206 protein-coding genes, 2 tRNA genes and 3 rRNA genes (2 of these 211 running past the window's edge) are annotated in these 228,089 nt (G+C 64.6%); 85 read left to right on the forward strand and 126 right to left on the reverse strand.

What is annotated here, in order from left to right; genetic code table 11:
- The 16 genes from GA566_RS24520 to GA566_RS24595 form a co-directional block, all read right to left on the reverse strand.
- Positions 1-261, reverse strand: the 5' portion of a protein-coding gene (locus tag GA566_RS24520; protein WP_160474291.1) for a chemotaxis response regulator protein-glutamate methylesterase. The gene continues 813 nt to the left of window position 1, outside the view; the window shows 261 of its 1,074 coding nt (coding positions 1-261); its start codon is at positions 259-261; the stop codon falls past the left edge of the window.
- Positions 262-285: 24 nt separating this feature from the next.
- Positions 286-948, reverse strand: a complete 663-nt coding sequence (cheD, locus tag GA566_RS24525) for a chemoreceptor glutamine deamidase CheD (RefSeq protein ID WP_370459350.1) — start codon at positions 946-948, stop codon at positions 286-288.
- A complete protein-coding gene (locus GA566_RS24530) occupies positions 945-1,856 on the reverse strand; it encodes a CheR family methyltransferase (protein WP_160474292.1) in 912 nt (303 codons plus the stop codon). The genes cheD and GA566_RS24530 overlap by 4 nt, the downstream gene beginning before the upstream one ends.
- A gap of 68 nt (positions 1,857-1,924) precedes the next feature.
- Positions 1,925-2,419: a chemotaxis protein CheW gene (locus GA566_RS24535; RefSeq protein ID WP_137925516.1), complete on the reverse strand. Its 495-nt coding sequence runs from the start codon at positions 2,417-2,419 to the stop codon at positions 1,925-1,927.
- Positions 2,420-2,443: 24 nt separating this feature from the next.
- Entirely contained in the window at positions 2,444-4,459 is a 2,016-nt protein-coding gene (gene cheA, locus GA566_RS24540; protein ID WP_160474293.1) for a chemotaxis protein CheA, read from the reverse strand.
- Positions 4,460-4,518: 59 nt separating this feature from the next.
- Complete coding sequence (gene motB / locus GA566_RS24545) at positions 4,519-5,496, reverse strand: flagellar motor protein MotB (RefSeq protein ID WP_160474294.1); 978 nt, start codon at positions 5,494-5,496, stop codon at positions 4,519-4,521.
- Positions 5,497-5,509: 13 nt separating this feature from the next.
- On the reverse strand, positions 5,510-6,373 hold the full coding sequence (gene motA / locus GA566_RS24550; RefSeq protein ID WP_137925513.1) for a flagellar motor stator protein MotA: 864 nt from the start codon (positions 6,371-6,373) through the stop codon (positions 5,510-5,512).
- A gap of 129 nt (positions 6,374-6,502) precedes the next feature.
- Positions 6,503-7,108 (reverse strand): flagellar transcriptional regulator FlhC, encoded by a 606-nt coding sequence (flhC, locus tag GA566_RS24555; RefSeq protein ID WP_137925512.1) that lies wholly within the window; start codon positions 7,106-7,108, stop codon positions 6,503-6,505.
- Positions 7,105-7,422, reverse strand: coding sequence for a flagellar transcriptional regulator FlhD (gene flhD / locus GA566_RS24560; RefSeq protein WP_008647543.1), 318 nt, complete (start codon positions 7,420-7,422; stop codon positions 7,105-7,107). The genes flhC and flhD overlap by 4 nt, the downstream gene beginning before the upstream one ends.
- Before the next feature lie 397 nt (positions 7,423-7,819).
- Positions 7,820-8,572 carry a DUF4088 family protein gene (locus GA566_RS24565; protein ID WP_137925511.1) on the reverse strand — a complete coding sequence of 251 codons (753 nt, stop codon included), beginning with the start codon at positions 8,570-8,572 and terminating at the stop codon, positions 7,820-7,822.
- A 93-nt stretch (positions 8,573-8,665) separates the two neighbouring features.
- Entirely contained in the window at positions 8,666-10,522 is a 1,857-nt protein-coding gene (locus tag GA566_RS24570) for a methyl-accepting chemotaxis protein (protein ID WP_137925510.1), read from the reverse strand.
- A gap of 183 nt (positions 10,523-10,705) precedes the next feature.
- Positions 10,706-12,343: a PAS domain-containing methyl-accepting chemotaxis protein gene (locus GA566_RS24575; RefSeq protein ID WP_160474295.1), complete on the reverse strand. Its 1,638-nt coding sequence runs from the start codon at positions 12,341-12,343 to the stop codon at positions 10,706-10,708.
- A 78-nt stretch (positions 12,344-12,421) separates the two neighbouring features.
- Complete coding sequence (locus GA566_RS24580; protein WP_137925508.1) at positions 12,422-12,907, reverse strand: chemotaxis protein CheW; 486 nt, start codon at positions 12,905-12,907, stop codon at positions 12,422-12,424.
- 190 nt (positions 12,908-13,097) lie between these two features.
- Positions 13,098-13,481: a response regulator gene (locus GA566_RS24585; RefSeq protein WP_160474296.1), complete on the reverse strand. Its 384-nt coding sequence runs from the start codon at positions 13,479-13,481 to the stop codon at positions 13,098-13,100.
- A 232-nt stretch (positions 13,482-13,713) separates the two neighbouring features.
- The gene (locus GA566_RS24590) at positions 13,714-15,708 is read right to left on the reverse strand and encodes a bifunctional diguanylate cyclase/phosphodiesterase (protein WP_160474297.1); all 1,995 of its coding nucleotides are present in this window, start codon (positions 15,706-15,708) and stop codon (positions 13,714-13,716) included.
- A gap of 150 nt (positions 15,709-15,858) precedes the next feature.
- Positions 15,859-17,634 carry a methyl-accepting chemotaxis protein gene (locus GA566_RS24595; protein WP_137925505.1) on the reverse strand — a complete coding sequence of 592 codons (1,776 nt, stop codon included), beginning with the start codon at positions 17,632-17,634 and terminating at the stop codon, positions 15,859-15,861.
- Between the two features lie 494 nt (positions 17,635-18,128).
- On the opposite strand from GA566_RS24595, the gene GA566_RS24600 reads away from it, so the two are divergent.
- A complete protein-coding gene (locus GA566_RS24600; protein ID WP_137925504.1) occupies positions 18,129-18,440 on the forward strand; it encodes an H-NS family nucleoid-associated regulatory protein in 312 nt (103 codons plus the stop codon).
- Positions 18,441-18,481: 41 nt separating this feature from the next.
- On the opposite strand, the gene galE is transcribed toward GA566_RS24600, so the two are convergent.
- Both galE and GA566_RS24610 read right to left on the reverse strand, forming a co-directional pair.
- Positions 18,482-19,504, reverse strand: a complete 1,023-nt coding sequence (gene galE, locus GA566_RS24605) for a UDP-glucose 4-epimerase GalE (protein ID WP_160474298.1) — start codon at positions 19,502-19,504, stop codon at positions 18,482-18,484.
- A gap of 88 nt (positions 19,505-19,592) precedes the next feature.
- Complete coding sequence (locus GA566_RS24610) at positions 19,593-20,663, reverse strand: tyrosine-type recombinase/integrase (protein ID WP_370459371.1); 1,071 nt, start codon at positions 20,661-20,663, stop codon at positions 19,593-19,595.
- 215 nt (positions 20,664-20,878) lie between these two features.
- Here GA566_RS24610 and GA566_RS24615 point away from each other — a divergent pair, with 215 nt between their 5' ends.
- Positions 20,879-21,868, forward strand: coding sequence for a nitronate monooxygenase family protein (locus GA566_RS24615; RefSeq protein WP_137925501.1), 990 nt, complete (start codon positions 20,879-20,881; stop codon positions 21,866-21,868).
- A 49-nt stretch (positions 21,869-21,917) separates the two neighbouring features.
- Here the strand turns inward: GA566_RS24615 and GA566_RS24620 are convergent, their stop codons facing one another.
- Positions 21,918-22,487, reverse strand: coding sequence for a PadR family transcriptional regulator (locus GA566_RS24620; RefSeq protein ID WP_137925500.1), 570 nt, complete (start codon positions 22,485-22,487; stop codon positions 21,918-21,920).
- A gap of 72 nt (positions 22,488-22,559) precedes the next feature.
- Between GA566_RS24620 and GA566_RS24625 the strand changes: the two genes are divergently transcribed.
- Together GA566_RS24625 and GA566_RS24630 are read left to right on the forward strand one after the other, a co-directional pair.
- Positions 22,560-22,853 carry a hypothetical protein gene (locus tag GA566_RS24625; protein WP_137925499.1) on the forward strand — a complete coding sequence of 98 codons (294 nt, stop codon included), beginning with the start codon at positions 22,560-22,562 and terminating at the stop codon, positions 22,851-22,853.
- On the forward strand, positions 22,828-23,043 hold the full coding sequence (locus GA566_RS24630; protein ID WP_137925498.1) for a hypothetical protein: 216 nt from the start codon (positions 22,828-22,830) through the stop codon (positions 23,041-23,043). Before GA566_RS24625 ends, GA566_RS24630 begins: the two co-directional genes overlap by 26 nt.
- Positions 23,044-23,229: 186 nt before the next feature.
- Here GA566_RS24630 and GA566_RS24635 read toward each other — a convergent pair whose 3' ends face one another.
- From GA566_RS24635 to GA566_RS24730, 20 genes are all read right to left on the reverse strand, one after another.
- The gene (locus GA566_RS24635; protein ID WP_137925494.1) at positions 23,230-24,234 is read right to left on the reverse strand and encodes a tripartite tricarboxylate transporter substrate binding protein; all 1,005 of its coding nucleotides are present in this window, start codon (positions 24,232-24,234) and stop codon (positions 23,230-23,232) included.
- A gap of 112 nt (positions 24,235-24,346) precedes the next feature.
- Positions 24,347-25,078: an SDR family NAD(P)-dependent oxidoreductase gene (locus GA566_RS24640; protein ID WP_137925493.1), complete on the reverse strand. Its 732-nt coding sequence runs from the start codon at positions 25,076-25,078 to the stop codon at positions 24,347-24,349.
- 344 nt (positions 25,079-25,422) lie between these two features.
- Positions 25,423-26,625, reverse strand: a complete 1,203-nt coding sequence (gene pcaF / locus GA566_RS24645) for a 3-oxoadipyl-CoA thiolase (protein WP_160474300.1) — start codon at positions 26,623-26,625, stop codon at positions 25,423-25,425.
- 29 nt (positions 26,626-26,654) lie between these two features.
- On the reverse strand, positions 26,655-27,302 hold the full coding sequence (locus tag GA566_RS24650; RefSeq protein ID WP_137925491.1) for a 3-oxoacid CoA-transferase subunit B: 648 nt from the start codon (positions 27,300-27,302) through the stop codon (positions 26,655-26,657).
- 19 nt (positions 27,303-27,321) lie between these two features.
- A complete protein-coding gene (locus GA566_RS24655) occupies positions 27,322-28,005 on the reverse strand; it encodes a 3-oxoacid CoA-transferase subunit A (protein ID WP_137925490.1) in 684 nt (227 codons plus the stop codon).
- A gap of 528 nt (positions 28,006-28,533) precedes the next feature.
- A complete protein-coding gene (locus tag GA566_RS24660) occupies positions 28,534-31,587 on the reverse strand; it encodes an AAA family ATPase (RefSeq protein ID WP_160474301.1) in 3,054 nt (1,017 codons plus the stop codon).
- Positions 31,584-32,729, reverse strand: a complete 1,146-nt coding sequence (locus GA566_RS24665) for an exonuclease SbcCD subunit D (protein ID WP_160474302.1) — start codon at positions 32,727-32,729, stop codon at positions 31,584-31,586. Before GA566_RS24665 ends, GA566_RS24660 begins: the two co-directional genes overlap by 4 nt.
- A 117-nt stretch (positions 32,730-32,846) precedes the next feature.
- Positions 32,847-34,214: a sigma 54-interacting transcriptional regulator gene (locus tag GA566_RS24670; RefSeq protein WP_160474303.1), complete on the reverse strand. Its 1,368-nt coding sequence runs from the start codon at positions 34,212-34,214 to the stop codon at positions 32,847-32,849.
- Positions 34,215-34,235: 21 nt separating this feature from the next.
- Positions 34,236-35,936, reverse strand: coding sequence for a TadG family pilus assembly protein (locus GA566_RS24675; RefSeq protein ID WP_237380627.1), 1,701 nt, complete (start codon positions 35,934-35,936; stop codon positions 34,236-34,238).
- Between the two features lie 13 nt (positions 35,937-35,949).
- Entirely contained in the window at positions 35,950-36,309 is a 360-nt protein-coding gene (locus GA566_RS24680; protein WP_237380629.1) for a DUF3613 domain-containing protein, read from the reverse strand.
- A complete protein-coding gene (locus GA566_RS24685) occupies positions 36,306-37,133 on the reverse strand; it encodes a tetratricopeptide repeat protein (RefSeq protein ID WP_237380631.1) in 828 nt (275 codons plus the stop codon). The genes GA566_RS24680 and GA566_RS24685 overlap by 4 nt, the downstream gene beginning before the upstream one ends.
- Positions 37,133-38,230, reverse strand: coding sequence for a type II secretion system F family protein (locus tag GA566_RS24690; RefSeq protein WP_202126862.1), 1,098 nt, complete (start codon positions 38,228-38,230; stop codon positions 37,133-37,135). Before GA566_RS24690 ends, GA566_RS24685 begins: the two co-directional genes overlap by 1 nt.
- A gap of 9 nt (positions 38,231-38,239) precedes the next feature.
- Positions 38,240-39,166, reverse strand: coding sequence for a type II secretion system F family protein (locus GA566_RS24695; protein WP_160474744.1), 927 nt, complete (start codon positions 39,164-39,166; stop codon positions 38,240-38,242).
- A complete protein-coding gene (locus GA566_RS24700; protein ID WP_137925486.1) occupies positions 39,159-40,475 on the reverse strand; it encodes a CpaF family protein in 1,317 nt (438 codons plus the stop codon). The genes GA566_RS24695 and GA566_RS24700 overlap by 8 nt, the downstream gene beginning before the upstream one ends.
- A 1-nt stretch (position 40,476) precedes the next feature.
- On the reverse strand, positions 40,477-41,697 hold the full coding sequence (locus GA566_RS24705) for a cellulose synthase operon protein YhjQ/BcsQ (protein WP_137925485.1): 1,221 nt from the start codon (positions 41,695-41,697) through the stop codon (positions 40,477-40,479).
- A gap of 36 nt (positions 41,698-41,733) precedes the next feature.
- Positions 41,734-43,122 carry a type II and III secretion system protein family protein gene (locus tag GA566_RS24710; protein WP_160474745.1) on the reverse strand — a complete coding sequence of 463 codons (1,389 nt, stop codon included), beginning with the start codon at positions 43,120-43,122 and terminating at the stop codon, positions 41,734-41,736.
- A gap of 49 nt (positions 43,123-43,171) precedes the next feature.
- Positions 43,172-44,116 carry a Flp pilus assembly protein CpaB gene (gene cpaB / locus GA566_RS24715; RefSeq protein ID WP_160474304.1) on the reverse strand — a complete coding sequence of 315 codons (945 nt, stop codon included), beginning with the start codon at positions 44,114-44,116 and terminating at the stop codon, positions 43,172-43,174.
- A 66-nt stretch (positions 44,117-44,182) separates the two neighbouring features.
- On the reverse strand, positions 44,183-44,644 hold the full coding sequence (locus tag GA566_RS24720) for a TadE/TadG family type IV pilus assembly protein (RefSeq protein ID WP_137925482.1): 462 nt from the start codon (positions 44,642-44,644) through the stop codon (positions 44,183-44,185).
- Between the two features lie 363 nt (positions 44,645-45,007).
- Positions 45,008-45,208 (reverse strand): Flp family type IVb pilin, encoded by a 201-nt coding sequence (locus tag GA566_RS24725; RefSeq protein WP_160474305.1) that lies wholly within the window; start codon positions 45,206-45,208, stop codon positions 45,008-45,010.
- A 427-nt stretch (positions 45,209-45,635) separates the two neighbouring features.
- Complete coding sequence (locus GA566_RS24730) at positions 45,636-46,829, reverse strand: collagen-like triple helix repeat-containing protein (RefSeq protein ID WP_137925480.1); 1,194 nt, start codon at positions 46,827-46,829, stop codon at positions 45,636-45,638.
- A gap of 677 nt (positions 46,830-47,506) precedes the next feature.
- On the opposite strand from GA566_RS24730, the gene GA566_RS24735 reads away from it, so the two are divergent.
- Both GA566_RS24735 and GA566_RS24740 read left to right on the forward strand, forming a co-directional pair.
- On the forward strand, positions 47,507-48,946 hold the full coding sequence (locus tag GA566_RS24735; RefSeq protein WP_160474306.1) for a collagen-like triple helix repeat-containing protein: 1,440 nt from the start codon (positions 47,507-47,509) through the stop codon (positions 48,944-48,946).
- A 142-nt stretch (positions 48,947-49,088) separates the two neighbouring features.
- Entirely contained in the window at positions 49,089-50,765 is a 1,677-nt protein-coding gene (locus GA566_RS24740; protein WP_137925478.1) for a ShlB/FhaC/HecB family hemolysin secretion/activation protein, read from the forward strand.
- Positions 50,766-50,781: 16 nt separating this feature from the next.
- Here GA566_RS24740 and GA566_RS24745 read toward each other — a convergent pair whose 3' ends face one another.
- Positions 50,782-50,988, reverse strand: coding sequence for a dodecin (locus tag GA566_RS24745; protein ID WP_137925477.1), 207 nt, complete (start codon positions 50,986-50,988; stop codon positions 50,782-50,784).
- Between the two features lie 246 nt (positions 50,989-51,234).
- Here GA566_RS24745 and GA566_RS24750 point away from each other — a divergent pair, with 246 nt between their 5' ends.
- From GA566_RS24750 to GA566_RS24760, 3 genes are all read left to right on the forward strand, one after another.
- Positions 51,235-51,807 carry a phospholipase D family protein gene (locus GA566_RS24750; protein WP_237380633.1) on the forward strand — a complete coding sequence of 191 codons (573 nt, stop codon included), beginning with the start codon at positions 51,235-51,237 and terminating at the stop codon, positions 51,805-51,807.
- 287 nt (positions 51,808-52,094) lie between these two features.
- On the forward strand, positions 52,095-52,508 hold the full coding sequence (locus GA566_RS24755; protein WP_137925475.1) for a hypothetical protein: 414 nt from the start codon (positions 52,095-52,097) through the stop codon (positions 52,506-52,508).
- Between the two features lie 195 nt (positions 52,509-52,703).
- On the forward strand, positions 52,704-53,429 hold the full coding sequence (locus GA566_RS24760; protein WP_160474307.1) for a dienelactone hydrolase family protein: 726 nt from the start codon (positions 52,704-52,706) through the stop codon (positions 53,427-53,429).
- 70 nt (positions 53,430-53,499) lie between these two features.
- Here GA566_RS24760 and GA566_RS24765 read toward each other — a convergent pair whose 3' ends face one another.
- Positions 53,500-54,267, reverse strand: coding sequence for a glycine zipper 2TM domain-containing protein (locus GA566_RS24765; protein WP_160474308.1), 768 nt, complete (start codon positions 54,265-54,267; stop codon positions 53,500-53,502).
- Positions 54,268-54,422: 155 nt separating this feature from the next.
- Entirely contained in the window at positions 54,423-54,911 is a 489-nt protein-coding gene (locus GA566_RS24770) for a MarR family winged helix-turn-helix transcriptional regulator (protein ID WP_160474309.1), read from the reverse strand.
- A gap of 197 nt (positions 54,912-55,108) precedes the next feature.
- Here GA566_RS24770 and GA566_RS24775 point away from each other — a divergent pair, with 197 nt between their 5' ends.
- Positions 55,109-55,660: a YggT family protein gene (locus tag GA566_RS24775; protein WP_137925471.1), complete on the forward strand. Its 552-nt coding sequence runs from the start codon at positions 55,109-55,111 to the stop codon at positions 55,658-55,660.
- A 198-nt stretch (positions 55,661-55,858) separates the two neighbouring features.
- Positions 55,859-56,131 (forward strand): hypothetical protein, encoded by a 273-nt coding sequence (locus GA566_RS24780; RefSeq protein ID WP_160474310.1) that lies wholly within the window; start codon positions 55,859-55,861, stop codon positions 56,129-56,131.
- 113 nt (positions 56,132-56,244) lie between these two features.
- Here GA566_RS24780 and GA566_RS24785 read toward each other — a convergent pair whose 3' ends face one another.
- Entirely contained in the window at positions 56,245-57,156 is a 912-nt protein-coding gene (locus GA566_RS24785; RefSeq protein WP_137925469.1) for a LysR family transcriptional regulator, read from the reverse strand.
- 176 nt (positions 57,157-57,332) lie between these two features.
- On the opposite strand from GA566_RS24785, the gene GA566_RS24790 reads away from it, so the two are divergent.
- Positions 57,333-58,154 carry an IclR family transcriptional regulator gene (locus GA566_RS24790; protein WP_137925468.1) on the forward strand — a complete coding sequence of 274 codons (822 nt, stop codon included), beginning with the start codon at positions 57,333-57,335 and terminating at the stop codon, positions 58,152-58,154.
- Between the two features lie 78 nt (positions 58,155-58,232).
- Here the strand turns inward: GA566_RS24790 and GA566_RS24795 are convergent, their stop codons facing one another.
- From GA566_RS24795 to GA566_RS24810, 4 genes are read right to left on the reverse strand one after another with little or no spacing between them, the layout of a single operon-like run.
- Positions 58,233-58,580, reverse strand: coding sequence for a 2Fe-2S iron-sulfur cluster-binding protein (locus tag GA566_RS24795; protein WP_137925524.1), 348 nt, complete (start codon positions 58,578-58,580; stop codon positions 58,233-58,235).
- Positions 58,580-58,894, reverse strand: coding sequence for a ferredoxin (locus tag GA566_RS24800; protein WP_137925467.1), 315 nt, complete (start codon positions 58,892-58,894; stop codon positions 58,580-58,582). The genes GA566_RS24795 and GA566_RS24800 overlap by 1 nt, the downstream gene beginning before the upstream one ends.
- Position 58,895: 1 nt before the next feature.
- On the reverse strand, positions 58,896-59,240 hold the full coding sequence (locus tag GA566_RS24805) for a 2Fe-2S iron-sulfur cluster-binding protein (RefSeq protein ID WP_160474311.1): 345 nt from the start codon (positions 59,238-59,240) through the stop codon (positions 58,896-58,898).
- Positions 59,241-59,270: 30 nt separating this feature from the next.
- Positions 59,271-60,809 (reverse strand): hypothetical protein, encoded by a 1,539-nt coding sequence (locus GA566_RS24810; protein WP_160474312.1) that lies wholly within the window; start codon positions 60,807-60,809, stop codon positions 59,271-59,273.
- Between the two features lie 341 nt (positions 60,810-61,150).
- Between GA566_RS24810 and GA566_RS24815 the strand changes: the two genes are divergently transcribed.
- From GA566_RS24815 to GA566_RS32995, 7 genes are all read left to right on the forward strand, one after another.
- Positions 61,151-62,080 (forward strand): ornithine cyclodeaminase family protein, encoded by a 930-nt coding sequence (locus GA566_RS24815; protein WP_160474313.1) that lies wholly within the window; start codon positions 61,151-61,153, stop codon positions 62,078-62,080.
- 118 nt (positions 62,081-62,198) lie between these two features.
- A complete protein-coding gene (locus GA566_RS24820; RefSeq protein WP_137925463.1) occupies positions 62,199-62,924 on the forward strand; it encodes a TenA family transcriptional regulator in 726 nt (241 codons plus the stop codon).
- 95 nt (positions 62,925-63,019) lie between these two features.
- Positions 63,020-64,468: an aldehyde dehydrogenase family protein gene (locus GA566_RS24825; protein WP_160474314.1), complete on the forward strand. Its 1,449-nt coding sequence runs from the start codon at positions 63,020-63,022 to the stop codon at positions 64,466-64,468.
- A 2-nt stretch (positions 64,469-64,470) separates the two neighbouring features.
- Positions 64,471-64,950 (forward strand): heme-binding protein, encoded by a 480-nt coding sequence (locus GA566_RS24830; protein ID WP_160474315.1) that lies wholly within the window; start codon positions 64,471-64,473, stop codon positions 64,948-64,950.
- A gap of 13 nt (positions 64,951-64,963) precedes the next feature.
- Positions 64,964-65,968, forward strand: coding sequence for a 2Fe-2S iron-sulfur cluster-binding protein (locus GA566_RS24835; RefSeq protein WP_160474316.1), 1,005 nt, complete (start codon positions 64,964-64,966; stop codon positions 65,966-65,968).
- Positions 65,969-66,086: 118 nt separating this feature from the next.
- On the forward strand, positions 66,087-66,800 hold the full coding sequence (locus GA566_RS24840; protein WP_160474317.1) for a GntR family transcriptional regulator: 714 nt from the start codon (positions 66,087-66,089) through the stop codon (positions 66,798-66,800).
- Between the two features lie 108 nt (positions 66,801-66,908).
- A complete protein-coding gene (locus GA566_RS32995; RefSeq protein WP_202126864.1) occupies positions 66,909-67,076 on the forward strand; it encodes a hypothetical protein in 168 nt (55 codons plus the stop codon).
- An 80-nt stretch (positions 67,077-67,156) separates the two neighbouring features.
- Here the strand turns inward: GA566_RS32995 and GA566_RS24845 are convergent, their stop codons facing one another.
- Positions 67,157-68,002 (reverse strand): phytanoyl-CoA dioxygenase family protein, encoded by an 846-nt coding sequence (locus tag GA566_RS24845; protein ID WP_137925458.1) that lies wholly within the window; start codon positions 68,000-68,002, stop codon positions 67,157-67,159.
- A 251-nt stretch (positions 68,003-68,253) separates the two neighbouring features.
- Between GA566_RS24845 and GA566_RS24850 the strand changes: the two genes are divergently transcribed.
- The 5 genes from GA566_RS24850 (at position 68,254) to GA566_RS24870 (ending at position 74,401) form a co-directional block, all read left to right on the forward strand.
- Positions 68,254-69,165, forward strand: a complete 912-nt coding sequence (locus GA566_RS24850) for a MoxR family ATPase (protein ID WP_160474318.1) — start codon at positions 68,254-68,256, stop codon at positions 69,163-69,165.
- Positions 69,166-69,186: 21 nt separating this feature from the next.
- Positions 69,187-70,212, forward strand: a complete 1,026-nt coding sequence (locus tag GA566_RS24855) for a DUF58 domain-containing protein (RefSeq protein ID WP_160474319.1) — start codon at positions 69,187-69,189, stop codon at positions 70,210-70,212.
- Positions 70,209-72,233, forward strand: a complete 2,025-nt coding sequence (locus GA566_RS24860; RefSeq protein ID WP_160474320.1) for a DUF3488 and DUF4129 domain-containing transglutaminase family protein — start codon at positions 70,209-70,211, stop codon at positions 72,231-72,233. Before GA566_RS24855 ends, GA566_RS24860 begins: the two co-directional genes overlap by 4 nt.
- A 96-nt stretch (positions 72,234-72,329) precedes the next feature.
- Positions 72,330-72,827 (forward strand): MarR family winged helix-turn-helix transcriptional regulator, encoded by a 498-nt coding sequence (locus GA566_RS24865; RefSeq protein WP_137925454.1) that lies wholly within the window; start codon positions 72,330-72,332, stop codon positions 72,825-72,827.
- Between the two features lie 53 nt (positions 72,828-72,880).
- Positions 72,881-74,401, forward strand: a complete 1,521-nt coding sequence (locus GA566_RS24870) for an MFS transporter (RefSeq protein ID WP_137925523.1) — start codon at positions 72,881-72,883, stop codon at positions 74,399-74,401.
- 103 nt (positions 74,402-74,504) lie between these two features.
- On the opposite strand, the gene GA566_RS24875 is transcribed toward GA566_RS24870, so the two are convergent.
- Together GA566_RS24875 and GA566_RS24880 are read right to left on the reverse strand one after the other, a co-directional pair.
- Complete coding sequence (locus tag GA566_RS24875; RefSeq protein ID WP_137925453.1) at positions 74,505-74,828, reverse strand: hypothetical protein; 324 nt, start codon at positions 74,826-74,828, stop codon at positions 74,505-74,507.
- 259 nt (positions 74,829-75,087) lie between these two features.
- Positions 75,088-76,545, reverse strand: a complete 1,458-nt coding sequence (locus GA566_RS24880; RefSeq protein ID WP_137925452.1) for a DegQ family serine endoprotease — start codon at positions 76,543-76,545, stop codon at positions 75,088-75,090.
- 255 nt (positions 76,546-76,800) lie between these two features.
- Between GA566_RS24880 and GA566_RS24885 the strand changes: the two genes are divergently transcribed.
- Positions 76,801-77,274, forward strand: coding sequence for a MarR family winged helix-turn-helix transcriptional regulator (locus GA566_RS24885; RefSeq protein WP_160474321.1), 474 nt, complete (start codon positions 76,801-76,803; stop codon positions 77,272-77,274).
- Positions 77,275-77,345: 71 nt separating this feature from the next.
- A complete protein-coding gene (locus GA566_RS24890) occupies positions 77,346-77,768 on the forward strand; it encodes an organic hydroperoxide resistance protein (RefSeq protein WP_137925450.1) in 423 nt (140 codons plus the stop codon).
- 40 nt (positions 77,769-77,808) lie between these two features.
- On the opposite strand, the gene GA566_RS24895 is transcribed toward GA566_RS24890, so the two are convergent.
- The 7 genes from GA566_RS24895 to GA566_RS33370 form a co-directional block, all read right to left on the reverse strand.
- A complete protein-coding gene (locus GA566_RS24895; RefSeq protein ID WP_137925449.1) occupies positions 77,809-78,123 on the reverse strand; it encodes a GIY-YIG nuclease family protein in 315 nt (104 codons plus the stop codon).
- Positions 78,124-78,207: 84 nt separating this feature from the next.
- A 5S ribosomal RNA gene (rrf, locus tag GA566_RS24900) occupies positions 78,208-78,320 on the reverse strand.
- A 126-nt stretch (positions 78,321-78,446) separates the two neighbouring features.
- Positions 78,447-81,328, reverse strand: a 23S ribosomal RNA gene (locus GA566_RS24905).
- A 289-nt stretch (positions 81,329-81,617) separates the two neighbouring features.
- Positions 81,618-81,693, reverse strand: a tRNA-Ala gene (locus tag GA566_RS24910).
- 8 nt (positions 81,694-81,701) lie between these two features.
- A tRNA-Ile gene (locus GA566_RS24915) sits at positions 81,702-81,778 on the reverse strand.
- Positions 81,779-81,842: 64 nt separating this feature from the next.
- A 16S ribosomal RNA gene (locus GA566_RS24920) occupies positions 81,843-83,373 on the reverse strand.
- Together the 16S, 23S and 5S rRNA genes with 2 tRNA genes alongside form the textbook arrangement of a ribosomal RNA operon.
- Before the next feature lie 105 nt (positions 83,374-83,478).
- Complete coding sequence (locus GA566_RS33370) at positions 83,479-83,883, reverse strand: hypothetical protein (protein WP_237380637.1); 405 nt, start codon at positions 83,881-83,883, stop codon at positions 83,479-83,481.
- A gap of 100 nt (positions 83,884-83,983) precedes the next feature.
- Here GA566_RS33370 and GA566_RS24930 point away from each other — a divergent pair, with 100 nt between their 5' ends.
- The 6 genes from GA566_RS24930 to GA566_RS24955 all read left to right on the forward strand — a co-directional run bounded on the left by GA566_RS24930 (position 83,984) and on the right by GA566_RS24955 (position 89,187).
- Positions 83,984-84,373 carry an OsmC family protein gene (locus GA566_RS24930; protein WP_137928186.1) on the forward strand — a complete coding sequence of 130 codons (390 nt, stop codon included), beginning with the start codon at positions 83,984-83,986 and terminating at the stop codon, positions 84,371-84,373.
- A 382-nt stretch (positions 84,374-84,755) separates the two neighbouring features.
- Complete coding sequence (locus GA566_RS24935; protein WP_160474746.1) at positions 84,756-85,577, forward strand: hypothetical protein; 822 nt, start codon at positions 84,756-84,758, stop codon at positions 85,575-85,577.
- Between the two features lie 294 nt (positions 85,578-85,871).
- Entirely contained in the window at positions 85,872-86,504 is a 633-nt protein-coding gene (locus GA566_RS24940; protein WP_137928185.1) for a response regulator transcription factor, read from the forward strand.
- Positions 86,501-87,037 (forward strand): Hpt domain-containing protein, encoded by a 537-nt coding sequence (locus tag GA566_RS24945; protein WP_160474322.1) that lies wholly within the window; start codon positions 86,501-86,503, stop codon positions 87,035-87,037. The genes GA566_RS24940 and GA566_RS24945 overlap by 4 nt, the downstream gene beginning before the upstream one ends.
- A gap of 17 nt (positions 87,038-87,054) precedes the next feature.
- Positions 87,055-88,029, forward strand: a complete 975-nt coding sequence (locus tag GA566_RS24950) for a DedA family protein/thiosulfate sulfurtransferase GlpE (RefSeq protein WP_160474323.1) — start codon at positions 87,055-87,057, stop codon at positions 88,027-88,029.
- Positions 88,030-88,176: 147 nt separating this feature from the next.
- The gene (locus GA566_RS24955; RefSeq protein ID WP_160474324.1) at positions 88,177-89,187 is read left to right on the forward strand and encodes an LLM class flavin-dependent oxidoreductase; all 1,011 of its coding nucleotides are present in this window, start codon (positions 88,177-88,179) and stop codon (positions 89,185-89,187) included.
- Positions 89,188-89,250: 63 nt separating this feature from the next.
- On the opposite strand, the gene GA566_RS24960 is transcribed toward GA566_RS24955, so the two are convergent.
- Positions 89,251-90,813 (reverse strand): methyl-accepting chemotaxis protein, encoded by a 1,563-nt coding sequence (locus tag GA566_RS24960; RefSeq protein WP_160474325.1) that lies wholly within the window; start codon positions 90,811-90,813, stop codon positions 89,251-89,253.
- A 180-nt stretch (positions 90,814-90,993) separates the two neighbouring features.
- On the opposite strand from GA566_RS24960, the gene GA566_RS24965 reads away from it, so the two are divergent.
- Positions 90,994-91,752 carry a lipoate--protein ligase family protein gene (locus tag GA566_RS24965; protein WP_137928180.1) on the forward strand — a complete coding sequence of 253 codons (759 nt, stop codon included), beginning with the start codon at positions 90,994-90,996 and terminating at the stop codon, positions 91,750-91,752.
- 8 nt (positions 91,753-91,760) lie between these two features.
- Here GA566_RS24965 and GA566_RS24970 read toward each other — a convergent pair whose 3' ends face one another.
- Positions 91,761-92,489, reverse strand: coding sequence for a DUF3047 domain-containing protein (locus GA566_RS24970; protein ID WP_160474326.1), 729 nt, complete (start codon positions 92,487-92,489; stop codon positions 91,761-91,763).
- 127 nt (positions 92,490-92,616) lie between these two features.
- On the opposite strand from GA566_RS24970, the gene GA566_RS24975 reads away from it, so the two are divergent.
- The 4 genes from GA566_RS24975 to GA566_RS24990 all read left to right on the forward strand — a co-directional run bounded on the left by GA566_RS24975 (position 92,617) and on the right by GA566_RS24990 (position 96,331).
- On the forward strand, positions 92,617-92,841 hold the full coding sequence (locus GA566_RS24975; protein ID WP_160474327.1) for a hypothetical protein: 225 nt from the start codon (positions 92,617-92,619) through the stop codon (positions 92,839-92,841).
- 10 nt (positions 92,842-92,851) lie between these two features.
- A complete protein-coding gene (locus tag GA566_RS24980; RefSeq protein ID WP_237380639.1) occupies positions 92,852-93,706 on the forward strand; it encodes a polysaccharide deacetylase family protein in 855 nt (284 codons plus the stop codon).
- A 106-nt stretch (positions 93,707-93,812) separates the two neighbouring features.
- Positions 93,813-95,918: an elongation factor G gene (gene fusA / locus GA566_RS24985; protein ID WP_160474328.1), complete on the forward strand. Its 2,106-nt coding sequence runs from the start codon at positions 93,813-93,815 to the stop codon at positions 95,916-95,918.
- Positions 95,919-96,079: 161 nt separating this feature from the next.
- Positions 96,080-96,331 (forward strand): GlsB/YeaQ/YmgE family stress response membrane protein, encoded by a 252-nt coding sequence (locus GA566_RS24990; RefSeq protein ID WP_137928176.1) that lies wholly within the window; start codon positions 96,080-96,082, stop codon positions 96,329-96,331.
- Here the strand turns inward: GA566_RS24990 and GA566_RS24995 are convergent.
- From GA566_RS24995 to argG, 3 genes are all read right to left on the reverse strand, one after another.
- Positions 96,296-99,448 carry a transglycosylase domain-containing protein gene (locus GA566_RS24995; protein WP_237380641.1) on the reverse strand — a complete coding sequence of 1,051 codons (3,153 nt, stop codon included), beginning with the start codon at positions 99,446-99,448 and terminating at the stop codon, positions 96,296-96,298. The genes GA566_RS24990 and GA566_RS24995 overlap by 36 nt on opposite strands.
- 252 nt (positions 99,449-99,700) lie before the next feature.
- A complete protein-coding gene (locus GA566_RS25000; protein WP_160474329.1) occupies positions 99,701-100,726 on the reverse strand; it encodes an aldo/keto reductase in 1,026 nt (341 codons plus the stop codon).
- A gap of 134 nt (positions 100,727-100,860) precedes the next feature.
- Positions 100,861-102,186 carry an argininosuccinate synthase gene (gene argG / locus GA566_RS25005; RefSeq protein ID WP_137928174.1) on the reverse strand — a complete coding sequence of 442 codons (1,326 nt, stop codon included), beginning with the start codon at positions 102,184-102,186 and terminating at the stop codon, positions 100,861-100,863.
- A gap of 253 nt (positions 102,187-102,439) precedes the next feature.
- Here argG and GA566_RS25010 point away from each other — a divergent pair, with 253 nt between their 5' ends.
- The 3 genes from GA566_RS25010 (at position 102,440) to GA566_RS25020 (ending at position 103,794) form a co-directional block, all read left to right on the forward strand.
- Positions 102,440-102,865: a VOC family protein gene (locus GA566_RS25010; protein ID WP_137927599.1), complete on the forward strand. Its 426-nt coding sequence runs from the start codon at positions 102,440-102,442 to the stop codon at positions 102,863-102,865.
- A 69-nt stretch (positions 102,866-102,934) separates the two neighbouring features.
- On the forward strand, positions 102,935-103,138 hold the full coding sequence (locus tag GA566_RS25015) for a SlyX family protein (RefSeq protein WP_160474330.1): 204 nt from the start codon (positions 102,935-102,937) through the stop codon (positions 103,136-103,138).
- Between the two features lie 92 nt (positions 103,139-103,230).
- Positions 103,231-103,794, forward strand: a complete 564-nt coding sequence (locus GA566_RS25020) for a DUF1439 domain-containing protein (protein WP_202126866.1) — start codon at positions 103,231-103,233, stop codon at positions 103,792-103,794.
- 6 nt (positions 103,795-103,800) lie between these two features.
- Here GA566_RS25020 and GA566_RS25025 read toward each other — a convergent pair whose 3' ends face one another.
- Together GA566_RS25025 and GA566_RS25030 are read right to left on the reverse strand one after the other, a co-directional pair.
- Entirely contained in the window at positions 103,801-104,640 is an 840-nt protein-coding gene (locus GA566_RS25025) for an NAD-dependent protein deacetylase (RefSeq protein WP_137927596.1), read from the reverse strand.
- A complete protein-coding gene (locus tag GA566_RS25030; RefSeq protein WP_370459351.1) occupies positions 104,637-104,834 on the reverse strand; it encodes an oxidoreductase-like domain-containing protein in 198 nt (65 codons plus the stop codon). The genes GA566_RS25025 and GA566_RS25030 overlap by 4 nt, the downstream gene beginning before the upstream one ends.
- A 215-nt stretch (positions 104,835-105,049) precedes the next feature.
- Between GA566_RS25030 and GA566_RS25035 the strand changes: the two genes are divergently transcribed.
- Together GA566_RS25035 and GA566_RS25040 are read left to right on the forward strand one after the other, a co-directional pair.
- Positions 105,050-107,389, forward strand: a complete 2,340-nt coding sequence (locus GA566_RS25035; protein WP_237380643.1) for a patatin-like phospholipase family protein — start codon at positions 105,050-105,052, stop codon at positions 107,387-107,389.
- 244 nt (positions 107,390-107,633) lie between these two features.
- Positions 107,634-108,482 (forward strand): IclR family transcriptional regulator C-terminal domain-containing protein, encoded by an 849-nt coding sequence (locus GA566_RS25040; RefSeq protein WP_137927603.1) that lies wholly within the window; start codon positions 107,634-107,636, stop codon positions 108,480-108,482.
- 42 nt (positions 108,483-108,524) lie between these two features.
- Here the strand turns inward: GA566_RS25040 and GA566_RS25045 are convergent, their stop codons facing one another.
- The gene (locus GA566_RS25045) at positions 108,525-109,319 is read right to left on the reverse strand and encodes a flagellar brake protein (RefSeq protein WP_137927595.1); all 795 of its coding nucleotides are present in this window, start codon (positions 109,317-109,319) and stop codon (positions 108,525-108,527) included.
- 230 nt (positions 109,320-109,549) lie between these two features.
- Entirely contained in the window at positions 109,550-110,407 is an 858-nt protein-coding gene (locus GA566_RS25050) for a LysR substrate-binding domain-containing protein (protein ID WP_160474749.1), read from the reverse strand.
- A gap of 126 nt (positions 110,408-110,533) precedes the next feature.
- Here GA566_RS25050 and GA566_RS25055 point away from each other — a divergent pair, with 126 nt between their 5' ends.
- Positions 110,534-111,157, forward strand: a complete 624-nt coding sequence (locus GA566_RS25055; RefSeq protein WP_137927594.1) for a LysE family translocator — start codon at positions 110,534-110,536, stop codon at positions 111,155-111,157.
- Here the strand turns inward: GA566_RS25055 and GA566_RS25060 are convergent.
- Together GA566_RS25060 and GA566_RS25065 are read right to left on the reverse strand one after the other, a co-directional pair.
- The gene (locus tag GA566_RS25060; protein ID WP_160474332.1) at positions 111,141-111,677 is read right to left on the reverse strand and encodes a methylated-DNA--[protein]-cysteine S-methyltransferase; all 537 of its coding nucleotides are present in this window, start codon (positions 111,675-111,677) and stop codon (positions 111,141-111,143) included. The genes GA566_RS25055 and GA566_RS25060 overlap by 17 nt on opposite strands.
- Positions 111,674-113,179, reverse strand: coding sequence for an AlkA N-terminal domain-containing protein (locus GA566_RS25065; RefSeq protein WP_160474333.1), 1,506 nt, complete (start codon positions 113,177-113,179; stop codon positions 111,674-111,676). Before GA566_RS25065 ends, GA566_RS25060 begins: the two co-directional genes overlap by 4 nt.
- 201 nt (positions 113,180-113,380) lie before the next feature.
- Here GA566_RS25065 and GA566_RS25070 point away from each other — a divergent pair, with 201 nt between their 5' ends.
- Together GA566_RS25070 and GA566_RS25075 are read left to right on the forward strand one after the other, a co-directional pair.
- A complete protein-coding gene (locus GA566_RS25070) occupies positions 113,381-116,254 on the forward strand; it encodes a pitrilysin family protein (RefSeq protein ID WP_160474334.1) in 2,874 nt (957 codons plus the stop codon).
- 82 nt (positions 116,255-116,336) lie between these two features.
- Complete coding sequence (locus GA566_RS25075; protein WP_137927590.1) at positions 116,337-116,708, forward strand: PHA-granule associated protein 4; 372 nt, start codon at positions 116,337-116,339, stop codon at positions 116,706-116,708.
- Between the two features lie 8 nt (positions 116,709-116,716).
- Here GA566_RS25075 and GA566_RS25080 read toward each other — a convergent pair whose 3' ends face one another.
- From GA566_RS25080 to GA566_RS25090, 3 genes are all read right to left on the reverse strand, one after another.
- Positions 116,717-117,265: a hypothetical protein gene (locus GA566_RS25080; protein WP_137927589.1), complete on the reverse strand. Its 549-nt coding sequence runs from the start codon at positions 117,263-117,265 to the stop codon at positions 116,717-116,719.
- 79 nt (positions 117,266-117,344) lie between these two features.
- Positions 117,345-118,502, reverse strand: coding sequence for an acyl-CoA dehydrogenase family protein (locus GA566_RS25085; protein WP_160474335.1), 1,158 nt, complete (start codon positions 118,500-118,502; stop codon positions 117,345-117,347).
- A 126-nt stretch (positions 118,503-118,628) separates the two neighbouring features.
- Positions 118,629-118,871 (reverse strand): hypothetical protein, encoded by a 243-nt coding sequence (locus tag GA566_RS25090; protein ID WP_249359653.1) that lies wholly within the window; start codon positions 118,869-118,871, stop codon positions 118,629-118,631.
- Between the two features lie 440 nt (positions 118,872-119,311).
- Between GA566_RS25090 and GA566_RS25095 the strand changes: the two genes are divergently transcribed.
- The 5 genes from GA566_RS25095 (at position 119,312) to GA566_RS25115 (ending at position 123,318) form a co-directional block, all read left to right on the forward strand.
- On the forward strand, positions 119,312-120,625 hold the full coding sequence (locus GA566_RS25095) for an MFS family transporter (RefSeq protein ID WP_137927586.1): 1,314 nt from the start codon (positions 119,312-119,314) through the stop codon (positions 120,623-120,625).
- A 133-nt stretch (positions 120,626-120,758) separates the two neighbouring features.
- Positions 120,759-121,055 carry a hypothetical protein gene (locus GA566_RS25100; protein WP_137927585.1) on the forward strand — a complete coding sequence of 99 codons (297 nt, stop codon included), beginning with the start codon at positions 120,759-120,761 and terminating at the stop codon, positions 121,053-121,055.
- Positions 121,036-121,782 (forward strand): Fic family protein, encoded by a 747-nt coding sequence (locus tag GA566_RS25105; protein ID WP_160474336.1) that lies wholly within the window; start codon positions 121,036-121,038, stop codon positions 121,780-121,782. The genes GA566_RS25100 and GA566_RS25105 overlap by 20 nt, the downstream gene beginning before the upstream one ends.
- Positions 121,783-121,854: 72 nt before the next feature.
- On the forward strand, positions 121,855-122,814 hold the full coding sequence (locus GA566_RS25110) for a LysR family transcriptional regulator (RefSeq protein ID WP_160474337.1): 960 nt from the start codon (positions 121,855-121,857) through the stop codon (positions 122,812-122,814).
- 30 nt (positions 122,815-122,844) lie between these two features.
- Positions 122,845-123,318 carry an aminoacyl-tRNA deacylase gene (locus GA566_RS25115; RefSeq protein ID WP_137927582.1) on the forward strand — a complete coding sequence of 158 codons (474 nt, stop codon included), beginning with the start codon at positions 122,845-122,847 and terminating at the stop codon, positions 123,316-123,318.
- 21 nt (positions 123,319-123,339) lie between these two features.
- On the opposite strand, the gene eutC is transcribed toward GA566_RS25115, so the two are convergent.
- Both eutC and GA566_RS25125 read right to left on the reverse strand, forming a co-directional pair.
- The gene (gene eutC, locus GA566_RS25120) at positions 123,340-124,113 is read right to left on the reverse strand and encodes an ethanolamine ammonia-lyase subunit EutC (protein WP_160474338.1); all 774 of its coding nucleotides are present in this window, start codon (positions 124,111-124,113) and stop codon (positions 123,340-123,342) included.
- Positions 124,114-124,137: 24 nt separating this feature from the next.
- Positions 124,138-125,520, reverse strand: a complete 1,383-nt coding sequence (locus GA566_RS25125; protein ID WP_160474339.1) for an ethanolamine ammonia-lyase subunit EutB — start codon at positions 125,518-125,520, stop codon at positions 124,138-124,140.
- A gap of 219 nt (positions 125,521-125,739) precedes the next feature.
- Here GA566_RS25125 and GA566_RS25130 point away from each other — a divergent pair, with 219 nt between their 5' ends.
- Entirely contained in the window at positions 125,740-126,804 is a 1,065-nt protein-coding gene (locus GA566_RS25130; RefSeq protein ID WP_160474340.1) for an AI-2E family transporter, read from the forward strand.
- Between the two features lie 72 nt (positions 126,805-126,876).
- On the opposite strand, the gene GA566_RS25135 is transcribed toward GA566_RS25130, so the two are convergent.
- The gene (locus tag GA566_RS25135; protein ID WP_160474341.1) at positions 126,877-127,548 is read right to left on the reverse strand and encodes a FadR/GntR family transcriptional regulator; all 672 of its coding nucleotides are present in this window, start codon (positions 127,546-127,548) and stop codon (positions 126,877-126,879) included.
- 182 nt (positions 127,549-127,730) lie between these two features.
- Between GA566_RS25135 and GA566_RS25140 the strand changes: the two genes are divergently transcribed.
- The 4 genes from GA566_RS25140 to GA566_RS25155 all read left to right on the forward strand — a co-directional run bounded on the left by GA566_RS25140 (position 127,731) and on the right by GA566_RS25155 (position 132,452).
- On the forward strand, positions 127,731-128,504 hold the full coding sequence (locus GA566_RS25140) for a (Fe-S)-binding protein (protein ID WP_160474342.1): 774 nt from the start codon (positions 127,731-127,733) through the stop codon (positions 128,502-128,504).
- A 5-nt stretch (positions 128,505-128,509) separates the two neighbouring features.
- Positions 128,510-129,229: a lactate utilization protein C gene (locus GA566_RS25145; protein WP_160474750.1), complete on the forward strand. Its 720-nt coding sequence runs from the start codon at positions 128,510-128,512 to the stop codon at positions 129,227-129,229.
- Positions 129,226-130,671: a LutB/LldF family L-lactate oxidation iron-sulfur protein gene (locus GA566_RS25150; RefSeq protein WP_160474343.1), complete on the forward strand. Its 1,446-nt coding sequence runs from the start codon at positions 129,226-129,228 to the stop codon at positions 130,669-130,671. Before GA566_RS25145 ends, GA566_RS25150 begins: the two co-directional genes overlap by 4 nt.
- A 68-nt stretch (positions 130,672-130,739) precedes the next feature.
- The gene (locus tag GA566_RS25155; RefSeq protein ID WP_160474344.1) at positions 130,740-132,452 is read left to right on the forward strand and encodes a lactate permease LctP family transporter; all 1,713 of its coding nucleotides are present in this window, start codon (positions 130,740-130,742) and stop codon (positions 132,450-132,452) included.
- A gap of 149 nt (positions 132,453-132,601) precedes the next feature.
- Here the strand turns inward: GA566_RS25155 and GA566_RS25160 are convergent, their stop codons facing one another.
- From GA566_RS25160 to GA566_RS25170, 3 genes are read right to left on the reverse strand one after another with little or no spacing between them, the layout of a single operon-like run.
- Entirely contained in the window at positions 132,602-133,741 is a 1,140-nt protein-coding gene (locus tag GA566_RS25160) for a CaiB/BaiF CoA-transferase family protein (RefSeq protein ID WP_160474345.1), read from the reverse strand.
- A 29-nt stretch (positions 133,742-133,770) separates the two neighbouring features.
- On the reverse strand, positions 133,771-134,760 hold the full coding sequence (locus tag GA566_RS25165) for a tripartite tricarboxylate transporter substrate binding protein (protein WP_137928525.1): 990 nt from the start codon (positions 134,758-134,760) through the stop codon (positions 133,771-133,773).
- 46 nt (positions 134,761-134,806) lie between these two features.
- Positions 134,807-136,603, reverse strand: a complete 1,797-nt coding sequence (locus GA566_RS25170) for an acyl-CoA dehydrogenase family protein (RefSeq protein ID WP_160474346.1) — start codon at positions 136,601-136,603, stop codon at positions 134,807-134,809.
- A gap of 153 nt (positions 136,604-136,756) precedes the next feature.
- Here GA566_RS25170 and GA566_RS25175 point away from each other — a divergent pair, with 153 nt between their 5' ends.
- From GA566_RS25175 to GA566_RS25190, 4 genes are all read left to right on the forward strand, one after another.
- Complete coding sequence (locus GA566_RS25175; protein ID WP_160474347.1) at positions 136,757-137,650, forward strand: LysR substrate-binding domain-containing protein; 894 nt, start codon at positions 136,757-136,759, stop codon at positions 137,648-137,650.
- Positions 137,651-138,060: 410 nt separating this feature from the next.
- Positions 138,061-138,363 (forward strand): FeoA family protein, encoded by a 303-nt coding sequence (locus GA566_RS25180; protein ID WP_137928522.1) that lies wholly within the window; start codon positions 138,061-138,063, stop codon positions 138,361-138,363.
- A 75-nt stretch (positions 138,364-138,438) separates the two neighbouring features.
- Positions 138,439-140,298 (forward strand): ferrous iron transport protein B, encoded by a 1,860-nt coding sequence (gene feoB / locus GA566_RS25185; protein WP_137928521.1) that lies wholly within the window; start codon positions 138,439-138,441, stop codon positions 140,296-140,298.
- Positions 140,299-140,338: 40 nt separating this feature from the next.
- Complete coding sequence (locus GA566_RS25190) at positions 140,339-140,665, forward strand: DUF6587 family protein (protein WP_160474348.1); 327 nt, start codon at positions 140,339-140,341, stop codon at positions 140,663-140,665.
- A gap of 168 nt (positions 140,666-140,833) precedes the next feature.
- On the opposite strand, the gene GA566_RS25195 is transcribed toward GA566_RS25190, so the two are convergent.
- Positions 140,834-142,213, reverse strand: a complete 1,380-nt coding sequence (locus tag GA566_RS25195; protein WP_237380646.1) for a hypothetical protein — start codon at positions 142,211-142,213, stop codon at positions 140,834-140,836.
- A gap of 308 nt (positions 142,214-142,521) precedes the next feature.
- Between GA566_RS25195 and GA566_RS33575 the strand changes: the two genes are divergently transcribed.
- From GA566_RS33575 to GA566_RS25205, 3 genes are all read left to right on the forward strand, one after another.
- Entirely contained in the window at positions 142,522-142,656 is a 135-nt protein-coding gene (locus tag GA566_RS33575; RefSeq protein WP_255459485.1) for a hypothetical protein, read from the forward strand.
- A 111-nt stretch (positions 142,657-142,767) separates the two neighbouring features.
- Complete coding sequence (leuA, locus tag GA566_RS25200) at positions 142,768-144,453, forward strand: 2-isopropylmalate synthase (RefSeq protein WP_202126950.1); 1,686 nt, start codon at positions 142,768-142,770, stop codon at positions 144,451-144,453.
- Between the two features lie 383 nt (positions 144,454-144,836).
- Entirely contained in the window at positions 144,837-145,493 is a 657-nt protein-coding gene (locus tag GA566_RS25205) for an OmpW family protein (protein WP_370459352.1), read from the forward strand.
- Positions 145,494-145,629: 136 nt separating this feature from the next.
- Here GA566_RS25205 and GA566_RS25210 read toward each other — a convergent pair whose 3' ends face one another.
- The gene (locus GA566_RS25210; RefSeq protein ID WP_137927550.1) at positions 145,630-147,120 is read right to left on the reverse strand and encodes an AMP nucleosidase; all 1,491 of its coding nucleotides are present in this window, start codon (positions 147,118-147,120) and stop codon (positions 145,630-145,632) included.
- A gap of 265 nt (positions 147,121-147,385) precedes the next feature.
- On the opposite strand from GA566_RS25210, the gene GA566_RS25215 reads away from it, so the two are divergent.
- A complete protein-coding gene (locus GA566_RS25215; RefSeq protein WP_160474752.1) occupies positions 147,386-147,772 on the forward strand; it encodes a GNAT family N-acetyltransferase in 387 nt (128 codons plus the stop codon).
- 42 nt (positions 147,773-147,814) lie between these two features.
- Here the strand turns inward: GA566_RS25215 and GA566_RS25220 are convergent, their stop codons facing one another.
- Complete coding sequence (locus GA566_RS25220; RefSeq protein ID WP_137927551.1) at positions 147,815-148,573, reverse strand: NADPH-dependent F420 reductase; 759 nt, start codon at positions 148,571-148,573, stop codon at positions 147,815-147,817.
- Between the two features lie 161 nt (positions 148,574-148,734).
- Between GA566_RS25220 and GA566_RS25225 the strand changes: the two genes are divergently transcribed.
- Positions 148,735-150,873, forward strand: coding sequence for a ParB/Srx family N-terminal domain-containing protein (locus GA566_RS25225; protein ID WP_237380647.1), 2,139 nt, complete (start codon positions 148,735-148,737; stop codon positions 150,871-150,873).
- 196 nt (positions 150,874-151,069) lie between these two features.
- On the opposite strand, the gene GA566_RS25230 is transcribed toward GA566_RS25225, so the two are convergent.
- From GA566_RS25230 to GA566_RS25240, 3 genes are read right to left on the reverse strand one after another with little or no spacing between them, the layout of a single operon-like run.
- Complete coding sequence (locus GA566_RS25230) at positions 151,070-152,041, reverse strand: tripartite tricarboxylate transporter substrate binding protein (RefSeq protein WP_160474350.1); 972 nt, start codon at positions 152,039-152,041, stop codon at positions 151,070-151,072.
- Between the two features lie 50 nt (positions 152,042-152,091).
- Positions 152,092-152,448: a hypothetical protein gene (locus GA566_RS25235; RefSeq protein WP_160474351.1), complete on the reverse strand. Its 357-nt coding sequence runs from the start codon at positions 152,446-152,448 to the stop codon at positions 152,092-152,094.
- Between the two features lie 13 nt (positions 152,449-152,461).
- On the reverse strand, positions 152,462-153,823 hold the full coding sequence (locus tag GA566_RS25240; RefSeq protein ID WP_160474352.1) for an acyclic terpene utilization AtuA family protein: 1,362 nt from the start codon (positions 153,821-153,823) through the stop codon (positions 152,462-152,464).
- 117 nt (positions 153,824-153,940) lie between these two features.
- On the opposite strand from GA566_RS25240, the gene GA566_RS25245 reads away from it, so the two are divergent.
- Positions 153,941-154,903, forward strand: coding sequence for a LysR family transcriptional regulator (locus GA566_RS25245; RefSeq protein ID WP_137927555.1), 963 nt, complete (start codon positions 153,941-153,943; stop codon positions 154,901-154,903).
- On the opposite strand, the gene GA566_RS25250 is transcribed toward GA566_RS25245, so the two are convergent.
- The 8 genes from GA566_RS25250 to GA566_RS25285 all read right to left on the reverse strand — a co-directional run bounded on the left by GA566_RS25250 (position 154,854) and on the right by GA566_RS25285 (position 163,297).
- A complete protein-coding gene (locus GA566_RS25250; RefSeq protein WP_137927556.1) occupies positions 154,854-155,639 on the reverse strand; it encodes an SDR family oxidoreductase in 786 nt (261 codons plus the stop codon). The two genes, GA566_RS25245 and GA566_RS25250, sit on opposite strands and share 50 nt — an antisense overlap.
- Positions 155,640-155,686: 47 nt before the next feature.
- The gene (locus tag GA566_RS25255; protein ID WP_137927557.1) at positions 155,687-156,829 is read right to left on the reverse strand and encodes an ABC transporter substrate-binding protein; all 1,143 of its coding nucleotides are present in this window, start codon (positions 156,827-156,829) and stop codon (positions 155,687-155,689) included.
- Between the two features lie 240 nt (positions 156,830-157,069).
- Positions 157,070-157,582: a DUF1269 domain-containing protein gene (locus tag GA566_RS25260; RefSeq protein ID WP_137927558.1), complete on the reverse strand. Its 513-nt coding sequence runs from the start codon at positions 157,580-157,582 to the stop codon at positions 157,070-157,072.
- A 165-nt stretch (positions 157,583-157,747) separates the two neighbouring features.
- On the reverse strand, positions 157,748-159,181 hold the full coding sequence (locus tag GA566_RS25265) for an acetate kinase (protein ID WP_137927559.1): 1,434 nt from the start codon (positions 159,179-159,181) through the stop codon (positions 157,748-157,750).
- Between the two features lie 71 nt (positions 159,182-159,252).
- Entirely contained in the window at positions 159,253-160,443 is a 1,191-nt protein-coding gene (locus GA566_RS25270; RefSeq protein ID WP_160474353.1) for a hypothetical protein, read from the reverse strand.
- Positions 160,444-160,456: 13 nt separating this feature from the next.
- Positions 160,457-161,155, reverse strand: coding sequence for a C39 family peptidase (locus GA566_RS25275; protein ID WP_137927561.1), 699 nt, complete (start codon positions 161,153-161,155; stop codon positions 160,457-160,459).
- Positions 161,152-161,580 carry a hypothetical protein gene (locus tag GA566_RS25280; protein ID WP_160474354.1) on the reverse strand — a complete coding sequence of 143 codons (429 nt, stop codon included), beginning with the start codon at positions 161,578-161,580 and terminating at the stop codon, positions 161,152-161,154. The genes GA566_RS25275 and GA566_RS25280 overlap by 4 nt, the downstream gene beginning before the upstream one ends.
- Before the next feature lie 178 nt (positions 161,581-161,758).
- Entirely contained in the window at positions 161,759-163,297 is a 1,539-nt protein-coding gene (locus GA566_RS25285) for a hypothetical protein (RefSeq protein WP_160474355.1), read from the reverse strand.
- Between the two features lie 639 nt (positions 163,298-163,936).
- Between GA566_RS25285 and GA566_RS25290 the strand changes: the two genes are divergently transcribed.
- From GA566_RS25290 to GA566_RS25305, 4 genes are all read left to right on the forward strand, one after another.
- Complete coding sequence (locus GA566_RS25290; protein ID WP_137927564.1) at positions 163,937-164,722, forward strand: GntR family transcriptional regulator; 786 nt, start codon at positions 163,937-163,939, stop codon at positions 164,720-164,722.
- 143 nt (positions 164,723-164,865) lie between these two features.
- Positions 164,866-165,924 carry a tripartite tricarboxylate transporter substrate binding protein gene (locus tag GA566_RS25295; RefSeq protein ID WP_137927565.1) on the forward strand — a complete coding sequence of 353 codons (1,059 nt, stop codon included), beginning with the start codon at positions 164,866-164,868 and terminating at the stop codon, positions 165,922-165,924.
- Positions 165,921-167,240, forward strand: a complete 1,320-nt coding sequence (locus GA566_RS25300; RefSeq protein ID WP_160474356.1) for a 3-isopropylmalate dehydratase large subunit — start codon at positions 165,921-165,923, stop codon at positions 167,238-167,240. Before GA566_RS25295 ends, GA566_RS25300 begins: the two co-directional genes overlap by 4 nt.
- The gene (locus tag GA566_RS25305) at positions 167,237-167,770 is read left to right on the forward strand and encodes a 3-isopropylmalate dehydratase (protein ID WP_202126867.1); all 534 of its coding nucleotides are present in this window, start codon (positions 167,237-167,239) and stop codon (positions 167,768-167,770) included. Before GA566_RS25300 ends, GA566_RS25305 begins: the two co-directional genes overlap by 4 nt.
- A 10-nt stretch (positions 167,771-167,780) precedes the next feature.
- Here the strand turns inward: GA566_RS25305 and GA566_RS25310 are convergent, their stop codons facing one another.
- Positions 167,781-168,542 carry a phosphoribosyltransferase gene (locus GA566_RS25310; protein ID WP_160474357.1) on the reverse strand — a complete coding sequence of 254 codons (762 nt, stop codon included), beginning with the start codon at positions 168,540-168,542 and terminating at the stop codon, positions 167,781-167,783.
- A 306-nt stretch (positions 168,543-168,848) separates the two neighbouring features.
- Between GA566_RS25310 and GA566_RS33000 the strand changes: the two genes are divergently transcribed.
- Positions 168,849-169,013 (forward strand): hypothetical protein, encoded by a 165-nt coding sequence (locus tag GA566_RS33000; RefSeq protein ID WP_171020492.1) that lies wholly within the window; start codon positions 168,849-168,851, stop codon positions 169,011-169,013.
- Positions 169,014-169,039: 26 nt separating this feature from the next.
- On the opposite strand, the gene cynS is transcribed toward GA566_RS33000, so the two are convergent.
- Positions 169,040-169,483 carry a cyanase gene (gene cynS / locus GA566_RS25315; protein ID WP_160474358.1) on the reverse strand — a complete coding sequence of 148 codons (444 nt, stop codon included), beginning with the start codon at positions 169,481-169,483 and terminating at the stop codon, positions 169,040-169,042.
- 77 nt (positions 169,484-169,560) lie between these two features.
- Complete coding sequence (locus GA566_RS25320) at positions 169,561-169,800, reverse strand: hypothetical protein (protein WP_137927570.1); 240 nt, start codon at positions 169,798-169,800, stop codon at positions 169,561-169,563.
- 478 nt (positions 169,801-170,278) lie between these two features.
- Here GA566_RS25320 and GA566_RS25325 point away from each other — a divergent pair, with 478 nt between their 5' ends.
- The 5 genes from GA566_RS25325 (at position 170,279) to GA566_RS25345 (ending at position 176,059) form a co-directional block, all read left to right on the forward strand.
- A complete protein-coding gene (locus tag GA566_RS25325; RefSeq protein WP_137927571.1) occupies positions 170,279-170,590 on the forward strand; it encodes a hypothetical protein in 312 nt (103 codons plus the stop codon).
- A 792-nt stretch (positions 170,591-171,382) separates the two neighbouring features.
- The gene (locus GA566_RS25330; RefSeq protein ID WP_137927572.1) at positions 171,383-172,315 is read left to right on the forward strand and encodes a LuxR C-terminal-related transcriptional regulator; all 933 of its coding nucleotides are present in this window, start codon (positions 171,383-171,385) and stop codon (positions 172,313-172,315) included.
- Positions 172,316-172,620: 305 nt separating this feature from the next.
- Positions 172,621-173,811 carry a GDP-mannose 4,6-dehydratase gene (gene gmd, locus GA566_RS25335; protein ID WP_137927837.1) on the forward strand — a complete coding sequence of 397 codons (1,191 nt, stop codon included), beginning with the start codon at positions 172,621-172,623 and terminating at the stop codon, positions 173,809-173,811.
- Entirely contained in the window at positions 173,804-174,787 is a 984-nt protein-coding gene (locus GA566_RS25340) for a GDP-L-fucose synthase (protein ID WP_160474755.1), read from the forward strand. Before gmd ends, GA566_RS25340 begins: the two co-directional genes overlap by 8 nt.
- An 18-nt stretch (positions 174,788-174,805) precedes the next feature.
- Positions 174,806-176,059, forward strand: coding sequence for a glycosyltransferase WbuB (locus tag GA566_RS25345; RefSeq protein ID WP_160474359.1), 1,254 nt, complete (start codon positions 174,806-174,808; stop codon positions 176,057-176,059).
- Positions 176,060-176,069: 10 nt separating this feature from the next.
- On the opposite strand, the gene GA566_RS25350 is transcribed toward GA566_RS25345, so the two are convergent.
- Together GA566_RS25350 and GA566_RS25355 are read right to left on the reverse strand one after the other, a co-directional pair.
- A complete protein-coding gene (locus tag GA566_RS25350; RefSeq protein WP_160474360.1) occupies positions 176,070-176,897 on the reverse strand; it encodes a class I SAM-dependent methyltransferase in 828 nt (275 codons plus the stop codon).
- A gap of 178 nt (positions 176,898-177,075) precedes the next feature.
- A complete protein-coding gene (locus GA566_RS25355) occupies positions 177,076-178,284 on the reverse strand; it encodes a glycosyltransferase (protein WP_160474361.1) in 1,209 nt (402 codons plus the stop codon).
- 216 nt (positions 178,285-178,500) lie between these two features.
- Here GA566_RS25355 and GA566_RS25360 point away from each other — a divergent pair, with 216 nt between their 5' ends.
- A complete protein-coding gene (locus GA566_RS25360; protein WP_160474362.1) occupies positions 178,501-180,150 on the forward strand; it encodes a hypothetical protein in 1,650 nt (549 codons plus the stop codon).
- A gap of 1 nt (position 180,151) precedes the next feature.
- Positions 180,152-181,279 (forward strand): glycosyltransferase, encoded by a 1,128-nt coding sequence (locus tag GA566_RS25365; RefSeq protein ID WP_137927832.1) that lies wholly within the window; start codon positions 180,152-180,154, stop codon positions 181,277-181,279.
- A 75-nt stretch (positions 181,280-181,354) separates the two neighbouring features.
- Here GA566_RS25365 and GA566_RS25370 read toward each other — a convergent pair whose 3' ends face one another.
- Positions 181,355-182,524, reverse strand: a complete 1,170-nt coding sequence (locus GA566_RS25370) for a glycosyltransferase (protein WP_137927831.1) — start codon at positions 182,522-182,524, stop codon at positions 181,355-181,357.
- A gap of 254 nt (positions 182,525-182,778) precedes the next feature.
- On the opposite strand from GA566_RS25370, the gene GA566_RS25375 reads away from it, so the two are divergent.
- The 5 genes from GA566_RS25375 to GA566_RS25395 all read left to right on the forward strand — a co-directional run bounded on the left by GA566_RS25375 (position 182,779) and on the right by GA566_RS25395 (position 188,654).
- Complete coding sequence (locus tag GA566_RS25375) at positions 182,779-183,918, forward strand: polysaccharide biosynthesis/export family protein (RefSeq protein ID WP_171020504.1); 1,140 nt, start codon at positions 182,779-182,781, stop codon at positions 183,916-183,918.
- Between the two features lie 18 nt (positions 183,919-183,936).
- On the forward strand, positions 183,937-184,407 hold the full coding sequence (locus GA566_RS25380) for a low molecular weight protein-tyrosine-phosphatase (RefSeq protein ID WP_283205155.1): 471 nt from the start codon (positions 183,937-183,939) through the stop codon (positions 184,405-184,407).
- Positions 184,404-186,647 (forward strand): polysaccharide biosynthesis tyrosine autokinase, encoded by a 2,244-nt coding sequence (locus GA566_RS25385; RefSeq protein ID WP_160474363.1) that lies wholly within the window; start codon positions 184,404-184,406, stop codon positions 186,645-186,647. Before GA566_RS25380 ends, GA566_RS25385 begins: the two co-directional genes overlap by 4 nt.
- Before the next feature lie 27 nt (positions 186,648-186,674).
- Positions 186,675-187,541, forward strand: a complete 867-nt coding sequence (locus GA566_RS25390) for a glycosyltransferase family 2 protein (protein ID WP_160474364.1) — start codon at positions 186,675-186,677, stop codon at positions 187,539-187,541.
- Positions 187,542-187,745: 204 nt separating this feature from the next.
- On the forward strand, positions 187,746-188,654 hold the full coding sequence (locus tag GA566_RS25395; protein ID WP_160474365.1) for a PAAR domain-containing protein: 909 nt from the start codon (positions 187,746-187,748) through the stop codon (positions 188,652-188,654).
- 407 nt (positions 188,655-189,061) lie between these two features.
- On the opposite strand, the gene GA566_RS25400 is transcribed toward GA566_RS25395, so the two are convergent.
- From GA566_RS25400 to GA566_RS25425, 6 genes are all read right to left on the reverse strand, one after another.
- Positions 189,062-189,625: a putative colanic acid biosynthesis acetyltransferase gene (locus GA566_RS25400; RefSeq protein ID WP_160474366.1), complete on the reverse strand. Its 564-nt coding sequence runs from the start codon at positions 189,623-189,625 to the stop codon at positions 189,062-189,064.
- Positions 189,619-190,839: a glycosyltransferase family 4 protein gene (locus GA566_RS25405; RefSeq protein WP_160474367.1), complete on the reverse strand. Its 1,221-nt coding sequence runs from the start codon at positions 190,837-190,839 to the stop codon at positions 189,619-189,621. Before GA566_RS25405 ends, GA566_RS25400 begins: the two co-directional genes overlap by 7 nt.
- Complete coding sequence (locus GA566_RS25410; protein ID WP_137927824.1) at positions 190,811-192,133, reverse strand: lipopolysaccharide biosynthesis protein; 1,323 nt, start codon at positions 192,131-192,133, stop codon at positions 190,811-190,813. Before GA566_RS25410 ends, GA566_RS25405 begins: the two co-directional genes overlap by 29 nt.
- Before the next feature lie 117 nt (positions 192,134-192,250).
- Positions 192,251-194,101: a serine aminopeptidase domain-containing protein gene (locus GA566_RS25415; protein ID WP_160474368.1), complete on the reverse strand. Its 1,851-nt coding sequence runs from the start codon at positions 194,099-194,101 to the stop codon at positions 192,251-192,253.
- A 92-nt stretch (positions 194,102-194,193) separates the two neighbouring features.
- On the reverse strand, positions 194,194-196,590 hold the full coding sequence (locus tag GA566_RS25420) for a polysaccharide biosynthesis tyrosine autokinase (protein WP_137927839.1): 2,397 nt from the start codon (positions 196,588-196,590) through the stop codon (positions 194,194-194,196).
- A gap of 56 nt (positions 196,591-196,646) precedes the next feature.
- Positions 196,647-198,212: a mannose-1-phosphate guanylyltransferase/mannose-6-phosphate isomerase gene (locus GA566_RS25425; protein ID WP_237380650.1), complete on the reverse strand. Its 1,566-nt coding sequence runs from the start codon at positions 198,210-198,212 to the stop codon at positions 196,647-196,649.
- Between the two features lie 278 nt (positions 198,213-198,490).
- On the opposite strand from GA566_RS25425, the gene GA566_RS25430 reads away from it, so the two are divergent.
- Positions 198,491-199,528 (forward strand): DUF1839 family protein, encoded by a 1,038-nt coding sequence (locus GA566_RS25430; protein ID WP_160474369.1) that lies wholly within the window; start codon positions 198,491-198,493, stop codon positions 199,526-199,528.
- Positions 199,529-199,695: 167 nt separating this feature from the next.
- Here the strand turns inward: GA566_RS25430 and GA566_RS25435 are convergent, their stop codons facing one another.
- The 11 genes from GA566_RS25435 to GA566_RS25485 all read right to left on the reverse strand — a co-directional run bounded on the left by GA566_RS25435 (position 199,696) and on the right by GA566_RS25485 (position 211,671).
- On the reverse strand, positions 199,696-200,424 hold the full coding sequence (locus GA566_RS25435; RefSeq protein ID WP_137925926.1) for a Crp/Fnr family transcriptional regulator: 729 nt from the start codon (positions 200,422-200,424) through the stop codon (positions 199,696-199,698).
- Between the two features lie 438 nt (positions 200,425-200,862).
- Positions 200,863-203,424, reverse strand: a complete 2,562-nt coding sequence (locus GA566_RS25440) for a glycoside hydrolase family 2 protein (RefSeq protein WP_160474370.1) — start codon at positions 203,422-203,424, stop codon at positions 200,863-200,865.
- Entirely contained in the window at positions 203,421-204,407 is a 987-nt protein-coding gene (locus GA566_RS25445; protein WP_160474371.1) for a DUF1839 family protein, read from the reverse strand. The genes GA566_RS25440 and GA566_RS25445 overlap by 4 nt, the downstream gene beginning before the upstream one ends.
- On the reverse strand, positions 204,408-205,382 hold the full coding sequence (locus tag GA566_RS25450; protein WP_160474372.1) for an amino acid--[acyl-carrier-protein] ligase: 975 nt from the start codon (positions 205,380-205,382) through the stop codon (positions 204,408-204,410). It lies immediately after the preceding gene.
- Between the two features lie 10 nt (positions 205,383-205,392).
- Complete coding sequence (locus GA566_RS25455; protein ID WP_160474373.1) at positions 205,393-206,586, reverse strand: acyl-CoA dehydrogenase family protein; 1,194 nt, start codon at positions 206,584-206,586, stop codon at positions 205,393-205,395.
- Positions 206,583-206,834, reverse strand: coding sequence for an acyl carrier protein (locus GA566_RS25460; protein ID WP_137925921.1), 252 nt, complete (start codon positions 206,832-206,834; stop codon positions 206,583-206,585). The genes GA566_RS25455 and GA566_RS25460 overlap by 4 nt, the downstream gene beginning before the upstream one ends.
- Before the next feature lie 105 nt (positions 206,835-206,939).
- Positions 206,940-208,343 carry an undecaprenyl-phosphate glucose phosphotransferase gene (locus GA566_RS25465; protein WP_137925920.1) on the reverse strand — a complete coding sequence of 468 codons (1,404 nt, stop codon included), beginning with the start codon at positions 208,341-208,343 and terminating at the stop codon, positions 206,940-206,942.
- A gap of 114 nt (positions 208,344-208,457) precedes the next feature.
- A complete protein-coding gene (locus GA566_RS25470) occupies positions 208,458-209,207 on the reverse strand; it encodes a phosphatase PAP2 family protein (RefSeq protein WP_160474374.1) in 750 nt (249 codons plus the stop codon).
- A 507-nt stretch (positions 209,208-209,714) separates the two neighbouring features.
- On the reverse strand, positions 209,715-209,966 hold the full coding sequence (locus GA566_RS25475) for a hypothetical protein (RefSeq protein WP_137925918.1): 252 nt from the start codon (positions 209,964-209,966) through the stop codon (positions 209,715-209,717).
- Between the two features lie 96 nt (positions 209,967-210,062).
- The gene (locus tag GA566_RS25480; protein ID WP_237380652.1) at positions 210,063-210,614 is read right to left on the reverse strand and encodes a DNA-binding response regulator; all 552 of its coding nucleotides are present in this window, start codon (positions 210,612-210,614) and stop codon (positions 210,063-210,065) included.
- Positions 210,615-210,852: 238 nt separating this feature from the next.
- Positions 210,853-211,671: a response regulator transcription factor gene (locus GA566_RS25485; protein WP_160474375.1), complete on the reverse strand. Its 819-nt coding sequence runs from the start codon at positions 211,669-211,671 to the stop codon at positions 210,853-210,855.
- A gap of 497 nt (positions 211,672-212,168) precedes the next feature.
- Here GA566_RS25485 and GA566_RS25490 point away from each other — a divergent pair, with 497 nt between their 5' ends.
- Positions 212,169-213,968: a methyl-accepting chemotaxis protein gene (locus GA566_RS25490; protein WP_160474376.1), complete on the forward strand. Its 1,800-nt coding sequence runs from the start codon at positions 212,169-212,171 to the stop codon at positions 213,966-213,968.
- A gap of 185 nt (positions 213,969-214,153) precedes the next feature.
- On the opposite strand, the gene GA566_RS25495 is transcribed toward GA566_RS25490, so the two are convergent.
- The 9 genes from GA566_RS25495 to GA566_RS25535 all read right to left on the reverse strand — a co-directional run bounded on the left by GA566_RS25495 (position 214,154) and on the right by GA566_RS25535 (position 224,499).
- On the reverse strand, positions 214,154-215,110 hold the full coding sequence (locus tag GA566_RS25495; protein WP_160474377.1) for a phosphatidate cytidylyltransferase: 957 nt from the start codon (positions 215,108-215,110) through the stop codon (positions 214,154-214,156).
- A gap of 2 nt (positions 215,111-215,112) precedes the next feature.
- Positions 215,113-215,754, reverse strand: a complete 642-nt coding sequence (locus GA566_RS25500; RefSeq protein ID WP_160474378.1) for a 1-acyl-sn-glycerol-3-phosphate acyltransferase — start codon at positions 215,752-215,754, stop codon at positions 215,113-215,115.
- 8 nt (positions 215,755-215,762) lie between these two features.
- A complete protein-coding gene (locus GA566_RS25505; protein ID WP_160474379.1) occupies positions 215,763-216,191 on the reverse strand; it encodes a hypothetical protein in 429 nt (142 codons plus the stop codon).
- Positions 216,188-217,552: a phosphatase PAP2/dual specificity phosphatase family protein gene (locus GA566_RS25510; RefSeq protein WP_160474756.1), complete on the reverse strand. Its 1,365-nt coding sequence runs from the start codon at positions 217,550-217,552 to the stop codon at positions 216,188-216,190. Before GA566_RS25510 ends, GA566_RS25505 begins: the two co-directional genes overlap by 4 nt.
- A 14-nt stretch (positions 217,553-217,566) precedes the next feature.
- Positions 217,567-219,342, reverse strand: a complete 1,776-nt coding sequence (locus GA566_RS25515; protein ID WP_160474380.1) for a bifunctional alpha/beta hydrolase/class I SAM-dependent methyltransferase — start codon at positions 219,340-219,342, stop codon at positions 217,567-217,569.
- A gap of 53 nt (positions 219,343-219,395) precedes the next feature.
- Positions 219,396-220,004 (reverse strand): CDP-alcohol phosphatidyltransferase family protein, encoded by a 609-nt coding sequence (locus GA566_RS25520; RefSeq protein WP_160474381.1) that lies wholly within the window; start codon positions 220,002-220,004, stop codon positions 219,396-219,398.
- Between the two features lie 688 nt (positions 220,005-220,692).
- Entirely contained in the window at positions 220,693-222,906 is a 2,214-nt protein-coding gene (locus tag GA566_RS25525; protein ID WP_160474382.1) for a xanthine dehydrogenase family protein molybdopterin-binding subunit, read from the reverse strand.
- 40 nt (positions 222,907-222,946) lie between these two features.
- A complete protein-coding gene (locus GA566_RS25530; protein ID WP_137925907.1) occupies positions 222,947-223,930 on the reverse strand; it encodes a xanthine dehydrogenase family protein subunit M in 984 nt (327 codons plus the stop codon).
- Entirely contained in the window at positions 223,930-224,499 is a 570-nt protein-coding gene (locus tag GA566_RS25535) for a (2Fe-2S)-binding protein (protein WP_137925906.1), read from the reverse strand. The genes GA566_RS25530 and GA566_RS25535 overlap by 1 nt, the downstream gene beginning before the upstream one ends.
- A 213-nt stretch (positions 224,500-224,712) precedes the next feature.
- Between GA566_RS25535 and gcvA the strand changes: the two genes are divergently transcribed.
- Positions 224,713-225,606 (forward strand): transcriptional regulator GcvA, encoded by an 894-nt coding sequence (gene gcvA / locus GA566_RS25540; protein WP_137925905.1) that lies wholly within the window; start codon positions 224,713-224,715, stop codon positions 225,604-225,606.
- Here gcvA and GA566_RS25545 read toward each other — a convergent pair.
- The 3 genes in view from GA566_RS25545 to GA566_RS25555 are tightly spaced (at most 5 nt apart) and all read right to left on the reverse strand, a layout consistent with a single transcriptional unit that may run on beyond the window.
- Positions 225,603-226,805, reverse strand: a complete 1,203-nt coding sequence (locus GA566_RS25545; protein WP_160474383.1) for a CaiB/BaiF CoA-transferase family protein — start codon at positions 226,803-226,805, stop codon at positions 225,603-225,605. The genes gcvA and GA566_RS25545 overlap by 4 nt on opposite strands.
- Positions 226,795-227,196: a PaaI family thioesterase gene (locus tag GA566_RS25550; protein ID WP_137925929.1), complete on the reverse strand. Its 402-nt coding sequence runs from the start codon at positions 227,194-227,196 to the stop codon at positions 226,795-226,797. The genes GA566_RS25545 and GA566_RS25550 overlap by 11 nt, the downstream gene beginning before the upstream one ends.
- Positions 227,197-227,201: 5 nt before the next feature.
- Positions 227,202-228,089, reverse strand: partial view of a tripartite tricarboxylate transporter substrate binding protein gene (locus GA566_RS25555; RefSeq protein ID WP_237380654.1) — the 3' portion only. The gene runs 96 nt beyond the window's last position; the window shows 888 of its 984 coding nt (coding positions 97-984); its start codon lies beyond the right edge, outside the window; its stop codon occupies positions 227,202-227,204.

Below are 228,089 nucleotides of genomic sequence, written 5' to 3' on the forward strand. Positions count from 1 at the left end.
CAGCGACGACACCATCAGCACCGGCATCGGGCGCAGGCGCATCAGGCGTTCCAGGAAATCCAGCCCATCCATGCGCGGCATTTCCACGTCGAGCGTCAGCACGTCGGGGTTCAGGCGCTTGATCATGTCTCGCGCCACCAGCGGATCGGGGGCAGTACCCACCACCTCCATATCGGGCTGGCTGTTGATGATCTCCGTCATCAGGCTGCGGATCAGCGCGGAATCGTCCACGCACAGCACCTTGATCTTCGCGGCAGTCATGTTTGTCTCTACGTCTTAAAGGTTTCAGGTCGGCGTCTTGGCCGATGCCTGCCGCGTAAACAATTCCACGGCACCACGTGCGGGTGCCTTCGTGGAGGTGGACAGCGCACGCGCCAGGGCACGTTCCTCGCGTTCCACGCCTACCGTATCGTCCTGACGCGTCAGCCGGCGCACCAGCGCCAGCCCCGTTTTCGGGAAATAGCTGACGCGGCGCGCATGCGGCCCGCGCAAATCCTGTGCGGCCACGCGAATCTCTTCGGTGCGCAGGTACTTCAGTACGAAATCGGCATTCCGGTCCCCAATATTGAGGGTGGTCATGTTCGCCAGTACCGCGCCGCCACCAAAAACTTTCGCCTCCAGACGTTCGCGGCGTGCGCCCATCTTCAGCAATTCATTGATGAGCACTTCCAGCGCGTAGCAGCCGTAGCGCATCGACGCGGACAGCATGCGGTCCGGGCCCGCGTTCTCGTCGTCGGGCAGCATGAAATGGTTCATGCCGCCCACGCCGGTGTATTCGTCGCGGATGCATGCGGACACGCACGATCCCAGCACCGTGGTCAGCACCACGTCATCGCCGGTCACGAAGTATTCGTTGGGCAACAGCTTGATGGCCTGCTTGCCGAATTCGCGATCGAAGTATTTTCGCGTGGCAATGGCCTCGGGCATCTGGGGCGTGCCGCGCATCATGCACCTCCGCCCTTGCCTGACAGTTCGTACACCGTCTGTCCGCGCAACTGGAACGCGCGCGTGACATACGAGAAATTCTCCGAGTGCCCGGCGAACAGCAGGCCGTGGGGCTTCAGCATCGGCGCAAACCGCTCCAGGATGCGGCCCTGGGTCGGCTTGTCGAAATAGATCATCACGTTGCGGCAGAAGATGGCGTCGAACTTCTCGCGGATGCCCCAATCGGGCGCCAGCAGGTTCAGCGGCTCGAACGCAATCGTCGATGCCAGGTCCGGCTTGACCTTCACGGCGCCAGCGCGTGCGCCAGTGCCCTTCAGGAAGAAGCGCTTCAACTGGTCTTGCGAAAGCCGCGCCACCTGTTCGGTCGTATAGACGCCTGCGCGGGCCTTGGCCAGTACCTGCGTGTCGATGTCGGTGGCCAGCACCGTGCCTGCGCGTTCGCCCAGCGCTTCGGCCAGCGTGATCGCAATCGAGTAGGGCTCTTCGCCAGTCGATGCCGCCGCGCACCACACGCTGTACGGGCGGCCGATCTTCCTGGCGTGCTCGGCCAGCAGCGGAAAGTGGTGTGCCTCACGGAAGAACGATGTGAGGTTGGTCGTAAGCGCGTTGGTGAAGTACTCCCATTCGTCGGAACGGTCGTCGGCTTCCAGCAATTCCAGGTACGTGCCGAAATCGCTCAATTGCAGCGAACGCAGGCGCCGCGCCAGACGGCTGTACACCATCTCGCGCTTGTGCGCGCCCAGCGAGATGCCCGCACGCTTGTGAATCAGCTGGCGCACCTTCTCGAAGTCGCGCTCGGTCAGCAGGAAGTCACGCATGTCGTCGCGCAGCGGCGTCAGCACCGGCATTGCCGGACTCACGGCCGCGCCTGGCTTCCCGGTGGGGCTGGAGGAAGAACGGAGCGGCGTCATGTGTGTGTATCGTCAGGAATGCCGGGTCGCGGCAGTTTCAATTCTTGGGGACGGAACCAGCTCGCGCGTCAGGCGAGTTCGGCTTCGATCAGCGACATCTCGGGGCTGGTCATCATGCGTTCGATGTCGATCAGGATCAGCATGCGGCCTTCCACCGAGCCGAGGCCCGTGAGATGCTCGTTCGACACCGACACGCCAAACTCCGGCGCCGGCTTGATATCGTCGCCCGTGAGCGTCAGCACGTCCGACACGCCATCCACGACGATGCCAACCACGCGGCCCGCCACGTTCAGGATGATCACCACGGTCTGGTGGTCATAGCGCACGTTGCCGAGGTCGAACTTCAAACGCAGGTCGACGATCGGCACGATCACGCCGCGCAGGTTCGTCACGCCCTTGATGAAGTCCGGCGCATTGGCAATGCGCGTCACCGTTTCGTAGCTGCGGATCTCCTGCACCTTGAGGATGTCGATGCCATATTCCTCGGTGCCCAGCGTGAAGACCAGGTACTCCTGACCAGAGGCTTCGCTGCCCTGGGTATCGATCTGTCCGATGCCGGCCATGTCTGTTCTCCTTGCTTCTTTCAGTTACGCAACGGCTACCGGGTCCTGGCGGCGCACACCCGTGCGCTGCAACGCACCCACGTCCACGATCAGCGCAACGCTGCCGTCGCCGAGGATCGTTGCGGCCGAGATGCACGGCACCTTGCGATAGTTCGTTTCGAGATTCTTCAACACCACCTGGTGCTGGCCGATCAACTGGTCTACCAGCAGCGCAAAGCGCTTGCCTTCGGCGGCCAGGATCACGGCGATGCCCTGCGTGGGTTCCTGCACGGCGTTGGCCACGTTGAAGACCTTGTGCAGTTCCAGCAGCGGCAGGTATTCGCCGCGCACGTTCATCACACGCTCGCCGTTGGCGGCCGTATGCACGTCTTCGGACTTCGGCTGCAGGGACTCCATCACGCAGTTCAGCGGCAGGATGAAAGTCTCTTCGCCGGTGCGCACCGACATGCCATCGAGAATCGCCAGCGTCAGCGGCAGCACAATGCGCGTGGTGGTGCCCAGGCCCGGACGCGACGCGATTTCCACGTGGCCGCCCATTTCCTGGATGTTCCGCTTCACCACGTCCATGCCCACGCCACGGCCCGACACGTCGGTCACCACTTCGGCAGTGGAGAAGCCCGGTGCAAAGATCAGCTGCCACACTTCGTCGTCGGTCATGCTTTCCGACGCGCCCGGCAGGTTGTTCTGGATGGCCTTGGCCAGGATGCGTTCGCGATTCAGGCCACCGCCGTCGTCGCTGACTTCGATCACGATATTGCCGCCTGCGTGCTGCGCGGACAGGATCAGCTGACCGGTGGCTTCCTTGCCGGCGGCCACGCGCTTCTCGGGCGTTTCGATGCCGTGATCCAGGCTGTTGCGCACCAGGTGGGTCAGCGGATCGATGATGCGTTCGATCAGGCTCTTGTCGAGTTCGGTCGCCTTGCCGAACGTGACGAGGTCGATCTGCTTGTTCAGCTTGCTGGCCAGGTCACGCACCAGACGCGGGAAGCGCGAGAACACGTAGTCCATCGGCATCATGCGGATCGACATCACCGCTTCCTGCAGATCGCGCGCATTGCGTTCGAGCTGGCCCATGCCGGAGAACAGGCGGTCGAACAGTACCGGGTCCAGCGACGATGCGGTCTGCGCCAGCATCGATTGCGTGATCACCAGTTCGCCCACCAGGTTGATGATCTGGTCCACCTTCTCGGTCGGCACGCGGATCGAGCCGGAGTCCGGTGCGTGCGCGGCGGCCGCAGCGGGCTTGGCTTTTTCCTTGTCCTTGGCAGCCGGTGCAGCAGGGGCTGCCGCCGGCGCGGCAGCCACCGGAGCCGGTGCGGCCACCGGGGCCGGCGCGGGTGCGGCAGGTGCTTCGCCTGCGGCCACGGCTTCCACCACGATCTGTTTCTCGTCGATCACGAAGCAGCAGACCGCGATGATGTCATCGGCGCTGCAGGCGCTGTTCAGCCAGATGGTCAGGTCGCCGTCGGCTTCTTCCTGTCCGGTGATCTCGCCCAGGTTGGCCAGTTCCTCGCGCATCAGCGCCTGGTCACCCGCCGATACCTTGATCAGGCGGACCTTGAGGTTGCCGCCGGCTGCCGGTGCCGCTGCGGGTGCCGGGGCTGCGGCGGGTGCGGGGGCCGGAGCCGGTGCGGCGTCGCCATTGGCCTCCTGGGCCAGCTGCTGCAGCACGGCGCAGATGCGCTTGAACGTTTCCGGATCGGGTTCGGTGCCGTTGCGATAGGCGTTGAGCTGGTCTTGCAACACGTCCTTGGTTTCCAGAAAGGTGTCGATGATGACCCGGGTCAGGGCCAGTTCCCGCCGACGCGTACGGTCGAGCAGGTTCTCGAAGATGTGCGTGGTCTCGGTCAGCGCCGTGAAGCCGAACGTCGCGGCGCCGCCCTTGATGGAGTGCGCTGCCCGGAAGATGGCATTGAGCGCCTCGGCATCGGGGGACTCGATGTCCACCTCGAGCAGCAGCTGCTCCATTTCAACGAGCAGCTCTTCCGCCTCCTCGAAGAAGGTCTGATAGAACTGGGTGATATCGATATCGACAGACATGATCGTCCTGACTCGCTAGTTGCTCTGGAAGATGCGCCGCCCTCCCCGGGCGGCGCGCCTCATTCGATCTTGCCGAGGGGCGCAGAGGCCGGGCGGGCAGCGGGCGCCGAAGCGGCCCCGAGCTGCGACTGGATCTCTTCCGCCGTACGTCCCTTCTGCGCCTGCACGGATACGTCCGCCGCGCTGGCGTTTTCCGACTCGAACTGCGCCTGCGCCCGCTTGTTCAGCACCACGATGCTGATACGACGATTAACGGCAGCGAGCGGGTCTTTCTTTTCCAGCGGCATGGTGTCCGCCAGTCCCAGCACGCGCAGGACCTTGCCTTCCTGCATGCCACCCGCGATCAGTTCCTGACGCGAGGCGTTGGCGCGGTCCGCCGACAGCTCCCAGTTGCTGTAGGCACGCTCGCCCGCCATGTAGGTGGCCGAGTCGGTGTGTCCCGAGAGACTCACCTTGTTGGGCATCTCGTTGAGCACGGGGCCGATCTCGCGCAGGATGGTGCGCATGTACGGCTCCACCGCTGCGCTGCCGGTACGGAACATCGGACGGTTCTGCGTATCCAGGATCTGGATGCGCAGCCCTTCGCTGGTGATGTCCAGCAGCAGTTGCGGACGGAATTGCTTGAGCTGCGGGTTGTTCTCGATGATCTGTTCGAGGCGGCCCTTCAGCGCGTGCAGGCGTTCGGACTCGAGCTGGTCACGGCGGCGCTGCGCGTCGGCCGGATCATTCGTCATGGCCCGCATGACTTCGCCATCCTTTGCCATCGGGTCCTTGCCGCCGCCCGGAATCACGCTCTTGGACAGGCTGCTCTTGTCGCCGCCGGCCACCGCCACCTTGAGCGGTGTCTTGAAATACTCGGCCACGCCGACCAGCGTCTTGGGCGACGACGAACTCAGCAGCCACAGCACCAGGAAGAGCGCCATCATGGCCGTCATGAAGTCGGCATAGGCGATTTTCCAGCTGTGGTTGCCATGGGGCTTGTGATGCCCCTTGACCTTCTTGATGACGATGGGACGTAGGTCCTGGGCGCTGCTCATGGCTGCTCTCCCGTCAGGTCAGGCTCTTGACTTCGCGCACATGGTCGTCCAGCTCAAGGAACGACGGACGCACCGTCGAGTACAGCACCTTGCGGCCGAATTCCACCGCCACCAGCGGTGCGTAACCATTGAGCGATGCCAGCAGCGTGACCTTGATGCACTCGTACACCTTGATGCTTTCGGACACCTGGTGCTCGACGCGGGACGACAGCGGCGAGACAAAGCCGTACGCCAGCAGAATGCCCAGGAAGGTGCCGACCAGTGCGTTGGCGATCAGCGCACCCAGCTCGGCCGGGGGCAGGTCTGCCGAGGCCAGTGCGTGCACCACGCCCATCACCGCGGCCACGATGCCGAAGGCGGGCAGGCCGTCGCCAACGCGCGACAGCGCATGGACGGGAATCTCGGCCTCGTGGCGGTACGTTTCGATTTCGTGGTCCATGAGCGCCTCGATCTCGAAGGCGTTCATGTTGCCGTTGACCATCATCCGCAGGTAGTCGGTCAGGAACTCCATCATCTTGGCGTCGGCCAGGATGCGGGGGTACTGACTGAACACGCTGCTGGAGGCAGGGTCGGCAATTTCCTTTTCGAGGAACAGGATGCCCTCGCGGCGGGCCTTGGAGAGCAGCACGTACAGCAGTGCCATCACGTCCAGGTAGAGTTCCTTCTTGTACTTGGAACCCTTCAGCAGCATCGGCATGGCCTTGCCCGTGGCCTTGATGGCCTTGCCGCTGTTCGAGCTGATGAATGCACCAACGGCGGCACCGCCGATGATGATGAGCTCTGCCGGTTGGTAGAGCGCGCCCATGTGGCCGCCGGTGATGGCGTAACCGCCCAGCACCGCAACCACTACGACGACATAGCCAAGAACAACTAGCACGATCGGATCCCCGTCTGAATAACACGCGTCAGGCGCCCCGGGGGCTCGCGGTCATACAGGCGAGCGCCGTCAGCGCCTGCCGGTACGTTCCGGGGCCCACCTTGCCTTGCAGACGTCAGCCCGATGAACTCAGGCTACGGTCTGCGCGGCAGTGGCGTCCTTCGAGAGCTTCTTTACCTTTCCGGCCCGCGAGGGCGGACGGCACAGGCTGCAGACAAAGTTCGCGTGCGGCTCATAGGCATGCGTCACGAACTGGCCGCCGCAACAGGTACAGCTGGAAAGCTGCAGCATGTTGCTCTCGAAAAACCGTACTAACGTCCAGGCACGGGTGAAACTTAAGACGATTTCGCCGCCGAGCAGCGAAACGTGTTCCAGGTACAGACGGTAAGCGGCCACTACCGCACGAATGCCCGACGTCTCGCCTTCCTGCACCATGAACTGGTAAGCAGAGAAGAACAGCGACGAATGGATATTCGGCAGCCAGGTCGTGAACCAGTCTGTCGAGAACGGGAGCATGCCCTTGGGCGGCGAGGCGCCGCGCAGCTCCTTGTAGAGGCGGATCAACCGGTCGCGCGAGAGCGTGGTCTCGGCTTCAAGCACTTGCAGGCGCGCACCCAGGCCAATCAGCTCGATGGCGAGCTGGGTCTGGTTGGCATCCTGCAGGACGCTTTTGCGGTTGGGTACGGTCGTGGCCGTGAAGCTGCTGCCCGGCGAGGCCTGGAGGAGTGCGGTCAATTGAGCGACTCCACAGGTTGCCGTGCCAGCAGGATAGCAGCGTGGATCTGCTGCATATCATGGCTCTTGGCCGTGTGAGTGAGCGTGGACAGCAGCGCATGATCGTCAAAGCGGAAACGGCACAGCACCATGTTGGATGCTGCCAGCTTGACGAGTTGCGCCGAGGTCAGTTTGGCCAGAATCTCAGCAATTTCCTTGCTGACGCCAAGCCTGAACATGGCTTCCACCTGGTTTTCGCGCACCAGTCGTTGCGCAAGCAGAAGATAGGCGAGGTTAACCTCCCTGATCTCCTGGAGAACTTCACTGCTTTCCAATTTTTCCCCGCTACCAAATAACCTCTCGACCGCTTGTCCGGCGCTTACCGGCAGACACTGCTTGCCGGCGACCAGATCGTTTGGTGCGTGTTCGAGTAGGTACGACGTACTACGAAAGGAACTTCGCCCGGTTACACCTTCTCTCCGAAACGTTACAGATGTTACAGAGTGTAAGTGAAACTGTTACGTTTATATCGGCAATCGGCCTGCAATGCCAATCCCTACTTACGTTGGGGATTCACAAATGTCGCAAGGAACATACATAGGTCGCGAATTTTGTAACAGGACCGATGTCTGACTTTTGATTTACATCAAGGCTGTAACGGTTGTGTACTCAACGGACAAGGTCCTGTTGCGGTGCACAGATCACTGTGCTGAACAGTGTTGCTGGATTCCACTATTGACGCGCCACCACAGTTTGGCTAAACGCGCGACGCAGCCATGCAGCCAGGCGCGCGAACACATCGTCAGGGGCTTCGCGGAACAGGTTCGGACGCGAGCGCTCCACCTGCTCCAGCACGCGCGCGGCTTCTTCTGCGGTCACGGAGCGGTATTCGAGCGCGAGGCCCAGCAGCGCGCGCAGCTCGCCTACCTTGCTGCGGCCCAGGGCTTCGCTCTGCTCGGTCTGCAGCGCGTACATGACGTCGTAGGCCCGCTGGCGCAGGCCGTCGGCCACGCGCCATGCGGGCGTGCGCATGCGCTCTTCCAACGTGCAGATGTCCACGGCGGATGACGAGATCTGCGCGGCCAGCGCCTCGGTGAAGGCGGTGTCCGCGCCGGCTTCGCTCAGGATGTTGGTGGCCCATTCGCGCGCATGTTCCATACGCTGCTGTGCGGACCATGCGGGCTGCACAGCCAGGCCGAAGCCGAAGCGCGCGGCATCGCGCATCAGCGCGGCCAATGCGTTCGGCAGTTGCTTGTCGAAGACCTTCCTGGCCCATCCGTACTCGCCGCTGGCCAGCAGGCGCATCACGGCACGTTCGGTCAGCGGGCCGTCCTGCTGCATCAGACGGGCACGCAGGAAATCGTCGAAGGCGGGCGGAATGAACTCGGCGTCGATGCCCGTTGAAACTCTTACAAAGGCATCGAAGTCCGCGCGCAGCCGCGCCGTGGCTTCGGCCGACAGGGACAGGCTGATATCGGTTTGCATGGTTGTTCTTTGAACGAGTAAGCGCCCCGGCGCAACTTTTACAAGGCGGGCCGGGGCGTGCGCTATCGAGATCGCAGCGATGCGGTCAGGCGATCAGAACGCGCTCCAGTCACCGTTGTCGGATGCGCCATGGCCTGCCGGTTTCGCGGCAAGGGCGGGACGCTTCATCTGGGTATCGGCATCTTCGTCGCCAACTTCAGCCAGCGCAGGTTCGGCGGTCGTGGCAACCAGTGCCGTACCGGCAGCCTTGGCGGCCTTCGGTGCCCTGGCGGTCTTTGCAGCGGCCTTCGTGCGCGCGACAGGTGCCTTGGCGCTCGGACGCGTCACCGAACGTGCCACCGGTGCCGGCAGAGCAGGCACGGCGTGCGAGACATCCTCATCGGACAGGCGGAAGCCCGACACCGACTCCATCAGACGGCCCGCCTGATCCTGCAGCGAACCCGCTGCGGCAGCGGCCTGTTCCACCAGCGCGGCATTCTGCTGCGTGACTTCGTCCATCTGCGCCACGGCCTGGTTGACCTGCTCGATGCCCGAGCTTTGTTCGGCGGAAGCCGCGCTGATCTCGCCCATGATGTCGGTCACGCGCTTCACGGCCTGCACGATTTCTTCCATCGTCGTGCCGGCCTGACCCACCAGCGTCGCGCCGGTATCCACCTGCGCCACCGAGTTGTCGATCAGCGTCTTGATCTCCTTGGCCGCGTTGGCGCTGCGTTGCGCCAGGCTGCGCACCTCGCCGGCCACCACCGCAAAGCCGCGGCCCTGTTCACCGGCGCGCGCCGCTTCCACGGCAGCATTCAGCGCCAGGATGTTGGTCTGGAACGCAATACCTTCGATCACGCCGATGATGTCGACGATCTTGCGCGAGGCGCCGTTGATCTCGCCCATCGTCTTGACCACTTCGCTGACCACTTCGCCGCCGCGCACCGCGGTCTCCGACGCATTGGCCGCCAGACCGCTGGCCTGACGTGCGTTATCCGCGTTCTGACGCACGGTGCTGGTCAGTTCTTCCATGCTGGAAGCGGTTTCCTCCAGCGAGGCCGCCTGCTGCTCGGTACGCTGCGACAAGTCGTTGTTGCCCGCAGCGATTTCACGCGAGGCCGTGCCGATCGATTCGGCCGATTCCTTGAAGTCGCGCACCATGTGCGAGAGCTGCTGCTGCATCTGGCCCATGGCGTGCAACAGGCTGGCCTGGTCCCCTGCGCGCAGGTCCACCTTGCCCGAGAAATCCCCCTCGGCGATACGTGCGGCAATCGACGCGGCGTAGGCGGGCTCTCCACCCAGTTGGCGCGAGAGCTGGCGTGCCAGGAACAATCCCAGCAGCACCGACACCACCATGCCACCCAGCACCAGCAGCAGCATCGCCACGCGCGAGCTGTTGTAGACGCTCGTGGACTCTTCCATGTTGGACTTGGCGCGCTCGTCGCGGCGCTTGACCATCTTGAACAGGATCTCTTCCAGCGCGTGGCTGTCCTTGAGCAGCTCGCTGCTTTCCGTGAAGACGTTGCTGTCGAACTGCGAGGTGTCCAGCGGCTGCTTGCTCACCAGCGCCACGTATTTCGTCATCCGTTCCTTGAACGGCGGCACCAGCGTTTCGTACTGCTTGAACAGCGCCTGGCCTTCAGGCTGCGCGAACGAATCCTTTGCAGTTTTTACCCGCGCCTCCATTTCGCCCAGCGATTTCTCGATCTGGGTCTTCTCGGTGGCGCGCTCGCCCATGGTCGATGCCGACAGCAGCGCAATCTGCGCACGGCTGGCGTAGACCAGGTTGATGTTGCCGTCCTGCACGGCCTTCAGCGCCTGCAGATCGGTGTTGTAGATCTTGCCGGTCCACTCCGCCATGCGCCCCATGTTGACCACGCCCAGCAGGCCGATGATGGCGCCGATCACGGAAACAACCAGGAAGCCGGCGATGAGCCTGGTTGTCACACGTAGTTGATTGAACCACTGCATTGAACTACCCCCTTCTTGTGTCAGAAAGTTCGGGTTGGCCAGTCTCTCCGTCCCGAGTTGTTGTCGCTGCCGCCTGCGTGGGCGGCCGATCTACCCCGTTCCTGATGCCGCGCGCAAAGGAAAGGCGCGCGGCGCTTTTGGTCGGCTCCGCACCCTTGACGGGCGCTGGCCGCGCTCCCCACTTCAGCCAACTGCCTCGACTGCCAACTCCGCCTGCCGCTGCCGCACGGGCCGGGTCTCGGCCTGCGTGCTGATGCGGAAAGTGGAAATCGACTCGCGCAGGCGGTCGGCTTGTTCCTCCAGCGAGCCTGCCGCGGCAGCGGCCTGCTCCACCAGCGCAGCGTTCTGCTGCGTGACTTCATCCATCTGCGCCACGGCCTCGTTCACCTGTTCGATGCCCGTGCTCTGCTCGGCCGATGCCGAACTGATCTCGCCCATGATGTCGGTCACGCGCTTCACGGCCTGCACGATCTCGTCCATGGTGGCCCCGGCGTCCGTCACCTGCGCCGCGCCGTTCTCCACGCGCTCCACGGTGTTGCCGATCAGGCCCTTGATTTCCTTGGCCGCGTTGGCGCTGCGCTGCGCCAGGCTGCGCACCTCGCCAGCCACCACCGCAAAGCCACGGCCTTGCTCGCCGGCGCGTGCCGCTTCCACCGCCGCGTTCAGCGCCAGGATGTTGGTCTGGAAGGCAATGCCCTCGATCACGCCGATGATGTCGACGATCTTGTGCGACGCCTCGTTGATCTCGTCCATTGTCTGCACCACGCGGCCCACGGCTTCGCCGCCGCGCAGCGCCGTCTCCGACGCCGTAGCCGCCAACCCCGTGGCCTGGCGCGCGTTATCGGCGTTCTGGCGCACGGTGCCCGTCAACTGCTCCATGCTCGAAGCGGTCTCCTCCAGCGAGGCCGCCTGCTGCTCGGTACGTTGCGAGAGATCGTTGTTGCCGGCGGCCACCTGATGCGTCACGGTAGAGATGCTGGCCATGCCTTCCTGGATGTCATGCACCACCGACAGCAGGCTGCGCTGCATCGTGCGCATGGCGCGCGACAGCGAACCCACTTCATCATTGGCCTTGTGTTCGTACGTGGTGGTCAGGTCGCCCGCGCCCATGCGCAGCGCGAAATCGAGCATTTCTCCGACCGGGCGGTCCACACGCGAGACCAGCAGCGAGCCCGCCGCGAACGACGACACCACGCCCAGCGCGAAGGTGCCCCACAGCCACGGCCAGAGTTGCGCGGCGGCGTCAGGAGACATCCAGTGCACGCCGCCCAGCGCCACCAGGAACCACGCCACGCCGGCTGTCTGCGCCAGCATGATCCGGCGGCGCAGCGTCATGCGCATCAGGCGGCCCAGCAGGCCCGCCACGCCAGTGCGGACCACGGCGCCATCGCGAATGGCCAGCCCGCTGGCGCGGTTCTCGCGGAAGCGGCGATATGCGGCCTCGGCTGCATCGATCTGCGCGCGCGTGGCCATCGACCGCACCGAGGTATAGCCGATGATGCGGCCGTCCACGCGCGTAGGCGTGACGGTGGCCTGCACCCAGTAGTGGTCGCCATTCTTGCGGCGGTTCTTGACGATGCCCACCCAGGTCTTGCCCGCCTGGATGGACGACCAGAGGTCCGCGAAGGCTTCGGACGGCATGTCCGGATGCCGGACCAGGTTATGCGCCGCACCAAGCAGCTCTCGCGACGTGAAGCCGCTGATCTCCACGAACGCCCGGTTGGCGAACGTGATGCGACCCTTGAGGTCGGTCCGCGAGATCAGGTAATCGTTCGGCGAGAGCGGATGCTCGCGCTGGGTGACAGGCTGGTTGTTGCGCATGGCTCTACTGCTCGAAAGGCGGCTCGGAAAGCGGCTCGAAAAAGTTGGGGCCGCGCCCGGCGCGTCCCCTCTGTGGCATCAGGCGCCCGCCGCGGCATCCAGTGCCGCGAGGTCATCGATATTCATGAGCTTCTCGATATCGGCCAGGATCAGCATGCGGCCTTCGAGCGAGCCCAGTCCGCGGATGTACTCGGTTTCCACGCCGCCGGACAACGCCGGTGCCGGCTTGATCTGCGCGGGCGTCAGCGTCAGCACATCGGACACGCCGTCAACCACGATACCGGTGGTGCGTTCATGGATATCGACGATGATCACCACGGTGTACTGGTCGTAGCTGATCTCGGCCTGCCGGAACTTGATGCGCAGGTCGATGATCGGCACGATGGTGCCGCGCAGGTTGACCACGCCCTTCAGGTAGTCGGGCGCGTTCGCAATCTGCGTGACGGACTCGTAGCCGCGAATCTCCTGAACCTTGAGGATGTCGATGCCGTACTCTTCGCGACCGAGCCGGAAAGCCAGGAATTCTTCTCCCGCGCCGTCCGCGCGATTCGTGCTGTGGTTCATGGTTGCCCCCGCTGGCATGGTTGGTCGTGGCCGGGAGTTACGTGCCCCCGGCTGCTGGCGACCCGATGCAATGGCCCGCCCCGCCGCGCCGCGTATCGAACATGGCAGCAGCAGGACCGGACCACCTGATATGGCCTTCCTGTGATATCGGCATCCACCGAGGTGGATTAAGGGCGACTTGGCGCCGACCTCACCCCTCCGAGGGAGGGGTCAGCAAGGCATCGACCGACGCCATCAACTCTTCTGGATCGAACGGCTTGGCCAGAAAACCGGATGCACCGGCCTCGCGGGCGCGGTCGAGGATGGTGGCGTCATGCTCCGTGGAGAGCATCAGGATGGGAATCGACGCATAGTCCGGCGTGGCACGCAGCGCGCGAATCAGCGACAGGCCGTCCATGACCGGCATCACCTGGTCCGTGACCAGCATGCCGAAGCGGCCCTCCATGGCCACTTCCAGCGCCTCCTTGCCATCGGACGCCTCCGTCACCGTGAATCCGCCCGCGCGCAGGCAGGCGCCCGTCATGCGGCGCAGGGATGGCGAATCGTCAACGACGAGGATGTGCGGAAGAGACATTCGGGGACTCCGTTCGAGGTGGGTCCGCCAGTGGCAAGGAATGCGGCCGGCGACGGACAAGCCAGCGCGCTGGCATGTGCCGCGAAGAACGGCAAATGCCACTGCCCTGTCCTGGACTTATCGACACGCCGGCAGACCGGCTTTAGCACCCCCGCCCGCCTGGCAGGCCGCTCACCCCGGTATTAGAGGAATCGCTCTAGATCGCCGCGCGGCCGGCCTTCGGCGCCAGGAATCAGATCCGCGCCGTCCGCGCGCCCTGCAGCAGGTCGGCAAACACTGATGCTTCCAGCGGCATGGCCATCAGGTAGCCCTGCACTTCGTCGCAGCCCATGGCATCGAGAATGTCGAGCTGCGAGGCGGACTCCACGCCTTCCGCCACCACCTTCATGCGCAGTTCGTGCGCCAACGCCACCATCGATCCGACAATGGCCCGGCCCTGCGGATCGGCATCGAGTCCGCCAATCAGCGTGCGGTCGATCTTGAGCGTGCCCACGCGCAGGCGCTTGAGGTAGCCCAGGCTTGAGTAGCCGCTGCCGAAATCGTCCAGCGCCACGTGAATGCCCAGCGACTGCAGCTCCGTCAACGTCTCCAGGGACTTGCCGATGTCCTTCATCGCCGCCGTCTCGGTGATCTCCAGCGTGATGGCCGATGGCGGAATGTCGTGCTGGTGGATCTGTTCGAGCAGGTATTGCGGGAAGTTCCGGCTCGCAAAGCGCAAACCCGATACGTTGATCGCTACCGGCGCGGGCGGCAGCCCGGCGTCGTGCCACATCCGCACCTGGCGGCACACCTGCGAGATGACCCAGTCGTCGAGCTTGTCGATCTGGCCCGATTGCTCGGCCACCATGATGAATTCCGCCGGATTGACCGCGCCCAGCGTGGGATGGCGCCAGCGGCACAGCGCCTCGGCCCCGATCACGCTGCGCGTCTTCACGTCGTACTTGGGCTGGTACACCAGCGACAGCGCATCGTCCTGGATGGCGGGCCACAGATCGCGGCGAATCACGCGCATGCGGCGCGCGCGCTCGCCCGCAGCCGAATTGAACATGCGCATCTGGTTCGATCCGCTCTCGCGCGCCTCGCTCAGGCTCACGCGTGCCGCCTGCATCAATGCTTCCGATGTCGTGGCGTCACGCGGCGAAATGGCGATGCCGATGTTCACGCCGATCTGCATCTGCAGGCCGCGCGCGGCCACGAATTCCGACAGCGAGCCCAGCACCTTGTCGCCCAGTTCATGCGCGCGGCTGTGCTGGATAAGTTCCGGCACACCCACGGCAAACTCGTCGCGCGCCAGACGTGCCAGGAAGTGATGGGGTTCCAGCGCGGCCTGGGCCAGTGCCCCGGCATCCTGCGCGAGGATATCGTCGGCACGCACCTCGAAGACTTCGTCCACCTCGCGGAAATCGGCGATGTGGATCAGCAGCACCGCGCAACTGGTATCCGACAGGCGCGATTGCGCCATGCTCTTGTCGAGCCAGCGCGCAAACGCGGTACGGTCCGGCAACTCCGTGCTGACGCTGTACTCGCCCACCGGCCGCTGGTCGCGCGCGGACATCCGCACGGTCAGGCCACCGAAGCGGCCAAGGTTGCGACGGATGCTGCTGCGCGCCTCGCCTGCGCCGCCGGCGTTGCCAGCGCGGCCCGGCATGGGGAATTCATCGAAATCATCACGGCCCGCGCCATCGGCCTGCACGGCGTTCCAGCGGTTTGTCTGGATACGGTGCATGAAGTACAAGCCCGCGCACAGCAGCGCGAGGCCGCCGGCCAGCCAGCCCGGACCCTGCACGCCGGCCGCGTCGATACAGTCGCGCGGCGTCATCGACGTGCCGCCGCACACGCGGCCCAGCCGGGCACCGGCCATCGCCACCAGCCCGGCTCCAGCAATCATCGCCGTGGCAATGGCAAGCTGCCAGCCACGGCCATGGCCACGCAGCCACAGCCATGTGGGCGCGAGCATATGCGAGGCGGCCATGCTGGCGACGAGCGTCACCGCAAAGGCCGCAGCGAACTTGGCGCCGTTGTTGGCAGCCGTCAGCGTGCCGGATGCGGCAGCCACCCAGAGCGGCATGCCCATCGTGCCCTGCGACATCAGGGCCGCCCACCAGGCCAGCGACCGGGCGGACTTGCGCTCCGGCACGCCGTCCTGGCGGACCGTGCGCAGACCTTGCGCGGCCATCAGGCCGAGCAACGCCGCAAGCAGCAGTAGGCTGAAGTTCGTGGCAATCATCGGAGCTGCGCGGAGAGGCGAGACGAGCGTGCGCGAGACATCAGGAGGCGAGGCAGACAAAACCCCGCATCATGGCATCTCGCGCGCACCATGTGAACCTTGTTCACGCGTTCGTTACGTGTATCCGTCTGGACAAAGAATCGAAATCGATCAGAAGGCGGACCAGTTGTCGTCCGATGCGGACGACGCTGCCGCAGCAGGCTGACTCAGCTTCGGACGCAGCAACTGGGCATCGCGGGACTTCGGCACGATCGGCGGACGCTGCGCGGCCGGACGCACCGGCACCACGGCTGCCTTCATTGCCGGCTTGCCCGCCGTCAGCGTGTGCGCAACGTGCGGCACGCTCACCACCTGACGCGACACCGTACCGTCGGCCGCCACCGTGAACACCGACACCACGCTCTTGAGCTTCTGCGCCTGCTCTTCCAGCGCACCCGCCGCAGCAGCCGCTTCTTCCACCAGCGCGGCATTCTGCTGCGTGACCTGGTCCATCTGCGCCACGGCCTGGTTGACCTGCTCGATGCCCGTGGTCTGCTCCTGCGACGCGGCGCTGATCTCGTTCATGATGTCCGTCACGCGGCGCACTGCCTGCACGATTTCGCCCATCGTCTGGCCGGCCTCGGCCACGAGCTTGGTGCCGCTCTCCACGCGCTGGCCAGACTCGCTGATCAGCGATTCGATTTCCTTGGCGGCGTTGGCGCTGCGTTGCGCCAGGCTGCGCACCTCGCCAGCCACCACGGCAAAGCCGCGTCCCTGTTCACCGGCGCGCGCCGCTTCCACGGCGGCATTCAGCGCCAGGATGTTGGTCTGGAACGCAATACCTTCGATCACGCCGATGATCTCGACCACCTTGCGCGACGCGCCGTTGATCTCGTTCATCGTATCCACCACGCGGCCCACCACATCGCCGCCCTTCAGCGCGATCTGCGAGGCTTCGCCAGCCAGCACGCCAGCCTGGCGGGCGTTGTCGGCGTTCTGCTTCACCACCGTGGTGAGTTCTTCCATGCTGGCAGCGGTCTGCTCCAGCGATGCCGCCTGTTCTTCGGTACGTTGCGACAGGTCCGTATTGCCCGCCGAGATCTGCTGCGTGGCCGAGGCGATGGAGTCCGTGCCGCCGCGCACTTCATGCACGATGCCCGACAGGCTCTGCTGCATCTTGGCCAGCGCCTGCATCATGCGGCCGATCTCGTTGTTCGACATGCTGGTGATACGCGACGTCAGGTCACCACCGGCCATGCGCTCGAATACGTTCAGGGCTTCTTCCACCGGACGCACGATCGCGCGGTTCAGCATCGTGGCCGACACGAACGCCAGCGCCGCGCCAATCACGATCAGCAGGATGCACATCAGGCGGATGGTGTCGTAGCGCGACTGGGCGGCTTCGAAATTGGCGCGGCCCGCTTCCATCTGGAACTTCTCGAGCTTCTCGTGCGCGGCGGACATGCTGCGCTGCAGGTCCGGCATCACGTCGCGGCCAATCCGCAGCGCTTCCTCGCGATTGCCATCGGCCAGTGCCTTCTGCCACAGCGCGACACCCTTTTCGAAGAATTCCTGGCGCTTGGCGGCCAGTGCGGACGACAGGGCCTTTTCGTCATCGGCTTGCGGCAACGCAAGGTATTTCTTCCAGCCACGATCCGACACCTCGACGAACACCAGCGAGCGGTCGACGTGTTTCTTCAGGTCCTCGCCTTCGCTGCCGGGCATGATGCCCCGGTCCAGCGCCAGACGCAGCCGGGTGGTGCCGATCATGGCCTCGGCCAGCGCCTGCGACGAGGCGAGTTGGTTCGAGTAGGTCTCCTTCAGCGCATCGTTGGACCGCGAGATGCCATACAGCCCTGCGCCACCCACGAGCAGCAGGATCGCCGTGAGCAACGCCATGGCGCCCCGCAGGAGGGTCTTGATCTGAATATTCTGATGAAAGGACATGATGTGCTGGTCTGAAGGAGTTAACCCGAAGCCACTCCCATGCTCCGGTCCGGCAGACCGACACCCCGTACGGCCTGCTCAGGACTCCATAACGGCGCCCATGCATTCAACCTTGAGGTAAGCAATGGGAGCATTTTCAAGGAATGACGCAGGGCGCACACGAAGCCCCCTCAATATCCGATGCGATGCATTCCGCCCTTGAAATACCGGGCCTCATCCGAATTAAACATTGCGATATTCAGTGTTTCCGAATCGACAATCCCATACGCCCGACTGTCCGGCCATGGCCGGCAGCCGCCATTTGACGGCGGCCCCCCGCGCCGGTTTGCGGGCATGCATTCGTCCCGTGAAGAAAAGTTCAGTAATAAATCAATTTTAAGAAATTTCGCATTGCCGATAGGCGTCCGGAAAAACGGATTTGCAGCCCGGCGCACAGTGGTTATAATGGCCTGCGTGAAATTCACGGTGACCCAACAGTAAATAGAGGGATACAAATGGCGACATATCAGGAAATCGTTCAGAAAATCAGCGAACTGCAGAAGCAGGCCGAAGAAATCAAGGCGCGCGAGCAAGCGACCGTGATCGCCGAGATTCGCGAGAAAATCGAACAGTTTGGCCTGACCGCCGAAGATCTCGGATTTGGCGGCAAGCTGCCCGGCGCCAAGAAGGCCGCCGCCGCCCGCAAGGTGCCGGTCCGCTACCGGGACAGCGCGGGCAATACCTGGACCGGCCGTGGCAAGCGCCCGGGCTGGCTGACCCAGGCCCTGGCAAATGGCAAGTCGATGGAAGACTTCCTGATTCGCTAAGCGTTTGCTGCATAAAAAAACCGGGCCTGGGCCCGGTTTTTTTATGCCTTGGCAAACCCCAGCGGATTTGTCGACTGCCAGCGCCAGGAATCCTCGCACATGCGGTCGATATCGTGCCGGGCACGCCAGCCGATCAGGGATTCCGCCAGGGCGGGATCGGCATAGCAGGAGGCGATGTCGCCCGGACGGCGCGCCACGATCTGATAGGGAACCGGACGTCCGCTGGCACGTTCGTAGGCCTTCACTACCTCCAGGACGCTGTAGCCACGGCCCGTGCCCAGGTTGACCGTCATGCCGCGCGGGTGCTTGCCCAGGTAGTTCAGCGCAGCCACGTGGCCATCGGCCAGATCGCATACGTGGATGTAATCCCGGACCCCGGTGCCATCGACCGTGGGATAGTCGCCACCATAAACACTGAGTTTTTCGCGACGGCCACCCGCCACCTGTGCCACATAAGGCATCAGGTTATTCGGGATACCGCCCGGATCTTCGCCGATCAGCCCGCTTTCGTGCGCGCCGACCGGATTGAAATATCGTAGAAATGCGATCCGCCATTCCGGGTCGGAGATTTCAAGGTCACGCAGGATTTGCTCGCCCATCAGCTTGGTCTGACCATACGGATTGGTCGCCGACAGCGGAAAATCTTCAAGAATCGGCACGGTATGGGGGTTTCCATAGACCGTGGCCGACGAACTGAACACCAATTGCTTGACGCCCGCGGCCTGCATGGCGCTGCACAGCGTGATCATGCCCGCCAGATTGTTCCCGTAATACTCCAGCGGTTTGCTGACCGATTCGCCCACGGCCTTCAACGCCGCAAAATGGATGGCCCCGGCAATCTTGTGCTCGGCAAACAGCTGATCCAACAGCGCGCGGTCACGGACATCGCCTTCCACGAAATGGGGCGTGGTGCCAGTGATCCGTGCCAGGCGGCTCACAACCTCCCGATTGCTGTTACAAAGATTATCAAGCCCGATTACGTGATAGCCAGCCTCATGCAACGCCACCCAGGTATGCGAAGCAATATAGCCAGTGGCACCTGTCAGCAGTAGGGTTTCAGCCATGGATTCTTAAGTCGGAAAGCGTTTGAAAAAGGTAAGGCGCCGGACGTCAGGGCGGAACCCTTACCGGGAGCATCATAACCGCGCCAGATTAAGCCTGCGTGGCTTCTCCGGCCTGCCGCCCGCCAGGCTTGGGCTGCGGCGGCAATCCCGTGCGGGCCTGCCACGCTTCATACGCCGAATGCAAACGCCAGCCTGATTCGAGATCCCGCATGCCGAGCAACTGCGCGACGGCTGCCGGCGGCGTTCCCGCATCGAAATGCATGGCACCGCAGGTATTGCGCAGCGTCTGCGGCGAGGCGCGCTCGCTGCGTCCGGCCAGCACGCCCGCCTCCTCCAGCAAGATCTCGATCCGGCGATAGATTGACGCGGCGTGCATCGGCCGTCCGTTCGCCATGGCCGGGAAGACCAGTTCGCCAAGGGAACCTGCCGCCTCCCGCAAGGCCAGCCAATGCCGCAATGGCGCCTGGACAAAGGAGAACAATGGCACCTGGTACGCCCGGCCATTGTCGGTGCGAACCATGCGGATGCCGATGGCGCCCTGGCCCACCCCCTCCAGCGATTCCAGCCGCAGGGCACGGACTTCGGCCACTTTCAGGCCCCCGCCGAGCAGCACAGCCAGCAGCGCGATATCGCGCGCGCGTTTCCACTGGGTCGGCGAAATGCCACGCTCGCCATCTTTCGTCGGCAGCGGCTCCGGTTCGGGCGCCAGGATGCGGGCCACCAGCAGGTCACGCTCGCCGGGCAGCAGAAAGGCCGTGGGATCGTTCTCGCCTTCGGCCAGATGCGCCTTGACCGCCTGGCTGGCTGGGTTGTGCAGATTCTGCTGCAGCGTGGACAGGTGATGGAACACCCGTTCGATCAGACGCGCATACCGGTAGCGATGGCGCTTGTGAAGGTTCTGGGCATCCAGGAATGCGGCGAGCTGGTCTGCCGACCATTTCAGCGGCGGCATGCCCTGTTCGCCGGACCAGCGCAGAAGCTTGCCCCACATCGCGCGGTACACCGTGGCCGTGCCGTGCCGGAAGCCGTGGCGCGCCAGCCAGCCGTCGAAGGCCCGCTCCGGATGCGCATACCAGGCGGCCAGATCCGCATCGAACAGTTCGCTCGGCTCCACTTCGGTTGCGCCCGGCTGTGTCGCGGCCGTCTTCGTGGGAGTAATCACTGACTTCTTCCGTGATGCCTGGATCGGCAATCTGCTCATTGTAGACAACACGCCACGTTGGATGGATCGCCCGGCAATCGCCCCACACGCCGTCCGGCCATTGCGCGAAGCACCAGAGCCATGGTACTTTCTCCACCAATATGCAACTGGTTGCATATAGTTGCTTCAACACGCATCGTTCGCATCGATCTGTACGAATCGGAGACCCCGTCATGGCCATTCCCGCCCTGCTGCAAAACCTGTCGCTGCCGGCTGTCTGCTCGCCGCTGTTCATCATTTCCAATCCCGATCTGGTCATCGCGCAATGCAAGGCCGGCGTGGTGGGCTCGTTCCCGGCGCTCAATGCGCGCCCCGTCGAGAAGCTCGCGGAATGGCTGGACCGCATCACGACGGAGCTGGGCGAGTACAACGACAAGCATCCGGATCGTCCCGCCGCGCCGTTCGCGGTCAACCAGATCGTGCACAAGTCCAACGACCGACTCGAACACGATCTGGAAATGTGCGTGCGCTACAAGGTGCCCATCGTGATCACGTCGCTGGGCGCGCGCGTGGAAGTCAACGAGGCCGTGCATTCGTATGGCGGCATCGTGCTGCACGACGTCATCAACAACACGTTCGCGCGCAAGGCAATCGAGAAAGGCGCCGATGGCCTGATCGCCGTGGCGGCCGGCGCGGGCGGGCACGCTGGCGTGCTGTCGCCGTTCGCACTGCTGCATGAGATCCGCGAGTGGTTCGATGGTCCGCTGCTACTCTCCGGCGCCATTGCCAGCGGCGACGCCGTGCTGGCCGCGCAGGCTGCCGGCGCCGACCTGGCCTATATCGGGTCGGCCTTCATCGCCACGCACGAAGCCAACGCCGAGGAGGCCTACAAGCAGATGATCGTCGACAGCACCGCCGACGACATCATCTACTCGAACCTGTTCACGGGTGTGCACGGCAACTACCTGCGCGACAGCATCGTGCGCGCGGGTCTCGATCCGGCTGCGCTGCCGACGTCAGACGCCTCCGCCATGAATTTCGGCTCGACACGCGTCAAGCCGTGGAAGGAAATCTGGGGTGCGGGCCAGGGCGTGGGCGCCATCAAGCGCGTGGTGCCGGCCGGTGAACTGGTGAAGCGGTTTGTCGAGGAATACGCCGTGGCGCGCCGCCGCCTGGGCCTGGCCGCACCGGCCAAGGCTGGCCAGACGGCCGACCTGGCGTAAATCCGCCGCAGGGTGATGAAAAACTGGCTCCCCTCGGGAGCCAGTTTTTTTACTTTTTCTCAGGCACTTCCAGCAGCGGTAGCAGCGCGCGGCCCCACTTGACCCAATCCTCCTGGAAGCCGATACCGCGCTGCAACAGCGCGTACTGGATCTGCTGCCGGCGGTCCAGCGTGCCCGAAAAATCCTTGCGCTCGATGTTCCGATAAAGCGCCAGCCGTTCCTCGTGCAGCGCGATCAGCCGCAACATTTCCTTGTCCAGCCCGAGCGGTCCGATTGCAGCATCTGCACGCAACTTGACCAGAATTTCCTCGCGCTGATCCAGTCCGGCTCCCGGCGCCAACACCCAGCGCGCCAGTTCGTCGCGCCCTGCGGGCAACACGCCATAGACCTTTTTCCGGTTCTTCCTTTCCATCCCTTCGCCCTCGACCGTCCGCGCCGGCACGGCCGCTTCATCGGCGGCAATCCAGCCGAGATCGGCCATACGCCCCAGTTCCCGGTAGATCTGCTGGTGCGTGGCGTGCCAGAAATAGCCGATGGATTTGTCGAAACGGCGGGCCAGATCGTAGCCCGAGGAAGGCTTCTCGATGAGGGAAATCAGTAGCGCGTGCTGAGTGGACATTCGCGGCCAGAAAGAGACAAAGACGCTGGCACGAGAGTTGCTCTCCCCACCCAGCAGCATTCAGGTGGCGTAATGGTAGCGCGCAAGTTCATGGCGCGTCATGCCGTTAACCCGGGAGCGGCTGCCGCGCCACACGCCGGATATCCGCGCTGTAGAGGAGCCCGCCGCGGCGGCATCGCCAAATATGACAATTTGGTCAATTATCTCGATACTGATTTAAAAAAAACGAAATGGCATTTCGCGACCGACTGCAATACATTCCAGACATTGCGACTCGCATGCGCGCGCCTTCCTTCTCCCGGCCCAACGTTCAGCGCCATGCGTCCATGGAGAGATGACGATGAACGCAAGACCGGAATTCACTGAGGGCACGGCGGCAGGCGAGGCATCCGCGTCGGTCCTCGCAGCCCGTGCCCGCGCCGGCACGGCGCCGATCTACTATCGGCTACCGGACACACCGGAAGGCCACCATATCAAGGAATACGCCAGCGGCCTGCGCCAGCTGGTGCGCTTCGTGGGTGTCGAGGAACAGGTCGTCAAATACGTCCTGGGCTGATTTCTCCCCTGACCCGCAGCGCCAACGCATGTCTCCTCCCGTCCAGCACGGACCTGGGATTTGAACCCGCGACAACCTCGCGGGTTTTTTCTTTTCGTGCGCCACAGCGCAGCAGCACGACGAAAAAAAACCGGCCGCCAGGGCCGGTTTCAGTACCACGAACTGCAAAAGCGGTCGGGAACTGGATCAGTCCACCGTTGCGCCCGAAGCCTTCACGACCTTGGCCCACTTGGTGGCTTCGGACTTCATGAAAGCGGCCAGCTGTGCCGGCTTTTCCGGGTTGGGCTCGGCGCCCTGCTCGGCCATTTGCTTCTTCACTTCCGGCATGGCCAGGATCTTGACCACTTCGGCGTTGATGCGGTCGACGATCGGCTGCGGCGTGCCGCCCGTGGCGTACAGCGCGAACCACGACGTGGCTTCATAGCCAGGCACGCCGGCTTCGGCCACGGTCGGCACGTCCGGCAGGGCCGGCGAGCGCTTGCCCGAGGTCACGGCCAGTGCGCGCAGCTTGCCAGCCTTCACGTGCTGGAACGACGACGGCAGGTTGTCGAACATCAGGCCGATCTGGTTGCCCAGCAGGTCGTTCACGGCCGGGGCGCTGCCCTTGTACGGGATGTGCTGAATGTGCAGGCCCGTCATCGAGTTGAACAGCTCGCCCGACAGGTGCATCGACGAGCCGCTGCCCGACGAACCGTACGACAGCTTGTCCGGATTCGCCTTCACGTAGGCGATCAGTTCCTTGATGTTGTGGACCGGCACCTTCGGGTTCACCACAACGATGTTCGGCACCATGGCGATACGCGTGATCGGCGCGAAATCCTTGACCGGATCGAACGGCAGCTTCGAGTACAGCGACTGGTTGATGGCGTGCGTGCCGATGGTGCCCATGAACAGCGTGTAGCCGTCAGCCGGTGCCTTGGCAGCCAGCGATGCGCCAATGTTGCCGCCAGCGCCCGGACGGTTGTCCACGACGACCGGCTGGCCCAGTGCCTTGCCCAGTTGCAGGCTGACGATGCGGGCCAGGATGTCGGTGGTGCCGCCTGCCGAGAACGGCACGACCATGGTGATCGGCTTGGTCGGGTACGTGCCCTGCGCCTGCGCGCCGGTCATGGTGGCAAAGCCGGCGGCCAGTGCCACGCCAGCGGCCAGCAGGCGTCTGCGCGCCTTCGAGGTGTGAATGGTGTTGCTCATACTGTGCTCCAGGAGTTGATGCTACGCACGCCGGCAAACCTTGTGAGTGCCGCGGGCGCAATGCTTGAATCGCTCTTCCACCCCGTGCCTGGGGGCGGGCAACTTCGACTTCTTATACGGGCGCCACACCAAGCGTGGTTCCGCCGCAGACGTACAGCACCTGTCCGGTAACGAAACCATTTTCGGGGGCGAGGAAGAACAGCGAGGCACGCGCCACGTCTTCCGGGGTACCCATGCGTTTCACGGCGATACTTGCCAGGATGCGCCGTGTCTGTTCGCTGCCCTCGGGATTGCTCTTTCGGAACAGCTCGGTGGCGATGGGACCCGGTGCCACGGCGTTGACGGTGATACCGTCGCCGCCCAGCTCCATCGCCAGCGTTCGGGTCATGCCAACCAGCCCTGCCTTGGCTGCGGAATACACCACGCGCTCGGGCTTGCCCAGCGCCGCGCGCGAGGCCATGTTGACGATGCGGCCAAAGCCGGCCGCGCGCATCGCGGGCAGGCAGGCCTGGGTCAGCAGCATCGTGGCCTGCAACGTGAGGCCCACGACATAGTCGAGATCCGCGGCGGTGGCCGTATCGGCCGTGCCGGGGCGGGTAGCGCCGGCGTTGTTCACCAGCCGCGTCACCGCGTATTGCGAGGTCACCTGCGCCGCCACCGCGCGCGTGGCGTCGGCGTTGGTCAGGTCGGCCTGGAAGAAGGTCAGGTTCGGATGCGACCACGTCGGTTCAGCATAGTCGACGTTGATCACACGCGTCACGCCGTCGGCGAGCAGCATTTCGGCAATGGCACGGCCAATACCGGAACTGGCGCCGGTGACAAGCGTGGCAACGGGAAGGGACATCTCGATACTCCACCGGCATCAAGCGCCGGGACATACGGAAAAAGATGCGGCAAGACCGGCGAGCCCGTCGGTCTGGCCGCAATGCTCTACCTCGTTGGGGAAGAGACACCACTGAAACTTCCCGCTCAAACTAACGGCGGGAAATGTCGGAAATTAAGCGCTTTGAGGTATTGCGTTCTCTGCCTTGTTTGTCTTTCTCCCCTCTCCCGCGAGCGGGAGAGGGGCGGGGGAGAGGGCCAGCGGTGCAATTGCCAATGATCGGCAAGCAGAACCTCCAGCCCTCTCCCCCAACCCCTCTCCCATTCCATGGGAGAGGGGAGCAAAACGTCAGGCAATCAACAACCTCAAACCCGCTCGATCACCATCGCAATACCCTGGCCCACGCCGATGCACATCGTGCACAGCGCGAAGCGGCCATTGGTACGCTCCAGTTGGTACAGCGCAGTCGTCACCAGACGCGCGCCGCTCATGCCCAGCGGGTGGCCCAGGGCGATGGCGCCGCCGTTCGGGTTCACGCGCTTGTCATCGTCGGCGATGCCCAGTTCGCGCAGCACGGCCAGGCCCTGTGCGGCAAAAGCTTCGTTCAGTTCGATCACGTCGATCTGGTCCAGCGTCATGCCCAGTTGCTTCATCAGCTTCTGGGTGGCCGGTGCCGGGCCGATGCCCATCACGCGCGGTGCCACGCCAGCCGTGGCCATGCCCACGATGCGGGCGCGCGGCTTCAGGTTGTGCTGCTTCAGGCCGGCTTCGCTTGCCAGCAGGATGGCGCAGGCGCCATCGTTCACGCCCGACGCATTGCCGGCCGTGACGGTGCCGTCCGGACGCACCACGCCGCGCAGCTTGGCCAGCGCTTCCATGCTCGTGGCACGCGGGTGCTCGTCACGCTCCACCACCAGCGGGTCGCCCTTCTTCTGGGCGATCGTCACGGCGGTGATTTCCTGGGCCAGCGTACCGTCGGCCTGTGCGCGCGACGCCTTTTCCTGGCTGCGCAGCGCCATCAGATCCTGGTCTTCGCGGCTGATCTTGTAGTCGGTGGCCACGTTCTCGGCGGTCTCGGGCATCGAGTCCACGCCGTAGGCCGCACGCATCGCCGGGTTGATGAAGCGCCAGCCGATGGTGGTGTCGAAGATCTGCGCATCGCGCGAGAAGGCCGACGTGGCCTTGCCCATCACGAACGGGGCGCGGCTCATGCTTTCCACGCCGCCCGAGATCATCAGGTTGGTCTCGCCGGACTTCAGCGCGCGCGCTGCCGTGCCGGTGGCATCCATGCCCGAACCGCACAGGCGGTTGATCGTCGAGCCCGGCACGTCCTGCGGCAGGCCGGCCAGCAGCGACGACATGCGCGCCACGTTGCGGTTGTCTTCGCCGGCCTGGTTGGCGTTGCCGAAGATCACGTCGTCGATGGCCTTCCAGTCCAGATTCGGATTGCGTGCCATCAGGGCCTTCAGAGGCACTGCGCCCAGATCGTCCGCGCGCACGGCGGACAGGCTGCCGCCGTAGCGACCGATCGGGGTACGGATGGCGTCAACGATAAATGCGTCGCTCATGTTCTGTCTCACTCGTTCTGGGTGGAGGGTCAGGCGGCTACGGCCTGCTTCAGGGGCACGCCGGTCAGGCGTTGCAGTTCGTCGAACGACAGGCCGTCGACGAGATCGCGGGCCACCAGGCCATCGGGCGTCACGTCGATGGTGGCCAGGTCCGTATAAATACGCGTCACGCAGCCGATGCCGGTCAGCGGATAGGTGCATTCGGCCACGACCTTGCTCTCACCCTGCTTGGTCTGGTGTTCCATCATCACGAACACCTGCTTGGCACCGATGGCGAGGTCCATCGCACCGCCCACGGCGGGGATGGCGCCCGGCGCGCCGGTATGCCAGTTGGCGAGGTCGCCGCGCTGCGACACCTGGAAGGCGCCCAGCACGCAGAAGTCGAGGTGGCCGCCGCGCATCATTGCAAACGAATCGGCGTGGTGGAAGTACGAACCGCCGGCCTTGATCGTCACGGGCTGCTTGCCGGCGTTGATCAGGTCGCCGTCTTCCTCGCCCGGGGGCGGTGCGGAGCCCATGCCGAGCAGGCCGTTCTCGCTGTGCAGCAGGATTTCACGGTCGGCCGGCAGGTGATTGCCGACGAGGGTGGGCAGGCCGATGCCGAGGTTCACCACGGCACCTTCCGGAATGTCTTTGGCCACGCGGGCGGCCATCTGATCGCGGGTCAGGCGTTGCATCGTATTTTTCTCCTTGCGCTCAGGCGGCCTTGGCGGCGGCGCCAGCAACCTTCACCACACGCTTGACGAACAGGCCCGGCGTGACGATGTGCTCGGGGTCCATCTCGCCCAGTTCCACCACGTGGCTGACCTGCACGATGGCGCACTTGGCGGCCATCGCCATGATCGGGCCGAAGTTGCGGGCCGTCTTGCGGTAAGTGAGGTTGCCCCAACGGTCGGCCGTATCGGCCTTGATCAGTGCAAAGTCGGCGTGGATCGGGCTTTCGAACACGTAGCCCTGGCCGTCGATGATGCGCGTTTCCTTGCCGTCAGCCAACGGGGTGCCGTAGGCCGTGCGCGTGAAGAAACCGCCGATGCCGGCACCCGCCGCGCGTATGCGCTCGGCCAGGTTGCCCTGCGGCACCAGTTCCAGCTCGATTTCGCCTGCGTGGTACAGCGAATCGAACACATACGAATCCGCCTGGCGCGGGAACGAGCAAATGATCTTGCGTACGCGCTTGGTCTTGAGCAGCGCCGCCAGGCCCGTATCGCCGTTGCCGGCGTTGTTGTTGACGATGGTGAGGTCGCGCGCACCCGAGGCGATCAGTGCATCGATCAGCTCCGCCGGCATACCTGCCAGGCCAAAACCACCGATCAGGATCGTGGCGCCATCGTGGATACCGGCCACTGCCGCTTCCACCGAGTCATATAGCTTGTTGATCACTTGCGTTCCAGTACGGAAGGGGTCCGACATCGCACCGGGACCGGCCACAAAGTGCGGCACGCAAAGAGTGTCTCCGGTGGTCTGCTCAGACGGGCGTCCAGTCCGTGCGCCGATCCGTTCCGATCACACACGAGGACAGGGTCCAACTTGCAGTTGTCTTGACGGCCGTCTTCTTGGCGGCCTTGCGAGAATCTGCGCGTTATTGGGACGGCTCGCAAGCGCGTTCGCTATACGAACTCCAATTCGCAGAATGAACAAAGGTTACACGCCACCCTTCCGCGCGGCAATAAGGGTTGGCGCGGGAAGGGCGATAATCGCGCAGCGGACGTTTTGCGGTGCAGCAATGTGGCGGGGGTTACTCCGCTGTCCCGCTTATTCTTTGCTCCCCTCTCCCTTTGGGAGAGGGGTTGGGGGAGAGGGCTGGAGGTTCTGCTTGCCGACGCGTCGCAATTTGAACTGCTGGCCCTCTCCCCCGCCCCTCTCCCGCTTGCGGGAGAGGGGAGCAACAACAGCGCGAGACAACGGACGTCAAGGCATCCTCAACACCGCCTGGCTCCCACTCACCCCCGGCCTGACTTCCAGCCTTACATCGATCCGTTCCCGCAGCTCCGTCACGTGGGAAATGATCCCCACCAGACGCCCGGCCTGCTGCAGATCCAGCAAGGTGCGGATCGCAAAATCGAGGCTTTCGGGATCGAGCGTGCCAAAGCCTTCGTCCACGAACAGGGTGTCGAGTTGCATGCCGCCGGCGCGCGACTGCACCACGTCTGCCAGTCCCAGCGCCAGCGACAGCGAGGCCAGGAAGCCTTCTCCGCCAGACAGCGTATTGGCCGGGCGCGTGGCGCCGGTATCGTGATCGAAGACTTCCAGTTCGAGTCCGCCCGCCACACGCTGGTCGCCCTGCTCGCGCACGCGCTGCAATGCGTAGCGGCCTCGGCTCATGCGCATCAGCCGCAGCGTGGCCGCCTCGAGCACCTCGTCGAGCAGCGTGGCCAGCACAAAGCGCTGGAAGGTCATGCGGCGCGGATTGTTGCCGTTGGCCACTTCGGACAGGCGGCCGAGCACCGCGTAGCGCGTCTCCACCTCGCGGCCTTCCGCCGCCAGCGAATCGACCTGACCCTTGCAATGCAGCAGCGCATCGCGCTGGGCGGCCACTTCGCTGCGCTCGCGGATAGCGGCTTCCAGCCGGACCGCGCCCTCGTCGCGCGTGGCCAGCAGCGCGGGCAGGTCTGGTGTCTGCAAAGACTGCGCGATGGCGGCCGTGCGGGCACGCCATTCGGTAGCCTTGGCCAACTCCACATCGAACACGCGGATGGACTCGTCCAGCGCCGCCAGTTCGTCGTCGGGCAGGCATGCCGCGCGATAGGCATCGAGATCGGCGAAAGCCGCGGCCTGCAATGCCTCGGCCAACGCGCCCTCGCGTTGGGCTTGTCGCGCGTCGGCTTGCGCTAGCCCCGCATTGGCCGATGCCAGCGCCGCTGCCGTGGCGGCACGCAAGGCTACGGCATCTCGCTCGGCTCCCTGTGCGGCCTGTAGCGCTGCTTCCAGTGCGCCTGCCTCGCGACGCGCGGCCTCCAGCGTGGCGCGCATGACATCGGGATCGCGCGATTCTTCGGGCACCTGCTCGCATTGGGCCTGCCATTCCCCTTCGAGGCGCGCGTGTTGGGCCACGGCGACCCGCACGGCATGATCGGCAGCCTGTGCGGCGGCCTCCGATGCCTCGCGATGCGTCCGGGCCTGCGCGAGTTGTGCGACCAGCGTCTCGGCGCGCTTTGCCGCCTGCGCGGCCACGGCAACGGACTGCGCCAGCGCGGCGACTTCCGCATCCAGCGCCTGCGCGCCAGCATCCGAAACATCGCCAGCGGCCTCGGACAAGTCTGCGAGCCGCGCCTGCGCCTGCTGCACCTGTGTGTCGGCCTGCTGATGCGCCGCTACCGCTTCGGCCAGTTTGTCTTCCGCCTGCCGCAGCGTGGCGCGCACGGTATCCAGATCGTCATCGCTCACCAGCGCCAGCGTCTGTTGCGCCAGTGCGGGGTGGTCCTTGCCGCCGCAGACCGGGCACTGCTCGCCCCGGCGCAACCCAGCCGCCAGCCGCGCGGCCTGCCCGAATCGCCAGTCGACCTCGGCCTGCTGCACGGCGGCCCGCGCCGCGTCACGCGCCTCGGTTGCCGTGCGCTTGAGCGTGGCGGCACCCAGCAGTGCCTGTCGCAGCGGAGCCAGTCCGGCCTCGATCTGCCGGCACTTGCCGATGCGCGCGGCGCGCTCGCGGGCATGGGCGATGCGCAACTCCAATGCCTGCAGTCCCGCACTGGCTGCACGGGCGTGTTCGGCGTCGGCTTCGATGGTTTTCAGTGCGGCGGTGGCCGTCTGGAACTGCTCCACCTTCTTGGTGCAGGCGGCCTGCGACATCGCCAGTTCCGTCCCGGCCTGCGCCACGGCATTGCGCAGCACGCCAAGCTTGCACGCCTGCGGCAACAGATTCTCGAGCGTGGTGACGGTGCGCTGCGCGGCCAGGCGTGCGCCGTGGCGGGCCTGTTCGGCCTGCAGCGTGCGCGCGGCGGCATCGGCAGCCTGCGCGGCACCTGCTGCCGACGCTTCGGCGCGTACCAGTGCGGACGCCGCCTCCGTACGCTCTTGCTGCGCGGACGCCAGATGCTGCACGGTCGGCGTGACAGTCGCCGCGCGCCGCGCAGCCTGCAGACGCGTGCGATCGGCGTCCACGGCGGCCACCTTCGCGGACAACACCGCGTGAACGCCTTCGGCCTCGCGCCACGCCTGGATCTGCGTGCTCTCCAGTTCGCCGCGGCGCAGCGACGCCTGCGCGGCCTCGCTGGCGGCGCGCGCCATATCCTCACGGCGCAGCAGTTCGATCAATGTCTCCTGCAGTGCGCCGATCTGGCCGGCCATGACCTCGACCGACTCCATCTTGTACTGGTCCAGCAGCGCCTTGCGCCGCAGCGTGATGTTCTCTGCTTCGCGGCGGATGCCAGCGGCCTGCTCCTTGAGCAGTTCCTCCACGCGGCGATAGAGCTCGGTGTGGAACAGTCGCTCCAGAATGTTCTGGCGCGCGCGCGAATCCGCCGTCAGCAGTTCGCGGAAGCGCCCCTGCGGCAGCACGATGACCTGCCGGAACTGCGCGCTGTCGAAGCCGAGCAGGTCGCGCACGGCATCGCTCACCCGGTTGGGTTGGCTGGCGTGGCTCTTCCACGCGCCGTCGAGCTGCACGTCGAGCTGGGCCTTGGGCGTCTCCTTGACAAAGCCGCCCGCCGCGCGCTGGCTGGGCCGATCCTGCGTGGGCGATCGCGTGACGCGGTAGTGCATCGATCCCAGCGCAAACTCCAGCGTGACCTCCGTGCGCAGCGCGGGGTCGGCGTTCGCACTGCGCATGTCCTGCGGACTACGCTCGCCACCCGACGTATCGCCGTAGAGCGCAAAGCAGATGGCATCGAGCAGCGTGGTCTTGCCTGCGCCCGTGGGGCCGTGGATCAGGAAGAATGCCTGATCACCCAGCTGGGTGAAGTCGATGGTTTCCGTGGCGGCGAACGGTCCGAACGCCTGCAGCTTCAGGTAAAGCGGTTTCATGCCGATTCCCTTTCCGATGCCTCCAGGCTCGCGAGCAGATCGTCGAGTGCGCGGCGCTGGTCGCCGTTCAGGTCCGCGTCAGACACTTCGCGGAAAAAATTGGCGAACAGACTGCCTGTGTCGAGTTCGCGAAGCTGGCGCCCGGCCTCACCCGCCTGCCCACTGCGGGCCAGGATGGCGCGTTCGATGGCCAGCGCGTTGGGATACACCTCGCGCAGCCGTGCCATGGGGTCCAGCAGCGCGCCAATGTCGGTCAGCACGGCGTGGACATAGTCGTCGCGGTGCGCGTCTGCGGCGCCAGCCGCGATCAACGCCGCCAGCTCACCTTTCAGAATGCGCAGGTTGCGGCGCGGTTGCAAGGCCATCTGTTCGATGCGCACACCGCCGGCCTCGTCGAGTTCGATCAGCGACACGCTCTTGCTGTGATCGGCTTCCGACAGCGAATACTTGAGCAGCGAGCCTGAATAATGCACCCGCCCGCCAATGGTCTGGGGCCGGTGCAGGTGGCCGAGCGCCACGAAATCGAACCCATGGAACAGTTCGGCAGCCACCGCACCGCTGCCGCCCACCGACAGCGGACGCTCCGATTCGCTGACCGCGCCGCCCACCACAAAGGCATGGGCGACCGCCACGGATCGCACACCCGCCGGGTGGTCCGCGCGGATAGCATCCAGTTGCGCGCCTAGCGCGGCCTCGTGCGATGACAGGTCAACGCCCAGCGCATCGCGCACCACGGCCGGTTCGGCGTAAGGCAGCGCGTAGATGCGGACGTCCCCATGCGCATCGCTCAGCGTCACGCAGGTGGTGGCCGCACCGACGCGGCCCGCCACATGCAATCCGCGCCCCGCCATCAGGCGCGCGCCGAAATCGAGCCGCTGCGCGCTATCGTGGTTGCCGGCGATCATCACCACGGGCACTCCCTCGCCAATCACGATGCGGGCCAGCACGTCGTCCAGCAGTGCCACGGCCTCGGGCGGCGGAACTGCACGGTCATAGACATCGCCGGCAATCAGCACGGCGTCGGGACGCACGTCACGGACGAGCGTGACGAACTGGTCGAGCACATAAGCCTGATCCTCGATCAGGCTGCGCGCATGGAAAAGCCGACCCAGATGCCAGTCGGCGGTGTGCAGAAAACGCAATTCGGTTCCTTGGGGCGTAGTGGCGCAACGGTGGGCGCAACGGCGGGCGCAGTGGCGCAGCAGGCACGGCAATGCCGCGCGGTCCCGCATCATAACGTCGCCGGGCCGGCGCGCCCCTCAGACTGGCTCCGCTTCACTGTCCGCAATCTGGAATTTGCGCATCTTTTCCCAGAGCACCTTGCGGCTGATGCCCAGGCAGGCCGCCGTGTCCTGACGCCGCCAGCCATTGGCATCGAGCGCCGCGATGATGCGACGCCGTTCCTCGGCATCGCCACGCGGATCGGCGCGCTCGGTGCCATCGAATGCGCCAGGACGCAGGGCGCGAAACAACGGGCGGATGCGTTCCTCGTCCCACTCGCCACAGTGCTGCACCGTGATGCCCACGCGTTCAGCCAGGTTGCGCAGCTCGCGCACATTGCCGATAAAGAACGCGGTGCCCACGGCGCCCTTGAGCCAGTCCGGCATTGGCGGCAGCGCATCGTATTTGGCGGCGCCGATCATATGGCGCAGGAACGACTGCAGCAGCCCCACCTTGTCTGCCGGGCCGCGTTCTTCCAGCGTCGGAATGCGCAACTCGATCACGGCCAGCCGGAAGTACAGGTCGGCGCGGAAGCGTCCCTGACTCACGGCTTCGCGAAGATCCTTGTTGGTAGCAGCTACCAACCGGAAGTCGAGCTTCACGGCCATCGTGGAGCCGAGCCGCGTCAGCGCGTTTTCTTCCAGCACGCGCAGCAGCTTGACCTGCTGGAACATCGGCAGGTCGCCGATTTCGTCGAGGAACAGCGTGCCACCCGTGGCCTGCTCGAAGTAGCCGCGATGCGCGAACATTGCGCCCGTGAACGCACCCTTGGCATGCCCGAAGAACTGCGACTCGAACAGCCCGTCCGGAATCGCCCCGCAGTTCACCGCCACGAACGGGCCCTTGCCATAGGTGCCGTTGCGCTCATGGAACAGCCGCGCGATGCGCTCCTTGCCCGCGCCGGTCTCGCCATAGAGCATGACGTTGCTGTCGAAGCGCGCGAACGTATCCACCTGCTCTAGCAGTTGCAGCATCGCGGGCGAACCCGCCACAAGATCCGCCACGTCGGGACGCGACTCCGCCGCCGCCAGCAGTTGCGGCATCAGCTTGGCGATCTGCGTGCGCAAATCCGCGCCCGTAAAGTCGTGCGGCAGGATGTGCGCGTACTCGGCCGGGAAGCGACCGGGATCGGTCTCGCGGTCCGGCGCGCCCACCCAGATCACAGGCATGCCGTGCGCGGCCTCCCCGTCCAGCGTGAACTTGGCGGACCCGATGACCGACGCGCTGATCACCGCGATGCACGGCTTTGCACGCGCCTCGCCGGGCGGCAGCGCATCGAGCGCCCCGGCGCGAATCACTTCGGCGCCCAGCGGCGTCAGGAAGCGCGCCACGCGATCGGCAATCTCGTACTGGCCCTCCCAGACATAGACCTCGAGGGTCTCGTAAGCCCAGCGCTCTGCTTTCATGATGGTTCAGTTCAATTCGGTTCAATACACCAGTTCGGCGTTGTTGCAATCGATGCTGTTGACTTGCAGGTCGGCGTTGGCGAGGTTGATGCCGAGGGTGTTGGCAAGAAAATCCACCACGAGGCTTAGCAACCCGATGACTGGAGACAGCAACGCGTCCAACAGATCGCCAAGTTTCAGGTTGGCCACCGGGATATCCAGCGTCGGATTGAGATTCTTTAGTAGCGAGTCCACCGCCCCGGCGAGCGCCGTATTCGACGACAACTGGGCGCTGCCGCCCGGCGCAAGGGTGATTTGGCTGGACGACTGCCAAGCCGGATTGGGCGTGGTCGGGTGCGCTGTCACACCGGTGACCTGCGCGCCCAGCAAGTAGACCTTGGCGATGCCCACAGACTTGTTGGAGCATTGACGGCCATCTTCGCTCATGCAGGCGTCCAGCAGCTTTGTCGAGACATTGACCGTGGCCCGCCGCTGCGAAGGCTGCGCGGCGCACTGTAGCGCCGTGAGATCGGCCTGTGCCGTGGCCGCCCTGGCCAATACCGGCAGATTCACCTCCGCCTTCAACAAGAGCAGGTCTACAGTAGCGTTCACATTGAGATTGAGACCCAATTGCGCAGCACTCGCCGTAGTCCGCCACGTGCCATCGGGCAACTGGCGTGCGGGACCTACGGCAACTTGCGGCGGCTGAATAACGGTCATGGCCGCCGTCGCCGACGTCTTCGCTATGCCGATATTGAGGTTGAGATTCGGCACGTTCAACGCCACCGCATCGGTCCCCCGCGCCACATACGCCGCAGCCGTCAGCAGCGACGCCACATTCAGCCCCACTTCCGCCGCCGACGATGCCGCAGGCGTCAGCACGCCTAAATCGAGCAACTGCTGCAACGTCAGCTTCGTACCGATGCCATTGAGTCCAAGCTGCGTCACGGGGCTGCCCAGCGCGGCACCAAGCAGCGCCTGCTTGCTCGCGGCGTTCAGCACCAGCGCATAAAAGTCCTGGATCGACAACGTGGTGTTCAGTAGTTGATCGACCGTCCCGGCACCGAGCCTGAGGCGCAACTGCTCCAGCGTGACATTGGCGTTCGCCAGCCCATTCCAGTCTGCTATCGAAAGGTTGACCGTGTTGCCCAGTAGCAGCCCCAGCACGCTGCTGGCCGTGCTCAGGTTCAATAGCCCGCTACCAAGCGACAGCGACGCTACCGGCGGACTTCCCGCTGCGATCGCCTCGGCCCGCAGTTGCCGCGACTGTCCGCCCGGCAGCACGAACATCATCGGCACGGTATGCGTGGCCTGCACGCGTACCGCATTGGGAGAGACCAGGGCGGCGTCGTACGCGCCCGTGAAGTGCCGCACGCTGTCACCATTGTCCGGATTGGCGGGGTCCCACAGGCCCAGGCAGGTGCGCATGCCATCCGCTGCACCAGTCGCTGCATCGGCGCAGTTGGCCGCAACGGCACTGCCGTATCCGTTCTGGCTTGCCGCCGCACTGACGGACGCCAGGACATTGGTCGAGGTAGTGGCCAGGTCGTCAGCCCGTTTCAGTTGCTGCGCGCCAGACAACGCCGCGAGATCCACCGTCTTCTGCAACTGCCGCTGGCTGTAGAACACATAGCCGACATCGATCGACACCAGCGCACCGATGGCGATGGTGGCAATCAGCACGGCCGCCATCACGCTGATGGCACCGCGTTGCTGAGCTTGGAGAACGGCGGGGCGGACCATGGCGCGTCTCTGGCTACCGCCCGTTGATGGACTGGGCTGCCGAGCCGCTGCGCAATGGGCTGCCCGTGGACTGGCTGGTGAAGTATTCCGGCAGCGCGTAGTTGAAGCTCTGCATGTAGCGCGCATAACCGAGCGCCGCCTGCTCGCCGGTCATCGGTAGCATCTTTCCCGCCTGCGTACCGCTGCGCTGGATGGCGAGCAGGTTGCGCGTGGTGTCGCCAACCGGCACATCGTTGGGCCGATACTGGCTGGCCGATGCGTCGGGCATCGTTTCCGTCTGTGGCGCTTGTGTGGTCTGTGCGCCTGCTGCCAGCGATGCGGCGGCCGTCGCCACGGTTACCGCAAGTTTCGCGAGAATCGATACATGCCTCATGGCCGGGCTCCTGCGTTGAGCGCCACGGCTTGCGTGGCATGTGAATTCACTACCGCGCTGGCGGTGCCGCGCGGCGCGGCTTTCTCGCGCTGTTGCGCGGCCTTTGCCACGCGATCCGCTTCCTTGCGCACGGCGGCGCGCGTCGGCTCCGGCATTGCCGCGCGCTGCATCATCGCGTTGGCTTCCGAGCGCTTGCCCGTGGCCAGCATCCACACCACCGCGTTGCTGATGGCGCGCGGATTGTTGGCATCGAGTTCCAGCGCCTGCATCACCGGCACGCGCGCCTCCTGCAGGGCGCCGCCGCGCATCAACGCGTATCCGAGATCGTTGGCAACCTGTGCATTGACGGGATCGAGCGCGGCGGCCTGCCGCAACTCCACGGCGGCGCGCATGAAATCGCCCTGCCGGCCCAGCACCAGACCCATGCCATGGCGTGCACGCGCAGCGCGATCCGTGTTCAGCAGGTCGCGATAAGCCTGCAGCGCCGCGTCATCCTGACCCGTCTCGCGTAACGCATCGGCGCGCAGGACCAGCAGCGCGGTGTTGCTGCCGAACTTCTTCTGAAACGCGTCGACGTGGGCCAGCGACGCGTAGTACATCCCCTCCTGCTGCATGCGGCCGATCAATCCCAGGTACACGCCCTGGTCGTTGTACTCGGCGCGTGCCTCCTTCTCCTGCAGGCGCGCCAGTTCGATCTGCGCCTCGGTCTGGCGTGCCAGTGCGTCGGCACTGCCGGGTGGCGTGGCACAGCCGCCCAGCACGAGCGTGGCCATCAATGCGGCCAGCGCAGCCAACATCCACGGCGCCGTGATCTGTTGCGTCATCAATGTCCTCCGTTCATGCGCGAAAGCATGCGTATCACGCCCAGGAAACCGGGGCCCGCTGTCAGGATCAGCAGCACCGGCAGCAGGCTGACCACCATCACGCCGGTCATCTTGACGGTGAGCCGGCCGATCTTGTCCTTCAGGCGCGCCTTGCGTGCCACTTGCAGTCGCTCGCCAAACTGCCTCAGCGGCTCCTGCACCGCGCCGCCATGGCGATCCACCTGCGTCAACAGCGTGATCAGGCTCTTGAGGTCCTCGTCATCGAACAGCTTGCCAATCCGCATCAACGTCTGCTCCCGCGAGCGGCCCGATGCAAACTGCTGGTTGGCGCGTTGCAATTCCGGACCCAGCACGCGCAGCATCGTGCCGAACTCCACCACGATGATCTGCAGGCTCTGGTCGATCGACAATCCCACGCCCTGCAGCAACCGCAGCATGTCGATCAGCACCGGCAGTTCTTCCGCCACCTGTGCCACGCGGTTGCGCACGCGGCGCCGCAGGATGAACTTGGGGAGCAGGAACAGCAATGCGAACGCAACGAACGCCGACACCAATGCCGGCATCAGTCCCTTGTCGATCCGCCACGCAAATACGCACACGGCCAGCACAGTGGGCACCAGCACGCGAATGCCCCCGAACACCGCACGCGGCTGCACGCCGTAGAAGCCGCTCTGCTCCAGCAGCAACTGCTCTTCCTGCGTGACCACCGCGCGCCCGAGCCGCGACTCCAGCCAGCGCTGGTTGAAGCGCTCGCCGAATTCGGCACCGATCTTCGTGCCGAGCGAGGCGGGAGCACCAGGCGTGGCGCCCTTTGCAATGGCCGCAGCCGCCGACGCGGCGCGGGCAGACATCTGCGGCGTCTGCGCTGCCGAGGTCGTGGCAGGCGATGAAGGCATCGTGACTGCCGGCGCTGCGCCGGCCGCAGCCTGCGCAACCTGCGCTACGTGCGCTGCCTGCCTTTGCAGTGCGGCATCGATCGTGCGCGTGGCCGTCCGCCGCTGCCGCCACTGCTGCATCAGCGGCCACGCCAGCAGCGCGAGCGCACCGGCTGCGACGAACAGGCTGGCAGACACCAGGAGCGAGAGTTCGATCTGCATCGCGCGCCCCTAGATCGACTTTGCCAGCCGGTACAGCAGCAGCACGCCGATGATCTCCAGCATGCCCGCGCCGATCAGCATCGAACGGCCCGACGGATCGCGCCACATCAGCATGATGTAGCCCGCATTCATCACGAACAACCCGCCCGCCACCACCAGCGGCAACAGCCCCAGCACCCATGCCGAGAGGCGCGTCTCTGCCGACAGCGCCAGCAGTTCACGCTGCGCTTCCTCCCGGTCGCGCATGAATGTGGCCGTGCGCTCCATGACCACGTCGGCCCGTCCGCCATAGCGTTGCGACAGCCGCAGCACGGACGACACGATGACCAGTTCGTCGAGCCGGTACGCGCGTCCTACGTGCAGCACCGCCTGATCGAGTTCCTTGCCCGCACGCTGCAGATGGATGGCCTGCACCAGACACTGGCGCAAAGGCGGCTCGGTATTGGCTACGGAGTTCTGGAACGCTGCCGGCACACTGCTGCCGATGGTCATCAACCGCACCACGCCATCGAGAAAGCCGGGCAACTGGCGCAGCATCTTGTCCTTGATGCGGCGAATGCGCATCGACAGCACGAACACGAGCAGCGCCCCGCCGGTCAGCAACATCGACACCGCGCCGATCAGGCCACCCGCCAGCGCACCGATCAGCACCAGTATCAGCGGCGGCGCGCCCCAGCGCAGGTAGGTGCCACGTGCCGGTGTCAGGTCGGCGCGGCGCAGCAGTTCCGTCCAGCGGCGGCGCAGGTCGCGCGTCGTGCCCGGCTGTGCCGGCTCCGACGCCACGGCGTAGCGCGCACGGACCTGCTCGGTCTGCGCCGTCAGGTGCGCACGCGCGTGTTCGGCGTGGCCGCGCGCGCGCGCCGTGGCCAGCATCAGCAGGCCCAGCCCCAGCAGCACCAGGGCACACGCGGCGATGAGGAGGCTGGCGCTAGAGATCAAAGCGGTCATCCAGCGCGAAGCCGGCCGGGCGCAAGCGCGCCAGCTTGGGCGAATGCGGCAGGATGCCGAGCGCCTGCCAGCGATCGGTCTCGGTGCCGTCCGGGTTCTGCACGGGCTCGTGCCGATACAGCTCCTGCGTGGAGATGATGTTGTCCCCCAGCCCTGTGACCTCGGTGATCGACACGATGCGACGCCGGCCACTCGACAGCCGCCCGATCTGCACGATGAAATCCACCGCGTTGGCGATCTGGCGGCGCAGGCTCACCTCGCTGCCCTGGAAGCCTGCAAAGCCCGCCAGCATCTCCAGCCGGTACAGGCATTCGCGCGGACTGCTCGCGTGGATGGTGCCCATCGAGCCATCGTGCCCCGTGCTCATCGCCTGCAGCATCTCCAGCACCTCGCCGCCGCGCACTTCGCCCACGATGATGCGGTCCGGCCGCATCCGCAGGCTGTTGCGCAGCAGGTCGCGAATCGTCACCGTGCCCGTGCCTTCGAAGCCGCCGGGCCGGCTCTCCAGCCGCACCACGTGCGGATGGTTCAGTGCCAACTCGGCCGTGTCCTCGATCGTGATCACGCGCTCGGTGACGGGGATGAACGTGGCCAGCGCGTTGAGCAGCGAGGTCTTGCCCGAACTTGTGCCGCCGCTCACCAGGATGTTGCAGCGCGCCCGCACGGCGGCTTCGAGCAGTTCGGTGATCTCCGGGCTCATCGTGCCAAGCCCCTGCAGGTCTGCGGGCGTGAGCGGGTCCTTGCGGAACTTGCGAATCGAGACCACGGGGCCGGCCAATGCCAGCGGCGGAATGATCACGTTGATGCGGCCCCCGTCGGGCAGACGCGCATCGACCATCGGGTTCGACTCGTCCAGCCGGCGGCCAATCGGCGCCAGGATGCGACGCACGATGCGCAGCAAGTGGCCGTTGTCCGCGAAGCGCACCGGTATGCGCTCCAGCACGCCATGGCGCGACACGTACACGTCGTGATGGCCGTTGACGAGGATGTCTTCCACGGCGGGATCGTGCAGCAGATCCTCGATGGGACCGAAGCCCGCCAGCTCCTTGGTCAGGGCCTCGGAGATCTGCTTCAGTTCCGCCTCGTTGATCGGGATGCGGCGCAAGCGCGTGAAGCTCTCCAGTTCCAGATCGACAAAGCGCTGGATGGCCGCGCGCGACCATCGCCCGAACTCCGCGCCCAGTTCCTCGATGCGGGTGAGCAGGTGCTCGTGCGCGGCCTCCTTGATCTTGTGGAACTCCTGCGAAACAGGAAACGGAGCGGCGGTGTTGTCCGAGAATTCAATCGCGTCGGTCATGTCAGTTCCCGGCCCGGGCAGTGCGCGCCACACGCAGCGCATCGGGCAGTTTGTCCTTGATCCGTGCCAGGATGCCGCGCTCGGACAGTTGTCCGGCGTGGTATCCCAGCCGCTCCATCAACGCGCCCAGGGCGCGCACGTAGGGATCGGCGGGTGCCTCGTCGGCCAGCACCACGCCACGATTGGCGGCCTGCAGCAGCGCCGCGCGCCGGTCGGGCAGCGTCCCAACGCTCGACACACCGATGCGCTCGGCGATCTGCTGCGCCTCCACGCCCAACTCGGGATCGAAACGCGAGACCAGCAGATGCATGTCCTGCCGCTCCACCTCGCGCTTGTGCAACTCCTGCACGACTTCGGCTGCGGACACGATCGCGCCCACGCTCTGCTCGGCCACCAGCACCACGGCATCGGCCGCCTTGACGATCTGTGCCATGAACTCCGCATTGGTGAAGCCGCCGAGGTCGATCACCTGAAGATCGAAGAACGCGCGCAGGCGGTCGAACAGCGTGAGGGCTTCGGAGTACGAGATGTCGCGCAGTTCGGCCAGCGTGGCCGGCAGCGGCAGCACGGACACGCCGTTGGCGTGGCGCGCGAGCGCCGTCTGCACGAACACATGATCGAAGCGGCGCACATTGCGCACGGCCTCCACGAAATGGAATTCCGGCGCGATGTTGAGGTACAGCGCGCCATCGCGTGCGGGCAGTCCAAGATCGAGCAGCAGCACTTCTGCGTCCTGCCGCTGCCGCACCGCCGCGGCAAGGTTGACCGCGAGACTCGTCACGCCCACACCGGGCCGTGCGCCGAGCAGCGCCACTACCTTGCCGTGCCGATCCTTGTGCGTCACGGCACGCACCTGGGCGCGCGGCACCACCAGCCGCTTCACGGCGGCCGTGGCCTGTGCGGGTGCGCCGCGCAGGTCGATGAAATCGCGCACGCCGGCGCGCATCGCCGTGAGCATGGTCTCGGATTCGGCCGCATGGCCCACCGCCACCATCGGCAGTTGCGGAAACAGCCGCACTACCTGTTCGGCCAGCCGCGCCGACGCGCTCGCGTGTGCCGCCGTGAAATCGAGGAAGACCAGCCCCGGGCGCAGCGCGCCGATCTGGTCGATGAACGCCTCCTGTGCGCCATCCTCGGCGACGAGCCTGCCAGCACCCTGGAGCGCGTGGCCCAGCCAGTGGCGCACTTCCTCGTGCGTGGTGTTCAGCAGAAAGTCATCCATCCGCCTGTCTCGCTCCATCAGCCATGCAGTTGACGGTTACCGGGAGAATCCCGGCAGTGTCCGGTCCACGTACTCGCCCATCACGAAGCGGCCCCAGACGTTGGGGCTCGACGTCGTGCGGCCGTCGTTGGCCACATTGGCCGCCGCCTGCGAATCGCGGGCCAGCGGCTTCACCAGATGCGGCGTCACCACGATCATCAGTTCGCGGTCCTCCTGGTGGAAATTCAGGTTCTTGAAGAACGCACCCAGCACGGGCAGGTCTCCCAGGAACGGCACCTTGCTCACGTTGCTCACCGTGTTGCGGCTGACCAGCCCGCCGATCACAAAGCTCTCTCCATCGCCCAGTTCGATCATCGTGTCAGCGCGCCGCGTGACGATGGCCGGCACCGATGCGCCATTGATCGAGATGCCGCGCGACGGATCGAGATCGCTTGCCTCGGGCGCCACCTTCAACGCGATGCGATCGCTGGACAACACCGTGGGCGACACCGTCAAACCGATACCAAACGGCTTGAACTGGATCGTCGTCGTGCCCAGCGCCTGCGGCACGGGAATCGGGATTTCGCCACCGGCGAGGAAACTCGCACTCTGGCCCGAAAGCGCAACAAGACTCGGCTCCGCCAGCACGCGCACCAGACCGTTGGACTCCAGCAGGCTCAGGTTCGCGAAAATGCCTTTCGATGCCGACGCCGCGACGAGGTTGAACGCGCTGCTGATGGGCGACACGGTCTCGATCACCGGATTCGGCATCGTGATGTTGTCCGCCTTGGTCAGCGACGACGGGCTGAACGAGCCGAACGCGAAACCGTTCTTGCTGCGCAGGAAGTTCAGTCCCACCTCCTTCAGCACGGTGCGGCTGATCTCCACGACTTTCACATCGACCTGCACCGTGCCCGATACCGGCACGATGGACCGATCCACAACCACGCCGCCCTTGCCATCGGCGCCGGCCACCGCCGCACGCGCTGCCATCTGCGCACGCGCGGCAGCCGCGGAGTTTGGCGACTCGCCGCTGATCGTGGCACCGGCAGCGGACGTCTCGATCTTTGAGCCGCCCGCATCCTGCGCCACGGCATCCACCTGTACCGTGTAGCTCACGGGCGGTCCGTTGCGGGTCCAGAGCATCAGGTCCGTGGTGCCCGGCTTCTTCGCCACCACAAGCACCGTCGGCACGCCACCCTTGTTCTTCAGCAGCAGCGCATCGGCCACCGCCGGATTGCCCACCGCCACACGCTCCAGCGCCTGGCCGGGCCGGATCTCCTGCTGCGCGCCGGCCATCAGGCGCAGCGTGCGGATGGAGGTCGTGGATGCCACCGGCGGCGCATCCGTGGCCAGTTGCGCATCGGCCGGACGCATGGTGAGGGCCGAGGCCGCCGCCAGCGCCATCAGCGCGGCCCATGCCAGGGCATTCGTCTTCTTGCGCATGCGCGCCACAACACGGTCTTCGATCAGTTTGCTCATGCCGTGTGGTCCGTTATTCGATGTCTCGCTTGCCGGCGCGGATCACTTCCACGCCGCTGCGGTTGTCCGGGTTATCGCGTCGTGCCATCGGCGTCTGCACCGGCGCCGATACCTGCCGCACGCCTGCTGCGGCGGGACGCGATGCATCGCTGCCCACCAGCCCCGCCAGGCTCACGCCCGCCATGGCCCTGTCCACCGGCGCGCGCTCCGCAGGCGGCGGCACACCGGCACGGGCCTGCAACACGGGCGGCGGCTCGCTGTACATGCCTTCGCTCGGCACCGATTCATCTTTGGGATTGCGCAGCGCCAGGATCAAGCGGCCGGCCTGCTGCGCCATCGCGAGCTTGCCCACCTGATCCACCGGCACCGACAGCACCGCCGTCTTGGCCCCTTCACGCCGCGCCATCATCTGTTCGCCCTGCGCCTTGGCCGATTCGTTCACCGCACCCGCGCCGTAAGCCAGCACGCGCAGGTGCGAGAGCAGCAGCCGGGTCTGGCTGTCGGTGATTTCCTGGCTGTCGCGACGCAGGATCACGAACACATCCACGAAATCGCCCGGCTGCACCTGGTGGCCCACGCCCACCACTTCATCCACCGCCACGGCCAACGCGCGGTCGCCCTCGGGAATCTGCCGCGCCAGTCCTGCCAGCAACTGGCTTTCGAGCACGGGCACATGGGCGCCGAGATTGACCAGCGGCACCTGTCCCACCACGCGCGAGATGTCTCGATAGCCGCCTGCCGGGTCCATCGGCAACTGCATCACGGTCAGCGCATCGGCCGGCAGCGGCTTGCCCGCTTCTACCGCGCGCGTGGTGACCACCACCGCGTGCGAGGCCGCTTGCTCCGTGCTGACAGCGGGCAGCGGCTGATGCCGTGCAACGCGCCAGGCCATCAACGCCAGCAGTCCGGCCAGCACCAGCAGGACGACGGCGAGTATCCGTATCTGTTTACTGCTCATGTCGGTCTCCTGTACGAAGTGTTGGAAGGCAACGCGGTGCGCGTCGAACGAGGCGGCTCCATGAATTCACGTATCGGGAGAAAGCTGGACGATGGCCTGCCCGGTCAGCGAGGCAGGCACGGGAACGAATGGCATCACCGGCAGCAGCGAATTGGTCGGCAGGTTCAGCGTGACCTGCACACATTGCTGCCCGGCGGGCGCGGTGCAGGCCACGGCCTGGGCCACGGCACCCTTGGTCAGGTTGGACTCTACGGTGGCAGGCAGCGTGCCGCGCGCCGTCTGTTCCGCGGCAGAAACACGCAGGGCCACGGTATCGGCCAGCGTGCCGTTGTTCGTTGTGAGGGGATAACGCAAGGCAGCCCGCGCACCTTCCTCGGCGGCGAGCGTAAGCACCTGCTGCATGGCCAGGATCACGCCGTAATAGACGATGCCCAGGACCACTGCCAGCAGGAGCGGAAATACCAATGCGAACTCAAGCGCTACGGCACCGTCGTCGCGATGACGATGCGCGTTTCCCCGTGATGCCATGCTTCACCCAGACATGTTCGATGCGCCAACCCGATGGCGACCCGGCACCGTTCCGCCGGGGCCGGCATGGCCGGCCCCGGGGACGGTGTGCCCATTGGGCGTACTCGCACTACGCTTCGCGACTTGGAACCACTCTTACTGTCCTTGCCTGGCCGTCCGTGATTGCCTGCGGCCAGTGCCGAGCTACCACTTCTTCAGTTGCCTTGCTGCAAGACTCTTCCGTCCGGCAACCGCCCCCGCGTGCCGTTGCCAGCCGGTAGAGATCAGTGTGGACGCACGGCGCGAGCAGCCACCGCCGCGAGCGGAAGCCGCGGACGGTACTGCAACCCGTGTGTCAGCGAATGGTGTACCTGGGGACGCCTGCTACGGCTTCGCGGCGAACAAACCTGAAACCTTGGTCGCGAGTGTGTCGAAACCCGTGCCGAGATTCGTGCCGAGGCTCGTCGCACCGGTGACTACCCCGAGTGCGATGAGTCCGACGATGAGGCCATACTCGATAGCCGTGGCACCGCGCTGGGTGCGTTTGGTGAGCTTGTTGGTGTGGATGCGCGCCAGATGCTTCATGATGTTCACTCCCGAAAAGTGAGTTACCCCTGAGTGGATTCCAGCAGTGCTTTCTGACCCCAATCCGATTGCCATCTAATTGCTATTTGTGGCGCTTATGTTGTTTTTGCTGCTGGTGAACAATTTATAAGACATGGCTTGTTTCATCCATACCCCCCAAACGAGGCATGGTTGAATCAGCTTAACGGCGGACAGACGTTTGAAACAATGCAGGATGCTCTCCACTCTTCGGTTGAGTGGAAGCTAATTGTTAAAGAGCGCGCAATAAAAGCGGTATGCCGTGCGGAGGCCTGCACCTGCTGGCACAGACTCACCGCACGGCACGAAATAAAAGGATGCGCCGCGCGGGGTAAGGACGACAACGCACCGTAAAGTAATCGAATTGGATGACAGGGAAAGTCCCCGGTCATCCAGGGCCCAGCGTGTATCAGTGGCGCGTCAGTCCGCCGAGTAGACCCGTCAACGGCGCGAGCGGATTGCTGGCGTTGTTGCCCGATGCCGCACCCGTCGCACTCGTAGTCGTCGTGGTGGTGGTCGTGGTGATCGTGCCGGTCACCGTGCCGAGCAGACCCGTCACCGGTGCGAGCGGACTCGCGCCATTGCCCGATGCGGCACCACCCACTCCACCCAACGCGCCCGTCAGATTGCCGAGCAAACCGGTCACAGGTGCCAGCGGACCCGATCCATTCGATGCACCACCGAGCGGCAGGGTATTGAGCAGGCCGCCAAGCGGATTGCCGCCGACGGTGCCGTTGCCATGCAGCAGCACGCCGGTCACCGCGACGGTCTTGCCGGCTTCGTTCACGACACCACCCAGCGGCGAGACGATCGGGAAGTTCTTGCCGGCAATCAGGTCGCCACCGGTGGCCAACGTATTGCCGAGTTGCGTCAGGAGGTTGTTCACCGGTGAGCCCAGGCCCGTTGCGGCGCCCAGCGTCTGCGTGGTGCTGGTCACTTGCGTCGTCAACGGGACGATGGCCTTGCTGACGCCGCCGGTCAGTTGCGCGACGGGACCGGTGGACAGCGCCTGGCCGAGCTTGTCGCCACCCGTCATCACCACACCACCCACTTGTTGCACGAGGCCGCCCACGGGGTTCGTCACCGCAGCCAGCGGCGCGAGCTGATCGCTGCCGATGGCCTTCACCAGATCGCCCGCGCTGACCACGGTCACGCCGGCCTTCGATACCACGTTGCCGGTGTTGGCAACGGTCACACCCAGCGGATTCTCGACAGCGCCCATCTTGCCCAGGCCATCGCGCACGCCTTCACCGAGCGTGGCGACCGTATTGCCCGCGTTGATCACCACGTCGCCCGTGGCGTTCTTCGCACCAGCCGGCAGCAGCGGCACATTGGTGTCCTTGATCTGCTGGCCGATCTGGCTCACGGCGTTGCCCGTTGCCACGACCGTATTGCCTGCACCTTCCACGACCTTGCCGGTGGAAGTGTTCTCGGCCGTCGGTTGCGGATTGTTCGTGCCGGGATTGGTCGGCGTGGATGGCGTGGTGGGCGTTGCCGCACCGCCGCTGGAGCCGCCCGAGGCGCAGCCAGCCAGCAGCACTACCACTGCCGCACAGGCAAGTGTCGTCATCTTGAGACCGCGCGTTTGCATCGTCGACTTCATGACCTGTTCTCCTTCAATGTTCTTTGTGAGTGTTGGCTGTCTGCGTGTCCTGTGGCCCGCGCCGTCCTGCCGGAAGGGCGTTGCGATACCGGTAGCGCAATCGGTGTGCCAGCCTCAATCGCATGTTCGATACGGCGGGTCGGCACCGTGCGTCAATGGTCCGCAGAGGCTTGCGCGGCGCGGGTCTGCGGGCGATCGCATGCATTGCATCCGAGGCGGCCAGGCGATACCAGACCGATGCCGCGCGGTGTTACGTGCTACGTAACGTGACGCCCCGGACGTAACGCCGGACCTCATGCGCTTTTCATCCTCATCCGCTAGTCATCCCCACCATGTCTCAACCCTTGCGCCGCACGCGAACGGGGCCGCGTAGCAGCGTTGCCGTTCCCGTTCGTCACGGCCACGTTACGTAACGCGTAACGCCTGGCGCGGTGTGGCGCCGCGCCGCCTGCTTCATGCGCGCGTTTGACCCATCGCCCGGAAAGCCGCGTCGGATGGACGTTTCCGCCACACCTCCCCTTCCTTCGTATGGTGCCGGGGTAATCCTTTCGGACCATTGGCATACCGCTTGCGCTTATCGAAACGAACACGGCACGCCAACGCACTCAGCAAGAATTCAAATGGACGCGTGACCGTGAATCTCGCTCGGGAAAACCAAAGGAAAAAGGACAACGGTCATGCGTCAATCACAACAACAGTTCGGCAAGCAGATTCTCGTGGCGACCCTGCTGGGGTCACTGCTGGCACTGGGCGGTTGCGCCAGCGGCAGCGGTTCCACGTCGATGGGTACGAGCGGTGCCGGTGGTTCGGGCGGCTCGAACAACACGGCCACGACGGGCGGCACGGGCGGCACGGGTGGCACTGACAACGCCGGCATCGGCGGTGGTGGTGGCGGCGGTGGTGGTGGTGGCGGCGGAAATGGTGACGGTGGTGGAGACAATGGCGGCGGCACCACGCCGAAGCCGCTCACGCCCACCAGCACGGTGGTCAACAACGCGGGCGGCATTGTCAACGGCGTAGGCAACACCGTGAGCGGTGTAGGCGATGCCATCAAGAACGCTGACGTTCCGGTGGTCTCCACGCAGACCAAGGACGGGCTGGCCGGTGTGGTGGGCTCGCTGGGCGATGCCGTCACCACGCTTGGCACGGGCTTGCAGAGCGGGCTTGGCAACATGCCCAACGCTACCAACCCGCTCGGCACGACGGTGGCCAGCACAGGCGGCGTGGTCAGCCAGGTTGGCAACGCCGTGACGAATGCCGGCAGCGCGGTGGCGGGTCTGGGTAGCGGTCCGCTGGCACCGCTCGGTGCGCTGACCACTCCGCTCGGTGGCGTGGTCTCGCAAGTGGGCGGCGTGGTCGGCAACGTCGGCGACAAGCTTGGCACCGCACTCTCCACGGGGCCGGTCGAACAACTGACCAGCAGCGTGAGCAAGGCCATCGTGCCGCTGACTTCCACGCTGACCAACGGCACGCAAACCCTGGGCGCGGCAACCGGCCTGGGCCAGCCGATCAACAACCTGCTGGCAACGGTAGGCGGCGCGCTGGCCACGGCCGGTACGCAACTGACTAACACCAACACCCCCGTGGTCTCCGGTGTCGGCGGCATCGTCACGGGCGCTGGCACTACGGTGGCTTCGGTGGGCGGTGTCTTGAACGGCCCCGCAGGCGGTAGCGCCGGTAGCCCGCTGGCACCTGTCACGGGCCTGATCGGCGGACTGACTGGCGGACTCGGCGGACTGGGTGGTTCCGGAGGCAGCGGTGCAAGCCCGCTTGCTCCGGTGACCGGCCTTGTCAGCGGCATCACCAGCGGACTGACCAGCGCCACGGGCGGCAGCGCCAGCCCGCTCGCCCCCGTGACCGGACTCGTCAGCGGCATCACCAGCGGACTGACCAGCGCGGTCGGCGGCGCAACCAGCGGTTCGGGCAGCAGCGCCAGCCCGCTGGCTCCGGTCACCGGCCTCGTCGGCGCACTGACCGGCGGCAACGCACCGGCCCCCAGCACTGGCACCGGTGGCAGCACGGGTGGCACCAAGCCGGCGAATCCGCTGGCGCCTGTTACGGGCCTGGTCGGCGGACTCGTTGGCGGCCTGACCGGCGCACTGGGCGGCAAGCGCTAGGCACTCGGCACCGGGCGCCGGAGAGCGCCCATCCATATCAGGCGTGACGGCCACGAGGTGGGCGGTGGGGAAGCGGCATCCCCACTGCCCGTGGCACGCAACGCCATAGCCGCAAAGCAGTTTTCATCCGAGGGGTAAGACCATGCGACCACGCACTCGCGTTGCTGCGCTGTTGATCGGCGTCGGCGTCATCCAAAGCGGCCTGTCTCACGCGGAACGGGGCCCCGTACAGGGCGATCCCACACAGACCCTGCCGAGCATTGCACCCAGCAAGCCGGCCCAGAGCAATGTCACCGTCCAGGTAGAGCGGCCCGATTCGGCGCTGCAGAATCTGCTGGCCGCGCGACTCACACCCAAACACTTCCAGATCGAAGGCTCGAAGACGCTGCCCTTTGAAAAGATCGCCGCGCAGTTCGCACCGCTCGCCAATCGCGAGATCACGGTCGCCGAACTGCTGCAGGCCGCAGAGGCCGTCACGCAGATGTACAAGGACGCCGGCTATCCCCTCTCGTTCGCATTCGTGCCAGCGCAGAGCTTCGAGAACGGCAACGTGCTGGTGACCGTGGTGGAAGGCTATGTCGCCAACATCACGGTGCGCGGCAAACCCGGCCCGGCCGAAGGACGCCTGCGCAAGATCGCAGAGCAACTGAAGAAGGACCGGCCCCTGCGCCAGGAGAGCTTCGAGCACTACGTCAACGTGCTCGCGCAGCAGCCCGGCATGCAGGTCAATGCCACGGTGCAGCCGCCCACCACCACCGACGGCGCGTGCGACATGATTCTGGAGGTCAAGCGCAAGCCGTTCACGTTCGGCACCGGCGTGGAGTGGATGTCGCCCGGCGTGCGCGCCATCGCCACGGCCACGACGAACAGCCTCACGCCGCTGGGCGAGCAACTCTCGGTCTCCACGCTGTTCCCCAAGGGCCGCGACAACGAGGAGTACTACGCCGCCACCTACGCACAGCCGCTGGGCACCGAGGGCATGCTCGCCAAGGTCACGGCTTCGCACTATCGCGGTGTCCCGCAGAACAGCTCGCTGGCGCCGATCGGGTTCGAATCGCGCTACGTGAACGACTCCAAACGGCTGGGCGGCACGCTGAGCTATCCGGTCATCCTCAACAACCGGCACGTGCTGACGCTCGCGGGCGGCTTCTATGCCAATAACCAGTTCGAGCGCTACACGCAGGCGGTGCAGCCCGGCGCGGGGCGTCAGGTTGAGTTGTCTACCAGCGTGCGCGTGGCCACGGCCGAGGTGTCGTACCTGCAGCGCGGTGTCGGCGTGACGCGCAACGCCACGTTCGGCGTCTACAAGGGCTTCGACGCGCTCGGCGCGGATCGGGAGAACAACAACAATGACCTCAGCTTCTGGCGCACGCGCCTGGCGGTGTCGCAGGCCAGCGACCTGCCTTTCGGCTTTGGCATGTCGGTCTCCGCAGCCGGCCAGTACAGCGGCAACCGCCTGGCATCGAGCGAGCAGATCAGCTTCGGCGGCCGCTTCTTCGGGCTCGGCTATCCGGCTGGCGAAGTGGCGGGCGACAAGGGCTGGGGCGCGTCATTCGAGATCAACCGCCTGTTCACGGTGGACTTCACGTATCTGAAAACGCTGCAGCCGTTCATCGTGACTGACATCGCGCGTGTGTACTCCAACAGTGTTTCGCTGTCGCACCGCAGCCTGCAATCGGTTGGCATCGGCCTGCGCTTCTCGGACCGCCGCTACTACACGATGGATGTCTCGGTGGCGCAGCCCGTGGGCGACAAGCCCACGAACGCCAGCCACCGTTCGCCGCGTATCAACCTGCTCTGGTCGTACCAGTTCGATTGAACGCCGATGCGGCGGGTCAGTTCACGCGGAAGCCTATCTTGAGCGTGACCTGGAAATGCGCGATCTTGCCATCGGTAACATGGCCGCGCATTTCCAGCACCTCGAACCAGTCGATGTGCTTGATGGTCTCGCCGGCCTTGGCCAGCGCATTGCGAATCGCGGCATCGTTGCCATCGGGCGACGTGCCGACGATCTCGACCAGCTTGTAGGTGTGGTTGGTCATATCGGGTCTCCAGCAGTATTGGATAACGAGGTTCGGACACGACGCTCCACAGGAAAGCGTCGCACGGCATGCCTTCATCATAGGCACCTGCTGGATCGAGTCCCAAGGCATGCATGCAGTTCCCGACTTTCTGTTGCGGACCGGGGTTGGTGCCTGTTACGCTGCGTGCCCTCGATTGCCTGTCCCTCCCCTCCCTCATCCTGTTACCCGATGTTTCTTTCCTTGCCTCGATACAGGCGGCTTGCTATGGCCGGCCTGCTCGCCATCGCATCCGCAGCGGGCACCGCCCAGGCCCGCACCGTCTCCACGCTGGAGCACCTGACCCGCACGTTGACCGAGCCGCGCCCGCAGACCAGCCAGTTCGCTGCAGGCAGCACGTACACACTGTGCTTCGTGCCTGACGGCCCGAGTTGCCAGGACATGATCGTCGATGCCATTCATCGCACGCGCCGCCAGTTGCTGATTCAGGCGTACTCCTTCACCAACAAGGAGATTGCCAAGGCCGTGGTGGAAGCCCACCAGCGTGGCGTGGACGTTCGTGTCATTGTTGACAAGAGCCAGTCGTCCGAACGTTACACAAGCGCCACCTTCCTCAAGAACGCGGGCATCGCCGTCGTTATCGATACCAAGCCGGCCATCGCCCATAACAAGGTGATGGTGTTCGACGAGCAGGCCGTGTTCACCGGATCGTTCAACTTCACGAAATCCGCCGAGGAGCGCAATGCCGAGAACGGCATGCTGATTCGCGGCGACAGCGCGGTGGTGAAGGCGTACTCGGACAACTGGCGCACGCGTTACGGCAAGTCCTCGGCGTATTGAAGCGGGCCAATCCGGGAACACCATAGGGGCGCCAAGTGAGCAGCGCCTCTCATACGCGGCGTGGCCGGACGATTGCGGTCCGAACACCCCGCTAATTCGCGCATGCCCCGACGTCTTCCCGCAGGAAGATCAGTCAAACGCTGACAGACGACCTGCTGCACCGCGGTATCTACTACGGGTAACGTATCTGCGGATGCCGCGCGACAAGTTGTTGGTTGTTGCCCGGCCATGCACCTGCCGCATGGCCTGTGTCGCGCCATCCCGCCAACCCGAGGCAGGAGGAAGCGATGCAAACCGAAAATCCAGCAATCCGTAGGCGCCTGTGGTGCGCCGCTGGCGCGGCTGCGGTGGCACTAGGTCTGTCGATGCCCGCGCAGGCGGACATGACAACATCGACGGCCGGACCGTTCACCTACGTCTGTGGCGGCGTGGCTGCAGACGAACAGGCCGAGATGCGCGCCGAGGCGCGTCACTACGACATGGGCCTGCTGTTCACGCAGGGCGGACGCGGCGAGTTTCTCTCGGACGTCAACGTGAAGCTGATGCGCAACGGCAAGCAGGTGGCGGAGTTCACCTCGACCGGCCCGCGCTGCCTGATCCGGGGCCCGCATGCGTCGTATCAGGTAGTAGCCACCTACGAGGGCACGTCGAAGCGTACGACGGTTGCCACCGGAGACAAGAACGTGCAGATGCGCTGGTAAGCCTCGGCACGGAACGTAGCGATCAAGCTGTACTGATCAAGCTGTACTGAGCCGCCTCCGGGCGGCCGCCATGCCGGCTACCGCCCCGCGGAGCCGGCATATTTTTTTGTGCGACGGCTTTCGCGCTGACCCTGCACGATCGCCGCCGCAGTGGCACACTTGCGCTTCCATTCCCCTCCCGGAGTCTGCGGAACCATGACCACCACGCCCAACAATCCCAACAGCCGCTGGATCAAGATCGACACCGCCGCTGGCAGCTTCGACGCGTACCTGAGCCTGCCCCCGGCCGGCAAGCAACCCGGCGGCCCCGGCATCGTGCTCGTGCAGGAAATCTTCGGCGTGAACGAACATATCCGCTCCGTGGCCGACCAGTACGCCGCCGACGGCTACGTGGTACTCGCCCCCGACGTGTTCTGGCGCTCCCAACCGCACGTGGAACTGGGCTACACCGGACCAGACTGGGAAAAGGCCATGACGTTGTACAAGGCCGTCAACCTTGAAGACACCCTTGGCGATATCGCCGCCACGGTCAGCGCCCTGCGCAACGAGATCGGCCAGGGCGGCAAGGTGGCGGCCGTGGGCTACTGCTTTGGCGGACTCACATCGTTCCTCGCTGCTGCACGCGGACTGGTGGACGCAGCGGTGCCTTACTACGGCGGCGGCATTCACAATCATCTGCACGAAGCCACGGCGCTCAACGTGCCCGTGCAGTTCCACTACGGCGCCATCGACGCTCACATTCCGCAAGAGGACGTGGAAAAGGTCCGCCAGGCAGTGGCTGGCAAGCGCGGCACCGAAGTCTTCGTCTACGACCAGGCCGATCACGGCTTCAACTGCTGGGCGCGTGGTTCGTACAACCAGCGCGCGGCGGCGCTGGCGCACGGGCGGGCGCTGGTGTTCCTGGCAAATGCGTTGGCCTGAAACGCTCGACGAGCGGAAAACAAAAGCCCGGCTTGTGAGCCGGGCTTTTTTGTTGCAGACGGCACCGTCATCAATACGGCATCGCCACTCCGTTCTGCACCTTGACCCGATCGCCGATACGCATGTTGTACGGGCTGCCCTGCGTCAGCGTCAGATAGCCGTTGTCCTGCGTGCGCACACGGACGCGGAACGCGGCAGGGCTGGTGCTGGAGCGCTTCTCCACTTCGTTGCCCGCCAGCGCACCGGCTACCGCGCCGCCGATGGTCGCCACGGTGTTGCCGCGTCCGCCACCGACCTGATGGCCGAGCAGGCCGCCCACCACCCCGCCAATGACCGCGCCGGCACCGCTGGTGTCGGCCGGTTGCCCGCCCAGTTGTTCGATCGACTCCACCCAGCCATAGCGCACCGCATAGGGATCGGACTGACCGTAGTAGCTGCCCTGTCCCGGTTGCTGCGGTTGTGGCTGTTGCGGATAGCCATATTGGTCGTAGCCGGGCTGCTGCGGATAAGCCGGTTGCTGCGGATACGACGATTGGGGATAGGAGGATTGCGGATAGCCTGGCTGGGCGGTGCCGCTGATTTGCGTGCCTGACGTTCCCTGGTCGTAGCCAGCATTGCCATAGCCACCATATCCGCCATAGCCCGTCGCTGCACCCGTGATCGCACCGGTCTGATAGCCCGTCTGGTAGCCATCGCCGTACCCTGCACCGTAAGGCACGGCACAGCCGCCCAGCACGCTGGCAGCCAGCGCAGCAATTGCGGCGGTGCGAAAGGCTGGACGAAGACCCCGGCGCGCCGACGGGCGAGTCGGTTGAGCCGGATGGGACGGGATGGACATGATCGAAGCTCCGGCGCCTGCGCGCAGAATCGCCCGCAGAATGAGGGCATGTGGATATTGGGCGGCAGTCTAGAGCCGCTCTCCACAGGCAGGTGTCACCGGAGATTGTGTTGGGTAACCGGCTGTAACGCTACGCCGGATTCCGCAGTCAAGCGTCAGCCGCGTTCGGATTCGTCGTCGTTGAACGCGGTGATGCGCGCCACACGGAAGGCGCCGCGCAGCGATTCGAGTTCCGCACGATGCAGCGTGGCCAGGCGATTCAGGCAGCGCTCGCCCTTGGTCAGCAGGTGGATCTGCACCACGCGCCGGTCGTCGGGATTCACCCGGCGTGTCACCAGCCCGGCTGCCTCGCAGCGATTCACCAGTGCCACCACGCCATGCTGCTTGGCCTGCAGGCGCTCGGCCAGCTCGCCGATCGACGCCCAGTTCTTCTCCCGGCTGCCCCGGATGTGCAGCATCAACAGGTACTGCTGCACGGTCACGCCTTCGGCCTGGGCGGCGTCTTCGGAAAACCGCAGGAAGCGGCGAAGCTGGTAGCGAAAATCGGACAGGGCTTCGAAATCCTCCTTGCCGAGGGCGACCTCGGGTGCGGCTGGCCTGGAGGCAGACTTGCTGGCTGATTTTGCGGCGGGCTTTCGGGACATGAGCACTAAACGGGACGCGGAGATCACTGGTTCGGGCGCCATTATAGGAGCAGCGGAATTTACGCCCGGTGCGTTGACGCGCATACGGGTGGTATTTTTGCCGCAAGCCCGTCAGGCCGGTATGGCAGAATCTGTGCGGTCGCCGACACCCTGTCGCCAAGTCACACCTCAACACGCCTGAAAGGGAAATCCGCCCGATGTTCACGGAAATCGTCCTGTTCCTGCTAGATACCGTCTTTACCCTCTTCGGCATGGCACTGCTGCTGCGCCTGTGGATGCAACTCACCCGGCTGCCCTCGCGCAACCCCGTATCGCAGGGGGTATTCCAGGTCACCGACTGGATCGTGCGTCCGCTGCGCCGCATCCTGCCTGGCATCGGCGGTATCGACTGGGCTACCGTGGTGTCGGTCTACCTCACCGCGGTCGCGTTCCTGGTCTGCCGCACGCTGATTCTGGGCGCCGATCCGGTGTCCTTCCTGCCCGCCATCCTCGCGCTGGCCCTGCTGACCATGCTCAAGTGGGCCATCAGCATGGTCATGTGGGTCACGCTGCTGATGGCGGTGCTCTCGTGGGTGAATCCGCAATCCCCGCTGGCCGGACCCATCTGGCATCTGACCGCGCCGCTGCTGCGCCCGATCCAGCGCGTGATGCCGCGCCTGGGCGGTTTCGATCTCTCGCCGCTGGTGCTGTTCGTGGTGGCGCAGATCCTGTTGATGGTCATCGCCGGGCTCAGTCGCGGCGTGGTGTGAGCATGTACTAACCTGCGTGGCGCGCCCGGTGGCGGGGCGCCACCGTATCACGGAATGAACCCCAAGGGTTAACCCGTATTGTTCGGTCAGTTGGACAGAGTGTCGAGGAATCACCCTTTTTCGGGGGGGTGTCGAAGCCTACATTACAGCCAGCGCGGAACCACCGCGTTCATGCCAATAAGTAGGAACAGCACAACCATGAAGACCCTCGCTCTCTCCCTGATCTGCGCCATCGGCCTGTCGGCCGCTGCCACTGCCGCCCAAGCTTCGCAATCCGTATCCGATCTGGCCCGCCTCGACGGCAGCATCGGCCGCAAGATCGACCCGTACCTCGACGGCGCCCGCAGCGTGACCGAAAAGCGTGACGTGTTCACCGAAGGCGCCCGCAGCGTCACCGAAAAGCGCGATGTGTACTCGGAAGGCGCCCGCGGCGTGACCGAGAAGCGCGACGTTTTCAGCGAAGGCGCCTGATCTCTCCTGATCCAGCGCTCACCTGCATGCCCCGACTGCCATCGGGCGCACCAGCAGGTTCGGCGTGGTGCCCCTGCCACGCCTGACCGGTAGACCCGGTCCACACACGCAAGTTACTGCCCGAGGTCGTCGAGATCTTCCCCCATCATCGATTCGATGGCTTCCATGAACGCGCGCACCTTGCGCGGCTGGAGCCGTCGGTCGGGCAGTAGCGCAAACACCCTCAGCGGCGGCAACGGGTAATCCGGCATCACCCGCACCAGCCTGCCCTGCGCAATCTCCGTTCCCGCAGCCGTCATCGGCACCCGCGCGATGCCCAGCCCGGCCAGCGCCGCCTGCATGCGCAATTCGGCGTTATAGGTCTGCATACGTGGACGGATCGGCACCTGCACGCGCGATCCGTTTCTTGAGAATTCCCAGACCGAGGCGCCCGGCGTGGCCAGTGTGGGCATGTTCGAGAGGTCTTCCGGCACCATCTGGGCGGGCAGGCTGGCCGCCAGCGACGGCGCCGCCACCAGGCCGCGCTCCACGTGCCAGATCCGGCGCGCGATGGTGCCGGAGTCGGGCAGGTCTGCATCCACCGTGACAAAGGCGATGTCAAAGCCCTCGCGGATCGGATCGACCAGCCCCTGTGCGATTTCCACGGTGATATCGAGCGCCGGGTGGGCCGCCAGCGTGCGGCAGATGACGCCGCCCAATTGCTGGGCGCCGAATTCGTAAGGCGTGGCGATGCGGAGCATGCCCTGCACGCGTTCCTCGCGTGCCAGCGTCTCCTGGCGGATTTCACGCAGGCGGGCAAATAGCGGCGCGACATCGCGATACACGGCGCCTCCGGCGTCGGTGAGCCGCATACGGCGCGTGGTGCGCTCCAGCAGCTTGGCGCCGATCGCTGTTTCCAGGCGGATCACCGCCGCCGATACGCGTGATTTGGGGCAGTCCAGCGTCGCGGCAGCCGCCGTGAACGTGCCCTGCTCCACCACACAACAGAAAGCCTCCCAATCGTTCCACTGGATTGTCTCGTTCACAGACCCGTTTCCCTTGCCAGACACTATTGTCGTGACCGCCTGTTGCCGTAGGATGCGGCAATGTGCGGACGCACATTATGCGGCAGACATCTTCGACCCGGCGCCAGACTGGCAAAGCCCGCACATTTCCTCTACCCTTTCGGCCTTCCCGAATCCTTTCCGAGTCCTTCCGATACATGGCGAATCCAGCCGATCCCGCACTGCCCGACGCACCGGCCGCCATCTCCGGCGAGAAGCCCAGCGACAGTTACGTCCAGTCGTTCGCGCGCGGCCTGTCGGTGATCCGCGCATTCGATGCCAGCCATCCGGCGCAGACCCTGACCGAGATCGCCCAGGCCAGCGGCCTGACGCGCGCTGGCGCCCGCCGCATCCTGCTGACGCTGGTGGGCCTGGGCTACGTTCGGAACGACGGACGGCTGTTCCGCCTCACGCCCAAGATCCTGGACCTGGGCTTCGCGTACCTGACCTCGATGCCGTTCTGGAATCTGGCCGAGCCGGTCATGGAATCGCTCTCGCAATCCGTGCACGAAAGCTGCTCGATCTCCGTGCTCGACGGCACCGAGATCGTCTACGTGCTGCGCGTGCCGGCGCGCAAGATCATGACCATCAACCTGTCGATCGGCAGCCGGCTGCCTGCCTATTGCTCGTCAATGGGTCGCGTGCTGCTGTCGGGGCTGAACGCCGAGGAACTCGATGCCGTGCTGCAGGCGTCGGACCTGCAACCGCGTACGCGGCGCACAGTCACCGACCCCGCCCGGCTGAAGACGCTGATCGCCGATATCCGCGCACGGGGCTGGGCGCAGAACGATCAGGAACTGGAAGAAGGACTGGTATCGCTGGCCGCGCCCATCCGCAACCGGTCCGGCCAGGTGATCGCTGCCATCAATATCAGTGGCCAGGCCAACCGCACGAGCGCCCAGGAAATGGTGGACCAGTTCCTGCCTCCGCTGCAGGAAGCCGCCGAGAAGATTTCGGCGATGGTGGGGTTGAGGACGTAACTCAAATACCGCCTGCTGGTTTTCTCCCCTCTCCCGCATGCGGGAGAGGGGAGCAAAACCAGCGGCGAGAGGAACGCGTCACCGCGGCCCCACCCTCGGCTCCCACGACACCGCCACATCCCCCTTCACAAACGTCTGGCAAGCCATCCGATAGCCAGCCTGCAGATCCTCTTCGGTCAGGTGCTTGCGCTCCTTCGGCTTCACGGCGTCGGTATGTTCCAGCCCTTTCTCGACCTTGCACTTGCACGTGCCGCAGATGCCGCCGCCGCATTTGAACGGGATGCCGCCCTGCTCGCGCAGCGATACGCGCAGCAGGTTGCTGTTCTCTGGCGCGGTGACGGTCTTGCCGGCGTTGGTCAGGAAGGTGATAGCGACGGTGCGCGCCTGCACGGGCGCTTTGGTGTCCGCTGCGGTGTCCGCCTGCATCATTGTTTCCTCAGTGAAAGATCCATGCTGCCAAAGTGCGCCAGTTGCCGAAGCGCGGCGTGGGCAGCGTCGAGCGTGTCGAAGCGCTCCAGAAATTTGACGGGTACGTGGTTGACCACGGGCGCGGCGTCGGGGCCGTCCGTCTCGTCGATCACGCGCACCTTCGTGGAAGCCGGCGCGTCCTCCAGCACCGCGATCACGAAGGTGGCCTTCGGGCGCCCGTAGAACAGGTATTCCCAGGTTTCCACGGGCACCACGCCGGGTACGGCCTCGGTGCGGAACTGGCCGGGCTTGCTGGTCAGGATCACGAACATGTCAGACAGCCCTGGCCGGCAGAGCCACCTGAACCTGCGGCGATGACTCCGCCTGCTCCGGCTGCTCCAGTTCGATATCGTGCGTGAGCCAGAGCTGGCAGGTCAGCCGGAACCCCTGCTCCAGCCGCTCGCCCAGTTGCTTTTTCTCTTTCCAGTTCGGCGGCGGCAGGTGCTCGGCGCCCGCCAGCACGCGGCACGCGCACTTGGAGCATTTGCCCATGCCGCACTCGTAGCGCAGGTTCGGATACGGAAACTGCTTGATGCCGGCGCGCACCACGATGTTGGTCTCCGGCTTGACCTCGTCCACGTACACCTGTCCATTCTTGTGGAAGACAACTTTCGGCATGGCGTTCTGCTTGAGTTCAGTGAGTTGGGATCAGTGCCAGATCAGCATTGCGCAGATCGTCGACACGAACAGTCCGGCGAGCACCGGCAGCAGCAGCGCGCGCACGGCATCGAGCACCGGCACCCGCGCAAACCCGGCCACGGCAATCAGCGACGACCATGCGATCAGCGTGCCGCCACCGGTCCACACCGCGCCCATCTGGCCCACGGCCGCGAGCGTGGCGGAATCGAATCCCACCACCGGACCCAGCGCCCCGGCCAGCGTGCCGGTCAGCGGCAACCCGGCAAAGCCCGAGCCATCGATACCGGTGATCATGCCGACGAGCAGCACACCGAACGCCACCAGCACGTGGTTGTCCGGAATCATGTGCTGGTAGGCCTGGATCAATTCGAACAGCAGGCTGGGCGCCTTGCCGGCATCCACACCGAGAATCTGCGCGGCGGTCTCACCGGCGCCGACAAAGAAGAATCCCGCAATCGGCAGCACCGAACCCATCGCCTTGAACGCGAACACGAAGCCGTCCGTGATGTGCTCGGGGCAGACGTCGAGCATCCGGCGCGGGCCCTCGGCGGCCAGCGTGGCCAGCATCATCAGCACCGCCGCCACGCCGCCCACCAATGCCGCTGCCGCACCGCCCTTGAGATCACCGGCTCCGGATGAAATCTTCGGCAGCACCATCAGCGTGACCACGCAGAGAAACGCAATCGGCGTCAGCACGGCAAAGAACTTTGACCACTTCACGCGGCGCTTGGCCACCATGGCCAGACTGCTTTCGATGTTGGCGTCGGTGACCAGCGGCTCCTCATGCGACGTGCCGCGTGCAATCTCGGCCTTGTCGAACGTGCCGGTCGCTTCGACGGCCGCATCGCTGCCTGATGCGCGCGCTTGCCAGCGATCCAGCAACGCGCCGTTGGCCGGCACGATATGGCGCCGCATCGACAGGTACGCCAGCGTCAGTGCGATGGCACCGGTAATCACCGACAGCACCAGCGCACGATCCGCTACCACGGCTGCGCTGACCGCCGCGCCCGCCGCCTTGGCGCTGATACCCGGCGCCACGCCAATCACATAGTCCGACGACAGCGCCATGCCCTGCCCAGCGATGGCAATCGCCATGGCACCCGCCAGCGGCGGCAAACCCGCGGCGATAGCGGCTGGCAGCAAAATTGCCGACACCAGCGGCACCGCCGGCGTGGGCCAGAAGAACAGCGAGATCACATAGGTAATGCCCGCCAGGATGAAGTACGCGCTATGCCCGTTCTTCATCACCACGCGGAACGGCTCGACCATGCGGATATCCGAGCGCAGGGTCTTCAACGCGTTGAGTAGCGCGGTCATGAACGCAATGACCAGGAAGATGTTGAACAACTCCTTGGCCGCCACAAGGCTGGCGGAGAAGATGCCCCCGAGCGCACTGACCGGGTTACCGGTAATCGCCAGGATGACGAGGAAAGTACCGACAATCGACGGCACCACAACGTTGGCTCGCAGGATCATCGTCAAGACGATCACTGCCACGCCTAGCAGATACACCCAATGGGCCAGGCCGATCTCTACGGTTTGATGCATGAGGCTCCCCTGATCATGGAGGCCCTTGTGGGGGCGGTATAAGAATGTTCTGAATCTGAAGCCGAAACCTGAGCGGCTCTCCGCCTGCTCGTTTTTGTCTGCTACCAATTTGTATACTATATCCCGACAGGTTCCCGGAACAAGCAAAAATTGCCGGATCTAGGGAAATCCCCCGATGGGTGCGCGAATACCCCGGAAGAACCGCATGGCAGCACGGTTTCCGGGCACACGGCACCAGCCCGGCGCAGGATGTCATGGTGAAAAAACCCACTGGCGTTTTCTGGAATCGTGTGTAGACTGTATACTAAATTGTTCCCACGCCATTCGAGGACGTCCCCACGATGCTCCATATCACCGACGCGATGATCGACCGCCACGTCACCGCCGCCGACGCCCAGGGCGCGATGCGCGAAGCCTTCCGCAGCTTTGGCCAGGGCGACGCCGCCATGCAGGAACGCATCCGGACAGAGGCGGGCGGCGTGAAGCTCTCCACGCTCGGCGCGGTCATCCCCACGCAGCAAGTGGCAGGCGCCAAGATCTACACGACCATCGCCGGGCAGTTCTCGTTTGTCATCCTGCTGTTTTCGACGGTTGACGGCCGCCCACTGGCCTCGTTCGACGCGGGCGCGATCACGCGGCTGCGCACCGCAGCCTGCACCGTGCTGGCGGCGCAACAACTGGCCCGTCCCGGTGCCGAGACGCTGGCGCTATTCGGCGCCGGCACGCAGGGCGTGCAGCACGCGCTGCAACTGTCGGCTGCACTGCCGCTGCGGCGCATCCTGATCTGCGATCCGTATGCCGATACCTGCGCTGCCAGTCGCCTTGCCAAGGCGTGCGGCATCTCCGTCGAGTTCGCCAAACCCGAAGATGCCGCTGCGGCGGCCGACATCATCGTTACCGCGTCGCGCTCCACCACGCCGTTGTTCTCCGGCGATCTGGTGCGCCCCGGCGCTTTCGTCGCAGCTATCGGATCGAGCCTGCCGCAGACGCGCGAACTCGACGACACGCTGCTGGCGCGCGCCGCCGCCGTAGTGGTGGAGTGGCGCCCGCAGTCGCTGCGTGAAGCCGGTGATCTGGTGCTGGCCGATAAGTCCGCACTGCCCGACAGCAAGATCGTCGAGCTTTCCGAAGTCCTGCTGGCGTCCCGCACCGTGCGCCAGTCCGACGACGACATCGTCATTTACAAGTCAGTTGGCGTCGGCCTTGAGGATGTGGCGCTGGCCGGTGTGGCCTGGCAACGCATTGAAGCGGCGCAGGCACTCGCCGCCTGACCCGGACCGCGCAAGCCCGGCGCTGCGCGGTTTTTTATCGCCCGAATCACGTTGTAGAAAGTATACAAAGTAGTCCTTCCACCCCGCGATCAGAAGATCCAGACACAAGGAGCCTCAAATGGCCGAACTGATGAACCGTGAAGAATTCCGTGCTGCGCTCGAAAACGCCATCAAGGGCAAGAGCGCCAACCAGGCGCCGTTCAGCAAGGCATGGGCCAGCGGCACGCTCTCGCGCGAGCATCTGGCGCGCTGGGCCGAGAACCACTATCACTACGTGGGCCCGTTCGCCGACTACCTCGCCTACATCTATGCGCGCACGCCCGACCACATGACCGAGGCCAAGGACTTCCTGCTGGCCAACATGTACGAGGAAGAGATCGGCGGCGATCGCCACACCGACCTGCTGATCCGCTTTGCCGAAGCCTGCGGCACCACGCGCGAACGTGTGGTGAGCCCCGACAACATGTCGCCCACCACGCGCGGCCTGCAAAGCTGGTGCTACGCCGTGGCAATGCGCGAAGACCCGGTAGTCGCTGTTGCCGGCCTCGTAGTGGGCCTGGAGTCGCAGGTGCCGTCGATCTACCGCAAGCAAACCCCCACGCTGCGCGAAAAGTACGGCTTCACCGACGAGGAAGTGGAGTTCTTCGACCTCCATATCGTCTCCGACGAAATCCACGGCGAGCGCGGCTATCAGATCGTGCTCGAGCACGCCAACACGCCCGAGCTGCAGGCGCGCTGCCTGAAGATCTGCGAGATCGGCGCGCAGATGCGGCTGCTGTACACCACGGCCCTGTACTACGACTACGTCGACGTGAAGACTGGGGCCGAGGCTGTGGCCGCCTGAGCGGTCACCTTACGGCATTGCCCCACGCCGGATGCCGCGCCCATGCGCCGGCGTCCGGTCCACGCATCCCCAGAGTCCCTCGACAGAGCCCCACAATGACCGAGACGTACCGCAACTACATCGACGGCGAATGGTGTGATAGCACCAGCGGCCGCACGCTGGAGAACGTCAATCCGGCTGACACGCGCGACATCGTGAGCCGCCATGCCGCCTCCGATGCGCGCGACGCCGCTGCCGCCGTCTCCGCCGCAGCCGCCGCGTTCGATGGCTGGAAAAAAACGCCGATCGGCAAGCGCGCGAAGATCCTCAACGATGCCGCCGCGCATCTGGAAGCCAACGCCGACACCATTGCCGCCGAACTGACACGCGAGGAAGGCAAGGCGCTGAACCTGGCGCGCGACGAAGTCATGCGCTCGGCGCAAACGCTGCGTTTCTACGCGGTGGAAGGCCAGACCTTTGGCGGTGAGAGCTATCCGAACGATGATCCGGACATGCTGGTCTACAGCCAGCGCGAACCGCTGGGCGTGGTGACCGTGATCTCGCCGTGGAACTTCCCGGTTTCGATTCCAGCCCGCAAGATCGCCCCGGCGCTGATCACGGGCAACACCGTAGTCTTCAAGCCATCGTCGGACGCGCCGCTGTCCGGCTATCGCCTGGCCGAAGCCTTCGTGCGCGCTGGCATCCCCAAAGGCGTGCTGAATTTCATCACCGGCAGCGCCGCCGAAGTGGGTCCGACCATCGTCGAAAGCCGCGCGGTGCGCGCCGTGTCGTTCACGGGATCGACCGCAGCCGGCGAGCAGATTCACCGCTCCGCGCCGATGACCACGCGCACGCAGATGGAACTGGGCGGCAAGAATCCGCTGATCGTGATGGAAGACGCCGATCTGGACCGCGCCGTGGATCTCGCCATCAAGGGCGGCCTGTCGCTGTCCGGCCAGGCATGCACAGGCACGAGTCGCATCCTGGTCATGCGCGAGGTGAAGCAGGCGTTCACGGAAAAGCTCGTCAGCAAGGTCAAGGCGCTGAAGATCGGCAGTGGCCCGACGCCGGGCATGGACCTCGGCCCGCTTGCCACGCGCAAGCAACTCGACACAGTGCTCGGCTATATCAAAACCGGCAAGCAGGAAGCCACGCTGCTGTGCGGCGGCGAGCATCTGACCGACGGCGATTTCGCGCACGGCTACTACGTGTCGCCGGCCGTGTTCACCGATGTCACGCAGTCCATGCGCATTGCACGCGAGGAGATCTTCGGCCCGGTGCTGGCGATCATCGAGGTGAACAGCTATGCCGAGGCCATCGCCACGGCCAACGACACCGAGTACGGGTTGTCCGCCGCCATCGCCACGCGCAATCCGCGCTACATGCACGACTTCGCGCGCGATATCGAATCGGGCACCGTCAAGATCAACCGCACCACGACGGGCAATCTCGTCAATGCGCCGTTCGGCGGCCTGAAGCGCTCCAGCACCTCGACGTTCCGCGAATCGGGCCGCGCCGGGCTGGACTTCTACACGCAGATCAAGACCATCTACCAAGGGGTTTAACCATGAAGAAAGCCATCAAGCTCGAACTGCGGGAAGCCCGCCACATGGTGGCCGCCGCCGTTCGCAAGGCCGAGGAAATCGGCGTGCTGGAATCCATCTGCATCGTCGATGACGGCGGCTATCCGCTGCTGCTCGAACGCATGGACGGCGCGCGCATCACCGGCCCGCAAATCGCGTGGAACAAGGCGTTTACGGCCGCCGGCCACAAGCGCTCCACGCATCTGTTCAACACGGCGCCGAATGGCCCCGCCCTGCCCGGCAACGAAGCCTTCGGCATCCAGTGGAGCTTCGACGGCAAGTTCGCCGTGTTCGTGGGCGGCTACCCGATCGTGGTCAACGGCGAAGTGATCGGCGGCGTGGGCCTCTCCGGTGGCAACGGCGAGCAAGACACCGCCTGCGGCGTGGCGGCGCTCGAAGCGCTGCGCGACCTGCTGGCCGCCGAAGACCTGACCGTGCTGGCGCAAGCCGACATCAAGAAATAAGGAAGGAGGGGTCATGTCCCATCGCGTAGAGATCGCGGAAACACAGCAGGTCTTCATGGTGGCCCCAGGCGAATCGGTACTGGACGCCGCGTTGCGCAGCGGCGTGGACCTGGCCCACGAATGCACGTTCGGCGGCTGCGGCACCTGCCGCGTGCGCGTGGTGCAGGGGTCGGTCTCTTACGAGGATTTTCCGATGGGACTGTCCGAGGCCGAGGCCGCCGACGGCTACGCGCTGGCCTGCCAGGCACGGCCCGATGGCGACCTCGTCCTCAGCACCGCGCGTGAAGCGAGCAATCTGGCACCTGCCCGGCGCACTACCACCACGGTGCGCGCAGTCTCGCCGCTCGGGCCCGACGTACTGCACCTGCAACTCGCGCTGCCCGATGACGAACCGTTCGACTTCGCGCCTGGGCAATACCTCAAGGTGCTGCTGGAGGATGGCACCCATCGCAGTTTCTCGATGGCATCGGCACCGAATGGCAACGTCGTCGACTTCCACGTCAGGCAGATCGCCAATGGACGATTCACGTCGCAACAGTTGCCGCGTCTGCATGCTGGCGACACGCTCGACGTGGAAATCCCGCATGGCAGCTTCAGCCTGCACAAGGAGGACTATCGCCCGCTGCTGATGGTGGCCACGGGCACCGGCCTCGCGCCGATCAAGAGCATGCTCGAATCCCTGATGGACGACCCCGACTGCCCGCCTGTCTGGCTCTACTGGGGTATGCGCACCGCAGCGGACCTCTATCTGCACGAGGAAATCGCTAGTTGGGGCGAGCGGCTTTACGACTTTCAATACGTGCCGGTGCTGTCGCGCGGCGACGATACGTGGCATGGGCGACGCGGCTATGTGCACGACGCGGTCGCCGCGGACCTGGGCGACCTCTCCGAGCATGCAATCTACCTGTGCGGGTCACCGAACATGATCCACGACGCCAAGCAGACCTTCATGGCGCTGGGCGCGCAGGTGCCCTTCCTTCGCGCGGACGGGTTCACGTTCCAGCACGGAGGCGGCTGATCGGGCGGGTGGATGTCTACCCTATGTCTGCATGAAGTAGGGACGGTATACAATAGCGGCATTCCAGCCGTGGCCATCGCTACGGCGTTTCCCAGTATTCCGACGGCCGATCCCGACCATGAACGACGCCACCGCCAGTGCCCTCAAGCCGAATCCTGACGCACCGGCCACCAGCCTGGGCGCCCAGCATTCCCCGCTCTTCGCACTTGTGACCGACACCCTGCGCCAGCGCATCCTTGGCGGTCAGTACGAACAAGGCGAACGGCTCGTCGAAAACACCCTCTCGCTCGAACTTGGCGTGTCCCGCATTCCGGTGCGCGAAGCGCTGCGCGCGCTGGCCGCCGAAGGGCTGGTGCGCATCGAGCCGCGCCGGGGGGCCTCGGTGGCCCGACTGTCGCCCAACATCGCGCGGGAAATGGTCGAGGTACGCGCCACGCTCGAAGGGCTCAACGCCAAGCTGGCCGCGCAGCGCCGCGACCCGGCGCTGATCGCGGAAATCGAGCAGGTACTCAGGGAGGGGAACGAGGCCGTGAACACCGGCCAGACCGAACGCTTTGTCGAACTGAACTCGCGCTTTCACGAAGTGCTTGGCAACATCGCTGCCAACAGCGTGCTGCAGGACATGATGCGCTCGCTGCGCGAACGCACCGCGCTGCTCTTCGCGCCGGCCAACATGAGCCGCGCACGCACCAACTGGGACGAGCACGCGCAGATCCTCCAGGCCGTCATTGCCGGCGACGCCGACCTGGCCGCGCTGCTGGCCACGCGGCATGTTTTCAGCGCCGCCAAGGCCGTGGAATCGATGCAGGCGGAAGGCGGCGAGCAAAGCTAGGCGCTTCGCCCACGCACCACGCAACACCCCATTACGCACCACGAAATGGCGCAGTGCACCATCGAAGTGTATACTGTCTGCGTTTTGTGACCACAATGGGGATTAACCATGAACTACCCGGAGGCTTCGTACTTCGACCGTCCGGTGGGCGAGCAGCTCCTGAGCCACTTCGCACGCCGTGATGCCATCCGGCACGCCACGCCGCTGCTGCCCTTCCGCTTTGCCGATCTCGTCGCACTGTTCCGCGGCACGTCCGATCGACGGAAAGCTGTCTGAGCCAGCTCGAAAGCTCTGCGCCTCGGCAAAAGAAAAGCCGCCTTCAAACATGAGGCGGCTTTTTTTCGTTCAGTTCGAGGTCACAGCGCCGACGGTGGCATCTCCACACTGCCGAACTCCGCCGAGCGCGATCCACTGATGGGCCGGTTGCTGGCGCCAAAGTAGGCAAACGCCACCGACAGCTTGACCGCTTCCGAATCGTTGCGCCCTGCCGCGTGGAACAGCCGGCTGTCGAACATCAGAACGTCGCCACGATGCAGCGCCAGCGGCATCGCGCCCTTGAGCAGCGCCTGGCTGTTCGGGTGCGCTTCGATGAGGAATTCGGCGGGATCGAGCTGGGCCGGGTCGAGTTTCGCGCGATGCGACGCCGGGATCACGCGCAGCACGCCGTTGCGCTCGTCTTCATCGCCCAGCGCCAGCCACACCGTGACCAATTCGGGTTTCACGAACGACCAATAGCGCGTATCGCGGTGCCAGCCGGTCTGGCTGCCGAAGTGCGGATGCTTTGTCATCACGCAGTTGTGATGTGCCAGCGTCAGGCGAGTCGGCTCGCCCAATAGTGCCTCCACCGTGGCCAGCAGTTGCGGATCGCTGGCCCAGCGTCGGAAGGCTTCGTCGCGGCCGTATGCCTGGCGCAACCGGCGCACCGTATGGCCGCCTTCGGCCTGCCGCGTGGCCGGCGCCCCAGGGTAGCCAAGATCGGCCTCGAACTCGACCGGCGGTGCCGCCGCCGCCAGATGCTGGCGCGTCACGGTTTCCAGCGCGGCGCAGGTGGCCTCGCTGGCAAAGTTACGCAGCACGATATAGCCGCCAGCCTGAAACTCGCGGGCCAGGCTGGCCAATGCCGCCTGATCAGCCAGCGGCGCGGAACAATCGAAATCGAGGGAGGCGGACGCCTGAGCGGCGCGCGATGGCGAGGCAGTCATTGCAGGGTAAGACTTTTCTGAAAGTGGCAGCTGCTAACAGGCCGATGATGCCAGAACCGGCGCGATCCGGTGCGAGTCGACATCGCCGTCCAGCCAAATGCGGTGAGATATCGGCCCGCCCGCCCACTCCAACGCCTCGATCATGGTGCGGAAACCCACGGTCCAATGCGACCCATGCGCCGTTACCGCCGCTACAATGGCCCGACCCTGCTGCACCGAACGACATCGCCAACCCTACTGATGCCGCCATCGTGACTGCCCGACCTCGCATTACCGCCTCGCTTGCCGAGGCCCAGAACCAGCTAGGCCGCATCGTGCTGGGCAAACCCCGCCAACTCCGACTGGCGCTGGCATGCATGCTCGCTGGCGGCCACCTGCTGCTGGAGGACGTGCCCGGCGTAGGCAAGACCACGCTGGCCCATGCGCTGGCGCAAACATTGGGCTTGCAGTATCGGCGCGTGCAGTTCACCAGTGACCTGCTGCCGGCTGACCTGATCGGCGTATCGGTGTTCAACCGTGAATCCAGCGATTTCCGATTCCATCGCGGCCCGGTCTTCGCTCAACTTGTACTGGCCGACGAAATCAACCGCGCACCGCCGAAGACGCAAAGCGCGCTGCTCGAAGCCATGGCCGAACGCCAGGTCACGCACGACGGCGTGACCCACGCGTTGCCGGCGCCGTTCTTCGTGATCGCCACGCAGAATCCGCTCGAACAGGTTGGCACCCACGCGTTGCCCGAATCCCAGCTTGACCGGTTTGCGATGCGCATCTCGCTCGGCTATCCCGACCCCGCCTTCGAGCGCGTGCTGTATCTCGGCGGCACCGCCAAGCCGGAAGTCACGGCGGTGATGGACGCGGAACAGGTCGTGGCACTGCAGGCGGCGGTAGGCCGCGTCTACGCGAGTCCCGCGCTGGTGGACTACGCGCTCGCACTGGTACAGGCCACGCGCAACGAATCGGGTTTCATTGCAGGACTCTCGCCGCGCGCCGGGCTGTCGCTACTGGCCTGCGCCCGCGCCTGGGCACTGCTGCACCAACGCGAAATGGTGATCCCTGAAGATATCCAGGCAGTGTTCGTGCCGGTGGCCGCGCACAGGTTGCTGCCGTCCGGCCAGCCGACCACAGCCCTCGACCGTCTGCTGGCGGGCGTGGCGATTCCCTGACCGGATTTCCCTTCCGCAACCATGCGACGCGCCCCGGCGGTGCCCGATCCACGCGGCTCGATACGACCGACTACCTCCGCACGCACATCGTCGAGGTGGCCGCGCCGCCCACGCCCGCCCGTCAACGGCGTGATCAGGCTCGACCGCCGTCATCTCTATATCCTGCCCACCCGCAGCGGACTCGGCTTTGTCGTGCTGCTGCTGGCGATGCTGACCACCTCGCTGAACTACAACATCAGCCTGGGCTTCGCGCTGACATTCCTGCTGGTCGGCATCGGCATGTCCTGCATGTGGATGGCCTATCGCAACCTGCTCGACCTCGAACTTTCGGCCGGTCCTGTGGCCCCGGCCTTCGCCGGAGACGCGGCAGTCTTCGTGCTGTACGCGCGGCAGCACGATGGCCTGGCGCGCATCGGTATCGAAGCGCGCTGCGCATCGTCGGACGCGGTCGATGCGGTCTCGCTGACACTCGGAGGCACGCAAGGCAACGAGGGTACGCTGTCGATTCGCCTTCCGGCGCAGCAACGCGGGAGACTCGCATTGCCGCGCGTTACGCTGTTCAGCCGCTTCCCGTTCGGCATGTTCCACGTGTGGAGCTATGCGGATTTCCCGCTGGCGACCATCGTCTATCCTGCGCCCGAGCGCCATGCGCCACCGCTGCCGCAGATGTCGGGCCCCGGCGATGACGACGAAGGCGCGGTCACCACGGCCGCGGAGGATGGCATTGACCAGCTCCGCAAATATCGCCCCGGCGACCCCCTGCATCGCATCGCCTGGAAGCACAGTGCCCGCACGGGCCGCTGGATGAGCCGCACCGGCCAGATGCCTCAACCGCTTGCGTGCTGGATCGACTGGCACACGCTGCCGGTGTCGATGGATACCGAAGCGCGACTCTCACGGCTCTGCGCGTGGCTGGTGTCGGCGGGTGACAGCGTGGACATCGGCCTGCGCCTGCCGGGCGTGGAAATCCCGCCCGGCCACGGCGCTGCCCATCGCCGCTCTTGCCTGGAAGCCCTGGCGCTGTGGCCGGAGCGGCGCGCGTCATGACGGCCCGGGCAACCAAGACGACAAAGGCACCGCCACGCCCGCTCGGCCATCAGGAGCACGGCATGCTGATCGGCCAGCTAGCGCTGGTGCTCGTGCCCCAGGCCCGCACGCTGCCCGTGTCGATCAGCCTGCTGCTCCTGTTGCTGCTCGGCTGGCGCTGGCTGTTGTGGCGGCAGCGGGCGCCGCTGCCATCGAAGCTGATGATTGGCGTGACGGCCATGCTGGTACTCGTCATCGCCGCCGCGCTGGTCTGGCAGGCGGGCGGCAGCCTGGGCCGCGAACTCTGCGTGGCGCTGCTCGCGGCCTTTGTCATCCTCAAGTTGATGGAGACACGCGCGCTGGCCGATGCCACGCTGGTCACGCAACTCTCCTTCTATCTTCTGCTCACGCTGTATCTGGCGGAACAGCCTTTCTGGCTGGCGCTCTACAGCATGGCCATCGGCGCGTGGATCTTGCGCAACTGGCTGCTGTTCCATCATCCCGAAGCCCGCGAGCGGCTTGCCATCTGGCCGCTGCTCGGCCGCATGGCGCTGTTCGGCCTGCCATGGGCGCTGTGCCTGTTCGTACTGTTTCCGCGCCTCGATCATCCGCTGTGGCGCCTGCCGCAGTCGGAACCTACCGGACGCATGGGCATCGGCGACACGATGAAGCCCGGCAGCATCGGTCATCTGATCCGCTCGCCCGATGTGGCATTTCGCGCCGACATCGTCGGCGATCCCCTGCCCGCCAGCGCGCTCTACTGGCGTGCGCTGGTGATGTGGGAGTACGACGGGCAGGTGTGGCGGCTCGATACCAATCCACCATTGCGTGAAGCACCCTCGCTCGTCGATGAGGGAGACGAGGGCGCTGCGCCGCTCGCCCCGGACGTGCGCGAGTACAACGTCACGCTCGAACCCACGCACAAGCCGTGGCTCTATCTGCTGGACCGTGGCGTGGCCATCTCGGAGAATCTGGGCGCACGCTCGTCCGCCGACGACGAATTCTTCGCACGCACGCCCGTGGAACGCACCCTCCGATACCGCGCACAGTCGACGCTGGGTGGCGCGCCCCAGCCACTGACGCGGCGCACGCTGCGGCTTTCCCTTGCGCTGCCGGAAGGCAATCCGCGCAGCCGCGCCCTGGCCGCCGACTGGGCGCGCGAGTACGCCGATCCGTGGCAGCGCGTGCAGGCCGCAATGCGGTTGTTCGCATCGTCGCCGTTCGCCTATACGTTGTCGCCCCCGCTGCTCGGCGACCAGCAGGTGGACAGCTTCATATTCGATACCCGACGGGGCTTCTGCGAGCACTACGCCAGCAGCTTCGTGTTCCTGATGCGCGCCGGCGGCGTGCCCGCCCGCGTGGTGACCGGCTACCAGGGTGGCGAGTACAACCCCGTCGGCAAGCACTACGTCATCCGGCAATCCGACGCGCATGCATGGGCCGAAGTATGGCTGCAAGACCGGGGCTGGGTGCGGGTGGACCCCACCAGCGCCGTGGCACCGAGCCGCGTGGAAGATGGCGTGGACGCGGCGCTGGCCGGCGAAGAAATCGGCGCCTTGCGCGATCTGCGCGCGCCCGGCTGGCTGCGTGACATCCGCTGGGGCATCGACGGCCTGACCTATCGCTGGCAGCGCTGGGTCCTCGATTACGATCGCGGCCAGCAGCAGCGACTGCTCGAACTGGCGGGACTCGGCAATCAGTTGCCCAGCGTGCTGGCAGTGGGCATGGCGGTGTTGAGCCTCTTGGCTCTGCTCCCGATGTGGCTGCGACGTCGCCGCGTGGAACCGGTGCAGGCGCTCTACGAGCGCTTCTGCGCGACGCTTGCGCGCCACGGTTGCACGCGAGGCGTCTCCGAAGGGCCCATCGACTTCGGCACCCGCGCCGCAACCGCCCTCCCCCGCGCGGCAACGGCGGTGCGTGCCTTCACAGATGGCTACGTCGACTGGCGCTACGGATTGGCGAATGGTGATGCTGATCAGGCCGCCAGGTCCGCCGCGCGCCTGCGCGCGGCACTGCGCGAGCTCGCTGCCGCGCTCAGATAGTTCGGCCAGCCGATCAATCTGTCTATGCAGCGATGCCTTGCCGATCGGCATGACGAGGCATATAGTTTCATTCGTAACTATTACGAATGAAATAACATGTCGTTTGAACGCCGCATCGACCGTTTTTGCGCGGACAATCCCGACGCGCCACGCGACCTGATTCTCGCCTCACGCCTGTTGCTGCGCTCGGCTCGACTGATGCGCCAGCATATCGAACGTGCGCTCGCCCCCTATGATCTGGACCTGAACCAGTACCTGGTGATCAGCATGCTCGCCATCGACGCCAGCGAGCCCACCATGCCGTCCGAACTCGGCATGTCGATCGATGCCACGCGCACGCAGATGACACGGCTTGTCGATGGACTGGAAACGCGCGGACTGGTGCGACGCAAGCCGGCCGCCCATGACCGCCGCAGCCTCGAACTGAGTCTGACGCCTGCTGCGCGTGCCTTGCTGAAACGCGCGGTGCCCGTCGTGCATGCGGCCTATGCCGAGGCATGGGGGCCGCTCGGCAAGACGGAACTGGCTACGACTATCCGCGGGCTGACCACGCTCCATAGCCACCTCGCCGAGCTGGAGGCGGCCAAGCCGTGAATGTGGCAACCAGGCCATGGCGACGCGTGCGCGCCGGCTTTCGCTGGCTGAGGATGCTGAGCCGCCCGCAACGCCAGACCTTGATGATGATGCTGCTGGCATTGGCAACGGGCGTGGAGTTCCTCGAGAACATCATGTTCGTGTTTGCATCGAGCCATATCGTGGGCGGGATCTCCGCCGACCCGCGCAGCTTCGCGCTCGTGCAGGCCGCCTACGCAGTGGGCAGCATGATGATGATCCTGAAGCAGCAGTGGCTGGCGCAGCGTTTCGGTTATCGTCGCTACCTGACCGCATCGCTGCTGCTGTTCATGGCCGGCACACTGGTGGCCGCCACCAGTACGGGTCTGCAGCAACTGGTGCTTGCCCGCTTCATGCAGGGCGTGGGCGGTGGCGCGCTCTTCACGAGCTGCCGTATCCTGGTCAACCTGATGTTCGCGCCCGTTGACCGTCCGCGCGCATCGCGCATCTTCATGCTCGGCATCTTTGGCGCCTCGGCGCTGGCGCCGGCTTTTGCCGCAGAGCTGATCGAGCACGGTGTCTGGCAGGACGTGTTCTATGGCGTGCTGCCCTTTGCCGCGCTGGCAACGGCAGGCGCGTGGTTGCTGCTACCCGATGCCGAGCCGCGGGACGACACGGAAGGTCCCGCACTCGTGCCGCTGCTGCTGTTCGGTGTTGCCATCGTAGCCCTGCAAGCGGCCATGACCGAAGCGCGCTTCGATATCTTCTCGCACCCGTTGCGTGTGACGGTCACCGGCGGGATCGCACTGGCACTGCTCGGCGTCTTCCTTTGGCACCAATGGCACCACGCCGCGCCCGTACTCCATCTGCGTGCGCTGCGCCAGCCGGTCTATATCGCTGGCCTGGCGATGTACTTCATCTACTACATGATCAGCAACCTGAGCAGCTACGTGTTCCCGATCTACGCTGAACAGGCGCTCGGCTTTCCGCTGGCGACCACCGGCTGGCTCAACACCTTTGCCGCGCTCATCAGCCTTGCCGGCATTTGGTTCTATCTGCGCGTGGCGCGCCGACTGACCCACAAGAAGCCCGTGATGGTGGCTGGCCTGCTGCTGATGGCCGGCGCGATGATGTGGTTCTCGATCATGTCGCCCAGCGTCGGACCCGCTGCGCTGGTACCCGGCCTTGTGGCCAAGGGGCTGTTCGGTGTGATGGTCATCATCCCCATTGCGGGCATCACGTTCAGTTCGCTGAAAGGCGAGGATTTCGGGCACGGCTATCGCAGCAAGAACCTGGTCCGGCAGATCGCCAGTTCGTTCGCTTCGGCGATAGGCGCGGTGCTGCTACAGAACCGGCAGTTCGCGGTGCACACGAGCCTGGTACATGCCGTGGGCCAACGGCCAGCCGAAACCGCGCAATGGATGGACGCCGCACAGGCGGCACTGGTCGCGCGCGGGTTCGATGCCGGACAGGCCCACGCCGGTGCGCTCGCCCAGATGGCGGCCATCGTCGATCAACAGGCACGATTGATTGCCTGCGAGGATCTCTACCGGTTGATTGCCGCGATTGCCGTGCTGGCAGCGGTCTTCATGCTGATGCAGCGCCGGCTCGACTAACCGGGCGGATGTGGAGCGTTGCAGGGCAACGGAACTACTGAACTACGGTGAGAGGTACTACGTTCGCGCTGGAGTCGCCACCCAGCAGCGCGTCAATGCCGACTCAAAACAGCGACATCTGGCGCATGCCGAAACCCACGGTTTCTTCCACGCGCGCACGTGCATGCGCAAGCGAACCTTCCGCGCCGGAATAGTTACCCGCTGCCCAGTGGTACACCACGGGCAGGTCGCCACGATCGGACAAGCGGACTTCGCCAAGCTTGTCGCCACGTTCACTGCGGTAGTAGTGGGAGCGGTAGCCACGCTCCCAGTGGGGCGGGACTTCCTTCTTGCGCCGACGAGTGGTCGGCTTGGCAGCGGCTGGTGACAGCCGCCGCGCCAGGTCGGTGACCGGCGAGATAGGGGCGCGGTTGAAATCCAACTGCATTAGACATCCTTCTTCTGTCGATTGAGCAAGAACCTGGCATGGTGACGTGAGTCACCACTCGCTTCGAGCATCGCAGTCGAGATGATACCTGTTTGCGCGCCGCATTGGGGCGTTTTGTCGCCCCGAAATCCGCCTGTAGCAACGGTTTGCGGGCGTATACGCAGTTCGTTGGTGAGGTGCGTATACGCCCGCTGTACCTGCGACTCAGCTGCGCTCTACATGCTGGAGTGGCACGTATACCGCGTGGCCGATGCAGCGATCAGCCGAGGTCGAGCGGGATGAAGATCCGTGCGTCGTCACGTTGCACCAACAACGCAACTTGCTTGCCGGACTTCGCCACCAGCGCCCTCAACTGCTCGGCCGACGTCACTGGCGTACCATTGAGCGACAGGATGACATCGCCCTGCTGGATGCCAACCCGGGCGGCGGGCCCAGTCACATCCTCGACGACCAGACCGCTATCAATGCCGCTGCCGCGTTGCTCTGCTGGCGAGAGCGGGCGTACGGCCAGGCCGAGCCGTCCGGCCGCTTCACCGCCGTTCTTGCCTTGCGCTACGGTGCCTTCCTTTACAGCACCCACCTTGACGCTCAGCGTCAGCGGCTCGCCCTTGCGGATGATCTTGAGACTGGTCTCGGTGCCCGGACGAATATCGGCAACATGTTCTGGCAAGTCGCCAGAATGGTCGATCTTGTCATCGCCAAGCTGCACGATCACGTCTCCTGGCTTCAAGCCAGCCTTGGCCGCGGGGCTGTCAGGCTCCACGGAATTGACCAGTGCGCCCGTCGGCTTTGGCAGGTTGAATGACTGCGCCAACGCCTGGTTGACCTCCTGCACCGAAATGCCGAGACGTCCGCGTGTCACCTTGCCATGTGCCACCAACTGCTGCTCGACCTTGGTTGCCACGTTGATCGGTATCGCGAACGACAGGCCCTGATAGCCGCCGGTCTGACTGTAGATCTGCGAGTTGATGCCAATGACTTCGCCGCGCTGATTGAAGAGCGGACCACCGGAGTTGCCTGGGTTCACGGCCACATCGGTCTGGATGAACGGCACATAGGTATCGTCGGGCAGCGAGCGCGACTTTGCACTCACGATGCCGGCGGTCACCGTATTCTCGAAACCGTAGGGCGATCCGATGGCCAGGACCGGCTCGCCCACCCGGATTTTTGACGGATCCCCCAGACGGACGGTCGGCAGATCCTTCGCATCGATGCGGATCACCGCGATATCGCTCTGCGGATCGACGCCAAGCACCTTGGCCTTGAATTCACGGCGGTCCGTCAGCTTCACGGTGACTTCGGTGGCGTTGTCGACCACGTGCGCGTTCGTCAGAATCAGGCCATCGGAGCTGACAATGAAGCCCGAGCCAAGGCCCCTTACCAGTTGCGGCTGGCCGCCCTGCGGCCCCTGGAATTGCGGGCCGAAGCGCTTGAAGAACTGGAACAGCGGATCATCAGGGTCCATGCCCGAGGGCACCTGCGCCGAGGTACGCTGCGCGCGGGCAGTCACGCTGATATTCACCACTGCGGGACCGTACTGATCGACGATGCCGGAGAAGTCGGTCGGCGTGGCCACAGCCAAAGGGGCAGCGCTGACGGGCGTTTGCGCAGCAAACGTCGGCGTAATGGCGTCCTTCTGCAGGTAGGCATAACCGCCGCCAAGCGCAGCAAGCGCTGCAACACCTACGGCGGTACGGGCGAGAGTCTGGCGAATCATGGTGGCTTTCCTTTCGTTGGTTGGCGTCGCCGCATGCGGGCGTTTCGCGACAGTGCCATCGTAGGTAGCCACACTTAAGCCAGACTTAAAGGATCTAATTTCTCTTCAGGTATTGCCGCATCCACCTTCAGGTCATCCCAGCGAGGGTAAGGTACGACTTGGCTCCGACATGAGCGCCCCCTATTCTCTATAACGCTATTGGACTGATAGAAATTTTATCTTGCACACAATCTAATTGTGTATAAGATAACCTACATGACGAAGCAAACGACGATCCCACCACCTGCAGAAGACTGGCTCGAGCTTGATCGGCAACTGTGCTTTGCGCTGTATTCGGCATCGTTGGCCATGACCAAGATGTATAAGCCCATCCTTAGTGAGCTTGGGCTCACTTATCCGCAGTACCTCGTTATGCTCGTGTTGTGGCAACAGAGCGCTATCACGATTTCGGATTTAGGTGGGAAGCTGAAGTTGGACTCGGGTACGTTGACGCCGCTGTTGAAGCGGCTCGAGGCAGCCGGATATGTGCATCGGGAAAGAGATACCGACGACGAGCGTCGGGTTCTGGTGACGTTGACTCAGTCCGGCAGGAATCTGCGACAGGCGGCAGCCGGGATCCCCGAAGAGATTTTGTGTGCCACGCAGTGCTCGCTTGAAGAAATCCAGTCGCTGACGAAGCGCCTGCAAGATTTGCGGTCCACGCTCGAAGTGGCGCGGGCCGAAGATTGACTGCCGGTTACCGGCATTTTGTTGAACGTGTTGAACACTGCCCCCGACGGGCACTACCCAGGAGCGTACAAATGAAACTCGAAAAAGTCCTTTACACCGCCCATGCTTCCGCAACCGGTGGCCGTGACGGCCGTGCGGTGACGTCCGATGGTCAACTGGATGTCAAGCTGGCGGTGCCGAAGGAAATGGGCGGCGCCGGCAACGGGCTGAACCCAGAGCAACTGTTCGCCGCTGGCTATTCAGCGTGTTTCCTTGGCGCGATCCGTTTCGTGGCCAGCCAGCAAAAGATCACCGTTTCCCCCGACGCCAAGATCGAAGGCGCCGTCGGTATCGGCCAGATTCCGCAAGGCTTCGGCATCCAGGCCGAGCTGAAGATTTCGCTGCCGGGCATGGAAAAAGAAGCGGCCCAAAAGTTGGTCGAGGCAGCCCACCAGGTTTGCCCGTATTCGAATGCCACGCGCGGCAATATCGAGGTAACGCTGATCGTGGTCTAAAACACGACTCAGGGCTTACCGCCAACAAAAAACGCCGGCGTCATGCCGGCGTTTTTTGTTGTGCGGGTTCCGACCTCAACTCGCCGACCAACGCCCGCTTCTGAGCCGCTGTCAGCCGTTTGATGCGGATTTCAGCCTTCAATGCCTCGGATTTGTTCGGAAACTCCAGCCATCCAAGCAATTGCATCGGCTTACGGGCACGCGTGTATTTCGCACCTCTTCCAGAAACATGCGCGGCATACCGCCGCGCCACGTCAATCGTGATGCCGGTATAGATCGATGCACCTTCGCATTCGATCAGGTAAAGAAACCAGGGCGTCTCCTCGCGCTGTTCGAGGTCGGATTCGTCTGTCATTGCTTCACGATCATATCGGAAACCTGGAACCCAAAGACAAAACCCCTCGCAGCGTTGGCTGTCGAGGGGTTTTGGGGCATAAGAGCCTGGCGATGACCTACTTTCACACGGGTATCCGCACTATCATCGGCGCAAAGTCGTTTCACGGTCCTGTTCGGGATGGGAAGGGGTGGTTCCGACTCGCTATGGTCACCAGGCATAAGGGGTTGCCTGCGCTGACGAGTGTCAACGCGGGCGAATTGGGTGTAGTAAAGGTTGGGTTGTGTTGTGTCGACCTTGGGCACAAGGCGGATCACAGACACCAGGTAAAACACACTGGTTATAGGATCAAGCCTTACGGGCAATTAGTACTGGTTAGCTTAACGCATTACTGCGCTTCCACACCCAGCCTATCAACGTCCTGGTCTCGAACGACCCTTCAAGGAGGTCAAGCCTCCAGGGAATCCTCATCTTCAGGCGAGTTTCCCGCTTAGATGCTTTCAGCGGTTATCTCTTCCGTACATAGCTACCCTGCGATGCCTCTGGCGAGACAACAGGTACACCAGCGGTACGTCCACTCCGGTCCTCTCGTACTAGGAGCAGCCCCCGTCAAGATTCCAACGCCCACGGCAGATAGGGACCAAACTGTCTCACGACGTTTTAAACCCAGCTCACGTACCTCTTTAAATGGCGAACAGCCATACCCTTGGGACCGGCTACAGCCCCAGGATGAGATGAGCCGACATCGAGGTGCCAAACACCGCCGTCGATATGAACTCTTGGGCGGTATCAGCCTGTTATCCCCAGAGTACCTTTTATCCGTTGAGCGATGGCCCTTCCATTCAGAACCACCGGATCACTATGTCCTGCTTTCGCACCTGCTCGACTTGTCGGTCTCGCAGTTAAGCACGCTTTTGCCATTGCACTTTAGGTACGATGTCCGACCGTACCAAGCGTACCTTCGAACTCCTCCGTTACACTTTGGGAGGAGACCGCCCCAGTCAAACTGCCTACCATGCACTGTCCCCGACCCGGATTCACGGGTCAAGGTTAGAACCTCAAACAAACCAGGGTGGTATTTCAAGGACGGCTCCACGTGAACTAGCGTCCACGCTTCAAAGCCTCCCACCTATCCTACACAGATCGGTTCAAAGTCCAATGCAAAGCTACAGTAAAGGTTCATGGGGTCTTTCCGTCTAGCCGCGGGGAGATTGCATCATCACAAACACTTCAACTTCGCTGAGTCTCGGGAGGAGACAGTGTGGCCATCGTTACGCCATTCGTGCAGGTCGGAACTTACCCGACAAGGAATTTCGCTACCTTAGGACCGTTATAGTTACGGCCGCCGTTTACCGGGACTTCAATCAAGAGCTTGCACCCCATCATTTAATCTTCCGGCACCGGGCAGGCGTCACACCCTATACGTCCACTTTCGTGTTTGCAGAGTGCTGTGTTTTTATTAAACAGTCGCAGCCACCATTTTATTGCAACCCCTTCACCCTTCTGGCGCAGGCCAGTCAAGCTACCAGGGCGTACCTTATCCCGAAGTTACGGTACCAATTTGCCGAGTTCCTTCTCCCGAGTTCTCTCAAGCGCCTTAGAATACTCATCTCGCCCACCTGTGTCGGTTTGCGGTACGGTCTCGTATGACTGAAGCTTAGAGGCTTTTCTTGGAACCACTTCCGATTGCTTCGCAGCATAAAGCCGCTCGCCCCACATCCTTGAATCCCGCGCCCGGATTTGCCAAAGCGCCTTCTCCAATGCAGGGACCGGGACTTCCAACACCCGGACAACCTTCCGCGATCCGTCCCCCCATCGCATCATACGACGGTGCAGGAATATTAACCTGCTTCCCATCAGCTACGCATCTCTGCCTCGCCTTAGGGGCCGACTCACCCTACGCCGATGAACGTTGCGTAGGAAACCTTGGGCTTACGGCGAGGGGGGCCTTTCACCCCCTTTATCGCTACTCATGTCAGCATTCGCACTTCTGATACCTCCAGCATCCTTTACAAGACACCTTCACAGGCTTACAGAACGCTCTCCTACCACGCACATAAATGTGCGTCCGCAGCTTCGGTGACTGGCTTAGCCCCGTTACATCTTCCGCGCAGGACGACTCGATCAGTGAGCTATTACGCTTTCTTTAAAGGGTGGCTGCTTCTAAGCCAACCTCCTGACTGTTTTAGCCTTCCCACTTCGTTTCCCACTTAGCCAATCTTGGGGACCTTAGCTGGCGGTCTGGGTTGTTTCCCTCTTGACACCGGACGTTAGCACCCGATGTCTGTCTCCCGTGATTGCACTCTTCGGTATTCGGAGTTTGCTATGGCGGGGTAATCAGCAATAGACCCCCCAACCATGACAGTGCTCTACCCCCGAAGGTGACACACGAGGCACTACCTAAATAGTTTTCGGAGAGAACCAGCTATTTCCAGATTTGTTTAGCCTTTCACCCCTATCCACAGCTCATCCCCTAACTTTTCAACGTTAGTGGGTTCGGTCCTCCAGTACGTGTTACCGCACCTTCAACCTGGCCATGGATAGATCATCTGGTTTCGGGTCTACACCCAGCGACTCAACGCCCTATTCGGACTCGCTTTCGCTACGCCTTCCCTAACCGGTTAAGCTTGCCACTGAATGTAAGTCGCTGACCCATTATACAAAAGGTACGCCGTCACCCGTTTCCAGGCTCCGACTGTTTGTATGCATGCGGTTTCAGGATCTATTTCACTCCCCTCCCGGGGTTCTTTTCGCCTTTCCCTCACGGTACTGGTTCACTATCGGTCGATTACGAGTATTTAGCCTTGGAGGATGGTCCCCCCATCTTCAGACAGGATTTCACGTGTCCCGCCCTACTTGTCGTACACCTAGTTCCACAATGCTGTTTTCGCATACAGGGCTATCACCTGCTATGGCCGGGCTTTCCATCCCGTTCTGCTAACAACGCTGCTAAAGAGTACAAGGCTCTTCCCATTTCGTTCGCCACTACTCTGGGAATCTCGGTTGATTTCTGTTCCTGCAGCTACTTAGATGTTTCAGTTCGCCGCGTTCGCTTCCCTGACCTATGTATTCAGTCAGGGATGACCCATAAGGGCCGGGTTTCCCCATTCGGACATCTCCGGATCAAAGCTTGTTTGCCAGCTCCCCGAAGCTTTTCGCAGGCTACCGCGTCCTTCATCGCCTGTAATCGCCAAGGCATCCACCACATGCACTTGTTCGCTTGACCCTATAACGAGTGTGTCTCATTCAAGACACCGCTATAGGTCTGAGTTCTCGCGTTTGTGCCGTATTCCAAGTCATCTTTCGATCACTTAAATACATTTTGGTTGATACAATCACAACCCGGTATCGTGTTTTGTACTGCAGCGTCTCATCAACGCTTCACGACACCTTTACTACATCCCATATTGTTAAAGAACAGCCAGCTCGCACTTCGTGCGAAACTGATAGCAATAGCCAAAGACTAAAATTCAGAACCTCTGAATCCTGGTCTTTGACAACTACCCCAAGGTAAGTGGTGGAGGATGACGGGATCGAACCGACGACCCCCTGCTTGCAAAGCAGGTGCTCTCCCAGCTGAGCTAATCCCCCGGATAACTTGGTGGGTCTGGTAGGACTTGAACCTACGACCCCCGCCTTATCAAGACGGTGCTCTAACCACCTGAGCTACAGACCCTTGGCTGTAACACTCAAACAAACCGATAAGTGTGAACGCTTGACTTGTGAACACAAGCCTCTGGAAAGGAGGTGATCCAGCCGCACCTTCCGATACGGCTACCTTGTTACGACTTCACCCCAGTCATGAACCCTGCCGTGGTAATCGCCCTCCTTGCGGTTAGGCTAACTACTTCTGGCAAAACCCACTCCCATGGTGTGACGGGCGGTGTGTACAAGACCCGGGAACGTATTCACCGCGGCATGCTGATCCGCGATTACTAGCGATTCCAGCTTCACGTAGTCGAGTTGCAGACTACGATCCGGACTACGATGCGTTTTCTGGGATTAGCTCCCCTCGCGGGTTGGCAACCCTCTGTACGCACCATTGTATGACGTGTGAAGCCCTACCCATAAGGGCCATGAGGACTTGACGTCATCCCCACCTTCCTCCGGTTTGTCACCGGCAGTCTCTCTAGAGTGCCCTTGCGTAGCAACTAAAGATAAGGGTTGCGCTCGTTGCGGGACTTAACCCAACATCTCACGACACGAGCTGACGACAGCCATGCAGCACCTGTGTCCACTTTCCCTTTCGGGCACCTGATGCATCTCTGCTTCGTTAGTGGCATGTCAAGGGTAGGTAAGGTTTTTCGCGTTGCATCGAATTAATCCACATCATCCACCGCTTGTGCGGGTCCCCGTCAATTCCTTTGAGTTTTAATCTTGCGACCGTACTCCCCAGGCGGTCAACTTCACGCGTTAGCTACGTTACTGAAGAAATGAATCCCCAACAACTAGTTGACATCGTTTAGGGCGTGGACTACCAGGGTATCTAATCCTGTTTGCTCCCCACGCTTTCGTGCATGAGCGTCAGTGACGTCCCAGGGGGCTGCCTTCGCCATCGGTATTCCTCCACATCTCTACGCATTTCACTGCTACACGTGGAATTCTACCCCCCTCTGACATACTCTAGCCTTGCAGTCACAAGCGCAATTCCCAAGTTGAGCTCGGGGATTTCACGCCTGTCTTACAAAACCGCCTGCGCACGCTTTACGCCCAGTAATTCCGATTAACGCTCGCACCCTACGTATTACCGCGGCTGCTGGCACGTAGTTAGCCGGTGCTTATTCTTCCGGTACCGTCATCCACCCCAGGTATTAACCGAAGCGATTTCTTTCCGGACAAAAGTGCTTTACAACCCGAAGGCCTTCTTCACACACGCGGCATTGCTGGATCAGGGTTGCCCCCATTGTCCAAAATTCCCCACTGCTGCCTCCCGTAGGAGTCTGGGCCGTGTCTCAGTCCCAGTGTGGCTGATCGTCCTCTCAGACCAGCTACTGATCGTCGCCTTGGTGGGCCTTTACCCCACCAACTAGCTAATCAGACATCGGCCGCTCCTGCTGCGTGAGGCCTTACGGTCCCCCACTTTCACCCTCAGGTCGTATGCGGTATTAGCTAATCTTTCGACTAGTTATCCCCCACAACAGGGTACGTTCCGATGTATTACTCACCCGTTCGCCACTCGCCACCAGACCGAAGTCCGTGCTGCCGTTCGACTTGCATGTGTAAGGCATGCCGCCAGCGTTCAATCTGAGCCAGGATCAAACTCTTCAGTTCAATCTCTGTGTGACCCTTCGGTTTCCCTACAGGTCTCGCTCTTTCGAGCGGTCGCTCACTCTCAGAAAACTGACTCGACTGCTCCGAAGAACAATCGAACATGTTTTACTGTGCGAGCACTTGATACTTTTGAAGCAACACTAAGAACCCGAAGTCCTCAGCGGCGTTCGCCATCAAGCGCCCACACTTATCGGTTGTTTGGTTGTTAAAGAACATTGACGAGCAGCTTTGCTGTCGCCGGGTACTGCATTTCTTACTGCGTCTGCCGCGTCGCTTTCGCTGCAGCAGAGAAACGAGATTATGCAGAACATTCATCGTTTCGTCAACAGTTTGCAGAAGATTTTTTTCTCTGCCGGCCAGCGCTGCTAAACCCCGCAACCCTCGCCACTGCTGCCCCGCAACCCTTGCCAGCCCCTGCGTTTGCAGCGCGGTTTGTGTTGCGAGGGGGCGAATATTAGATGCGTTCCGGAGATTGCGCAAGCCCTTGGTCGCAAAAAATTTAACTGGCATGAAAAGATGTTTATGAGGCGCTCGCAAGCCTGTATTTGCACATGCTGTATAGAATCATCTGTCCGGCCTGGGCTGCAGGCTACCTACAGAGGAAGACTCCATGACAATCGAAGCGACCTGGCGGGCCGATTCCGGCTCTAGTGTTTGTGACCTGGCCAATGGCCATGCGCGCTGGCAAGCCGACCTGGATGCCCCGATGGGGAATCCGGAGATTCCGAATCCGCACGACCTCCTCGATTCGGCATTGGCTGCCTGCACGACACTCACCGTTCAGATCTATGCGAAGCGCAAAGGCTACGCCGTCGAGGGTGTGCGGGTGACGGTAAAGCATGAGGAAACGCCGGGGTCGTACAAGCTGGTCCGTACTGTGGAACTCCAGGGTGACTTGCCCTCCGACGTGCGGGAGGATCTCCTTCGGGTAGCCAACAAGTGCCCGGTGCACAAGGCGCTGTCTGCAACGATCACTATCGAGACCACGTTGGAAGGTTGAACAGCAAAGATCTCGATTGACGCCTCAAATGATAATGGTTATCATTTTGTTTCTCCGGTTTTGACACGACCAGAGTCAGCAAATGGGTTACCGGACACTTATGTGTCCGGCCTTTTTTCCTCCAGACCCAAACCTTGGCGCGCAGTTCTTGCACGTCATCTTCCTGCCCTGAACCCTCAGCAAGATGAACCATCCTTAAGCGATGGCCTGTAAGCGCTTTGGCGAAATTCCATCGCCTGTGTTCGATGTCCCACGAATCCGTCGATTCCAGGCGACCGATAGATCGCTCGCATGTTTTGTCGCCGGGTAGCCGAGGCTTAAGATGAACCCAAACGAAAAGATTGGCGTGACGCGACAGGGAAGCATCGAGGGCGGGGAAATCTTGGCGAATTACATGGAAGAGTATTGTTCGCGCATCCGACGCGACGGGGTGCGCGGCATTGGGGAGAAGCCGGTCGTTGTCGATCAGGATGGGACGTATGTCATGACTTACGTCCCATCCGAGCATCGTAACGACGAGGCACGGTTGATCCTGGTAAGCACGACGCCAGGCCACACCCATGTGCGGCTGGCAGCAACCGTCACCGAGGAGTTACTCCGGCTTCATACACCGGGGCGCGTCATCCAACGCGAACACAAGCGCCGCGTGGAACTTGGGGGCAGGATGGTCAGACCCAACCTGATCCGCATGCTCGATCATTTCCGGGTGCCCGACCTGGTTGCGCAATCCAGCGCGGAATCGCTCTGGAAAGAGGCTTTTCCCAGCCTCCAGCCCCTCGCCGTCCTCCCGTACGCCACCACACGTCGCGGCCTGACGTTCGACGGCGCGCTCGACGACATCCTGGACACGCCCATGCTTCGTCTCGTCTTCGAACGCCTGTTCCTGGACCGGCTCGGACAGTTGCGCGACAACGCCCTCTATATAGGACTTGGCCGCACGGCATGGTCGGCGCTGCAGCATTCCGTGTCCCTCGGGTTGATCGGCCGCGAGCAACTTCTGGGGATGATGCCCGTGCCTACCCGCGCCGGCAGCATGGTGCGTTATTTCCTCCGCGAGATGACAGAAGCCGACCTGTCGCCTAACGATCCTGTGCGACATCGCATTGGATGGCTGGACGCCGCGCATGCAGAGATGGAGGCAGGCGTGCGTCGGATCCGGGCCGCAGCCGCGCCAGCCAGCCAACCCGATCGATTGATCGCCTGATCGAAGTGTGGCATCCCCCACTACGGTAGGGGTCAACAGTCTTCAGAAGTGCCGATAACACTCCTTGAGGAATCTGACCTCCTCGCATTCCCGATTCGCGACCCCCGTGTGCATACGGTGGGTCGCAATTTTTTTGCCCAGATGACGTGAAGATTCGATCTGGCTCAGAAATCGGTCAAGTGGGGAAATTTCCGCCAGCAATTGCAGAATCGTCGCATTTTCTGCGGCGCGCGCACTCCTATACTGCCTCGTCTGTGAAACGCCCTCGCCACGGTGTGGCAATGCGAACGAGGCATGACAACCATTTTGATCGTTGACGATCACCCCGCCTTGCGGATGGCCCTCCGCGCCCATCTGTCCCAACTGACAGGCGTCAAGCGAATGTACGAAGCCGACAATGGACAGGCGGCTGTCGATTCCGTTCGCCAACACAAACCAGACCTCGTCGTGCTGGATCTCGATATCCCGAGAATGAGCGGACTCGACGCAATGCCGCGCATGCTGGCCGTGCACCCCCAAGTGCGCGTGCTGGTACTCACCGCCCAGGATCCGATACCGTTTGCCACGCGTGCGCGACATGCCGGCGCTCAGGGCTTCGTCAGCAAAACAGAAGACATGGAGGCCATCGCCCGTTGCGTCGAGACCGTACGTAGCGGCTTCACGGTGTTCCCCACCAGCGATCCCTGTGACATATCGTATGAAGGGCGGATCGTCACGGACGACGAAGGCCTCCGCAAGCTTTCCGACAAGGAAATGAAAATCTTGCGCATGCTCTCGCGCGGGATGAGCAACAAGGCGATTGGCAACGCCCTCTTCATCAGCAACAAGACCGTCAGCAGCTACAAGAGCCGGATCATGGACAAACTCGGCGCCGAATCCCTGGTCGACCTCGTCGACTTTGCACGCCGCTGCCGACTGACTCCATGACATCCGTCGGTGCCCGGCACCGATTGCCTCCCGACGAGCGCGACATCATCGGCGCCGCAGTGGCCCATGCAGCGCGACAAGACCCCACGATGCAGGCAATGCTGGTGGCGCGGCTGATCGAAACCAATGCGACCGATCTGCAAGATCTGCGGCACGCGGTAACCCGGCGCGACTGGCCCGGTGTGCGCCGCACGGTCCACCGGATCAAGGGAGCCGCCGCGCTGGCACGCTGCGCATCGGTGATCGCCGCCGGCAAGTCTATCGAATCCGCTGCGGGGCAAGGCAACGCTGCGGTGGTCAACACACTGTTGCCGCGTTACGTCGCCATCCTGGGCGCGTTCAATGACACACTGGCGGCGTTGGAGTCGAATGGCCTGTCCCAAATGGTGGAGACAGGGACCATGAGGATGCCATTCGACGCATTTGACGTACGCCAGCCCGAATTGCCGATGCAGACGGCCCGCCGCACTGGCACACTATCATCCGGAACCGACGGCGCCCCCCGGATTTCAATCGCCGCCGGCCAAGACTAATTTGGCGGAGACATGTCGTGGGTGATTTGCAGTCCTTGCTCGATGGCCACGGGCTGACGCTGGTATTCCTGAGCGTGCTGGCCGAGCAGGCGGGGCTTCCAGTGCCCGCCTATCCGATGCTGTTCGTGGCTGGCGCCCTGTCCATGCAGGAGACCGGGCCGTCAATCGGCGCCGTGCTGTTTGCCGTGGTCGCCGCATGCCTGATCGCCGACACCGCCTGGTATTTCGCTGGCAAGCGCCTGGGGCAGCCGATGCTCCGCACGATCTGCCGCGTATCGATCTCGCCGGACACATGCATCCGCCAGACACAATCCCTCTATATTCGTGTGGGGCCGCGCTCTCTGGTCTTTGCGAAGCTGCTCCCCGGTGCCGGCGCACTCTCCACGGCCATGGCGGGCATGACCGCCACGCCCTTCCTGACATTCCTGTTCTACGATGCGCTCGGTGCGCTGGTCTGGGCGGGCGGTGCGCTGCTGGCCGGCGTGGTATTCAGCGATTTCGTCGATGACATCCTCGCCGCCTTCAGCGCCTACGGCCATATCGCATTCATGGTCATTGTGGGCGCGTTCGCATTGTTCATCGCCTGGCGCTTCTGGCAGCGCTGGCGCCTACTGCGCCGCACGGGACAGATTCCCCGCATGACCGTGATGGAACTCGAGCAGCGGCGGCGAGAGAGCGAGCGCGGCCTGGTGGTGCTCGATGTCCGGGCCAATGGCGTCGCGCCAATCGAGCGCATTCCCGGTGCCATGGTCATGGAGTTGCACGCGCCCATCGACACGCTGGCGAACCAGCGCAACGACAGCGATTTCGTGGTGTACTGCGCCTGTCCCAACGAGATGTCCGCTGCCGTGCTGGCGGAGCGGCTGCGTGCGGCGGGTTATCCCAACACGTGGGCACTCGCGGGAGGATTCGACGAGTGGAAGCGTCTGCAAACCCCGCTTGGGGCTACGTCCGTCGAACCGGATGCCGCGCCTCGGCCGGCTGGTCACTAGCTTCCACAAGGCACCGCATGCCCGCCGTCGTGATTCCCCACCGGCGGCAGGGCTTCTATCTGGCGGCCAGCAGGATCTGGCCGGGGTGACTACCATAGCCCGTCCCCCGAATTGAACGCGTGCGGCCCGAGCCGCCCGCGGCACGCCATGCTTCCCTATTCCCTGCTTGACCTTTCGCCCATTGCGGAAGGCAGTGACGCCGCGCAGGCCATGCGCAACTCCCTCGACCTCGCCCAACATGCGGAGCGGCTCGGCTATCGCCGCTTCTGGCTGGCGGAGCACCACAACATGCCCGGCATCGCCAGCGCCGCCACGGCGGTGCTGCTGGGCTTCGTGGCGCAGGGCACCTCGACGATCCGCGTGGGGTCGGGCGGCATCATGCTGCCCAACCACTCGCCGCTGGTGGTAGCCGAACAATTTGGCACGCTCGCCGCGCTGTACCCCGGCCGTATAGACCTGGGGCTGGGCCGCGCACCCGGCACCGATCAAGCGACGGCGCGCGCGCTGCGGCGCCATCTCGGCCACGACACTGCCGACTCCTTTCCGCAGGATGTGGAGGAACTTCAAGCCTACTTCGACGAAGTGAGGCCAGGCCAGCGGGTACGCGCCGTGCCGGGTGCCGGACTCAAAGTGCCACTGTGGCTGCTCGGCTCCAGCCTGTTCAGCGCGCAACTGTCGGCCGCGATGGGATTGCCGTTTGCGTTTGCCTCGCACTTCGCACCGGGCTTCATGCGCCAGGCTATCGATCTTTACTGGCGTACGTTCCGTCCTTCCGAACAGCTTGACCGTCCGCACGTGATGCTGGGGTTGAACGTGTTCGTCGCCGAGACCGACGATGAGGCGCGCCGCCTGTTCAGTTCGCTGCAACAGCAATTCCTGGCGCTGGTGCGCGGCACCCCCGGGCAACTGAAGGCGCCGGTCGATGACATCAGCCGCCTATGGGATGCCAGCGAGGCCGATCACATCAACCGTTCGCTGTCTTGCTCGGTCGTGGGCGATCCGGCTGCGGTACAGATGGGCATCCAGCGCTTTGTTGACGACCTGCGGCCCGACGAACTGATGCTGACCGGTCAGATCTACGACCATCGGGCTCGGCTACGCTCGTTCGAGATTGCTGCCGAGGCGATGCGCGCCTTGAAGCCAAGTTCGACGATCTGATCACGCACCAAGCAAAAAAGCCGCGAATCACCGCGGCTTTTTGCTTGGTAGAACGGAAATCCGTCACACGTGCGCGAGACGGAACGTCGATACGGCCCGTAGCATCGACTCCGCCTGCTCCGCCAGGGACTGCGCTGCCGCAGCGGCTTCTTCCACCAGCGCCGCGTTCTGCTGGGTGACCGAATCCATCTGCGTGACGGCCTGGCCAACCTGCTCGATGCCCGTGCTTTGTTCGGCGGAAGCCGCGCTGATCTCGCCCATGATGTCGGTCACGCGCTTCACGGCCTGCACGATTTCTTCCATCGTCGTGCCGGCCTGACCCACCAGCGTCGCGCCGGTATCCACTTGCGCCACCGAGTTGTCGATCAGCATCTTGATTTCCTTGGCAGCGTTGGCGCTGCGTTGCGCCAGGCTGCGCACCTCGCCGGCCACCACCGCAAACCCACGGCCTTGCTCGCCAGCGCGCGCCGCTTCCACTGCAGCGTTCAGCGCCAGGATGTTGGTCTGGAACGCAATGCCCTCGATCACGCCGATGATGTCGACGATCTTGCGCGACGCGCCGTTGATCTTGCCCATCGTCGTCACGACCTCGCTGACCACGCGTCCACCACGGTTGGCAATCTCGGAGGCATTGACGGCGAGCGCGCTTGCCTGACGTGCGTTGTCGGCATTCTGGCGCACGATACCGGTCAGTTCTTCCATGCTCGAAGCGGTCTGCTCCAGTGCCGAAGCTTGTTCCTCGGTCCGTTGCGACAGGTCATGGTTGCCCGCCGAAATCTGGTTAGTCGCCGTGGCGATGGAACCCGCCGCGCCGCGGATATCGCCCATCGTCGCGGCCAGGCGCTGCTGCATCGCCTGCATGGCCGCCAGCACGCTGTGCTGGTCGTTGACGCGCACTTGCACCGGCACGGTCAGGTCACCACCCGCGATGCGCGTCACGGCTTCCACCGCGTAGGCCGGCTCGCCGCCCAGGCTACGCTTCACGGTACGCATGATCACGCCCATTACGCCGGCAATCAGTGCGCCAATCAGCAGCGTACTCAGCAGCGCGTTGATCAGATTGGCACGGAAGGCGTCCTCGATGTCGATCAGGAACACGCCGGTGGCCACGAACCAGTCCCAGTCCGGCACGTAGCGGCCATAGGTCAGCTTGCGCTGCGGGTTCTCGGTGCCAGGCAGCCGGCCGCGATACATGGAGAAGCCGGCGTCGTCGCCAGTGGTACGGCGCGCGCCTTCCAGGATGGCGCGGTAGACATAGACGCCATCGGGGTCCTTGAAGTCGCCAACCATATTGCCTTCGGTCTGCGGCAGGCCGGGGTTCAGAATGACCTGCGGCTTGGAATCGACGATGAACAGATAGCCGTTCTGGCCAAAGCGCATGGCACGCAGCGCATCCTTGGCGGCCTTCTGCGCGTCTTCCTTCGACATCGTGCCCTTGGCCGCGCGCTCGGCAAACAGCTTGACGATGCCTTCGCCTGTCTGCACCAGCGACTTCAGCCCCTCGCGGCGTTCGGCCATCATGACCGATTTGGCGTGAAAGGCGTTCCAGGTGCCAAGCGCGAGCAGCAGCACCCACATGACGGCAAGCGCCGCCCAGAGTTTGGAGTTGAGCGTGAGACGGTTCATGATCCGACAGGCAGAAGTATTCAAGGAACGCGCGAACAGCCGCGCAGAGGTCCTCAGGGATAACGGTCACCCCTGCCTGTTTTTTTAGCACCAACGTGGCGCACGCCCCGTTAGCCGTGGAAAAATGCACCATCCGCCGCGTGCGCATCACTGGCGGCAACCTGCCTGCGAGGAAGCGACATGAACATCGCGCCGACACCCCGGACTTTCTCCTTCATCGATCCCGACCCTGCCGAGGCCGACCCGGTACAGGGCGAACTGTCCCTGCTCGACCACGCGGCACGGAAAGGCCCCGTGGCACAGCTTTGGGAGGCGCCACTGTCCTTGGTCATTCCACGCAGTTACCTGCGCCAGCCCGGCATCGAAGCCGCTCGAGCCGACTTCGCGGCAAAGGGATGCCCAGTCTGGCTGCGCATGTCGGGCGGCGGACTCGTGCCGCAGGGTCCGGGCATCCTCAATGTCAGCCTGGCCTACGCGCTCCCACGCGGCGCAGCCTCATGGATGGAGCCCGTCTACCTGCATCTGTGCGAGGTCATTGCGGCCGGCTTGCGCGAGCTCGGCGTGGAGACGCACTGGCAAGCCGTGGAAGGATCGTTCTGCGACGGCCGCTACAACCTCGCCTGGGGTCCGGGCGACCGCGCGCGAAAGATCGCCGGCACCGCTCAGTACTGGCGGCGCGCACCTGCCGACGCGCAGTCGCCGGATGGGCAGCGGCACCTGGTGCTCGCCCACGCCATCCTGCTGGTGGATGCTGACCCGGAGGAGATCAACGCGCGCGCCAATGCGTTCGAAGCAGCCATCCAGAGCGGGCGCCACTACGATCCCGCAAAGGTGGTAAGCGTGAGGGAGGCAAGCGGTGCGGAGGCCGGCGGCCTGACGACCCGTGTGTCGGCCGCGATCCAGGCTGCAATCCTCTCGACGCCGGTGCCGGGGCACTAGCAGCTTCGCTATTTGGCAGCGCCGAACTTGATGTCGCCGTACCACGCGCGAGCGGTGGCGCCAGTGTTGTCCGTATCGGTCAGGATGCCGTAGGCGGTCAGCTTGCCCGGCGCCTCCTTGAAGACCTTCTGGAAATCGCTCGCCACATTGCGGCGCACGGTTTGCCATTTGCCAGCCTCACCGCCCACCACGATCATCTGCACGCGGCTGGTGTGTGGATTGGCGATGACGGTACCTACCGGTGCGCTGTTGGTCCAGATATACATCAGCGTGGCGTAGGGCAACTTGTCTCCCGCCGCGCTGGCCGCGAGCATTTCGGCACGATCACCAATCGACAGCTTGTTGCTCGCGCCATCGAAGAAGAACACGAGGCGCGCGGGCGCATCCTCGCGATCGCCCACACTGTTATCTGCATTCGGGATCGGTCCCGCCACCTTCCAGCGCCAGCTGACCACCGGGGTCCTGGCAAGGTCCACATCGCCTTCATGCACCAGGCCGGAGGCCGAGCCGCTGGCGTCGGCCTGCAGCACCGTGGTACCTTGCTCGGCCACCAGCGCGTAACGCGTAAGCTTCTTCCCAGACACCACGGGCTTGTTCTGCCAGCCATCCGGCAGCGACGCGCCCGGCTTGACGGCGGAAAACGCCGCCCCGGGTTCGGCACCCTGCGCCAGCGCGCCGCAGGTCAATGTCAGGGGAACCAGTAGCAGGCTCGAGGCCAGGGTGCGGAACGTGGGCATGGTCTTCTTGTTGTAAGCGGTTCAAGAGATTTCATCATTCTAGAAACGAGACCCGCAGTCTGCCGTGAGGCGCTGGCTGAATGGCAGATCGGACGGGCGCTGACAAACTCTTGCGGGGAACAGGCGGATGGCGGAACTGCTGCTCGGGGCGATTGGCTGGATCTTCGTGGAACTGATTGTTTCCACCGTGTTCTATGGAATCGGCTGGGTTGTCATCAGCATCGTCACATTCGGCAAGCATCCCGGGCCGTGGCGAGGGCTGGAGAACCTGGTCGGTGTTCAGCTAGTGGCCTTTGTCGGATTGCTGACCACCGTGGTAACTATCGCTTCCTATTTCACTTTCGTGCGCTAAGCATCACCCATTGAGCCGCCCCTACATACTTTTCCTGCTCACCGCCGTGCTGACGTTGGCCGGCTGCGCCCTGGGTCCCGTGACGCCGCTCGCGCCCGACACCGCCGCGAAGCTCGCACCTGTGCGATTCCTGCTGACGTTCGACGATGGCCCAGATACCGGCCCCTATGGCGGCACGCCGTTCATCCTCAGGCAGTTGGCGGACAACCCGGTCACACCAGGCATCAAGGCGCTCTTTTTCGTCCAGACCGAGCACCCCTTGCGTGGCGGCGGCCCGGAAGGACGCGTCCAGATGCACGATACCTGCGCACAGGGACAACTAATGGCCGTACACAGCGGCATGGTCGAAGGCCATACCTCGCACACCCGCCTGCCGTCCGACGTACTGGCCGCCTCGCTGCGCCGGGGGGCCGCCGATATCGCCCTGCAATGCGGCACGGCGTTGCCTGTGGTGCGGCCGCCCACATGGCGCCACGACACGCGCACGATGGATGTCTATCATCAGGTTGGCATGGAAATGATGATGGCCGACGCCAACGCGCGCGACGGCAAGATCTATGGCTGGAATATCAGCCTGCGCCGACGCCCGCACATGCGCCACGAACTGGAACGCGTGGGCCAGGCCATGGTGGCGCAGCGGCTGCAGCCGGTGGAAGGGGTGACACCGGTCATCGTCGCCTTCCACGATCCGAACGGTTTCACAGCCATGCACATGACCGACTACCTGCAGATCCTGGTGGATACGGCACGCGACAACGGCTTGCCATTGGCCGACCCGCCGTTCTATACCGATACACAGGCGGCCGGGCGCGCGGCGCTGGCACGTGCCCGGGCCGGCGTCTACGCACGCGAAAGCTGGCCCTGAACGACGATCGTTCTCCTGCGAAGCCATATGCAGCGCGGGGAAATACGGAAGATTGGCGAAAGTGCTACGCTTTACGCCCCGTGGTGCCCTAACCAGGAGAATCACCGTGCCCCGCAAGACCCCCATCGAACGCTATCGGAATATCGGCATCAGCGCGCATATCGACGCTGGCAAGACCACGACCACCGAGCGCATCCTGTTCTACACCGGCGTGAACCACAAGCTGGGCGAGGTGCACGACGGCGCAGCCACCATGGACTGGATGGAACAGGAGCAGGAGCGCGGCATCACGATCACGTCCGCCGCCACCACTGCGTTCTGGAAGGGGATGGCCAACAACTATCCCGAGCACCGCATCAACATCATCGACACGCCGGGCCACGTCGACTTCACGATCGAAGTCGAACGGTCCATGCGCGTGCTGGACGGCGCCTGCATGGTCTACGACGCCGTAGGCGGTGTGCAGCCACAATCCGAAACCGTCTGGCGCCAGGCCAACAAGTACCGCGTGCCACGCATCGCGTTCGTCAACAAGATGGACCGCGTCGGTGCGGACTTCCTGCGCGTGCGCGACCAGATCCAGAGCCGCCTGAAGGGCAACCCCATCCCGATCCAGATCCCGGTCGGCGCCGAAGATCATTTCCAGGGCGTGGTGGACCTGGTAAAGATGCGCGCGATCGTCTGGGACGACGCCAGTCAGGGCGTGAGCTTCGAGTACATCGACATTCCGGCCGATCTCAAGGACGTTGCGCAGGAATGGCACGACAAGATGATCGAGGCTGCCGCCGAGGCCAGCGAGGAACTGCTGGAAAAATACCTCGGCGGCGAGACGCTGACTGAGGAAGAGATCAAGACCGCGCTGCGCAAACGCACGGTGGCGGGCGAGATCGTGCCGATGCTGTGCGGAAGCGCGTTCAAGAACAAGGGCGTGCAGGCGATGCTCGACGCCGTGATCGATTACCTGCCGTCGCCGGTGGACGTGCCCGCCATCCTGGGCCACACCGAGGACGACAAGGAAGCGGAGCGCCATCCGAGCGATGACGAACCGTTCTCCGCCCTTGCGTTCAAGATCATGACCGACCCGTTCGTGGGCCAGTTGATCTTCTTCCGCGTCTACTCGGGCGTGGTGAACTCGGGCGACACCGTCTACAACCCGGTGAAGGCCAAGCGCGAACGGCTGGGCCGCATCCTGCAGATGCACGCCAACGTGCGCAACGAGATCAAGGAAGTGCGCGCCGGTGACATCGCCGCCGCCGTGGGCCTCAAGGAAGCCACCACCGGCGACACGCTGTGCGACCCTGCCAAGGTCATCATCCTGGAGCGGATGACGTTCCCCGAGCCCGTGATTTCGCAGGCCGTGGAGCCGAAGACCAAGGCCGACCAGGAGAAGATGGGTATCGCCCTGAACCGCCTGGCGCAGGAAGATCCGTCTTTCCGTGTGGCCACCGACGAGGAATCGGGACAAACCATCATCTCGGGCATGGGCGAACTCCACCTGGAAATTCTGGTGGATCGCATGAAGCGCGAGTTCGGCGTGGAGGCATCGGTCGGCAAGCCGCAGGTGGCGTACCGCGAAACCATCAAGACCGCCGCCAAGGATGTGGAAGGCAAGTTCGTCAAGCAGTCGGGCGGGCGCGGTCAGTACGGCCACGTCGTGCTGAACGTGGAGCCGTTGCAGCAAGGCGGCGGCTATGAATTCGTCGATGCCATCAAGGGTGGCGTGGTGCCGCGCGAGTTCATTCCCGCAGTGGACAAGGGCATTCGCGAGACGCTGGAGAACGGCGTGCTGGCCGGCTACCCCGTGGTGGACGTCAAGGCCACGCTGGTCTTCGGTTCCTACCACGACGTGGACTCCAACGAAAACGCGTTCCGCATGGCTGGGTCGATGGCTTTCAAGGAAGGCATGCGCCGCGCCAAGCCGGTGCTGCTGGAGCCGATGATGGCCGTCGAGGTGGAAACGCCAGAGGAATTCACCGGCAACGTGATGGGTGACCTGTCGTCGCGCCGGGGTATCGTCCATGGGATGGAAGACATTGCCGGGGGCGGCGGCAAGATCGTGCGTGCCGAGGTGCCGCTGGCGACGATGTTCGGCTACTCCACGTCGTTGCGCTCACTGACGCAAGGCCGCGCCACGTTCACGATGGAGTTCAAGCACTACGCGGAAGCACCGGCCAACGTTGCCGAAGCCGTCATTACCGCGCGCAAGCATTGATCCCGACTGCCAGTTGCCGGGCATCGCTTGACCGCGTTCAAGCGGCGATCTGAAAATTTTCAGATCGCCGCCGACACGCTGCCGGCAGCCTGGCATGGCATGATCGTGTCGTCAGTCTTTGTTCCGTCTTCGTCCTTTTTTCGGCCAGCAAGGAGCGCATCATGATGGCATTTCTCGGCACGATTCTCGTGGGGTTGATCGTCGGACTCATCGCACGGGCCATCAAGCCCGGCGACGACAAGATGGGCTGGATCATGACCATCCTGCTCGGTGTACTCGGCGCGCTGGCGGCTGGCTACGTGGGCCGCGCGATGGGGTTCTACCAACCGGGCGAGGCCGTGGGCTGGATTGCTTCGATCATTGGCGCGCTGGTGCTGCTATTCATCTACGACGCTGTGCGGCGCAAGCGTTGATACGGCGGCTCCTGACGGGGCATTGAGCACCGTCAGGGTCGGCGCGGCCGTGTCGCGGCAGCGCAGCAGCGTGGCTTCGCTGCCCGGTGCCGCCATGGCCGTGATCTGCGGCGCCAGCGCCCGCAGTACACGCACGGCAATCGCACTCGTGAACACGTAGCGTGCCGCGTAGGGTTCTCCCACATGCACGGTCACCGTGCCGAAGTAGCGCTCCCCAATGACAAACACGAACGTCGCTGACCGGTTCACCGCGCGCGACGCAATCACGCGCCCGCCCGACCCATAGGTCTGATAACGCTGGTCGCCTGTTCCTGTCTTGCCGCCCACCGCCAGCGGCGCGCCTTGCGGCTGTCCCTTGCGATTCACGGGCACGAACGCCCCGTTGATCGACTTGGCCGTGCCCGCCTGCACCACGTCCAGCATCGACCGCCGCACAAGCACGGCGATCTCTGGCGCGACCAGCGGCTTGCCCGGTTGCGGATGCAGGCCGTAGGTGGTGGCATACGGCGTGTTGCTCGCGAAGGCCAGCGTGCGGACGGCAGACGGTTGTGCATCCACCCCATTGCCGAGGAGGATGCCAGCCAACTCGGCCAGTGCCGCGGGCCGGTCGCCCGATGCGCCCACCGCCGTGGCATACGACGGGGTCAGCGAATCGAACGGATAGCCGAGCCGCTGCCACCGCACCGCAATCTTGCCGAACGCCTCGCGCTCCAGCAGCGTGCGGATGCGCGCATCCTGGCCCAGCTTGCTGCGCGTCTTGAACAGCCACGCATACACGGCCTGGCGATCAGGCTCGCTGGCTTGCAGGATTTCCTTGAGCGTCGCATCGGGATGCTTGCCGAGGTATTCCACCATCCACAGTTCGAGCGGGTGGATGCGCGACAGGTAACCGCGATCGTTGAGACTGAACTTGTCGTGGCCGTACTTCACAAACAGGGCCTGCAAATCCTCATCCGACAACTTCGGCATCTGCTTGGGCATGCGCGCGCGCAGCGTACGGGCGAAGGTATCGAAATCCGTATCGGGACGCGCGCTGAGCAGCGTCACGGACAACCGCACCGCCGCCAGCCTTGCCGTGGGCAATTTCACGCGATCAAGCAGTGTGTCGATGCGCTGCGCGTCGGTCTTGCCCCGGTAGCGTTGCCAGAACGTGGTCATGAAGGCCGAGCCTTCCTCGTTGGCGAACTGCACAAGGTAGGCGCGGCGGCGAGGCTCGTCGCGATCCTCGAAGATCTGCGACGCATCGGGGTGCGCCTGCCAGACCTCGTAACGCACGATGTCGCGCATCATGCGGATGAACACCAGGTTGACGGAGTGCTGGAACGCCACGCGCACCGTCATCTGCCGCTCGCCTTCCCATTTCTCGAAGTTCGTGAACGCCTGCATGCCACCGCCGGTGAAGAAGGCTTCCCCGGCATTGCCCGAGTACTTGCGTTCCATCGCGGCATCGAGCACGGCCTTGCGCTCGCGCTCGGCGGGCGTCTTCGCCTTGATCAGGTAATCCACGGTCCAGCGGGTCAGCGCATCCTGGCGCGGCACCTGCAGCGCGGTCAGCTCGGCGCGGCTCGCATCCTTGTAGCGATCGTAGATCTCGTTGATGACTTCGAGGTACGTCACCATCGTGCGCAGCTTGGCCGTCGACCCCAGATTGATGCGCGCGCCATTGTTGATATCGAAAGGCTTGTCCACGTTGTCGGCCTGCACGCGCACCACGCTGGCATTGCCCGACCGTTCGAACAATGTGAAGCTGGCCACGAGCCGCGACGGGTCATCGCCATCACGCAGCAGGTTCTTGCCGTAGAGACCCATCTGCCGCGCGTCGTCCTTGTTGCGGATGCGTTGCAGCGTTTCCGTCACCACGCGCTGCGCCTCGCGATTGATCGTGCTGTCGACCGTCAGGTCGAGGCGATCCAGGTCATAGCGGCTATCGACATGGAGCAGCCGCGAGACATCGTTGCGCACCTGGTTGATGGCCTTGCGGGTGACCCATGGCTCTGGCTGCGGCCGTGGCGGCGGCGGCGCCTTGTCCAGCGATTGCGCCAGCGCCGCGTCGCGCAGTTCGGACGTGATCGCATTGGCCGAGGCCAACAGGCGCAGATAGCTGGCCGTCAGGGCATCGAGGTTGGTATCGTCGCGACGCAGATGGTACGAGGGCCGCCGCTGCGAGATGATCAGCGACAACGCGCGCTTGTACGCCTGTGCCTGGCGCGGCGTGGGGTTGCGCGGGTCCATGCTGCGCAACAGCCCGTTGATCTCCGCAAAGTCCTCGCCATACCAGACGTAGAGCGCGTCGCCCAACCCGTCGATCTCACCGTGGCCGGCCCGTGCAGACATCGGCACGGTATTGAGATAGTCGACGACGATGTTCTCGCGTGCCCGCAGCGTGTCAGGTCCATCGCGATAGGCGCGCAGTGAAGCGGAGGTCATCTGCCGTAGCTTGTCGGGAATCGACTGCGTCTTGCCCTCCGGCGAATGGCGGTATTTCTCGATCTGCGTGGCCAGCGTGCTGCCGCCTGGCGTGCCATGGCTGCGGTCCGCCAGCCGGATGCCCTGGTCGAGCACTGCACGCGACAGCCGGCGCCAGTCCAGCGCCGGATTCATCATCGGGTATTCGGGATTGAGAAGGTTCTGATTCTCGACGAACAGCAGCGAGGTCACCAGCACCTTGGGGATGGCCTCGAAATCGTCATACTGCCGTTGCGGGAAGCGGTCTTGCGACATGGTCATCGCGTTGCAATCCCGCACCAGCAGGCCGGCCTGGCTCTTCTCGCGATAGGGCGGGAAGATACCTTGCTCCATCAACCGCACCATATCGGGCGACATGCGCGACTGCGAGATCGTGAGGTACCCCTCTCTCAGCAAGCGTTCGCCAAACTCGCCCAGCCGTTCATAGCCGAGCCGCAGGTCGTAGGGCCCGGAGTGGGGATAGCGGATGCTGTCGCTGGCGCCGGGCTGGATTTCGTACGTCAACGTGCTGCCCAGCCGGCTCATGTAGCGAGCCTGCCATTGGGAGGTGCGAGCCTCGCTAGCGACGACGCTCACGACGATGTAAGCACCACCGCATACGACCACCGCCATCCCTGCGAGAATCCAGCCACGACGTGACACGTTTCGCATCCGGTTGCGCCGGCCCCGCCGTTTCGGCAGGCGTCGCCGACTCCAAGCCCACGTCCGGCGACCGTCATCCAACAGCCGCCGCGTGTTTTTATATTACGCGTATCGGCAGCCGTTTGTGGGGGAGAAGTTGGCTGCCGCACGCATTCAAACATACCCGCGTGGGCATCCGCGCAACAGGTGCGGCTCAGGCCGACCGGGCGTCACACTTGCGGTGTCAACACCGCGTGTAAATGTCGCACCGGTTTGTCATCGTTACGCGTCCTGCACAGGCCGGCCACCGAACGGGTAGTTCGGATCGCTATAGCCGTGCGTGGACGCATGCCCGCGCGGCACGAGGTCATCGACCATCGTCTCTTCCTGCGCCGAGATGGCCGCCCCGACTGCACCAAAATAGTCCTCGAACTGCGCAAGCGTACGCGGCCCCGCGATCACCGAGCTGATGATGGGATTCGCCAGTACCCAGGCCGTCGCGAACTGGCCTGCGCTCAGGCCGCGCGCTTCCGCATGGGCCTTCAGCGTCTGGGCGATCACCAGCGACTCCTCGCGGAATTCGGTTTCCATCATGCGACGGTCGGCACGTCCCGCGCGCGTGCCTTCGGCGGGCGCCTGGCCGGGCAAGTATTTCCCGGTGAGCACGCCGCGCGCAATCGGGCTGTAGGGCACCACGCCCAGGCCGAAATGCTGGCACGCGGGCAGGATCTCCACCTCGGGCATGCGGTTCAGCAGGTTGTAATACGGCTGGCAGGCCACCGGACGCGGCACGCCGAGCTTGTCGCACAACCCGGCGATCTCGGCGATGCGCCAGCCCCGGAAATTGGAGACGGCCCAGTAACGGATCTTGCCCGCGCAGATCAGGTCGCCCATCGCGCGCACGGGCTCCTCGAGGTTGGCGCCAGCAAAATCGCGATGCAGGTAGAGGATGTCCACATAGTCCGTGGCCAGGCGGCGCAGGCTGTCTTCCACTTCGCGCATGATCCACGTGCGCGAGTAGTGCTGCTGGTTCGGTCCCTTGCCCATGACGTTGCCCAGCTTGGTGGCCAACACCCAGTCGGCCCGGTCGCCCTTCAGCAAGCGGCCCACCATCTCCTCGGATGCGCCTTTCGTGTAGACATCGGCTGTGTCGATGAAATTGACACCGTGCGCGCGGGCGCTATCGACGATGCGGCCGGCTTCGGCGTCATCGGTCTGGTCCCCGAACATCATCGTGCCCAGGCACAGGGTGGAGACGTTCAGGTTGCTGGCGCCGAGGCGGCGGTACTGCATCGCGAAATCTGGCATGGTGATCCCCGTTTGACTGAGCCAGCATTGTGCCGCGATGCGGCGATGCGTGCTGGCACGCCACTGGCTTGCGCAGGACGAAAAAAAACCGGCACGATCGCTCGTGCCGGTTTCTTGTTTCAGGCCGATGCCGCTCAGTCTTCGAGCTTCGGCAGCGCGGCGCTGGTCTGCGTCGACAGCAGGCCGGTCTTGGCATACGTCTGCAGCTTTTCGCGCGTATCGACGATGTCCAGCGTGCGCATCGTCAGTTGGCCGATACGATCCAGCGGCGTGAACATCGACTCGCCCTTTTCCATCGTCAGCCGTTCCGGCTTGTAGGTCAGGTTGTCCGAAGTCGTGTTCAGGATCGAGTAGTCGTTGCCACGACGCAGTTCGATGGTCACTTCGCCGGTGATGGCACCAGCCACCCAGCGCTGGGCGGTTTCGCGCAGCATGATGGCCTGCGGATCGAACCAGCGGCCCTGGTACAGCAGGCGACCCAGGCGGCGGCCGTTGTCGCGGTACTGCTCGATCGTGTCTTCGTTGTGGATACCGGTGATCAGGCGTTCGTAGGCGATGAACAGCAGCGCCAGGCCCGGGGCTTCGTAAATGCCGCGGCTCTTGGCTTCGATGATGCGGTTCTCGATCTGGTCGCTCATGCCCAGGCCATGGCGGCCACCGATGACATTGGCTTCCATGAACAGGTCCACGGCGTTGGCGAACGTCTTGCCGTTCAGCGCCACCGGCTGGCCTTCCTCGAAGCGCACGGTCACTTCCTCGCGCTTCACTTCCACTTCATCGCGCCAGAACTGCACGCCCATGATCGGCTGGACGATGCGGATACCGGAGTTCAGGTGTTCCAGGTCCTTGGCCTCGTGCGTGGCGCCGAGCATGTTGGAATCGGTCGAGTACGCCTTTTCCGACGACATCTTGTAGTCATGGCCGTTCTGGCGCATGAACTCGGACATCTCCGTGCGGCCGCCCAGTTCGTCGATGAACTGCTGATCCAGCCACGGCTTGTAGATTTGCAGGCCCGGGTTGGTCAGCAAGCCGTAGCGGTAGAAGCGCTCGATGTCATTGCCCTTGAACGTGCTGCCATCGCCCCAGATGTTGACGCCGTCTTCCTTCATCGCGGCCACCAGCATCGTGCCGGTCACGGCGCGGCCAATAGGCGTGGTGTTGAAGTACGTCACGCCAGCGGTGGAGATATGGAACGCACCGCATTGCAGCGCGGCGATACCTTCGGCCACCAGTTGCGTGCGGCAGTCCACCAGGCGGGCAGCCTCGGCACCGTAAGCCATGGCACGGCGCGGGATGTCGTCGTAGTCCGGCTCGTCCGGCTGGCCCAGGTTGGCCGTGTAGGCGTAGGGAATGGCGCCTTTCTGGCGCATCCAGAGAAGCGCGGCGCTGGTGTCGAGTCCGCCCGAGAAGGCGATTCCGACGCGCTGGCCGGAAGGAATGTGCTGCAGGATGGTAGTCATCGCCAGAAACCAGGTGAATTTGTCGGCTCTTGGGGCGCCCCCGCATCGATCGATCGTGCGGCGAGCCGGTCCGGCGCCCGAAACTCGTAACCGTGAATTGTGACATGTCGCGGCGCCAGCGCCAAACCGGCGGCGGTCCAAAATATATGTGGACATGCCCGGGACCCTCGACTAGTCTTTTGTGGACGGCGTACACAAACGCCGGTCCAGCACACCTCCCGACCCCCGGGACCCACCCCAAGGAGAGTTGTCGATGTCTTCGAAGATCGAGTCGTACCTGTTTTTTGACGGTCGCGCGGAAGAAGCGGCCGAGTTCTACAAGACCGCCATTGGCGCCCAGGTGCAAGGGTTGATGCGTTTCAAGGACGCGCCTCCGGGAGCCGGCGAAGGCTGCACACCTGCGGCGCAGAACGGTGACAAGGTGATGCACATGGCGCTGAAGATCGGCGATACGGTCATCATGGGTTCCGATGGCGAGTGCAAGGGCCAGACGGACTTCAAGGGCTTCTCGCTGGCCTACAACGCCGTGGATGCCGCCGAGGTGGATCGCACGATGCAGGCACTGTCGCAGGGCGGCAAGGTCATGATGCCGGCCGACAAGACGTTCTTCAGCGAGCGCTTTGGCATGGTGGTCGACAAGTTCGGCATTACCTGGATGGTGCTGGTCTACAAGGCCTGACCCGCGCGACCATCCATCGGCCCGGTTGGCCGCATCCCGTACAATGCGCGGCCAACCGGAGAAACGCTGATGGAATCCCGCCTGACCGATCTCGAAATCAAGGTCGCCTTCCAGGAGGACCTGATCGAGACCCTGAACCTGACCGTCGCGCGACAACAGCAGCAGATCGATCTGCTGCAGGCCCAGTTCCGCGCGCTCTACCAGCAGGTCCGCACCAGTGCATCGAGCGCCGCCGAAGCCGGTCCGCAGCACGAAATCCCTCCGCACTACTGAACGCTGAAGCATTGGAACGTCTGGATCACATGCCGGAACGATCGCCGCGCGCTGTCTGTCAGACGGTGATCGATCACCTGCTCCGGAGCGCCATGCCCCTGACCGCCACGACCGCACGGCGACTCGCCGCCACCTTGCTCGCCATCGCTTCGCTGAGTGCCCACGCTGGCTACAACGTCTGGACCGGCGAATACACCTTCAGCAAGGCCGAACTGCAGAGCGCCGTGGAGAAGAGGTTCCCCGCCACGCTGCGTTACGGCGAACTGGTCAGCGTGAAGCTGTCGCACCCCCGCCTCGTACTCGACCCGACGGCAAACCGCGTCACCACGCAGGTGGATGCGGTCATGACGAACACGGTGCTGCCCACGCCGCCGGTCAACGGCACGATGTCGCTGAACAGCGGCGTGCGGTACGACGCCACGCAACGCGCCGTGCTGCTCGACAAACCCACTGTCCAGGATGTGCAGGTACAGGGCATGGCGCAATATGGCCAGCAACTCAATGCCATCGGCGCCGTGGTGGCCGAGCAGTTACTCAAGGACTATCCGCTCCACACCTTCAAGCCGGACGAACTCCGCTTCAATGGCAAGGAAGTGGTGCCGGGCGCGATTACCGTGGCGCCAGAGGAAGTACGGGTGCAGTTGAACTTGAAATGAGGCCCGTCAGCCGGCATCGAGGCCAAGCTCTCCACCCAACACGGCCAGCGTTGGCCCGATGGGCGCCGACACCTTGAGTGCCAGCAGCGGATCGGCGCGCGTGGTGCCTAGGTTGAGTGCCGCAAGCGGCAACCCGCGCTCCTTCGCCCAGAGGCAGAAACGGTAGCCCGAAAAGACGGTCAGCGATGAGCCGATGACCAGCACCGCATCGGATTCGTCGAGCGCCGCACGACCCGCGTCCACCCGCTCGCGCGGGACCGATTCGCCGAAGAACACCACATCCGGCTTAAGCACGCCTTCGCAGCGTTCGCACACTGGCACCGTAAAGTTGTCGAACAGCGGCGACTCCAGATGCGCATCCCCATCGGCGGCAGGCAGCGCCGTGATGTCATGGAACTCGGGATTGTGTTGCCACAGCCAGCGCTGCAAGTCTGCCCGTGCATAGCGCGTGGCGCATGACAGGCAGATGACATGGCCGATGCTGCCGTGAAGTTCGATCACATGATGGCTGCCAGCGCGCTGGTGCAGGCCGTCCACGTTCTGCGTGACCAGCGCCGACACGCGCCCGGCGTGCTGAAGCTGCGCCACTACGCGATGGCTCACATTGGGAATGGCCGAGGCCGCCACGGGCCATCCCAGCAAGCTGCGCGCCCAGTAGCGTTGCCGCGCGGCGTGGCCGCTCATGAACTTGCTGATCGTCATCGGCGCGGAACGCTGCCAGCGGCCCTCCTCGTCGCGATAACCGGGGATGCCCGAATCGGTACTGATGCCGGCGCCGGTCAGCACGAACAGGCGGCGGTGCTGCCGCACAAAATCGAGCAATGCCGGGGGCGCGGTGTCGCTCACGAGTCGATCTTCACGCGTCCGGCCTGCCGTGCTTCCCAGGCCCTGAGTTCCTGCCGATAGCGCTCCATCTCGTCGTTGTAGAAATCGAACACGCAGGGATCGCAGCCGCTCTGGCAGCACTCGTTGTCGCCGGGACGGTCTGGTGGCAACGGCTTGGGGTCATCGGGAAGGGAAAAGGAGTCGTCAGCAGACACGATGCGGCAGAAAAAAGAGTACCGCGCCAGTATATGCCGCGCGCGTCATTGCGGTCCCGGCAGGCCGGACCGGGACCTTGGGCCAATGTGGCCCCGATCAAACTCTGTTATGCAGGAATCCATGCCCGTGATGAATTGTTTTGTCGGCACGGCGCGGCACACGGCACTGCTGCTAGTGTTGCGCGGAGTCGAATACCGGTGGACTGCATCGAGCCATGGTCCCAGCTTCACGTGTCCTTTCCATCCTGCACCGGGCTGCGCGCATGCTTGCCTGCCTGGCGATGATGGCTGCCGCCATGCCCGCCGCCGCGGCCTCGGAGGCGGGCGGCCAGTTGCTGCCCCCGCCAAACCCCGCACCTGTCGCTCCGTCACCGCTGACGCCCGCCGATCCGGCCAAGCCCGTGCCATCCACCGTGCCGCCGCCACCGGGCCGGCCCAAGGTCTGTCTGGTGCTGTCCGGCGGCGGCGCCCGTGGCGCGGCGCACATCGGCGTGCTCAAGGTGCTGGAGGCACTACGGGTGCCGGTAGACTGCATCGCCGGGACGAGCATGGGCTCCCTGGTGGGCGGGGCGTATGCCACCGGCATGAGCACGGCCAATATGGAGAAACTGGTTGGCGGACTCAGCACGGAATCGCTGTTCAAGGAAAGGCCACCGCGCCAGGACCTGGCGATCCGCCGCAAGATCGAGGACCACACCAACCTCGTCACACCCGAGATCGGCGTGCGCGCGGACGGTCTGTTGCTGCCGAAAGGCGTGGTGTCGGGCGTGCAGTTGGAAACCGTGCTGCGGCAACTGGCCAATGCGCCGGGCTACCGCGATTTCGACGACCTGCCGATTCCTTACCGCGCAGTGGCCACGGACCTGGTGGCCGGCACACCCGTCGTGTTCAGCCAGGGCGAACTGGCCAACGTCATGCGCGCCAGCATGTCGGTGCCCGGCGCCGTGGCGCCCACCGAATACCAGGGCAAGCTGCTGGTCGATGGCGGCCTGACGGACAACCTGCCCGTAGACGTGGCGCGCAAGATGGGTGCCGATATCGTCATCGCCGTGAACCTGGGCACCCCGCTGATGAAGCGAGAGGAATTGACGTCGCTTATCGGCGTGACCGGGCAGATGCTCAACATCCTGACCGAGCAGAACGTGCGCACGTCGCTGGCGTCGCTGCAGCCCACCGACATCCTGATCCTGCCCGAACTCGGCGATTTCTCTGCCGGCGACTTCAATCACCTGCTGAAGACCATTCCGATTGGCGAGGCCGCCGCGCAGCGCCAGGCAGAGCGGCTATCGGCACTCTCCCTGCCGCCTGAGCAGTACGCCGCGCTGCGTACCGCCCAGCGCGCGCTGCCGCCCAGCAATCCGGCGCCCGTCGATGAAATCCGCTTCGCGCCGCTCGAACGCGTTAACCCAGCCTTCGCGGCAGCCACCATGGAAACCAAGCCGGGCCAGCCAATCACGCAGGCCACGCTGGACCGCGACATGCGGCGCCTGTTCGGCACGGGCGATTTCGAGCATGTGAACTATCGTTTCCTGGAAGAACCCGGCAAACGCATCATGGCCGTGGATGCCATCGAGAAAACCTACGGCCCCGACTATCTGCGCTTCGGGTTGGGCCTGAGTTCGGATTTCCGTGGCAACGCCTACTTCAACCTGCTGGCCAGCTACCGCCGCACGTGGCTCAACCAGCTTGGCGCGGAATGGCGCACGGACGTGCAGGTAGGGCAGACGTCGAGCCTGGTCAGCGAGTTCTACCAGCCGCTCGATACGCGCCAGTTTTTCTTCGTGGCGCCCCGCATCGAACTGGAGCGCCGGCCCGTGAACGTGTTCAGCGGCGATTCGAAGATTGCCGAGTACGACCTGCGCCGCACCGATTTCGGGTTCGATATCGGCAGCCAGTTCACCAAGTACGGCGAGGCGCGGCTGGGCGTGGTGATCGGGCATCAGAACGTGTCGCTCTCCACCGGACCGGAAACACTGACGCCAGCCACCGCCAGCAGCGTGGACCGTCGTGCAATCACCGGCCGCCTGCTCCTGGACCAGCTCGACAACACCCACTTCCCGCGCTACGGGTATGGGGGCGTGCTGAACATCTATTCCTCCCAAGCGGGCATGGGTGCCACCAATACCTACACGAAGGGTGAATTCAACGCCTCGGGCGCGTATTCGGTCGGCAACCACACACTCAGCGTGGGAGTACGGGCTGGCAGCAATCTCGGCGGGCCGGGGCTGCCGCGCTACGACCTGTTCCAGTGGGGCGGCTTCCTGCAGCAATCGGGCTACAGCACCGGACAACTAATTGGCGGCAACCTGCAGTTCGCGCGGCTGGTCTATTACAACAAGCTCGTCCACCAGACCTTCCTGGACGGCGTCTATGCCGGCGCATCGTTCGAAGCCGGCCGCGTCGGGGCGCCGCTGGTGCCAGGCAGCCCGACCGGCCTGCTCAAATCGGGATCGATCTTCCTGGGCGTGGATAGCCCCGTGGGTCCGCTCTATCTGGCCTATGGACGCGCGGCCGCCGGCCAGTACGCGATCTACCTTTTCCTGGGCAAACCGTGAGGCAGCCGGGCAAGGATTGCGTTCGATAAGTACACCACTCGTTACCCCACCGAAGTTGTATGTAATGTCTCTGTGCACATCTCTATACTTGGCGGGTCGCCACGACCCCTGGCTGACAACCCCCTTGCCCAATCGCCGCCCCGAGCGGCGATATTTTTTTGTCCGGAGTTCGCCTTTGTGGAGCCGGAGCGTTAAGATGCGCGATTATCGAACGCGCAACGCCCCAACGCCCCCTACCGCCTTCATGGACGCCCCCAGCCCCATCACGCTCAAGCCGGCCCAGGCCGATACCGTACGCGCCGCCCACCCGCCGGCCGACATCCTCAACAGCTTCGCGGGCGATCCCAATTTCATGCTGTCGCTGGCCCGGGGTCTGACAGTGCTCGAGGCATTCTCCGAGCGTAAGCGCCCGCTCACCATTTCGCAGGTCGCGCAGCGCACGCAGTTGTCGCGCGCCTCCGTGCGCCGCTGTCTCTATACGCTGGAGCAGCTTGGCTATGTGAGCCAGCAGGACGGACACTTTGCGCTGCGTCCGCGCGTGCTGCATCTGGGGCATGCGTATTTCTCGTCGACCTCGCTGGTGTCGCTGGCCCAGCCGATCCTGGATACGCTCAGCAACCGCGTGCACGAAACGTCGGCGCTGGCCATTCTCGACGGCATCGACATCCTCTATCTGGTGCGCTCGGAGGTGCAGCGAGTGCTGACCCATGCGCTGGGCATGGGTAGCCGGCTGCCGGCCTACTGCACCTCCACGGGCCGTCTGTTGCTGGCCCACCAGCCGGACGCCGTGCTCGAAGCGTTTTTCGAACACGCCGAACTGCGCCCGCGCACACTGCTGACCAAGGTGTCGCGGCCGGAGCTGGAAACCGCATTCCAGCGCGCGCGTGAACTTGACTATGTGTTGATCGACGAGGAACTCGAGCCCGGCCTCCGCGCGATTGCGGTGCCGGTGCGCTCGCAGGCGGGCGCGGTCGTGGCGGCCATCAGCGTGAGCGTGAAGGCCAACAAGGTGTCGGAATCGGAAATGATCGCGCGGCTGCTCAGTCCCATGCGCGAGGCGGCAACCGCGATCGGCAAGCTCGTCGGCACCTGAGGTCCCGAGCCGGGGCGTCTGGCCCCGGTATTTGCCTCGGTACTAGCCCCGGTGCGCCAGTTCCAGCTGGAACACCAGGCGCTGCAGGAAGTTTTCCATGCGGCCATCCGGGTTCAGGAAGGCGCAGCCGTAGTGGTGGACGGTGTTGTCATCGAAACCCACCAGCCAGTGGCCCACCACCTGCATATCCACTTCCAGACGCCCCAGTTCCCCGAAATCGAGCCGGCATCGCTTGATGGTGGTGCCCACCGGCAGCTTGTCGGCACCCACCGCACGGGAGCGCAACCCCACGCCCGACAGCGAAAGGTCGGCGATATCGAGTTGCAGCGCGGTCTTGTCGGCTGAGTCCGGCAACTGGATCTCGCAGCGATAACCCTTGGTCAGCAGGGTGCGCGCGCGGAAATGACGGCGGCGCTGGAAGTGATAAAGCTTTTCCGGGAAGTCCGCGATGAATGCCGGGCCGCCTTCGAAGCGCGTGGCACCGGGAGCGCCGATGGTGAAATTCACCGGCACCCCGCGCAGCAGACCCGAAAACGCGTTCTGCTCTGACGACATCAGCGCCTGGCGGTCGCCATCGACGCGGCACCAGTCGAAGATGAAGGTCCGGTTGGCCGGGTCCACGTGCAGGATCGACGTCACGATTTCCGACCCCTTCCTGGAACGCACGTTCAGCAGGCACTTCTGCCAGGCCATGTCGCGCAGCACGGTGCCGATCTGCGAGCTGTGCGTCAGCCGATAGCGCTCGTCCGAATGCGTCGAGCCATGATCGTCCGGCTCGCCCTCGGCCTGGGATGGGAATTGGCCTGCCTGCGGCCCGCGGGGATCTTGAAGACTCATGGAAATACGCACTTCAAATGGTGGTTACGTCGCCGGCGACCTGGATTGGGGTGAACGACGCAACTCGCTGATATAGGGTCGGGCGGCCAGCGCCGCATGGTAAGCGCGCCCTCTTAGAGGCGCAAGCTCATGGGAAGGCCTTCGGCAAAATAATACGCAACTTTAGCGACAGACTTCCGAGGGGTAGCTTCCGCTACGCTTTCCGCGCCGAAAAACCACTACGTGCAAGGCTAGACGGCAAGCTCGCCACGCAGCCATTCGAGCAACGCCCGGCGGCGGGCATCGCGGGCAAATGGTACTGGCGAAATCAGATGATAGGCCGAGCCATCGGCCACGAAGCCAGCCGGCGCCACCAGCCGCCCATCGGCCAGTTCGTCGGTCACCATCAGCTCGGACGCCACCGCCCAGCCCTGGCCTGCGGCGGCAGCCTGCAGGCTCAGGTAAAAGTGCTCGTACCAGACGTCGTTCAACCGGTTCGGCTGTGCGAGGTGCCCCTCGGCACTCCGCGCCCAGCGCTGCCAGGCGTCAGGCCGCGTGCGCGTGTGCAACCTGACCATCTGGGCGGGCGGGACATCCGCCTGATCCGGACGACAGACCGGCCCCACTTTTTCCGGCAGCAATTCGCGCGTATGCCAGCGGGGATCGAAGGGGAAATCGTTACGCCGCAGTGCAACATCGATGCCGCTGGTGGCGAAATCCACCGACCCGCCCGCTGCCATCAGATGTAGCGGGATATCCGGATGCGCAGCGGAGAATCCGCCGAGGCGGGGAATCAGCCAGCGCATGGCGATGGTGGGCTCGCAGGACAGCACCAGCGCGGCAGCCGGGGCAGGCGCACGAATCTTTTCCACGGTGGTGGCCAGCAACTCCATGGACTGCGTGGCCGCCTCGTGCAGCGTCCGGCCCGCGTCCGTCAGGAAGACCGCCCGGTTGCGGCGCTCGAACAGCTCAACGCCTAGGGCCTCCTCCAGTTGGCGAATCTGGCGGCTGATCGCGCCGTGCGTCAGGTGGAGTTCCTCGGCGGCCCGCGCGAAGTTCTGATGGCGCGCAGCGGCCTCGAAGAAGCGAATCCATCCCAGCCAGTGCATCGCAGTCATGCCAATCAGTCAGTTTTTCTCACGGAATCCGGCGAGTATATATCGCTTTGCGTACCCAATTCTGCGAGACAAAATGCCAGCCTGAACCTCGACCATCTCTCACGAAAACTGACTGAAATGCTCCCCTCCACTGAATTGCTGGCCGTTGCCACGATCACCATCCTCGCCGTCATCAGTCCGGGCCCGGACTTCGCGATGGTCACGCGCAACAGCTACATCTCAGGCCGACGCACGGGCCTGCTCTGCGCACTGGGTATCGCGCTTGGCGTGCAGGTGCATGTGGCGTACACGATGTTCGGTGTCACGCTGCTGATCGCCCATGCCCATGCGCTGCTGGGGGCGATCAAGTTGCTGGGGGCGGGCTATCTGATCTGGATCGGCTTCCAGACGCTGCGCAACCGGACGCCGCTGACGGTGGACACGTCGGCCGCGCCCGCCATCTCCGGCGCGGCGGCGCTGCGCATGGGATTCCTGACCAATGCGCTGAACCCGAAGACCACGTTGTTCGTGGTCAGCACCTACACGCAGGTGGTGAACGTCCATACGCCGCTGCCAGTGCAATTCGGCTACGGCCTGTTCATGTCGGTGGCGCACTGGGCGTGGTTCAGCCTCGTCGCCTGGGCCTTCGGTTCAGCCGCGTTGCGCACAGCCATGCTGCGGCGTCAGCGGTTACTGGATCGGCTGATCGGCTCGACGCTGTGCGGACTGGGCGTCGCGCTCGGGGTCAGCAATCTGGGATAAGGGCGAGCGAAGCCTGGCGCATGGCAGGCCGATGCAGCGTGCCTTCCAGCGACAGCAGCGCACGTTTGCGATCCACACCGCCCGCGTAACCGGTCAGGTCACCCGACGCGCCCACAATGCGATGGCACGGCACGATGACCGACAGCGGGTTGCGCCCCACCGCGCCGCCCACGGCCCGCGAATGGCTGGGCGGTAGGCCGATGCCCGCCGCAAGCTGCCCGTAGGTCGACATCTCGCCAAAGCCGATGTCGCAGAGCGCCTGCCAGATCCTTTGCTGGAACGGGCTGCCGGCGAACCGGATCGGCACCGTGAAGACCTGCAGAGATCCGTCGAAGTACGCCTGCAGTTCCTCCTCGGCCTGCGCCAGCACGCGTGCATCGGCACCGGACACCACACCTTCCTGCGCGGAGTGCTCGGGATAATATTTCTGGCCCGAGAAGAACAAGCCCGTCAGCGCACCGGCTTCGGCGCGCAGCAGGATATGGCCCAGGGGGCTGTCGATGATGCGGTGGTGTTTCATGCTGCCTGCTCCTCCTGTTCGATTGCGCCACCTTGCTTGAGCACTTCGTATCGGTGCCACAGGTGGATTGCCGCATAGGCACGCCATGGCGCCCAGTGCACGGTCATGTTCTGCATCGCGCGGACAGTGCTGACGCCCAGCACCTTGCGCAACGCGTAGTCGGTGCCCGGAAATGCATCGGGCCAGCCCAATGCACGCATTGCCACGTACTGCGCCGTCCAGTCGCCAATGCCTTCGATCTCGCGCAGCCGCGCCACGGTATCGTCGGGGGCCGCGTGCGGGTCCAGCCGGATCTCGCCCGCTGCCACCTTGCGCGCCAGCGCGCGGATCGAGCGGATCTTGCCCATTGCCACGCCAGCCGCCTGATAGTCCGCATCGGGCAACGCGGCCAGGGCCTGCGCGGTGGGAAAGGCGTGGGTCAATGGGGCGGCGTGCGGTACGGAGATCAAGCCCGCCCGCGCGTCCTCGGGCAGGGCATCGCCTGCGATCTGCACCAGCCGCACGAGGATGCGCCGTGCCTGCACCACCGAAATGATCTGGCCGATGATGGCCCGCACGGCAATCTCCAGTCCATCGAACGTGCCGGGCAGCCGCATGCCGGGCGTGCCGGCCGCGAGGTCGCCTAGATGGGCATCGACGATATCGGGCCGGCATCCCAGATCGCACAGCCGGCGGACCTTGCCCAATGCCTGTGGAATCACCCGGGCCAGCGATACGGACAAGGTCACGCGCACCACAGTCCGCTTCGGCACATGTTCGAGCCGCACCCAGCCCAGATGCCGCTGGCCGTCGGCGTCGATTGCGATCGTCCGCGTGTAGACCCCGCCGTGCGACTGTTCGACACCATCCACGATTCGCACATTCAGGAATTCAAGCCACTCGGCCCATGCCAGCGGCGGACGGTATCCCAGTTCGAACACCAGTCGATCCGCCATGCCGTCAGCGGCGCGGCGGCGCATGGCCAGCGGCGTCAGCCCGTAGCGTTCCTTGAGCACATCATTGAAGCGCCGCACACTGCCGAAACCCGCCGCCAGCGCCACTTGCGTAACCGGCAGCGTGGTATCGGTCAGCAGCCGCTTGGCCAGCAGCAGCTTTTGCGTCTGGGCGTACTCATGCACGGACACGCCGAACTCGGTGTCGAACAGGCGCCGCAAATGCCGCTCGGTCACGCCGATGCGCGCGGACAGTTGCGCCACGCCCGCCTCGGCCATGAATCCTTCGTCGATCAGCGTGGCGGCGGCTTGCGCCAGCCGCCCCGAGATGTCGGCCAGGCCATGGCCGGGCGCCAGTTCGGGCCGGCAGCGCAAGCACGGCCGGAAGCCATGCTTCTCCGCTGCCGCCGCCGATTCGTAGAACGTGCAGTTCTCGCGTTTGGGCGTGCGCACGGCGCAGATCGGCCGGCAATACACGCCCGTGGACGACACGCCGACGAAAAAGCGTCCGTCAAAGCGCCGGTCATGCGAGGCGATGGCCTTGTAGCAGGTGTCGGGATCGAGTTCCATGCCGTGCATCGTACGCCTTTGGTGTCGATCGAATGCGCTGGAATCGGACATTCGCCTCGGGCTCTTCCTGCGCCGCGCCATGCGCTGGATCATGGGCGAAATGTCCCCGATTCTGAAAGTGCGTTGGGCCGCGTTCCGCAGTACCCGGCAGCGGCTAGAATCTGCTCACTTGCGGCGTCAGGCGCCGCGTTCGGAGTTTTCATGGTCCGTCGTTGTTCCGTTGTCCGCATCGTCACCATCGCCGGCCTCGCCTGCGCACTGCTGGCCGCTCCTGTTTCTGCCGCAAAGATTGCCGGGAAGCCGGCGTCTACCGCTGCGGCGGCCGCGCCCGTCGCACGCGCCACGCCGGTGACAACCGTCGAAGGCATCACCGAATACCGCCTGCCCAACGGCCTGCGCATCCTGCTCGCCCCCGACGACGCCCAGCCCACCACCACCGTCAACATGACGTATCTGGTGGGCAGCCGCCACGAGAACTATGGCGAAACCGGCATGGCGCACCTGCTAGAACATCTGCTGTTCAAGGGCACACCCTCACTGCCCGGTCGGACGATTCCCACCGAGTTCGCGCGGCGCGGCATGCAGTACAACGGCACGACCAATCAGGACCGCACCAATTACTTCCAGACCTTCGCGGCCAGCGACGACAACCTCGACTGGGCGCTGCGCATGGAAGCCGACCGCATGGTCAACAGCTTCGTGGCGCGAGCCGATCTGGACAGCGAGATGAGCGTGGTCCGCAACGAGATGGAGATCGGTGAGAACAATCCCATGCGGATGCTGCAGCAGCAGATGTATGCCGCCGCCTACCGCTGGCATAACTACGGCAAGGCCGTGATCGGTGCGCGCAGCGATGTGGAGCGCGTGGGGATCGAGAACCTGCAGGCGTTCTATCGGCGCTATTACCAGCCCGACAACGCCGTGCTCGTCGTGACCGGCCAGTTCGATCCGGCCCGCACGCTCGCGCGGATCGAGCAGGCGTTCGGACCGATTCCACGCCCCACGCGCGTGCTGCCGCCCGAGTACACCGTGGAGCCGCCGCAGGAAGGTTTGCGCGAGGTCACGCTGACGCGCTCTGGCGACAGCCGCATCGTGGCGACCATGTACCACGTGGCACCCGGCGCCCATGCCGATAGCACGGCACTGGACCTGCTGTCGGTGATCCTGGCCGATACCCCGGGAGGCCGCCTGGAGCGCGCGCTCGTGGATACGCGCAAGGCAGCCTGGCAGGGCTCGTACTTCACGACGATGAAGGACCCCGGCGTGATCGGATTTGCCGCAGGCACCAGCAAGGATCGTCCCATCGAACCGGTGCGCGACGCCCTGGTCGCCACCGTGGAAAGTCTCGCAACGCAGCCGGTCACGCAGGAAGAACTGGAACGCGCACGCGTTCGCCTGCGCAACGCATTCGAGAAGACGCTGAATGATCCAGCCGCCTATGGCATTGCATTGTCCGGCGCCATTGCCAAGGGCGACTGGCGTCTGTTCTTCATCGCGCGCGACCGCGTGGAATCCACCACGCTTGCCGATGTGCAGCGCGTGGCCGAGAACTACTTCCGGCCCGCCAATCGCACGGTCGGCGAGTTCATTCCCGGTGACCGGCCGCAACTCGCTTCCATTCCCGCTTCGCCGGACGTGGCCGCGCTGACGCAGGGTTACGCCGGCAAGCCGGCCGCTGCGGCGGTGGCGGCTTTCGACCCCGCGCCCGCCAACATCGACGCCCACACGCTGCGCGAGACGCTGCCAAACGGCATGCAACTGGCCCTGCTACCCAAGCCCACGCGGGGTGGCGCGGTCCACGGCACGTTGATCCTGCGCATCGGCAGCCTGGAGACGCTACAGGGCAAGGTATCGACAGGAGCGATGACGGCGGCCATGCTCGATCGCGGCGCGGGCGGGTTCGCCCGTCAGCAGATCGCCGATCGCTTCGAGGCACTGAAAGCCAATGTGTCGGTGTCTGGCAGCGCCGAGCGGGTGACCGTGCGTTTCGAGACGCGCCGCGAGTACCTGCCGGACCTCATGGCATTGTTGCGGACGGTGCTGCGCATGCCCACCTTCCCCGGCAACGAGCTGGAAACGCTGCGCGCCAGCAGCATCGCCGGCATCGAGAGCCAGCGCAGCCAGCCGGGTTCGCTGGCGCCCATCGTGCTGGGCCGGCACGGCAACCCCTATCGTCTGGGCGATCCGCGCTACACGCCAACCTTCGACGAGAGCCTGGCCGAACTGCGCGCGGTGACGCTCGATGACCTGCGCGATTTCCACGCAAAGTACTACGGTGCCGAACACGCGCAATTGGCCATCGTTGGCGATTTCGATGCGGCGGATGCCTCGCGCCAGGCCGCATTGCTGTTTGGTGACTGGCGCGCGCAGGTGCCTTTCGAACGTGTGGATCGTCCCTTCATCGACATTCCGGCCTCGCAGTTCACGCTCCAGACAGCAGGCAAGGCAAACGCCGTGTTCGCCGCGTCGCAACCTATCGACCTGGTCAGCGATTCCCCCGACTACCCCCTGATGCTGATCGCCAGCCGCGTGCTCGGCGGCACCGGCATGCGCAGCCGTCTGGCTGACCGCCTGCGCCAACGCGATGGCATCAGCTACGGTGTATCGAGTTCGATCAACATTGGCGCGCTGGACCGTGCGGGACGCTTCGGACTCTGGGCCATGTATGCGCCGCAAAACCTTCCCCGCCTGCGCAAGGCCGTGGACGAGGAAATGGCGCGATTCGTACGAGAGGGCATTACGGCGGAAGAACTATCGGAAGCGTCCAACGGCTTGCTGGAGCAAGGCAAGATCAGCCGCACACGCGACGGTGCACTCGCCGGCGCTCTGGCTAACCAGGCTTATCTGGGCCGCACGATGGCGCACACCGCCGAGATCGAAATGCGGATCCGCACCGCCACGCCTAGGGCAGTCAACGACGCCATCCGTCGCTACCTGGGGTCTGCGACGCTGTCGCAAGCCTTTGCCGGAGATTTCGGCGCGGCGCCCGGCAATGCCGCGGGCGCTTCTGCCGCACCCGCCGCGTCGGGCGGCGGCGCCCCGGCTACCGAAGCCGGAGCGCCGGGCAATCCTTGAGCGCGGGAGACGTTACGTCAGCCTTGAGACGCGCCACCGAACACTGTATATTCATACAGTGTTTTTCAGACTAGAGGTTTGGATGTCCATCGAACGAGCTGGCAGCAAGGCAGAAGCGCTGAGGCTTCTGGATGCGAATCGAGTGTTTGCGCTTGAGCTGGATTACGAAACGGGATGGCAGGATGCCGTGGAGCTCGGCCGGCTTGGAGACAAGCGCGGCATCAAGGTGCAGTATCGCGGACAGGAAAGCGTGGCTGTCCGTTCCCGCGACGCCCTGCTGGCAGGCCTTGGCAAACCCAAGACCACATTCCGGCAGCGGAATCTCTATTGCCAGTTCGATCTCGGGCTGCTGGCCGATCACGAACTGGAACAACTCGAAGCCAAGGCGACCCGCCTGGGTGACTACATCCTGGCTGGTCACCTGCTGCGCGAGGCCGACAGTATCTGGTCCTGAATCGGGGATTACTGCCAGACCCGCGTGGCACCGGCCCAACGCGCTGCTGCCGACGTATGCATGACCGCGCAGCCGGCCTCGGTGGCAGCCGACGACGCATGGTCGGTGCCATCGATCGACGTTGCACACAGCACGGCGGTAACCAGGGTCTTGATGTCGCCTCGCCCGGATGCGGCCAGCGCGGCGAGCCGCTCGTGGCCGTCCAGCACGATCAGGCTGTCACCGGAGCCGGGGCGCAGTTCCAGCGCATAGAGATGGTCGCATTCGCATCGCATGCGGCCCCCTGACACCGCCACGACAATCGCACTGGGCAACGCCAGGCCGGACTCGCGCACCGTATCGCGCAGTCGATCCAGATGGGCCTGGGCGCGATAGTCGCGCGCCGAATGCGCAGGCTCCGGCCCGTTCGTGAGCGCGATCAGTTCGTCGGCCGACACCACCAGCGTGTATGCCTGGACCGTCGTGCGATACGTCGCCACGACGGCGCGCAGGCGATGCACGGCATCACTATTTGCAGCGACCAGCCCTTGCGGAGCCGTTACCTGGATATTGCTCATCCTGTCTCCTGCCTCTTGTGCCCTGCCCCGATGTGCCCGGGCTAGCTAACCGGGACGCCGGACGGCGCCCGCCCCGAAATCAGTCGCGCAGCAGTTGCTTGGCGATGATCAGTTGCTGGATCTGGGTGGTGCCCTCGTACAGGCGCAGCAGGCGCACGTCACGATAGAACCGTTCGGCCTTGTATTCGGCGATGTAGCCGGCACCGCCGTGGATCTGCACGGCACGGTCGGCGACGCGACCCACCATTTCCGTACAGAACATCTTCGTGCAGGACGCCAGCATGCTGACTTCCGGATCGCTCTTGCCGGCCGGCTTGGCGTCGTAGCGCTGCGCGCAGTCGCGCACCATCGACAGACCCGCGTACAGTTCGGCCTGGCTGTCGGCCAGCATCGCCTGGATCAACTGGAAATCGCCGATGGGCTTGCCGAACTGCTTGCGTTCCTTCGCGTATTCGACGGCATCGGTAATCAGGCGGTGCGCCATGCCGCATGCCAGCGCCGAGATATGCAGGCGACCGCGGTCCAGCACCTTCATGGCCGTCTTGAAGCCCACGCCCGGCACGCCGCCGATGATGTTGGCGGCGGGCACGCGCACGTTCTCCAGCACCACGTCGCAGGTCTTGGTGCCGCGCTGGCCCATCTTCTTGTCGGGTTTGCCCAGCGAGATGCCCGGCGTATCGGCCGGAATGATGAACGACGAGATACCCGATGCGCCCTGGCCGCCCGTGCGGGCCATCAGCGTGAACGCACCCGCGCGCGGGGCATTCGTGATGAAGCGCTTGGTGCCGTTGATGATGTAGTGATCGCCGTCGAGTTCGGCGCGGGTTTGCAGCGAGGCGGCGTCGGAACCGGCATTCGGTTCGGTCAGCGCAAACGAGATGACCAGTTCGCCGCTGGCGATCTTCGGCAGGTAGTTCTGCTTCTGTTCCTCGGTACCGTCCATCAGGATGCCCTGCGAACCGATGCCGACGTTCGTGCCGAACACCGAGCGGAACGCAAATGCCGTGTGACCGAGGTCATAGACCACATCGCATTCCTGCGACATCGACAGGCCGATGCCACCGTATTCCTCCGGAATCGAGATCCCGAACAAACCCATTTCCTTCATGTCGGCCACGATGTCGGCCGGCACATCGTCGATTTCCTCGAGCGTGTCTTCGGCGGGCTTCAGGCGTTCATCGATGAAACGCTGCACGGAAGCGCGCAGCAACGAAAAGGATTCGGCGTCGAGGGCCATGGCAAATCTCCGGATAAGTCAGTACACCTGCAATGGCCGCCCATACTACGCCGGCCAATAATTTTGACAATCCTCGCCAACTTGGACAGAACCGACAGGAATATTTGACAATACTCTTCGGACTGTCTATTCGTCACATTTGCGGCGTGCCAGCGCTTCCCGCGTATAGCCGAACATCACGCGCAACTGATGCTCGATGGCATCGGCCTGGTCGAGGCAGGCAAACACCAGATCGTCCTTGAATTTCTGCGTCACACCTTTCAGGCGCGGGGCTTCGTACGAAATCCGGCGTGCGCGGCAACGCATCTCCAGCAAGTCTGCTTCGGAGGCAGTGCGCAGGCTTGCCTGATGGACGCGATCGCATTGCACGAGATCGGGCTCGGCGCAGACAAGCGCCGGCGCCAGCAGCAATGGGAAAAGAAAAAATCGGACCGGAATCATGGAACAAGGAGATTGAAAGGCTCGCCATGCAGAATCGCTCTGCATCATTGCGCAGCCCGCGGCACCGTGCAAGCTAACCGCATGACGTTATGCAGACCAGTGAAATTTTTCGTCGACGCACGGCGCAATAGGAAACTCTTTCCACCTGGCGGAACAATCCCCTGCAAACCCGCTACTGGCAAGGGCTATGCTGGAGGTCTCTCCGGAGTCAGACGCTGCCCCCATGGGCGATCGGCGGATTCCACGATAGGCTAACCACGCAAACGGGCATCCCGGGATGCGTCCCCCGCCGGATTCCATGCCGGACACGCACCCTCGCCCAGTTCCCATTCAGCGGTGCCAGCACGCCGCCAAGACCACAAGCACCTATGACAGACATCGCCTCTCCCGCCAACGTCGGCTCGCCACCCACCGCTGAAGAAACCAGAAAACGCGTCTTCGCGATCGTCGCCGCGTCGTCAGGCAATCTGGTCGAGTGGTTCGACTTCTATATCTACGCGTTCTGCGCGATCTACTTTGCGCCGTCGTTCTTTCCGAAGGCCGACCCGACCGCACAGTTGCTGAACACCGCCGGCGTCTTCGCGGCCGGCTTCCTGATGCGTCCGATCGGCGGCTGGCTGTTTGGCCGCATCGCCGACCGCAACGGCCGCAAGAACTCGATGCTGATCTCCGTGATCATGATGTGCTTCGGCTCGCTGCTGATTGCGTGCCTGCCCACGTATGCCGCCATCGGCAACTGGGCACCGGCACTGCTGCTGGCGGCGCGTCTGCTGCAAGGCTTGTCCGTGGGCGGGGAGTACGGCACCACCGCCACCTACATGAGCGAAGTGGCGCTCAAGGGTCGGCGTGGTTTCTTCTCGTCGTTCCAGTATGTGACGCTGATCGGCGGCCAGTTGCTGGCCGTGCTGGTCGTGGTGATCCTGGAACAATTGCTGACCGAAGCAGACCTGAAGGCCTGGGGCTGGCGCATTCCGTTCGTGGTAGGCGCCATCACGGCAGTTGTGGCCCTGCTGCTGCGCCGCACGCTGCATGAGACCAGCACGGCCCAACAACGCAACAGCAAGGAAGCCGGCAGCGTGACCGAACTGTTCCGTCACCACAAGGCCGCGTTCTTCACGGTGCTCGGCTATACGGCAGGCGGCTCCCTGATCTTCTACACGTTCACCACGTACATGCAGAAGTTCCTGGTCAACACGGCGGGCATGCCGATCAAGACCACGAGCTACGTGATGACAGGCTGCCTCTTCCTCTACATGTGCATGCAGCCGATCTTCGGCGCGTTGTCGGACCGCATCGGCCGCCGCAACAACATGCTGCTGTTCGGTGCACTGGGCGCACTGGCCACGGTGCCGATCCTGACCGCACTCAAGACCGTGTCGAGCCCCGAACTGGCCGGCCTGCTGATCTGCATCGCGCTGGCTATCGTCAGCTTCTACACGTCGATCAGCGGCATCGTGAAAGCCGAGATGTTCCCGCCCGAAGTGCGTGCGCTGGGCGTGGGCCTGGCCTACGCCGTGGCCAACGCCATCTTCGGCGGCACCGCCGAATACGTGGCACTGGGCCTGAAGTCCATCGGCCACGAAAACACGTTCTACTGGTACGTCACCGGCATGATGGTCCTGGCCTTCCTGGTCAGCCTGCGTCTGCCGCGCCAGGCGAAGTATCTGCATCACGAGCATTGAGACCTGGCCCTGCGCCAGTTCTACGCATCGCATCACGGCCCGCCTTTCAGGCGGGCCGTTTGTTTTTGCGGCGATTGACCGACAGGACCAAACCCTATAATTTGGACCTGTTTCTCAACTCCCTCGATCCGCAATGGGACAACTTCGGGCTCCAAAGACGCTTCCCGCAGAGCTTGATGCACTGCCGGTGGAACACGTCAGCGAATACGTTCTCGAATTCGCCCGCGCTCACCACATCGAGTTCTCCCGCTCAGGTGTGGACGACTGGTCCGAGGCCGTCACCCGGGCGGCCGGCGACGACGTGGCGCTCGATGCCACCGAAAAGCTCCTGGTGACGCTCAAGAAGCAGCAGTTGATCAGCGGTCGCCAGATGGCACGGCTGATGACGAACCATATGCGTGAGCGCAAGCATGTTCGACCCGTTCAGTGATTTCGAGACTGCGGGTTATCTCAGAAATTTTGAAGGACTCAAGGACCCCGACGAGATCAAGGTTCAGGAGCATGCATTCTTCGAGGCCAACCTTGAGGAAGCGCTGGATCGCCTGAGCAATCATAACGGCCCACTGGCATACGAGCATTTCCTTGAAGTGCACGCGATTCTCTTCCAGGACTTTTACCCTTGGGCCGGACAGGACCGCCACATGCTGGACGTGGGCCGCCTCGTCGAGAAAGGCGATGTGCAGTTCGAAGTTGCGGAACGCAGCCGCCAGGCAGTGGAATGGGGACTGCGCATGGGCAACGATACCCGGACCATTCGGCTGAAGCCAGGTGCAGTCATGGGAGCGTTTGCCTGGGGCCATCCGTTTCTCGATGGCAATGGCCGTACGATGCTGCTGGTACATACCGCGCTCTGCGCACGCGCGGGATTCTCGATCGCCTGGCAGCTGACGCGCAAGAATGAGTACTTGCGGGCTTTGACGGCCGAGATCAGGACACCGGACCAAGGTGCACTCGATGAATATTTCAGGCCGTTGATTTCGCCGATGTCGTCCAGAGACGACTGGTTGTCACAGATCATCGCACTGCCCGGCCTTGATGGCAGCCAGATGGATGAAAACGTTGCTTATCAGGCAAACGACGCTGATGCTGTCGAGCGATATACCGAAGCTGCCCGAACTCGGGCACAAAGCCTCGATCCATCCAACAGCCAACCGTGAACTCCATGGCAAACTAAGGGGCCTTCGGGCCCCTTACTCTTTTCCAGCCCCGCAACCCGCCGCGTCCGCCTCATGGATCTCAATGCCCTGCGCCTGTTCGTCGATATTGTCGACGCCGGGAATCTCAGCGCCGCTGCGCGCAAGCTCAAGATGACGCGTGCCAATGTCAGCTATCACCTGAAGGCGCTGGAAGAGGAGCTTGGGGTGCAGTTGCTGCGCCGGACCACGCGTCATGTGGAACCCACGCCGGTGGGTGCCGGGCTCTACGAGCATGGGCGCAACATCCTGGGCGAGGTGGCCGCCGCGAATGCGCTCATCAGCAGCATGGGCAAGAGCCTGCAGGGCCATGTGCGATTGTCCGTACCCACGGGGTTGGGTCATGCGATGCTCTCGCCGCTACTGGTGCAGTTCAAGCAGCGCTATCCCGACATCGTGCTCGATGTGGTCTTCGACAACCGCATCCACAACCTGGTCTCCGAGGATGTGGAGGTGGCGCTGCGCATCATCTCCACGCCGCCGGACTCCGTGGTGGCGACCGAGATCGGCACGGTGGACTGGGTGGTCTGCGCCGCACCGTCCTATCTGGAGGGGCGCACGCAACCCGCGCTACTGGCCGATCTGACCACGCATGCCATCGTCTGCGCCTCGCCGATCGGGCAGAAGCTCAAGATTGCGGGCGTGCGCGTTGAAAGCGGTCGCAACAATGGCGGCGAACGCGAGCAGGTGGTGCTCGATCCGACGCTCAGTTCCGAGAACTTCGCGTTCCTGAAGGATGCCGTGGTCAGCGGCCTCGGCATCGGCATCTTTCCGCTTTATGCCGTGGCGGGTGACCTGGAGACTGGCACGCTGGTGCCGTTGCTCGACCACTATCGCATCAGCGTCTTCGGCAGCAAGCTGTTCATGCTGACGATGCCCAACCGCTACCAGACCATGGCAACGCGCTATCTGCTGACCTTCCTGAAGACGGAGTTGCAGGCAATCTGGCCTCGCGTCCGCGGCGCCAATGCCTATAGTGAGAGCACCGAGGACTAGACGGCGCGGTGCGCCGAAGGAAGGCGAATCATGGCAATGGCAGGCACGCTGGCCGGCCGGCTCAGCCGGATGAACAGCCAGTTCGATATCGTGCATCACCCTTACAGCCTCAGCAGCATGGCCACTGCACAGGCTGCCCACGTTCCCGGCCACCGGCTCGCGAAAACCCTGCTGCTTGAAGACGAGAGCGGTTACGTGACTGCCGTGATCCCCTCGAATCATCATCTGCAGATGATGGCCATTCGCGACCTTTCGGGCCGAGATCTCGTGCTGGCACATGAAGACGACATCCGCGAAGTCTTTAAGGATTGCGAGCTTGGCGCGATCCCGCCGTGCGGCATGTCGTACGGCATGCAGACCTATGTGGACGAAAGCCTGTTCGACGAACCCGAAGTCTGGTTCGAGGCGGGCGATCACATGGAACTGGTGCACATGGCGCGCGATCAGTTCATGACGTTGATGGGCGACGCGCAACGCGGCCGCTTCTCGCACGTCATGATGTAGGGCCGTCGATCCCGCGTCACGCTACCCCCCATCCGGCAGCGCCGCCCCCACAGCGGCGCTGTCGTCTTTCAGATCCACGCCCGAGCGACCCAGCGCCACCGCACCGCGCAGCAGGAAGACCAGCCGGTCAGCCGCCTGCGCGTACGGCAGCCCTTCCGGTCGCACGTTCGAGATGCAGTTGCGCTGCGCATCGGTGCGTCCCACGCGCGGATCGTAGGTCAGGTAGATGCCGAGGCTATCCGGCGAACTGAGTCCAGGCCGCTCGCCAATGAGCATCACCACTTGCCGCGCGCGCATGCGTTCGCCGATGTCATCGCCCAGCGCCACGCGCGCCTGTTGTGCCACCACCACCGGGCCGATGTGCCATTGCCTCAATCTTGCAAGCACCGCCTGCAACATCGGCACGCCATGCCGCTGCGCGGCCAGCGCAGACAGACCATCGGCAATCACGAACACCACGTCGAATGGCGGCGTGCCCGGCTGCAAGGCTGCGGCCCCGGCATCGTCAAGTCGCCGTCCTAGATCGGGCCGCCGCAGATACGTTTCGCGATCCGGCGCAGCGCTATGCACCTGCAGCACGTCCTGCCCGGCCTCGCGCAATGCGGCATCCATCGCACGGACATCGAGCGGCAGATGCACCGCATCGCGCGCCTGGGCATGGGCCAGGCCGAAGGCAAGCACGGCGTCCGTGGTCTGCGCATGGCCCGTGCGTCCGATACCCACCCGGGCGCGCGTGAACCGGCGCAGGCGGCTCCACGGGTCGGCGGTCGTGATATCCGCTGGCGTGTCAGGCATTACAGTCTCCTGGCTTCAAAGGGATCAGATCGATGCCGCCATCGCCAGCAGTGGCTGCCGCGCGGCGGGTTCCAGCAGACGCCCTGCGTCGTCGAGGATGCCCATGTGTTGCAGCCACGTCTCGAATTCCGGCGCTGGACGCAAACCCATCGTCTCGCGCAGGTAAAGCGCGTCATGGAACGCCGTGCTCTGGTAGTTCAGCATGATGTCGTCGGCGCCCGGCACGCCCATGATGAAGTTGATACCCGCCACGCCGAACAGCGTCAGCAGGTTATCCATGTCGTCCTGATCCGCCTCGGCGTGATTCGTGTAGCAGACATCGCAACCCATCGGCACGCCCATCAACTTGCCGCAGAAATGGTCTTCGAGCCCCGCGCGGATGATCTGCTTGCCGTCGTAGAGATACTCAGGGCCGATGAAACCCACCACGGTATTCACAAGCAGCGGTTCGAATCGGCGCGCCACGGCATAGGCGCGTGCCTCCATCGTCTGCTGATCCACGCCGTGATGCGCGTTGGCCGATAGCGCACTGCCCTGCCCTGTTTCGAAATACATGACGTTGTGCCCGACCGTGCCGCGCCGCAGCGACAACGCCGCCTGGCGCGCCTCGTCGAGCAAGGCCAGCGAGATCCCGAAAGCCTCGTTGGCCGCCTGACTGCCGGCCACGGACTGGAAGACGAGGTCCACGGGCGCACCCTGCCCGATGGCACGCAGCGTGTTGGTGACATGCGTGAGCACGCACGACTGCGTGGGCACCGCGTACCGTTCGCGAATATCGTCGACCAGTTTGAGTAGCGCAACGATGGCACCGAGGTTGTCGCTGGCGGGGTTGATGCCGATGGTGGCATCGCCACAGCCATACAACAACCCATCGACGATGGAAGCGGCGATGCCGCGCGGGTCATCGGTCGGATGGTTGGGTTGCAATCGCACCGAGAGTCGGCCCGGCAGACCAATGGTGTTGCGCAAGCGCGTGACGACGCGGCATTTGCGCGCCACCGCAATCAAGTCCTGGTTGCGCATCAGCTTGCTGACGGCGGCGGCCATCTCCGGCGTGATGCCGGGCGCTACGCGAGCGAGCGTGGCGGTATCGGTCTCGTGGCGCAGCAGCCAGTCGCGGAAATCGCCCACGGTCAGGCTGGCCAGTTCGGCAAACGCCGTGGGGTCGTGGCTGTCGACGATCAGTCGCGTGACCTCGTCGTCCTCATACGGCACCACGGCTTCGTTCAGGCACTGCACGAGCGGCATCTCCGCCAACGCCATGCGCGCAGCCATGCGCTCCTCCTCGCTGCCTGCCGCCACGCCAGCCAGCGCGTCACCCGAGCGGGCCGGGCTGGCGCGCGCCAGCAACGTGCGGAGGTCGGCAAAGACGTGCCGGCGGGCGCCGACGGTGTGGGTAAATGCCATGGCGGTCGGTCTCCCGGCTGGTTTGCGCCGTCCGTTGCACTTCTTTCCAATATAGGCGACGAGGCGATGCAAGGTTCGCGCCCGAGCGCTGCCGCCGGGCAGGCCGGCAGTTGTCCGGTCATACTGACTTGCCATTGTTACGCGCCACATCGACAATCAGCGCCTGCCGTACCCTTTTCCCTTCTGCGCAACGCTTTCAGCAAGAACCTCAGCGAAAACATGTCCCGGCTGGATCCAGAACATCCGCAAGACCGCCTTGAAACAGGCGCCCCCTCCTTCTCCGCCGCCCCGCCGAGGCGTTGGTTCACCGTCACGGTCGCTTCCTACCTTGTTGTGGCTGGCGCGCTGCTGCTGGTGATGCAGGCCAATCTGGTGGCTGCGCTGCTGTCGGGCCTGCTGCTGTATTCGCTCGTCGATGTGCTGGCCCCCCGCCTGACGCATTCGCGCCGGGACGCCATTGCCGTAGCCATTTTGTCAGCCATCATCCTGCTGGCGCTGACCGGGGGGATCTGGGCGTTGATCCGCTTCCTCGACATCGACAGCGCCACCATCAACCGGCTGCTCGACCACGCCGCCGACATCATCGACCAGTCTCGCGCGCAGTTGCCGGCCTGGATCAGTGATTACCTCCCGAATGGCGTGGAGGAACTGGGCACCACGTTGATCTCCGCGCTGCGCGCCCACGCGCAGATGGCACAGAAGCTGGGCACCGACATCCTGCGCACGCTGCTGCATATCGTGCTGGGCCTGGTCATTGGCGCGATGGTGGCGCTCTACCGCGCCATCGCCCGACCCAACCGTCGCCCGCTGGCGGCGGCGCTCATCGACCGCGCGCGCACGCTGCAGCAATCGTTTGCGCAGTTCATCTTTGCGCAGATCCAGATCTCGCTGATCAATACGTCGCTGACCGCGGCCTACCTGCTGATCGTGATGCCGTTGTTCGGCCAGCACCTGCCGCTGTCGAAGACGCTGGTCGTCATCACGTTCGTGGCCGGGCTGCTGCCGGTGCTGGGCAACCTGATCTCGAATACGGCCATTGTGATTGCGTCGCTGTCGGTGTCGCTGCCGATCGCCATCGTCTCGCTGCTTTACCTCGTGGTCATCCACAAGCTCGAATACTTCCTGAATGCGCGGATCATCGGCGCGCGTATACAGGCCGCCGCGTGGGAACTGCTGACCGTGATGCTGGTGATGGAAACGATCTACGGCATCCCGGGCGTGATCGCCGGCCCCATCTTCTACGCCTACCTGAAGCGCGAACTGGTGAACGCCGAGCTGGTATAGCCGCAACGGCGATTTGTTAACTCGTTGATTCCATAGGGATGTCGTACGCAGAAATTGGTACGACCAATCTCGTTACGATTGGTCGCTTTCCACGCGACTACGCACGAAATCGATATGAGTCTGCATCGCCGTGCGGGCTTCTTCGGGCCGGCGTGACAGGATGGCGTCGCACAGCGTGCGGTGCTGAAGCAGCAGCAGGTCCGATGAATCGGCATCCGATTCGCGCAATCCAGTGCCATTGATGGTGATGTGCTCCCGCAACATGCCGATCACGCTGGTGTGCAGGTGCAGGAACATCGTGTTGTGTGAAGCCAGCGCAATGGCGTCGTGCAGTTTTGCATCGGCATCGGCCTCGGCGGCCTTGTCGTCGTCCGCGCGCGATGTCTCCAGCGCCCTCATCAACCCCCGTATACGTTTGAGGTCCGACGCGTCCGCGCGCAGCGCGGCGAAGTACGCCGTCGCGCCCTCCAGCACGCGCCGGAATTCGAGGATGTCGTCACGCAGCGCAGGATGGTCGGCTACCAACTGGCCCCAGGGCGACGCGATACCCGTGCGCAACTGATCGGTCACGTACACACCCGCCCCGCGTCGGCTTTGCAGCAGGCCCCGCGCCGCCAGGCGCTGAATGGCCTCGCGGATGGTGTTGCGCGATACACCATATTGCTCCGCCAGCAGACGCTCCGCAGGCAGGCGCGCGTTGACCGGCCACGTGCCGTCCAGCAACGCGGTCTCCATCCTGCGCATGATGTCTTCCACGCGGTTGCGCACCCCTCCCATCGCTCCTTCCTTTCTGTCTGCCAACGCGTCAAGACAAAATTGGCCCAACCAATTTGTACTCCGGCGCGAGAGCGGGAATTATGCGCTCAAAAATGTTGCCGCGCCCGCCCCAGACCGGAATGCGCAGCGGCGCCATCCGGAGGCAGACAATGCAATCCAGGCAATACCCCACAACCGCCCCGTCGCAGGTGTATCTGTTCGGCACCTGTCTCGTCGACCTGTTCGTCCCGCAAGCCGGCCTCGACGCCGTGCGCCTGCTGGAGCGCGAAGGGCTGACCGTCCACTTCCCGCGCGGCCAGAGTTGCTGCGGCCAGCCGGCCTACAGCAGTGGCAATCCCGAGCAAGCGCGCAAGGTAGCGCGCGCGCAGCTCGACCTGTTCCGCGAGCCATGGCCGATCATCGTGCCCTCCGGCTCGTGCGGCGGCATGATGCGTCACCACTGGCCCACGCTATTCGCGGAGGATCCCGAGACGGCTGCACTGGCCAGCGACATCGCCAGCCGCACCTACGAACTTGCCGAATTCCTGCTCAACGTGCTGCATGTGCGCTTCGACGATCTGCCCGCTGGCGATCACGAGCGCGTGGTGCTGCACACCTCCTGCGCGGCGCGGCGAGAAATGGAGACGCGTGTGCATGGCGTGGCGCTGGTCGATGCACTGCCCGGCGTGACGCGCATGGAGCACGAGCGCGAATCCGAATGCTGCGGCTTTGGCGGCACGTTCTCGCTCAAGCACGCCGATATCTCCGGCGCGATGGTGCGCGACAAGGTGGCCTCCGCCTGCGCCACCGGTTGCGACCGGCTGGTCTCCGCCGATTGCGGCTGCCTGCTCAACATCGGCCACGCCGCCGCGCATGCTGGCGCACCGCTGCCCGTGGAGCATCTGGCGTCGTTCCTGTGGCGCCGGACCGGAGGTGCCGCATGACCGCGATGAGCGCACGCGAACGCATGCTCGGCCGCCTGCGGGCTGCCGTGCCGACATCGGGCCAATCGCTGGCCGCCGATACCGCCGCGCTTGATCGTCGCATCGATCAGCACTTCGATACGCGTCGCGGCGAGCGACCCTCCCTTTCCACGATGATGGTGTCGATGCAGGCCGCGCTCACGGCCTCGCATGCGGATGTGATCTGTGCCGATGCCACAAGCTGGCCCGCGCGCGTTGCGCAACGTCTCGCTGACGCTGGCGTGCGCCGCCTGTTGCTCGACACACAGCGACCCGAAGGTGCAGCACTGGTAGCCGCGCTGCCCGCAAGCACATCCGCCGTGACCTTCGACTGCCCCATCGATACGTGGAAAGCCGAACTGTTCGACACCATCGATGCAGGCTTCACCGTCGCACGTTCCGGACTGGCCGCTACCGGCACGCTCATCGTGACGCCCGACAGTGGCTCGCCGCGCACGATGTCTCTTGTGCCGCCGATTCACATTGCGCTGGTGTATGCCTCCACGCTGCATCCCGACCTGCATAGCGCGGTGCGCGCAGAAGACTGGGGCGCTGGGTTGCCGACCAATCTGGTGATGATTTCCGGCCCGTCGAAGACTTCCGATATCCAGCAGACGCTGGCCTACGGCGCACATGGTCCGCGCCAGCTATGGGTGGTGATCGTCAACGACGTCGATGTCTCCCTGCAACCGGAGGCTGCGCAATGAGCCAGCAAACCCTGCACTTCGTGCCTTCGGCCGATTTCCGCGCACGCGCTCGCGAAGCGCTCGACGATCCCAAGCTGCGCAAGAGCTTTCGCGGTGCGATGGACTTCCTGCAGCAGAAGCGCGCCGTACAGTTTCCCGATGGCGATGAACTCGAACACCTGCGCGATCTCGGTGAAGCCATTCGCCAGCACGCGCTCGCCAATCTGCCTGACCTGCTGACGCAACTCGAAACCAACCTCACGCGCGCTGGCGTGCAAGTGCATTGGGCCGAGACTGCCGAGGAAGCAAACGCGATCATCCACGGTATTGCCCAGCGGCACGCCGCGAAACGCGTGATCAAAGGCAAGTCGATGGCCAGCGAGGAAATGGAGCTGAACCATTACCTCGCCGAGCGTGGCATCGACTGCATCGAGTCGGACATGGGCGAGTACATCGTGCAGATGGCTGGCGAAAAGCCATCGCATATCGTGATGCCGGCGATCCACAAGACCAAGGCCGATATCGCCGCGCTGTTCGAGCAGAACATCCCCGACACGCCCTACACCGAAGACGTTGACGACCTGATCCAGACGGGTCGCCGCGCACTGCGGCAGGCATTTGTGCAAGCCGATATCGGCCTGTCAGGTGTCAACTTCGCCGCTGCCGATACGGGCACGCTGTGGCTCGTGGAAAACGAGGGCAATGGCCGGCTCTCCACCACGGTGCCCAATGTACATGTGGCCGTGATGGGCATGGAAAAGGTTGTAGCGAAGCTTGCCCACATCGTGCCGCTCTCGAGCCTGCTGACGCGTTCCGCTACGGGCCAGCCGATCACCACGTACTTCAACCTGATCTCCAGCCCGCGCAAACCGGGCGAGCAGGATGGCCCGCGTGAAGTGCACCTCGTGCTGCTCGATAACGGTCGCAGCCAGGCGTATGCCGACGCGCAGTTGCGCGCCACGCTGCAATGCATCCGCTGCGGCGCGTGCATGAATCATTGCCCGGTCTATACGCGCATTGGCGGCCACGCTTACGGCACCACGTATCCAGGCCCTATCGGCAAGATCATCTCGCCGCATCTGCTGGGTCTCGACGCCACGGCGGATCTCGCCACGGCATCGAGCCTGTGCGGCGCATGCGGCGAAGTGTGCCCCGTGCGCATTCCGATTCCGCAATTGCTGGTGCGCCTACGCACCGAATCGAATCGCAATCCCGACGAGGCCGTGCCGCATCCGCTGAAGGGACAAGGCGCGAAGTTCAGCCGACGCGAGCATCTGGTCTGGCGCTTCTGGAGCGGCGCATTCGCGCATCCTGCTGCGTATCGCGTGTTCCGCTGGGCCGCCACGCGCCTGCGCGCGCTGACGCCGTCTGCGCAGATGGGATGGACGCAGCATCGCAAGCCGCTCACGCCCGCGCCAAAGAGCCTCTCGGATCTGCTGGCCGAACGCGACCAACCCGAGTAGCGGCACGCCACGCGCGCAGCCGCCGCACAAGAGTTCAAAGAACCGACACACCACCAAGGAGACCACCAGTGCAAGCCTGGACCCAGATCTATACGCCGCTCGGCAGCCTGTGGCTGTCCGCGCTCGCGGCGGCCATCCCCATCATCTTCTTCTTTGTCGCGCTGGCCATCCTGCGCATGAAGGGCCATGTGGCCGCCGCCATCACGCTGGCGTTGGCACTGGCCGTGGCGATCCTCGCCTATGGCATGCCCGCACCGCAGGCGCTGGCCGCCGCCGGTTTCGGCTTTGCGTACGGTCTGTGGCCGATTGCGTGGATCATCATCACCGCAGTGTTCCTCTACAAGATCGTCGTCAAGACCGGCCAGTTCGATGTCATCCGCGCATCGGTGCTGTCGATCACCGATGACCAGCGACTGCAGATGCTGCTGATCGGCTTTGCATTCGGCGCGTTTCTCGAAGGTGCGGCAGGCTTCGGCGCGCCGGTGGCGATCACGGCTGCGCTGCTCGTCGGCCTGGGTTTCAATCCGCTCTACGCTGCCGGCCTTTGCCTGATTGCGAACACGGCACCCGTGGCGTTCGGCGCGATGGGTATTCCGATCATCGTCGCGGGACAGGTGACCGGGATCGATCCGATGCATATCGGCGCGATGGCAGGCCGTCAGTTGCCACTGCTCTCGCTGGCTGTGCCGTTCTGGCTCGTTTTCATGATGGATGGGTGGAAAGGCGTGCGCGAGACGTGGCCCGCTGCGTTCGTGGTGGGTGGCAGCTTTGCCGTGACGCAATACTTCACGTCGAACCATATCGGGCCGGAACTGCCGGACATCACCTCTGCACTGGTGAGCCTGATTTCGCTGGCCGCGTTCCTGCGTATCTGGCAACCGCGTTCGGCATCGCAAACGGCTGGCGGTTCCGTCGGTGCGGGCGGCACGATTGCGATGGCTGGCATGGGTGGCGGAATGAGTGGAGGCATGGGGACACCGTCGCAACGCAAGGCGTCGCCGTACACGTTCGGGCAGACCGTGCGCGCCTGGGCGCCGTTCGGCATCCTGACCGCCATCGTTACGGTGTGGAGCCTGCCGTCCTTCAAGGCACTGTTCGCCGCCAACGGCGCGCTGGCCGGCACGGTGCTGAAGTTCAAGGTGCCGATGCTCGATCAGCTCGTCATCAAGACCGCACCGATCGTCGCTTCGCCCAAGCCTTACGAAGCCGTGATGAAGCTCGATCTGCTGTCGGCGGTGGGCACCGCGATCCTGCTGACGTCGATCATCTCGGTGATCCTGCTGCGCATGAAGCCACGCGACGCCATCACCACGTTCTACGAAACGCTGCTCGAACTGCGCCGCCCGATTCTCTCGATTGGACTGGTGCTGGCGTTTGCATTCGTCGCGAATTACTCGGGAATGTCTTCGACGCTGGCGCTGCTGTTGGCCGGCACGGGCGCGGCCTTCCCGTTCTTCTCGCCGCTGCTGGGCTGGCTCGGTGTGTTCCTGACCGGCTCCGATACGTCTTCAAACGCGCTGTTCTGCTCGCTGCAACACACCACCGCGCATCAGATCGGCGTCTCGGACACGCTGCTTGTTGCAGCCAACACCACGGGCGGCGTCACCGGCAAGATGATCTCGCCGCAATCGATTGCCGTGGCTTGCGCGGCCACGGGGTTGGTGGGCAAGGAGTCGGAACTGTTCCGCTTCACGGTGAAGCACAGCCTGCTGTTTGCGTTCATCGTCGGGGTGATCACGATGGTGCAGGCGTATTGGTTGACGGGGATGATTCCGGGGTAAATCAGCTCCCCTCTCCCGCATGGCGGGAGAGGGGTTGGGGGAGAGGGCGGGAGGTTCTGCTTGCCGACATAGTCGCAATTTGAACGGCTGGCCCTCTCCCCCGCCCCTCTCCCGCAAGCGGGAGAGGGGAGCAAACCAACAGCAACTAGTTAGTCATTCGCCGCCGCCCTCGGCAAAAACTCATTACCTTCCGTCAACGGCGCATACCGGTACGTCGCCGGTGTCCGGCTCAGTTTGATCGGCGCACCCAGTCCCTTGTAGCCGCCTTCCATCTCCACCACCATCTCGCGATGCGCGGTGTGCGGATGGTTCAATGCATCGGGCACCGATAGTACCGGCGCGCACGGCACGCCTGCTGCGGCGAGTTCATCGGCCAGTGCCTTGCCGTCCCACGTCGCCATCTGCGATTCCAGCGTGCCTTTCAGCATCGCGCGATTCACCGAACGGGCACCTGCCGTGGCAAAGCGTTCGTCGTCGGCCAGTTCGGGCACGCCGATATGTGCGCAAAGGAGGCGGAACTGGCGATCGTTGCCTACTGCCAGGAAGACCGGATCGGTGGCCGTCGCCACGGTGTCGTACGGATAGATGTTCGGATGCGCGTTGCCGGTACGGCCCGGCGCCTTGCCGCTCATGAACCAGTTGGCCGCGTGCGGATGCAGCAGCGACAAACCCGAGTCATAGAGCGCGGCTTCGACGAACTGTCCGCGTCCGCTGCGCTCGCGCTCTTGCAGTGCCAGCAGCACGCCAAGTGCTGCGTTGAGACCCGTGACCATATCGACCACCGGCAGTCCCACACGCAACGGTTCGCCATCGGGTTCGCCGTTGATGCTCATGATGCCGGCCATCGCCTGAATCGCTGCGTCGTAGCCGGGCAAACCTCCAAGCGGACCATCGGCGCCGAAGCCCGACACGCGGCAATGCACCAGGCGCGGAAAGCGCTGCGACAACGCATCGAAGCCGATACCCCACTTCTCCATCGTGCCGGTCTTGAAGTTCTCGACGAGCACATCGGCTTCGGCCAGCAACGCCATCAACACTTCGCGATCAGCATCGGCGGTGAGGTCGAGCTTCATCACGCGCTTGTTGCGGTTCAGCCCGAAATAGTAGGACGCCACGCCATCGCGGAACGGCGGCCCCCAGGTGCGCGTGTCATCGCCCTGCGGCGGTTCGATCTTGAGCACGTCGGCGCCGTGATCGCCCAGGATCTGTCCGCAGAACGGACCGCCCAGGATGCGCGACAGATCGACTACGCGGATGCCGGCCAGCGCGCCGGTACGGGATGGCGTCATGTCTCTTCCTTGTATTTTTTAGCGATGCATCAGTCGAGCTGTGCACCGGATTTCTGCACCACGCCCCGCCACTTGCTCACTTCCGATTTCACGAACGTGCCAAGCTGCTCGGGCGATGTGGACGGCGCCAGTTCCAGCCCCTGCGCCAGCAATGTCTTGCGGACTTCGGGCTGTTGCAGGGCATCGGCAAACGCGTGGTTGAGCTTGCCGATCACTTGTGCAGGCGTGCCCGCCGGTGCCACCACGCCAAAGAATACCGAAACATCGAAGCCGGCAACACCCTGCTCGGCAACGGTGGGCACATCGGGCAATGCCTGCGAGCGGCCCTTGGTGGTCACGCCCAACGCACGCACCTTGCCGCTCTTGATGAACGGCAGCGCGGTCAGTACATCGGTGAACGTCATGCTGACCTGTCCGCCGAGCAGATCGTTCAGCGCCGGACCCGTGCCCTTGTATGGCACATGCTGGAAGTCCGTGCCGGCCAGGTTGTTGAACAGCACGCCTGCCAGATGCGACGACGCGCCATTCCCCGACGATGCATACGTCAGCTTGCCCGGATGCGCCTTGCCATACGCGATCAGTTCCTGCACGTTCTTCGCGGGCACGTTCGCGTTGACCACCAGCACGTTGGGCAACTGGCCGATCTGGATGACCGGCGCAAAGCTCTTCACCGGGTCGTAGTTGATCTTGCGATACAGGCTCACGTTGATCGCGAGCGGCGCGGACGTGCCGAACATCAGCGTGTAGCCATCCGGCTCCGCGCGCGCCACCATCTCTGCGCCGATGTTGCCGCCAGCGCCTGCACGGTTCTCCACGATCACCGGCTGGCCCAGACTGTTTTTCAGTGCGGCGGCCAGCGTGCGGGCCATCGCATCGGTGGGACCACCGGGTGGGTAGGTCACCACGAGCATGATCGGCTTGCTCGGAAAATCCTTTTGTGCAAAAGCAGGCGTGACGGTTGCGCAGAACGCGCAGGCGGCAAGCGCGGCGAGCGCCGCGCGGCGGTGCCATTGGGGCATGGTTGTCTCCGGATGAATCTAGTTATTGGGTATTGCGTGCGGAATGTCAGAACACGTTGATCTGGTCGACGCGCTCCGCTGCGCGCACCGCGCCATCGGCGGGCGGTGCCACGGTATCGGCCAGCCAGTCAGGCTCTGTGCCACCGGTCAACGGATCTTGCGGCAGCACGCGATGCACGAGCACCAGTTGCGCCAGCCGCATGCGGCGTGCCGAGCCAATACGTCCTGCTTCCCACGCCATGGCCACGGCGCTGGTCACGTGATAGAGCGCCGACCCTGCCTGCCGCGCGAGCACGTCGCCATCGGCGCCCGCATCGGCAGCACGCGATGCCAGTGCGGCAGCATTGGCGATGGCGCGTTCGAATGTGGCGCGTGCTTCGGCATGAAGCGGGGTGTCCTTCAGCAGCGTGGCCAGATGGGCCTGCAGCACGGGCAGCGAGCCTTCGCGGCGAATCGCGCGCAGCACGTCGAGTGCGACGATATTGCTCGTGCCTTCCCAGATCGACCCGAGGTGCGCGTCACGCACGAGTCGCGGATCGCTCCATTCCTCGATATAACCGCAGCCGCCGCGGATTTCCATCGCATCGCCGGTCACCTTGCGCGCATCGCGGCACGCGCGGAACTTGATCAGCGGCGTCAGGATGCGCATCAGCGGATACGCATCGGCTTCGCCTGCATCGGCACGGCGCAATGCCTCGGCGGTCTGGAACACCATCGTGCGCGCCTGCTCGGTGGGCAGCGTGAGCTTGAGCAACTGGCGGCGCATCAGCGGCATGTCAGTAAGCCGCTTGCCGAACGCGCGACGCTCGCGAGCGATGAACTGGCCTTCGGTCAGCGCACGACGCATCAGCCCCGCCGCGCGCACACCGTTCGACAACCGCGAGTTGTTGATCATGTCGGCCATCTGCACAAAGCCCCGGCCCGGCTCGCCCACCAGATGCGCGTGCGCACCTTCGAGACGGATTTCGCCGCTGGCCATCGATCGCGTGCCGAGCTTGTCCTTGAGACGGATGATGCGATAGTGGTTCGTACTGCCATCGGTCAACGTACGCGGCAGCAGAAACAGCGACACGCCCTTGATGCCATCGACGCTCGACCCATCGGCTTCTTCCATGCGCGCCAGCACCATGGCGAGTGCCGCGTCGGGATTCGAGCAGAACCACTTGTCGCCCACCAGTCGCCAGCCGCCTTCGGCCTGCGGATCGCGGATGGCGCGCGTGGCGGTGGCCGCAACATCGGAGCCGGCGCCCTGCTCGGTCATGAACATCGCGCCCTGATACAGATCGTCGAACACCTGCGTGGTGAGGTTCGGCAGGAAGCGCTCAACGAGTTCAGGATCGCCGAACTTGCGCAGGGTGCGCGTCAGCGAATCGGTCATCGACAGCGGGCAGCACAGGCCGAACTCCGCCTGCACGAAGAGGTACGTCAGCGCGTACTTGGCTGCGGGCGGCATCGGCTTGTCCCAGCCCAGCACGCCGCCACGATGCGATGCCGCGGCCAGCCCGAACTCGGCAAACGCCACACGCTCCAGCTCGATATACGACGGATGCTTGTGGATCTGCTGCGCATCCATGCCGCTACGTGTGCGGTGAGAGAGGGTCGGCGGCGCGTGGTCCGCTTCGTTGGCCAGCGTGTCGAGCACGCCACCGGCCAGCGCACCCATGCGCTCCAGATGCGGCAGCAGGTGGTTGAACAGATCTGCGGGCAGGTAGAGCGGCAGCAGCGCGCGCAGGTCAGGGTCGGCGGTGAACAGGCTGGCGCCGTGGCGATCCGGTACGGGGTGCGCCGCTTCGGGGACAGCGAGAACGGCGGCAGGGGCGACGGCAGGGGCGGCGCTGGTCATGAATATCGTCTCCGGAAGGTCCCTGCCCTGCAGAACGCGTTCGACGAATGCTTTCTAACGCAGCGGGCGGGATGGTTTGGGACCATTATTCGATCGGCAACGATTCGCGTCCAATTCTAAAATTGGCTTGATCCATACAAAATTCATATCACCATGGAATTCCGCCACCTCCGCTATTTCCTCGTGCTGGCCGAGGAACTGCACTTCGGACGCGCCGCCCGGCGGCTATCGATCTCCCAGCCCCCGCTGTCGCTGAACATCCAGCAACTGGAGGCGTCGGTGGGCGCCCGGCTATTCGAGCGCGACAGCCGGGGCGTGCGGCTCACGGCGGCGGGGCGGGCATTTCGGGAATCGGCGTCGGCCTTGCTTGCGCAGGCGGAGTCGGCCCGGCTACTGGCACGCGAGATCGAGGCGGGGGCGGTGGGCAGGCTACGCATCGGCTTTGTGGGGTCGATGTTGTATCGCGGGCTGCCGCAGTGGCTCCAGGATTTCCAGGCGCGCTACCCCGGCATCCACGTGGCGCTGACGGAACTCAACTCGCAGGAGCAGATCGACGCGCTGCTGCATGGCGAACTCGACGCGGGCTTCGTCCACACCAGCCGTGTACCCGACGAACTGGCTGCCACACTGGCCCATACCGAGCCGTTTGTCTGCTGCATGCCTGCCGATCATCCGCTGGCCGCGCAGGATACCGTGGCGTTCGCGGAGCTGCGCGGCGAACCGTTCGTGCTGTTCTCGCGCAAGGCGTCGCCTGACTACTACACCCGCATTTTCGACATGTGTGCCGCGCACGGCTTCTCTCCGCGCATCCGGCACGAGGTGCGGCACTGGCTCTCGGTGGTCTCCCTCGTCTCGCAGGGCATGGGCGTGGCATTGGTCCCGGCTGCAATGGAACGCTCGGGCATGGCCGGGGCGGCATTCCGGCCCCTGCGTGAGGCCACGGTGCCGTCTGAAGTCTTTTGTGTGTGGAAAAAGACACCTGACCACCCTGCGCGCGATCATTTCGTCGCCACGATCCAGGTGGCCGCCGGGCATCCCGGGCACTAGAATGGCCGACCAAAGAAAAAAGCCACCGGCCCAAAGGCCAGTGGCTGTGAAGTACGCGTGGAACGGGGTGTTCAGCGTGCTGGTAGCTTATTCCGGCCGGTACGGCGGACCAATACCACAAATGTGGTATTCGGAAGGATCGCGGGCCGGAGCGTGCCGATTAGTGCATCGGACGATGGGAATCCACCCGTTTGGATGTTTCTTGTTCCATTCATCCTGCCACCACCGTTCGAACATGAAATTTCTGTCATCTGCGCGCAAGGGATGGCTTACGAACGGCTTTCGGCGCGGAAATCGTACGGATGCTATACAATCGAGAACGATTTTTATTTACCTGCGCAACAGGATTCCCCTGTTTTTTCCTCTGCGTGCGGCGGTCACTTCCGCCCCCTCTGGACTGGAACCCCACAATGCGGTTGTCTGAATTGCCCCGGCGAACTGTCGCCACAGTGAAATCGGTGGATGACACCACCCCGAACGATCCCGTGGCGCGACGTCTGCGCGATCTGGGATTCGTACCGGGCGAAACCGTGCAGATCATCGCCTTCGGTCCTTTCGGCAAGGACCCGATGGTGGCCCAGGTGGGCTACACCCGGTTTGCCCTGCGCCGTATCGAAGCCGCGCGCATTACGGTGGAAGTGGCCAGCGCCTCGGTCTCCAGCATCGCCCCTGCCAGCCAGGAAGCTTCCGACGCGGCCCAGCGCATCGCCTGACCGCCCGAACGCCCGAAACGCCAGACCGTCCGATCACCTGCACAGCCCGTCCGCCGCCAGGATCTCTCGCCCATCATGTCAGCAGCTCCGAATTCGTCCGCCCTGCGCATTGCGCTGGTCGGCAACCCCAATTGCGGCAAGACCGCACTGTTCAACCGCCTGACCGGTAGCCGCCAGAAGGTAGCCAACTACGCTGGCGTCACGGTGGAGCGCAAGGAAGGCTTCTTCACGTCGCCGGCCGGCCGCACCGTCCGCATCCTTGACCTGCCGGGCGCCTACAGCTTGCATTCCGCCAGCCTCGACGAAGCCATCACCCGTGAGGTCTGCATGGGCCAGCGGGCCGACGAGCCGCGTCCGGACCTGCTGGTCTCGGTGGTGGATGCCACCAACCTGCGCCTGCACCTGCGGTTCGTGCTCGAACTGCGCCGCCTGGGCCTGCCCATGGTGGTGGTGCTCAACATGAGCGACTCCGCCGCACGCCGTGGCATCCTGATCGACCGCGAAGCGCTGTCTCAGGCGCTGGGCGTGCCTGTGGTGCAGACCGTCGCGGTCAAACGCGACGGCGCCGCCGCGCTGGTGGGGCTGTTCGACGAAACGCTGCCGCCGGCCCTGCCCGCCCAACCTCTCGATAGCGTGTCCGAACTCGACACCCACGCCGAGGTGAAGCGCCTGCTGGACGCCGCCGTGACGATGCCCGCGCGCACCGCACGCATCGACGATGCGGTGGACCGTGTGGTCCTGCATCCCGTGTTCGGCCTCGTCATCCTGGCCGTGCTGCTGTTCTTCATGTTCCAGGCCGTGTTCTCGTGGGCCGAGCCGATGATGGACGGTATCGAGGGCGGTGTGCACTGGCTGGGCGAAGTCGTGGGCGCGATGATGCCCGACGGCATGCTCAAGAGCCTGCTCGTGGACGGCATGATCGCGGGCCTGGGCAGCGTGATCGTGTTCCTGCCGCAGATTCTGATCCTCTTCCTGTTCATCCTCACGCTGGAAGAGTCGGGCTACCTGCCGCGCGCCGCGTTCCTGCTGGACCGCCTGATGATGGGAGCCGGCCTGTCGGGCCGCTCGTTCATTCCGCTACTGTCAAGCTTCGCCTGCGCGATCCCCGGCATCATGGCCACGCGCACGATCCAGGACCCGCGCGACCGCCTGACCACGATCCTCGTGGCGCCGCTGATGACCTGCTCGGCGCGGCTGCCGGTGTACGCGCTGCTGATCGGCGCCTTCATTCCGGAACGCACCGTGGCCGGCCTGTTCAACCTGCAGGGTCTGGTCCTGTTCGCCCTGTACGTGGCCGGTATCGTCAGCGCGCTGGTGGTGGCCTACGTGCTCAAGTGGTTCCGCCGCGACCGCACCGACCATCCGCTGCTGATGGAGTTGCCGTCGTACCGCGTGCCGAATCCGCGCGATATCGCCATCGGCCTGTGGGAGCGCGCCCGGATCTTCCTGTCGCGCGTGGGCAAGGTGATCCTGACGCTGACGGTTCTGCTGTGGTTCCTGGCCACGTTCCCGTCGCCGCCGGACGGCGCCACCCAGCCTGCGATCGACTACAGCTTCGCCGGCATGATCGGCCGTGCGCTGGAGTATGTGTTCGCGCCGATCGGCTTCAACTGGCAGATCTGTATTGCACTGGTGCCGGGACTGGCTGCACGCGAAGTGGCAGTTGGCGCGCTGGCGACGGTATATGCGCTGTCAGGTAGCGACGAGGTCGTGTCCGTTCAACTGGCCCCGATGATCGCCGCGCAATGGTCGCTGGCCACGGCGCTGTCGCTGCTGGCGTGGTACGTATTCGCCCCGCAATGCATCTCCACGCTGGCCGTGATCAAGCGCGAGACCAACTCCTGGAAGGTGATGGCCGTCTCGGCCGCCTATCTGACCGGACTGGCCTACTTTGCCTCGTTCGTCACGTACCGCGTGGCGCTGGCATTCAGCTAAATCGACGGAAACTGGCAACACGCAACCGGGTCAAACGGCCATGACGCTCTATCACGCCTTTGAAACCATCGTGGTCCCCCTGATCGTGCTGGCCTGTGCCCTGCATGTGGCGGGCCGATACATGCCCCGCACGCGCGAGCGCACCAAGGCCAGCCTGGCCGCGGCACTAGGGGGCGCGTCGGCACCGGGCTGGCGCGGCTGGCTGGCCCGCCGGCTCTCGCCCACGCAGGCGGCGGGCTGCGCATCCGGATGCGAGACGAGCAGCGGATGCAATACGTGCGGCTCGAATACCTCGGGCGGCTCGGGTTCATCGGCCGGCGGCAAGGCTAGTGACGAACAGGTCATACGTTTCGTACGAAAGACCTGATCCGATATCCAAACGGAAAACAAGAACGGCGACCTCGGGGTCGCCGTTTTGGTTTGGATCGCCGAGAAAATCCGGCACGCAGAAACGGGTACGCATTTTATCGCGTTGGGTTTCGCCCCTCTCCCACGGTGTGGGAGAGGGGAGCCAGACTAGGAGGGCAGAACCCAACTACTGCGCAGTCCCCGGAATCATCAGCGAGACCGGCGTGTCGGTGCCGGCCGTGCAGGTGGCCTTGAGCATGAACGGTCCTGAGCCAGTCGGCACGATGTTGCGCGAGTTGTCCGTCAATGCCGGCGTCAGCGTAACCGGGCCGCTCACCACGCTCCAGGCCCAGGTGCCATTGCAGTTCATGATGCCGTTGTCGATGCCACGCTCCATGACGTGTGCCGCCACCGGGATGCCGCCGCCCGGCACCACCAGGGGGTTCGGGCCGTCATAGACCAGTGCCCACTTCGGGGTCTCGGTGACCAGCAGCGAGGCGCGTGGCTTGGCGGACAGCGTCAGGCTGCTAGCCATTTCCGAGAGCACACTCTGCAGCGGCAGCGACCCGTTCGGCCGGCTCGTGGTCACCGTGGTGACGTGCGTGGTGCCGTTGATCAGCGCTGCCAGCGAGGGCGAGGTGGTGGTGATGGTCCACAGGCCGGTGAAGTCCGCCGTGGAATCCGTATTGTCGTTGCGCACCACCTGCGAGTTGTACTGCTGCGGATAGCCGTTGAGCACGTTCAGCGCGTTGATCTGCTGGCCGTACTGCGACAGCACCAGCCGGTACGTCTGCACGGTGGTCTTGAACACCGACACCAGGAAAGCGCCGGTCAGCGTGTTGCCATCGGGCGTGGTCACCTGGACGCTGACCACCGATTGCGCCGCATTGTCGCTACTGTTCACGCCGGTCAACGTACCGACGTTGGCCGCGCCTGTTACCGTCACCGCTGCCGTGCTGCTGCGCCACGTCCAGCCGATGCCGGCCGACGAGCGATCCGCGCCGTCGCTGTCGATCAGCGAGGCCGTCACCGGCAGCACCTGGCCGTTGGTCATCGACAACACCGGATACGGCAGTGCCAGGCTGTAGGTTTTCACGCCCGGTGCCACGACGGTGATCGTCGCCGTGGTGAGCGGCAACGTCGTGGTAGCGCCGCCAGCGCCCGTCACGGTAGCCACCACATTGATCGACGCGGTGCCCGTGGCAATGCCCGTCACCAGGACGCTGCCTGGCACCGTGCCATTGGCCACGGCCGCCACAGCGCCGTTCGAGCTCGACCAGACAAAGCTTGTGGAACCTGTCACGTCGTTGCCGAGGTCGTCGACCACCGACGCCGCCAGCGTGATCGAATTGCCCACGCTAACCTGGCCCGAGGTCTGGTTCATCACCAGCGTGTAGGACTTGGCAACCGGCGTGGTGGTACCACCACCGCCGCCACCGCTGCCACCCGTGTCCGTCGGCGCGGCGGCACCGCTGCCCGATCCGCCGCCCCCACCTCCGCCGCAAGCTGCCAACATCATTGCCGTTGCCATGCAGGCGAGCCAGCTCGTCCACGTGCGTGTACGCATGATTTGTCCCCTTCGTCGTTATCGGTCCCGTTCCACCTGATAATCAATCTAGGCGCGATGGTCCGCGCGATGTACCGGCCAGAGGACTGAGCGGCAGCGTACAAAACGGGGGGAAATCATCCGTTCGGGGTAAGCCGAACGTTCGTGCGTGAGAACCCGATGTGGGCGACTGCGAGCCTGTTCGACACTGCTGGCGAGCTGGTCGAGGAATGCACCCCCGTTGACGGCACTACGGGTTTTGCACTACTCTGCGTCAGTCGTCTGCCACACGCGGACGTCGATTTCCTCAGCCCCCGCTTTCAGCCCGAATGCACGCAATCGCCCTCAACCTCCGCCACGCCGCCGATGCCCTGCGCATCGATGTCGCCGTGCGCGCGCGCGTTGCCGGCCTGCTGGGCGCTTCCTCGCTACTGCTAGACCTACCGATCGGTTGCCGGGCCTAGAGCCCGTGGCAAGCTCGGCAGCCCTCAGCCTCTTTTTCCGTTTGACTTGAGACGTCCGCACGACGGTCCGTCTCGTCCCAACTTCCTTAGCGAGGGAGAACACTCATGCCCATGTTGCGCAACCCCAGCACCAAATACCGTCCCGCCACCGTTGTCGATTTGCCTGACCGCACCTGGCCGTCGCGCCAGATCACGCGTGCGCCGCGCTGGATGAGCACCGATCTGCGCGATGGCAACCAGGCACTGATCGAGCCGATGAATGGCGAGCGCAAGCTCCGCTTCTTCGAGCAACTGGTCAAGGTTGGCATCAAGGAAATCGAAGTCGCGTTCCCGTCCGCATCGCAGACAGATTTTGACTTTGTGCGCATGCTGATCGAGGAGAATCGCATTCCGGACGACGTCACCATCGTCGTACTCACGCAGGCCCGCGAAGACCTGATCCGCCGCACCGTGGAATCGGTGCGCGGCGCCAAACGCGCTACCGTCCATCTGTACAACCCCATCGCACCGGCCTGGCGTCGCATCGTCTTCAATGCCTCGCGCGAGGAGATCAAGGAGGTGGCCGTGGCCGGCACCCGCCTGATCCGCGAACTGACCGATGCGATGCCCGGCACAGCATGGTCGTACGAATACTCCCCGGAGACCTTCAGCCTCGCAGAACTCGATTTCTCGCTGGAAGTTTCCGATGCGGTCTCGGCAGTGTGGCAACCCGACGCCACGCGTCCGATGATCCTGAACCTGCCGACCACGGTGGAATGCAGCACGCCCAATATCTTTGCGGACCAGATCGAATGGATGCACCGCAAGCTTGCGCGCCGCGAACACATCGTGCTGTCGGTTCATCCACACAATGACCGGGGCACCGCCGTCGCTGCGGCAGAACTGGCCGTGATGGCTGGCGCGGACCGCGTGGAAGGCTGCCTCTTCGGCAACGGCGAGCGCACCGGCAACGTGGACCTCGTCACGCTGGGGCTGAACCTCTACACGCAGGGCGTGGATCCCGAACTGGATTTTTCCGATATCGACGAAGTCAGGCAGTGCGTGGAGCATTGCAACCAGCTGCCCGTGCATCCGCGTCATCCGTATGTTGGCGACCTCGTCTTTACGGCATTCTCCGGCTCGCACCAGGACGCCATCCGCAAGGGCTTTGCGCAGCAGAAGCCCGACGCGATCTGGGAAGTGCCCTACCTCCCTATCGACCCGGCCGATCTCGGCCGCAGCTACGACGCGGTGATCCGCGTGAACAGCCAGTCGGGCAAGGGCGGCATGGCGTATCTGCTGGAACAGGTGCATGGCATCTTCATGCCGCGCCGGCTGCAGATCGAGTTCAGCCGCGCGGTGCAGGTCATGACCGACGAGACCGGCCTGGAGGCCAGCGCCGAGGATCTCTACGCGCTGTTCCGCCGCGAATACCTCGATGTGGATGCGCCGATTCGCCACGTCTCGCATCGCATGGTATCGAACGGCGACAGCGTGGAGATCGAGATGGAGCTGGTACGCGACGGCCAGCCCGTACGCGTGCGCGGCGCGGGCAACGGCCCGATCGATGCGGCCGTGGATGCCTTCTCGCGCGGCCTGGGGATCGCGGTGCGCGTGATGGACTATCACGAGCACGCCATGACCACCGGCGCCAACGCCAATGCGGCCTGCTATGTGGAAGTACGCGTGGGCGATTCGCCGACGGGGTTCGGCGCAGGCGTGGATACCAGCATCGTCACGGCATCGCTGAAGGCGGTGATCTCCGGCGTCAACCGACACCTCGCTGCGCGTGACGGCGGGCAGGCGAAGGCCGCCTGACGGGGCGCAGTCTCTCTGCAGACCAGGAATCGGACTCGGAAGAATCCGATAACGTCATGAGAAAAACGGTGTGCCCTGCCCCCACAGGGCACACCAGCAAAGACGTCCTTGCGGACGCCCACGACATGCGCGGTGCACAAACCACGTGCGCACAGCGTACGGGTGGGCGTCGGCGGACGCCACGAATAAAACCGCATGTAAATAGAAGCATCGGGGCACAAGCGCAAGCCCCTGACGATTGAATGAGCGGGCGGTGTCGCGTGTTGGCGACGCATACGCGCCCCGGACCTATCGGCTGCACACCAATTGTTTTGGGTCAAAGTCCGACGGATTGGCAGCGGACACACTGGTCGCACTTTTTCGATGTTAAGTGCCCAGACCCCATGACTACTATCACCACTCCCCGCCGCAAGACTGTCGCTTCCTCGATCTGCATGGCGCTCGCTGCCGCCACCATCGGCACGCTGTCCGCACCCGCCTTTGCCGCCGATGAAGGCCAGAGCAACTGGATGGTCCGCCTGCGCGGCACCTACCTGGACATGTCGAACAAGTCGGACCCGGTCGGCGGCGTGGGCGCCTCGGACCGCATCCACGTCAACAACAAGTGGATTCCGGAAGTCGACATCACGTACTTCATCGTGCCGCACATCGCCGCCGAACTTGTGCTGACGTACCCGCAGAAGCAGAACGTGAGCCTCGATGGCGCGAAGATCGGCACGTTCAAGCATCTGCCGCCGAGCCTGCTGCTGCAATATCACTTCCTGCCGAACGGCACGTTCCGTCCGTACGTCGGTGCCGGCGTCAACGTGACCCGCATCTACGGCGCGGACCTGGCAGGTGGCACGCTGGGCCTCGACCGCTGGAGTGTGGGCCCTGCGCTGCAGATCGGCATGGACTACAAGATCAACAAGAACTGGTTCCTGAACGTGGACGCCAAGAAGGTCTGGATCTCCAGCAACGTCTACTCTGGCTCGACCAAGGTCTCGACCGTCAACCTCGATCCGTGGCTGTTCAGCGCGGGCGTCGGCTACCGCTTCTGATTCTCCTCGCTTGTACCTTTGCAGCACCTGGAAGGGTTGTCTATCCGGCGCCCTCTCCGCCTCCCTGCGCGCGGCAATCCCGCGCGCTTTTTTATTTCTGGGGAGGCGGTAAAGAAAGGCGGAGTTGCGCGATCCTTTAGCGGAACGCCGGTTCGTCGAAGCTGCGCAGTTTGCGCGAATGCAGTTGTTCGACGCCGTTCTCGCGCAGGATGCGGATCGCTTCCAGGCCGATGGTCATATGCTGACTGACCCGCTGCCGATAGAAGGCGTTGGCCATGCCGCGCAGTTTCAGCTCGCCGTGCAGCGGCTTGTCCGAAACACACAGCAACGTGCCGTACGGCACCCGCAGGCGGAAGCCGTTGGCCGCCACCGCCGCGCTTTCCATATCGATGGCGATGGCCCGTGACTGGTTGAACCGGGCATAGAGCGCCTTCGATTTCAGTTCCCAGTTGCGGTCGTCGGTCGATACCACGGTGCCGGTCCGCATACGCGTCTTCATTTCCGTGCCCGACAAACCCGTCACGCGTGCCACCGCTTCCTGTAGCGCTACCTGGATTTCGGCAATCGGCGGCACTGGGACCCATGGCGGCAGGTCGTGGTCGAGCACATGATCGTCGCGCACGTAGGCGTGGGCCAGCACGTAGTCGCCAAGCTGCTGCGAGCGTCGCAACCCGCCGCAGTGGCCCACCATGAGCCAGCAGTGGGGACGCAGGACCGCGAGATGATCCGTCATGGTCTTGGCGTTAGACGGACCCACTCCGATATTCACGAGCGTCACGCCCAGCCCATCTTCGCGCACCAGATGGTAAGCGGGCATCTGCGGCAGGGCACGTGGGCGCGTGGCTTCCTCGGGCTCCGCGGCGCCCAGTTCCTGCACGATATCGCCGGGCTCGACGAACCTCACGTAGCCATCGCCACCGCCGTCGGCCATCAGGCCCCGGCCCAGTGCGACGAACTCGTCGACGTAGCGCTGGTAGTTTGTGAACAGCACGAAACGCTGGAAGTGTTGCGGCGCGGTGCCCGTGTAGTGGTACAGCCGCTGCAGCGCCAGATCCACGCGCTCGGCGGAGAACAGTGACAGCGGCCAGGCCTCGCCCGGCGTAGGCTCGTACGTGCCGTTGGCAATCGAATCGTCGATGCGGCTCAGCTCGGGCAGCACGAAGGATGCCTCCAGCTCGCGCGCCTGGGTGTAGCTGATGTCCGTGGTCGAGGCCTCGATCACGAACGGCAGCGGGATGGGCTGCCGGGATAGCCCCACCACCACCGGCACGCGGTGATAGCGCATCAGGCGCTCGATCTGGTCTCGGTAGTAGTCGCACAGCAGGTCGGGACGCGTCACCGTGGTGCCATAGACGCCGGGGTACGCCACCGTACCCCAGGAAGGCCGGCTGTCGGTGACCATCGTTTCCAGATTGACCGAGATGCCGAGGTAGGGATAGCAGGCGTGCGCGGCGGACGGCAGCGGCTTGCCGTGGGCGAAGGCATCGAAGCGTGCCCGCACCGCCGCCACGGAACTGTCGTAGATCTCGCGAATGCGTGCCAACGCGCTGTCGGCATCGTTGAACTCGGCCAGCTGATCGGCCGGATGGGCGGAAGAGAAGATCGGGGCATTCATGGCAGCCATCATACCGCCAGCTTCCGACGCCTGTCAGGTGTCTCGCGTGCGCGTCCGAACCGTGCGCGCCGCCGCATTCGGTGGATAAAGAGCGGCCAAAAGGCGGACAAAGTTGTTTGACGCCGCCGCATCCGCTTCGCTACACTCTGTCGCCAAATTGCGCGGCACTGGCACGACGTGCCCCGTGCGTCAATGGCTGGCGCGCATCCATGCCCTACTTTCGTCGGGGTCGGATGGCGAAATGCCGGTAGCCGGTATCACGCAGGAGGAATCGTCGATGGAAGTTCGTAACCCGTTGCCCGAGGAAATCGAGGCCGCCAGACAGCTGCTGGTTGCCAACGGTTGGGAACAGGTCAACAACCCCGAACGGTTCGCGCAACTGATCGCCAACTCCCAGCGGGTGGCGGTGGCCGTGGAGAACAGCGAGGTCATCGGCTTTGCCCGCGCGCTCTGCGACGATATCTCGAACGGCTATGTTTCGATGGTCGCCGTGGCGCCCCAGCACCGTCGCCGTGGCATCGGCCGCGCGCTGCTGCGTCATGTCATGGGCAACGATCCCGACATCACCTGGGCGCTGCGCGCCGCACGCTCCTCCGAAGCCGCGTTCTTCGGCCAGCTCGGTTTCACGCCTTCCATGGTGGCCATGGAGTGGCGCCGCCGTTAGGCCGCTTTCCCTCCTTCACAACGTTCCCTGAACACACCGCCCCTACTCGGCCATCGCGCGCCGGAAGTCCTCGGCCGTACCCATCTGGCGGAACAGCTTGCCACCGGGCGCGAAGCGGTCCGCCGAAGACAGCCCACCCACGACGACGGGATCGAATCCAGCCTCGCGCACCAGCGCCGACGCCACCATCAGCGCCTCGGCATCGTTGCCGGCCAGCGGCACGGCCATCAGCGGTGGCTTGCGATGGCTTTCCCGCGCGAATTCGCCCGCGCCGGTGAAATTGAACACCCGCACCACGCGCGCGCCGCGCAGGTATCTGGACGTGGTAGCCCCGATCCCGTTGGCCTTGACCTCCTCCACCACCGCGCCATCCCGTCCGCTGATGGCATTGGTGGCATCGAGCACGATCTTGCCGCGCCATTCGTTCTGCTGCCCAACCTCGGGCACAGCGCCATAGGGCACAGCCAGCAACAGCACGTCGGCGAACGCCACGGCCTGCGCCACAGTGCCGGCCTGCGCGAGGGGTCCGAGGCTGTCAGTCAGCGGCTTCAGGGTTTCCGGGTGGCGCGACGAGAACATCACCGGGTGCCCGGCCTTGACCCAGAGCCCGCCGATGGTGCCACCAATCTTGCCGGAGCCGATCACGCCGATCCTCGATTTGCCCTTGTCCTTGTCTCGGGTCTTGCCCGATCCCGACTGGGCCACCGCATGCGTGGCGGGTAACGCCAGCAGCAGGCTCCAGCCGCCCGCGATCAACACCCTGCGACGGCTCGCCTTCCGCCCGTGAGGTATCTGCGCCATGAGGTCTCTCCGAGAGGTCCGATCCTGTCACTCTAGGCCATCACGGCATGCGGAGCGATCAGGTTGTCACGGAACCGTCATCCCCCGTGCCTAGACTGGCGCGCGGCAACGTGCCGCGTACGACGCACGCTTGCCCAGACGACAACAACACAGGAAAGATCATGGGAAGCAGGTCGAGGAACACGGGACACCAAGCGGGACACCACGCGGGACACCACGCGGGACGCCACGCACCATCGGCTATCGCCGCGGTCACGATGCTGGCGCTGGCCGCCACACTGGCCGCTTGCGGCGGTAGCGATGACAACGGCAGCACCGGTAGCAACAATGGCACGGGCAACAACGGCGGCACCGGCACCACGCCGGCAGCCGTGCAGCCGCTGTCGGGCGGCTCGCTCTACGTGGGCGCGGTGAGCTTCGGCGACACGGTCTCCGTGGCCCTGGACCAGCCCGCCGCCGGCCAGTTGACGCTGCGCTTCCTCGATTCGCGCTTCGGACTGGCCGGTACACTGGTGGGTCAGTACACGGTCGAGGGCAACATGTATCGCGTCTCGAAGCTGGCTGCGGTCGGCAGCGACGTTCCCGCCGCGCTGGCCGCCGCCGCTGCATCCATCACATTCAGCTTCACGCTTGACGATGGCCTGCTGTCCGGCGCGCTGGGCCAGGTGCCCAACGTCCTGGCCGGCAACGGTGCACTGTTGCAGGGTTATGTCTCCGCCGCGAACCGTGGCGCGCAACTGGCCGATGTGGTCGGTACCTACAGCTATCTTCGCCAGGCTGGCGACACTGCCACGGCTGGCCAGCTTGCCATCGATGCGAGCGGCGCCGTGCGTGTCTGCGCGGGGCAAGGCTACGCCGCAACCTGCGCCGGTGGTCAGGTCGGGCAATTGAGTGCCGACGCCGACCAGACCCGCTATCCGGGCGCCTACACGCTGACGCTGGCCGGCAGCAAGGTGGGCCGCGTATTCGTGGGCCGTCAGCAAGGCAACGTGGCTCTGTTCGTCGATGAAACCGGCGCCAGCACCAGCGCTGCCACGGGTAACTGGGTGGTGCGTCCCGCCACCGCGCTTGCGGCCAACGGTGTGGATGGCGACTGGCTCTGCTCGGAACCCGAACTCGACGACGCCAATGTGGCTACCGGCCGCACGCGTCGCAACATCGTTTCCGTGGCCGGCAACACGCTGGCCGCCGACAACATCCCCGTCGATGTCGCCCTGTCGTACAACAGCGTGGGCGGCGCAACGGCCAATGGCCTGCTGTCGGGCAACTGGCAGGAAACGGTGGTCAGCCAGTCGCAAAGCGGCTCGCTGACGTGGCTGCCGGTCAGCCGCAACCTGGCCTACCAGTTGCGCCAGGTGCCGGGTAGCAGCCGCCAGCTTCCGGCCGTCTGCGCGCCGCTGGCCGCACCGGCGCCGATTGCCACGTACCTGCAGGCCGCCGCCGGGCAGAACATCCTCGTCACCATGGCCGACCTGCGCCCGACGCAGCCGGCCATCGGACGCGACCAGATTTATTACAAGCTGGGACGCTATGCGGCAGAGCCGCTGAAGAACTTCGACGATGCCTGCGAGAACAACGGCCAGAACAAGACGGCCAAGAACGGCACCACGGCCGCGTCGCGCATCGACGATCTCAGCACGTTCACCTGCACCAAGGCCGTGGGCGAGAAGCCCGAGGACATGAAGACGCTGGTGGTGGGTCCGTTTGGCGAGCCGTACCTGACCGATGGCCACCACGCCTTCAGCACGGTCACCGAGGCGCCCACGGGTGGCCCGCAGGCCAAGATGTGGGTCCGCGTGCAGGACAACCTGTCCGGTCTGAATCGCGCCCAGTTCTTCCGCACGCTGCGCGAGCGCAAGCTGGTCTGGCTCAAGGATGGCGAGAACCGCCCGGTCTACCCGGCCGATCTGCCGCGCGGCGTGGGCCTCAACAACGGACTTGGCAACGACCCGTACCGCTCGCTGGTCTACTTCACGCGCGACATCGGCTACGCGCCGCCCACGGGCGCCACGGAGTACACCGAGTTCTACTGGGGAGACTGGCTGCGGACCAAGGTGGATCTGAAGCAGGTCAACCTGGACGACACCGCGGCCTATCTTGCCGCTGTGCGCACGGCGTCGGAAGCGATGGTGGCACTGGCACCGGAAGCGATTGTCAGCGGCGACAAGACTGCGGCGACGCTGGGCCGGTTGTCGGCGTTCGGTGAGGCGGAGTTCACCAAGCTGTCGCAGCCGGTGGGTTCGGCATCGCCGGGCAAGCTGCCGTATGCGGTGGATTACCGGTTGAAGTTGAAGCAGTAAGCGGAGAGGCTACCCCGACCGCTTGTTTGCTCCCCTCTCCCACGCAGTGGGAGAGGGGCGGGGGGTGAGGGCCAGCGTTTCAAGTTCTAACTACGCATCGGGATAGCGACGGCTTGCCCTCACCCCCAACCCCTCTCCCGCAAGCGGTGTACAGACCAGAGGCAAGGGTTCAGAGCGTACCCGTTTCTGCGTCCCATCACTCCGGCTGAATACCCGCCGACTTGATGATCTTTCCCCATTTCTCCGATTCCTGTGACTGGAATTTCGCCTGTTCCGCAGGGGTGTTCGTGAAGACTTCGGTGCCCGTGGTCTTGTAGAACTGCGACGCCGTTTCGCTCTTTGCCGCTTTCACCAGCACCTGGTTCAGCTTGGTCACCACGGCCGGGGGCGTGCCGGCCGGGGCGTAGGCCGCGAACCAGTAGCTCATCTCGTAGCCCTTCACGCCAGCCTCGTCGATGGTCGGAACGTCCGGTGCCAGCGGCGAGCGTGCCTTGCCTGAGACACCCAGCGCGCGCAGCTTGCCCGTCTTCACCTGCGGCAGGCCGGTGGCTGTGTCCGTGATCATCATCTGGATCTGGTTGCCGAGCAGGTCGGTGATGGCCAGCGGGTTACTCTTGTATGGCACGTGCAGCAATTGCACATGCGCCATCTGCTGGAACAACTCGCCGGCGATGCGCGATGAGGAGCTGCCGCTGCCGAAGCTCAGCTTGCCCGGCTCCTTCTTGGCCAGCGCGATGAACTCGCCAACGGTCTTGGCCGGCACCTGCGGATTGACCACCATGATCTGGCCGCCGCGTCCCAGCGCGGTCAGCGGCGCGTAGTCCTTCACCGGGTCGTACGGCAGCTTCTTGAACAGGTGTTCGTTGGCCGCATGCGTGGTGTTGGTGGTGATCAGCACGGTGTAGCCATCGGGCGCAGCCTTGGCCACGTCGCTGGCGGCAATGAAACCGTTTGCGCCGGGCTTGTTGTCCACCACGACCGTGACCTTGCTGTCCACCGTCATGGCCTGGCCGATGGCGCGAGCCAACTGGTCGGTGGCACTGCCTGCGGCGAACGGCACCACAAAGCGCACCGGCTTGTCGGGAAATTCTGCCCATGCGCTCCCTGCGGGCAATGCCAGGCACATGGCCCAGGCGGCAATGGCCAGCGGCCTGCGGAATCCGTACATCGTTGTCTCCTCTATCTCTATTCGTTTTGACATGGGGAACGGCTCGGCAATCATGAGGCGCCGCCGGCGAGCCGCGGCGGCAAGGGGATCGGCAAACCCAGCAGCAGGAACGCGAGTGCCTTGCCGTGGGTGTCGAGATTCAATGCGTCGTTGACACCGCCGTCGAGCACGCCGTCGATGACGAAGTTCATCGCCTGGATCGACGGCACCACGTAGCGCTTCACGGCACGCGGCTGCCGGGCGGCGAACAGGGCACGCACGGCATCTTCGGTGACATGGGCGACGAGGTGATCGAAGTCGCGCGCATCGTAGGCAATGACGCTGATGTTCGAGCGGTCGCCCTTGTCGCCCGTGCGGCCATGGGCGAATTGGTAGAGCGGCGCGGAGGTGTCTGGGGTGGCGGTCATGGCAGGACTCCGGTCAGGCGACGAACGCGTGGGTGGCAGTCACCGCGTCGCGCGGCACCAGGCACGACGTGGCATTCAGGCGGGCACGCAGCCCGGTGCGCACACCGCCGCCGCCAGCCGGGCCGCAGGTGTAGAGCGCATTGACCTCGCGCAGCAGCGCTTGCGCCACGGCCTTGTCTTCGTGTGCGAGTGCCACGCGCATGCGCACGTCGCGCGCATCGGCTTCATGCGGTTGCGGCGCGGAGATCATCGCGCCGCTATCGTCGGCGAAGACGCTCAGCACGCCGATCAGGTCGCAACGGATCGGCACGTCGTGCCCGAGTCCCTGCATGCGTTTGCGAACGATGTCCGCCGCGAGTCGCGCACGCGCTGCGGCATTCGGCCCCGCATACGAGATCTCGCCTTCGGCAAACCATCCGCCCTGATGGAACAGGTTGGCCTTGAGTTCGGCCGGGCGCGCATGGCCCCGGATATTGCGCACGGCCACGCGATCGGTGCCGATCTGCTCCACCGTCACCGCGCCGATATCGGCCACAACGTCGGGCGTGAGATAGGCGCTGGGATCATGCACTTCGTAGAGCAGTTGTTCCTTCACGGTGCGCAGGTCCACGCATCCACCGGTGTTCGCCGCCTTGAATATCTCGATGCCGCCGTCGGCGTCGATCTGCGCGATCGGGAAACCCACGGCATGCACATCGGGCACGTCCTTCATGCCGGGGTCCGCGAAGTAGCCGCCGCTGACCTGCGCGCCGCATTCGAGCAGATGGCCCGCCATCGTGGCGGCGGCAAGCCGGTTCCAGTCGTCCCAGGCCCAATCGAAATGCGCCATCGCCGGGCCCACGGCCAGCGCGGGGTCGGCCACGCGGCCGCAGACCACCACCTGGGCGCCCTCGCGCAACGCATCGGCAATCGCCCTGGCGCCGATATAGGCGTTGGCGCAGACGAAACGCGTTTCCGGAAACGACTCGCCCACGATGCGGCGCAACATGGCGCGGCCCGCATCGTGCGAGAGATCGTCGCCCTCCACCACGGCCACGCGCGGTGCGGGCAGGCCGAGTTCGGCCGCCAGCGCCAGCACGCGCCGCGCCGCCGCGCGCGGGTTGGCTGCGCCGAAGTTGCCGATGATCGGAATGCCGTGCGTGAGGCACAGGCCCAGCACCGGCGTCAGCAGCAGGTCCAGCAGCGGCTCGTAGCCGTGTTCGGGGTTGTCGCGGCGGGCCAGTTGCGCCAGCGCCAGCGTACGTTCGGCGAGGGTTTCGAAAATCAGTGCGCCGGGGCCGCCTGCGGCGATCAGCGTGCGCACCACGGGCAGGGCGGCGTCGGTACGGTCACCGGAGAAGCCGGCTCCGGATCCGATCAGCAAGGGGGCAGTCATGGGCGTTCGCAGGGTTTCCTATGGGCAGCGATCTCATTCTAGGTGTGCCCGTTGCCCTCGACAAACGGATGATTTGGATTAATCTATCGATCTTGTCGATGAATACTCGCACCCGTCATGCTGGCAAACCTCTCGGTCAAGCATTTGCGCGCCTTCATGGCGCTGGTCACCCATCGCAACTTCACGCGCGCCGCGCAGGCGTGCCATCTGTCCCAGTCCGCTTTCAGCACGCTGATCCAGACGCTGGAGGAGCAGGCTGGCAGTCGCCTGTTCGAGCGCACCACGCGTCATGTGGATCTCAGTGCCGACGGTTATCGTTTCGAGGAAGTGGCGCGGCGCCTGCTGGCCGATTTCGAGAGTGCGTTCGAGGACCTGCGCGACCATGCCGAGCGCCGCAAGGGCCGCGTGTCGATTGCCGCGCTGCCCTCGCTGGCCGGTGGCGACCTGCCGCCGCTGCTGGCCGACTTCCATCGCCGCTATCCCGGCATCTCGCTGGCGCTGCACGATCAACTGGCCGATGGCTGCATCGACATGGTCCGGCGCGGACAGGCCGATTTTGCGCTGGCGCCGGCGCCCGCCCAGGACACCGACCTGCGCATCGAATCGCTCGTCCATGACAGCTTTCATCTGGTCTGCCCGGCCGATCACCCGCTGGCCGCCAAGCGGCGTATTGCACCCCAGGCGCTCGCTGGCCTGCCTTTCATCCAGCTCTCGCGCACAAGCAGCGTGCGCCAGCATCTGGATGCGGCGCTGCATCCGCTCCGGCTCAATGGCGTCATGGAAGTGGAGCACCTGGCCACGGTGGCGGCGCTGGTGGAAGCAGGGCTGGGCGTGTCGGTGGTGCCTGCGCTGGCGCTGTTCCAGTTCCGGCGCGAGGGGCTGGCCGTCCGGCCGATGCAGATGCCCACGCTGGAGCGCGACATCTGCCTGGTGCGGCTCAGGGAACGCAGCGATTCGGCCGCCGCCGCCGCGATGATCGAATGCCTGCGTGCGCACTACGGCACCAGCACACCGGCGGCGAAGAAATCGCTCAGAAATGTCCGAGGTAGCCGCCGTCCACGGCCAGTACCTGGCCCGTGACATACGAGGCTGCCGGCGAGGCGAGGAACACCACGGCGCCGGCCACTTCCTCGGGCTGCCCCCAGCGGCCCAGCGAGGTGCGGTTGCGCAGCCATTCGGAGACCGTGTCGTCCTCCACCATCTTCTGGTTCGGCTCGGTGGCGAAGTATCCCGGCGCGACGCCGTTGACCGTGATGCCCTGCCGCCCCAGGTCCGCCGACATGGCGCGCGTCAGCGCATCGAGACCGCCCTTGGTGGCGGGATAGAGCACATCGTTGGCGCGCGCCACCTGGCCTGCAATCGAGCTGACGTTGACGATGCGGCCATAACCCTGCGATGCCATCATCCGTGCCGCATGGCGGCACAGTGTGTAGGGCGCAACGAGATTGGTGTCGAGCATCGCGCGCAGGTCGTCGGCGTCGAGATGGGCCATGCCGTTGCGGTTGCGTGCGCCCGCATTGTTCACGAGGATATCGAGCCGGCCGTGCGTGGCGGCGATCTGGTCGAACGCCGCCGACGCCGCTGCTTCGTCCGTGATGTCGAGTACGAGCGCTTCGGCGCTGGCGCCACGCGCCTGTAGCTGTGCCACGGCATCGGCCACGCGCTGTGTATTGCGCGCGCACACCAGCACGTGTGCACCGGCATCGGCCAGGCCCGTGGCAATCGCCAGGCCAAGGCCCTGCGCGCCGCCCGTGACCAGTGCCACGCGGCCGGCGAGCGAGAAAGGATGTGTGGAGATGGGGGCGGAGATCGGCATGGCGGCCACTATACCGCAGCCTCCTCCCGCCCTTGGCAATGCAGGGACTAGCGGATCAGCTTGCCCGTCGACGAGACGATCGACATCTCGACGAACGACGAACCCGTATGCCGCGTGGCGCTGTAGCTGATGAGGATGCCGCCCAGATCATAGTCGCGCAGCCCTTCCAGCGCGTTGACGAGCTTCTCGCGTGTGGGTTCCGGCCCGGCGCGGCGCAGGCCCTCCACCAGCACCTTGGCCGACATGAACCCTTCCATGCCCGCATTGCTGAGGTCCGCGTTCTGCGCCTTGGCCATGCTGCGATATTCGCTGGCCACGCTCATCTGGCTGGAGTTCATGCCCGGCACCACCTGCGTGATGATCAGGCCCTTGCCGTCCTCACCAAGATCCTTGATGAACGAATCCGCCGCGTTGTTCGACAGCGTCACGAACTGCGCCTGGCTGCCCGCCTTCTTCATCTCGCGAATGATCTTCGCGGCTTCCGACCCCGAGCCGATCACCATCACCGCCTGCGGATTGGCCTTGTTGATACTCGCCACGCCCTGGGCAATATCGCCCATCGGCCGATTGAACGATGCCGTGCCCACCGGCTGCACGCCGCGTGCCTGCAGCGCGGTGTTATAGCCTTCGAACACGTCCTGGCCGAAACCGTCGTTGGCGTAGAAGATGCCGATCCGGCTCATGCCGGACGTGGCCAGGTGGTTGATCGCGCGGGCCACCTCGTCCTGGTATTTCGCGCGCACGTTGAACACGTAGCGATTGACCGGGCGATGCAGCGTGATGGCGCCGGTCAGCGGCGCGATCAGCGGCACCTTTTCGGCGGCGATGATCGGCAGGATGCTTTCGTTCTGCGGCGTGCCGCGCACCATGAACAGTGCGAACACCTTGTCTTCGCCGATCAGCTTGCGCACGTTGTCCGGCGTGCGCTTGGCGTCGAAGCCATCGTCATAGGTCAGCAGCTCGATGCGCCGCCCGCCTACGCCGCCATTGGCATTGATCGCGTTGAGATAGATCTGTGCACCGGCGATCTGCTCCTTCACGGACCCCGCGACGGGGCCGCTCACGCCAGCCGACTGGCCGATGCGGATCGTGGACCTGGTGATGCCGGGTTCGGCCTGCGCCGCCATGGGCGCGGCGAATCCCAGCGTGGCGGCAAGCATGCCGCACGCGAATTTTCCTGCATAACGCATTGTGACCCCTCCTGAAGCGCTGGCTTTTTATGATCGACTGCAGCTGCTACGCCGCGCTTTCAGCGCGCACTCTGACGGTGCGCCGCACGGCGGCTCAGGGAAGGTAACTCAAGCGCGTTATTTGTTCAAACGAATGGACAGTCCGGGCACGACTGGCCCGGCCGGGTGTTGTAGCCACAGGACAGCGCCCCCGGGGATAACCCGGGGTTGCGGTCCGTCTTCATCCAGTGTGGCGCAGGCTCAAGGGAATGCCGGTACTGCGGGGTCCAGCCCTGCGAAGCGGGCTTCCGGGTGCGTGGCTTCGAGCAGCGTTTCGATTTCCTCCACGCGGCCACGCGGCACGTCCACCATCAGCAGCAGCTTGCCCGCCTCGATGTCTTTCTCGAAGACGCGCAACCGGCTGTTGGGAGCGGAGCTGCCGATCATGCTCGATGCCCAGGCGCCAAACACCGCGCCCAGCACCGCGAGCACGCCAACGAGGCCCCACTGCGGCGTGTCGCTGACGATCGGGAACATGGCCACCACCACGCCTGCCACGATGCCGACGCCCCCGCCCACCATGAGGCCCATCTCGGCGGCGTGAACGATATCGGAAGTCTGGAACAGGTTCGCCTCGTGCAGCCCGGTCATGTCGGCACCGTCACGGCCCACGAAGTGGATGTGGCGGTTCTCGATGCGGGCCAGCAGCAGGTCGTCCATGGTGCGGCGGGCGCTTGCCAGGTCGGGCAACAACCAGAAGATCCGTTTGCGCATGACTTGCCTCCTCTGTCAGGCCGCCCCGGAACATGGGTATCCGTCAGGGACGGTTTCGTTCGTTCTACTCTCTCCACGCACACAGTGCAAGGCACCGAACGGATCCCTCCGAAGTGACGCGCGCATGAAGGATTCCGCACGTCACCTCGCACTGCATCACGCGGGTCAGAATGTGATCGGCAGGCGCACGGTCACAGTCAGGTCGGGGGTGTCGCGCGTCAGACCGGCTCCCACCGACAGGTTCAGCGTGTACTTGTTGTTGAAGCGGTACGAATAGCCCACCAGCAGCGTGCCCTGCGTGATCCGCACCGAACCCGGCACGGTCTGCCCGTTCTGCTTCGTCGGCCAGATGATGCTCTGGTCGTAGCCGATACTGAACGAGGCATGCTCGTTCAGGGACAGGCCCATGCCGAAGTTGAACTGGAAGATATCTCCCGGCGAGATCTTGCCGAGGAATTCCTTCTCGCCGTTGAGCACTGTGCGACTGATGTTGTCACGCGCAAAGTTGTGCAGGTAGCTGAACGTGCCGAAGAACACCGCCGGGTCGGTCGGCAGCAGCCATGTCACGCCCGGCTGGATCGCCTGGAAGCCAGTACCCGTTGGCATGCCCAGCGGCAGCCCGGTGCCCGTGGTGTTGCTGACGCAGCGCGTCACGCAGTCCGTCACCACTTCGAACGGATCGCGGCCCGTGTTGGATTTGTAGCGCAGCCAGCCGATGAAGAACGGCAGCTTCTCGTTGCCGTAGTTGAGCTGGTAGCGCAGCGTGGCTTCCACATCGCCCAGCCCGCTGCCGCTGGAATTGAACACGTTGTCCACCGCCGTGCCCGTGAACACTTCGCGGCTGACGGTATCGCTGCTGCTGTGCACGTACGGCACCTTGGCTTCGATTTCGAGCCGCTTGGTAATCCCGTAGCGGAAGGCCATCGCGCCGATGTACGTGGAGGTTTTCACCTGCCGCACATCGACCAGGCCGATGAGGACGGCCGGGATCACCGTGTAGCCCACCAGCGCCACGCGGTCGCTCGACGAATAACCGTACTGGAAGCTGGGTTCGACGATGATCTTGCCGGCTGGCGTCAGCACGCCAGGCTGATCGAAGATCGGTGCGATTTCCGGCGGACGCGTCTCGCGCTCGGGCGGACGCCCCACGGGCTCTTCCGCGCCCGCTGCCTCGCCCGGCTGTGCGGCCTGGCCTTCCACCATGCCCTCGGGCGGCGCTGCACTGGGCGCCTGCTGCGCCTGCACGCCCTGCTGCGCGGTGTTGTTGATCTGCGTGGCGCTTGCCGCCGCACCGGCTGCCGCCGCGTTGGTGGCGGCATTGCCGCCCGTCACGCCAGTGCCCTGCATGCCGCGCTTGCGCGCCAGGGTCTCGTTATCGACGGTATGGCTCAATGCGCGGATCGTGGCCTCCTGGTCGGCCAGCGCACGCTTCATGGCTTCCAGTTGCCTGGCCTGTTCGGCAAGCTCCTTCTGCAGCATCTCCAGTTGGCCGGACGCAGGGGGCCCCGCATCCGGAATGTTCTGCGCCTGGGCCATGCCGCCCAGCAACAGCATCGAGCATCCGGCATAGCGGATGCCTTGTAGTGAACGCTTCTTCATGACGTCTTCCTCCCCCGGGACGGCGGGCTTTACTTCAGGGCCCGCACCTGTTCGTTCTTGGCTACACGCGACTACCTCATTGCTGCGGACCTTTGGATCACGCTGTTCAGCGCGGTGTTGGCAAGCTGCGTGCGGAATGCCGCGAGCGTGTTCACACTGGCGTTGAGCGTCATCAGGCTCTGGATGTTCTGGTTGTTGAGATTATTCTGGATCACGGTGCCCGGCATGTTCGCTGCCGCACCCAGGTTTGCGATGTTTCCGGCACCGTTCTGTATGACGGTCATCAACCCGTTGGTGGCTACCGTGCCCGCATTGGCGATGGCCGTCTGCGCCATGCCTGCCGCGCCCGCTGCCGCTGCCGCCGCGCCGGTCGATGCCGTGCTGGCTGCCGTGGCAGCGGCACCCGCCGCGCCCTGCGCCGTAGCCGCTGCGCCGTTGGCCGCGGCTGTCGCGGCCTGGGCTGCCTGTGCCGCTGCCCCTTGCGCCGCCGCCGCTGCGGCCTGTGCGGCCGCCACCGCGGCATTGGCCGCGTTGTTCGCCGCGCTCACGGCCACCGTCACCTGCCCCAGTGCCTGTTGCAACTGCGAAGCCTGCGCCGCCGTCATGGCGCGCACGTCGGGAATCGTGATGCTGGTGGACACCGCCAGCGCGCCGTTGACGAAGACCGCGCGGTCGATGCCGAAGCCGATCTGCAGTCCACCTGCATCAAACCCGCCACGAGACTCCTCAAGCCGCGCCTGCGCCACCGGCTTCCACTTGGCCATGCCCTTGCGTGCCTCGGACACCGGCGCCTCCGCGTCACGCGTGGCCAGCGTCATGGCGCGGCGCATCGCATCGTCGGAGGGTTGATGTCGGGCCACGGTGGCCTTGTTCACCGGAACGACCAGCGCAGGCGCTTCGGCAACGGTTTGTTCTGCTGCGGCATCGGCTGCCGAAATCCCGGTGTTGGCCACAGCGGCGATCGCGTCTTCCTCGTGCCTTGCCAGCGCGGCCACGGCAGTCGCCACGGCCGTGGCCGCGACAGGTGCCTCGCCCAGCGGCGGCAGTTCGAGCGATACCGGCATCGCTACGAGTTCCACCACGGATGGGACCGCCAGACTGGCACTGCCGACGGCGTCGGCAGCAAGCATGTCGGTTTCCGCATACGCATGGCCGGTACACACCAGGCCCGCCCCCAGCAGCACGGCTGCCGTGGCCGGACCCGCCACGCGCCGGGGCGTTCCCGGCGCGCGTGGTGCGGTTGAATCGGTTGTCTGAACCATGCTGCTCCCCTGCTCAGAAATCCGAGGCGCCATGCTTGGGCATGACGGTGAAATAGAGGCTGTCGCGGTTGATCCCGGTAGAGTAAGGTCCGGTCGGCGCGACACGCCAGTCGGACGCAAGATTAAAACGCGCACTTTCCGTGCGGTTGTGGATCACGAACAGCAGTCCGCTGTCCCAGATCCGCTCGAAGTGCTCGCGCTCCAGCGCGCGTGTGCCGCGTGCCGGGTCGCCAATCAGCACCCGGTTGCCGTTGATCCCCTTCACGACCACAAAGTGGTGGTAGCCGTTCTCCACGATCAGTACGATCGCCGGCACCTTGGCTTCCTCCAGCTTGGAGAGCGGCAGCTCGTAGCCATCGGCCTCGAAGCCGCGCGACGCCAGAAAGCGTTTCATGTCCAGCAGCGAGAATCCCTCGGCCCGGATCTTGGCCTGGTCGCCATTGACGTACATGTTGGCGAAGACGGTCTGCTCGGTGGTCGGAATGTTGTACTGGTACGTCAGCAGCGTGGCCACCGCGGCGGAGCCGCAGCTGAAGTCGTATTGCTGCCGGATGGTGGTGCGAAAGCGTGCCTCGCGCAGGCTGGTGACCGGCACATAGTACGAGTTGCCCTGGTTGCCGGGTACGCGGATCGTATCGGCACGGGCGTCGTGCATGCCCCCCAGCACGGCCGCCAGGCAGGCGGCTGCCATCAGCAGGCTTCGCATGTTCATTTGAACTGGACGTTGAGAATGGTGGCGTTCTGGATCAGGACGTTATTGCCCGTGTTCTGGATCACCGTGGGCAAGCCGGCCGAGTTGGCGAACGAACCCTCCGAGATCATGTTCTGCCCCGAGTAGGTATTGACCGCCGCGTTGCTGCCCACCATCCCGCGCAGCGTCATATCGTTGACCACGGTTTCCGCGCCGCCACGGACATCGGCGAGCTTGTCTGCCCCCACCGCACGCGAGGATGTGCCGAAGATGCCGGTCCGGGCTTCCGCCACTGCCACGGCAGTCGTGCCTTCAGGACCCGCGCTTGCTGCAGCTGCCGCCGTGGCGGATGCCTCGGCCTCGGGCGGACCCGCGATGGCCTGTGCGAATGGCCACGCCAGCGTGGCTGTCGCCAGGATCGTGACAACAGTGCGATGCGATCGCATGGTGCGTCTCCTCATGTTCCGGGCCATGCCCCCGTGAGGGCTGCGACACCGGACCTGCAAGCATCTGACGTTGCAGTGCATCCCGGACGCGTTGCCCGGGATGCCCGCGGAAAGCCACATGAGATACCGGACGCCCCGGTCCGCTCTGTTCGGAGCGGCACGGAGCGCACCAGTCGTCTTACCTGCCGACGTTCATGTTGGCTTGCACGTTGACGCTTTGCTGCACCAGCGATGCCATACCGCTGTTCTGGTTGGCGATCATGATGCCGGCTGCCGACTGGCCAACGCTGGTCATGGCGTTGGACATGTTGAACGTGCCTGCATCGACGTAGTTGGTACCGCCAGCACCGCCAGCGCCACCCACTGCACCATTGCCTGCACCGCCCGTGCCGCCAGCACCTGCACCACCCGCACCGCCTGCGCCGCCGGTTCCCGAAGCCGCACCCACTGCACCGTTGCCAGCCGTGGCGCTGCCATTGGTGGCCTGCGTCGAGGTAGCCCCTGCCGTGGCTGCACCGCCTGCGCCGCCCGCACCAGCCACGCTGGTTTGTGCGCCGCCTGCGCCGCCCGTGCCCGAGCCAGCACCGCCAGTCGATGCGCCAGACGTCGAGGTGGCTGCGCCGCCTGCGCCGCCCATGCCCGTGCCCGCACCCGCCGTGGCCGTTGCCGTGCCCGAAGCGCCTGCTGCACCAGCGCCGCCCGTGCCGCTGCCGGCGCCGCCAGTACCCGAGCCGGTGCCGGTGCCGGTGCCGCTGCCTGCGCCACCAGCGCCAGCCGTGGCCGTGCCCGTGCCGCCTGCGCCCGAGCCACGCTCGTTGGACGAGTTCGACGCGCCGCTGCTGCCACCAGCACCCAAGCCACCGCCCAGGCCTGCGCCCAGTGCGCCGCCGCCGCTGCCCTTGGCCCAGCCGCCGTCACCACCGGAGCCGCCGCGACCGGCAGCACCTGCGCTGCCGCCCAGGCCCGCTGCCGAACCGCCACGGCCGCCTGCACCCAGGCTTGCCGACAGCGCGCTGCCGCCGTAGCCCTTGGCATCGCCGCCCGATCCAGCACGGCCATCGGCGTTGCCACCACGGCCGCCATTGCCAGCCACTGCGCCAGCGTTGTAGGCGTCGCCAGCGGTGGCGCTGCCGTTGGTCGCGGAACCGCCGCTGCCACCCGAGCCGCCATTGCCGCTGTTGCCGCCATTGCCGCCGTCACCGCCGGTGCCGCCGTTTCCGGTGCCACCATAGCCCTTGCCGCCAGCGCCGCCCGCCGCACCAGCCGCACTGCCACTGTTCGTGGCGTAGTTGCCGATGTTGCTGATCGAGTTGCCCGACACGGCGCCGCTCAGCTTGCTGATGGCCAGTGCCTTGCTGCTGTTGAACGCGTTGCTGAAGTTCGCGGTGGCGGTGCTGCCGTTGGCTGCCGCTGCGTTACCGAGGCCGCCCACATCCTGCTTGGTGCGATTCTTGGAGTTGGTGTTGGTTTCCGTCGAGGTCCGCGTGTACGTCGAGCTCTTCGTCGACGACAGGGTGTTGGTCTTCGTATCGGTGCTGTTGTCCTGGTAAGTCTTTGAATATTCGTTGGCCGAAGCGCCTGCCCCACTCTGCGTGGAGGTTGCCGTTGCGGTAGCCGTCGTGCTATTGCCGTCGATGTTGTTCGTCGGGTTTGCCATTGCCTGACCAGCGAAGCCCATCGCAATGCCTACTGCCGACGCGAGTAAAGTCTTTTTCATTCGAAGCTCCCAGGAAGTTTGGTACTGCGGCTCAACCCTCCGGCCGGCGCTCTCGAGAACATCGGCTGGAGGTTCAGGTCCGGCTTGATGACCAGACCGGGACTCCCCTGCGCATATTCAGTGCCAGCCACACCGCCTTGGTGCGTAATCCATTGAAATACAAAGGCTGGCGGGTTAGGAGCGGGGAACTTCGCGCACCGAAACGGGCATGTCGGCAGGGGGAAACCTGTGCTTGGGAGGAGACATGTCACAGCGTTGTGACACGGGTTTTGGCCGGTTGCCGGCCGCTGCGCCGCGATCGCAGGAAATCAGTCCTGCAATCAAGGAGTTAGCGCGTACCTCCGCACAAACCCGCATGACCACGCGACGTAACGGTCATGAAACAACGGTACAGCGGTGGTCCCTATGCCGCTCGGGGGGTGACGGGGAACCCGCGCGCCGGACGAGCGGTGGCGAAAGCGCCCCCATCGTCGCCGTGCGGCGCAATGCTGCCCGTGCGGCGTCTTTTCTTGCGCAAAGCGTTGGGCGTTGCCGCTCACAGGTGCCCTCGCGTCTCATGCGCCACGGGCAGGTTTCATGCTACGCTCTATGTCTGATTTAAAGTACATTAGTCGGATCAACGCATTCGCAAGGGCAACCATGAGTGAAGCCGTCGTTCCCCTGTATCACCAGATTTACGTGGTGCTGCGCCAGCAGATCGTGGAAGGCCGTTTCGGCCAGGGTCCGCTGCCGGGCGAGATCGATCTCGCCAAGCAGTTTCACGCGTCGCGCGTGACCATGCGCCGCGTGTTCGACCGTCTGGTACAGGAAGGTCTCGTGCGCCGCCATCGCGGTCTGGGCACGTTTGTCAATCCGCACCCGGTCAAGCCGCAGTCCACCGAGTCCGAGAAGTCCACGAGCCTGCTGGGCACCATCATCGAGATGGGCGAGAAAACCTCCGTCAAGGTGATTTCCATCGACGAGGTACATGCCACGCCCGAAGTGGCCGAGGCCCTGCAGATCCAGGTAGGCGATCCGGTCATGAAGGTGGTGCGCGTGCGCCACTACAAGAGCCGTCCGCTCTCGCACATCACCGTGTACCTGCCTGCGGACCTGGGCCGCTCGCTCTCGCGCAAGGACATGGAAACCACGCCGATGCTGCGCCTGCTGGAAGCCGCCGGCGTGGAACTGGGACGCGCCTCGCAGGTGCTGACCGCACGGCTGGCCGACGTGGTCGTGGCGCCGCTGCTCGACGTACCCGTGGGCGGCGCCCTGCTGGCAGTACGCCGCGTGGTGCTGGACAAGGCAGGCCGCCCCGTGCAGTTGCTGATGGGTCAGTATCGCCCCGACCGCTATGAGTACCGCATGGAGTTGTCTCCGATGGGCGGCGGCGACAGTGCCAACGTCTGGGTGGAAAACGAAACCCGCACCGGGTTGCGCGACTGACGCACCGGGCGCTGGCCGCGGACACGTTCCGCCGCCAGCGCGCCTCCCGCCCGGCCCATTCAGCCCTACTTCCCTGGGCTTCTCGGCACCGACGTTTCCGGGCCATACTGCGCACTCCTGATCACAATCGTGGAGCCCCCGCCATGCCAGTTGTTCGCCCGGGCCGGCATCAGCCAGCCCGCCAGCCAGTTGCCGCATCCGTCCGCTCTGCCAGCCAAGCACCCGTGATGCATCGTGGAAGACGCTGGCTTGGCGCCACGTGCCTCGCCCTGATCTCGATGGCCGCCACGATCCCCGCACACGCCGCCGTGGCGGGCGGCAAGCCGATCCGGATCCTGGTGGGTGCATCGGCCGGTGGCACCACGGATACGCTGGCGCGCACCATCGCGCAGGAGATGTCGCAGACCCTGAACCAGTCCGTGGTGGTGGAGAATCGTCCCGGCGCCGGTGGCAACATCGCCGCCGATATCGTGGCCAAGAGCGCAGCCGATGGCACCACGCTGCTGATGAGTTTCACGAGCCATACCATCAACGCCACGCTCTACAAGAAGCTGCCGTTCGATCCCGTGCAGGATTTCACACCGCTCATGCTGGTGGCCACCGTGCCCAGCGTGCTGGTGGCCACGCCGAAGCTGCCCGCCAACAACATCCCCGAGCTGATCCGGCTGGCCAAGTCACAGCCGGGCAAGCTCAACTTCGGTGTCGGGTCGATGGGTTCGTCGGTCCATCTGGCCGGGGACATGTTCAAGATGATGACGGGCACCTACATCGTCAACATCCCCTACAAGGGCACCACGCCGGCCGTGACCGATCTGCTGGCGGGCCAGGTGGACCTGATGTTCGCGAGCACGCTCAATGTGGCGCAGCACGTGAAAGCGGGCAAGCTCAAGGTACTTGGCGTCACCAGCCCCGCCCCGTTGCCGCAGTTCCCCGGCGTGCAGCCGATCGGTGCCACGGTGAAGGGATTCGAATCCAGCGCGTGGTTCGGCCTGTTCGGCCCGGCCAACCTGCCGCCGGACGTTGCGCAGGCGCTTTACCAGGCCGCGCGGCGCGGCATTGACGAGCCGTCCGTGCGCAAGCGGCTGGAAACGGATGGAGCCGAACCCAGCGGCATGCCGCCTGCCGAGTTCGCGAACTTCGTGAAGCAGGACGTGAAGCGTTGGGCCACTGTGGTCAGGTACTCCGGAGCCCAGCCGGAATGACGGTGATTGGCGGCGGCAACGCTCCCGTCGGGACCCGTCCCGCCACGCTCGCGCAGAAGCTCGTGGCGCGCGCAGCGGGCGTGGATGCCGTCACGCCAGGCAGCATCGTGATGTGCAAGGTCGATCTGGCGATGGCGCATGACTCCAGCGGACCCCGGCGCGTGGCGCCCCTGCTGCGCGAACTGGGCGCTACGGTGTGGGACCCCGCACGCTTCGTGGTGGTCACCGATCACTACGTACCCGCCGCTGACGCCGAGGCCGAGACCATCGTCCAGTTCACGCGTGACTGGGCGCGCCAGTCCGGCATCTCGAACCTGATCGACAGCCAGGGCATCTGCCACGTGGTACTGCCCGAGCGCGGCCACGTGCTGCCGGGCCGCTTCATCGTCGGCGGAGACAGCCATAGTCCCACTGGCGGCGCGTTCGGCGCCTACATGTTCGGCATCGGCGCCACGGAAATGGCTGGCGTGCTGGCCACGGGCGAAATCTGGCTGCGCGTGCCGCAGACCATCCGCATCGAATGGCATGGCGAGCTGGGCGCGGGCGTCTGCGCCAAGGACATCATGTTGCACCTGTGCGCGACCCTGGGCATGGCCGGCGGCCGCTACGAAGCCGTGGAGTTCACCGGTGACACCATCGCCGCGCTGTCCATGCAGGAGCGCATGACGTTGACCAACATGTGTGCCGAACTTGGCGCGCAGACCGGGTTGATCGCGCCCGATGCCACCACGCTGGCGTGGCTGGCCGATGCGGGGGTCGATCCCGCGACGCTGGCCGCCATCGATCCCCTGCAATGGCGCAGCGATGATGAGGCACCGGTTCTTGCCGCACACCGCTTTGACGCTTCCGCGCTCAGCCCCCAGGTGGCCGCACCGCACAGCCCCGCCAACAGCGCGCCGGTGGCGCACACGGCGGGACAACCCATCGACATCGCCTACCTGGGCGCGTGTACCGGCGCCAAGCTCGACGACCTGCGCATGGCCGCGCGCGTGCTGCGTGGCCGCAAGGTGGCCCCTGGCATAAGCCTGCGCGTGGCGCCCGCTTCGGTGCGAGACCAGCAGCAGGCCGAGCGCGAGGGTACGCTGGGCGTGCTGCTCGATGCTGGCGCCCAGTTGTTGCCCAATGCGTGCAACGCCTGCGCAGGCTATGGCCTCAGCCGGTTTCCGGAAAACAGCCGCGCCATTGCGTCCACCGCGCGCAATTTCGCTGGCCGGATGGGCGATGCGGGCAGCGCCGTCTGGCTGGCCTCACCGATGACCGTCGCCGCCACGGCCGTGACGGGCCAGATCACCGACCCGCGTCAGTTTCTCGCATGAACGTCGTTCCCGAAGTGTCTCCTGCACCCAGTACGAAAGACTGCAAACCCGGCCGCATCTGGCGCTTTGGCGACGACGTGGATACCGATGCGATGGCGCCCGGCCTCTATATGAAGGCTGGCATCGATGCGCTGGCCCAGCATTGCCTGGAAAACCTGCGGCCCGATTTCCCGGGCAGTGTGCGGCGTGGCGACATCGTCGTGGCGGGCGGCAACTTCGGCATGGGGTCGTCGCGCGAGCAGGCCCCGCAGGCCCTGCGCCACCTTGGCGTGGCAGCGGTGCTGGCGTCGTCCTTCTCGGGATTGTTCTACCGCAACGCCATCAACCTGGGCCTGCCGGTTTTGGTGTGCCCGCATGCCGAGGCACTTGCCGACGGTGCGCGCGGCACGTTCGATCTTGCGACGGCCAGCGTATGGCTGGCGGACGGATCAAGCGTGGCCTGCGAACCCGTGCCCGATTTCCTGCGCGCCATGCTGGAAGCGGGCGGCCTGGTGCCGCACCTGAAGGCGCGATTGAAGGGCGGGGGCTGAACCACCCGACTCAGCGCGCGACCTGACCCGGCGTAAATGCCGCGCCCCCGATGCCGCCGCGCGGCCAGTTCAAACCCGGCCGGGTCGAGGCGCAATCGGCCTCGCGCAGCAACGCCATGGCCTCGTCGTCGCTGACCTGGGTGAAATCGAGATAGAACGCGCCCACGGCGGCAAAGCTGGCGGGCGAGTTCAGGCACACCACCTCATCGGCGGCAGCGCGCAATGTTTCCAGCCCGTCCGGCGACCCCACAGGCACGGCGGCGACGATGCGCCCCGCACCGGCGATGCGCGCGGCATCGAGCGCTGCACGCATCGTGGCGCCAGTGGCCACGCCATCGTCCACCACAATCACGCATCGCCCCGCCATGGCCGCCACGGGCCGCCCCTGGCGATACCGCTGCTGGCGGCGGCAGATCTCGCCCAGTTGCCTGCCCCGTTCCGCATCGAAGGCGCCCGACTCCACCGCACGGCTAGCCCAGGGGTTGTCGTTAATCACCGTATGCGGATCGCGTCCGCTCGCGTCGCCCTCTACCACGGCGCCGAGCGCCAGTTCCGGATAACCCGGTGCGCCGATCTTGCGCACCAGCAGGATGTCGAGCAATCCGCCGATGGCACGTGCCACTTCATAGGCCACCGGCACCCCGCCGCGCGGCAGGGCGAGCACCAGCGCCGCATCGCCATCGGGTGTCCGCATGTATCCGAGTTCGACCAGCTTGCGGCCCAGGTACTGGCCTGCCTCGCGACGGTCGGCAAAGCATGGCGGCAGGCTCATGGCAGGTCTCCCGGAATAGGGAAGCGAAAGGCTTGGCAGCGATGTGAGGAGCCGCTTCACGTCGAAGGCTCCACAGGCAATATAGTCCGGCGCCATCGCAACGGCGGGAAGAATGGGAAATTCTTGGGCGCCGCGGAATGTTGCGCTGCGGCAACCTGGGGCGGCCTATCGCCCCGATAGCGGCAAGCGATTAATTACCGATGTGAAACAGTCTTTTCGGGGAAGGGGTGATGATCCCGGCGGGGTCGATGCGTAGGATTGCTGCATGGCGGCAATTCAGCCGCGCCCGACAGAGCGAGATCCACCATGAACCCCCAGAACCTCTCCCGCACCGACAACGTGGCCGATCAACCGGAAGCCGATCTGGACATCCCGTTCGGCTCGCTGGATGCCGCCGCCATGGCCGAACTGCCTTACACCTTCCGGCAATCCGGCACATGCACGCGCTACTACCAGGAGTTCTTTGGCTGAACGCTTCGGCTGATCCGGTACGGTCGTCAGTACGTCTTGTACGGCAGGAACTTGCCGGACATCTCGATCCGGACGCGGTCGCCGTTCGGATCGGCCTCGCGCTGCAGGTCCATCCGGAAATCGATCGCGCTCATGATGCCGTCGCCAAACTCCTCGTGGATCAGCGCCTTGAACGTGGTGCCGTAGACGCTGACCAGTTCGTAGAAACGATAGATCAGCGGGTCCGTGGGCACTTCCGTCGGCAGCGAGCCCTTGTAGGGCACCGTACGCAGCCACGGCTCGGCTTCGGCCGGCAGGTCGAAGATATCCATGACGGCCCGCGCGCCGGCCTCGTCGAACGTCATCTGCCCCAGGCAGGCAGCAGTCGTCCATTCCTTGCTCTTGCCCACCTTCTCGGCCACCTGTGCCCAGGTGATGCCGCGCGTTACCTTGGCCTCGATGATGAGGTCGGTCACATCGCTTCGATCCATGTCGGTCTCTCCGGTTGTCGTACAGGGGAAGCCCGGAGAGAACGGCGCGGCCAGTCTGGCGCGTGGATTGGCCTCGGCTAGTGTGGACGCTCGATGACCGCGACGGCATCGCGGGCACCGCTGTCGAACCGGGCTCGGGCGAACTCGGGCACCGCAAGCGGACTGAGCCCTTCCAGCGCCTGCAGCACCAGCACGATGAACATGACCGGCATGACGTCCTCCCTCGGGAATACGGCAAACAGAGTCGGCGCAAGCTTCGTGCCATCGGCACGCACCGCCGTGGGGAACGCCAGGAACACCCGCCAGCGTCCCGCCATGTATAAAGCGTACCCGTTTCTGCGCATCGCCGGGCGAGTCACTGTTCGTGCCGATACAGATGCCGGCCGCCCCCACGCCCGGCAAACGTTGCGAAAGTCATTTCCGATGTAACGCCACATTATTGGCCGCTGACGTGTCAGAGATCGTCCGGGCGTGTGGGTCACATTCCCGCCAACCGTTACGGGACAACGGTTTGCGGCGGCCGGAGCGGGGCGTTTTTCCACGCGGATACGAGCGGGGGCATGTGAGACAGCCTTACAAGTGCAACCGCGTCCGCGCCGATCGCACCGCTAGAGTGAAGCCGTCGTCCACACGCATCGAACAACGGAGTCCCACATGAAACGCGCAATTGTCCTGGCCCTTCTGCTGACCACCACCAGTGCCCTGCTTTCGGCCTGCATCGTCGTACCGCCCCGCGGCGGCTACCACCACCGCTACTAAGCGGCAGTTCCTCGAAACGGACTCAAGGAGAACTCAATGAAACGCCAAATCCTGCTTGCCGCCGCCGTGCTGACCACCGGTAGCCTCTTCGGTCTGATGTCGCCCGCCGCCGAGGCGCATGACCACGGCTACTACAGGAACGCGCCGCCCCCACCGCGCCACGAAGTTCGCCCGCCTCCGCGTCCGGGCAGCGCATGGGTGCCGGGCCACTATGACCGGGTGCGCGGCAACTACGCCTGGCGCGGCGGCCACTGGGAGGCATCGCGCCCCGGCTATCGCTATGTGCCGGACCGCTGGGTACGCGGTCCGCACGGTTGGTACCAGCAGCGGGGCCACTGGTCGCGATAAGGCGGCCACCCAGGGTCCGACGCCGAGGTAAGTCAGTACATGCTCCTGCGTTGAACCCTGTACCGATGGTTGAAGCGGGCCGGACTCATTGGGCGTGAGGTCCGGCCCGCTGCCATTCCGGAGGTGGTTGCAAGCCGGGTGGCCGCGACTAGACACCTTTTTTTGCATTCGTGCCGAGGAACGATTTTTATCTCATCCTTTTGCACTAGACTGCGCGCCGCCTATTAAGGCGTCGCTACAAATCGTGACGATCGGAATAATTTTCAACGGGTTTCATTAATGCGCCACCACGCATGATTTCTCTTAATGCCACACCCCCCATGTGGGTGACGAATAGATAATCAGAAAGCGATTTTCTTTCAATATGGTTGCACGGCTGAAACACTCTCTTCAGTGGATGTATCAACAGTGCAACCACCGCGCCACGCCATGTCGGATGGCGTCTGACATACTTTGCGAGCCAAAAGTATGGCATCGGCAATGGATTATGTAGGGCGGTGCATTACAACCCGGCCTCCACCGTTATCCACCTGCTTGCATTCGTTCGGACCAGCCCATAAGATGAATTCAAGTTTCCAAATTCAGGAGCGAGTTTTTTCGGGTAAGGGTACGGGTCATACTTCCGGTCACGCGGACAAGCCCCTCTGACAAATGGGCGTCGACAGACACGGAAGCACAGGGTTACGGCTGTTTTTTCGCGGCACCATCACCGGTGGCCGCCAGATGGCCGCAAGCGCATTCCCCTCACGCAAAGCGTCCCGCATCTCACCCATAAACGGGGAGTCAAGAAGAATGAACGCCTTGCTGATCGAGGAGCATCCGCTGCTCCGGCTCGGGCTGTTGCAGATGCTCGAGACCATCCAGGAATCCGGACACGTACTGGCGCTTGCGCCCGGCGACATCCACCGTCTGGAGACACCGCACCGAAACGCCGACCTGCTGGTCTTCGGCATGCCCGCCGACCAGGCCCTTGGCTGGGAGCAGCTGGAACAGGCGCGGGACCGCCTGGCCCCGCAACGCATCCTGATCCTGGCCGACATGCTGCCGCTGCATGTACCGAACGCAGACGCCGCGCGTGGCATCTGCGGCTGCCTGCCGAAATCGGCCTCGCTCGCCGTGATCGAAGCCGCGATGCGGCTGGCCGTCTCCAGCGTGCAAGGGTTGATGTTCGCCGGTGAGTCGGCCGCACCCGCCGTGGCATCGCGCTCGGCCATGCCGGCGGCGACGTCGCTGGCTTCGGCTGCGCCGCTGCCGCTATCGGCTGTCCCGGCAACGGACCCGGCATCGCCATCCGCGTGCGCCAGCGCCATGCGCGCCGCCGTGGCCGTGCGCGACCTGACCAGCCTGCGTCCGGGCCAGCCCATCGCCGCGCAACCTGCGGTACCGGCCTCCAGCGTGCAACGGGCCGAGGAAGAGCCCAGCTACGACGAAGCCGAAATGCTCAAGATCACGCCGCGCCAGTACGAAGTGCTGGTGCTGCTGGCCCGGGGCTATCCGATCAAGACCGTCAGCCGCATGCTCAATATCTCGGTGGCCACCGTGAAGAGCCACGCCTGCACGCTCTACCAGCGCCTGAAAGTCCGCAACAAGGGTGAGGCGGTCTACGCCGCCCTGCAGCGCGGCGCCACGCTGGAATGGGTCAGCGGCGATGAGCATGCGGCGAGGATCCAGCCTGGGCGAAGGGATGAGCGGTTTGTGGCGACGGGTACTGCAGCCACGCTCTGACCTCGTCGTACTCCCCTCTCCCTCTGGGAGAGGGGTTGGGGGAGAGGGCTGGAGGTTCTGCTTGCCGACCACGTAGCAATTTGAACTGCTGGCCCTCTCCCCCGCCCCTCTCCCGCACAGCGGGAGAGGGGAGTAAGCCACCCTCCCGCCCCGCCGTACCCATTTCTGCGTCGCCCCACACACCCTTCCCCCCTCTGTGTGCTAACCCACAGTACCCCCGGCTCCACCCCGCTACAGTCGTTTCACGGGCAGGCCGCTGCCCGGCGGATTCACTTTGCGGTCACTACCGGGGAGCACAGGAAGATATGGGAGCCAACGACCTCCAGCCTCTTGCAGGATTCGGCGAAGCGGCGCTGCCGCAGGCATCGCGCCCGAAGCGCGCACTGATCACCGGCATCACGGGGCAGGACGGCGCCTACCTGTGCGAACTGCTGCTCGACAAGGGCTACGAGGTGCACGGCATCAAGCGCCGCAGCTCGCAGTTCAACACCGAGCGGATCGACCATCTCTATCAGGACCCGCACGTCTCGGACCGGCGCCTGTTCCTGCATCACGGCGACATGACCGATACGGCCAGCCTGATGCGCGTGATGCAGCAATCGCAGCCCGACGAGGTCTATAACCTCGCTGCGCAAAGCCACGTCCAGGTTTCGTTCGAGGAGCCCGAGTACACCGCCAACACCGATGCCCTCGGCACGCTGCGGCTGCTCGAAGCCATGCGCATCCTCGGACTCGAAAAGAAGACACGCTTCTACCAGGCTTCCACCTCCGAACTCTACGGACTGGTGCAGGAGATTCCGCAGAAGGAAACCACGCCGTTCTATCCGCGCAGTCCGTATGCAGCGGCCAAGCTCTATGCCTACTGGATCACGGTGAACTATCGCGAGGCGTATGGCATGTATGCCTGCAACGGCATCCTGTTCAACCATGAAAGCCCGATCCGGGGCGAGACCTTCGTCACGCGCAAGATCACACGGGCCATTGCACGTATCGCGCTGGGGCTGCAGGACACGCTGTACCTCGGCAACATGTCTGCGCTGCGCGACTGGGGCCATGCGCGCGACTACGTGGAGATGCAGTGGCTGATGCTGCAACAGCAGCAGGCCGAGGACTTCGTCATCGCCAGCGGCGAGCAGCACAGCGTGCGCGAGTTCGTGACGCTGGCCGCGCGCCATCTCGGCATCACGGTGGAGTTCCGTGGCAGCGGCGAAGAGGAAACCGGCGTGGTGACCGCCATCGATACCGGCCACGGCGCATCGCGCCCGGCCTGCAAGGTGGGCGATGTGATCGTGCGCGTAGACCCGCGCTACTTCCGCCCGACCGAAGTGGAAACGCTGCTTGGCGATGCCACGCGGGCGCGCGAGAAACTCGGCTGGACGCCGCGCATCGGCTTCGACACCCTCGTGCAGGAAATGATCGAGTCCGACTACGCCGCCGCGCGCCGCGACGCACTGGTTCGCATGGCAGGATTCCGCGCCTATGACCACCATGACTGACGCGCGCCCCCGCATCTTCGTGGCCGGGCACCGTGGCATGGTCGGATCGGCCATCGTGCGTGCCCTCGCGGCGCGTGGCAACGCCGAGATCGTCGTTCGCACCCATGCCGAACTCGACTTGTGCGACCAGCAGCAGGTGCAGGCATTCTTTGCCAGCGAACGCATCGACCAGGTCTATCTGGCCGCCGCGCGCGTAGGCGGCATCCATGCCAACAACACCTATCCCGCCGAGTTCATCCACCAGAACCTGGCCATCGCCACGCACGTGATTCACGCGGCGTGGCAGCACGGTGTGCAGCATCTCCTGTTCCTGGGATCGAGCTGCATCTATCCGCGCCTCGCCACGCAGCCGATTCGCGAAGATGCCTTGCTGACCGGCGCGCTGGAGCCGACCAACGCCCCGTACGCGCTGGCCAAGATCGCGGGCATCATGCTGTGCGACAGCTACAACCGCCAGTACGGCACCGATTTCCGCTGCGCGATGCCGACCAATCTCTACGGTCCCGGCGACAACTATCATCCCGAGAACAGTCACGTGATACCGGGCCTGCTGCGGCGCTTTCATGACGCCACGTCGCTCGGCACCTCGCACGTATCGGTCTGGGGTACGGGGCGCCCGCTGCGCGAGTTTTTGCATGTCGATGATCTCGCCAGTGCCTGCCTGCACTTGATGGCGTTGCCGCGGGACGAGTACCGCCAGGCCGCGAAACACGGCTTTCTCAACGTGGGCAGCGACGATGAAGTCAGCATTGCCGCGCTCGCCTCGCTTGTGGCCGAGGCCACTGGCTACCCAGGCACGATCGGCTTCGATCCGTCGCGTCCCGATGGCACGCCGCGCAAGCGACTCGATTGCCAGGCGATCGCTTCGACAGGATGGCGCCCGCGCGTCGCACTGCGCGAGGGCCTGCGGGAAACCTATCGCCGCGCCGTGGCCGATGGGCGTCTGGCCGCGCAACCCCTCGCGTCCGCGGCCTGATCCTCGACAGGACTCCCGATGAAGATTCTGATGGTGAGCCTGAACTACGCGCCGGAGCTGACGGGTATCGGCAAGTACACCACCGAGCAGTCGGAATGGTTGGCGGCGCGTGGCCACGACGTGCGCGTGATTGCCGCGCCGCCGTACTACCCCGCGTGGCGCATTGGTGATGGCTACAGCGCCTGGCGATATCGGCGCGAGACGCTGCGCGGCGTGGAGGTCTGGCGCGCACCGGTGTGGGTGCCGGCGCGACCATCGGGAGCCAAGCGCCTATTGCATCTGGCAAGCTTTGCCGCATCGACGTTGCCGCTACTGGTGCGGCAATGGTTCTGGCGTCCCGATGTGGTCTTCATGGTCGAGCCGCCGCTGATGTGCACGCCCGCCGCCACACTGCTCGCGCGGCTTTCGGGCGGCCGCGCATGGCTGCATGTACAGGATTACGAAGTGGATGCCGCGTTCGCACTCGGGCTGCTCAAGCGACCATGGCTGCGTCGTCTCGCGCTCGGCATGGAGCGATTCCTGCTGCGCCGGCAGGATCGTGTCTCGTCGATTTCCTCGAACATGGTTGCGCTGGCGATCGAGAAAGGCGTTGCCCCGGAGCGCGCAGTGCTGCTGCCAAACTGGACCGTACTGCACCAGACTTCGCCCGATGCCGCACGCGCGATGCGCACAGAGCTCGGCATCTCCGAAGACGCCGTGCTGGCGCTCTATTCCGGCAACATGGGCGCCAAGCAGGGGCTCGAGCATCTGGCTGCCGCCGCGCGACGCTTGCGCGATCGCGCCGATATCCGCTTTGTGTTCTGTGGCGATGGCGGAGGCCGCGCCGAACTGCAGTCCGCCTGCGCGGATCTTCCGAACGTGCAGTTCCTGCCTTTGCAGAGCAACGAACGCTTTCCGGCTTTGCTGGCCGCCGCCGACGTGCATCTGCTGCCGCAGCGGGCCGATGTCACCGATCTCGTCATGCCTTCGAAGCTGACGGGCATGCTGGCCAGCGGACGGCCCGTGGTCACTACCGCTGCACAAGGCTCTGCGCTGGCCAACGTGGTCAACCTGTGTGGCGTGGTGGTGCCGCCCGGTGACGACGCCGCGTTCGCGGAAGGCATCGCCACGCTTGCGGCGTCGCCCGCGATGCGCACGCAACTCGGCATTGCGGGGCTTGCCTGGGCGCGCACGCACCTGGATCGCGATGCCGTGCTGGGACAGTTTGAGCAAACGTTGCTGGCAATGACGACCGCGCCCGGCGCACCGGCCACGCTCGGTGACCGGTTCTAGCGCTAGTGCGCTAGTGCGCTGCGGCCTTGCGCGCGACGAAGTGAAACCAGAACAGGCGCCGCATATCGTCGCGCTCGTCCACTTCGTGACCGTGCATGTTGCAGAACACCTTCTCGGTCCGGAGTCCGAGACCGGCCAGCGCGCGCTTCTGCGCTTCCATCTCGGTGTAGTAGATGACGATACCGAAGCGGTGCGCCGCGCAGACCCGCAGCCCGAATCCGTCGTACTGGCGATTGAGCCGGGAGTGCCGCACGAAGTTGAACGCACCGCTGGGCAGTCGCGCCAGCACGCGCGCCGACTTCAGTCCGAAGTCGAGCGCATTGCGCGCATCGTTGGGCCAGTTCAGCATGTTGAGCAGGTTCTCGCGATAGCCAGGCCCCAGCATGTTGTGCGTGGAAAACAGCAGCAGGCCACCGGGGCGCAGCACGCGTGCGAACTCCTGCAGGATCGCCAGCCGGCCGGATGGATCGACGGCGTCGATGCCGTTCCAGCTGAACATCACCAGCCCGAAGTGATTGTCCGGAAACATCGAGAGGTCGCGCGCATCGGCGTGCAGCACCGTCACGTCCGGATGATTGCGTCTGCAGATTTCCACCAGTTCGGCGGTGTAGTCCACGGCGGTGTAGTCCGCGCTCAGGCGCCGCAGCAGCGGCACGGTGCGTCCGCCGCCCACGCCCACATCGAGTAGCGGCTGGCCGCGCACGTCGTTGGCCACATAGGCCAGGGCGGCCTCTTCGCCCGGATCGGTCACACCTGAGAGCGCACCGAACATGCGCTGCGCCCCGCCACTGCGCCACGCCTTGCGATTGATTTCGTCCTGCTGGGTCTGCGCCATCATGATGGGCTCCCAAACACATCGGTCAATACTGATTCCCGCCACCCCACCGGTTGAAAAAATTGCCGGTCCAGAATTGGCAGCACCGATGCTAGGGAGTTTCCTGCGCGAGATTTGTGCGGTAGCGCACGAAGTGCGGCGGACTCCGTTAGATCATGGTCTGATGGTTTGGAGCCACGTCTCAGACCGCCCGGGCGGGCAAGTCTGCGGGTGCATGGCCGTGTACTTCGGCTACGTTTCGGTAGATGCGCTCGTACTCGTCGAGCGCATGGTCTGCCGAAAATTTCGCTGCGTGAGCCAGCGCCGATGCGGCATACGCCTGCCGCATCGGCGCGGTCCAGGCGGCCATGTCAGCGAGTACCGCAGCATGCCGTGCAGCCCATGCCGCAGCATCGCCTTCCGGCATCCGTTCGATCAGCGTCGCCACGCCACCGGCGATCTCGCTCATCGGCGCGCGATCCGTGGTCAGCACCGGCGTACCGCACGCCATGGCCTCGATGATGGGCCAGCCGAAACCTTCTTCGAGGCTGGGGAAGACAAACACCGCGGCGAGCGCATAGGCCGCGTGAATCGCCTGCGTCGACAATCCGACGAGCCAGCGCACGTTGCCTCCCGCCGCTTCGGCCTGCGCAGCCGCCGCCAACATCTCGGCATCGGGGGCCTGCGGTCCCATCATCCATAGCGGACGGATGCTCGCCGCAGGCGTTGCACGGCAGTAGGCGGCGTACAGCGCCAGCACGCCCGCGCGATTCTTGTACCACTGGTTGCCGCCGATATGCAGCAGCATGCCTGGCACCACGGGTTCCTCGACCTCCTTCTTCAGCGTTGCCACGGCGGTGGCCGTATCCATCGGGCCGAAGGGATAGCTAAGACCGTTGTAGACCACCTCGCACGGCGGTGCGTCGCCCGGATAGAAGCGGACGAGATCCCGTGCCGTCGCCTGCGACACCGCGATGAACATGCGGCCTCGCCCGAATCCATTGCGAATCAGCGACTGGTACAGCTTGCCGCTCCAGCTCAATTGGCGGCTCGGAAAATCCCCTGCCAGCTCGCGCAGCGGATTGAAGTCATGGCTATGGATCACATGCGGATACTCGGCCAGGAACGACATCCACATGCCCAGCGCATGATCGCCCAGCACCACGAGCGGCGGCGCCGCCATGCGCCGGAGCCGCGCGCGGGCCTGCCACGGAAACAGGATGAACTGATCGACATAGCCCAGATACTTGCGCGAGCGCGGTCCCATGCCGAGGCGCCGCACGAAGCCTTCCGGGCGCCACAATTCCACGTCGTGCCCGCGTGCGCGCATGCCTTCGCTCACCATGGCGACGAAGCCGTTCATGCTGGGGCTGCCCATATAGGCCGGATGGCCGAACACCACGATTTTCACGCTGCCTGCTCCTGCACAAGGTTCGCCGGCGTCACTCCCGGCATGGCGTCTGGAACCGCAGCATGCGCCTGCTGCCGCGCACGCAACTGTTCGGCATCCCACGCTCCGGGGCGGTCATCGGGGGTGGGTACGTGGATGGTGTGCTACCCCACATCCATGCCCGGTCATCCTCTGTAGGCTCCGCAACATGAGCCCGAGGATGCCCGAGGACCCCGTATGACCGCCACCACGTTGCAGATTGCCGCCGCTCCACGGCCGCTGCGCTTCCAGCGCTGGCGGACGGCGTTCCTGCTCGTCTGGAGTGCGACAGTCGGCGTGCAGGCGCTGCTCTGGCTGAACTCCGCCAACGTGGCCGCCGCGCTGCTTGTAATCGCCGGTGGCCTGAGCGGCATCCATGTGATGGCGCGCGTGGAGCGGCTGCGCGCGTATCCGATCTCCACCTCGATGCTGCTCGGCTACACGCTGTCCTACTTCCTGCTGCCGCCCGTGGCCACCCTGCTCGAGTGGAAGCCGCTGACGTACAACCTGCACCACCCCGTGCTCGATTTCGCGCACGCGTTCATCTGCCAGATCGCCTTGCTCGGCGCGCATCGTCTCTATCGCAAGAGCCAGACGGCCATGCGTTTGCGTGTGGGCATCGTCAATCGCGTCTATCGACCGATGGGGTTGTTCCACACGGTGGGCAATGTCCAGATCATGGTGATGGGCGTGCTCGGGCTCTGTGCGATGGTGTACCAGATCTTCGTGGTCGGCATGATCACCGAAGGCAGCGGCGGCGCGCTGAACCGCTTGATGCAGGCCATGTATCCGCTGGCCTACCTGCCCTATTGCCTGCTGGTGAAGCCGCTGACCGGTGCACACAGCTATCTGCCGATGAGCATGAGATGGAAGCTCACGCTCGTGGCTTACACCGCATTGCTTGCGATCATTTCCATCGGCAGCAACAGCCGCGCACTGGTGCTGATCGGCACGATCTCGGTCTGCCTCGTACTCGCCTATGGATTCATCACGCGCACGCTGCCGATGCGCCTGTTCCGGCCACGTCGTCTGGTGATCGTGGGACTCGTGCTGGCGCTGCTGCAAGGGCCGGTCACCGATCTGGCAACCAGCATGGTGATCGCACGCGCGCAGCGCAACGATGTGTCGGCGGGCCAACTGATCAGCGCGACGATCGAGACCATGCAGAATCGCGATGCCATTCGTGACCGTCTCCAGGCCGATGCCAACGACAATCACGAAACGTGGGACGAGCGTTATCTCGACAACCTGTTCCTGCAGCGTCTGGCCAACATGAAGTTCGCCGATGCCACGCTCGATCTCGCACTGCGGCAGGATGCGTCCGCACGCGCCGAACTGCGCAAGATCGAATGGCAGCGCGTGATCACTGTGATACCCGGCCCCGTGCTCGATGCGCTGGGCGTGGCGGTCGACAAGGATTTCGTGACCACGTCATCGTCCGGCGACCTGATGCTGTTCACGGTCACGGGTGACACCGATGCCCTCGGCGGCTTCCGCACGGGTTCGATCTTCGGCACAGGCTATGCCACGTTCGACTGGCTCTACCCAGGCGTGCTGGCAATCCTCGCCTTTGTCACGTTCGCGTTGGCCGATGCGCAGACCACGCGCCGCACCTTGCCTGCGCGCGATGGCAGCCCGGTGCGATGGGTACCCGTCTTCAGCCCGCTCGTGGTCACGCGCTTCTACACGTGGGTGTTTTATCTGACCAGCGCGGCCACGGGTGTCGAATCATTGTCGGGACTCATGCAACTGATCCTGCGCGGCTGGATCGAAAGCGCCTTCATCTACACCATCGTCTTCTGGATCTCGCGCGTCTTTGTGCGCGCCATCGGCAAAGGAGCCACCTGAAATGGCCAGAATCCTCTACCTCGGCTGCAGCCTCGAAGGCAGCACTGCGCTCTACCGCGCGCAGGCGTTGCGCCGCCTCGGCCATGCGGTGACCATCGCCGATCCATTCCTGGCCGTCGATCGCCAACTTAACAACCGTTGGCTCAACGCCGCGCATTTCCGCACTGGATACCGCGCACTGCAATGGACGATGCACGACTGGGTGGCTCATATCTGCGCCACGCTCGGTGAACTCGACACACCCGACATCGTCTGGGTCGATAGCGGCGAGCTGCTCGGCCCCGACTGCATCCGCCTGCTCGCGAGCACGGGCGCCACGACGGTGCTGTACAACCACGACGACCCGTCCGGCCCGCGCGACGGCCAGCGCTTTGCCACGCTGCGCAACGCCATTCCGGCCTACGACCTGTGCGTGGTGGTGCGCGACGAGAACATCGAGGAACTGCGCGCGCTGGGCGCCTCGCAGATCATGCGCGTGGACCGCAGCTACGACGAGGTCATGCACGCGCCATATGCCAGTGACGACGAGATCCCGGACAGCTTCCGCTCCGAAGTCGCTTTCATCGGCACGTGGATGCGCAACGAGCCGCGCGACAAGCTCATTGCCGATCTCATCACGCGCGGCATTCCGGTCTCGATCTGGGGCGCGCGCTGGGGCATGTCCTCGTTCTGGCCAATGCTGCGGCCTCATCATCGTGGCGGCAACCTCAATGGACGCGACTACGTGGCGGCCATGCAGGGCAGCAAGATCTGCATCGGTCTGTTGTCGTCGGGAAACCGCGACCTGCACACCACGCGCACGATGGAGATTCCGTACGCCGGCGGCCTGCTCTGCGCCCAGCGCACGCGAGACCACCTGGCCATGTTCGAAGAAGGCCGCGAAGCCGTGTTCTGGAACGATGCTGACGAGTGCGCGCACTGGTGCCGCACGCTGCTCGACAACACCGCGCGACGCGAAGCCATCCGCGTGGCGGGCATGCAGCGGGTACGCGCCAATGGCGCCGGCAACCAGGATATCTGCGCACGCGTGGTGGAATCGGCGCTGCAGTTGCGTGCCAGTGCCGCCATGCCCACGCGCGAGGTGCGCACGCTGACACCAGCGCTGGCCGATGTGGCGGTGGAGTCGTAGAAGCGACGAAGATTTCGCGTGGGGGAAGGACCGATACGGGCCGCGTTGAGCGGCCCGTGTTGTTTGCCTGAGGGGCTAGACCGGTTGCAACGCGGCGCCAGGCGCGCCGACGATCTCCAACAGCCGATCCGCAAAGCGGCTGCTCTGGAAGCGCTGCTCGAAGCAAGCCATCGCCTGCTCGCGCATCCGCGCACGATCCGATGCCGGCGTGCCAATCCACTGGCGCAGCACGCGCTCGGCATCTTCCTGCGTATCGTCGCAGATCATGCCCGCGCCATCGCCTTCGATCTCGCGCCAGATATTGACCTTGTTCGATATCAGCACGGGCACGCCGCAAGCCAGAGACTCCGCCACGGCCACGCCAAAGTTCTCCTGATGCGATGGCAGGCAAAACGCTTCGGCCGCTTCGAACGCGCCCCATTTCAGATCGCCCTGCAACATGCCGGTCCATGTCACGCGATTGCCCACACCTGCTGCATGCGCGATGCCTTCGAGCTGATGACGCATCGGCGTATCGCACGGCCCCGCCATGATGAGATGCAACGAGGGGTCCATCGACGCAACGCGGCCAAACGCCTGCATCAGCAAGTCGACACCCTTCTTCTCATGGATGCGGCCCAGGAAGAGCAGGTTGCGCCGCCCGGCCGTGGCGGGAAACGCGCGCGTAAAGGCCGTGCGCATCGCAGCACGATCCGGCGGCGGCGGCGACGTGCCGAACGTGGTGACCTGCTCGCGGCACTGATACAACGCGAACGACTCTCTGGCACGCAGGCGCTCGTCCTCCGCCGTGAACAATACCGCGCGTGCATCGCGCAACACCCAGTAGTCACCCACGGCCCAGTACAGCGACTTCTTCAGATGCTTGAGCGGATAGCGCTCCTTGAACCACGGATCGAGCATGCCGTGCGTGAACACGAAATACGGCGTACGTCCACCGCGCAGGGCCAGCCATGTGGCCAGGCTGTGGAACTGCCAGATGCCGTGGACGATGATCACGTCATAGTCCGCGGCATGCTCGCGCAGCCAGCTCACGATGCGCGTATTGAAGCCGTACCGCAGGCGGCTCGGCCCCAGCGCCACGAGATCCAGCCCACTGTTGACCACATAAGGCGCATCGGGCGGATCGTTGCTGCAGATCTGCGCCTGCACGCCGCGCTGCGCCAGATAGATATCCAGCTGGCGCAACCCTTCGATCGGACCGCCACCTACCGGGTTGATCGAATTGATGACATGTAAAAGCCGCATGAAAGGTAGCCTCCTGCACGCCTGAAGATGACGGCAGCCTAGCCCCCGGCGCTTGCGACCTCCGTACGTTGCAGCACAAACAGCCGGTTGGGAGAGGCTTCGGCACCCACACCACACCCTCCCCGCGCCAATGTGGTGAAACGTACCGAAGCCACGGCCCCACGCTCCTACTCTCGCATCATCAGAAGCTGTGGCCGCGGGTTGCGCGGCATGCACGCTTGGGCTCTGGGTTGGTTCTGGTTGGGAGAATCGAGATGTCATCAGGTCGCTTCGCCATGTTTCCCGTAGGTTCCGCACTGGTCACCCTGTGCGCCGCCGCTTTGCTTTCCGCATGTGCCGCAGCGCCGGGCATGCGTATCTCCGATGCCGCCATGCAGGCGTCCGGCGGTGATAGCGAAAAGCCGCCCGAGATCACGCCGATCACGCTCAAGCTCAATGAAGAGTTGCGCAAGAACGCCAAGCCTACCAACGTAGGTGTGGAGCAACTGTTCGGCACACCGCAGCCCTATCGCGTCGGTCCCGGCGACATCATTTCCGTCGTGGTCTGGGATCACCCCGAGCTCGTGTTCCCGACGCAGACGTACAGCGTGGCCACGGCGATGGAGATTCCGGTCACCAGCGGCGGATCGAACATGCCGGGTTATGTGGTCAGCCCCAGCGGCGACATCCAGTTTCCCTATGCGGGCGTGTTGCACGTGGCCGGCAAGACCACGAATGATCTGCGCGAGGAAATGTCGCGCGTGATCTCGCGTGTGGTGCGCAATCCGCAGATGACGGTGCGCGTGCTCGGCTTCCGCAGCCAGCGCGTGTATGTGGACGGCGAGGTGAAGACGCCGGGTGCGCTGCCGATCGACGATGCGGCGATGACGCTCGTGGAAGCGCTGAATCGCGCTGGGGGCGTGCTGAACCTGACCGGCGACAACAGCCGCATCCGCGTGACGCGCGGCGAGCAGACGTGGTACGTGGACATGCCCGCGCTGCTGCGCAAGGGCGTGGACCCCGCACGCATCCTGCTGCGCAATGGCGACATCGTGCGCGTGGAACAGCGCGAAGGCAGCAAGATCTTCGTCACCGGTGAAGTGGTCAAGCCGGTCTCGCTGCTGATGCGCGACGGCAAGATGTCTCTCAACGAGGCCCTGGGCGACGCCGGTGGCGTAAACCCCGGCACTGCAAACGCCGGGCAGATCTTCGTGATCCGCAAGAAGGAAGACGGCGCGCCGCAGGTGTTCCACCTTGATGGCACCTCGCCGGTTGCACTGGCCGTGGCCGAGGGCTTCGAGATGCATCCCAAGGACGTGGTCTATGTCGATGCCAACGGCATCGTGCGCTGGAGCCGCGTCATGAGCATGCTGGTCCAGCCGATCACGGGCACCGCCGGCTTCATGCGTTATTGAGCAACATCGAGGAACGTCGTGACAAAGATTCGTTCGATTCTTGTGGTCTGCCTCGGCAATCGGTGCCGTAGTCCGATGGCCGCGGTGCTGCTGCAGCAGGCACTGCCTGACTGCATCGTGCTCTCGGCCGGGCTGGAACCACCCGTGGGCGCGGACGCCGATCCGCGCGCTGTGCGGCTGCTCTCGCGCGAGGGGGTCGATCTGCGTGCGCATCGTGCACGGGCCATCGACGCCCGGCTGGTGGAGCAGGCGGACCTGGTGCTGGTGATGGAGGCCGACCAGCGCGACTGGCTGGAGGGCCTGCATGCCGGCGCGCGCGGCAAGACTTTCCGGTTATGCGAATCCATCGATGCGGATGTGCCGGACCCGTACGGTGGATCGCATGGCATGTTCGCAGTGGTACTTGGGATGATCCGGCACGGGGTGGATGCATGGTCAACACGCGTTCAGCAACTCGAGAACGCAAGCGGGTGTGAGGAGACATCATGAGCAACGTCAGGCAATTCCGGGATCCGGCGGCAGACATCGAAGAAGGCGGCGAGAAGCCGCTCGACCTGACCGCTGTCCTGGACACGCTGGTCCGATACCGTTGGACCTTCATCATCGTGGCTGGTCTCATCACGGTGCTCGGTGTGGTCTACGCGATGCTGAGCAAGCCCGTCTACCGCGCCGATATCGTCGTGCAGGTGGAAGACACCACAGGCAACCCTGCCGGCGCCAAGCTGGCGGCGAGCCTGTCTCCGGTGTTCGACGTCAAGCCCGCCGCCTCCGCCGAAATGGAACTGCTGCGCTCGCGCATGGTGGTGGGCAAGGCGGTGGATCTGCTGAACCTCGACGTCGTGGCATCGCCGCGCTACTTCCCGGTGATCGGCTCGGCCATCGCGGCACGTGCGAGCCAACTCTCCACACCGGGACTGTTCGGCTATGGCGGTTACGCGTGGGGGATCGAGTCGATCAAGATGGCCAACCTCACGGTGCCGCCGGACCTCGAAGGTGCCGAGATCCGCGTGACCAAGACGGAGGGCGACGGCTTCCAGGTAACGTTCCCGAACCAGGACACGGTGGCCGACGGCAAGGTGGGCGTGCCGATGACCATCGAGACGCGCAAGGGCACGGTCAAGATGGAAGTCAGCCAGCTCGTGGGCAACCCCGGCGCACTCTTCATCGTGCGGCACATTCCGCGCGGCGCGGCCATCGCCGGCCTGCAGACGCGGCTGATGATCGCGGAGCGTGGCAAGCAGAGTGGCGTGATCGGTGTGGCGCTCGAAGACAACTCGCCCGTGCAGGCCGCCAAGATCCTCAACGCCATCGCACAGGAGTACGTCGAGCAGAACGTCCACCGCAAGGCCGAGGAAGCGGAGAAGTCGCTGAAGTTCCTCGAAAGCCAGATGCCGCAGCTCAAGCAGCAGGTGGAGACGGCCGAGCAGCGCTACAACTCGATGCGTAACCAGCGCGGCACGATCGACCTGAGCGAGGAATCGAAGCTGATCCTGTCGCAATCCGTAGCCATCCAGACCAAGCTGCAGGAGCTGCGCACCAAACGCGAGGAACTGGCCACGCGCTTCACGCAGAGCCATCCGAGCGTGGAGATCATCGACAGCCAGATCGCGAGTCTCTCCGGCCAGCTTGGCGGCGTGACGAACAAGATCCAGAAGCTGCCTGAGGTGGAGCAGAACGTGCTGCGCCTGATGCGCGACGTGAAGGTCAGCACCGAGCTGTATCAGCAACTGCTCAACGACACGCAGGCGCTGCGGCTCACCAAGGCCAGCAAGGTGGGCACGGCCCGCCTGATCGATCCGGCTGACATTCCGCTGGACCCGGTGCGCCCGAACCGCCCGATGATCTCGGTGGTAGCTGCCATCCTGGGCCTGCTGGCCGCGCTGATGGCCGTGCTGCTGCGCCATGTGCTCGATGGCGGGCTCGTGGATGCCGACGAAGTGGAACAGCAGACCGGCCTCACCGTCTACGCCACGGTGCCGTTCAGCAATGCTCAGGCCAGCCTGAAGCCCTCGGACGAGGCGCACGCCGGCCTGCTGGCCACCGATGCGCCCGACGATCCCGCCATCGAAAGCCTGCGCACGTTCCGCACCGCGCTGCAGTTCGCGCTGCTGAACAGCCCGAATCGCGTGGTGGTGATCACGGGTCCGGCGCCGGGCGTGGGCAAATCCTTCGTCAGCCTGAACTTCGGCGCGATTGCCGCCAAGGCGGGCCGCAAGGTGATCCTGATCGACGCCGACCTGCGGCGCGGCAGCCTGAACCATGCGCTGGGCCGCATGCGCACGCCAGGCCTGACGGAAGTGCTGACCGGTGCGGACTTCGACAACGTGGTGCAGCGCGATGTGGTGCCCGGACTCGACTTCCTCGCCACAGGCACGCAACCGCCGCTGGCCGCCGACCTGCTGGAGCATCCGGCGATGGGCGAGCTGCTGGAGTTGCTGAAGACACGCTACGACCTGATCCTGCTCGATACGCCGCCGGTATTGGCTGCCACCGACGCCACGATCCTGGCCAAGCATGCCGGCGCCGTGTTTGCAGTAGCACGTGCGGACAGCACCACGGCGCGCGAGTTGATCGCGTCGCAACGTGCGCTGAAGCAGGCGGGCAGCGACATCAAGGGCGTGCTGTTCAACGGCCTGCATGTGGAAGGCCGCTGGTATCGGCCGCACGCGATGTATGGCAAGTATCGCTACATGAGCCAGTACGGCAAGGTCCACGGCAAGCGCGCGTAGTTCCCATCCACACAACATGGCTCAAACATGCCCGGCATCTCTGTCATCGTCCTGACGAAAAACGAAGAACAAGACCTGCCGGGCTGCCTGCGCAGCCTGGCGTGGTCCGACGATATCGTGGTGTATGACTCGATGAGCGATGACCGCACCGTCGAGATTGCGAAACAGTTCGGCGCGCGCGTGATACAGCGGCCATTCGACAACTGGTCGGCGCACCAGAACTGGGGGCTGAAGCACATCGACTTCCGGAATCCCTGGGTTTACTACTCCGATGCCGATGAACGCGTGACGCCCGAACTGGCCAGCGCGATGCAGCGGGCCGTGGCCGACGCCGGCGACAACGTGGCTTTCCGCGTCAGGCGGCGCGATCACTTCATGGGATCTTGGCTGCGGCATGTGGCACCCTCGCCGTTCAACATCCGCCTGTTCCGCCCCGAACGCATCCGCTATGAACGGCTCTGCAATCCGGTGACGCTGGTGGATGGTCCCACGGGCGATATCGGCGCGCACTTCGACCACTACCCGTTCAGCAAGGGCATCACGCACTGGTACGACAAGCACAATCGCTACAGCAGTTTCGAAGCTGAACAGATCCTGCTGAATCGCGCCAATGGTAGGCAGTTCAGCATCTGGCGCGCGTTCTTCGACGGTGACCGCAACGAACGCCGCTTCCATCAAAAGGAGCTTTACTATCGGCTGCCGTTCCGGCCTGTGGTGATGTTCCTGCTGCTCTACTTCTTCCGTGGCGGCATCCTCGATGGCCGCGCGGGGCTGACGTTCTCGCTGCTGCGCGCGTTCTATGAGTACATGATCGTGCTGAAGGTCAGGGAAGCGCAGTGCAAGCCGAAGGTGAAGGAAGAGGCTGTGCTGGAGGGGACGACGGAGCAGGTTTGATCGCGGCTCCTGGTTGTTACTCCCCTCTCCCATGAGATGGGAGAGGGGAGAAAACCCTGAGTACGCGAATCACTGCCGGCTTTCTTCCTCTCCAATATCCAATCGCCTTCTCTGACTGAAATTCCGCGCAATTTCAAGATTGCGCCATTGCGGCCCGGAAAGCGGCGGACCAAGAATGTATGTCTCTTTCACATGGAGACACACATGGCAGACATCAGATACGCGCTCAAGCACGGCGACAAGACGACGACCGGCGGCACATTGCTGGCGACGAGCAGTTTCGCCACGCATCACGGAACTCCGCTCGCGCTGGAAGGGGACATCGCAACCTGCCCGGCGTGCAACGCAGACGGGAAGGTTTACAACGACTGTCAACCGTTCTGCACGATCATGGGGCGAAGCGCACTGGTGAGCGGCGCGCGCGTCCATTGCAAGTGCGAACAACGTCCTTTGGTACTCCATTCCCAAACCGATTCTACGGTTGAAGTTCAGCCAGGGCGGCCGACACCTGCGGCATTGAAGGGCAGTCGTGATGAGAATATTCCGCTAACAGCATTTCACGGTGGGCCAACGTCAAATCAATCTGAGAATGCCCCACCACAAACAGCCACCGGACAAAGGGAATACATTGAGGTCTTGATTCTGGATGGCCGCATCATATCGCCCGGATCGCAATGGGGACATGCTGCAATCGAAATAGACGGGATTGTTTACAGTCGGGCACCTACGAAGTACCACAGGGGTTCATACCGTGACTACCTGATCGGCCAGACACGCCGTCCGTGGACAGACACCCAAGGCACAGTTCGCGGCATGCATCGAGACGGAGCGGGATTCCTGCTTTGGGTCACGACGGACGAGAAGACCCGCATGCGTGACGAGCTGGAGCGTCGGGTTCGTGAGGGCGCTGAGTATGGGTTGCTATCAAATTCATGCACGACCAATGTCGCAGAAGTCCTTGCCTTCGCGGGCATCGTCTCCAGCGACCCCAGGTATTTCGCAACACCTGTTTCGCCAAAGGAGATGTTCATGATGCTGGGCCGCTCCAGCCGTCTGGTAGAACGGCGCGATTACAAGAAGGGGTGGCAGGGTGGCGCATCTGATAACTGGTAAGCGGGTGGTTGGGATACTGCTGGCAATCTTCGTTGGCTGTGGCCTCGCGATGACGTTTGGTGGCTATAGATTGCTCCATTGGCAAACCTATACAGTCATCAGGCCAGTGAAGGTCTATCAGGAAATCATCGATTGGCCTCCCGAGCACACGCAGGAAATTCCGGCACTTGCACTCTTGCCGGTCGGGACCCGATGCAAGCTCGTGCGCGAGTATATGAAGAACTTCTACTCGTCGCGTATGCGCTGCGAAGGACGGATCACGGGATGGATCAACGATCAGGGTGCGTTTTCGCCAACTGTTCCCGTTGGCTCGCTCTGGTAACAGTAGGAGGCAGGTGGGGAAAGATTCTCGCTCCCCTCTCCCATGCAATGGGAGAGGGGAGAAAACCGAGCGGGATTCACGAGACCTACTCCCACTCCTCATGCTTCGTCCGCTTGCCGATCATCTTCGCCGGCGTGCCGCCGTAGACGGTCCATGAGTTTGGCAGTGACTTGGTGACCACCGACCTCGGCGCAATCACCGCGCCTTCGGGCAACTCCACCCCCGGCGAAATAAACGCTTCCGCGCAAACCCACACGAACGCGCCCACCGTGATCGGTGCGGTGATCAGTTGAAAATTGCTGCTGTTGTAGTCGTGCGAACCCGCGCACAGGTGCGAGCCCTGCGAGATCACGCAGCGGCGGCCCAGGTGGATGTGGCCCATGCTGTAGAGGGTCACGCCATCGGCCACGCCGGCGTAGTCGTCGATGGATAGCCGCCACGGTGCCCAGATCTTGACCGTGGGATACACGTGGACATGCGTGCCGATGCGCGCGCCGAACGCGCGTAGCAGGAAGCTTCGCCACGGGTGCAACGGGCGGGGGCTGAATCGGAACAGCAGCAGCCAGGTCCAGTTCCAGGCCAGTCGCAGCACGCGGTTCTGCAGCGAGAACGAGGGGCCGACGGAGGGGTCGTCTTTTGCAATCAGCATGATCCGATCTCGCTCCCGGCCAGTGCGCCAATCGGAACCCCTGCATCGCGCCTGCGGTGCGTGGCCAAGTCCTCCATGAGCGCCGCCACGCGTCCGCCATACGTAGACCATCCACCAATGCGGCGCACGCGCAGCAGCGCTGCGGCGCCCATCATCTGCTGCAGCCAGGGTTGGTCGGCCAGGTTCTGCATGCGCTCGGCCAGCGCGTCGGCGTCGCGGATCGGCACGATATACCCTTCCTCGCCATCGGTGAACAGATCCTCGCCGCCCGAGTTATGCGTGCCGATGACCGGGCAGCCGCACGCCAGCGCCTGGGCCTGCACCAACGCCAACCCTTCCTCCACGCTCGGCAACACCATCACATGCGCGCGGCTCATGATGGCCTTCAACTGCGGCTGAGGCACGGAGCCCGTCAACGTCACGCCTTCGAGCGGCAGACCGCTGGCATGCAGCCACGACAGCATGGCAGGATCACATCCGCCCACGATCGTCAGCCGCTTGGCGCGATGCGTGAGTTTGGCAAACGCCTGGAGCAGGTACGGAATGCCCTTGCGGATATTGACGCCACCCACGAACAGCACTTCGAAAGAATCCGTGGGGGGCTCCGCCACTTTCTGGAAGCGCGTCAGGTCCACGCCGTACGGAATCAGCCTCAGCTTGCGCTCCGGCACACCGGCATCGACGAACGAGCGATATGCAAAGCTCGACGGCACCGTAATCAGGTCCGCCTCCTCGTACTCGCGTTCCTCGCGCGCGATGACGCGCGGGTCGATGGGCTTGTACTTCAAGCCCCAGCGCGCGTGCTCCTCGGACAGGATCTGGTCCTGGATGCGGATGTGCGACGAACCACGGTCGCAGATGTATCCCGCGCCGCGCGACTTCACGATGCGCCCCGCGTCGCCGGCCGACGACGACAGTCCCGAATACACATCGCACTCGGGAATATTGCGCGTCACGTGCCGGCCGAACGATTCCAGGTTCCAGTGCACCAGCTCGCGCATGATGGCCCTGTCATAGCCCAGGCGCGTGCCCAGCTTCATGCACGGTGCATGCAGCCACGGAAACGTGCGGATGGCCGATTGAGGCAGGCGCTCGTCGCGCAGCTTGAAGCGCGGGTAGCCGGTGAAGACTGTCAGTTCATGCCCGCGGGCATGCAGCTCTCGCGCCAGGTCGAAGGTGTGAAACCTACCGATAGTGGACAGCGCTATTCTCATCAAGCTCCTCCGCATGATTGTCCCGCGACAGGAAAGTTCTAGCCGTGAGCCACAGGCACACGGACATGGCCAGTATCTCGCCGCCGATCATCGCGGCGACCAGACCCATGATCTGCATCTGCGTGCCCAGCACCCATGCCGCGAGCAGCGACAGCGCGCTCAGCGACAACGCCGCCACGCCCAGCCGGCTGTGCTGGTTGGTAGCAAGCAGCACCACGCGCGGGATGTGCCAGAGGCCGGCCACCGCCGCATAGCAGAGGAACGCCGCCATCACCGATGCATGGAAGGGAATCTCGCCCTTGGTCCAGATGCGCAGCAGCAGCGGCGCGCAGACATAGAGCAACCCGCTCAGTGCGATGGCGCCAAGCGCTCCGAGCATCGACGTGCGCAGCAGCAACCGACGCAGCGCGCGCATCTCGCCACTGCCGTACATGCGCGCAAACTCGGGCCACAGCGCATGGCTCAGTGTGGACGTGACCTGCACGGCCACGCGCGCCACAGTGCGATAGGTGTTGAAGACGGCCACGGCAGCCGGTCCGAGCAGGTGCGCCGTCAGCAGCGTGAATCCCTGGAAGCTCAGTGCGTTGGAAATCGGAAACGTCATGAAGGCAATAGACGGCTTGAGCATTGCGCGCACCTCGGCCCAGTCTGCCTGCCGCATGCCCCACGACAATCCGGTCTGCGCGCGCGTGCTTTGCCGGCTGATCCAGAACAGGGTGGCCATGCGCACCAGCAACATGCCGCACGCCACGGCCGCGAACGTGCCGGCCAGCAGCAGACCGGCGATGCCGCCGAGCCACTCCAGCAGGCGCGCGGTCACGTTCATGGTCACGCCCTGCGCATAACGCCCCGTGGACAGGAACGCCGCGCCCGACAACCCATTGCCCAGCGACAGCAGCACATTCACAAGCAACGCGGCCAATGCCAGCCGCATGTCGAGGCTGCCGAGTTCCGGCAACGGCAGCCACAGCGCTGCAGGAATCGCCAGCGTGGCGATACTGGCGCATGTGAGCAGGATGAACATCTGCGCGCTCTGGAATACGCGGTTGGCAGCGCGCGTATCGCCCGCGCCGGACAGCATGCTCATGCGGTTGCCAGCCACGGTGACCATGCCGACATCGGCCATCGACAGATAGGAAGGAATCGCGGAGATGACGAGCCAGGTGCCGTAGGTGCGGAGATCCCAATGGCTCAGGAAGATCGGCAGCGATGCCAGCTGCATGAGGATGTTGGCGAGCTGGTCATACGTATTGGCGCCGATGCCGGCCATGATGCGCTTAACGATCGGAGACATCGGTCATTGCCTTCTTCGTGTGCGGAAGGGCAGATCCTCATCCACCCCTGTTCGCAGCATGCGTCCACCCCCCAAAGGGGTCTGTTCGTTGTCACACATCGGACCACGGCGGCCTGGTTATCCGGCGGCCCGCATGGCCGGCACGACGGACGATGACTGTGTGGCGACTTCCGCGGTGGGCTCGGCAACCGTCTGCTGGCGACGCAGGTTCTGCATCAGGAACGAGAGAAAGGTGTCGCGGCTCGGCGCCAGGATCATGGCGTGGTCAAGTTGCGCGCAGCGATGCGCACCAATGCCGGGCAGGTCCTGCAGCGCGTGGAAGGCTTCGCCGAAACACCGGCCCGCCAGCGCAAGTCCTGCATCCTCCACACCGTAGAGCAGATCCAGTTGTACGCCGCGCCGGCTCAGGCGATGCATTGCCTCGCGCGCATAGTCCGGCTCCGGATCGGCCTGCAGGTCGTCGGGAACGGCGGAGGGGCGCGCAAACATGCGGCCGAGGCGTCGCCCGATCGCGGCGGCGACCTGCCCCACCGGAATGTCGCCGCGCATCAGGCGCTGCCAGTTGCGTGCATTGCGCGCCGCAAACAGGTAGTCGCGCAACGTGGTTTCCCCGCTGTGTTCTGCAGCATCGTCCTCGTCACGCCAGAGAAACTTCAGCGCGTTGGCCATGACCACGCCCGTCACATGTGGATTGGCGAGCGCCGCCTGAAAGCTCAGGTAGGCGCCGGAACAGACGCCTGCCATGACGATGTGCGAGTAACCGCGTGCACGGACCCAGTCCACGGCGGCACTCACGTCGGCGCGCGGTCGTGGTGCGTAGGCACGCGGCACGGCCATCTCGCGGGCGGCGCCGGGGCTATCGCCCAGTGACGACACATCGAGCCGCAAGGCCGCGAAACCGCGGCGGGCCAGCGCGCGGGACAACAGCACGAACGCGCGGCCATCGCCTACGTGATGGCTGCCGCCCGTGTTGGGAAAGATCACCACGGCACGCGGTGGCGCGTCCTGCGAGCCCATCGGCTCGCACAGCACGCCGAACTGCTGGCCGCCATCGATCCAGACGGAATGTTCGATCACGCCATCGACCTCGCTCGTGCCGGCGTCGGCATCGATTGCCAGCGGCACAGGTCTGTCCGATGGCAAGGCATCGGGCGCCACCCACTGGACCACGCCACGCCATGCGGATTCCGGTACTGCAGAGATTTCCGGCGACTTCATCATCAGGCGGCTGTCGAAGAATTCGCGGACATCGACTTGTGCCCCGGCCTGTTCGTAATGGCGTTTCAGCGCCGCCACGGCGGACATGCTGCCCGGCGCATCGTCCAGCAGCAGCACATTGGGTGCGGGGCATCCCGGGCGACGGTCGAGCCGCAGCGCGCCGATCTCGCGCACGGCCTCGGCGGACAGTCGGTAGGACAGCACCTCCATACCGTCGTCGGCGGGCGACGCGGCCTGCGGGGGCTGCGAGGGCTGCGGAGGCTGAGATGACGATGCGGCATCCGGCGACTGTCCTGGCTCGTAGAATGCGGTCAACGCGCGCAGCTCGCGCAGATATCCCCGGCCATTGATCACGGGCGCCATCAGCACCAGTGCGGAGGGACCGTGGTTGCGGGCAGCCATCGCCTCGGCGGCGAGCACGGCCAGCGTGGCACCGAATCGCCAGCCACCGAGTACCAGCCGCTGCACGCCGGCGAGTGCGCGCAACTGCTCGGCTGCCGCCACCACGTTCTGCACCGCGCGCGGCAGAAAATCGGGCTCGCCGCCTTCGCCCGCCGAATCGCCAGTGCCGTAGTAGTCGAAGCGCAGCACGGGCACGCCGGCCGCAGCCAGATCGTCCGCCAGATGACGCATGCCGCGATGCGCCCACATGGCCTCATGCAACTGCGGCGCGCACAGCACGACGCCAGTCTTGCCTCCGGCCGCCTCGTGCAGCCAGCCCGCACACCCGTCGAACATGATCCGTTTCATCGGTACACCCTCCCGCTAGCGAAGGAACGAGGGATCGATGGCAGGGCGCGCGCACGCAGAAACGGGTACGCTTTCTGCCATCTGGCATCCGTTCAGGCGCCCTGCCGAGCGATGGCGGCCGGGCTGCGCTGCAGGCGCGGCACCGGCTGCAGCGTCAGCGGCATGCCCAGGTACGGGTTCATGTTGCTGAAATCCGCCTGGTTGCTGCGCTTCTGTTTCACGCCGTTGAGAATGCCGCCGAGCAATCGCGCATCGGCACGGCTCAGTCGCTTGAGCGTTTCGTCCACATGCTCGGGCAGCGTGGTGTCGGCGCGCAGCACCAGCAGCGTGGAGCCGGCGAGGTTGGCCACGAACGTGGCATCGGCCACCGCCAGTACCGGCGAGGTATCGACGATCACCAGGTCGAAACGCTCGCGGCACATCTGCAGACAGGCCATCATCGCCGGATGCATCAGCAATTCCGACGGATTGGCCGGCGGCACGCCAGCCGGCAGCACGGACAGGCCATTGACCACGGTGCGCTGTACCGCCTCGGGCAGCGGCACCTGTCCGGCCAGCACCTCGGCCAGGCCCACGTCCACGGGGAGGTCGAACCAGTTGGCCACCTTGCCGCGTCGCAGGTCGGCGTCGATCAGCAGCACGCGCTGGCCCGCCTCGGCAAACAGCACGGCCAGGTTCACCGAGGCAAAGGTCTTGCCCGCGCCTGCCGTGGGACTGGTGATGGCCACCACCTTGTCCGGTGCGGCGCGCAACGTGAAATGCAATGCCGCGCGCACGCTGCGCAATCCTTCCACGGCCATCGAGTGTGGCGCATTGCGTGCCAGCAGGAACTGATCGTGCAATCCCAGCCGCAGCAGACGTTCCGCACCTTCCACATCATCCTCGGTGGTCTCGGCAAGCTCGTCGAGTTCATCCTGCGGCACCAGTGCGTGACCAGGCTGGCGCGTCAGCAAACCCGCCACCTGTGCATGCGACCACGCTGCCTGCGCACGCGCATCCACCAGTCTCTCCAGTGCGGCCTGCTCCTGGCTGTAGACGATATCGCCCAGCATCGGCAGGCCCAGACGAACCTCGGCATCGTTCACCGTCTCCAGCGCCGGACGGATGCGCTGGCGTACCGTCACGCACGCCATGGCCAGGCACAGGCCGATCAGCGCGCCTGCCGTCGTGACGGGCCACGGACCCGGCCCCGTCGGGCGCATCGGCACCAGCGCACTGTCGAGCACGCGCACCTGCCCCGTACGATCGAGCTGCGAAAGCGTGAGTTGCTCGGCCTTGTTGCGCAGCGTCATGTACATGTCTTCGGCCACCTTCACGTCGCGCGTCAGGCCCACCGATTCACGTTCAGTTGCCGACAGGTTCTGGAACCGCGAATCCATCTCGCGCCGCTCGCGCACCAGTTGCTGGATCTGGTTGTCCACGGTCTTGACCTCGTTCGCCTCCTCGGTAAAGCGCTGCAGCAGCTTGGTGCGCTCCAGCTTCAGCAGGGCGATCTGCTTCTGATAGTCCATGCTGCCCGTGAGGAACGACTGCGCGTCCTGGCTCGGCGCCATCGACCCCGCCTTGGAGCGATAGCGCGTCAGCGCGGCCTCCGCACGCTCCAGCTCCGCCTTCACGCGCGGGATCTCGCCCGACAGGAAGGCCAGCGTCGTGGCGGTATCGTCGCGCCGCTGCGTGGCCTGGCTGCCGATGAAGGAATCCGTGATGCCATTGACCAGCGCGGCCGCCGCCGTGCGATCGGTGGTACGCCAGCCGATGCTGACGGTGCCGGTATCGCCCGGTTGTGCCTCGATGCGCAGCGTCTCCGATACCGCGTCGATGGTCTGTACCAGGTCGTGGCGCTTCAGCACGAAGCGCGTGCCCGGTGCAGCGTCGATCCGCGAGACCGTCAGCGCCACGCCGTTGCCTTCGCTGACCTTGCCAACGCTGCCGGCCAGCAGCGCGGTGTCCTTTTCATAGAGGCGGTAGTTGCCGTCGGGCAGCACTTCCAGCGTGAGCGGTACGTCGATCATCCGGTCTGGCACGTTGAGCCGGTCCACCACGATCTGTTCGCCGCCCCATGCATAGCCCAGGCTCTGCGGCCATGCCCCCTTCACCACGCCGGGCGTGGCGAAGTGCGCCACCAGTCCGCCGATCAACGGCGCGCGCAGCGGCTGCGCGGAAATATCGATCCGCAGCCGCTCCACCACGGGCGCCACCACGGTACGGCTGCGCAGCATGCCCACGTCGAGCGGCACGGATGGTGCAGCCAGTGCAGCCATGTTGCCGGCGTTGCGGGCATCCCGCTGCGGCACGGGCTGCAGCACCTGCACCAGCGCGCTGGCGCTGTACATCGACGGCTGCGAGACCGCGAACATCCACGCCACGGCGGCGCCGGCCAGTCCGCCGGCCAGTATCCATCCTGCATGGTCGAGCATGGCCCGACGCGCCCCGCCTCCGGCTGCGGGCATGGCTGCCGCCGCCGCTCCTGCTCCACCCGCGTATGACATCTTGCTCACGACGTCCCCCTTGCCTCGATGCTGCTTACCCGTGCGGGCACGCTGTGCTACTTGCGCCCGTAGTTGTCTTCGAACCGTACGATGTCGTCCTCGCCCAGATAGGCGCCCGACTGCACCTCGATGATTTCCAGCGGCGTCTTGCCCGGATTCTCCAGCCGGTGCAGCGTGCCGATGGGGATGTATGTGGACTGGTTTTCCGAAAGAATGCTCACGGTCTCGCCGCACGTCACGCGGGCGGTGCCGCGCACCACCACCCAGTGCTCGGCACGGTGGTAATGCATCTGCAGGGACAGGCTCGCGCCCGGCTCCACCACGATGCGCTTCACCTGGAAGCGGTCGCCATGATCGATCGAGTCATAGCAACCCCAAGGACGCTGCACCTTGCGATGGTTCACTACCTCGGCGCCGTGTTCCGCGCGCAGCCGCTGCACCACGTTCTTGACGTCCTGCACGTGCGCCTTGTCGACGACGAGCACGGCATCGGCGGTTTCCACCACCACCACGTCCTGCACGCCCACGCAGGCAATCAACCGGCCTTCGGAATGCGCCAGGCATGACGTGGCGCCATCGAACAGCACGCGACCGCGCGCCACGTTGCCGAAGGCATCTTTTTCTGCGATGTCCCAGATGGCGGCCCACGACCCCACATCGGACCAACCCGGGTCCATCGGCACCAGCATGCCGTGGATATCGGGCAGCGTCTCCAGCTTTTCCATCACGGCGTAGTCGATGGAATCCGACGGGCACGCCTCGAACGATTCCTTGCACAGACACAGCGCGTCGCCCTTGGCAGCAGGCTCGGCACCGGCGTACGCGGCGCGGCACAGTTGCGCCATCTCGGGCTGCAACTGCTGCAGCGCATCCAGCCAGACGGAGGCGCGCACCACGTACACGCCGCTGTTCCACCAGTAGTCGCCGGACTCCACATAGTGCTGCGCCAGTTCCAGGTGCGGCTTCTCCACGAAGCGTTCGAGCGGCAGCGCGCCGTCCTCTGACACATTGCTTGTCCGGATGTAGCCAAAGCCGGTTTCCGGCGCATTGGGCCGCACGCCCAGCGTGACGACCGCGCCGCGATCCGCATGCTTGATCGCAATGGCGAGTGCGGCGCGGAAAGCCTCGACGTCGCGCACGGCGTGATCGGCCGGCGTGGCCACAAGCACCGCATCGCCGTGCTCGCCCGCAGTTGCCATGGCATGGAGCGCGGCCATGGTCAGCGCAGGCGCGGTGTTGCGTCCGCATGGCTCCGATACGATGCGCGCCGCCTTGCCGCAGCGCTTCATCAGCTCCGCGATCATGAAGCGGTGCTCCTCGCCGCACACCACGATCTGCGGCGCCTCGATGCCCGCGGCGCGCCCGGCCATCACGGCCACGCCTTCCAGCCGGCGCGCCGTGGCTTCGAGCAGCGTGTTCTCGGCCACCAGGTTCAACAACTGCTTGGGATGCTGTTCGCGGGACAGCGGCCACAGCCGCGTACCCGAGCCGCCGGCCAGGATGACAGGCTGGATGACGGCCTGCGCCAGTCCGGGCACAGTGGCGCCCTGCGCCGCCTGCTCGACCAACGTTTCGATGAGGGACGGCGGCGCCAGCGCGCCCGGGTTGGAAATGCTCATCATGCCTCCTGCTCGGTCCTGCGATGCCTGGATTGCCAGCCCGGGGGTTGCCATGCGACCAAGCGCGGGCAGCCACACCGGGCCGGTGAGGATGGGGCCAGTGTGAGATGCCGCCCCCGCAACCTCTGTTCGATTCCGCACATGTTCGGTGCTGCCACGGGGCGCTGCCGTCCGATACGCGATCCCGATGGCTTTGTTGGAGAACGAACCGAAGCCCGTTGGCGACTCGGCTCCAATGCAGGTGGCAGGATTTTGGCGACCCGCATATCGGAGGACAGGCGATGGAGCAAAGCACAGTGACGGACTTCGCGGTGGACATCGACGACGCAGCGCCGCGCCGCACCATCGCCGCACCGCTGCCCCGCCTGCTGCACGGCGAGGAATCGATCTGGCAGGAGACCAACTGCTACATGGATCTCTGGATCGAACTGCTGTACGGCTGGGGTCTCGATCCGCGCCCCGCGCTGGCCTTCACCGTGACGCAGGACTACGAGGGCGATCACTTCACCTTCTTCAAGTATCCGCAGGCCGATCTCGAACTGCTGTACGGCACCGTGGTGCAGGAAACCGCGATCTACGACACGCTCGAAGCGCATATCGTCGAACAGGTGCGGCGCGGTCACGCGATGCTCGTGGAGATGGACAGCTTCTACCTGCCCGATACCCGCGCCACCGCGTACCGCACCGGCCATGTGAAGACCACGATCGCCATCGATGCCATCGATCCCATCGCGCAGCGGCTTTCGTACTATCACAGCCTTGGACACTATGCGGCGGAAGGCGAGGACTATCAGGGCCTGATGCGTCTCACGCCAGAACTGGGCGGTAACGGCAACATCCTGTTTCCCTATGCCGAATGCGCCAAGCGCGTGCGCGCGCCACTGGCGGGACGCGCACTGTCGAACGCCGTTGCGCAGTTGATGCGGCACCATCTGGGCCGTCGGCCCGCGCAGAATCCGATTTCGCGCTGGCGTGAAGAATTCCCTGCGCAGGTCGAGACGATCCTTGCGCGCGGCGATGCGTACTTCCATCACTATGGATTCAACCTGCCGCGCCAGCTCGGTGCCAACTTTGAAATGCTGCATCACTGTCTGACATGGCTGGGCGAGCATGGATATCCGGTGCCTGCATCGGTACGGACAGCAACGCTGTCGATCGCTTCGGAATGCAAGGTGCTGCAGTTCCGGCTGGCCCGCGCGATGGCGCGTCGGCGTCCGGATGCCTGCAGCGAAAGCCTGGACAACCTGGAAGCGGCGTATGTGACCGCCATCGAGGGATTGGTGGCTTCGTTTGGGAGTGTGGAGCCGGTGCACGTCTAAGCTCCTCTGCGGGGGTTCTCCCCTCTCCCGCAAGCGGGAGAGGGGCGGGGGAGAGGGCCAGGGGTGAAAATTGCAACGCCGTTGGCAAGCAGAGCCTCCTGCCCTCTCCCCTAACCCCTCTCCCAAAGGGAGAGGGGAACCATAACCATCAGGGAGCAAACTTCAGATCACGCATGCGCCAGCGTCAGCGCCGGCAGCAAACGGTCGTATTCGCGCTTGACCAGCTTGTAGCATTCGCACGAGTGGTGTTCCAGGCCGCAGCGGTCCAGCACCGTGATGTGCCCACGGCTATGGTGGATCAGTCCCAGATCTTCAAGCTTGCCCGCGGCTTCGGTCACGCCTTCGCGGCGCACGCCGAGCATGTTGGCGATGACTTGCTGCGTGATGACCAGCTCGTTGGAGTTCATGCGATCAATGGCCAGCAGCAGCCAGCGGCACAGTTGCTTGTTCAGCGAGTGGTGGCGGTTGCAGGCAGCGGTCTGGGCGATCTGCGTCAGCACGGCTTGCACGTACAGCAACGTCACGCGTTGCAGCGCCGGAAGGTGGCCCAGTTCGGCGCGCAGTACGCGTGCCGGAATGCGGTAGGCAAAGCCCGGGCTGCGCACTTCCACGCGGCTTGGCATCGTGTCGCCGCCGGTGACCACCGGAATGCCCACGAGACCTTCATTGCCCACCGCTGCGAATTCCACCGTGGCGCCGTCTTCCAGCAGCGACAGCAGCGAGACCACCGACGTGGTGGGAAAGTACACATGGACAATGCGCTGGCCCGAATCCGTCAGGAGTTCCCCGGCACGCAGGCGCACCAGTTCGAAGTGGCGCGACAGCATGTCCCATTCGTGGCGCGGGAGTGCGTTGAGCAGATGATTGATGTGCAGGTCCGACCGATGCGTAATCATTTTCTTCCCTCCGTTTGACCCGGAAGCGACATCGGTACTCGCCGCAAGACAATACTTGCGAGACATGTGACCCGATTTCGCCGCTCCGCTTTGTACTCAGCTTTGTCGCTGGCGATTTCCCCGGCAGCCTTTCAGCCGCCACCCGTTTAACCCCGCCCAAGCTCTCGAACCATCCCGGTTCGCATTGCGTTGTTGACTGTATTAAGTGCCATGCAGCACAGAACTGACAGTAGGCAGACGGATAGGTCAGAGATTCATGCTTCGGTAGGTTGGATGTAGGCATTCCGGCGAAGCGGCGCCGCGCCGTGCCATCCGTCGGCATTGGCCGACAGGATGAGGCGGGCGTGCGCTGCCGCACCAGCCGTGGGCTAGCGGGCAATTTCGAAAAGGTTGAGATGCGCGCGAAAAGGTTTAGCCCGGGAGGGGCAGGTTGAGGCGTCAGCCGTCGTAGCCGACTGCGCGATCGGCGTTCAGCGCGGAAACCTCGCCCGAAGGGATGGCCCCGATACCCGCTGCGCCGCCTGCCTCATGCATCAGGCGGATACGGCGCGACGCGCCGGGGCCCAGGTGGAACCAGTCGGCCTCCGGCAGATACGCGTGATCCTCGATATGAACCCAGCGCGCGAACCGCTGCGCCGTGACCGTCAGCCACCAGACGCCATCCTCGCAGGCCACGCTGGCGCGCAGGCCCGGATCGCGCAGCGCATCGGCGCGGCGGTCGTGCAGGAACACAGACTGGCTGAGCAACGGGTTGCCTGTCTGGTCCGCGTCGCACAGCGTAGCCATGACCACGTCGTGCGCGGGCGCACCGAAGCGGTAGGCGTACGTGAAATCGAAGAAATGGTCGATCAGTTCGGCGGCCACCAATCGACGACTTTCACGCGGCGCCAGGGTCAGTGTCTGCGCAGACTCGGCCACCGTATGTTCGCCGTCGCGCAGGCAGCGCAGTTGCAGTTGCACCGTGCGCGCCGTTGCGGTCTCGTTGATCAGGTGCACATGCAGGCCGTTCAACCCCTCATCCGTCAGGATGACCTGCACCGGCTGCCAGACCTGCCGCAGCGCATGCCAGGCGGATTTCGGCCGCGCCTTCGCATCGACGATGCCCCATCCCGGCCCCGGCAGCAGATCCTGCAATTGCCAGACCAGTCCGCCCCGGCATGTGGAACCCGTACGCCGCCATTCGCCGAACACTTCGGTCATGATCTCCGCCACCACGGCGCGCGACAGCGCGAGGTAGCGGGCCGGACGCTCGTAGCGCAGGCGCGGCGGATCGACGTCGAACAGTGCGCGCAGATAGAAATCGCGGATGTCCTCGAAATCCCACGCGGCGCCGGCGTCGCGCGGCACACGCGCCTTCCAGCGCGGATCGTGCAGCGGCTGCGACAACCCCGCTTCCGTCAACGTGCGGGCGCAGGGCACATTGGCAAAGGCCAGGCACTCGGACGTAAATCGCACGTTGGCGAGCCGCGCATCGGACAGTGGCCGCTGGTACGCGCCCACGCCGTAGTAATGCGACACCCCGGTATCGGGCTGGAACGGCCACGCGCCCTCGCTGGGCGAGTTGCGCACATAGATGGCACCCGGGCGATGCTCGGCCACCAGTGCGGGAATCAGCGAATCGAACAGCGGCTGGCGCCACACGCCGCGCGATGCACCCATCATCGACGCCTGCTGCTCGGCCTCGCTGCCACCGCACAGCACGGCAAGGCTCGGATGCGCACGCGTCGACGTGAGCCATTGCGACACCTCACGCCGTGCATCGTCGAGAAATGCGGGGCTGGCGCTGGTCTCGCTGCCATAGTCGAAGTTGGCGAACATGAAGTCCTGCCAGACCATCAGCCCCAGCGCGTCGCACTGACGATAGAACGCTTCACCGGGATAGCACGTCACGCCGCTCACACGCACCATGTTCGCACCGGCATCGCGCGCCAGTTGCAGCCAGCGCGCCACGGCTTCATCGGAATCGGCAAGACCCGGCAGATCGTGGCTCGATACGCACGCGCCACGGCAGAACACCTGCTCGCCATTCACGCGCAAACCGAACGCGCCCGGCTCGCCTTCGCGGTCTTCGGTGATCGTGCGGAATCCCACGTTGCCGCATGCCAGCACCTGGGCACCGATGCTCGCATCCACGCGATACAGCGCGGGTTCGCCGTGCGTGTGCGGCCACCAGCGTTGCGCATCGGGCACGCGTAGCGTACCGGCCAGCGTGTGCGGATCGGTGCGGCGCAGCTCGCCATGCCAGATCGCCTGATCGGGGCCGATGGCGGAGAACGCACCGAGCGCCGGTGCCGCACCGGGGAAATGCAGTTGCAGCGCGACGACACCATCCTTGCCATCGACTCCATCGATTTCACCCGACAACTCCGCACGGACGCCATGTGCGATGTCAGTGCCGACGGGATCGAGCAATTCGATATCGCGCCACGGTCCCACCGCATGCACGGGCGGGCACCAGCCGGGCATATGCCCGAGCAACGTGGTGCGCACCGCACGCAACGTGGGCGGCTGGATCATGCGCGGCTTCCAGCGCACGGGGCCGCGTTGCGTACGCAGCCACGGATGCATCGCGCGGAAACAGATATGCAGCACGTTCTCTTCACCGGCGAGCTCCACTTCTACCTGATGCGCCACGAACATATGACGCGTGGTCAGCACGTTCACGCCGTTAAGCCAGACCTCGGCAATCGTCGCCAGTCCATTGCAACGCAGCAGCCTGCGGCCGTTGCCGGAGAACTGCAGCCGATACCAGTAGTCGTGCTGGTGCAGCGGCGGCGGCAGCGTCTCGTCCCAGCGGCCTGCGGCGCGCAATGCCGTAGCCACCGTGCCCGGCACCGTGGCGGGCAGCCAGTGCCCGGTGTCCGACAGCTCGCCCGGATGCGCGGCAGCATTGGCGAACGTTTCCAGGAAGGTCCAGTCGCCTTCGAGCCGCGACGGCCCCACGGCAACACCTGGACGCAGCAACGGCAGCAGTGCCGGTTCCGGATCGCGCGCGGTCATGTGACGGTCTCCCCAAAGTGCGCTGCCAGTGCCGGCACCGTGCCCTGGTACGCGATTTCCAGTTGTTCCAGGCAGTCTTCGCAGGTATCGGGCTTATGGCTGATCACCGCTCGCATCAGCCGGAACTGCATCACCATGGCTTCCGACGCCATCGTGTAGCAAGCCTCCGCCACCGAATCGGGCAGCGTCTGGCCGTTCATCACGAGCCACCTGACATAGCGGCCCAGCAATTCGAAGTTCGCGCCCAGTTGCCGCAGCACGCTCGCCGCGTAAATCTGGAAGTTGGGCTCGCCGCGCGTCATCAACTGCTCCAGATGCGTGGGGAACACCGCGCGGAACGCGGTAATCGGGTTCTCGCGCGGACGCCGTGCCAGATGTCCGCGCAGGATGTCGAGCGACGCACGCAGCAGCTCGCTCGAACTCAGTGCATCGAAGCGGCGGCGCACGACTTCTGCCTGCGGAAAGGTGGTCACACCCCACATCGTTTCGTGCGCAGGCGTGCGAAAGATCGCGAGGTAGTCATCGCCGCTGGCCGTGTGATAGCCGTCGTGGTGGTAGTAGCCCACCGCCGTGGCCTCGGGCACCAGCACATCGATGGCGATGCAGGCGCGCGCATGCTGGCGGCGGTATGTGCCCGGCAACTGCGGCAACTGGTAGTTGTCCACTTCCAGCAGCACGGCATTGCCGCGATTGGTTTGCGCGGCAACGTGCGCCTCCAGGCGCCCATACGTCGACAGCTCGTCCTTGACGATGCCGTAGAGCCGTTCCAGATCGGCGGGCGGAATGTTCGACGACGTGAACTGGTCGCCCGCAAAATCGAGCGTGACGGTGAAAGGCAGTGCCGCGATAGGTTCGAAATCCCATCCGTGTAACAACTCGACCCAGAGGTCGATATGACGGTTGGCATGCGACCACACGGGGTTGCCTCCGTGCAACGCGTGCGCGCCGCCGCGCGTGCGTACTGCCTTGCCGTCACCGTACATTTACAGGTCTCCCAGCGTCTCGCGCACCGGTTGCGGCCACTTTGCGGGATCGAGTCCATGGTGCTTGAGCAGCGCCAGCACGAGCCGCTCGATACCGAACCCGACACAGCCCGTATGCGCCACGCCGCCATCGGCCAGGCCGATATGCCACAGCGCACCGAAGTGGTCCATGTGATAGTTGAAACTCATGCACGCCGTGGGACCGAGTCCGTCGTTGACCGGCACCAGCAGTTCGAACTTCAACTTCAGTTCGCGCTGGCTGTCGGCCACGATCTTGCCGCCACGTCCGAAGAATGGATCGTTGGCGACATCCACCTCCACCGGCAACTGCAGCGATTCGGCCAGCGCCTGGCCGCGCTCCATCCACAACTGCCGGAACGCCACGATGCGCTCGGGCGATCCCAGGCACACGTACTCGCGCTGACGGAACAACTGCATGCGCGTGGGCTCCAGCGACGGCTCGTGGCGGTAGCAGTAGGACAGCACGTCCACCACCTTGCCCTCCTCGGGCAGCGGGCCGCGCTTTGCCACGACCGGATAGATCGGATAGCACGCAGCCGGCGTCAGCACCACGCCCGTGGGCTGCTGCTGATCGGTCCAGTCTTCCTTGTCTTCGAGTCGTGCGAGCAGGCGTCGATGGCCGCGATCGTCGCCACAGAAACTGTGGATCGTGCCCGCGAGATTCGGAAAGCTCTTCAGGTACTCGCTCGTCTCGAAATCGTGCTGGCCCATCGCGGGCGGAAAGCGCAGCACTTCGGCATGCTGGTCCGCGCCGATGCGCGTGATGGCCGCGTTCAGGCCATCGGCCACCGCTTCGAACACGGCGCTGCGGCCATACAGGCCCTTGACGCCGGCATCGATCAGCAGGCCAGCGGCGAGCAGTTTGTCGAGATAGGTGGGCTCGGGTGCCGGCGCGATGGCCGATTCCGGCGCGCCACCGCCCTGCGGGGTGTCAGTCAGTGCATGGGCATCCATCGATGACTCCTCAGGAACGGTCGGCCAGCAGCAGGTTGGCCGTGTTGGTCTGGATGCGATCGTTGTTGATCATCAGCGGGGCGGACCACAAATCGCGCAGGTGACGACCGAGGCTGAACGGCGTGCCATGCTTGTAACCCGCCATGCCGCAGACCAGCATCGCCTGCTGCACCACGTCGAGCGCCATCGTCGACATCGCGGTCTTGAGCCCGTTCATCTCTGCGGCCAGCGCAAACGCGGCGGATACCGATGCACCGGCATGGCGTGCACGCTGACGCTCCAGCGCCATATCCACGCGCGCTTCCATCATCTGCAACATGCTCACGGCCTCGGCCACGCGGGCGGCCGATGGGGGCAACTGGCCCGGGCGCGCACGCGCCTGGCCCTGGAAGAACGTCTTGGCACGCGACACCGCGTCGCTGGAAATCCCCACCCAGAGCGCGCTCCACAGGATGTGCGAGACCGGCGTCATCGTGGCATCGGCAATCTCGCCGAACGGCACTGGCAGCACCTGGTCCACATGGCCGGTTGCTTCCAGGCGGAAGCCGTTGCTGCATGTGCCGCGCATGCCCAGCGTGTCCCACGTATTCAGGCTTTGCAGCGTGTAGTCGGCCTTCAGCGCGCAGACCAGTACCTGATCCGATGGCGAGGCATCGGCATGGCGTCGCGCAGTAATCAGGATGCCGTCCGCATGCGCGCCATACGAGATCGTCGGCGCCATCTTCAGCAGATGAAAGCGGTCGCCTTCCACATTGACCGCGCAGCCGCTGCTGCGCAGCGCACCGCCGATGGCTTCTTCCGACGTAGCGGATGCCAGCAGCAGTTGCTCGTCTGCCACACGTGCCAGCAACTGTTGCTGCCATGCGCTGCCCGCACCGTGATCGAGCAGGCAGGCCACCTGGATCTGGTGCATCGCGTAGATCATGCCGGTGGACGCGCAATGCTCGCCCAGCGTGCGGCAGATCTCCGCCACCGTGGCCAGCGATGCGCCACTGCCGCCGTGCACGGCTGGCACCATCGCACCGAGCAGACGCTTCTCGCGCAACACCGCGAACGCCTCGTGCGGAAAGCGCGCTTCATGGTCCACCGCATCGGCAAAGCGCCGCGCCACGTCGCCGGCTTCACGCGCCGCCGCGATCAGCGCATCGGTCGCCAGCGCGCCGTCGGGGTTGGCATGCGCCAACGCAACCTTGGGCGTGCTCATGCTGCCTCCTGCTGCTGGCGGATGGTCTCCACCGCTGCCGCGAGCGAATCCACGCTGCGGAAAAGCTGCCGGGTCAGCATCTGATCGGGGATCTCGATATCGAACGCGTTTTCCAGCGCCAGCATCACGTGCACGGTGGCCAGTGACGACAGCCCGGCGGCGTAGAGATCATCGTTGTCGGCCAGGGTGTCCAGCGGCACATCGAGCCGGGCCACTTCACCGAGGATATTGCGGATGGTTGCTTTCATGCGGCGTCTCCCAATTCTTGTTGGACGGGCTCCATTCCAGGGCTTTTGCGCGTCCGGCTCGGTGCGATGTCGCACCAATACCGCGCGCTGTTGCTGGCGTGCCGCTCAGAAAGCGGACGCGCCTGTCCAGCCGTGCAGCGCCGTGCGCACGATGATCCGGAGGTCGAGCTGGAACGACCAGTGCTGGATGTAATAGATGTCGAACTCGATACGCTTGCGCATCTTCTCGATCGTGTCGGTCTGCCCGCGCAGTCCGTTGATCTGGGCCCAGCCCGTGATCCCCGGCTTGACGCGGTGGCGCAGCATGTAGCGATCGATCAGTTCCTTGTAGATCTCGTTGTGTTCCATCGCATGCGGACGCGGCCCCACCACCGACATCTCGCCGCGCAGCACGTTGAAGAATTGCGGCAGTTCGTCCAGGCTGGTGCGGCGCAGGAAGGCGCCGATGCGCGTCACGCGCGGATCGCCCCGCGTGGCCTGCGTGACGCCGGTATCGGCATGCATGCGCATGGTGCGGAACTTGTAGACGTGGAACGGGTGCCCGTCGATACCCAGACGCTGCTGGCGGAACAGCACCGGGCCGTGCGACGACAACTTGACCATCACCGCAATGGTGAGCAGCAGCGGACTCAGTGCCAGGATCACGCCTGCGGCAAACGCGCGGTCGAAGCTGGCCTTCATCAACCCCGTGATGCCCGATACCGGCGGCGCGTTCAGGTCGATGACCGGCAAACCCATGAAGTCCGTGAAGCGATGGCCAAGCAGTTCCACCGACGACACATCGGGCACCCAGCGGATATCGATCAGGTCATTGCGGAAGCGGCGCACCACTTCGGAGAGGTCGCGGCACGCGGCCATAGGCAGCGTGAGCCAGATCTCGCGCACGCCCTGGCTGGTGACGAACGCGTTGACTTCTTCCACCGTGCGCAGCGTGGTCACGCCATTGGGTATGCCCTGGCTGGTTTCATCGAAGATGCCCACCACGCGGTAGCCGGCCGTGCGGATGCGTTGCACGCGCAGGAACATCTCGCGGCCCAGCGGTCCGTAGCCGAAGATCACCACGCGCTTGGCGTTGATACCCTGCTCGCGGACGTTGCCGAGCATGCGGAACATCAACGCGCGCGACGCCAGCAGCGCCAGCGCCGTGCTGATGAACCATCCCATCGACCACACGCGCGAGACCGCCGCAATCTGATGAATCAGGAATGCGCCCAGCAGCCCGGCGAAGAACACCGTGGCCCACGCCGAGCAGATACGCAGTGCCAGTACCGCGAGACTGCGGCCGCGCCACGATTCGTAGATGCCGAAGCCGGGAAACACCACGAGTGCGCCGATGGCGCAGAGCATGGTCAGGAACCCGTTGACGGGCGCCGCCTCGCGGATGCCTCCGGGAAAATAGAGCGCACCCATGGCGATGCCGGCCACGCCGATCACCACGGCATCCGACAACCTGTAGAGATAGTGAAGCGCGCTATGCCGCTCCGCGGCGACGTTCCAGTTCGATGCCATGACTGCCCCATGCCCAATACGACCCGTATGAAAAAACGCTCCGGATCATGGTTGCGCAGGGGCTGCGCGGCAGTCTGTGGGGGGGCGCACACAGGTGCGCCGGGCGGATTCCGGCTAGGCGGGACAGCGTGCGGTGGCGCACCGGGCGTGGGGTGCAGCCCCGCCCCGGTCATCCACGTGGCGATTCATTTCGTCTCGATGGCGGTCTCCCGCAGTATCTCCGGCAGCACCTGTGCGGCACGTGGTGCAAGGCGGCAGCGCACTCCACTCGCCCCGATTGAACGGACGATCCCGTCCCGAGAGGAACAGTGCGAGGTCCGTCACCAGCCCGTGCGTGGTGCCGGTCATGTGCGAGACCGGCAGCAGCGGCATCGACACCAGTACCACGCACGCCAGCGTCATCGTCATCGGGCCATGCGGCACCCCATGGCGCATGATGAACGGCAGGCTGACGCAGAAGCCCAGGGCCAGGCCGCTGATCACCTCCGAAGGCGAATGCGCATGCAGCGCCAGGCGCGACACGCCCACCGCCAGCGCCAGGACCACGCCAGCGGCGGCCGCTACCAGACTCAGTCCCGGCCGGCTGACGGGCATCGCCAGGTACAGCAGCACGGGCAGGATCGACGCCGCCATCATCGAATGGCCGGAGAAACCCGTGAAGTCCATGGCTTCGCTGCCTACGCCCCATCCCATGAACGCCACCTTCGACGCCAGCACCAGAGCGGCAGTCAGCGAGAACGCCAGCAGCCAGTGCCACGCCATGCGCGTGGCCCCGCGCCATCGCAGCCATGCGTAGAGAAAGATCGCACACGGCAGCAGGAAGGTGGACTCACCGAAGAAGGTAATCAGATGCCAGCGGCTCATGGGTACGTGCGATGCGATATGCGATGTAGGGATCGATGCAACGTGCGGTTGGACGGGCGGCGCCGGCTTCGGTTCGACGCTACGCGCATCGTTCCGTGGGATGCCAGACGCAAGCTCTGCACCATGGTGCAGAGCCGCATAGGGGCAGCGTAGCACTGCGCGGCTCCGCCTGTCATGGACGTCTCCCTCCCGAAGCATGAGTCCGCGCGACCCGCCTGCACCGGACTCCACACGCCTGTTATCCCCGAACAAGCCCGATAACACTGGGGCCAGCGGCTGCCAGAACCGTGCAGATGCAGGGATGAGAGGCCCCATCGGCATGCGTCTTCTGGTTGATACAGTCTGCCGCCGCGATTCGTTATGGTCACAGTAACGGCTGCTCACCACGTGGGCGGCCGTTTCAAAGCCCGCATGGTCCCCCGGTCGGCGGGCTTCTTTTTTGGCCGCGCCGATGGTGATTGCGTCGAATGCTGGTGAGAGGAGCGATGCAGACGCGCTTTTACGACGCTATCGTCGCGACAGTGCCACGAACAGTGCGCGCGCCGTTTCCAGATGCCGGCTGGCTTCCGCTTCCCCGATCGCGCGCGCGGCCACGATGGCGGCGGCTTCGGAGGGATGATGCCGCCCGTGCAGCTCGCCCCGATATAACAACGGCCCGCCAATGACGGCGAGCCGGATCTCATAGCAACATGCCCACTTGTCCCGGCCCTCGCGCACGGCAAACCCGTGGACGACCAGGATATCCAGACTGCGTTCCATACGACCCCCTGCATCACGCGGGCGGCCGGCCTCGGATGGGCGCCAGCTTCTGTCCGCGATTACATCCAGCATAGTCCTACAGGCGCCAACCGAAACTCATCCGATCGCAGTAGATCCGTCGGCATGCAAGCGGGGCGCATGGTTGAAGCTCATCCCTTCCGGTGCGCACCCTTCCTGCACACGCGGCGGATGCACCGCGCGCAGCAGAGACAGCGCGCTGCGGGGGAAACATTGCCCACCGGCCCACACCAGCGTGGCCGCCGCGCAGACCAGTTCCACCGGCGCGGGCACAGCCAGGCAGCCGCTGGCGCCGAGCAGCGCGGCATGTGCCATCAGCCTTGCATCAAGCGAATCGGACAGCACGAGCCAGCGGCGCGGCGCCAGGCGCTCCCGCACGCGGTCGAGCAGCTTGCAGGGATCGCCTTCCACGCCGCTGCAGTCCACCAATGCCATCTCCACCGATTGTTCGGGCAGCGGCTCGGACTGGTCGGGGTTGTCGATCGATTGCGCGCGGGCGCCGTCAGGCATGCCGTCGAGCAGCCAGTCGGGGCCGTGCCATCGCACGGGCGTGGGGATGTCCTGCGCTTCCATGCGACGCGCAAGGATGCGGCACATCATTTCGTTGCTGGCGATCAGGTAGGTCGTCATCGGGAAGCCATCCGCGCATCGAGCGCGTGGGTCCGCCAAGGTGGGGTACACCGTGCGGGCAGCCCTGGGTAAGGGCATCGAACGCTGTTGGAAACGTGGCGCGGAAGGGGACTTCGATCATTGCGGCAACCCCGTGCGCCGGACCTGTTCTACAAGCTAGCCACAATGGCCGGTCACCGCCTCATGCTTTTGGATGAGTGCGGGCCGGCGTATGGCGTAGAGGAGCGGGAGGTGTCGGTCAGGCGGCCTCACATGCCTCCCGCGCAGTCAGCGACGACATCGCGATATGCGTGGGCTGCACGGGCGTGGGGCCGGCCCAGTTCAACGTGGCGCCGCGCTGCAGGGCCACGTACACCGCCTCGCCCTTGTTGCGCACATGCAGACGCTGGTAGAGCGTGCAGGCATGCGTCTTGGCCGTGGCCACGGAGATATTCAGCAGGCGGCTGACCGTCTTGATCGGATAGCCACGTGCCAGCAGGGCCAGCACTTCGTACTGGCGCTCCGTGATATTGAGCAGGTGCGAGCCGGCGGCAGGCGTTTCATGCGTGGTCACCGGCGCGGCAACGTGCGTGCCGACACCCGGCAAGTCCACCGGCACGCTATGCAAAGGCACCACGATGGGGGCTGCGGCGTGGCGGGTTGCCAATGACTCCGCCTGGCGAGCCGGCGGCAACTGCGACGGGAAGCACTCCCCACCGGCCAGCACCAGCCGGATCGCGGCTTCGAGCGCATCCGCCGAGCAGGTCTTGGCCAGCAGGCCGCGCACGGCCTCGGGCAGGCCAGTATCCGGCAGCGGTGCCGGCACATGTTCGGCCAGCACCAGCACGCGCAGCGGTTGCAGGCGCGTGCAGAGATCGCCCAGCATCTGCCAGCCCTGCGCGGCATCGGTCGGCAAACCGAAGATCAGCAGGTCGGCGTGGTGGGTCCAGGGGTCGGGTTCGTGCAGGCTGCCCGGATCGAGATCGACGAGATCGCCGGGAACATGCGCCTGCGCCAACAGGTGGCGTAATCCAAGGCGAAGCAGTGGATGTGGCTCGAGCAAGAGGATGGTGGCCATGGCCGTTCACTTCTTATTGGCGCGTCGCCGGGTTCGCACTGCCCCTGCGGCACGCTGGTTGGACGTGATCCGCTTATGGCGCGGCTTCACTTCCATACGATCCACATCGCCTCCCGAGCTTCGCAGCGCCCCGTCCTGGCTCGCTTGCTACGCCCTCCCTCGGAGAATGTTGGATCGCCCCGTTTGCGTATGTAACGCATTAGATGCTTCTAAATACAGATTCAAATTAAATTGAATTCTGATGTTCAGCATAGGAATGTCGCTCAGTGAATGCAAGTTGATGTTGCAGTGCGGCGGGTTTTCCCTTGGTTGTATGGCAACTGCACCTGGGAGATATGACAAATGACCCGCCAGGCCCGAACGATCGTTCGATTCGCTGGAAAGTGATCCGGAAATCGCTATGTTGCAGCGCACTAAAGACTGCGCGAATTTCGCCGTCAATGCGTCGGCAATCCTCCTGCCCAAATCCGGGCCAACCTGAGAGAAGAGTTCAACACATGCTTTCCTCGCTCCGCGCGCGCATCGTGGCCCTATCCGTGGCCATCGTGATCGCAGCGCTTGCTGCCAACGCCTTGGTCAACCAGCTAGTGGCACGTGCCTATAACGACGAAGCCATCGACAACAACCTGGCCGCCGTGCAGACCGGTCATGTGGACGCCATTGCCGAATGGGTGGCCAGCCATACCCAGATGATCCAGTCCCTGCAGGACGCTGCGCTTCAGGACGATCCTATTCCTTCGCTGCGCCTGGTCTCCAGCGCCGGCGGCTTCATCAAGACCTATGTTGGCTACGCCGACAAGAGCCACCGCTTCTCCGACGCCGCCGGTCTCAAGCCCGACTACGACCCCACCGCCCGCCCCTGGTACAAGCAGGCCGTGGCCGCCGGCAAGCCGATCGTGACCCCGCCTTATATTGCGGCGAGCAGCGGCAAGCTGGTGGTGACGTTTGCGGTACCTGTCGTACGCGATGGCGTCGTGAAGGGGGTGATCGGCGGCGACGTGGCGATGGATGCCGTGACGGCGAATGTCCGTTCGATCCATCCCACGCCGAACAGCTTTGGACTTCTGGTGGCACGCAGCGGCCAGATCGTGGCGCATCTCGACGACAAGCTGACGCTGAAGCCCGTTTCCGATCTGGTGCCCGCGCTCGACGGCGAGAAGCTGGGCGCGCTGGTATCGGCCACGGTGCCTGCTGAAGTCAAGGTAGCGGGTGCCGCAAAGCTGCTGCGCGGCCGCGAAATTCCGGGCACCGACTGGGTGGCCGTGATCGCGCTGGACAAGGCCGAGGCCACGGCCGGCATGCGATCGGTGCTGATTGCCTCGCTGATCTCGCTGGTGATCGTGGCGTGCGCCGCCGCGCTCATCGTGGCCGGCGTGACGGCGGTATCGTTCCGCCGCCTGTCGGGCATTCGCGATGCCATGATCGCCATCGGCTCGGGCGATGGTGACCTGACCAAGCGGCTTGCTGCGGAAGGCACCGATGAAGTCGCGCAGATTGCACGCGCCTTCAATGCCTTCGCCGACAAGCTCGTCCACGTGATGCGCCAGATCCGCGACGCGAGCGAATCGGTACACGTCGCTGCAAATGAGATTGCGGAAGGCAACGCCGACCTGTCGCGTCGCACCGAATCCGCCGCCGCCAGCCTGGAGCAGACGGCTGCATCGATGGAGGAAATTACCGCCACCGTTGGCCAGTCGGAATCGTCGGCCCGCCAGGCGGACGATTCCGTCACGCGCGCGCAGCAGGTGGCCACCGATGGCGGCACGTCAATCGAAAACGCCATCGTCACGATGGGCGACATCGAGCGCGCCGCCGTCAAGGTCTCGGACATCATCGGCGTGATCGAAGGCATCGCCTTCCAGACCAACATCCTGGCCCTGAACGCTGCCGTGGAAGCCGCCCGCGCAGGCGAACAGGGACGCGGCTTTGCCGTGGTGGCCGGCGAGGTGCGCGGACTGGCCCAACGCAGCTCCCAGGCCGCCAAGGAAATCAAGACACTGATCGAATCGACGGTCAGCAGCGTCAACGCGGGTTCCGGCCAGGTACGCCTGAGCGGCGAAACCATGCGCGAGATCGTCGGCAACGTCGGCCGCGTCACGCAGATCATCGGCGAAATCTCCCAGGCCGCCCGCGAACAGACGCGCGGCATCCAGGAAGTGAACGTCGCCGTCAGCCAGCTCGACCAGATGGTGCAGCAGAACGCGGCGCTGGTAGAGCAATCGACAGCAGCAGCGGCAGCGCTGCAAGGGCAGGCTTCGACGCTGGCGGGCGTGGTGAGGACGTTCAGGCTGGAGTGATCGAGCGAGTTTCGATTGCTCGCGGTTTTGCTCCCCTCTCCCGCGAAGTGGGAGAGGGGTTGGGGGTGAGGGCAGGAGGTTCTGCTTGCCGACCACATCGCAATTTGCACTGCAGGCCCTCACCCCCCGCCCCTCTCCCGCTCGCGGGAGAGGGGAGAACACCAGCGGTCAGTGCCCACGTTCGACTACACCACCCACCAATACCGCGTGATATGAAAGAACACCGGCGCGGCGAACACCACCGAGTCCAGCCGATCCAGCATGCCACCGTGGCCTTCGATCATATGGCCCCAGTCCTTGATACCGCGGTCGCGTTTGATGGCTGACATCACAAGGCCGCCCAGGAAGCCCATCAGCGCGATCACCAGTGCCACGGCGCCGGCCTTGAGCGGCGAGCCGTACGGTGTGATCCACCACAGCGCGGCGCCCAGTGCTGTTGCGCTCAGCACGCCGCCGATAAAGCCCTCCACGGTCTTCGATGGCGATAGCTGCGGCGCGATCTTGCGTTTGCCGAGGATCTTGCCCCAGACGTACTGCAGCACATCACTGCCCTGCACCACGATCACCAGGAACGCGATCAGCAGCAGGTTGCGACCCTCGAATCCTTCGATGGGCAGCGTGAGCAGCGCAGGCACGTGCGAGATGCAGAATACGCAGATCATCACCGCCCATTGCACACCGGCACATCGCTCCAGGAACCGTGTCGTTTCCGACGACAGCGCCGAGAGAATCGGCAGGAACAAGAACGCGTAGACCGGGATGAAGATCGAGAACAGTCCGTACCAGCCCGTGTACACCAGCACGTACTGCACCGGCAGGAAGAAGAAGAACGCGGCGACGATGGCGCGATGATCGCCACGGCGCGTGGTGGTGATTGTCACGAACTCGCGCAGCGCGTAGAACGACAGCAGCGCGAACAGCACCACGATGGCGCCGCGCCCCATGGCGAACACCACACCGAGGATGCCGATCATCCACCACCATGCGTTGATGCGCGAAGTCAGGTTGTCGATCACGCCGTGTGGCTGCCCCTTTGCCACGCGCCAGCGCAGCACCGTTGCCACCACGGAGGCCAGGATCAGCACGCAGAAGGCGCCGGCAAACAGCAATTGGGTTTCGCGAATCATGTTCAGGGCTGGCATGTTCAATCGAGTTCCGGTGCAACAGACAGCAGCCCCGCACGGGCCCGTGCGAGGAACGCTTCCTTGGTTTCGTCCGCCTCGATCTGCAGCGGCGTGCCGAACGTCACCGTGCAGAGCAACGGCACGGGCACGATCTCGCCCTTCGGCATCACGCGGTTCAGGTTGTCGATCCAAACCGGCACGAACTCCACCTCGCCCGCCGGGCAACTGCGCGCAAGGTGATACAGCCCGCTCTTGAAAGGCAGCAATCGTTCCTCGGTAGTGTTGCGCGTGCCTTCCGGAAACAGGATCAGCGATGCGCCATCGGCCAGCACTTGCGTCATCTGCGCCACGGGGTCCGGCGCCGCGCCATCGCGCGCACCCGAGCGGTCGATCAGCAACGCGTTGAACACGTCGCGGCCGATAAACCGGCGCAGCGGCGACTTGAGCCAGTAGTCGGCGCCGGCCACGGGACGCGTCACGGTACGCAGATCGGGCGGCAGGCTGCCCCATATCAATACGAAGTCGCCGTGGCTACTGTGATTCGCGAAATACACACGTTGCCGCGCCATCGGCACCGTGCCATTCCAGCGTGCCTGCATGCCCGTGAGCAGTCGCGCAAACCCGATGATCGCGCGAGCAACGATTCTTGCCGTCCAGTTCATTCGATGTCCTATCTCAGCAGCAGGATGGCGATGGCGATGAGCCATTGCACGGCCATCAACGCCGCCGCGATTTTCAGAAAGCGCGTCGCGCCGCGCGCCCGGTCTGCCATCGGCCGGCCTGCGCGTGCGGCAGGCATCCAGCCAAGCGTGGTCAACGCGGCGTCGAGGTCAGCCAGTTCCGCTGCATGCGTCGAAGCGAGTGCCTTGAACAACGTTCGATCGATTTCCACACGCACCAGCAGCCAGAGTTGCACCGCAGCCACCAGCGCGGCCATGCCACCGGCCACCTGCCAGAAGACGCCCGCCGAAGCCATGATGCCCGCCAGCGTTACGTTGAGCAGCGCCAGCACAAGCGCCGCGATATTGAGTCGTGCCGCGGCACGCAGCGCACCCGCCGTGGCGTGGGCAAGCCATCGCGCGGTATCGTCTTCCCTCATGCCACCTCCTCGTCGATATAACGCTGTAGCGCGGCAACACTGGCCGGCCCCAGCACCACGGGCCGTGACGCACGTAGTATCGACAACACCTGCTGGACATCGATGATCCGCCGATGCCGCGCGAGCCAGCACGCCACCACCAGTGCACTGCGCGAATAGCCGAGCGCACAACAGACCAGCACCGTGCGGCCTTGCTCATGCCACTGCTCGATCTGCGTCACGGCATCGCGCAGTTGCGCAGGCGACGGAACGGTCAGGTCGAGCACCGGAACGCAGCGATAGGCTGGCGTATGCGCGAGACGCGGAAACTCCGCAGTCAGGTCGAGCAGCGCATCGGCGTGCGCCTGTGCCACTTCATACTGTGTGGGCAAGCGTCCGATCCACACGCGATCCGCGACATGGCTCACGGCATCGTGATGACGCGTCCACCAGCGCGAGTTCAGGAAGGCGCCGCCAAGATACGGTGCGAGCGTCCACCACGCCGCCATCTTCATCGATCCATCGGTACCCTTGCCAAACGCATCGGCCCGTCCTGTGCGATACACCAGCGCCACGCACGCGAGCGACAGCGCCACCCATGCCAGCACCAGCCACGCGGTCACCGACCATGCCAGTGCGATCAGCGAAAGAACCCCGGCGCCCAACGCACCCACGCCATAGCGTCGAGCAAGGCTACGTGCGCGCGCATCGGGCTTCGACGCCGCCACGGCGATTCGCACCCCGCTCACTTCCGCCTGCGCCAGCATCGCAGGCAACGGAAATGCGAACACGCACAACCAACCCACGAGCCAGCCGGTGGGCACATCGATCATATGGTGTTGATACGTGGTGAGCACCGAAACTCCGATCAGTGCGAACCACCCATGCAGCAACCAGCGCCAGCGCGCGGACAGATGCATCGCATAGGCCACCCACAGCACGACCAGCAGACTGATATGCAGCGATGGCGCCTGATTGAATGGCTTGTCGAACTCGCCGAGCAGCGCGAAGAGTTGGCCCGGCAAGCCATCGACGACAGGCCGCTCGAACGAGAAGCGCAGCGGAAACGCGATAAAGCACGCCACCGAGATCAGTTGCGCCATCAGCAGACGCTTGACGTGCACAATCAGTCCGGCGCGCGTCTGCCAGAGAAAGAACGATATGCCATACAGCAGGTCGATCGACCAGTAGGGAACGATCGTCCATGGCACGAACGGGATGTGGCGCTCCCACGCGTAGTGGAAGACCGCCACCTCTGCGCGCTGGCTCGCCACCCACGTGGCGAAGTTGTAGCTGGAGAAGAACAGCACCGCCATGCCGGCCAGCAGCAGGAGGGCGAGCTTCCACGGCCGGCCTTCGGTCGCGGCTGCGGCTGCGGCCATGCGATCCGGCGACGTCACGCGCGGTCCTCTACGCGACGCGCAAGGCTGACCGTGAAGATGCCCCAGCGATCCACGCGTTGCGCAATCTTCTCGAATCCTGCTTCACGCACCAGCTGATCCATCTCGGCTTGCGAGCGACGGCGCATGACCCAGGCCGACCCCGCGCGATGACTGGTCAGTGCGCGCGCAATGAACTCAAGTTGCGGATGCCACGGCTGGCCCGTGTACACGAGATAGCCGCCGGGTTGCACCGCGCGTCCGAGTCCGCCGAGCGAACGCGTAATCATGTCGTTGTCGCCGAAGAGTTCGTAGAGACCGGACACGATGGCGAGCGTTGGTGCGGGATCGAGTGCCGCCAGGTCATCGCCATCGAAGGCATCGCCCTTGCGGAACTGCGCAACATGCTCCAGCCCCTTCGCGCGGATCAGCGCCTGGCCCTGCTTCACATTGATGTCGCTGTAGTCGCGCAGCAGGATCGATGCCACGCTCGCCCCATTGAGCCGCGCCTTCTGCGATGCCAGCGCCTCCAGCACATAGCGGCCATGACCGGCCGCGATATCGACGATGCGCACCGGCACGCCCACAGCTACCAGCCGCGCCATCGCCTCGCCGATCAGTTCCTCCACATGCACCTTGCGCTGGCGGATACCCTGCCAGCCGATGGCATCCAGATAGTTGCGGTCGGCCAGCTTGCCGATACCGAAACGGCCCGCTGGCGTGTTGCGATACACATAGTCGAGTGTCGAGCCCGAATCGAAACCCGTGGCATGGCCCAGGCGCACGCCTTCGGACATCATCCCGCCCAGCCGCAGGCTCGCGCGGGTGAGCGCCCAGTACAGCGCGGCCGGGCTGCCCGGCGGCAGTGGCTGGGCCAGGCGGTCCGCCTCGTCGCGGAACGCGCCCTGGCGATCCGCATGCCGCAACGAGACCGATGGCGATGGCGTATCGAATTCGCGCACGATGAAGTGGCGCGCGGCATCCACGGCCTTCGCGCGGTCGCGTTCACCGAGCGTGTCGTGATAGAAGCCGTCGAGCACCACCTTCTGCTTCACGCGTGAGCCAAGGCGTTCGAAGAAAGCATCCTGCGGGCCGCGATGCACCACCCAGTCGGCACCGGAGATCAGCAGTTGCGTCGGGACGGTGATCGCTGCCGCGTCGGCCACGATGCGTTCGGCGGTCTCGTAGAGATCCAGCAGGATGTTCACCGCGATGGGTCGCGTGATCAGCGGATCGGTCTCGTAGCTCGCAATGCGCGCGGGGTCGTGCGTCAGGAATTTCGCCTTCACATAACTGTTGACGAAGAACTTGCCGCGCAGCTTGTGCATCAGCTTCAACCCGGGCCGCGCAAACGGCACGTACAGCTTCACCTTGAATGCCGGCGATGCCAGCACGAGGCAGCGAATCTGCGGCGCGTAGTCATGCACCCATGTGGTGGCCAGCACGGCGCCCACGCTCTGCGCCACCACGGCCATGTCCCGCACGGCAATGCCATGCGTGGCGACGATGTGATCGACAAAGGTCTGGATATCGCGCACGGACGTGGCGAGGCTCGGGCTGTAGCCGCGCTCGCCCGGCGATCTGCCATGGCCGCGCGCATCCCACGCAAAGAACGCGTGATCCGGCAGGTTGAATTCGTCTACCAGATGCGCGACACGTCCCGAGTGCTCATGGCCGCGATGAAACAGCAGCACGGCGCCACGCGGTGTGGACGATTGCGCAGGCCAGTACCGATAGAACAGCGTCTGGCCATCGTGGGTATCAAACTGCGATTCGATCGGGGTACGCGGCATAAGCTGACTCCATGGTCGATGATGTCGCGACTGCGTTAAGTTCGGTGCCGCGCTCAGCGCGCGGCGTTGGCTTGCGCTTCCTGCACGCCGCGCTGCACGCGTCGCACGATGGTCACGATCGACAGCAGGCAAAGCGCCACCCAGATCCAGTGGCCGTACGCGCCCGGTCCGAAGCCGAGGCCCAGCCACAGACCCAGCGCACCCAGCACCAGTGCGCGGTCGCTCTTGCCGAGCGGGCCGTCATAGCGGCGACTCGCCCCGGCCAAGGGACCGATCAGTCCGGCGCACTCGACCACGACGGCAAGGATGGCGAATGGCACCACCACCGTACCGAAGGGCAGCACAAAGGGAATGACGAGCGCGAGGTCCGAAACGATATCGCCCAGCTCGTTGAGGTAGGCACCCAGCGCGCTCTGCTGGCCATGTTCGCGCGCGAGCATGCCGTCAATCGCGTTCAGTGCCATGCGCACAAAGAGCCAGAGCGGCATCAGCAGGAAGATGCCGGGGAGCCATATCAACGCCCCCACCATGCCTGCCACGACGATCGAGCCCAGGGCAGCCACCGTGGTGACCTGATTGGCGGTCACGCCGCGATCTGCCAGCCGCTGGACCAGCGGCCGCAGCCATGCCTGGAATTTTGGTTTGATCTGATAGAGCGTCAATGCCTTCTCCCCTCGCCGGTATGCCGCGCGTGATTGCCGCGTCTGGCGGGGATGCTATCGGGGTCGTCTCGTTGTGTAAATAACGTCACAACGCCGCTTGCCCCAAATCAAACGCGTCCATCGATACCACGTATACCGGGGTCGCTGACGCTTGGCGCATCTATTCAGAAGATAACTATTTCCACCTCCCGAAAAGGACCCAAAAGTCTTCCGGCGAATGATCTGAATTTCGAGGTCTGCTTCGCGTGAAGGCGCACATTGTGGCGATGTGCGGCGCAGGGGTGCAACGCGTATACCTCGTATACGTATACGCTCAACGCGTTTCCATCCCGCTTCCGGCCACGACGCGAAGGCGTCCTGATCCCCCTCGCCGCAACGCAAAGCGTACTCACTGCTGCGTATGTTTTTCCTTTTAAATCAATGACGCAGAAACAGAGATGAAAAACGGCGTTTGGCGGGAATCAAGCGCCGCAAACGTGTGAATACGCGGTGGCAGAGCGATTGGGGATTTCGAGGGGGACGGCCGCGCAAACTGCGCTTCCGGTCCGCCAGGATCGGCCGGAAGCGTATGAGGCATTCGTGAGGTGCATTGTGGGATGAATGAAGGGGATCATCAGCGGCGCCTCGACATTCGTTCTATCGATTGCGCCGATACCGGCTTGACACCCCGTCCGCGCCCCATCCATCCTCATCCCATCAGCTTTTCCATCGTGATGGGCAGTTCGCGGATGCGTTTGCCCGTGGCGTGGAACACCGCGTTGGCCACGGCTGCCGCAAACCCGGTGATGCCGATCTCGCCGATGCCACGCGCGCCAAACTCGTTGAACTCCAGATCGGGATAGTCGAGCAGGATCACGTCGATCTCGGGCTGGTCGGCGTGCACCGGCATCACATACTCGGCGTAATTGTTGTTGCCGGGCATGCCGTTACGCTCGTCGTACTCGGTGGCTTCGAACAATGCCATCCCCACGCCCATGACGATGGCGCCCTCCACCTGGTTGCGTGCGGTCAGCGGATTGATGACGCGGCCCACATCGATGGCGCTCACCACGCGTGACACCCGGATGCGGGAGATGCCGGGGTCCCAGCGCACCTCCACGAAATGGACACCGAATGACATGTAGGAGAGCTTGTCGGAATTCGGCGCGCCATTCGAATGCGCGAAGCCATCGGCGCTGGCAAACCGCTGCACGTCGAGCACTTCGACGTAGTCCACGCTGCGTGTGCCATCGGTCAGCTTGCCTCCCTCCATCTTCAGACTCTCGGGCTTGGCGCCCGCAAATACGCCGCCTTCCTGCGTGGCGTAGGCGGATAGCTCCGCGATGGCGTTGCGCGTGGCTTCGGCCACGGCGGGCAACACGCTTGCGGTGGCCCACGAACCGCCTGCAACCGGTGCCGCAGGCGATGACGAATCGCCAATCTTCACATCGATCTTCTCGAATGGCAGACCGGCCAACTGGCTGACGGTCTGCGCCATGATCGTGTACATGCCGGTGCCGATGTCCTGCACCGCGGAAGTGACCTCGACCGTGCCATCGGCAAGAAAGCGCACACGCGCTTCCGCCGGCGTGCGCCACGCATCCCAGTTGCACACCGCCATGCCGTAGCCGATCACTTCGTCGCCATCGGTCATCGACCCCGGTTGTGGATGGCGTCGATCCCAGCCGAACTTTGCCGCACCCTGCTCGATGGCCTCGCGCAGATGGTTGCTCGACCATGGCAGGTCGTTACCTTCGTCGCGCGTGGAGATATTCGCGAGCCGGAACTGCAGTGGGTCCATGCCGCATGCCAGCGCCAGTTCGTCGATGGAAGACTCCAGCGCAAACAATCCCGGCGCCGCGCCGGGCGCCCGCATCGACGTCGGCGCGCCCCGATGCACGTTGGTCGTATGGTGACTCACGGTAACGTTGGGGCACGAATACACGCTCTGCGTCATGCCGCCGCAGTTCTCCACGTATTGATCGATGAAGGACGTGGTGTTGACGGACTCGTGCCGGATCGACGTGACCTTGCCCTCCACCGATGCCGACACACGCATGCGCTGGCGCGTCTCCGGGCGGTGCCCGGTGGTGGTGAACATGAACGGTCGCGGCACCACCAGTTTGACTGGTCGTTTCGTCATCTTTGCCGCCGCGCTGGCCGCTACGGAATGCGGCCACAGGAAAAGCTTCGAGCCAAAGCCGGAGCCGATGAACGGCGCATCCACGGTCACACGCTCGGGTGTCAGGCCAAAGACCTGCGCGATGGTATTGCGATGCACGGTCGCGCCCTGCGTGGCCTCGTACAGGTGCAGATCGTCATGCTCCCACCAGGCCAGTGTGGCGTGCATTTCCATTGGGTTGTGTGTTTCAACGGGCGTGCGGTACGTGGTATCCACTTTCACCGCTGACTGGTCGAATGCGGACTCTGCCGTGCCGCGCGTATGGCCCATGCCGGCATCGTGCAACCCGTTGGCGCGAATGCCGTGCTCCAGGTCCACGATGGCCTCGTCGCCGGCATACTGCGCCTTCACGCGATACGCGGCTTCGCGCGCATGCTCGAAGGTATCGGCCACGACCAGCGCCACCATCTGTCCGCCATAGTGGATCGTGGTGTCTTCGAACGGCAGGCGGTGCTCGTCGGTGATGGACGTAGTGAGGATCTTCGCAACGGAGATCCCGCTCCTTGGCGTCCGGTAGAGGCGCGGGAAATTATCGTGATGCAGGATATCGACCACGCCGGGCACGCGCCGCGCATCGTCGAGATCGAGCGCGACGATGCGGCCGCTGGCCACGGTGCTGTAGACACCGTATGCATGCAGCATGTCGGGGAACGTCCGGTCGGCGGTATAGAGCGCAGCGCCGGTAACCTTGAGACGGCCGTCGATGCGGCGCGGCGAGGCGCCGATAGCAGTAGGGTTCACGCGAATCTCCCGAAAGAAAGGGAAAGGGCGGGCAGGCGTATTACGCCATGAAGCGCGACAGGTTGCGGATCACCGCCTGCTGGCCGAGCAGCAGCTTGAAGCCGTTTTGCCCATACGACTGCGCGCCGGACATCGCCGCTGCGGCAGCGTCGCGAATCCGTGCATCGTCGATAGACTTGCCGCGCAGCACCGCTTCCGCGTTTTCCGCGCGCCACGGCTTGGTGGTGACGCCACCCAGCGCGATGCGGATATCGCGCACGGTGGTGCCATCGAGCGCTATCACCACCGCACTCGACGCGAGCGCGAACTGGTACGAGCCCCGGTCGCGCAGCTTCAGATACGCCGAGCGGCTGTCAGGCATCGGCGGGTCCAGCGTGACGTGCGTGATGATCTCGCCGGGTTCGAGGGCGTGCTCCTTCCAGGGCGTATCGCCCGGCAGCAGGTGAAAATCCGCGAGCGGGACTTCGCGCCGCCCTTGCGGCCCCTGTATCTGCACCGAGGTGCCGATGGCCACCATCGCCACGCACATATCGGAGGGATGCGCGGCAATGCACTGCGCGCTGCCGCCAAGCACCGCATGGACGTTGCGATTCAATCCGTCGACGGCGGAACATCCCGATCCCGGCTCACGCTTGTTGCAAGGCGACACGCCATCGCGGAAATAGCCGCAACGCACGCGCTGCATGACGTTGCCGCCCGTGGTGGCCTTGTTGCGCAATTGCGTGCTGGCGCCCGAGAGAATGGCCTGGGACAAGGCAGGGTAGTGCTGAGCGATGTGGTCGTGGCGCGCGAGGTCGGTATTGCTGACCATCGCGCCGATCCGCACACGGCCGCCATCGAGCAGTTCGATCTGGTCCAGTCCGAGCTTGTGGATGTCCACGACATGCGCGGGCCGCATGACATCGAGCTTCATCAGGTCGAGCAGCGTGGTGCCACCGGCCAGATACACGGTATCGCCCGCCCGGGCGTGCATGGCAATGGCCTGCTCCACATCGGCCGCGCGTGCATAGTCGAAGTTTCGCATCAGGCGCTCCCTGTACGCTTGGCACGCGCATCCTGGATGGCGGTCACGATGTTCCGGTAGGCCCCGCAGCGGCAGATATTGCCGCTCATCGCCTCGCGCACCGATGCATCGTCGGCGGGAATCCGCTTGTCCTGCAGGACGCCCACCGCACTCATCATCTGCCCCGCAGTGCAGTAGCCGCACTGGTAGGCGTCGTGATCCCAGAACGCCTGCTGCACCGGATGCAGTGCGCCGCCTGAAGACAGGCCCTCGATGGTCAGGATGTCGTCGCCGTCGTGCATGACCGCCAGCGAGAGGCAACTGTTCACGGTCACGCCGTTGACGATCAGCGTGCAGGCACCGCACTGGCCGTGGTCGCAACCTTTCTTGGTGCCGGTGAGATGAAGCTGGTCGCGCAGTGCATCGAGCAGGATGGCATTGGCGGGTACGGTGAGCCGGCACGCGGTGCCGTTGACGGTCAGCGAGACAACATGCGTCCCGTCTGCCATCGCTTCAAGCGCGACGGTCGGCGGTGCAGGGGCAGGCACCGGCGCTCCGCCTTCGACGGGCACGTTCGTGGGGTCGTCCATGGCTTGTTCTCCTTTCGGTGCGCACGTGCTACCCGCATTGCACACTTGTCATGTGCAGCGCGCAGGTCCGGCGCGGTTGCCGCTCTTACTTTATTCAGACTTTCAGCGAATGCAAGAATGTACGGACATGGCTTCACGCCGCGTGTCCATGTGCGCCGGATCGGTGCAATCCCTCGATTGAGGATTTCTCAAGCGCATGCCAGAATCCGCGCCATGGATCGACTGCCCCCGCTCAATGCCATTCGTGCCTTCGAGGTCGTGGCGCGCCGCCTCAGCATCACGGTTGCCGCCGAAGAGCTGCACGTCACGCCCGGCGCCGTGAGCCGACAAGTGCGCACGCTGGAAGATGCGTTGGGTCTTCAGTTGCTCGTGCGCGGCCATCGACAAATCACGCTGACGCGTGCGGGCGAGGAGTATTACCGCGGCGTGACCAAGGCAATGGATGCGCTGCGCGATGCCACCTCGCGCCTCACACGGCGTACGCGCCGCACGCAACTCAAGATTCGCGCGTACACCACGTTCGCCATGCGCTGGCTGATTCCGCGTCTCTCCAGTTTTCATGCAGCCAATCGCGGGATCGAGGTCCTGCTCACCGCATCGCTCGATCCCGTCGATTTCCGGCGCGAGGACATCGACGGCGCGATCCGTCTTGGCGATGGCAAGTGGCCGGACGTCAACACGTACCGGCTTGTCAGCAACGTGCTCACACCGGTATGCAGCCCCGCGCTGGCAACGGCCGTACGCAAGGCGGGCGACCTGCAGCGCCAGGTGCTGCTCCATTCGATTGCACGCCCCGATGACTGGGCGTTCTGGCTGGCCGCCTCGAAGGCCGAGGGTGAGGTGGACTCACGCAGCGGCATGACGTACCAGAGTTCCGCCATGGCCTACGCGGCGGCGCTCGAAGGCCAGGGCTTCGCCATCGCGCAGCGCTTTCTCGTGGAAGACGACCTCGCCTCGGGCAAGCTCGTCGCACCGTTCCGCAAAGTCGTGGACATGGGCGATTTCACGTACTACCTGCTCACGCCATCGGATCGCAAGGAAAGCCCGAGCATGGCGACGTTCCGCAAATGGCTGCTCGCGCAGTTCGGGGAAAGCGCTGACAGCTAGGCTTCGACGCCATGTATGACGGCGGCCTCACGCATCGCACGGATCTCCGCTTCGCCATAGCCGAATTCGCGCAGCACCGCTGACGTATGTTCGCCGCACCTCGGCGCTGGCCGCACGGTGCGTGCATGGGCACTGCTGCTGGAGATCGGGAAGCCCGGCATGCGAATCGTGCCATGCACGGGGTGCTCGGCCTGCACGATCATGCGATTCGCGGCGGCTTGCGGATGCGCCACCACATCGTCATAGGTCGCCACGCGCGCGCACAGGATGTCGGCCTGTTGCAGCGTATCGATCCACGCATCGGTGGTGCGCGTGACAAAGACCGCCGTCAATCGCTCCACCATCTCTGCGCGATGCGCCACACGCTGCGGCGAGGTCGCGAAGCGCGGATCGTCGATCATGGCGTCGAGCTTCAGGATTTCGCACAGCCTGCGCCACCGATCAGGCATGTAAGCCGCCACCATGATCCAGCCATCGGCAGTGCGGAATGCCTGATTCGGCGCGGCGTACGGTGCCGCGCTTCCCGCGCGCACCGGCAACTGCGCATCGGCCAGATACGACGTCAGCGACGACTGCTGCAGCGCCAGCGCAGCGTTGAACAGATTGACATCGAGATGACCGCCCCGACCATCGCGCGCACGCTGCGCCAGTTTCGACACGATGCCGAGCGCGGCGATATAGCCCGTCATCACATCCACCACGGGCGCCTGCACCTTGCATGGCTCGCTGCCGGGTGTGCCGATCAGGCTCATGAGTCCCGCATCGGCCTGCAGGATGCCATCCACACCCGCATGCTGCGCGTATGGGCCTTCCTGCCCATATGCGGAAATCGAGCAGTAGATCAGTGCCGGGTGTTTGGTGCAGAGTTCGGCGGGACCGAGGCCGAGGCGAGCCATCACGCCGGGCCGCATGCTTTCCACCACGATGTCGGCGCCAGCGATCAATCGGTGCGCCACCTCTGCACCCGCATCTGTCTTCAGATCGATCGACACACCCTGCTTGTTGCGATTGAAGCCGTGAAACAGCGCGCTGTCATCGCCGATCCAGCCCGGCCCCAATCCGCGCCCCATCTCGCCGTTGGGTGGTTCCACCTTGATCACGCGCGCGCCCATGTCGGCCAGCAGCATCGTGGAGACCGGTCCCGCAGCAATCTGCGTGAAGTCGATGACGGTCACGCCTTCCAGTGCATTACCGAGCATGGTCGTTGCCTCCTGCACGCTTGAAAGTGCCTTGCGCAGTCGCGATCAGCGCACCCGTTTCGTCGATCAGTTCGGCCGACGAGAAATAGATGCTGCGGCCCGCACGCGTCACCGTGGCGGTTGCGCGCACCCGGCCTGCGCTCACCTTGCCGAGATAGCTGATCGACAACATCAATGTCACCGCATTGCCCAGTTCGCCATCGCCCTGTTGCAAACCTGCGTAGCCGCATGCGGCATCGAGCAGCGTGGCACTGACACCGCCCTGCAGCGTGCGCTGTCGGTTCAGGTGACGTGGCTCGATATCGAGTTCGAACGTACACGCGCCGGGCGCGACGCTCGCCAGCCGGATACCGAGCGATTCGAGCAGCGGATTGTCGAGCGCATCGTTCATGTTGGTCACATCGCCACCTTGATGTTGTTCTCGGTGATCACACGCTGCCAGCGCGCGAGCTCCCGCGTGATGTAGGTCTTCAGTTCGTCCGGCGTGGAGCCCTTGACCTCGAAGCCCTGCTTCGTGAACTGATCGGCCAGGTCCGGCGATTTCAGCGCGGCCATCATCGCGGCGTTGATGCGATCCACCACGGGACGCGGCGTCTTGGCCGGGGCCAGCAGGCTGTACCAGAGTTCGGCTTCGTAGCCCTTGAGACCGGCTTCGGAAAACGCCGGCAGCTCGGGCATCAGTTGCGTGCGCTGCTGCCCTGCGATGCCGAGCGCACGCAGCTTGCCCGCGCGCACGTACTGGATCACCGATGCAAACGTGGCGAACGACACCTGCACCTGATTGCCCATCAGATCCGCAATCGACGGACCCGTGCCGCGATAGGGTACGTGCAGCAGTTCGGTGTGATTGAGTTTGGCAAACACTTCACCGGCCAGATGTTGCGGCGTGCCCGGGCCGGGGCTGCTGTAACTCACCTTGCCCGGATTGGCGCGCGTGTAGTCGACAAACTCTTTCAAGGTGCGATACGGCTGCGACATGTTTGCTACCAGCACCAGTGGCACCGAGCCAATGCGTCCCACCGGTTCGAAATCGCGCTCGATGTTGAAGGGCACCTTCATGCCCAGGTAGGGATTCATCGTGACCTGGCTCGATGCAATCACGAGCGTGTAGCCATCGGGCGCGGCATGCGCCACGTAGTCGGCGCCGAGGTTGCCCCCGGCACCTGGCTTGTTCTCGATGATGACGGGCTGGCCCAGTTGCTGCGACATCTTGGGCGCGATCAGCCGCGCAAGAATGTCATTCCCGCCGCCCGGTGCGAACGGTACGACGATCGTGATCGGCTT

This window comes from Cupriavidus sp. SW-Y-13, from assembly GCF_009793345.1.
Taxonomy (GTDB): domain Bacteria; phylum Pseudomonadota; class Gammaproteobacteria; order Burkholderiales; family Burkholderiaceae; genus Cupriavidus.

What these genes read in the sequence shown, in the direction of transcription:
- GA566_RS25385 (WP_160474363.1), top strand. Translation starts at nt 184,404, where the DNA reads ATGAGCAACGTCAGGCAATTCCGGGATCCGGCGGCAGACATCGAAGAA.
- GA566_RS25150 (WP_160474343.1), top strand. Translation starts at nt 129,226, where the DNA reads ATGAGCCAGCAAACCCTGCACTTCGTGCCTTCGGCCGATTTCCGCGCA.
- GA566_RS24880 (WP_137925452.1), bottom strand. Translation starts at nt 76,545, where the DNA reads ATGATTCGCCAGACTCTCGCCCGTACCGCCGTAGGTGTTGCAGCGCTT.
- GA566_RS25160 (WP_160474345.1), bottom strand. Translation starts at nt 133,741, where the DNA reads ATGACGCCATCCCGTACCGGCGCGCTGGCCGGCATCCGCGTAGTCGAT.
- GA566_RS25015 (WP_160474330.1), top strand. Translation starts at nt 102,935, where the DNA reads ATGGAATCCCGCCTGACCGATCTCGAAATCAAGGTCGCCTTCCAGGAG.
- GA566_RS24860 (WP_160474320.1), top strand. Translation starts at nt 70,209, where the DNA reads ATGACGGCCCGGGCAACCAAGACGACAAAGGCACCGCCACGCCCGCTC.
- feoB (WP_137928521.1), top strand. Translation starts at nt 138,439, where the DNA reads ATGTCAGCAGCTCCGAATTCGTCCGCCCTGCGCATTGCGCTGGTCGGC.
- GA566_RS25550 (WP_137925929.1), bottom strand. Translation starts at nt 227,196, where the DNA reads ATGAACGATGCGCTCGACAATCCGCTGCTCGAATCGCTCGGTATCCGG.
- argG (WP_137928174.1), bottom strand. Translation starts at nt 102,186, where the DNA reads ATGACTACCATCCTGCAGCACATTCCTTCCGGCCAGCGCGTCGGAATC.
- GA566_RS25060 (WP_160474332.1), bottom strand. Translation starts at nt 111,677, where the DNA reads ATGAAACACCACCGCATCATCGACAGCCCCCTGGGCCATATCCTGCTG.
- GA566_RS25275 (WP_137927561.1), bottom strand. Translation starts at nt 161,155, where the DNA reads ATGAACATGCGAAGCCTGCTGATGGCAGCCGCCTGCCTGGCGGCCGTG.
- GA566_RS24660 (WP_160474301.1), bottom strand. Translation starts at nt 31,587, where the DNA reads ATGAAACCGCTTTACCTGAAGCTGCAGGCGTTCGGACCGTTCGCCGCC.
- GA566_RS25250 (WP_137927556.1), bottom strand. Translation starts at nt 155,639, where the DNA reads ATGCCGATCTCCGCCCCCATCTCCACACATCCTTTCTCGCTCGCCGGC.
- GA566_RS25430 (WP_160474369.1), top strand. Translation starts at nt 198,491, where the DNA reads ATGGAGCAAAGCACAGTGACGGACTTCGCGGTGGACATCGACGACGCA.
- GA566_RS25125 (WP_160474339.1), bottom strand. Translation starts at nt 125,520, where the DNA reads ATGGCATTTACCCACACCGTCGGCGCCCGCCGGCACGTCTTTGCCGAC.
- GA566_RS25485 (WP_160474375.1), bottom strand. Translation starts at nt 211,671, where the DNA reads ATGGCCACCATCCTCTTGCTCGAGCCACATCCACTGCTTCGCCTTGGA.
- GA566_RS25080 (WP_137927589.1), bottom strand. Translation starts at nt 117,265, where the DNA reads ATGAGCAATATCCAGGTAACGGCTCCGCAAGGGCTGGTCGCTGCAAAT.
- GA566_RS25330 (WP_137927572.1), top strand. Translation starts at nt 171,383, where the DNA reads ATGAACGCCTTGCTGATCGAGGAGCATCCGCTGCTCCGGCTCGGGCTG.
- GA566_RS25140 (WP_160474342.1), top strand. Translation starts at nt 127,731, where the DNA reads ATGCAATCCAGGCAATACCCCACAACCGCCCCGTCGCAGGTGTATCTG.
- GA566_RS25195 (WP_237380646.1), bottom strand. Translation starts at nt 142,213, where the DNA reads ATGCGTACACGCACGTGGACGAGCTGGCTCGCCTGCATGGCAACGGCA.
- GA566_RS24595 (WP_137925505.1), bottom strand. Translation starts at nt 17,634, where the DNA reads ATGTCCTTTCATCAGAATATTCAGATCAAGACCCTCCTGCGGGGCGCC.
- GA566_RS25165 (WP_137928525.1), bottom strand. Translation starts at nt 134,760, where the DNA reads ATGCCCCAATGGCACCGCCGCGCGGCGCTCGCCGCGCTTGCCGCCTGC.
- GA566_RS24625 (WP_137925499.1), top strand. Translation starts at nt 22,560, where the DNA reads ATGGTAGCGCGCAAGTTCATGGCGCGTCATGCCGTTAACCCGGGAGCG.
- GA566_RS25545 (WP_160474383.1), bottom strand. Translation starts at nt 226,805, where the DNA reads ATGCTCGGTAATGCACTGGAAGGCGTGACCGTCATCGACTTCACGCAG.
- GA566_RS24770 (WP_160474309.1), bottom strand. Translation starts at nt 54,911, where the DNA reads ATGTCCCGAAAGCCCGCCGCAAAATCAGCCAGCAAGTCTGCCTCCAGG.
- GA566_RS25325 (WP_137927571.1), top strand. Translation starts at nt 170,279, where the DNA reads ATGAAACGCCAAATCCTGCTTGCCGCCGCCGTGCTGACCACCGGTAGC.
- GA566_RS25450 (WP_160474372.1), bottom strand. Translation starts at nt 205,382, where the DNA reads ATGGATGCCCATGCACTGACTGACACCCCGCAGGGCGGTGGCGCGCCG.
- GA566_RS25510 (WP_160474756.1), bottom strand. Translation starts at nt 217,552, where the DNA reads ATGGCCGCAGCCGCAGCCGCGACCGAAGGCCGGCCGTGGAAGCTCGCC.
- GA566_RS25230 (WP_160474350.1), bottom strand. Translation starts at nt 152,041, where the DNA reads ATGTACGGATTCCGCAGGCCGCTGGCCATTGCCGCCTGGGCCATGTGC.
- GA566_RS25290 (WP_137927564.1), top strand. Translation starts at nt 163,937, where the DNA reads ATGAGTGAAGCCGTCGTTCCCCTGTATCACCAGATTTACGTGGTGCTG.
- GA566_RS24730 (WP_137925480.1), bottom strand. Translation starts at nt 46,829, where the DNA reads ATGAAGTCGACGATGCAAACGCGCGGTCTCAAGATGACGACACTTGCC.
- motB (WP_160474294.1), bottom strand. Translation starts at nt 5,496, where the DNA reads ATGAGCAGCGCCCAGGACCTACGTCCCATCGTCATCAAGAAGGTCAAG.
- GA566_RS24620 (WP_137925500.1), bottom strand. Translation starts at nt 22,487, where the DNA reads ATGTCCACTCAGCACGCGCTACTGATTTCCCTCATCGAGAAGCCTTCC.
- GA566_RS24800 (WP_137925467.1), bottom strand. Translation starts at nt 58,894, where the DNA reads ATGTTCGTGATCCTGACCAGCAAGCCCGGCCAGTTCCGCACCGAGGCC.
- GA566_RS25395 (WP_160474365.1), top strand. Translation starts at nt 187,746, where the DNA reads ATGGCAGACATCAGATACGCGCTCAAGCACGGCGACAAGACGACGACC.
- GA566_RS24585 (WP_160474296.1), bottom strand. Translation starts at nt 13,481, where the DNA reads ATGTCTCTTCCGCACATCCTCGTCGTTGACGATTCGCCATCCCTGCGC.
- GA566_RS25445 (WP_160474371.1), bottom strand. Translation starts at nt 204,407, where the DNA reads ATGTACGGTGACGGCAAGGCAGTACGCACGCGCGGCGGCGCGCACGCG.
- GA566_RS25040 (WP_137927603.1), top strand. Translation starts at nt 107,634, where the DNA reads ATGGACGCCCCCAGCCCCATCACGCTCAAGCCGGCCCAGGCCGATACC.
- GA566_RS24865 (WP_137925454.1), top strand. Translation starts at nt 72,330, where the DNA reads ATGTCGTTTGAACGCCGCATCGACCGTTTTTGCGCGGACAATCCCGAC.
- GA566_RS25110 (WP_160474337.1), top strand. Translation starts at nt 121,855, where the DNA reads ATGGATCTCAATGCCCTGCGCCTGTTCGTCGATATTGTCGACGCCGGG.
- GA566_RS24815 (WP_160474313.1), top strand. Translation starts at nt 61,151, where the DNA reads ATGCTCCATATCACCGACGCGATGATCGACCGCCACGTCACCGCCGCC.
- GA566_RS25460 (WP_137925921.1), bottom strand. Translation starts at nt 206,834, where the DNA reads ATGAAAGCAACCATCCGCAATATCCTCGGTGAAGTGGCCCGGCTCGAT.
- GA566_RS24750 (WP_237380633.1), top strand. Translation starts at nt 51,235, where the DNA reads ATGGCCGGCCTGCTCGCCATCGCATCCGCAGCGGGCACCGCCCAGGCC.
- GA566_RS25480 (WP_237380652.1), bottom strand. Translation starts at nt 210,614, where the DNA reads ATGACGACCTACCTGATCGCCAGCAACGAAATGATGTGCCGCATCCTT.
- GA566_RS24690 (WP_202126862.1), bottom strand. Translation starts at nt 38,230, where the DNA reads ATGCAGATCGAACTCTCGCTCCTGGTGTCTGCCAGCCTGTTCGTCGCA.
- GA566_RS24965 (WP_137928180.1), top strand. Translation starts at nt 90,994, where the DNA reads ATGAACATCGCGCCGACACCCCGGACTTTCTCCTTCATCGATCCCGAC.
- GA566_RS24870 (WP_137925523.1), top strand. Translation starts at nt 72,881, where the DNA reads ATGCTGAGCCGCCCGCAACGCCAGACCTTGATGATGATGCTGCTGGCA.
- GA566_RS24945 (WP_160474322.1), top strand. Translation starts at nt 86,501, where the DNA reads ATGACATCCGTCGGTGCCCGGCACCGATTGCCTCCCGACGAGCGCGAC.
- GA566_RS24995 (WP_237380641.1), bottom strand. Translation starts at nt 99,448, where the DNA reads ATGCGAAACGTGTCACGTCGTGGCTGGATTCTCGCAGGGATGGCGGTG.
- GA566_RS25180 (WP_137928522.1), top strand. Translation starts at nt 138,061, where the DNA reads ATGCGGTTGTCTGAATTGCCCCGGCGAACTGTCGCCACAGTGAAATCG.
- GA566_RS25310 (WP_160474357.1), bottom strand. Translation starts at nt 168,542, where the DNA reads ATGAGCCTGCCGCCATGCTTTGCCGACCGTCGCGAGGCAGGCCAGTAC.
- GA566_RS24640 (WP_137925493.1), bottom strand. Translation starts at nt 25,078, where the DNA reads ATGTCCCTTCCCGTTGCCACGCTTGTCACCGGCGCCAGTTCCGGTATT.
- GA566_RS25535 (WP_137925906.1), bottom strand. Translation starts at nt 224,499, where the DNA reads ATGGACGACCCCACGAACGTGCCCGTCGAAGGCGGAGCGCCGGTGCCT.
- GA566_RS25050 (WP_160474749.1), bottom strand. Translation starts at nt 110,407, where the DNA reads ATGCACTGGCTGGGATGGATTCGCTTCTTCGAGGCCGCTGCGCGCCAT.
- GA566_RS24885 (WP_160474321.1), top strand. Translation starts at nt 76,801, where the DNA reads ATGACGAAGCAAACGACGATCCCACCACCTGCAGAAGACTGGCTCGAG.
- GA566_RS24685 (WP_237380631.1), bottom strand. Translation starts at nt 37,133, where the DNA reads ATGACGCAACAGATCACGGCGCCGTGGATGTTGGCTGCGCTGGCCGCA.
- GA566_RS25035 (WP_237380643.1), top strand. Translation starts at nt 105,050, where the DNA reads ATGGTCCCAGCTTCACGTGTCCTTTCCATCCTGCACCGGGCTGCGCGC.
- GA566_RS24735 (WP_160474306.1), top strand. Translation starts at nt 47,507, where the DNA reads ATGCGTCAATCACAACAACAGTTCGGCAAGCAGATTCTCGTGGCGACC.
- GA566_RS25010 (WP_137927599.1), top strand. Translation starts at nt 102,440, where the DNA reads ATGTCTTCGAAGATCGAGTCGTACCTGTTTTTTGACGGTCGCGCGGAA.
- GA566_RS25105 (WP_160474336.1), top strand. Translation starts at nt 121,036, where the DNA reads ATGTTCGACCCGTTCAGTGATTTCGAGACTGCGGGTTATCTCAGAAAT.
- GA566_RS25455 (WP_160474373.1), bottom strand. Translation starts at nt 206,586, where the DNA reads ATGAGCACGCCCAAGGTTGCGTTGGCGCATGCCAACCCCGACGGCGCG.
- GA566_RS24740 (WP_137925478.1), top strand. Translation starts at nt 49,089, where the DNA reads ATGCGACCACGCACTCGCGTTGCTGCGCTGTTGATCGGCGTCGGCGTC.
- GA566_RS25375 (WP_171020504.1), top strand. Translation starts at nt 182,779, where the DNA reads ATGTCATCAGGTCGCTTCGCCATGTTTCCCGTAGGTTCCGCACTGGTC.
- GA566_RS24720 (WP_137925482.1), bottom strand. Translation starts at nt 44,644, where the DNA reads ATGGCATCACGGGGAAACGCGCATCGTCATCGCGACGACGGTGCCGTA.
- GA566_RS25505 (WP_160474379.1), bottom strand. Translation starts at nt 216,191, where the DNA reads ATGAGGGAAGACGATACCGCGCGATGGCTTGCCCACGCCACGGCGGGT.
- cheD (WP_370459350.1), bottom strand. Translation starts at nt 948, where the DNA reads ATGATGCGCGGCACGCCCCAGATGCCCGAGGCCATTGCCACGCGAAAA.
- GA566_RS25070 (WP_160474334.1), top strand. Translation starts at nt 113,381, where the DNA reads ATGGTCCGTCGTTGTTCCGTTGTCCGCATCGTCACCATCGCCGGCCTC.
- GA566_RS24825 (WP_160474314.1), top strand. Translation starts at nt 63,020, where the DNA reads ATGACCGAGACGTACCGCAACTACATCGACGGCGAATGGTGTGATAGC.
- GA566_RS33370 (WP_237380637.1), bottom strand. Translation starts at nt 83,883, where the DNA reads ATGCCAGTTAAATTTTTTGCGACCAAGGGCTTGCGCAATCTCCGGAAC.
- GA566_RS25085 (WP_160474335.1), bottom strand. Translation starts at nt 118,502, where the DNA reads ATGGCCCTCGACGCCGAATCCTTTTCGTTGCTGCGCGCTTCCGTGCAG.
- GA566_RS24745 (WP_137925477.1), bottom strand. Translation starts at nt 50,988, where the DNA reads ATGACCAACCACACCTACAAGCTGGTCGAGATCGTCGGCACGTCGCCC.
- GA566_RS25265 (WP_137927559.1), bottom strand. Translation starts at nt 159,181, where the DNA reads ATGAAGAAGCGTTCACTACAAGGCATCCGCTATGCCGGATGCTCGATG.
- GA566_RS24790 (WP_137925468.1), top strand. Translation starts at nt 57,333, where the DNA reads ATGGCGAATCCAGCCGATCCCGCACTGCCCGACGCACCGGCCGCCATC.
- GA566_RS25390 (WP_160474364.1), top strand. Translation starts at nt 186,675, where the DNA reads ATGCCCGGCATCTCTGTCATCGTCCTGACGAAAAACGAAGAACAAGAC.
- GA566_RS25240 (WP_160474352.1), bottom strand. Translation starts at nt 153,823, where the DNA reads ATGACTGCCCCCTTGCTGATCGGATCCGGAGCCGGCTTCTCCGGTGAC.
- GA566_RS25350 (WP_160474360.1), bottom strand. Translation starts at nt 176,897, where the DNA reads ATGATGGCGCAGACCCAGCAGGACGAAATCAATCGCAAGGCGTGGCGC.
- GA566_RS25175 (WP_160474347.1), top strand. Translation starts at nt 136,757, where the DNA reads ATGGAATTCCGCCACCTCCGCTATTTCCTCGTGCTGGCCGAGGAACTG.
- GA566_RS25440 (WP_160474370.1), bottom strand. Translation starts at nt 203,424, where the DNA reads ATGACCGCGCGCGATCCGGAACCGGCACTGCTGCCGTTGCTGCGTCCA.
- eutC (WP_160474338.1), bottom strand. Translation starts at nt 124,113, where the DNA reads ATGCCTGACACGCCAGCGGATATCACGACCGCCGACCCGTGGAGCCGC.
- GA566_RS24890 (WP_137925450.1), top strand. Translation starts at nt 77,346, where the DNA reads ATGAAACTCGAAAAAGTCCTTTACACCGCCCATGCTTCCGCAACCGGT.
- GA566_RS24670 (WP_160474303.1), bottom strand. Translation starts at nt 34,214, where the DNA reads ATGAAAGCAGAGCGCTGGGCTTACGAGACCCTCGAGGTCTATGTCTGG.
- GA566_RS33575 (WP_255459485.1), top strand. Translation starts at nt 142,522, where the DNA reads ATGCACGCAATCGCCCTCAACCTCCGCCACGCCGCCGATGCCCTGCGC.
- GA566_RS24875 (WP_137925453.1), bottom strand. Translation starts at nt 74,828, where the DNA reads ATGCAGTTGGATTTCAACCGCGCCCCTATCTCGCCGGTCACCGACCTG.
- GA566_RS24530 (WP_160474292.1), bottom strand. Translation starts at nt 1,856, where the DNA reads ATGACGCCGCTCCGTTCTTCCTCCAGCCCCACCGGGAAGCCAGGCGCG.
- GA566_RS25045 (WP_137927595.1), bottom strand. Translation starts at nt 109,319, where the DNA reads ATGAGTCTTCAAGATCCCCGCGGGCCGCAGGCAGGCCAATTCCCATCC.
- GA566_RS24820 (WP_137925463.1), top strand. Translation starts at nt 62,199, where the DNA reads ATGGCCGAACTGATGAACCGTGAAGAATTCCGTGCTGCGCTCGAAAAC.
- GA566_RS25220 (WP_137927551.1), bottom strand. Translation starts at nt 148,573, where the DNA reads ATGGCGCAGATACCTCACGGGCGGAAGGCGAGCCGTCGCAGGGTGTTG.
- GA566_RS24835 (WP_160474316.1), top strand. Translation starts at nt 64,964, where the DNA reads ATGTCCCATCGCGTAGAGATCGCGGAAACACAGCAGGTCTTCATGGTG.
- GA566_RS24775 (WP_137925471.1), top strand. Translation starts at nt 55,109, where the DNA reads ATGTTCACGGAAATCGTCCTGTTCCTGCTAGATACCGTCTTTACCCTC.
- GA566_RS24830 (WP_160474315.1), top strand. Translation starts at nt 64,471, where the DNA reads ATGAAGAAAGCCATCAAGCTCGAACTGCGGGAAGCCCGCCACATGGTG.
- GA566_RS25245 (WP_137927555.1), top strand. Translation starts at nt 153,941, where the DNA reads ATGCTGGCAAACCTCTCGGTCAAGCATTTGCGCGCCTTCATGGCGCTG.
- GA566_RS25425 (WP_237380650.1), bottom strand. Translation starts at nt 198,212, where the DNA reads ATGATGAGCATTTCCAACCCGGGCGCGCTGGCGCCGCCGTCCCTCATC.
- GA566_RS25170 (WP_160474346.1), bottom strand. Translation starts at nt 136,603, where the DNA reads ATGACCAGCGCCGCCCCTGCCGTCGCCCCTGCCGCCGTTCTCGCTGTC.
- GA566_RS24960 (WP_160474325.1), bottom strand. Translation starts at nt 90,813, where the DNA reads ATGAACCGTCTCACGCTCAACTCCAAACTCTGGGCGGCGCTTGCCGTC.
- GA566_RS24680 (WP_237380629.1), bottom strand. Translation starts at nt 36,309, where the DNA reads ATGAGGCATGTATCGATTCTCGCGAAACTTGCGGTAACCGTGGCGACG.
- GA566_RS25100 (WP_137927585.1), top strand. Translation starts at nt 120,759, where the DNA reads ATGGGACAACTTCGGGCTCCAAAGACGCTTCCCGCAGAGCTTGATGCA.
- GA566_RS25500 (WP_160474378.1), bottom strand. Translation starts at nt 215,754, where the DNA reads ATGAACTGGACGGCAAGAATCGTTGCTCGCGCGATCATCGGGTTTGCG.
- GA566_RS25305 (WP_202126867.1), top strand. Translation starts at nt 167,237, where the DNA reads ATGAACGTCGTTCCCGAAGTGTCTCCTGCACCCAGTACGAAAGACTGC.
- GA566_RS24895 (WP_137925449.1), bottom strand. Translation starts at nt 78,123, where the DNA reads ATGACAGACGAATCCGACCTCGAACAGCGCGAGGAGACGCCCTGGTTT.
- GA566_RS24810 (WP_160474312.1), bottom strand. Translation starts at nt 60,809, where the DNA reads ATGCATCAAACCGTAGAGATCGGCCTGGCCCATTGGGTGTATCTGCTA.
- GA566_RS25210 (WP_137927550.1), bottom strand. Translation starts at nt 147,120, where the DNA reads ATGATGGCTGCCATGAATGCCCCGATCTTCTCTTCCGCCCATCCGGCC.
- GA566_RS25295 (WP_137927565.1), top strand. Translation starts at nt 164,866, where the DNA reads ATGCCAGTTGTTCGCCCGGGCCGGCATCAGCCAGCCCGCCAGCCAGTT.
- GA566_RS25235 (WP_160474351.1), bottom strand. Translation starts at nt 152,448, where the DNA reads ATGACCGCCACCCCAGACACCTCCGCGCCGCTCTACCAATTCGCCCAT.
- GA566_RS24700 (WP_137925486.1), bottom strand. Translation starts at nt 40,475, where the DNA reads ATGACCGACGCGATTGAATTCTCGGACAACACCGCCGCTCCGTTTCCT.
- GA566_RS24630 (WP_137925498.1), top strand. Translation starts at nt 22,828, where the DNA reads ATGAACGCAAGACCGGAATTCACTGAGGGCACGGCGGCAGGCGAGGCA.
- cpaB (WP_160474304.1), bottom strand. Translation starts at nt 44,116, where the DNA reads ATGAGCAGTAAACAGATACGGATACTCGCCGTCGTCCTGCTGGTGCTG.
- gmd (WP_137927837.1), top strand. Translation starts at nt 172,621, where the DNA reads ATGGGAGCCAACGACCTCCAGCCTCTTGCAGGATTCGGCGAAGCGGCG.
- GA566_RS24760 (WP_160474307.1), top strand. Translation starts at nt 52,704, where the DNA reads ATGACCACCACGCCCAACAATCCCAACAGCCGCTGGATCAAGATCGAC.
- GA566_RS25280 (WP_160474354.1), bottom strand. Translation starts at nt 161,580, where the DNA reads ATGCGATCGCATCGCACTGTTGTCACGATCCTGGCGACAGCCACGCTG.
- GA566_RS25285 (WP_160474355.1), bottom strand. Translation starts at nt 163,297, where the DNA reads ATGAAAAAGACTTTACTCGCGTCGGCAGTAGGCATTGCGATGGGCTTC.
- GA566_RS25495 (WP_160474377.1), bottom strand. Translation starts at nt 215,110, where the DNA reads ATGCCAGCCCTGAACATGATTCGCGAAACCCAATTGCTGTTTGCCGGC.
- GA566_RS24580 (WP_137925508.1), bottom strand. Translation starts at nt 12,907, where the DNA reads ATGAACCACAGCACGAATCGCGCGGACGGCGCGGGAGAAGAATTCCTG.
- GA566_RS25370 (WP_137927831.1), bottom strand. Translation starts at nt 182,524, where the DNA reads ATGCGGCTTTTACATGTCATCAATTCGATCAACCCGGTAGGTGGCGGT.
- cynS (WP_160474358.1), bottom strand. Translation starts at nt 169,483, where the DNA reads ATGGATCGAAGCGATGTGACCGACCTCATCATCGAGGCCAAGGTAACG.
- GA566_RS24930 (WP_137928186.1), top strand. Translation starts at nt 83,984, where the DNA reads ATGACAATCGAAGCGACCTGGCGGGCCGATTCCGGCTCTAGTGTTTGT.
- GA566_RS25000 (WP_160474329.1), bottom strand. Translation starts at nt 100,726, where the DNA reads ATGCCAGATTTCGCGATGCAGTACCGCCGCCTCGGCGCCAGCAACCTG.
- GA566_RS24975 (WP_160474327.1), top strand. Translation starts at nt 92,617, where the DNA reads ATGGCGGAACTGCTGCTCGGGGCGATTGGCTGGATCTTCGTGGAACTG.
- GA566_RS24780 (WP_160474310.1), top strand. Translation starts at nt 55,859, where the DNA reads ATGAAGACCCTCGCTCTCTCCCTGATCTGCGCCATCGGCCTGTCGGCC.
- GA566_RS25530 (WP_137925907.1), bottom strand. Translation starts at nt 223,930, where the DNA reads ATGCGAAACTTCGACTATGCACGCGCGGCCGATGTGGAGCAGGCCATT.
- GA566_RS25055 (WP_137927594.1), top strand. Translation starts at nt 110,534, where the DNA reads ATGCTCCCCTCCACTGAATTGCTGGCCGTTGCCACGATCACCATCCTC.
- GA566_RS25135 (WP_160474341.1), bottom strand. Translation starts at nt 127,548, where the DNA reads ATGCGCAGGATGGAGACCGCGTTGCTGGACGGCACGTGGCCGGTCAAC.
- GA566_RS24635 (WP_137925494.1), bottom strand. Translation starts at nt 24,234, where the DNA reads ATGAGCAACACCATTCACACCTCGAAGGCGCGCAGACGCCTGCTGGCC.
- GA566_RS25345 (WP_160474359.1), top strand. Translation starts at nt 174,806, where the DNA reads ATGAAGATTCTGATGGTGAGCCTGAACTACGCGCCGGAGCTGACGGGT.
- GA566_RS24650 (WP_137925491.1), bottom strand. Translation starts at nt 27,302, where the DNA reads ATGCAACGCCTGACCCGCGATCAGATGGCCGCCCGCGTGGCCAAAGAC.
- GA566_RS24765 (WP_160474308.1), bottom strand. Translation starts at nt 54,267, where the DNA reads ATGTCCATCCCGTCCCATCCGGCTCAACCGACTCGCCCGTCGGCGCGC.
- GA566_RS25270 (WP_160474353.1), bottom strand. Translation starts at nt 160,443, where the DNA reads ATGGTTCAGACAACCGATTCAACCGCACCACGCGCGCCGGGAACGCCC.
- GA566_RS24795 (WP_137925524.1), bottom strand. Translation starts at nt 58,580, where the DNA reads ATGCAGGCGGACACCGCAGCGGACACCAAAGCGCCCGTGCAGGCGCGC.
- pcaF (WP_160474300.1), bottom strand. Translation starts at nt 26,625, where the DNA reads ATGAGCGACGCATTTATCGTTGACGCCATCCGTACCCCGATCGGTCGC.
- GA566_RS24845 (WP_137925458.1), bottom strand. Translation starts at nt 68,002, where the DNA reads ATGACTGCCTCGCCATCGCGCGCCGCTCAGGCGTCCGCCTCCCTCGAT.
- GA566_RS24535 (WP_137925516.1), bottom strand. Translation starts at nt 2,419, where the DNA reads ATGGCCGGCATCGGACAGATCGATACCCAGGGCAGCGAAGCCTCTGGT.
- GA566_RS24725 (WP_160474305.1), bottom strand. Translation starts at nt 45,208, where the DNA reads ATGAAGCATCTGGCGCGCATCCACACCAACAAGCTCACCAAACGCACC.
- GA566_RS25340 (WP_160474755.1), top strand. Translation starts at nt 173,804, where the DNA reads ATGACTGACGCGCGCCCCCGCATCTTCGTGGCCGGGCACCGTGGCATG.
- GA566_RS25435 (WP_137925926.1), bottom strand. Translation starts at nt 200,424, where the DNA reads ATGATTACGCATCGGTCGGACCTGCACATCAATCATCTGCTCAACGCA.
- GA566_RS32995 (WP_202126864.1), top strand. Translation starts at nt 66,909, where the DNA reads ATGAACTACCCGGAGGCTTCGTACTTCGACCGTCCGGTGGGCGAGCAG.
- GA566_RS24600 (WP_137925504.1), top strand. Translation starts at nt 18,129, where the DNA reads ATGGCGACATATCAGGAAATCGTTCAGAAAATCAGCGAACTGCAGAAG.
- GA566_RS33000 (WP_171020492.1), top strand. Translation starts at nt 168,849, where the DNA reads ATGAACCCCCAGAACCTCTCCCGCACCGACAACGTGGCCGATCAACCG.
- leuA (WP_202126950.1), top strand. Translation starts at nt 142,768, where the DNA reads ATGTTGCGCAACCCCAGCACCAAATACCGTCCCGCCACCGTTGTCGAT.
- GA566_RS25470 (WP_160474374.1), bottom strand. Translation starts at nt 209,207, where the DNA reads ATGAGCCGCTGGCATCTGATTACCTTCTTCGGTGAGTCCACCTTCCTG.
- cheA (WP_160474293.1), bottom strand. Translation starts at nt 4,459, where the DNA reads ATGTCTGTCGATATCGATATCACCCAGTTCTATCAGACCTTCTTCGAG.
- GA566_RS25190 (WP_160474348.1), top strand. Translation starts at nt 140,339, where the DNA reads ATGACGCTCTATCACGCCTTTGAAACCATCGTGGTCCCCCTGATCGTG.
- GA566_RS25320 (WP_137927570.1), bottom strand. Translation starts at nt 169,800, where the DNA reads ATGGCGGGACGCTGGCGGGTGTTCCTGGCGTTCCCCACGGCGGTGCGT.
- GA566_RS25515 (WP_160474380.1), bottom strand. Translation starts at nt 219,342, where the DNA reads ATGCCGCGTACCCCGATCGAATCGCAGTTTGATACCCACGATGGCCAG.
- GA566_RS25260 (WP_137927558.1), bottom strand. Translation starts at nt 157,582, where the DNA reads ATGCGCAAACGGATCTTCTGGTTGTTGCCCGACCTGGCAAGCGCCCGC.
- GA566_RS24955 (WP_160474324.1), top strand. Translation starts at nt 88,177, where the DNA reads ATGCTTCCCTATTCCCTGCTTGACCTTTCGCCCATTGCGGAAGGCAGT.
- GA566_RS25365 (WP_137927832.1), top strand. Translation starts at nt 180,152, where the DNA reads ATGGCCAGAATCCTCTACCTCGGCTGCAGCCTCGAAGGCAGCACTGCG.
- GA566_RS25115 (WP_137927582.1), top strand. Translation starts at nt 122,845, where the DNA reads ATGGCAATGGCAGGCACGCTGGCCGGCCGGCTCAGCCGGATGAACAGC.
- GA566_RS24755 (WP_137925475.1), top strand. Translation starts at nt 52,095, where the DNA reads ATGCAAACCGAAAATCCAGCAATCCGTAGGCGCCTGTGGTGCGCCGCT.
- gcvA (WP_137925905.1), top strand. Translation starts at nt 224,713, where the DNA reads ATGGATCGACTGCCCCCGCTCAATGCCATTCGTGCCTTCGAGGTCGTG.
- GA566_RS25205 (WP_370459352.1), top strand. Translation starts at nt 144,837, where the DNA reads ATGACTACTATCACCACTCCCCGCCGCAAGACTGTCGCTTCCTCGATC.
- GA566_RS25360 (WP_160474362.1), top strand. Translation starts at nt 178,501, where the DNA reads ATGACCGCCACCACGTTGCAGATTGCCGCCGCTCCACGGCCGCTGCGC.
- GA566_RS24710 (WP_160474745.1), bottom strand. Translation starts at nt 43,122, where the DNA reads ATGCGCAAGAAGACGAATGCCCTGGCATGGGCCGCGCTGATGGCGCTG.
- GA566_RS24565 (WP_137925511.1), bottom strand. Translation starts at nt 8,572, where the DNA reads ATGCAAACCGATATCAGCCTGTCCCTGTCGGCCGAAGCCACGGCGCGG.
- GA566_RS25075 (WP_137927590.1), top strand. Translation starts at nt 116,337, where the DNA reads ATGTCCATCGAACGAGCTGGCAGCAAGGCAGAAGCGCTGAGGCTTCTG.
- GA566_RS24855 (WP_160474319.1), top strand. Translation starts at nt 69,187, where the DNA reads ATGCGACGCGCCCCGGCGGTGCCCGATCCACGCGGCTCGATACGACCG.
- GA566_RS25410 (WP_137927824.1), bottom strand. Translation starts at nt 192,133, where the DNA reads ATGTCTCCGATCGTTAAGCGCATCATGGCCGGCATCGGCGCCAATACG.
- GA566_RS24575 (WP_160474295.1), bottom strand. Translation starts at nt 12,343, where the DNA reads ATGCGCAACAACCAGCCTGTCACCCAGCGCGAGCATCCGCTCTCGCCG.
- GA566_RS24990 (WP_137928176.1), top strand. Translation starts at nt 96,080, where the DNA reads ATGATGGCATTTCTCGGCACGATTCTCGTGGGGTTGATCGTCGGACTC.
- GA566_RS25465 (WP_137925920.1), bottom strand. Translation starts at nt 208,343, where the DNA reads ATGGCATCGAACTGGAACGTCGCCGCGGAGCGGCATAGCGCGCTTCAC.
- GA566_RS24705 (WP_137925485.1), bottom strand. Translation starts at nt 41,697, where the DNA reads ATGGATGACTTTCTGCTGAACACCACGCACGAGGAAGTGCGCCACTGG.
- GA566_RS25400 (WP_160474366.1), bottom strand. Translation starts at nt 189,625, where the DNA reads ATGCTGATTGCAAAAGACGACCCCTCCGTCGGCCCCTCGTTCTCGCTG.
- GA566_RS25225 (WP_237380647.1), top strand. Translation starts at nt 148,735, where the DNA reads ATGGGAAGCAGGTCGAGGAACACGGGACACCAAGCGGGACACCACGCG.
- GA566_RS25065 (WP_160474333.1), bottom strand. Translation starts at nt 113,179, where the DNA reads ATGGAACTCGATCCCGACACCTGCTACAAGGCCATCGCCTCGCATGAC.
- GA566_RS25300 (WP_160474356.1), top strand. Translation starts at nt 165,921, where the DNA reads ATGACGGTGATTGGCGGCGGCAACGCTCCCGTCGGGACCCGTCCCGCC.
- GA566_RS25475 (WP_137925918.1), bottom strand. Translation starts at nt 209,966, where the DNA reads ATGGAACGCAGTCTGGATATCCTGGTCGTCCACGGGTTTGCCGTGCGC.
- GA566_RS24940 (WP_137928185.1), top strand. Translation starts at nt 85,872, where the DNA reads ATGACAACCATTTTGATCGTTGACGATCACCCCGCCTTGCGGATGGCC.
- GA566_RS25130 (WP_160474340.1), top strand. Translation starts at nt 125,740, where the DNA reads ATGTCCCGGCTGGATCCAGAACATCCGCAAGACCGCCTTGAAACAGGC.
- GA566_RS25420 (WP_137927839.1), bottom strand. Translation starts at nt 196,590, where the DNA reads ATGTCATACGCGGGTGGAGCAGGAGCGGCGGCGGCAGCCATGCCCGCA.
- GA566_RS25215 (WP_160474752.1), top strand. Translation starts at nt 147,386, where the DNA reads ATGGAAGTTCGTAACCCGTTGCCCGAGGAAATCGAGGCCGCCAGACAG.
- GA566_RS24805 (WP_160474311.1), bottom strand. Translation starts at nt 59,240, where the DNA reads ATGCCGAAAGTTGTCTTCCACAAGAATGGACAGGTGTACGTGGACGAG.
- GA566_RS25095 (WP_137927586.1), top strand. Translation starts at nt 119,312, where the DNA reads ATGACAGACATCGCCTCTCCCGCCAACGTCGGCTCGCCACCCACCGCT.
- GA566_RS24970 (WP_160474326.1), bottom strand. Translation starts at nt 92,489, where the DNA reads ATGCCCACGTTCCGCACCCTGGCCTCGAGCCTGCTACTGGTTCCCCTG.
- GA566_RS25415 (WP_160474368.1), bottom strand. Translation starts at nt 194,101, where the DNA reads ATGAAACGGATCATGTTCGACGGGTGTGCGGGCTGGCTGCACGAGGCG.
- GA566_RS24590 (WP_160474297.1), bottom strand. Translation starts at nt 15,708, where the DNA reads ATGATTGCCACGAACTTCAGCCTACTGCTGCTTGCGGCGTTGCTCGGC.
- GA566_RS25405 (WP_160474367.1), bottom strand. Translation starts at nt 190,839, where the DNA reads ATGAGAATAGCGCTGTCCACTATCGGTAGGTTTCACACCTTCGACCTG.
- GA566_RS24570 (WP_137925510.1), bottom strand. Translation starts at nt 10,522, where the DNA reads ATGCAGTGGTTCAATCAACTACGTGTGACAACCAGGCTCATCGCCGGC.
- GA566_RS24840 (WP_160474317.1), top strand. Translation starts at nt 66,087, where the DNA reads ATGAACGACGCCACCGCCAGTGCCCTCAAGCCGAATCCTGACGCACCG.
- GA566_RS25020 (WP_202126866.1), top strand. Translation starts at nt 103,231, where the DNA reads ATGCCCCTGACCGCCACGACCGCACGGCGACTCGCCGCCACCTTGCTC.
- GA566_RS24615 (WP_137925501.1), top strand. Translation starts at nt 20,879, where the DNA reads ATGGCCATTCCCGCCCTGCTGCAAAACCTGTCGCTGCCGGCTGTCTGC.
- GA566_RS25490 (WP_160474376.1), top strand. Translation starts at nt 212,169, where the DNA reads ATGCTTTCCTCGCTCCGCGCGCGCATCGTGGCCCTATCCGTGGCCATC.
- galE (WP_160474298.1), bottom strand. Translation starts at nt 19,504, where the DNA reads ATGGCTGAAACCCTACTGCTGACAGGTGCCACTGGCTATATTGCTTCG.
- GA566_RS25145 (WP_160474750.1), top strand. Translation starts at nt 128,510, where the DNA reads ATGAGCGCACGCGAACGCATGCTCGGCCGCCTGCGGGCTGCCGTGCCG.
- GA566_RS24675 (WP_237380627.1), bottom strand. Translation starts at nt 35,936, where the DNA reads ATGGTCCGCCCCGCCGTTCTCCAAGCTCAGCAACGCGGTGCCATCAGC.
- GA566_RS25255 (WP_137927557.1), bottom strand. Translation starts at nt 156,829, where the DNA reads ATGCGTTATGCAGGAAAATTCGCGTGCGGCATGCTTGCCGCCACGCTG.